The organism is Limnohabitans parvus II-B4 (assembly GCF_003063455.1).
Lineage (GTDB): Bacteria > Pseudomonadota > Gammaproteobacteria > Burkholderiales > Burkholderiaceae_C > Limnohabitans_A > Limnohabitans_A parvus.
This window is the reverse complement of sequence record NZ_NESN01000002.1, coordinates 613,358-787,537: the sequence shown is the minus strand read 5'-3', so window position 1 is coordinate 787,537 and position 174,180 is coordinate 613,358. Positions and strand designations below refer to the sequence as shown.

Here is a 174,180-nt window from a genome sequence, read left to right as displayed (position 1 = left end):
TAATCCTGTTTGCTCCCCACGCTTTCGTGCATGAGCGTCAGTACAGGTCCAGGGGATTGCCTTCGCCATCGGTGTTCCTCCGCATATCTACGCATTTCACTGCTACACGCGGAATTCCATCCCCCTCTACCGTACTCTAGCTATACAGTCACAAATGCAGTTCCCAGGTTGAGCCCGGGGATTTCACATCTGTCTTATATAACCGCCTGCGCACGCTTTACGCCCAGTAATTCCGATTAACGCTTGCACCCTACGTATTACCGCGGCTGCTGGCACGTAGTTAGCCGGTGCTTATTCTTACGGTACCGTCATGAGCCCCCCGTATTAAGAGAGACCTTTTCGTTCCGTACAAAAGCAGTTTACAACCCGAGGGCCTTCATCCTGCACGCGGAATGGCTGGATCAGACTTGCGTCCATTGTCCAAAATTCCCCACTGCTGCCTCCCGTAGGAGTCTGGACCGTGTCTCAGTTCCAGTGTGGCTGGTCGTCCTCTCAGACCAGCTACAGATCGTTGGCTTGGTGAGCCTTTACCCCACCAACTACCTAATCTGATATCGGCCGCTCCAATCGCGCGAGGTCTTGCGATCCCCCGCTTTCATCCTTAGATCGTATGCGGTATTAGCGTAACTTTCGCTACGTTATCCCCCACGACTGGGCACGTTCCGATATATTACTCACCCGTTCGCCACTCTCGAGGGGTTGCCCCCTCTACCGTTCGACTTGCATGTGTAAAGCATTCCGCCAGCGTTCAATCTGAGCCAGGATCAAACTCTATAGTTCGATCTTGATTTTTTTCGCTCTTTCGAGCAACTCATAAATTGGAATCGACGTGGTCACCATCTCTGATTTCCACATCTTTTTTACTTCATGAGCGTTTGTTAGCTAATTAAAGCTAAGTTCCGAAGAACTTGGCAATCACCATCAAACGCCCACGCTTATCGGCTGTATATTTTTAAAGAACCTAGGCAACTTTCATCGCCTTATCTTGCTACGCTGCGATCAGCGAAGCCTTGAATTATGACACAGTTTTTAGCGCTGCGTCAAGTTTTTGAAAATTTCTTAGATCACCAAGATCTTTTCATCAACCAACTTACTGCTCTTGCTTGGCTTCTTTTGAAACCGCACTTGTGAGCGGCGAAGCCCTCGATTATGGCACAGTTTTTTGGTGATTGACAAGTTTTTTGAACCTATCTTCCCTATTTCGTGCAGCCCGGCCCGGATAATGGGACCATGGCTTTACTCACACTATTGAACGCGTCTTTGGCTTTTGGCCATGTCGCACTCCTCGATCATGCCGACTTCTCTCTGGAGACGTCCGAGCGCATCGGCTTGATTGGTCGCAACGGCACGGGCAAGTCGTCATTGCTCAAGATTCTGGCAGGCATGGAGCGCCCGGACGACGGCAACTTGCATCTGCAACAAGGCGTTCGCATTGCTTATGTTGCCCAGGAACCGCTCTTGATTGCAGAGCACACCATCTTTGAAGCCGTCCGCGAAGGCTTGGCTGAAGTGGTGCAATGGATCGACGACTACACGCACAGCCGGGGTGACCTCGATACGCTGCAAAGCCAAATTGAGTCACGCGACGGCTGGGGCTGGGAGCAACGCCTTGATGAGACGCTTCAGCGCTTACAACTCGACCCTAACGCCATCGTGCAATCGCTGTCCGGCGGCATGCGCAAGCGTGTGGCCTTGGCCCAGGCTTTGGTGACCCGTCCTGATGTGCTCTTATTAGATGAGCCTACCAACCACTTGGACCTGAACGCCATCACCTGGCTGGAAGACCTGCTGATTGACTTCAAGGGCAGCGTGATCGCCATCACGCATGACCGGGCTTTCCTGGACCGCATTGCAACCCGCATTGTCGAACTGGACCGGGGCAAGCTGCGCCCTTACCCCGGAAACTACGCCGCCTACCAAGTGCAGAAAGAAGAACAACTCGCCCAAGAAGCGGTGATTCAGGCCAAGGCCGACAAACTACTGGCCCAGGAAGAAATCTGGATCCGCAAAGGCGTGGAAGCACGCCGCACGCGCAGTCAAAGCCGCATCACGCGATTGCAAAACCTGCGGGGCGAGCGTGCTGCTCGCCGCGAAAAAGTGGGCAACGTGAAAATGGAAGTGGCCTCAGGCGTGCCGAGCGGCAAGCTGGTGGCGGAATTGACCGATGTGAGCAAAAGCTTCACCCAGCCAGACGGCTCTGTGCGCACCATCATTCAGAAGTTCACCGGCACCTTGCTGCGGGGCGACAAGATTGGCTTGCTGGGTCCCAACGGCGCCGGCAAAACCACCTTGCTCAAACTGATTTTGGGTGAACTGGAAGCCGACAGCGGCGAAGTGCGTCGCGGCACCAAAATGGAAGTGGCCTACTTTGACCAGATGCGCGACGCCCTGGATCTGAACGCCACGCTGGAAGACTTCATCAGCCCGGGCAGCGAATGGATCGAGATTGGCAACAAGCGCCAACACGTCAAAAGCTACTTAGGAGACTTCCTGTTCTCGCCAGCGCGGGCAACTTCGCCCGTGCGCTCCCTGTCGGGCGGCGAGCGCAACCGCCTCTTGCTGGCTCGCCTGTTTGCTCGCCCGGCCAACGTGCTGGTGCTGGACGAACCGACCAACGACCTGGACATCGAAACCTTGGAGCTGCTTGAAGAGTTGCTGCAAACTTACGAAGGCACCGTGTTTCTGGTCAGCCACGACCGCGCCTTCATGGACAACGTGGTGACCGGCATCATCGCCTGCGAAAGCGCCCCGGATCAACCGGGCCTCTGGCGCGAATACGAAGGCTCGGTACAAGACTGGCTGGTGCAGTCGCAGCGCAGCCAAGCCATCCGGGCACAAGCAGCGCAGCGAAGTGGGTCGACGCCAGCGGCTGAGGTAGCCCCGGTCACGAATACCGCCGCCCCGGCCGCTGCTGCCCGCAGCAAGCTCAGCTACAAAGAGCAACGCGAGCTGGCCGAGTTGCCCGCCAAAATCGAAGCATTGGAAAAAGAGCAAGCTGAGGCCCGCGCGCAATTGGCGGACGGCAGCATTTACCAGCGCGACCCAGGTCTGGCACAGAAGCTGTTCAAGCGCGACACCGAAATCGACGATGTGTTGCTGGCGGCCATGGAACGCTGGGAAATTTTGTCAGCCCGCTGAGCACTGCTGCGCTCACAACAGTTCTGTGCGTGTCTTGGCCAGGGCTCGCCAGAACTTGTCGTCTTGGGTGCTGGCAAAGTTCACCCGCATCAAAGAACCCGGCCTGCGGTCGGCATGGAACAAGGAGCCGGGTGCCAACAGGTACCCGGCATCGTGCATGCGCAGCGCGAGCAGATCGGTGTCCACACCCACATCCACCCAACCAAACAGGCCCTGCGGCGGTGCCACAAACTGGCAACCGTGCGCCAGCGCCAGCTTCACACTGCGGCTGCGGGCGGCCTCCAGCCGTTGCGACAAGCGTTCGGTGTGCCGCCGAATCGCGCCTTGCTCCAGGCACAGCGCCAATGCCTTTTCAAACAGCACCGGGGTGGTGAGCGTGGACAAGAGCTTGGTGTCCAAGAACGCATCTTTCAAGTCGGCTGGAGCAGCCATGTAGCCCACACGCCAACTGGGCGCGAGGATCTTGGCGTAACCGCTGACGTAAATGGTTTTCTGCAAGCCATCGAGCACCGACAAGCGCACCGCATGTGCCGGGGCCATGTGCCCGTAGGTGTCGTCTTCGACCACATGGAAGTGGTAGCGGTGCGCCAAGTTCACCAGCTGGTGCGCCACGGGCATGGACAAACCGTAGCCCGTGGGGTTGTGCAAGACCGACACACTGACCATCATCTTGGGCGCATGCAACTGGGCATAGCGCTCCACCACGTCCAGGTCAGGCCCCGTCTCCAAGCGCGGCACAGGCAGGATGCGCACACCCAGGTTTTGCAAGCGGGCAAATTCAATGGCCCAACCCGGCTCTTCGACCATCACGCAATCACCCGGGCGCAACAAGGTGCGGCTGATGATGTCCAGCGCATGGGTCGCTCCCACGGTGGTGATGAGCTGATCTGGCGCGGCGTGCAAACCCATGCTGGCCAACTTGGACGAGAGGGCTTCGCGCAAACTAGTGTCCCCTTGTGGCTCACCATAACGCAAGGACGACTCGCGCAAAGCTGGACTGGTCACGACTTTGCGCAAAGCCGCCGACAAGAAATCGGCATCCAACCAATCCGCAGGAAACACGCCCATGCCCGGTTGTGGCTCGGCGCTGGGTTGATGGAACATGCCGCGAATCAAGCTTGCGGCATTCACAGGCGGCGGGCTGGGCACAACGCCCCCGGCCACAGCTGGTAAAGGCGGTGTGCGTTGCCCCCGGTCGCGCACAAAAAAGCCCCGGTTCGGGCGGGCCTCCACCCAACCCTGCGCCACCAACCAATCGTAGGCGGCCACCACGGTGGAGGCACTCACACCATGCATCTGGGCGCATTGCCGCACCGAAGGCAGACGCGCCCCCGAGACCCACAACTGGTCACGCATGCGCGTCACAAAGCGCTGCGCGAGCTGCTCGGTCAGAGGTTGGGTGGATTCACGGCTGAGCAAAGACATGGGCTGCATTCAAACAAGTGTGCGGTCAGGCGGGGCAATACAGTTTTCAAAATGATCTCGCAAACTGTACCGATACTGTACTCATTTCGGCACTACATTCAAAGGTATGACCTCCTCAGAACTCAGCGCCCTGTTGGTGCTGGCCACCGTGAGCAGCTTCACGCCCGGGCCCAACACCACACTGTCGACCGCCATGGCCGCCAACCACGGCCTGCGCCGCGCCATGCGCTTTGTGTGCGCGGTGCCCGTCGGCTGGGGCATTTTGTTCACCCTATGCGCCACGGGCTTGGGCGGTTTGGTGGTGGCCTTTCCCCCTTTGCGCTGGGGCATCGTGACGCTGGGCACGGGTTATTTGCTGTGGCTGGCTTCGCGTTTGTGGCACAGCGGCAGCTTGCAGCAGGCCGACAGCGCCAAACTGCAAGTCGGCTTTGTGCAAGGCGTGGGCCTGCAGTTCCTCAACATCAAGGCCTGGATGCTGGCCTTGGCCATCGTGGCGGGTTGGGTGGCCGGGCGCGAAGACGCCACGGCCCGCACGCTGGTGCTGCTGCCCATCATGGTGGCCTATGGTTTTTTCAGCAACCTGACCTACGCGGTGGCAGGCTCGATGCTGCGGCATTGGCTGGCGCACGGTCGCCGCTTGCTGATGTTCAACCGCTGCATGTCGGTGGCACTGGTGGCGACCGCTTTTTGGATTTTGAACGGCTTGCGCCAAAGCGCAGCTTGATGCCCGAATGAACAACACCCCTCAACAGCGTGAGAACCTGGGCCTTTGGCTGGGGCTTCTGGGCGTGTTCATTTTTGGACTCACCTTGCCCATGACGCGCCTGGCCACAGGCACGGTGGACGCACCGCAAATGTCACCCTGGTTTGTGACTTGGGCGCGTGCGGCGCTGGCCGGGGGCCTGTCGTTCGTTTACCTTCTGGCCGTGCGTGCACCACGCCCCACGCCTTCCCAGCGTGGCCCTTTGCTGCTCTCGCTGGCGGGCAATGTGATCGGTTACCCCTTGCTGCTGGGCTGGGCGCTGCGCCATGTCACGGCCAGCCACGCCGCCGTGATCACCGCCTTGCTGCCACTGGCCACGGCAGCGGCGGCCGCTTGGCTCATGCACCAACGCGCACGCTTGGGGTTTTGGGTGTTTGCCGCTTTGGGCAGCGCCTTGGTGGCGGTCTACAGCCTGCTGCGTGCCTCACAAATAGGTCACGGCTTTGGCCTGACCTGGGCCGACACCCTGCTGGTGGGCGCGGTGCTGGCCGCATCGCTGGGTTATGTGGCCGGAGCCAAAGTCACAGCCAGCTTGGGGGCGGAGAGGGTCATCAGCTGGGTCTGCGTGATGGCCCTGCCTGTGACATTGCCGGGAGCCTGGCTCACCTGGCCCGAACAATCTATTGCGCCAACATCGTGGATGGCCCTGCTCTATGTGGGCGTATTTTCCATGTGGGCAGGTTTTTTCGCCTGGTTCCGAGGCCTGTCGCTGGGCGGCCCGCTGCGGGTGAGCCAGTTGCAATTGCTGCAACCTTTCATCAGCATTCTGGCAGCCGTCCCTTTGCTGGGAGAATCACTGGATGCCATGACCCTGGGTTTTGCCCTGCTGGTCGTAGCCACGGTTTTCATGGGGCGGCGCATGGCGAACGCCCCAAAATCCAACTGAACACACGTTTGAGGAGCACAACATGAACTGGAAACTGGCCCAACGCGCCGAAAAAATGAACCCCTCGGTGATCCGCGAGATCCTCAAGGTCACTGAAAAGCCCGGCATCATCAGTTTTGCGGGAGGCCTGCCCTCGCCGCAGACCTTCCCGATCGACGCCATGCGCGAAGCCAGCGAGCGTGTGCTGAGAGATGACGGCAAAGCCGCTTTGCAGTACGCCGCCAGCGAAGGCTATGCGCCGCTGCGGGAATGGGTGGCCCACGACCTGCTCAAGCAAGGCATGAACGTCAGCCCCGACCAAGTGCTGATCACCACGGGCAGCCAGCAAGGGCTGGACCTGGTGGCCAAGATCCTGATCGACGCGGGCAGCCGAATTTTGGTGGAGACCCCAACCTACTTGGGCGCACTGCAAGCCTTCACCCCCATGGAGCCGACGCTGGTGAGCGTGGGCAGCGACGACCACGGCGTCGACCCCGCTGACCTGCGCGCCAAAGTGGGCACCGGGGCCGACAAAGCCCGCTTTGTGTATCTGCTGCCCAACTTCCAGAACCCCACTGGCCGCACCATGACCGAAGCGCGCCGCGCCGCCGTGGCCCAAGTGGCTGTCGAGTCTGGCTTGCCGATCATCGAAGACAACCCCTACGGCGACCTGTGGTTTGACGCGCCCCCCGCGCCCTCCCTCAGTTCACGCCATCCCGAAGGCAGCGTGTACCTCGGCTCCTTCTCCAAAATTCTGGCCCCCGGCCTGCGCCTGGGCTACCTGGTCGCACCCAAAGCGCTCTACCCCAAGCTCTTGCAGGCCAAGCAAGCGGCCGACCTGCACACGCCCAGCTTCAACCAGCGTGTGGTGGCTGAAGTGCTCAAAGACGGCTTCATCGAGCGCCATGTGCCCACCATCCGAGCCCTGTACAAACAGCAGTGCGAAGCCATGCTGGCGGCGATGGACCGCGAGATGGCTGGCCTGGGCCTGACCTGGAGCCGCCCGGTGGGTGGCATGTTCTTGTGGGTGCAACTGCCCCAGGGCCTCAAGGCGATTCCTTTGCTGGACAAAGCCGTGGAAAAAGGCGTGGCCTTTGTGCCCGGCTCGGCTTTCTACGCCGAAGGCGCGGACGAAAGCACCCTGCGCCTGTCCTTTGTGACCGCCACGGTGGACCAGATCAACACGGGCATGACGGCACTGGCCGCAGCGATTCGCGAATCGCTCTGACCTATCACCTCAGGACAACGCCATGAAAACCCGCGCCTTCCAACAAGTCGACGTCTTCACCGATGCCGCACTATTGGGCAACCCGCTGGCCGTGGTGCTGAACGGCACAGATCTGTCTGATGCGCAAATGCAGGCTTTTGCCCGCTGGACGCAGCTGAGCGAAACCACCTTTGTGCTGCCGCCCACGCCCGAAGGGGCTGCGGGCGGGGCCGATTACCGGGTGCGCATCTTCACGCCCGGCGCTGAGCTGCCTTTCGCGGGCCACCCGACACTGGGCACGGCCCACGCTTGGCTCAAGGCGGGCGGCCAGCCCCGGCAAAGCGGTCAGCTGGTGCAGGAGTGCGGCGTGGGTCTGGTCAGTTTGAAATCAGTCGACGGCCGCTGGGCCTTTGCTGCGCCGCCCTTACAGCGCCAAACCCCAGCGCCAGCGCTGCTGACCGAGGTGCTGGCGGCGCTGGGCCTGCAGGCCGACGAGGTGCTGGCCGCGCAAGACCTGAACAACGGCCCGCATTGGCTGGGCATTTTGATCGACTCGGTGGACAGCCTGCTTGCGCTGGAGCCGGACCACGCGGCGCTCAAGCGCCTGAACACCAAAGTGGGCGTGGCGGCCAAACGAGAGGTCAGCGCAGGCAGCCTGATCCGCCGCGCCAACCGCGAGGCCCGCGCCTTCGCCGCTTCAACCCGCATCGCCAACGACCTGACCGACCTGGAAGTGCGCGCCTTTGCCGCCCCGGTGGGCATCGCCGAAGACCCGGTCACCGGCAGCCTCAATGCGTCGCTGGCGCAATGGCTGATGGCCGAAGGCCACATGCCCACCCGCTACAGCGCCCGCCAGGGCACCGCGCGGGGCCGCGCCGGTCAGGTGTTCTTGTCACAAGACGAAGGCGGCCAAGTCTGGGTGGGTGGCGATGTGGTCGGATGCATCCAAGGCACCGTCACCCTCTGATCACCCCAGCGACAGGCGAAAAGCCTTGGGCTGCGCACAATCGCAGCCCATGGGAACCCTCTATTTGGTCCGCCACGGACAAGCCTCTTTCGGGGCCGATGACTACGATCAACTCAGCCCACTGGGCCGCCAGCAGGCCGTGCGCTTGGGTGAGTATTTGCGGCCCAAACTGCAGGGCAAGCCGCTCGAAGCGGTGCTCATGGGTAGCTTGAAGCGCCACCGCCAAACCTGGGAAGGCATTGCCGAAGGTGCGGGCCTGCCGCACACCCCGTCCGTGTGGCAGGGTCTGAACGAATACGACAGCCACGCGCTGATCGAGTCCATCCACCCCGAGCCGCTGGCCAAACCGGACACGCCCGAGCTCTACCGTCACCACTTTCGCCTGCTGCGCGACGCCTTGCAGGCCTGGATGGCCGGACGCACCCAGCCGCGTGACATGCCCAGCTATGCCGACTTTGTGGGCGGCATCGAAGCGGCGCTTGACCATGTGCGGCAGTCACACACCGGAGACGTGATGATTGTCTCGAGCGGCGGCCCCATCTCGACGGCCGTGGGCCGGGTTCTGGGCACCCCGCCCGAAACCACCATCGAGCTGAACCTGCGCATCCGCAACACGGCGCTCACCGAGTTCGTCTTCACCCCCAAGCGGCACATGCTGCTGACCTACAACACCTTGCCGCACCTGGACAGTGACGCGCACAAAGACTGGGTCACGTTCGCCTGAACCGGAGGCCGGGCTCATTTTTTGACATCCGGCCAATGTCAGGGCACGTTCATGGTGCACAGGTACATTCCCTAGGAAATACCCCTTCGGTTTGCAGGCAGAATCAAACCATGAACAGTTCAACCGCCTGGTTGGCCCTCCAGTCCTTGGAGGGCGGCATCCAGCTCACCACCCTGCAAGCCGCCGATGCTGACCGGCTGGCTCGCGATTTGGTGGCTTTGTTGGACAAATGGGCGCTTGCATCAGCCGTTCAGACCTTGACCCTTCCCTTGCAAGGGTCACAAGTGGCACTGATCTGCACGCTGCGGCCCGACTTCAGAGCGCGGTGCATGCCGGGCCACGACACCTTGGCCTTGCACGACAAACTGGGCCACACCCCTCAAACGGACGAAGCCTGGGCCTTGGAGCGCGAAATCTGGGTGGCCTTGCTCGGCTCCCCCCACCGGTTTCAGTTTGCCAGCCTCGACTCGCTGACCTCGCACATCCGGGTGCGGCGCAACATGGCCTTGGACGCCCGAAAAACCGCTTTGGCCTTCAAAACCGATGCGGCCGAGCGTCCACAAGCCTTTTGGCAAGACGGGGGCGACGACGCAGGATTCATTTTGCAGCCAGGCCGCTGCTTGGTCGAGGCACTGACCGCAGCCACCCAACCCGATGCCACGGGCAAGCTGTACGACTTTTCTTGTTACCGGGCGACCGAGTACGTGATTTTGTTGGGCATCGCGCAAGAGCTCAAATCCGAAAACCCCGAACTGCTGGCCCAGTTGCAAAGCCTGAACCAAGTCCACGCGGTGCGATCGGGCCAATTCCATGAGGTCTATCTGGTCGAATACGGCAGCATGGAAGCGCCCTTGCCTGGGCGCTTTTATGTGCCGGGCGACCGCCTGTGGTTTCGCAACCCGGATGAGCGCTCCTCAGACGTCACCGGCTACGAAGGCTCATGGGTCCTCTACATGGGGGGCGGCTTGTTCAGCAACTTCTGGAAGCGCGACACGCCCTACACGCTCGAGTCCAAAGCCATCGAAATCTTCCACTGGAAAGACGGTGCCTATACAGACGCCCAAGGTGCGTTGCAGATGGATGAGACAGTGGTCGAGGCTCTGGTGGCGCAAACCGAAGCCAACCCAGCAGCCCGAACCCAGGTTTTGGAGCGCATGCTGCGCATGCGCGACCCCAAAGGCGTTTATGCCGAAGGCGGCTGCATCGACACCACCCGCGAATACCCCAAAAGCGTGAGCCGCGAACACTGCGAGTTGGTGCTGCCCAGCTTCTGAAGACCGGCCGTTTTCAGCCCACCGAATCGCTCAGGGTGTCGGGCGGCAAACGGTCAATTTCACCCAACAACTGCGCCAGCGCCCGGCCCGAGGCGCTCAGCAAAGCCTGGCCTTTTTCGGCGGTGGCGGCCAAGGCGTTGCCCGCCGCACCGTGGCGGTTGTAGTCCTGCATTTGCCAGCCCAGCTTGGCACTTTTGCCGTTGCCCAATATGTCGAACCGCTCGGCGCGGTCTTGCGAGGTGGATCGGAAGTTTTGCGCCAAGTCCATACGCACCTGTTCGGAGCGCAGCGCCAGCATCATCGACGTCTCGGTATCGCCCGCGTGCACGCCAAAACGGTGTTCTTCGGGTGGGAACAGCGCATTCACGTCAGCGCCTTGCGCATCGCACAGCGGCAAATTGAACCAGCTCACGCTGTAGACCAGCATGCCCAGCCGGGCCCGCAAATCCCGCGCCACGATGTCCATCACGCTCACTTGTCCGCCATGGGCGTTGAGCAGCACCAGCTTTTTCACGCCGCTGGCCGCCACCGACTCACCGATGTCGGTCCACAAACGGATCACAGTTTCTGCCTTGAGCGTCAAGGTGCCTGCAAAACGCGCATGCTCAGGGCTCAGGCCCACCGTTTGGGTGGGCAAAAACAAAGCCGGTAAGTCGGCAGGCAAGTGCGGCAAGCAAGCCGCCACCACGCCGTTGACCAAATCGGTGTCTACGGAGAGCGGCAGGTGTGGGCCATGCTGTTCGGTGGCCGCCACCGGCAAGACTGCGATGGTGCGCAACAGGTCCAGCCCGGCAAAATCGGTGGTGCTCAGATCGGCCCAGAAACGGACAGGTGTGTTCATGGTCGCATCTTAATAGACAGCCAGTCCAAAGAGCGTGCCATCCCCACGGGCTTGCTGTCATCGCCCCAGCCCCTGCAGCTGCGCAGGTGTAAAGTGCCAGCTGTTTTTCGACCGCTTGACCAAGACTGTTGCCCCGCATGCTGAAATTGTTCTTCCGTTTTGCCTTGACCGCCCTGCTGCTGCTGGGCATCGTCAGCCACGCCCAAACATCCAGCAGCACCGTCAAGACTGAGCAGGTTTTGGCTGAATTGGTGGCTCATGCCCCGCAAGGCTTGCAGCCCGGTCAGACCTTTTGGCTGGGCTTGCAAATCACGCACCAGCCGCACTGGCACACCTATTGGCAAAACCCGGGCGACTCGGGCTTGCCCACGCAACTGCACTGGACCTTGCCGGCAGGGCTCAGCGCAGGGGATATCGCCTGGCCACTGCCCAAGAAAATTCCGATCGGCACCTTGGCCAATTACGGTTACGAAGGCAAGTTGTTACTGAGCGTCCCTGTCACTGTGGGTCCGGACTTCAAACCGCCGGTGGTGGGTCCACTCAAGATCGCTCTGCGCGCCGAGTGGTTGGTCTGCCGCCAAGAATGCATTCCGCAAGAGGGGCAGTTCAGCCTGAATCTGCCCGCACAAAGTGCCACCGCCCTTTATGGCGCCGCTTTTGACGCAGCCCACCAACTCAGCCCCAAACCGCTGGCCCCATTGCAACAAGCAGGCACATGGGTCACCGGTGGTCAAACCCGTGTGAGCGAAGACGGTCAACGCTTGCAGCTGCGCGTGCATGGCCTGCCCGTGAACTGGCGTGGCCAAACGCTGAGCGCCTTTCCGGTCACAGCGGGCATCGTCCAAAACGCCGCGGCACAAGGCACCGACTGGACGCAAAACTGGCAAGGTGCCGTCTGGAGTGCAAGCATTCCCGTGACTGAAGAGCGCACCGACAGCCCTGCCACTCTGCGCTGGGTGGTCGCGGTCGGTCCCGAGTCGTCGCCCAAAGGCCCCGCCTTTGAAGTTGAAACACCTATTGAAGGCACATGGCCTGCACTGACCCAAACACCCCCAGCGGGCGTGTCGCCGGAGCTGGCCAAAGCGCTGGCCCAAAACGCGGCCAAGGCACCCAGCCACCCCCTGGCCGCAGCCAGCGCCACACCACTGAGCGTCTTGCTGGCCGTACTGGGGGCATTTTTGGGTGGCCTTTTACTCAACCTCATGCCCTGTGTGTTTCCCGTGCTGGCCATCAAGGTGCTGGGGTTTGCCCAACCCGCTCAACAACATGAACACCGCGCTGCAGGCCTGGCGTACACCGTGGGTGTGGTGCTGTCTTTCTTGCTGTTGGGAGGCCTGATGCTGGGCCTGCGCTCGGCTGGCGAGCAACTGGGCTGGGGCTTTCAGCTGCAGTCCCCGCCTGTGGTGGCGGGTCTGGCCCTGCTGTTCACCCTCTTGGGCCTCAATTTGGCGGGCGTTTTTGAATTCGGCATGCTGGTGCCCAGTGGGCTCGCCTCATGGCAAAGCCAGCACCCGACCGTGAATGCTGGTTTGTCGGGTGTGCTGGCCGTCGCGGTGGCTTCTCCCTGTACAGCGCCCTTCATGGGGGCGTCGCTGGGGCTGGCCATTGCGCTGCCGTTTTGGCAAGCGCTCATGGTGTTTGCCGCCATGGGCTTGGGCATGGCGTCACCTTATCTGGCGGCCAGCCTTTGGCCGGCCGTTGCCCGCGCCTTGCCTCGGCCAGGCGCGTGGATGGTGGTGTTCCGTCAGGCCATGGCTTTTCCGATGTTCGCCACCGTGGTCTGGCTGGTCTGGGTGCTGGGGCAGCAAACCGGCATCGATGGGGCCAGTGCCCTGCTGGCTTGGCTGCTGAGCGTGGCGGCGCTCGTCTGGGCACTGAGTCTGTCGGGGCGAACCCGTTGGGCATGGGGCTCCTTGAGCTTGGTGCTGCTGGTCTGGCTGGGCAGCAGCGCACTGCCGACCGCCTTGCGAGAAGCGCCGACAGAGGTCGCCGGCTCAAGTGCCGCGGCCCCAGGCGCTCCCGGACAACGCTGGCAAGCCTGGAGCGAAGCTGCCCTGCAAAGCCACCTAGAGGCGGGTCGCCCTGTGTTTGTGGACTTCACTGCCGCCTGGTGTGTGACTTGCCAATACAACAAGAAAACCACCCTGGCCGATGGACCGCTGTTGGCCGACTTCGATGCCCGCCAAGTGGTGCTGATGCGTGCCGACTGGACACGTCGCGATCCGGCCATCACTCAGGCACTCACCGCGCTAGGCCGCAGTGGCGTGCCCGTTTATGCGCTGTATCCGCCCGGCCAGCCTCCGGTGCTCTTGTCCGAGCTGCCCAGTGTGGCAGAGGTGCTGAGCGCATTGCAAAAGCTCCCGCCCGTCCGCTAACGCACCTTCTGCGGCTGTCGAAGCCGCAGGTATCGACCAGCTTGGCGCGGGCCAACGCCAAGTGCCCGGCCCGGCCTGCGACAATTGGGGGATGAGCACTTCTTCCTTTGCCCCCCTCCAAAACGACACCTTCCTGCGCGCCTGCCTGCGCCAAGCCACCGACTACACCCCCCTGTGGCTGATGCGCCAGGCGGGTCGCTACCTGCCCGAGTACCGTGACACCCGCGCCAAAGCGGGCAGCTTCATGGGCCTGGCCACCAATGTGGACTACGCCACCGAGGTCACCCTGCAACCGCTGGAGCGCTACCCGCTGGACGCCGCCATTTTGTTCAGCGACATCCTCACGGTGCCTGACGCCATGGGTCTGGGCCTGAGCTTTGCCTTGGGCGAAGGCCCCAAGTTCGCCAAAAACGTGCGCGATGAAGCGGCAGTCAGCCAGCTGGCCGTGCCCGACATGAACAAGCTGCGCTACGTGTTCGACGCCGTCACCAGCATCCGCAAGGCGCTGAACGGCCGTGTGCCCCTGATCGGCTTTTCGGGCAGCCCCTGGACGCTGGCTTGCTACATGGTCGAAGGCGCGGGCTCGGACGATTACCGCCAGGTCAAAAGCCTGATGTACAGCCGCCCCGACCTGATGCACCGCATTCTGGAAATCAACGCCGACTCGGTTGCGCAGTACCTGAACGCGCAAATCGAAGCCGGTGCCCAGGCCGTGATGATTTTTGACAGCTGGGGCGGCGTGCTGGCCGACGGCGCGTTCCAGCAGTTCAGCCTGGCCTACACCGCACGCGTGCTGGCCCAGCTCAAAACCGAGCACGAAGGCGCACGCATCCCACGCATCGTCTTCACCAAAGGCGGGGGTCTGTGGCTGCCCGAGATGAACGGTCTGGACTGCGAAGTGCTGGGCCTGGACTGGACGATGAACCTGGGCCGTGCCCGCGCCCTGGTGGGCGGTGAGGTGGGCGGCCCCGGCAAGGCGCTGCAAGGCAACATCGACCCCAATGTGCTGTTTGCCCCGCCCGAGCACATCGCCACTGAAGTGCGCCGCGTCCTCGACAGCTTTGGCATACCGCACACCGACCGGAGCACCACCGGGCCGACGCACATCTTCAATCTGGGCCACGGCATCAGCCAGTTCACCCCGCCTGAGCATGTCTCGGCCCTGGTCGAAACCGTACACAGCCATTCACGGGCCATGCGCCAAAAATGAACCCATGGGCCTGACCGCATCAGGCCCTTAGCATAAAAAATCAGGGGGCCAAGCGCTTTTTTTACAAAATAAATGGCTTTACCTGCTTGACTTATGCACAAAAGCGAACCTCCCATCCAGCTAAGCGCACTTGCTGCAAAGCAGCAAAAACGATGTATCACCCATTTTGCAAGTGCTTGATTTCATTGGGTTTTTTATCTTGCACATTGGATGGGCAATTTGGTGGAAGGCTTGATTTTCAAGGCTTCCAGGCCATCTAGACCGAGTTTTCAACAAAGTTATCCACAGATTTTCTGGATCGCGCTCAAAGTACTTTGAAATCAACAACTTACATCTTGTTTCAAGATTTCAGCTAACCTCCAATACTGGTAATTTCACCCAAAAACCCCGGAAATATTGTGAGCACCCACCACTGGATTGACGTTGCCGTCCAGACCCCGGCCCACAGCCAAGTGGGGGGGCTGCTGAGCTACCGCAGCCCTTTTGTGGTGCAACCGGGGCAACTGGTACGTGTGCCCTTGGGCAAACGGGACGTGCTGGGTGTGGTCTGGGCACTTCGCGATACCGCACCTGCGGACATGCCCGAATCGGCGGTGCGCGATGTCTTGGGCGTGCTCGAAGGCTTGGCCCCGCTGGACCCCGCGTGGCGGCAGCTGGTGCAGTTCTCAGCGCAGTATTACCAGCGCTCTTTGGGAGAAGTGGCCTTGTCGGCACTGCCCCCGCAGCTGCGTGACCTGAGCAACGAACAACTGGCCCGCCGCCTCAAGAAACAAAACACCGAGCGCACCGTGCAGACCACGCCCGGCCCCGCCCTGTCGGACGAGCAAAGCGCCGTGCTGGCGCAAATGGCCAGTGGCTCCGGGCCTTTCTTGTTGTTTGGCAGCACGGGCAGCGGCAAGACCGAGGTGTATTTGCAAGCCGTGGAGCGGATGCTGACCACCGCCCCGCAAGCTCAAGCGCTGCTCATGGTGCCCGAGATCAACCTCACGCCGCAGCTCGAAGAGCGGGTGCAAGCGCGTTTCGGCGCGGACGCCGTGGTCTCCATGCACAGCGGCATGACGCCCGCCCAGCGCCTGAAAGGCTGGTTGGCCGCCCACGCGGGTCATGCCCGCATCGTGCTGGGCACGCGCATGGCCATCTTTGCGTCCATGCCGCACCTGAAACTGATCGTGGTCGACGAAGAACACGACCCCAGCTACAAACAGCAAGAAGGCGCACGCTACTCGGCCCGCGACTTAGCCGTCTATCGGGGGCGTCTGCAAAACGCCCCGGTGCTGCTGGCCTCGGCCACCCCCTCGCTGGAGAGCTGGCACCTGAGCCGCCCGGCCCATGACGACGATCCAGGCGGTCGTTACCAGCGCTTGCTGATGCCTTCGCGCATCGGCACAGGCCTGTTGCCCAAAGTGCGGCGGGTCGACATGAACAAACAACCGCGACGCACGGTGCTGTCCGCGCCTTTGGTGGCTGCCCTGCAAGAGCGGGTGGAGCGCGGCGAACAATGCATGCTGCTGCTCAACCGCCGAGGTTATGCCCCGGTGCTGCACTGCGCCGACTGCGGCTGGAAAAGCGAATGCCAACACTGCAGCGCGTTCCGGGTGTTCCACAAAATTGACCGCACGCTGCGCTGCCACCACTGCGGCCTGACCGAGCGCGTGCCACGGGCATGCCCCGAATGTGGCAATGCCGACATCGCCCCCATTGGACGCGGCACCGAGCAGCTGGAAGAACACCTGGGCGAACTCCTGGCGCATGTGAAACGCCCAGACGGCGCCCCCATCCGCATCGCCCGCATCGACGCCGACACCACGCGGTTGAAAGGCGCACTGGAGAGCCAGTTGGCCTCGGTGCATTCGGGTGAAGTGGATATTCTGGTGGGCACCCAAATGATTGCCAAGGGGCACGACTTCCGTCGCATCACACTGGTGGCGGCTGTCAACCCCGACACGGCGCTGTTTTCAAGCGACTTCAGAGCGCCCGAGCGTTTGTTTGCCCTGCTCATGCAGGCGGCAGGTCGCGCCGGACGTGAGGCGGCCCAAAGCGCCAGCAGCGAGATGTGGGTACAAACCTTTCACCCGCAACACGCGCTGTTTGAAGCGCTCAAAAAGCACGATTACCCGGCCTTTGCCGCCAGTGAACTGGCCGAGCGCACCGCCGCCGACCTGCCGCCCATCAGCCACCAAGCGCTGCTGCGCGCCGATGCCCGCACTCAAGAAGCCGCCCAGGCGCTGCTGAACGCCGCCCGCGAAACACTGGAAGCACAACTGAGCGCCGACCCCGCCACCGCCGATCTGGTCATGCAAGTGAGCGTGTACCCCGCCGTGCCCATGAGCATGCAGCGCGTGGCCGACGTGGAACGCGCCCAAATGCTGCTTGAAAGCCCGAGCCGAATGGCGCTGCAAAAAATGCTGTGGCACCTGCACAGCGTGCTGCACCAGGTGCGCAGCCAGCCCGAACACAAAGGCGTGATCCGATGGCTGGTCGATGTGGACCCGCAGGCGATCTGACGCTGGGGTCAGTGCCACCCCACTGCACCTCTCAGGGCTTGAGCAGAGCCACAGCGCCAGAGAAAGTCAAAAACGCCGTCGACGTGGTCACCAAAATGATGCGCGCAATGCGCCCGTTGTCAGCCCCCAAGCGCTCGGCCAGCAGCGACACATTGCTGGCACTGGGCAAAGCGGCCACCAAGACCATCACCATCAAGGCGAACGGCGTGAGCAGCACGCCCATTTGCACCGCAGCGCCAGCCACCAACAACACCAACACAGGGTGCAGCAGCAGCTTGATAAGCGCAATCGGCCAATAGTCACCCCAGCGCAGCGGCCCGTGCGGGCGTTCGTGGGCCAGCATTTGCGAGCGCGCCAGCACCGCCCCGATGGTGAACAAAGCCACGGGCGAGGCCGCATCAGCCAGCAAACCCACGGTTTTGGCCACTGGACCGACCAACTCCAAATTCAAAAAAGAAAACGCGCCACCCAAAGAAATGGCCCAAGGCATGGGGTTGCGCACCACCCCGGCCAAGGCCTTGTGGGCCGCACCGGCCACGCCATGCTCGCCCGCCGCGTCCATGCGCGACAAGGCCACGCACAGCGAAGATGTGATCACCATGTCCACCAAAATGGTGACGATGGCCGGGCCAGCGGCCTCAGGCCCCAACAAAGCCACCAGCAAGGGCACGCCCATGAAGCCGGTATTTGGAAACGCCGCCACCAAGGCCCCCAGCGAAGCATCGTTCCAGCGAATGCGCTCGTTCAAACTGATGGCCACACTGAATGCCACCATGACCAAAGCACACAACAAATAGGTGAAAAACACCCCGGCATCGAGCAGCTGGGCAATCGGCGTGCTGGCCCCAAAACGGAACAACATGCACGGCAGGGCAAAAAACAGCACAAAACCGTTGAGACCGGGAATGGCCTCCAGCGGCAACAGCCCTTTACGGGCGGCCAGGTAGCCACACAAAACCAGGGCAAAGAAGGGGAAAGTGACGCGCAAGACTTCAAGCATGCATCGATTGTCGTGGCATTTGGGCGCTCATGGGGTCCCCTGGCCGACAAGTTCTTCCGAACGGACGTGTGCAGCGAAATTCTGGTCAGCCGGCCAGCGCAGGCCGCTATGATGGCCCGCTTTGCTTCGTATCCCCATTCCCCACCCCACGCCCATGTCAGCCGGACTCAACACCGCCCAACTCGAAGCCGTGAACTATGTCTCCGGCCCCTGCCTGGTGCTGGCCGGGGCGGGTTCGGGCAAGACACGGGTGATCACACACAAGATCGGACGCCTGATTGAAGCCGGGCTGGAGCCCAAGCGCATCGCGGCCATCACTTTCACCAACAAGGCCGCTGCCGAAATGCGCGAGCGGGCCAAAGATTTGATTGGCAAGGCCGCCAAAGATGTGACCGTCTGCACCTTCCACGCCCTGGGTGTGCGCATCATGCGCGAAGACGGGCAGGTGTTGGGGCTCAAGCCCCAGTTCAGCATCATGGACGCGGACGATGTGACCAGCATCCTCAAGGATTGCGGCGGCACCACCGACGCGGCCACCGCCCGCCAGTGGCAGTGGACCATCAGCCTGTGGAAGAACATGGGACTGAACGCCGAGCAGGCCGCAGCCCAAGCGCCTGACGACAACGCCCGCGTGATTGCCCGCATCATGGCGCTGTACCAAGAGCGGCTGACGGCTTACCAAAGTGTGGACTTTGACGACCTGATCGGCATGCCTTTGAAGCTGCTGGCCGAGTACCCCGAGGTGCGCGAACGCTGGCAGGCCAAGATGGGCCATGTGCTGGTGGACGAATACCAGGACACCAACGCCACGCAATACGAGGTGCTGAAACACCTGGTGGGCGAGCGGGCCCGCTTCACCGCGGTGGGCGACGACGACCAGTCGATCTACGGCTGGCGCGGCGCGACGCTGGACAACTTGAAACGCTTGCCGGTGGACTTTCCGAACCTGAAGGTCATCAAGCTGGAGCAGAACTACCGCTCCACCAGTGCCATCTTGCGGGCGGCCAACAACGTGATCCAGCCCAACCCCAAGCTGTTTCCCAAAACGCTGTTTTCGGAATTGGGCGAGGGCGAGCCGGTGCGCGTGGTCGATGCCGTGAACGAAGAGCACGAGGCCGACCGGGCGATTGCCCGCATCCAGTCGATCCGTGGTGGCCAGGTCAACCCGTCCAAGCACCGCGAGTTCAAGGACTTTGCCATCCTCTACCGCGCCAACCACATGGCGCGGCCCTTTGAGCAGGCCTTGCGCCGCGCCAACATTCCCTACAAGGTGTCGGGCGGGCAGAGCTTTTTTGACAAAGCCGAGATCAAGGACCTGTGCGCTTGGTTCCGGCTGTGGATCAACAACGACGACGACCCGGCGTTTTTGCGGGCCATCACCAGCCCCAAACGCGGCATCGGCCACCAGACGCTGGGCCAGTTGGGCACTTTTGCCACGCAATACAAACTGAGTTTGTTCGAGGCCTTGTTTGCGGGCAGCCTGCCCAGCGCGGTGAACACCCGCGCCGTGGACGGCCTGCACGAGTTTGGTCGCTACATCAACGACCTGGAGCACCGCGCCCGCCACACCTTGGGCAAAACGGACGCGCTGGCGTTTTTGCTCGAATGGCTCAAAGAGATCGGTTACGAGTCGCACCTGTACGACGGTGAGGACAACGAGAAAGTGGCCTCGGCCCGCTGGACCAATGTGCTGGAGTTTTGCGACTGGATGGCCGGACGTTGCGGCGGCGAGATCGAGGATGCCACGGGCACCGATGCCACCGACACCAAAAACCTGCTGGAGGTGGCACAGACCATCTCGCTGATTTCCACGCTGAGCGAGCGCGAGAAAGACCAAAACGTGGTCACGCTGTCGACCCTGCATGCCTCCAAGGGTTTGGAGTGGCCGCACGTCACACTGGTGGGCGTGAACGAAGGCTTGCTGCCCTTCAAACTGGGTGACGACGACACCACCGCCGGGGCCAGCCAAGAGGGCATTTTGCTGCGCCTGCAAGAAGAGCGTCGCCTGATGTACGTGGGCATCACCCGCGCACAGCGCAGCTTGGCGGTAAGCTGGACCAAACGCCGCAAAAAAGGCCGCGAAAGCGTGGCCGCACTGCCCAGCCGCTTCATTGCCGAAATGCGCCTGGACGAAAACACCGTCAAAGAAGACCCGCGCGAGAAGCTCAAGGCCTTGCGTGCCGAATTCGCCAAACGCGCAGCCGATGCGGCGGCGCAAGCCAAACCATGAACACACCGCCCACGCTTGCCCGACTGTCCAGCCTGATCGCCTTGCTGACGCTGAGCGCTTGCCAAGTGCTGCCCACACGCCCCATCTGCCCATCGGGTGCAGACCTGTCTGCAGGCATGCTGCAAGGTGAGTGGATCGCACAAATCGCCAGCGAAGCGCCGTGGACCTTGAACCTGGGCCCGCACCCGGAACACCCCGGCAGTTTGCGCGGCACCTTGCAGCGAGACCACCAAGCACATGCGGTGGTCGCCGATTTGGACGATGGCGAGTTCACCCTGGAAGAGTCGCACGACGGCAAGCGCATCGCGGCCACCTGGCAGGGCAGCTTGCCCGCTCAGGGCTGTGGGCGGCAAATTGAGGGGCAACGGTCTTTGGCCGGCCAGCCCAGCCATCACTTTTTGATCTTTCGCAAACTCTGAGCGTTGACGGCCAGATTCATCCTTCAAAATACAGGCCATATCGTCTCCCGCCTTGAATCGATGAACGCGTCCACTTACCTTCAGCCCAAGTCCCGGCGTACGCTCGTGGTTCTGGCGAGCGTGGTGGCTTTTCATGCCTTGCTCTTGGTCGCCTTGCAGGCAGGTCTGCACCGCACCTTGACGCCCAAACTGCCCCCCGTGGTGCAGGCGCTTTTGCTGGAAGAAAAACGACCTGAGCCTCCGGCCCCAACGCCAGCGCCCGCCCCGACAACACCCCCCCCGAAAAACACCCCACCGCCAGCCTATGTGCCTGCGCCCGAGGTGACTGCCGTTGTCGCGCCCCCCAACGCCATCGCGGCCGTGACGAGTGCACCGCCTCCCGTGACCGCACCGGCCGCGCCGGCCCCCACCGCCGCACCTGCGGTCGCCCCGCGCACTGCGCCCGCTGCACGCACCGCAGCGGGTGTCAACATGGCCCAATGTGACAAGCCCGAGTACCCCATCACGTCCAAACGCATGGAAGAAGAAGGCACGGTGACGCTGCGCTTTCTGGTGGGGACTGACGGCAAAGTGATCCAGTCCGAGATCGAAAAAAGCTCTGGCTACAAGCGCCTAGACGAAGCGGCCAGAGCCGGTTTGGCGAAATGCCAGTTCCGCCCGGCCATGGCCGACGGCAAACCCGAGCAAGCCTGGACCTCCATCAAATACCTCTGGCGTCTGGAATAAGGCCGTAATCGCCTCCAACATCGCCCCTTCAAGACACAAGCGCAAAGGAAATCACCTCATGATCAATGCCCTGAAAAACACCCTGATGGCCACCGCTTTGCTGGCCAGCCTGCTGGTCTCGGGTCACAGCCTGGCTGCCCCCAACAAGGAGGGCAGCGACACCACCACGCCCCCCGCGGTGACCGCAACGGCAACCGCTCAGCCCGCAGCCACCTTAACGGCCGACACCCACACGGCCGAAGCCAACCCCTATGGTTTGAGTGCCTTGTGGGACCAAGGCGATGCCGTGGCCAAGGGCACGCTGTTGATTTTGGTGATCATGAGCATGGGCAGCTGGTATGTGATCTTCACCAAATTCTCCGAACAAGCCAAGGTGCTCAAGTTCGCTCAGGCCGCGCAAACCCATTTCTGGAAGTCAGGCTCGGTGCGCCAAGCGGCCGATGCACTGGACGCCGCCAGCCCCTTCCGCTTTATTGCCGAAAAGGGCCTGGAAGGCGCTTCCAAACACGATGGCTTGCTGGGCACCGTGGACTTCAACACCTGGGTGACCATGAGCATCCAGCGGGCCATGGGCACCGTGCAAAGCCGCATGCAAGATGGCCTGGCGGTGCTGGCCACGGTCGGATCGACCGCGCCCTTTGTCGGCTTGTTCGGCACCGTGTGGGGCATCTACCATGCGCTGGTCAAAATCGGCATGTCCGGGCAAGCCAGCATCGACAAGGTGGCCGGCCCCGTGGGCGAAGCCCTGATCATGACCGCCATCGGTCTGGCCGTGGCCGTGCCTGCGGTGCTGGGCTACAACTGGTTGGTGCGTCGCAACAAGGCGGCCATGGAAGAAGTCAATGCTTTTGCTGCAGACCTGCACGCCGTGTTGTTGGCATCGGCCAAGAAGTAAGTCTGTCATCTCTTTGAACGGAAACCCGCCATGGCCATGAACCTGGGCCCCAGCTTGGGGTCGAGCGACGAAGACGAGGTGATGGGCACCATCAACACCACGCCACTGGTGGATGTGATGTTGGTGCTTTTGATCATTTTTCTGATCACCATTCCCGTCGTCACCACCTCCATCAAGGTCGACTTGCCCAAAGAGGCGAACGTGGTGCGAGAAACCAAACCGGAGAACGTGATCATCTCCGTCAACAAGGCCGGACAAATATTTTTGTACGACACCCCCGTCAAGAATCCGATTGACCTGCTTGAACGCATGAAGAAGTTTGCAGCCATGAAGCCTCAACCCGAAGTTCAAATCCGGGGCGACGCACAAAGCGACTTTGAATCGGTCGGACGTGTCATGTACGCGGTGCAGCGGGCGGGCATCACCAAAGTCGGCTTCATCACCGAGCCGGCCCCTTAACGTCCGCAAGCCTCAAGGAAGCACACATGGCCATGAATCTGGGCTCCAACAGCCAAGACGAACCCGAAGTGATGATGGACGTCAACACCACGCCACTGATCGACGTGATGCTGGTGTTGATCATCATGCTGATCATCACCATCCCGGCGCAATTGCACTCGGTGAATCTGGACATGCCCGCCGCGACAGCCACACCCCCCAAAACAGACCCCTTGGTGATCAAGATCGACATTGATGCCGACGCCAGCATGCGCTGGAACGGACAGGTGCTGGCTAACAGATCTGCACTGGAAGCCAAGCTTTCAGAAGCCGCCGCCTTGCAGCCCCAGCCTGAGCTGCACATCCGCTCGCATGCCAAAGCCAAATACGAAGCTGCGGCGGCTGTGCTGGCAGGTGCCCAACGCGCAGGCCTGACCAAACTGGGCATTGTGGGCAGCGAACGGTTTGCTTATTGATGCTGACCACCCCGCCTTGTCCTAAAACCTAAGTTTCATTGAAATTAACCCTTACAAGAGTAGCATTCACCGCATATGAATGCTTCCGCGACCAGTCAGCATGTTCTGCTCATCATTGACGATCACCCCGTTTACCGCGAAGCATTGGGTGAAGCTTTAGCCAAAGAGTTCAGTGCTTTGGGAGTGGACGTCAAAACGGCCAGCAACGCCAGCGAAGGCATGACTTTGGTGGATGAATCCAACCATTCTTGGATTGTTTTGTTGGACATGCTGATGCCAGGCTTGAGCGGTTTGGCCGGCATCAAAGTGTTCAGGAGCAAACCCAACGTTGCACATGTCGTGTCCATTTCTGGCCTCGACCCCAATGCCTGGGAACCACGGGCTGTATCCGCAGGTGCAGCACTTTTTTTGTCCAAGAACAACACGTCAGCGGCCATCTTCAAAAGAATCAAAACGCTGTACAACGACACCCAATGGCACGCGCCCCCAAGCCCATTGCATGCGTCCAGTGAGTACCGATTAACCCAGCGGCAACTGGAAGTTCTGACGTTGATTTCGATGGGGCATCCCAACAAGATCATTGCCGATCTGTTAGAAATCAAAGAGCAAACAGTCAAAATACACATCAATCAAATTTTCAAAGAATTGCGGGTTTTCAACCGCACCCAGGCCGTCTTGAAGGCTCAAAAACTCTTGCTCCCGACCGTCACCCCCAACGCCTGATGATGGTATGAACCCTCCTGAGCATGGCCGCATACCGCTGAATGAAGGGCCCCGTGATCAGCAACTGATTGCTCTCGAAAAATTGCAATACATGCTGGATTACTCCAAATCCAGCACCATTGCCACTGTTTTGGCACCGCTGTTGTGCCTCCCCTTGTATTGGGACGACACAGAAACGCTGCGCTTCAGTGCATGGTTTACCGCCATGACCCTGGCAGTCATCACGCGGTATGTCTTGCTGCGTTCCATTCGCGCTTTATCCAACCCGGCCCAAAACGCCAAGGTCCTGAACCTCGCCATTGGCTTGGTCACACTCATGTGGGGACTGGGCTGGTTTGTGTTTGTGCAGCCCACCGACATGGTGAGCTATTTGCTCTATCAAATCATCAGCCTCACGGTTCTTTTTGTCGGCATGGTGGGTTACTGCATCAACTGGAAGACTTTTTTTGCCTTCATCGTTCCCCTTAAGGCACCTGAACTCATTTTCATCGCTTTGAATTTCAACCAAATCGTTTGGCCCATTGCACTGGGCTCCATGGTTGCTTTTTATTTGGCTTTGAAAATGGCTTTCCTGTTTTCCACGTCATGGGAGAAGTCATATGCACTGCGTTTGAAAAACGATGCCCTCATTGACCAATTGACCGAAGAAAAAAATGCTTCCATGTCGGCCAATGTGGCCAAGTCCGAGTTCATCGCCACCGCCAGCCATGATTTGCGACAACCGATGCAGTCCGTCAATATTTTCATTGACATGATTGACACGCAGCAGTTGAACGAAAGTTACGGCTCCATCTTCAACCGGATGCGAAAAAGCGTGACGGTGTTGAACCGGATGTTCAATACGCTACTGGACATCAGCAAGCTGGATTCTAATTTTGTCGTCAGAGAACGCGAATTCAATCTGATCGAAATCGTTCACAGCTTGGAGGACAGTTTCAACGACCTGTGCACCGAAAAGAAAATCAAGTTGTCTTTCAAGGGCGCTACGCACCAGGTCGTTGGAGACCTCCATTTGCTCGAGCAAATCTTAAGAAACTTGCTGGCCAATGCGATTCAATACACCGATCAAGGACACATCGAAGTGGCTTTCCATGCCACCTCAGGTGCACTGCACTTTTCTGTCGAAGATACCGGTTGTGGTATTCCAGAAGAGGATTTGCCTTTGATCTTCAACGAGTTCTACCGCTCTGATCACTCCCGTTCCCAATACGATGGTTTGGGTCTGGGTTTGGCCATCGTTCACCGGATCGTGAAAAAAATCAACGGGCAATGCCATGTGCAATCCGAAGTCGGCAAAGGCTCTGTGTTCACCGTTCACACCCGTTTTGCCGTCATTCCCGTCCAACACATCAGCCGTCAGCCGCGCCGTCCTGCGCCACCAACAGGGGAGGCATCCGACCGCCGCGACCAGGAACTGCAGGCACCTGCTTCAAGCCGCCATTTGGGCATCCTTGAAAACGATGAAGCGCTCTTGCAGGCCTACCAACAGTACTTCACGCAAGCCGGCTACTGTGTTCACCCTGTGCCCTATGAAGAAGAGGCATTTCACGAATGCCTGGCCTTGCTGCCCAAGTTGGATTTCATTTTGAGCGACTTCCGCTTGGGCAAAAGAGATGGTCTTTATTTCATCCAGCAATTGCGGGAAGAATTCAACCACGACATCCCTGCGTGCATCGTGACAGCAGACACGTCGCCGCAACATCTGGAATTGTTCAGCCGGCACAACATCGATGTCATGTACAAACCCATCGACATCCACACCGTGGAAAAATTCATTTCAACCCACATTTGACCTTGTGGCGACCTGGATTGACTTCGGCACGTGTGCGGGCATTTTTTTCCCATCAGGACAAGTGCGTTCATCCTAGGTTTGACCCGTGTCTGCTCAATAACAAATTGGGCCTAGAACCAAAGATGAGACGGGTCAGACTCGGCGACCGTGTAGCGGTGCAGCCAAAGAAAAAGCCGCTCCTGTGAGCGGCTTTTTCATGGATCAGACCGATGATCAGTCGGCGTACTTGCCTGCCGCATCCACAGCAGCCTTGATCTTGACCATCTCGGCGGCCACAAACTTCTTGTGTTCAGCCGGATCGGTGCGGTTGTCTGTCACCACCAAAGCACCCAAGCCTTCATTTTTCTTGATGAACTCGGGATCTTTCAGGGCTTTCTTCAGGGCATCGTTCAGGGTCTTGGTGATCGCTGCGGGCGTGCCTTTGGGGGCATACAAACCGTGCCAGATGGTCAGGTTGAAACCCTTCAAACCCATTTCCTGCAAGCTGGGGTAGTGCTTGAGCACAGGGTGACCGGCCAGGGGTTTGGCGGTGGTCACGGCAAAAGCCTTCACCCGACCCGACTCGATTTGCTGTGTGGTGTTGGTGGTCTGGTCACACATCACATCCACCTGGCCACCGATCAGGGCGGTCATGGCAGGGGCTGTGCCACCGAACGGGATGGTGGTCATCGCATCTTTGGTCTGCAAATTAGACTGCCACAGCAAGCCACAGATGTGCGAAGCAGAACCCAAACCTGCGTGGGCGATGTTCAGCTTGCCCGCGTTGGCACGGATGTAGTTTTCAAAATCACGGTAAGTGTTGGCAGGCAGCTGAGGCTTGCCGATCAACGTCATGGGGACATCGTTGACCATACCCAAGAACTCAAAGTCTTCCAGTGGCTTGTACGCGATCTTGCGGTACAGAGCAGGCGTAGCGGCCATGCCAATGTGGAACAACAAGAGTGAGTGGCCATCGGGGGCGGCCTTGGCCACCTTGGTGGCGCCGATCGTGCCACCTGCGCCAGCAGCGTTCTCGACCACAAAATTGCTGCCGGGAATTTGTTTGCGCATGGCTTCGGCCAAGTCGCGGGCCACACGGTCGGTCGGTCCACCTGCGGTGAAAGGCACCACGATGGACACAGGCTTGGAGCCGGGGAAAGTCTGGGCTTGGCCCCCCACTGAAACAACGGCCAAAGCGGTCAAAGCAAGTAATTTTTTCATTTCAATACCCAAAAAGTGATTTCCTAGTCTAGAACCAAAGTTGGGGTTTGCCATGGCGGAAAATACTTAGACGCTTTCCCTAATTTCCCGCTCGAAACAAGGTCATGGGCCCACATTGGGGGCCCGTCGCGCTCACTGGTAACTGCGCGCGTCCTCGATGACCTTGCCATCGTTGGCCAAACTGCCCTGTGCCACCAGATGGACTTCACCGCGCAATTTGGTCACATCGCGCACGGCTTCAGACACCCGCGTCTTGAGCGCGTCATCGGTCAAGCGGTCGGTTTCCACATGCAGGGCCATTTGGTCATTGGCCATCTCCCCCGTCACCACCAAGCGTGCCTTGCTCACCTCCGGAAAGCGTTTGACGATCTCCGCCACCTGGCCGGGATGCACAAACATGCCCCGGATTTTGGTGGTCTGGTCGGCGCGACCCATCCAGCCTTTGATGCGCAAACCCGTTCGGCCCGTGGGGCAGGTACCGGGCAGAATGGCCGACAGGTCGCCTGTGCCAAAACGGATCAGCGGGTAGTCGGGGTTGAGCGTGGTGATGACCAACTCGCCCACCTCGCCCTCGGGTACCGGGTCGCCCGTGCCGGGGCGCACGATCTCGACGATCACACCTTCGTCCAGCACCAGACCTTCACGCGCTGCGGTTTCATAGGCAATCAAACCCACATCGGCCGTGGCGTAGCACTGGTAGGCATCGACGCCGTGCGCCGTCATCCAGTCGCGCAGGCTGGGCGGAAAGGCTTCGCCCGACACCAGCGCTTTGCGCACGCTGGGCAGGGCCACGCCCATCTCGGCAGCTTTTTCAATGATGATTTTCAAAAAGCTGGGGGTGCCAATGTAGCCTGCGGGTTGCAGTTCGGCCATGGCACTCACTTGCTGCTCGGTCTGGCCAATGCCACCCGGAAACACGGTGCAGCCCAAGGCATGGGCACCGGTTTCCATCATGGAGCCCGCAGGTGTGAAGTGGTAGCTGAAGCAGTTGTGGATCAGCTCGCCAGGACGAAAGCCGGCCGCAAACATGGTGCGGGCCATGCGCCAGTAGTCGGCGCGCGTGCCTTCGGGCTCGTAAATCGTGCCAGGGCTGGCAAACACACGGGTCATGCCTTGACCAAAGCCCAATGTGCTGAAACCGCCAAACACATTGCCGCCAGTGGCACGCGCCGCTTTCTGGCGTTCGAGCAATTCGTATTTGCGGATCACGGGCAATTGGGCCAGTGCAGCGCGGCTGTTGACATTGGCGGCATCCACATCACGCAGCAACTCGGCAAATGCCGGAGCGTGGGCTTTGGCATGCGCCACCTGCGCGGGCAAAGCGGCCATCAGGGCAGCTTCGCGGACTTCAGGTGCACGCGTTTCCAACGCATCAAAGTGCTGAGACATGGTTTTCTTTCTGGGGAACTGCGGGGAGAAAGGTCAATGTGGGTTTGAAGTCATCAAGCCAACCAGCGCTTGCGGCGCTTGTAGCTCTTGACGTCTTTGAAGCTCTTGCGCTCGCCGCCGCCCATGCCCAAGTAAAACTCTTTCACATCTTCGTTGGTGCGCAGATCTTCGGCCGCGCCGTCCATCACGATCCGACCCGACTCCATGATGTAGCCGTAGTCGGCGTACTTCAGGGCCATGTTGGTGTTCTGCTCGGCGATGAGGAAAGTCACTTTTTCCTTCTCGTTCAAATCCTTAACGATGTTGAACACCTCTTCGACGATCTGCGGGGCCAAGCCCATAGAGGGCTCGTCGAGCAAGACCACGCTGGGGTTGGTCATGAGGGCGCGGCCGATGGCGCACATCTGTTGCTCACCGCCCGAGGTGTAGGCCGCTTGCGAGGTGCGCCGCGTTTTGAGGCGCGGGAAATAGTTGTAAACCTTCTCCAAGTTGGCGGCGATCTCGCCCTTGTCGGTGCGTGTGTAGCTGCCGGTCATCAGGTTTTCTTCGATGGTCAGGTGGGCAAAGCAGTGCCGGCCTTCCATGACCTGCACCACGCCCCGGTTGACCAAGTCGGCAGGCGAGAGATTCTCGATGCGCTCGCCGCGCAGCTCAATGGAGCCTTTGGTGACCTCGCCACGCTCACCCTTGAGCAAGTTGGAAATCGCCCGCAGTGTGGTGGTCTTGCCTGCGCCGTTGCCGCCGAGCAAAGCCACGATGCCTTGTTCAGGCACCTGCAAAGACACGCCCTTGAGCACCAAGATGACGTGGTTGTAGATGACCTCAATGCCGTTGACGTTCAGAACAATGTTTTTTTCGCTCATGGACTGTGCCTTTTCTTTACTCTGGGGTTCAAGCCAAATGAAACCACTGCACGCAAAGGTTTCATTTGGCAGCTGCCGGTGGTGCGAACCACTGTGCAGCTGCAAGCCCGCCGCATGCGCGGCGGGCTGTCACCGATCAGGACTGGCAATCCGCAGGGGTGCGGCGTGTGATCTTCTTCTCGGCGGCATACTTGTCGGCAGCGGCCTTCACCATGGGCTTGATGATCTGCTCATCGGCCTGGTACCAGTCGCTGGAGAACTCCCACTTGCTGCCGTTCCATGTATGGATACGTGCCCAGTTGGCACCCATGTGGTCAGCGCAAGAAGTGGAGACGGGACGCAACACACCCTTGAAGCCCAGTGCATCGAGCTTGGGTTGGGTCAGGTTCAGGTTTTCATAACCCCAGCGTGCTTGCTCGCCGGTCATGACTTTGCCCTTGCCGTATTTCTCTTGCGCTTGGCGAACGCCTTCCACCGCAAACATGGCGCTGAACAAACCGCGCATGTACAACACTTCACCCACTTCGTCCTTGGGGCCTGTACCTTGGTTCTTGGCGTGCAACTTTGCCAGCACTTCCTTCACGATCGCAGAGCCCTTTTCGGTGCCGTGCTGCATGGTGATGGCGTTGTAGCCCTTGGCGCCCATGCCCACGTCCTTGACGTCAGGCTCGGCCCCGGCCCACCACACGCCATAGATTTTCTCGCGGGGGTAGCCTGTGGCTTGCGCTTCCTTGAGCAAGGTGGAGTTCATCACGCCCCAGCCCCAGTTGACGACGTAGTCAGGGCGGCTTTGGCGAATTTGCAGCCAGGTGGACTTTTGCTCCACACCAGGATGGGTCACAGGCAACAGGCTCAGCTTGAAGCCGTGCATGGCCGCGCGCTCTTGCAAGATCGGAATGGCTTCTTTGCCAAACGGGCTGTCGTGGTAAACCAAAGCGATGTGCTTGCCCTTGAGCTTGTCGGCACCGCCGAGCTTCTTGGCAATGTCTTGAACAATGACGTCACCAGCCACCCAGTAAGTGCCGGCCAAGGGGAAGTTCCACTTGAACACGCCGCCGTCAGCCGATTCGCTGCGGCCGTAGCCAGCAGTGATCAAAGGAATTTTGTCGCCAGGGGCTTTTTCGGTCAGGGCAAAAGTGATGCCGGTAGACAGGGGCTGGAACACGGTCGCGCCGCCGTTCTTGCCCTTCAGGCGCTCGTAGCATTCCACGCCGCGGTCTGTGGCGTAGCCGGTTTCGCACTCTTCAAAGCTGACCTTGACGCCATTGATGCCGCCGCGGGCATTGACCAGCTTGAGGTAGTCGACATAGCCGTTGGCAAAGGGCACGCCGTTGGGGGCGTATGCGCCAGTGCGGTACACCAGCACAGGGAAAAATTGCTCTTTGGTTTGGGCCGTGGCCACGGTGCTGACCAGCGCACTGGCAAGACCAGCAGCCGCCACCGTGGTGGCGAGGGCGAGTTGACGAAGCTTCATGGATTGTCTCCTGTTAAAAAAATGAGAAGCACTGAGGGAAAGGTGAGGCATCAATGGGGGAAAGGCCACAGACGCAATTTCTGCTTGGCCACCGACCAGAGTTTGGCCAGTCCATGCGGCTCAACAATCAGGAACCACACGATCAAGGCACCAAAAATCATGAATTCGGTGTGCGACACCGTGGCAGTAGAGATGCTGACGCCCACCATGTCGCCCACCGCGGGCAAAAACTGGTTCAGGAAAATCGGCAAGATCACAATGAAGGCTGCGCCAAAAAAGCTGCCCATGATGGAGCCCATGCCGCCGATGATGACCATGAACAGCAATTGAAATGAGCGGTCAATCGAGAAAGCTGCAGGCTCCCAAGAGCCCAAGTGGACAAAACCCCACAAGGCACCGGCCACACCCACGATGAAAGAGCTGACGGCGAAGGCGGTGAGCTTGGCATAAACGGGGCGGATGCCGATGACGGCAGCGGCCACGTCCATGTCGCGGATGGCCATCCATTCGCGACCAATGGCCGAGCGCACCAGATTTTTGGCCAACAAGCCAAACACCACCAAGAAAGCCAAGCAGAACAGGTATTTTTGCAAAGGCGTATCGATGGACCAGCCCAACACATTCAAGTTAGACACCGACACCGAGCCCGACGCATTGTTGTTGGTGAACCAGCCAATGCGCAGAAAAGCCCAGTCACAAAAGAACTGCGCCGCCAACGTGGCCACGGCCAAGTAAAGGCCTTTGACACGCAAGCTCGGGATGCCGAAAAACACGCCGACCAAGGTGGCAAAAAAGCCGCCCGCCAACAGCGCAATGATCAAGGGCATGCCCTCGATACGGATGTACGTGTTGTAGGCCATGTAGGCACCCACCGCCATGAAGGCACCCGAGCCCAAGGAAATTTGACCGCAGTAACCGACCAGAATGTTCACCCCCAGAGCCGCCAAGGACAGAATGAGGAAAGGAATCAAAATGGCGCGAAACATGTATTCGTCGACCAAAAATGGCACGCCGACGAAAGCAAACGCGATGAGCGCAAGGATGGCCCAGCGGTCTTGCGCGATGGCGAAAATTTGCTGGTCAGCGCGGTAGGAAGTCTTGAATTGACCGTTTTCTCTGTAAAACATGCTTTTCTCTCCTTACACGCGGTCGATGATTTTTTCGCCAAACAGACCTTGCGGACGGAACAGCAAGAACACCAGCGCCAGCACATACGCAAACCAGATCTCAATGCCACCGCCCACATAGGGGCCTAGGTACACCTCGGACAGTTTCTCGCCCACACCAATGATCAAGCCACCGATGATGGCACCAGGCACCGAGGTCAGGCCACCCAAGATGATGACGGGCAAGGCCCGCAACGCCACCGTGGTCAGCGAGAACTGCACACCCATCTTGGAGCCCCAGATGATGCCGGCCACCAAGGCAGTGATGCCGGCCACAAACCACACAATCACCCAAATGCGGTTGAGCGGAATGCCAATCGACTGCGCCGCTTGGTGGTCATCGGCCACCGCACGCAGGGCGCGGCCGGTGCTGGTTTTTTGGAAGAACAGCGACAACACGACCACCAACAAGGCTGCGATGCAGGCCGCATACACGTCTTCCAGGTTGACCAGCACGCCGCCGGGGAACACAGAGTCCAACAGGAACACGGGATCTTTGGGCATGCCCACGTCGATCTTGTAAATATCGCTGCCAAAGATGGTTTGACCCAGACCGTCCAGGAAATAAGTGATGCCCAAGGTGGCCATGAGCAAGGTCACGCCCTCTTGGTTGACCAGATGGCGCAAGACCAAGCGCTCGATCAACCAAGCCAGTGCAAACATGACAACCGCCGACAGCGCAAAGGCGATCACATTGCCCAAAAACTTGTCTTCAATGCCCAGCCAACCGGGCACCCATTCGGAAAAACGGGCCATGGCCAACGCTGCGAACAACACCATCGCGCCTTGCGCGAAGTTGAACACGCCCGAGGCTTTGAAAATCAGTACAAAGCCCAGCGCCACCAGCGCATAGAGCATGCCGGCCATGAGGCCACCGAGCAGAGCTTCCAGAAAAAATGCCATGTCTTGTTCTCCTTAGTGGCTGGTGCCCAAATAGGCACTGATCACTTCTTCGTTGTTGCGCACTTCTTCGGGGGTTCCGTCGCCAATTTTTTTGCCGTAATCCAGCACCACCACGCGGTCCGAAATGTCCATCACCACGCCCATGTCGTGCTCGATCAACACGATGGTCGAGCCAAATTCATCGTTCACATCCAGAATGAAGCGGCACATGTCCTGCTTTTCTTCCATGTTCATACCAGCCATGGGCTCGTCAAGCAGCAGCACTTGCGGCTCCATAGCCAAGGCGCGGCCCAAGTCCACTCGCTTTTGCAAGCCATAAGGCAATTGCCCTACAGGGGTTTTGCGAAAGGCCTGAATTTCCAGAAAGTCGATGATGTGCTCAACAAATTCACGGTGCTCTTCTTCCTCGCGCTGGGCGGGACCAATGCGCAAGGCCTGCATGAACAGGTTACTTTTGATGCGCAGGTTGCGGCCAGTCATGATGTTGTCGATCACGCTCATGCCCTTGAACAGCGCCAGATTTTGGAAGGTGCGGGCGATGCCCATCTCGGCCACTTGACGGCTGTTCATGTGGTCAAACTTTTGACCACGGAAGGTGATGCTGCCCTCTTGCGGTTGGTACACACCGTTGATGCAGTTGAGCATCGAGCTCTTACCCGCGCCGTTGGGGCCGATGATGGCGCGCACTTCATGCTCACGCACGTTGAACGAGATGTCGGTCAGCGCTTTGACGCCACCGAATCGCAAACTGATGTTCTTGACGTCGAGGATGACGTCGCCGATTTTCTTGGTCATGCTGCTGCCTTCACGGGTGTGAATGTTTTGGCGTCTGAAATCTTGAGCGTGGCGCTGACGCTGCCGGTGCGGCCGTCTTCGAACTTGACCACCGTCTCGATGAACTGCTCGGTTTTGCCTTCGTACAGGCCATCCACCAGCGGTTTGTATTTGTCGGCAATGAAGCCGCGACGGACTTTGTTGGTGCGGGTCAATTCACCATCGTCGGCGTCCAGCTCTTTGTGCAGAATCAAAAAGCGTGACACTTGGCTACCAGCCAGCAAGGCGTCTTCGGCCAAATCGGCATTGACCTTTTCCACGCACTCCTGGATGAGTTGGTAAACCTCGGGCTTTTGCGCCAGATCGGTGTAACCGGCATAAGGCAGGTTGCGGCGCTCGGCCCAGTTGCCCACGGCGTCAAAGTCGATGTTGATCATCACGCACACTTTTTCGCGCTGGTCGCCATAGGCCACCACTTCTTTGATGTGCGGGAAGAACTTGAGCTTGTTTTCAACGTATTTGGGTGCAAACATCGCGCCGTCATTGGCACCACCCTGGATACGGCCCACGTCTTTCACGCGGTCGATGATCTTCAAGTGGCCATGCGAGTCTAGGAAGCCCGCATCGCTGGTGTGGTACCAGCCGTCAGCAGTCAGCACCTCAGCCGTAGCGGCAGGGTTTTTGTAGTACTCCTTGAGCAAACCGGGCGACTTGACCAGGATCTCGCCGTTGTCGGCGACCTTGATCTCCACGCCCTTGCACGGCACACCCACGGTGTCGGCACGCGCTTCGTTGTCAGGCTGCAGGCACACGAACACGGCGGTCTCGGTCGAGCCATACAGCTGTTTGATGTTCACGCCGATCGAGCGGTAAAAGGTGAACAGGTCCGGGCCAATGGCCTCGCCTGCTGTGTAGGCCACACGCACGCGGCTGAAACCCAGGTTGTTGCGCAAAGGGCCATAAACCATCCAGTTGCCCAGTGCGTATTTGAGGCGGTCCACCAAGCCCACGGCTTGGCCATCCATCAGGGCGGGGCCCACTTTTTTGGCCACGTCCATGAAGGTGTGGAACATCTTGCGCTTGAACGCACCCGCGTCTTCCATGCGGATCATCACGCTGGTGAGCATGCCCTCGAACACGCGAGGCGGCGCGAAGTAATAGGTGGGGCCGATCTCTTTCAGGTCGATGGTCACCGTGGCGGCCGACTCAGGGCAGTTGACCACGTAGCCACAAACCAGCCACTGCGCGTAGCTGAAAATGTTTTGCCCCACCCAGGCTGGTGGCATATAGGCGAGCACGTCTTCCGCGTTGGTCAGCTTGTCAAATTCGGCACCGGCTTCGGCACGGTCGGCCAACGAGCCATGCGTGTGCACCACGCCCTTGGGGTTGCCCGTGGTGCCTGAGGTGAAGAACATCGCTGCCACATCGGTGTATTGGGCTGTTTCGACTTGTTCAGAGAAAAATTGGGGGTGCTGCTTGGCAAACACCGCGCCTGCGGCGATCAGCTCTTCGAGCGAGCCCAAGCCGTCCTCGGTGTACTTGCGCAGGCCGCGTGGATCGTCGTAATAAATGTGCGTCAGCTGCGGGCACTTTTCGCGCACTTCCAGCATCTTGTCGACCTGCTCCTGGTCTTCGACCACGCAAAACCGGACTTCGGCATTGGTGATGGGGAAGACGCATTCGGCAGCCGCTGCATCCTGGTACAGCGGCACAGGAATGGCGCCCAGCGACTGCGCGGCCAGCATGGTGGCGTAAAGCCGAGGGCGGTTGGCGCCCACCACGATCAGGTGCTCACCGCGTTGCAGGCCGGCCTGGTGCAAGCCGCAAGCGATGGACTCAACCAACTGGGACAAAGCAGCCCAGGAGGTCGCCTGCCAAATGCCATATTCTTTTTCTCGCAAGGCGGGCGCTGTGGGGCGCTCGGCAGCGTGCTTGAGCATCAAACGGGGAAACGTTGTTTGCATGACCTGACCTGTCTCCAAAAACGGTGCATCGAATGCAATGCGACTGAACTTGGGCGCATCGTAGGCACTCATTTGACGCCAAGTTGTCGTTTGAACGACAATTCAGGGAAGACCCCTAGCCCATCTGACCGGTTCCTGACAAATACCTCCTACCAACATGGCCCAAGAAAACAGCGTGTACCAGCGCCGCCGCGCACCGACCGACACCGAGCTTCAGATGATTCCGTGGCTGCACTTGTTGAGCCCGCAAGAGCGCTTGGAAATCGTACCGCAACTGGTGGTGAGCGACCCCCAAGTGGGCGACTATGTGTGCCGCGTCGGTCGCCCGGTGACCTTCTGGTTTGGTGTGATCTCGGGCTTGCTGAAAATGAGCAGTGACAACGAAAGTGGCCAGACCATGACCTTCACCGGCGTGCCACCCGGGGGCTGGTTTGGCGAGGGCACCGCACTCAAGCGCGAGGTGTACCGCTACAACATCCAGCCGCTGCGCCCGAGCGTGGTGGCTGGCCTGCCGCTGGAGACCTTTCACTGGCTGATCGACCACTCGCTGGGCTTCAACCGATTCATCATGAACCAGCTCAACGAGCGGCTGGGGCAATTCATCGCCGCACGCGAACTGGACCGCATGAACAACCCCGAGCTGCGCCTGGCCCGACACTTGGCCACCCTGTTCAACCCGGTGCTGTTTTCAGGCGTGGGCGAGGTGCTGCGCATCACCCAGCAAGAGCTGGCGTATCTGGTCGGGCTGTCACGCCAACGCGTGAACGAGGCGCTAAAAGTCTTGCAAACGCGCCAGCTGATTCGCATCGAATACGGCGGCCTGCGCATCCTGGATCTTGCTGGACTGCGGACCGCCCAATTTTCTTAGGGCAAAACAGCGGACAATCAACGGACTCATTTTTGACAGCACAAACCCCATGACCCAGCCCCCGGTTTTCAAACGCGCTCCCCGTCCCGAAGGCAAAGGCGAAACGGCCGCGCCCAGCGGCACCTCGCGCCTGAACAAACGCATGGCCGAGCTGCGCATGTGCTCGCGCCGCGAGGCCGATGCATGGATCGAACAAGGCTGGGTCCAAGTCAATGGACAGCCCGCCAGCATGGGCCAGCAAGTCAGCTTATCGGACCGCATCACGGTAGACAAAGCTGCAGAGCAACAACAAGAGCGGCAAGTGACCATCTTGCTGCACAAGCCCATGGGCTATGTGAGCGGCCAAGCCGAAGACGGGCACGAGCCCGCGATCACGCTCATTAACCCGCGCAGCCACTGGGCGGGTGATCCATCGAAGATGCGCTTCACACCGCCCCACTTGCGTGGCCTGGCCCCCGCTGGGCGGCTCGACATTGATTCGACCGGCCTGCTGGTGCTGACACAAGACGGCCGCGTGGCGCGTCAGTTGATCGGTGAAGACTCCGAGATGGAAAAAGAGTACCTGGTGCGCGTGGCCTATACCGGCCACGAAAACACCGCCGCAGCCGCAGCCGCCTCAGCCACCTATGGCGGCAAAGCCAACCAACTCACCACCATTGGCGACTTCGACCGGGTCAGCGCCAACGTGCAAGCCGTCTTCCCCAAAGCACAACTGGAGCGCCTGCGCCACGGCCTGAGTCTGGACGGCAAACCCCTCAAACCCGCCAAGGTGGACTGGCAAAACCCCGAGCAGCTGCGCTTTGTGCTGACCGAAGGCAAAAAGCGCCAGATCCGCCGCATGTGCGAGCAAGTCGGCCTGAAGGTGGTGGGCCTCAAACGCATCCGCATGGGCGGCGTGCAGCTGGGCCAAATGCCTGCGGGGACTTGGCGGTATTTGGGGCCAAACGAATCGTTTTAAAGGACGCACGATGAAACTGAGATTTGTCACCGCTTGCTTCATCGCGGCCAGCTGGGCTGGCAGTACTGCGTCGGCCCAAACCGGCAGCCTCAACGCCATCTGCAGCACCGACCAAAGCTGGTGCGAAATGGCGGCCAAAGAATTCACCAAGGCCACGGGCATCACCGTCAACCAAACCCGCAAAGCCACCGGTGAAGCCCTGGCCCAATTGCGCGCCGAAGCCGCCAACCCCAAGACCGACATCTGGTGGGGCGGCACGGGTGACCCGTTTTTGCAAGCCGCCGAAATCGGCCTGCTGGCACCGTATCGGCCCGATTACCTGAACGACCTGCACGGCTGGAGCGTGCGCCAGTACGCCATGACACAAAACATGGTGGGCGGTTTCTACACCAGCGCCATTGGTTTTGGCTGGAACACCGAGCTGCTCAAGAAAAAGAAGCTGCCTGCGCCCCAATGCTGGTCTGACGTGATCAAGCCCATCTACAAAGGCGAGGTCGAAATTTCTCACCCCGCGTCCAGCGGCACGGCCTACACGATACTGGCCGGACTGGTGCAGATGATGGGCGAAGACGCGGCTTTTGACTACATGAAAGCACTGCACAAAAACGTGACGCAATACACCCGCAGCGGCACCGCGCAAGCGCCCAATGTGGCCAAAGGCGAAGTGGCGGTGGGCATCAGCTTCATCTTTGGCTTTGATGGCTGGCGTCACAACAAATACCCCGTGGCCACCGTGGCCCCCTGCGAAGGCACCAGCTACGAAATCGGCGGCATCGCCCTGGTCAAAGGTGCACGCAACGCGGCCAACGCCAAGCGCTATTACGACTGGCTGATGAGCCCGTCCGGCCAAAGCATCGGCGCCAAAGCTGACAGCCTGCAAAGCCCGGCCAACAAAACCTTCAAGCCCGACCCACGCATCCCGTCCATGGACAACGTCCGTCTGATCAAATACGACTTTGAAAAGTACGGCAAATCCGCAGAGCGCCGCCGCCTGCTGGAGCGCTGGAACAAGGAAGTCGGTAGCCTGTCCAAATAAGCCCCTCTTGAAACCCTGCCAGACGCCCCAAACTGTGGGGCGTTTTGGTTTCTTGATCTTTTGTTTTTTACCTGTTGAATCGATATGAGCAAACAAACCCATGCCTTTCAGGCCGAAGTCGCACAACTGCTGCACCTGGTCACCCACTCGCTGTACTCCAACCAAGAGATTTTTCTGCGCGAGCTGATCTCCAACGCCTCGGACGCCTGCGACAAGCTGCGCTTTGAAGCGCTGAACAACACCGCCTTGTACGAAGACGCGCCCGAGCTGCAAGTGCGCTTGTCTTTCGACAAAGCCGCCAAGACGCTGACCATCACAGACAACGGTATCGGCATGACGGCGCAAGAAGCCATTGACCACCTGGGCACGATCGCCAAGAGCGGCACCAAAGACTTCATGAGCAAGTTGAGCGGTGACCAAAAATCAGACGCGCAGCTGATCGGCCAGTTTGGTGTGGGCTTTTATTCGGGCTTCATCGTCGCCGAAAAGATCACTGTCGAGACCCGCCGTGCGGGCGCAGCAGCCGCAGAAGGCGTGCGCTGGATCAGCGGCGGCACGGGCGACTTTGAGGTCGAAACCATCACCCGCGCCGAGCGCGGCACCAGCGTCATCCTGCACCTGCGCGAAGAAGCGCTGGATTACGCCAACAGCTGGAAGCTCAAGGAAATCGTCGGCAAATACTCCGACCACATCAGCCTGCCCATCTTGATGGAAAAGGAAGAGTGGAAAGACGGCGAGCTGATCGAGCCGAACAACGAAGAAGGTGGCCGTCAACCCGGCGGCATGGTCAAGACCGGCGAGTGGGAAACCATCAACAAAGCCAGCGCCTTGTGGACCCGCCCCAAGAAAGACATCACCGAGGAGCAATACGCCGACTTCTACAAACAGATCAGCCGCGACTTTGAAGCGCCGCTGACCTGGACGCACAACCGCGTGGAAGGCAGCACCGAATACACCCAGCTGCTGTACATCCCCGGCAAAGCCCCGCAAGACCTGTGGAACCGCGACAAGAAGGCGGGCATCAAGTTGTACGTCAAGCGCGTGTTCATCATGGACGAAGCCGAAGCGCTGATGCCCAGCTACCTGCGCTTTGTCAAAGGCGTGGTGGACTCGGCCGACCTGCCCCTGAACGTGAGTCGCGAGCTACTGCAAGAAAGCCGCGACGTCAAAGCCATCCGCGAAGGCTGCACCAAGCGCGTGTTGTCGATGCTGGAAGATTTGGCCAAACACGACAAGGCCCCTGAAGCCACTGAAGGGGTCACTGACGTTCTCAGCGAAGAAGACAAAGCCAAGATCGGCCAGTATTCCAAGTTCTACGCCGAGTTCGGCGCGGTGCTCAAAGAAGGCCTGGGCGAAGACTTTGGCAACCAGGCGCGTTTGTCCAAACTGCTGCGTTTTGCCTCATCGAGCGACACCGTGAGCGTGAAAGGCATGACGAGTTTGGCCGACTACAAAGCCCGCATGAAGGAAGGCCAGGACGCGATTTACTACATCACCGCCGACACCCTGGCCGCCGCCAAAAACAGCCCGCAGCTCGAAGTCTTCAAGAAAAAAGGCATCGAAGTCTTGCTGATGACCGACCGCGTGGACGAGTGGGCGCTGAACTTTGTGCACGAGTTTGACGGCACCCCGCTGCAAAGCGTGGCCAAAGGCGCATTTGACCTGGGCAAGCTGCAAGACGAAGAAGAAAAGAAAGCCGCCGAAGACGCGGCCGAAACCTTCAAGCCCGTGCTGGCCAAGCTCAAAGAAGCTTTGAAAGACAAAGCCGAAGACGTGCGCGTGACCAGCCGCCTGGTGGACAGCCCCGCCTGCTTGGTGGTGACCGACGACGGCATGAGCATGCAGCTGGCCCGCATGCTCAAGCAAGCAGGGCAAAGCGCTCCTGAAGTCAAGCCTGTGCTGGAAGTGAACCCCGAGCACGCTTTGGTCAAAAAGCTCGACGGCTCGGTCCACTTCCACGACCTGGCCCACATCCTGTTTGACCAAGCGCTGCTGGCCGAAGGCGGCTTGCCGGCGGACCCTGCGGCTTATGTGAAGCGGGTGAATGCTTTGCTGAGCTGATACAACCCGTCATCCCGAACCTCCCCGCTTGGTCATCCCGAACCTTCCCACTTGGTCATCCCGGACTTGATCCGGGATCCATGACCCCAGAAAAAGCCCCGTCAGACTTGCGTTTGACGGGGCTTTTTTTCACCCCACCCGCACGCCACTGGCGCGGTCAAACAAATGCGACTGCTCGGCAGCCCATTGCAAGTGCACTGCGTCGCCCACTGCCGCTTGCAACACGCCCGGCACGCGGGCCGTCAATTTGCCTGCGGCGGTGTCCACCGTGGCATAGGTTTCGGGGCCGGTGGGCTCGATCATGCTGAGCTTGCCGCGCAGGCCTGTGGCGGCAAAGCCGATGCTCTCGGGGCGCAGGCCATAGACCAGCTCGGCACTGCCATGCGCTTGCACCGCCGCGCGTTGCGCGTCGGTGATGGCCAGTTCCACGCCGTGGGCAGTCAATGCTTGACCGACGCGCTGCGCGTCCACCATGTTCATGGCGGGCGAGCCGATGAACTCGGCCACAAAGCGGTTGGCCGGGTGGTTGTAGATGTCGTTGGGCGTGCCGAACTGTTGCACCAGGCCGTCTTTCATCACGGCGATGCGGTCACCCAACGTCATGGCTTCGACCTGGTCGTGCGTCACATACACCGTGGTGGTTTGGGTGCGTTGGTGCAAGAGCTTGATCTCGGCGCGCATTTCCACACGCAGCTTGGCATCCAAGTTGGACAGCGGTTCGTCAAACAAAAACAGCTTGGGGTCTCGCGCCAAAGCGCGGCCCATGGCCACACGTTGACGCTGCCCGCCCGACAGTTGCCCGGGCTTGCGGTCGAGCAGATGGCCGATTTGCAGCATGGCCGACACACGGTCCACCGCCGCTTTGCGCTCATCCTTGGGCACTTTGCGGATCTCCAGACCAAAAGCAATGTTTTGGGCCACGGTCATGTTCGGGTAGAGCGCGTAGCTTTGGAACACCATGGCGATGTCGCGGTCCTTGCTGGGCAGATGGGTCACCTCGCGCTCACCGATGTGGATGCTGCCGCGGGTGGGGTGGTCCAGGCCCGCGATCATCGATAACAGCGTGGATTTGCCGCAGCCCGAGGGGCCGACCAAAATCAAAAATTCACCGGCGTCGATCTCCAGATCAATGCCTTTAAGAATGTGGACCGTCTCGTTATAGGTCTTGTGGATGTTGCGAATGGCCAGTGCGCCCATGATGTTTTCCCTTTAACCCTTGACAGCGCCAGCCGTCAGGCCGCGCACAAAATATTTACCCGCCACCACGTACACAAACAGGGTGGGCAATGCCGCGATCAAGGCGGCGGCCATGTCGACGTTGTATTCTTTGACGGCGCTCGAGGTGTTGGCCAGGTTGTTCAGGCCCACGGTGATCGGTTTGCTGTCGGCCCCCGAGAACACCACACCGTACAAAAAGTCGTTCCAGATGTTGGTGAACTGCCAGATCAGCGTGACCACCAAGATGGGCAGCGACAGCGGCAGCACGATGCGGCGGAAGATCATCCAGAAGCCCGCACCATCCAGCTGCGCGGCTTTGATGAGTTCATCCGGCAGGCCGATGTAGTAATTGCGGAAAAACAGCGTGGTCGACGGAATGCCCGCCACGACGTGCACCAGCATCAGGCCCCAGATTGAACTGGCCACGCCCAACCAGCCCAGCACCTGGCTCATGGGCAGCAGCACCACTTGCATGGGCATGAACACGCCAAACAGCATGAAGGCAAACAGGGTCTCGCTGCCGCGAAATTTCCACTTGGAGAGCACATAGCCATTGAGCGAACCGATCAGGGTGGACAGCAACACAGCAGGCACGACCATGACCATCGAATTCCAGAAAAAGGGCTTCAAGCCCTCGCACTGCACCCCGGTGCAGGCACTGCCCCAGGCTTTGAACCAGGCGTCGAGTGTGGGGGCTGTGGGCAGGCTCAGCAAGTTGCCTGTGCGCAGCTGCTCGGCGTCTTTGAGCGACGTGGTCAGCATCACATACAAGGGCACCAGAAACCACGCAGCAAACAACAGCAGCATGCTCCACAGGATCAGGCGATGAAAATTCAGGCGGTTCATCGTTTGCCTCGCAATTCAGAATAAAGGTAAGGCACCACGATGGCGGCCACGGTGGCCAGCATCACGGTGGCGCTGGCCGCACCCACGCCAATCTGGCCGCGTGTGAAGGCGGTGGCGTACATGAAGGTGGCGGGCAAGTCGGTGGCGTAACCTGGGCCGCCCGCAGTCAAAGCCATGACCAAATCAAAGCTCTTGATGGCCAGGTGCGACACCACCAGCAAGGTGCTGAAAAACACCGGCCCCAAGCTGGGCAAAATGATGCGCCAGTAAATGGTCGGCAAGCTCGCGCCATCCACCTGGGCGGCTTTGATGATCGAGTCGTCGATGCCGCGCAGCGCGGCCAAAAACAGCGCCATGACAAAGCCCGCGCTTTGCCACACACCGGCAATGACCACGCAGTAAATGGCCATGTCTTGCTGCACGAGCCAGTCAAAACTGAAACTGGTGAAACCCCAGCTGCGCATCAGGTGCTCCAGCCCGAGGCCGGGGTTCAAAATCCACTTCCAGGCGGTACCGGTGACGATGAAAGAGATCGCCATCGGGTACAAATAAATGGTGCGCAAGACGCCTTCGCCACGCACCTTTTGGTCGAGCAAGATGGCGAGCAAAACACCCAAAGCCATCGCACCACCGATAAAGCAAAAACCAAAAACCGCCATGTTCGTCATGGCGACACGAAAGCGGTCGCTGTCCAACAAAGCACTGTAGTGCTGCAAGCCTACAAACTCATAGTTGGGCAACAGGCGTGAAGCGGACACGGACAGGTAACCGTTCCAGGCCATCAGGCCATAGATGAACAGCAGCGACAGCACAAAGCTGGGCGCAATGACCAGTTTGGGCAACCAAGCGGCTTGCTGTGGGGAAGATGAAGACATGGGTGATCCAATCGAGGGCCAGCGCGGGCTGCAAGCTCGTGACCTGCAGCCCGGCGGCTAAAAAGACAACAGGCCGCCGCGATACGCGACTGACCCGTTCAAAGACTTACTTGACCTTGGCTGCCGAAGCGATCTTGGCTTGAGCGTCTTTGCTGCTCATCTTGTCGTCGTTCCAGAACTGGCTGACGGCGTCTTGAATCGCGCCGGATGTGGCTGAGCCGATGGCCATGCCGTGGGCGACCGATGGCACCAGACCGCCGTTTTTGGCCGTGGCCACGAAGTCGTTGGCGCTGAGCTTGGCGCAGTCGTCAAACTTGACCAGGTTCATGTTCAGGCGAACGGGGATGGAGCCCTTGTTCAGGTTGAACACTTCTTGGAAATCGGTCGACATGATGGCAGCAGCCAAGTCTTTTTGGGCCTGGCCGTTGGCTTCGTTTTTCAGCTTGAACATGGCAAAAGAGTCCACGTTGAAAGTGAACGACTTGGCGGTGCCAGGAGCGGCTGCGCAAGTGAAGTCAGCGCCGGGCTTTTTGCCAGCCGCCACAAACTCGCCTTTGGCCCAGTCACCCATCAACTGCATACCGGCTTCGCCCTTGATGACCATGGCCGTGGCCAGGTTCCAGTCACGGCCAGGTGCGTTTTTGTCGGTGTAGGTTTTAACCTTCTTGAAGGTGTCGAGCACCTTGGTCATGGTGGCACTGGTCAAAGTGGCTTGGTCCAATTGCACCAGTGCTTTTTTGTAGAAGTCGGCACCGCCGACGCCCAGGGCCACGCTCTCGAAGGTGGTGAAGTCTTGCCAGTTTTGGCCGCCGTGCGCCACGGGGATGATGCCGGCCTTTTTCAGGGCTTCAGCAGCCACAAAGAATTCGTCCCAGTTGGTCGGCACTTTGGCACCGGCTTTTTTGAACGCGGCGTTGCTGGCCCACAGCCAGTTCACGCGGTGCACGTTCACGGGGGCGGCAATGTAGTTGCCCTTGTACTTCATGACGTTGGCGACCACGGGGGGCAGCAAGCTGTCCCACTTTTCGGCCTTGGCCACGTCGTCGATGTTGGCCAACACGCCTTCAGCAGCCCACTCTTGCAAAGCAGGGCCCTTGATCTGGGCAGCTGCTGGGGCATTGCCCGACACCACACGCGACTTGAGCACGGTCATGGCGTTGTCACCACCGCCACCGGCCACGGCAAAGTCTTTCCATGCATGCCCTTTTGCTTGCAACGTGGCTTTCAGGGCTGCGGCCGATTTGGCTTCGCCGCCACTGGTCCAGTAGTGCAGCACTTCGACTTCGCCGGCATGGGCCGCAAAGGCCAGCACGGCGGCTGTGGCCAGGATCGAACGTTGGAACAATTGAGCAGATTTCAAGAGAGTCTCCTTGTAAGGGCCACTGAGGGCCTGAGTGGGTGTGCGAGGCGGCAGAACTGCATGCAGGTGGGCCCACATCAACCTCGACGGACCGAATGTTAATATTCTATTAATAAATTAACACTAGGTTAAACCCTAGGCCCGAAATTGCCGGTTTGAAGGTCAAAGGCTGAACAATCCATTAAGCTTCGGGCATGAAATTGCTGCTTGCTGAAGACGATGCCATGCTCGCCGACGCCCTGACCACCCAATTGGGCGGGGCTGGTTTTGAAGTGGAACACGCCCCCAACGGGGCGGTGGCCGACTATTTGCTCCAAAAGCAGCATTTCGACATGGCCGTGCTGGACATCGGTTTGCCCATGATGGACGGCTTGGCGGTGTTGCAGCATGTCCGCCAAACCCACCCCACCTTGCCCGTGCTGCTGCTGACGGCCCGCGATGCCCTGGACGACCGGGTGGCCGGGCTGCAGGCTGGCGCAGACGACTACGTGACCAAACCGTTTGACTTTCCTGAGCTGCTGGCCCGTCTGCAAGCCCTGCTGCGGCGCACACAACCGGCCAGCGCCTCAGCCCCCTTTGGTCGCCTGTCACTGGATGCCACATCACGCCGCGCCGTGGTGGGCGGCGAACCGTTGGAACTGAGTGGCCGCGAATGGACGCTGCTGGAGCTGCTGGTCAACCAGCGCGACAAAGTGGTCACCAAAGAACAGATCAACCAGGCCTGGAGCGACGAGGGCGGTGAGACCGGTGGCGGCAACTCGATCGAGGTCTACATCCACCGTCTGCGCCGCAAACTCGAAGATGCGGGCTTGGTCATTCGCACGGTGCGCGGCCTGGGCTACCTGCTGGAAGCCCAAACGTGACGGACCACCCCACATGCTGAGCCATCGCGCATGACGGCAAAGGCCCACGTACCGACCAGCCACGCAGGGCAAGCGGGCGTCTCGCTGGCACGTCAGTTGCTGCTGTGGCTGTTGCTGCCACAACTGGTGTTGTGGATGGCGGGCGGTGTGGCCACCTACCGATTTGCAGCGGGTTACGCCAACCAGGCGATCGACGCCAGCTTGCTGCAAGCCAGTCGCTCACTGGCACGGCAGCTCAAGCCCATTGGCAACGGTTTGCTGATCGACTTTCCGCGTGCCGCGCAAGACGTGCTCGAAGCCGACCCGGCCGACAAACTGCTCTACATGGTCAGCTCACCACCCGGGCAGTTCATTCTGGGCAACCAGTCTTTGCCCGCCCCGGTATTGCCCATACAAGATGCAGCGCCCGACGAGCCCGCACTGGACACCCCTTATTTTTACGACGGCACCATGCCCGTGAATGGCCGCGCCGCGCTGCACGCACCCACGGGTCAGCCTCTGCGCTTGGTGGCGCTGTACCTGCGCTTTGGCGACGAAGCCAACGCGCCGCAAACCATGTTGGTGCAAGTGGCCCGAAGCAGCGCCAACCGCGAAGAATTGGCGCGCCGCATTCTGGTGGACATGCTGCTGCCCATGTCGAGCCTGGTGCTGCTGATGACGCTGATCGTGTGGCTGGGCATTCGTGCCGGGTTGTCACCATTGGCACGCCTGCGCCAACAAGTGGAAGGCCGCAACCCCACCGACCTGGCCCCGCTGCAACTGGCCTCGGCCCCGCGTGAACTGTGGTCGCTGGCCACCGCCATCAACACCTTGCTGTCGGCCGTACAAAACACCGTGGCCACGCAAAAGCGCTTCATTGGCGACGCGGCGCACCAGTTGCGCACGCCACTGGCGGGCCTCAAAAGCCAGACCGAAATCGCCCTGCAATCAACCACCGACCCCGAGCTGCGGGCTCGCCTGCAACGCGTGCACGACAGCGCCACCCGCAGCGCCCACTTGGTCAACCAGCTGCTGACATTGGCCCGGGCCGAGCCCGAATCGGTCATGGCGCAAGACCGCAAACGCTTTGACCTGCAGCGACTGGCCCAAACCCTGACGGCCGAATGGGTGCCGCGTGCGCTGCGTGCCCAGATTGATTTGGGCCTGGACGACAGCGCCACCGTGCCGGTTTGGGTCGAAGCCAACGAGCTGCTGGTGCGCGAGTCACTGACCAACCTGATCGACAACGCGCTGCACTATGCGGGCGCAGGCAGCCAGGTCACCGTGCGGGTGATGGCCGACAACACCAGCACCACGCCTCAGGCTTTGTTGCAAGTCTCGGACACCGGGCCTGGCCTGACACCTGCCGAGCGCGAACGGGTGTTTGAGCGTTTTGTGCGGGCCAGCGATATCGGCCAAGGCTGCGGCCTGGGCCTGGCCATCGTCAAGGAAATCGTGGAACGCCACCATGGCGAGGTCCAGCTGGATGAAGTGCTGCCCCACGGCCTGTGCGTGTCGATCCGATTGCCCCTGTCGCCAACCCCTGCTGCATGAACCCTTCTCATATGAACGCACTCCACGCTCAAACCCCTCGCCTCTTGGGCGACATCGGCGGCACCAATGCCCGCTTTGCCTTGGTCAATGGCGACGGCTCACCCATCACGCAAGAAGTCACCTTGCCCACCGGGCAGTTCCCAGATCTGGCGGCGGCGGCAAGCAGCTATCTGCAGCAAGTCGGCCAGCGCGGGGTGCGCCAAGCCTGCATCGCGATTGCCAACCCCATCGATGGCGATGCGCTGAAGATGACCAACAACCACTGGCAGTTCTCCATCGAGGCCACGCGCCAAAAGCTGGGGCTGGACAGCCTCTTGATGCTCAACGACTGGGAAGCCATGGCCATGGCGGCACCGGCCCTGCTGGGCAGCGATCTGGAACAGATCGGCTCGGGCGAACCTGTGCCCAATGCGCCCAAAGGCCTGATCGGTCCGGGCACCGGGCTGGGTGTGTCCTCGCTGGTGCGTTCGCGTCAGGGCGACTGGGTGCCCATTGCAGGCGAAGGCGGGCATGTCAGCATGTCCCCCACCTGCGAACGAGAGGCCGACATCCTGCGCATTTTGTGGCGCACCCACCCCCATGTGTCTGTCGAGCGCGTGGTCTCGGGCATGGGCCTCGAAAACTTGTACCGCGCCATTTGTGAACTCAATGGCACCGAGGCCGAAAACCTGGTGGCTGCGCAAGTGACCACACGAGCGCTGGCCACCCAAGATGTGGCTTGCGAAGAAGCACTGGACCGCATGTGCCGCCTGCTGGGCAACGCAGCCGCCAACTTGGCCGTGACACTGGGCGCACGCGGCGGCATCTACATTGGCGGCGGCGTGATCGGGCGCTTAGGCGACTACTTTGCGCAGTCGGGTTTCAGGGCCGCGTTTGAAGCCAAAGGCCGCTTCGAGAACTACATGAAGCGCATCCCGACCTACGTCATCCGCGCCGAACAACCGGCCTTGATTGGCTGCGCCATGGCGCTGGGCGTGCAGCCTGCGCGGCGCTGAGCTCACACGCTGAGCGGCGTTTCCTGCATTTGCTCGACCTGCTCTTGCAGCATGAGCACCTGACCGCGCCAATAGTCGGGCGTGCCAAACCACGGAAAGTTGATCGGGAAAATCGGGTCTTCCCAACGCCGCGCCAGCCAAGCGCTGTAGTGGATCAAACGCAAAGTGCGCAGCGGCTCGATCAGGCGCAGCTCTGCGCGGTCAAAGTCGCGCACCTGTTCATACCCGTCCAGCAAGGCCGACAGCTGCTGCGTGCGCTGCCCCCGGTCGCCCGACAACAGCATCCACAGATCTTGAACGGCAGGCCCCATGCGGGCGTCGTCCAAGTCCACAAAGTGCGGGCCGCCACCGGGCAGCTCAGAGGGCGTCCACAAAATGTTGCCCGGGTGGCAGTCGCCATGCAGGCGAATCAAGCGGCGATCTGCTGCGCCTTGGGCAAAAGCTTCTTGAATCAAAGCCAGCGCAGGCGCCAAAGCCTCGCGCCATTCGCGTTCCACCTCCAGCGGAATCATCTGGTTTTTTTGAAGCCACTCGGCAGGCTCCAGCGCAAAGGTCTGCATATCGAGCGTGGGTCTGTGCGCAAAAGGTTGGGCCGCGCCCACTGTATGAATTCGGGCCAAGAAACGGCCAATCCATTCGAGCACTTCAAAATCGTCCAGCTCGGGCGTGCGACCGCCGCGTAAAGGGCTGACCGAAAAATCAAAGCCCGCACTTTGGTGCAGGGTCTGGCCGTTCAGCATCATGGGTGGCACCACAGGCACTTCGGCCGCCAGCAGTTCGGCGGCGAAGTCGTGTTCCTCCTGAATCTGCGCACGACTCCAGCGCCCAGGCCGGTAAAACTTGAGCACCACCGCCGACGCGCCCTGCACGGGTTCGTCCAGATGGGCACGGTAAACGCGATTTTCGTAAGAGCTGAGCGCCAGCAAACGGCCATCGGGCCACAAGCCCAGGTCGGTCAAAGCGTCCATCACCCGGTCCGGGGTGAGTTCGGCATAAGGGTGCAAAGCGTTCGGTTCGGTCATGCGTCGATTGTGACCGAGCGCTTGACCCGGCTCAGCGTCCGGTGAACCGGGCTGTGCGCTTTTCCACAAACGAACGCACGCCCTCGGCCGCGTCATCGCTGTTGGACAGCGCTTTTTGCACTGAAATGAAGTCGTGCATGGCCACCAGCGGGCCTTGCTCCACACCCTTGAGCACGTTTTGCCGTGTGGCCACCACCGCCAGCGGCGCTTGCGCGGCAATCAGGTCGGCGATGCGCATGGCCTCGGCCAGCAAACTTGCCGCAGGCACCACCTTTTGCACAAAGTTCAGGCGCAGGGCTTCGGCGCTGTCAAACACATCGGCCGTGAGCAAATGCAAGAGTGCGTTGCCCATGCCAGCGCGCTCAGCCATGCGCAAGGTGGCCCCGCCCGTGGCCATGATGCCGCGCTGCACCTCCAGCTGAGAAAACCGGCAGTCGTCGGCCGCGACCACGATGTCGGCGGCCAGCATGAGCTCAATGCCCAGCGTGTAAGTGATGCCCTGCACCGCCACCACCATGGGTTTGGTGCGTCGGCGGTAGCCTTCCATGCCCAAGTTGAGCGGGTCCACCAGACCCAGCGGCACGGCCTTTTCGCCACGCTGCATCAGCGGCGCAATGGTGGGCAAATCGAGTCCCGCTGTGAAGTGGTCGCCCGCCGCGCACAGCACCCCCACGCGCAGTGCGGGGTCGTCGTCGAGCCGGGTGTACGCCTCGCCCAGCTCACGGTACATCTTGGGTGTGAAACCGTTGCGCTTAGCAGGGCGGTTGATGCAAATCTGAAGGACCGCACCGTGCACGGTGCAGTCGATCTGGCCTTCGAGGTGGTGTGGGGTGTTCATGGGGCCATGGTAGGCCCAACCTCACCCTCCCAAGTTTCACCCACGCGACAAGCCAATGTGACGTCACCCCGGGCACCTGCATTTGTCACTCCGGGCACCTGCATTTGTCACTCCGGGCACCTGCATCTGTCACCCCGGGCTTGACCCGGGGTCCATCTTCATGGCGGTTGCAAACGGCAGCGACCCACATGGATCCCGGAGCAAGTCCGGGATGACGGAGAGGGCAGGGACCTCGGATGGGGTCTGCAAGGCTACGTTCAGTACTTGTAAACACCCTGCCCCGTCTTGCGACCCAAGCGGCCTGCAGCGACCATTTCCTTGAGCAAGGGGCTGGGGCGGTATTTGCTGTCGCCAAATTCCTTGAGGTAAACCTCCATCACGGCCAAACACACATCGAGGCCAATCATGTCGGCCAGTGCCAGCGGGCCAATGGGCTGGTTGCAGCCGAGCTTCATGCCCGCGTCAATCGCTTCGGCCTCGGCCAGGCCCTCGCCCAACACAAAGAAAGCCTCGTTGATCATGGGCACCAGAATGCGGTTGACCACAAAGCCCGGTGCGTTCTTGACGGTGATGGGGGTCTTGCCCAACGCCAGCGCCATGTCGTGCACGGCGTCGTGGGTGGCGTCGCTGGTTTGCAGGCCACGAATGATCTCGACCAGCGCCATCATCGGCACGGGGTTGAAGAAGTGCATGCCGATGAAACGGTCCGCACGTTGCGTGGCCGCGGCCAGTTGCGTGATCGAAATCGACGAGGTGTTGGACGCGATGATTACGTTCGGGGCCAGCATGCCGTCGAGCTGCTTCAAGATCTTGACCTTGAGTTCGTGGTTTTCCGTGGCGGCTTCGATCACCAGCTGGGCGCCCTTCAGGTCGTCATAACTGGAGCTGCCCTTGATGCGTGCCAGCGCAGCGTCTTTGTCGGCTTCGCTGATCTTTTCTTTCTTGACCAGACGGTCCAAGCTGCTGGCCACGGTGGCCAAGCCTTTGGCCACGGCCGCATCTGAAATATCCACCATCACCACCTGAATGCCCGACACCGCACACGCCTGTGCAATGCCATTGCCCATGGTGCCTGCGCCAATGATGCCTACGGTTTGAATGCTCATCGCTGTACTTCCTTGAAAACGGGGTAAAGAACGGAATAAAAGGGGTTCAACAGCCATCTTAACGGGGCGACTTCACGCCACCCTGACACCCTGTGGACATGCGATGATTCGCGCTCAGGCAAGACACCATGAACATCCTTTTCGTCCACCAGAATTTCCCGGGCCAGTTCAAGCACCTGGCCCCTGCCATGGCACGCCAAGGCCACCGCGTGGTGGCCCTGCACATCAACGCCTGCCCGCCTGTGCCGGGCGTGGAACTGGTGCGCTACCCGGTCGCGGGCCGACCCGGCCAAGGCACGCACCGCTGGGTGGCCGACCTGGAGGTCAAAACCCTGCGCGGCGAAGCCACTTGGCAAGCCGCCATGAAACTGCGCGAACAAGGCTTTGTGCCCGATGTGATCGTGGCCCACCCTGGTTGGGGCGAAAGCCTGTTCTTGCAGCAAGTCTGGCCCCAAGCGCGGCTGGGCATTTATTGCGAATTTTTCTACCAGCACCAAGGCGCGGACGTCGGCTTTGACCCGGAGTTCGGCAACCCGGACACCGACAACGCCTGCCGCCTGCAGATGAAAAACGCCAACTACGAGCTGCACTTTGCGCGTGCGCACGCGGGCATCGCTCCCACACACTGGCAGGCCTCGCTGTTCCCCGAGCCTTTTGCCTCGCGCATCGCCGTCATCCACGACGGCATCCGCACAGATCTGATCAGACCTGACCCCAGCGCCCGCATCCGTGTGCAAACCGCGCAAGGCGTATTGCAACTGGGGCAGGGCGACGAAGTCATCACCTTCGTCAACCGCAACCTAGAGCCCTACCGCGGCTACCACCAGTTCATGCGGGCGCTGCCCGCCATTCTGAAAGCCCGCCCCAAAGCCCGCGTAGTCATCATTGGCGGCAACGAGGTCAGCTACGGCGCGGCACCGCCCCCCGGCCCCGACGGCAAACCCCAAACTTGGCGCGATATTTTTCTGAACGAAGTCAAAGGCGATCTGGACGTATCGCGTCTGCACTTTGTGGGCAAGGTGCCCTATGCCGATTTTTTGCGCGTGCTGCAGGTGTCCACCGTGCACGTGTACCTGACCTACCCCTTTGTGCTCAGCTGGAGCCTGCTCGAAGCCATGAGCGCAGGCTGCGCCATCGTGGCCAGCGACACCGCCCCGGTGCGCGAAGCGATTCGCCACGGCGAGACCGGGCAACTGGTGGACTTTTTTGACCCTGCGGCGCTGGCGCAACAGGTGATTGACTTGTGCGAAAACCCAGCAGAACGTGCGCGGCTGGGGGCGCAGGCGCGGGCATTTGCGGTGGAAAACTACGATCTGGAGACGCGTTGTCTGCCTGGGCAGATGGCGTGGGTGCAAGGGTTGGCAAACAACCGAGCAGCCTAATGCACCCATCGTCCATCGCAAGCAGTGGGCACAGTGACCTAACGCTCTGCTACGCTTGGCTTGGTTTTTGCACGTAGTTGCGGATCAAGTACTCGTTGAACAAGGGAACGGTGAAGGCGATATCGCCGTGAGATGGGCTGTAGATCATTCCCTTGCTGATGATCTGCGCACGACGCGGCCCCAGACTTTGATGGGTTTCCTTCAGTGCGTCTGCGATGTCTGATGATCTGTAGGGCCCAGCGCCAAGCTTCGCCATAGCGATCACGTACTCTCGCTCCTTTGGCGTCAAGCGATCAAATCGCACCTTAAAGAAGCCTTCGTCTAGCCGTTTTGTCGCCTCTCCTGCCGCCTTCGAGGCATCCTCTAGCTTGATGCGCGGACCCTCGGCGAGGTTCCAGCACTGATAGCCCCACTCCTGCAAAAAGTAGGGATAGCCTTTGGTCTTTGCCAGAATCTCGCTGATCGCTTTGTCGTCTATCTCCTCACCCTCAGCTTGGATGGGCTGCCTGATGGCGGTTTCGACGTCCTCGTCTTCCAGCGCACCCACCGCTGGGTAATGAAAGAGCCGCTCAGCATAGGATTTCGCATCCCCCGAAAGAGCTGCAACCTGTGGCAGCCCCGCACCGAAGAACAACACAGGCAGATCTCTTTGATTCACTTTGTGGAGCGCCACGATCAAAGCGGCCAGATCTTTAGAGCGCAGGTACTGCACTTCGTCAATGAGAAGGCTCCATGCTTTGCCCGCGGCCTTAGCCGCCTCGCCGACACGTACGAACAATTCGGGCAGGTCCGCCTCCATATCTCCGCTGTCCGCAACGCCTAATTCCGGATCAACCGAAATTGATGCATCTCCATACGAGAGCTTGAACGCAGAAGCAAAAGAGCGAAGTGCCCGAAGCGCCTGGTGGGTTTTAGCCTTCGCATTCTCTGAAGCCGAGAGCTTGCGCAAAGCTTGATTGATTTTGGGCACGAGCAATTCACTGAGCGCTTTTCCCTCTGGCGCTTCGATCGAAGATGTCACGTGCCCCGCCGCTTCGGCCATCAATTCGATTTTGTTCAGCAGTACCGTCTTTCCTACGCCACGCAAGCCAAGCAGCATCTGTGAGCGACTGGGTTTACCCAAAAGCGCCCTTTGAATGGCGATCTGCGCGTCTTGGAGTATGGCTTCCCGTCCGGCAAGCTCTGGCGGTCTACTTCCGGCGCCGGGGGCAAATGGGTTTCTCACGGGATCCATGGCTTCTCCTGTGGCATGAAATTTATCAATTTCTAATAAAGTATATCAAGTATGACATATACATTGATAGAAAAACTTAGTGTTTCATGCGAGCATGCGGCTCAGCTCCTGAACCGCTTCCTCGTCAACGCCAGCGCAATCCAGAAAGACACCACCGCAAACCCCGCCAGCACCAGCACGTTGCGCAGCGGATGCTCTGGCCAGCGGTCCAAAAACAGCGGGCGCACCAAGTCCACCGCCACCGACAGCGGCAGCCAATCGGCGATCACGCGCACAAAACCTGGCAGTTGTTCACGCGGGAAAAAGATGCCTGACAAGAACATCATGGGCGTGAGGAACAGTGTGAAGTAATAGGTGAAAAAGTCGTAGCCCTTGGCCAACGCGTTGAAGATCAGCGCCATGCAGCTGAAGGTGATGCCCACGCCCAGCAGCACGGGCCAGGCCACCAAGAGCTTCCAGCTGTGGCTGATGCCCAAGGCCATCATCACGCCCAAGATCGCCGTGACGGTGAACAGCGACTTGAAGGCGGCCCAGAGCATTTCGGCCAGCACCACGTCGTCCAATCGCACCGGGGCGTTCATGATGCCGTCCCAGGTTTTTTGCACATGCATGCGCGAGAACGCCGAGTACAGCGCCTCAAAGGTGGCCGCGTTCATGGCGCTCATGCAGATGCTGCCGCTGGCCAGAAACAGGATGTAGGGCACTTTCTCGCCGCCCAGCTCGATCTGCCCGACCAAGGCCCCCAGGCCGTAGCCAAAGGCCACCAGCCACATCAAGGGCTCGGCAATGTTGCCCACCAAGCTGGGGATGGCGAGTTTTTTCCAGACCAGCCAGTTGCGCAAAAACACGGGCCACCAGCGCATGGACAGACGGGGCGCGGCCCAGATGTTGTTTTGAATTTGACTCATGATCAGCCTTCCTCTCGGATCTGGCGTCCGGTCAATTTCAAAAACAGGTCTTCCAGGTTGGAAGGTCGGTGCAGGGTGCGCAGCGAAGGCCAGGCCTGCAGAGCCGCCAGCAGCGAACGGCTGTCGTGGGTGTAGAAGAAAACCGTTTCACCGCTGACCTCGACCCGGCCTGCCAGCGCTTTCAAACCGGCTTCTTGCGCCAGTGCCACCGCGCCTTGTCCAAACACCTCGACCACTTCGGGCTCCAGGTGCTGGGCAATCAAATCGCGGGGTTTGCCTTCGGCGATCTTGCGGCCTTGGTCCAAGACCAAAAGACGACTGCACAAACGCTCGGCCTCGTCCATGAAGTGAGTGGTGAGCAAGATGGATTTGCCTTCTTGCAGCAGCACTTGCAGGCGCTCCCACATGAGGTGCCGCGCTTGCGGGTCCAGGCCTGTGGTGGGCTCGTCCAGCATGAGCAGTTGGGGGTGGTTGATGAGGGCGCGCGCCAAGCTCAGGCGGCGCTTCATGCCGCCCGACAGCTCACCCGGCTTGGCTTTGGCCTTGTGGGTGAGCGCGGCAAACTCCAGCAGTTTGGGAATACGCTCACGGATGGTGGTGTCGGGCAGGCCGAAGTAACGGCCAAACACCAGCAGGTTTTCTTCGGCGGTGAAGTCCGGGTCCAGCGTGTCCATTTGCGCGACCACGCCCAGCCGGGCCTTGATGGCCAGTGCGTCTCGCGGCATTTGCTGGTCGTCAAAGTACACGATGTCGCCGCCGTCTGGCTGCGAGAGGCCCAGGCACATGCGCAGCGTGGTGGTTTTGCCGGCACCGTTGGGGCCAATCACGCCCAGGCATTCGCCGGGCTCGATGTGGAAAGACAGGTCGTTGACCACCGTGGCGTCGCCGTAGCGTTTGACCAAGTGATCGACCGAAAGTAAAGGGGTGTTCATCGCCAGATTGTGCCTGCTGTGGCGCAAGCATTCGGCTGCCGAGGCTGCCTCTCACAGGGGAAACCCGCGGCCAGCGCCCGATAAAATCGGGGCATTGTCTTGAACCGCTTTGGCGGCCCCCTCATGTCCCCTTCCTTTTCTGACCGCTTGGCGGTCTTGCCGCAATACCTGATTCCCAAACAAGCCTTGACCGTCTTTGCGGGCTGGGTGGCGGGCAGCCAATGGGGGGGCGTGACCACCGGCATCATCGACCGCTTTGTGCGGCGCTACAACGTGAACATGGCCGAAGCGGCCAATCCGGATACGGCCAGCTACAAGAGCTTCAATGAATTTTTTACACGCCCGCTGAAACCCAGCGCCCGCCCGCTGGCTGCGGCTGATTGTGTCAGCCCCGTGGACGGCGCGATCAGCCAGTGCGGCCCCATCGTGGGCGACCAGGTGTTCCAGGCCAAAGGCCACAGCTACAGCACGCAGGCGCTGGTGGGCGGCGATGCGGCGCTGGCCGCCCAGTTTCAGGACGGCGAATTTGCCACGCTCTACCTCAGCCCACGCGATTACCACCGCATCCACATGCCTTGCGCGGGCCGCTTGACCCGAATGATTTACGTGCCGGGCGATCTGTTCTCAGTGAACCCGACCGCGGCACGCGGCGTGCCAGGCCTGTTTGCGCGCAACGAGCGCGTGGTGTGTGTGTTTGAAGGCGAGCACGGCCCGTTTGTGATGGTGCTGGTGGGCGCCACGATCGTGGGCAGCATGGCCACCGTGTGGCATGGGGTGGTTAACCCGCCGCGCCCGGGCACGGTGCGCGAATGGGCCTACGAAATGGGCAACATCACGTTGGCGCAAGGCGAAGAGATGGGCCGCTTTTTGCTCGGCTCGACTGTGGTGATGCTGTTCCCCAAAGGGGTTATGCAGTTCAACGCCGACTGGACGCCCACCCGGCCGATCGTGATGGGCGAGGCGATGGGTGCGTTGAATTCATCGGGATCTGACCCCGATTGATTCTTATGGGAGCGAGCCCCTGCTCGCGAATGGTTGACGGAGCCACTGCGTCTGTCATACCCACTGCGTCTGTCATACCCGCTGCGTCTGTCATACCCGCGAATGCGGGTATCCAGACTTCAGATGTCATGGACACCCGGTCAAGCCGGGTGTGACATTGGAGGGTCAGATTTCGATCTTCGAACCCAGCTCCACCACCGCGTTGGTAGGCAAGTTCAAAAACTCGGCCGCTGCGCTGGCGTTGTGGTGCATCTGGGCAAAGAGTTTTTCGCGCCAGGTGGCCATGCCGCCGCCAATGGTCGGGATCACGATGTCGCGTGACAGGAAGTAGCTGGTCATCATCGGGTCCAGCTTGTAGCCTTCACCTTCGATGGTGGCCAAAGCAGAGGGCAGATCGGGGTTGTCCTTGAAGCCGTAGTTGACGATGACTTGCCAGCAGTCATTGCCCAACGGTGTCACGTCCAGGCGCTGGTCTGCGTCGACGCGGGGCACTTCGTGGCTGCGCACGGTGACAAACAAATTGCGCTCGTGCAGGATCTTGTTGTGCTTGAGGTTGTGCAGCAAAGCGTTGGGCACAGCGCCTGTCTCGGCGGTCAGGAACACCGCAGTGCCTTCCACCCTCGTCGGGGGCGCCACAAAAACAGCTTCCAGAAAATCGCTCAGCTTCAGCGCATCCGAGCGCAAAGAGTCATTGAGCAAGCGGCGGCCATCGTGCCAAGTCAACATGAGCGTGAACACAGCCGCGCCAATGAACAGGGGGAACCAACCCCCGTCAAACAGTTTGAGCAGGTTCGATGCCCAGAAGGCCAGATCAACCACAAAGAAGAAGCCTGTCGCACCGATGCACAGCGCCAGCGGTAGCTTCCAGGCGTAGCGGATGACGAAGAAGGTGAGCACAGTGGTGATCAACATGTCGGTGCACACGGCAATGCCGTAGGCGGCTGCCAAGTTGCTGGACGACTTGAACATGACCACGGCCAACACGATGGCCACAAACAGGCCCCAGTTCACAAAGGGCATGTAGATTTGGCCGGTGTCGGTTTCGCTGGTGTGTTGCACCTGCAAGCGTGGCAAATAGCCCAGCTGAATGACTTGTTTGGTCACGCTGAAAGCCCCGGAGATCAGCGCCTGCGACGCAATGACGGTGGCCATGGTGGCCAAGCCGACCAAGGGCACCAAGGCCCAGTCGGGGGCCATCATGTAAAACGGGTTTTTCACGGCCGAGGGCTCGGCCAGCAACAAGGCGCCTTGGCCAAAATAGTTCAGGGTCAAGCAAGGCATGACCACACTGAACCAAGCCAGACGGATCGGCTTTTTGCCAAAGTGACCCATGTCAGCGTACAAGGCTTCACCACCGGTCACACACAAGACCACAGCACCCAAAATGATGAAGGTGGTACCTGGTTCGTTCCACATGAAGCCCAGGGCATAGTGCGGACTGATGGCCAACAGGATTTCAGGGCGTTGAACAATGTGCGAGACACCCAACACCGCGATGGTGGCAAACCACACCAAGGTGATGGGGCCAAAAAACTTACCGATGCCCGCCGTGCCGCGTTTTTGCACCCAAAACAACAGGAACAAGATCACCAAGGTGAGCGGAATCACCGATTTTTTGAATGTGGGAGAAATGACTTCCAGGCCCTCAACCGCCGAGAGCACGGAAATGGCCGGGGTGATGACCCCGTCGCCATAAAACAGGCAGGTGCCGAAGATGCCCACCACCAGCAGCACTTTGCGCAACTGGGGCCGGTCTTTGACAGATTGCGAAGCCAGCGCCAACATGGCCACCAGCCCGCCCTCGCCATGGTTGTCAGCACGCAGCACCAACACCACGTATTTGACCGACACGATGGTGGTCAAGGTCCAGAAAAAGATCGACAGGATGCCGTAGACGTTGTCGGGCGTGAACGGTACGTGGCCGGAGCCAAAGACCTCTTTCATCGCATACAGCACACTGGTGCCGATGTCGCCGTAAACCACGCCAATGGCGCCCAAAGTCAGTGCGACGAGTGAAGAACGGGTAGAGGACACGGGCGATGACCTGACGCGGGTCAAGCCTGATGTAAAACAAGTGGGCTATTTTGCGCCCGATTCCCGCCGCGTGTCACCGTCTCTTTGGGGATTTTGTTGCAGTGCAACAACTTTAGTCGTAAACCTCAGCCTCAGGGTCGGTGGCTTCCAACTCGTAACTGGCCGCCAGCATGGCCAAACGGCCAATCACGCCGTACATGTAAAAGCGGTTGGGCACGCTGGCACCGGGTTTGACGCCCGGCTGAGGCAGGTGCGGTGTGTCGGCAAAGGCCAAGGGCACAAAGCTGGCGCCCGGAGCGTTCAGGTTTTCGTCCACGCCGCGCTCGGCATGCACCCGGTAAAACCCACCCACCACGTAGCGGTCCATCATGTACACCACCGGCTCGGCCACGGCGTCGTTGATGCGCTCGTTGGTCAGCACGCCTTCTTGGATGATGACGTCGTTGACGGTCTGGCCGTCTTTGATGACGTTCATCTTGTTGCGGGTCTTGCGGTTCAATGCGTCCAGATCGGACACGTCACGCACGGTCATGATGCCCATGCCGTAGGTGCCGTTGTCGGCCTTGACCACCACAAACGGCTTTTCATTGATGCCGTATTCCTTGTACTTGCGCTTGATCTTGGTCAGCAGCGCGTCCACATTGCTGCGCAGGCAGTCCATGCCCGTGCCTTCGGCAAAGTTGACGTCGCCGCACTGGCTGAACATCGGGTTGATCAGCCAAGGGTCAATGCCCAGCAGCTTGCCAAAACGCTTGGCCACTTCTTCGTAGCTCTGGAAGTGCTTGGTTTTGCGGCGCACGCTCCAGCCTGCGTGCAGGGGGGGCAGCAGGTATTGCTCGTGCAGGTCTTCCAGGATGCCCGGGGCTCCTGCCGACAAGTCGTTGTTGAGCAAGATGGTGCAGGGGTCAAAGTCTTTCAGGCCCAGGCGGTGCTTGCTGCGCACCACGGGTTCTAGGGTGACGCTTTCGCCGTTGGGCAGCTCAATGGTCGTCGTTTCCTTGATTTCGGGGTTGATCGACCCGATGCGGACATTCAGGCCCGCCATGTGGAAGATGCGCTGCAACTGCAGCACGTTCGTCAGGTAGAAGGTGTTGCGGGTGTGGTTTTCCGGAATGATCAGCAGGTTTTTGGCCTCAGGGCAGATCTTCTCGACGGCCGCTTGGGCCGCTTGAACGGCCAAAGGCAACATTTCTTGCGTCAGGTTGTTCCAACCGCCTGGGTAAAGGTTGGTGTCCACCGGAGCCAGTTTGAAGCCGGCATTGCGGATGTCGACCGAGGTGTAGAAAGGCGGGGTGTGCTCCATCCACTCCAAGCGGAACCAGCGTTCGATCGCGGGCATGGAGTCGAGGATGCGCTGCTCCAGCTCATTGATAGGGCCGTTCAGGGCAGTGACAAGATGGGGAACCATGGGCGACCTTTATGGGGCTGAAGAGACGAAAACAAGGAAATCATATGGGGCCGGTCGGCGCGTTTGCAAGCACTGACCGGACAGCAGTCAAGGGCATGTGAGCCCGACCACCCAAGACAAACAGATCAAGTGCGGACTTCGCCTTCGCCCAAGACCACATATTTGAGTGATGTGAGCCCTTCAATGCCCACCGGGCCACGGGCATGAAATTTGTCGGTCGAAATGCCGATTTCAGCCCCCAAACCATACTCGAAGCCATCCGCAAAGCGGGTGCTGGCGTTGACCATGACACTGGCCGAGTCCACCTCGCGCAAAAAGCGCTGAGCGTGCATGTGGTCTCGGGTCAGGATGGCGTCGGTGTGGTGGCTGCTGTAGTGGTTGATGTGGGCTATCGCCTCATCCACCCCTTCGACCACTTTGATGCTGATGATGGGTGCGAGGTATTCCTCGAACCAATCTTGCTCGGTGGCGTCTTTCAGCTGGGCACCGACGACTTGGCTCAGGATGGTCTTGGCCTTGGGGCAGCAGCGCATTTCGACGCCTTTGGCGGCATAAATAGCACCAATTCGGGGCAAAAACTCGGCAGCCACGCCTCGCGCCACCAGCAAGCCCTCGCTGGCGTTGCAGGGGCTGTATTTGTTGGTTTTGGCGTTATCGGCCACTTTCACGGCCATGTCGATGTCACACGGGTCGTCCACATAGGTGTGGCAATTGCCGTCCAGGTGCTTGATGACGGGCACTTTGGCTTCGGCGCTGATGCGCTCGATCAGGCCCTTGCCGCCACGCGGGATGACCACGTCCACAAACTGCGGCATGGTGATCAGTTGGCCCACAGCGGCGCGGTCGGTGGTTTGCACCAGCTGTACCGCATCCACAGGCAGGCCGCTGTCGGTCAGGGCTTGCTGCACCAATTTGGCCAAGGCTTTGTTCGACTCGATGGCTTCGGAGCCACCACGCAAGATGCAGGCGTTGCCGCTCTTGATGGACAGGCTGGCTGCCTCGATGGTCACGTTGGGACGGCTCTCGAAAATCATGCCGAACACGCCAATCGGCACCCGCATCTGGCCCACTCGAATGCCGCTGGGCACCTGTTTCATGCCGATGATCTCGCCGATCACATCGGGCATGGCCGCCAACTGCTCGCAGCCTAGAGCACAAGTTTCCAGCACTTTGGGCGTGAGTTTCAGGCGGTCCACCATGGGCTCGGCCAGCCCGGCAGCGCGGGCACGTTCCAGGTCTTTCGCGTTGTCCAGCTGCAAAGCGTCGGTGTTGTCGCGCAGCAAGGCTGCCAGATGGCGCAAGGCCTTGTTTTTGGTGGCAGCCGATGCCTTGGCCATCAAGGCCGAGGCTTTTTTGGCCTGCTGGCCCAGCGTATGGACGTGTTCGGCGGTGTTCAATTCAGTCATTCGGCCATTTTCGCAGATGCGGACAAAGTTTTTGTCACCCCCGACTCGATCGGGGGTCCATGCCTTCGGCTGTCATGGATACCCGGTCAAGCCGGGTATGACATGGGCAGCCAGCCGAATCAACGAACGATGCAAAAGCGCGAAAAGCGCACGGCCAGGCGTTGCAGGGCCTGCCAGCCGTCGGTGGGCCATTCGGGCACTTCGAGGCCCTTGACGATGCCGTCCACCTGATGCGCTGCTTGCAGCAGGCCGTTCAGGCGGGCTTCGGTCATGCGGGGCAGCACGCGCTCGAACAAACGCTCGCGCGGGCCCCAGACACGCTGCTCTCGCAAGGCCATGGGCATGGGTTTGCCTGCGGCGATGGCGTCTTTCACGCGTTTGAGGGCGCGGATGTCTTCGGCCAGCGTGTAGTGCACCAGCACGGCGGCCTCGCCTTCGGCCTGCAGGCCATCGAGCATGCGCTGCACGCGGGCCACCTGGCCCGAGAGCACGGCTTCCGACAGCTTGAAGACGTCGTAACGGGCCACATTGACCACGGCGGTCTCGACCTGCTCCTGGCTGAGTTCTCCGGGCGGGTGGAGCAAACCGAGCTTTTGAATCTCTTGATGGGCAGCCAGCAAGTTGCCCTCTACGCGATCGGCAAACAACTGCAGCGTGCGTTGGCCTTCTTCGCCCGCCACCACACGCTGGCCTTGCTGCTGCAGGCGCTGCGCGATCCACTGCGGCAAGGCGTTGCGCTCGACCGGATCGATCTGGATCGACACACCCGAGTTTTCCAACGCGCCAAACCAAGCCCCTTTGCGGGTGGCGGCATCGAGACGCGGCAACAAAAACAAAGTGAGGGTCGTGTCATTGCCCTGCGCGGATGCCGCTAATTGCTGGATGGCGGTGCTGCCTTCTTTGCCAGGTTTGCCGGACGGCACCCGCACTTCCACGATTTGCTTGTCAGCAAACAGGCTGAGCGAGCCCCCTGCGGCCAGCACTTCGCTCCAGTCGAAATGCGCGCCCGACACGGTGTGTACGCTGCGCTCGGTGTAGCCCTGGGCACGCGCAGCGGCGCGGATCGCATCGGCGGCCTCCTGAATGAGCAAGGGCTCGTCGCCATGCAAAACATACAGGCTGCGCAGCCCTTTTTGCAGGTGCGCTGACAGCTGAGGAAGGGCCAGTTGCATGCGTGCGTTCAGGACATGGCCATCAGGGCTTGGCCGCCGACCCGGGGGCCGGCGTTACCTCGGGCACAGTGGCCGGCGCAGGCGCGGGCAAGTTGCGGGGTTTGACCGCCGACAGACGGCGCATGATCTGCTGCACGATGTCGGTTTGCATGTCACGGTACAGAATGCCCATCTCGATTTCTTTGGACAGCGCCGCTGTTTCGGTGAAGCTCAAGTCCCGCTGCTGAGCCAAGGAAACGGGCTCGATCAGGTCCACACCCTGGGGCGTGCGCAAACGAAACTGCACGCGCAAGTGCAATTGCAGTTCGCGCACTTGGCCCGCTGCATTCACACCCACCGCCACTTGTCGGCGCTCTTCACTCAAGATGTCGAGGATCGCATCGGCCTTGAGCATCTGCTTGGGCTCGGTCAACAGCTCAATGCGGCCTGCGCCCAACAAGTTGCGCCGCAACTCCACACCCAAAGGCGATGTGGTTGAGAAATTGGCGTACAGGGTTTTGAACGCGAAGTCGTTGGTTTGACGCAGTTGAAACCCGCAGCCGGCCAGCCCAGCGGTCACCAAGGCCAAGCCCAAAGCGGTTGAAAAGGATCGGCGTGTGGGTTTCATGGCGGGGTCAAACCACGATGTTGACCAAGCGGCCAGGCACCACAATGACCTTTTTGGGCGCAGCACCTTCGGCTTGCTTGACGAAAGCTTCGCTGGCCAGCGCTGAGGCTTCGATTTGCGCCTTGTCGGCAGTGGCGGGCACCAGGATGGACCCGCGCAGCTTGCCGTTGATTTGCAGCATGAGTTCAATTTCGTCGCGCTGCAAGGCCGATTCGTCCACACCAGGCCAAGCCACATCGAGCAATTCACCGCAGCAGGCCGCGTAGCCCAATTCGGTCCACAGTTGCTCGGCAATGTGCGGGCAAGCGGGGTACAGCACGCGCAGCAAGATGGAGAAGCCTTCAGCCAAGGCGGCCGAGTCTTCGGCGCTGGCCGACAAGGCCGCGTCTTCCAGCGTGTTGAGCATCTTCATCACCGCCGAGACGACGGTGTTGTACTGCATGCGCTCGTAGTCGTAGTTGGCCTGCTTGAGCACGGTGTGGATATCGAGGCGCAGCGCTTTGGCGGCCTTGCTGAACGCCACCGGCTGGCTGCGGTCCACCGCAATGCCCGCCTTCAAGGTAGCTTCGTGCTTGACGCCAAAGTTCCACACGCGGCGCAAGAAGCGGTAGCTGCCTTCCACGGCCGCATCATTCCACTCCAGCGTCACTTCGGGTGGCGCAGTGAACATGGTGTACAGGCGCGCGGTGTCGGCACCGTATTTTTCGATCAGGTCTTGCGGGTCCACGCCGTTGTTTTTCGACTTGGACATGGTGCCCACGCCTTCGTAGTCGATGGCGGTGCCCACAGGCAGACGGCCATCGCCACTGTCGGCTTCGTTCTTGAGCTTGGCGCCAATGACCTTGCCGGTTTCGTCCAGCACATGCTCGACGTCGTGCGGCCAGAAGTAATCCTTGCCGCCCTTGGCGGTGCGGCGCGAGTAAATGTGGTTGAGCACCATGCCTTGCGTGAGCAATTTGGTGAAGGGCTCATCGACCTTGACCAAGCCCAGGTCACGCATGACCTTGGTCCAGAAGCGTGCGTACAGCAGGTGCAGGATGGCGTGCTCGATGCCACCGATGTACTGGTCCATGCCGCTGCCGCCAGTGGCTTGGTTCTGATCGCGCATCCAGTAGTCGGTGCCCTCTGCCACCATTTTTTCAGTGTTCTTCGGGTCGCAATAGCGCATGAAATACCAGGACGAATCCACAAAGGTGTCCATGGTGTCGGTCTCGCGGCGTGCCGCCTTGCCGCACACCGGGCAGGTCACACCCGCGTGGAAACCTTCGTGCTTGTGCAAGGGGTTGCCTGAGCCATCGGGGATGCAGTCTTGGGGCAGCACCACGGGCAGGTCTTTTTCGGGCACCGGCACCGCGCCATGCTCGTCGCAATGGATGATCGGGATGGGTGTGCCCCAGTAGCGCTGGCGGCTCACGCCCCAGTCGCGCAGACGCCAGGTGGTTTTCTTCTCGCCCAGGCCTTTGGCAGCAAGCAACTCGGCCACCTTGGTGACGGCGGCTTTCTGGTTCAGGCCGTCGAGTTCGCCAGAGTTGACGCACACGCAGTTTTGCTTGTCGCCGTACCACTCTTGCCAGACGGCTGTATCAAAGGCGCGGTCTTTCACGGAAACCACCTGCTGGATCGGCAAGTCATATTTCAAAGCAAACGCAAAGTCACGCTCGTCGTGCGCAGGCACGCCCATCACGGCACCGTCGCCATAGCTCATGAGCACGTAATTGCCCACCCATACCTCGACCTGCGCGCCCGTCAACGGGTGCGTGACGAACAGGCCCGTGGCCATGCCTTTTTTCTCCTGCGTGGCCATTTCGGCCTCGGTGGTGCCGCCGGACTTGCACTCTTCGAGGAAGGCCGCCAATGCAGGGTTGCTGGCCGCAGCATGCAGCGCCAGCGGGTGCTCGGCGGCCACCGCGCAAAACGTGACGCCCATGATGGTGTCAGCGCGGGTGGTAAAGACGTACATCTTGCCTTCGCCAATCAAGGCACCCGAGGCATCGCGGATGTCGTGCGGGAACGCAAAGCGCACGCCCTCAGACTTGCCGATCCAGTTCTCCTGCATCAGGCGCACTTTGTCGGGCCAGCCGTTGAGCGTCGCCTTGTCGTTGCCAATCTGCACATGGTCGAGCAGCTCTTGCGCGTACGACGTGATGTTCAGGTAATAGCCCGGGATCTCTCGTTTTTCGACCGGAGCACCTGTGCGCCAGCCTTTGCCGTCAATGACCTGCTCGTTGGCCAGCACGGTCTGGTCCACCGGGTCCCAGTTGACGACCTGGGTCTTGCGGTAAGCGATGCCTTTTTCCAGCATCTTCAAGAACAGCCACTGGTTCCACTTGTAATAAGTCGGGTCGCAGGTGGCCACTTCACGGGACCAGTCCACCGCCAAACCCATGGCCTGCATCTGCTTTTTCATGTAAGCGATGTTTTCGTACGTCCATTTGGCCGGGGGCACACCGTTTTTCAAGGCGGCGTTTTCGGCGGGCAGGCCAAACGCGTCCCAACCCATGGGCATCAAGACGTTGAAGCCCTTCATGCGCAGGCTGCGCGTGAGCATGTCGTTGATGGTGTAGTTGCGCACATGGCCCATGTGCAGCTTGCCGCTGGGGTAGGGCAGCATGGAGCAGGCGTAAAACTTCTTTTTGCTGGCGTCTTCGGTGACGCGGTAGGCATCGCGGGCCGTCCAGCGGGCCTGCGCTGCGGGTTCGACTTCGAGGTGGTTGTACTTGTCTTGCATAGCCTGCGATTGTAGAGGGGGCGGGTCGACCTCCCCGCAAAACCAGGCAGGCCAATTCTCTTGTGGGAGCGAGCCCCTGCTCGCGAATGGCCGCTTTGGACGAGCACGCATTCGGCCGCAGGGGCGGCCTCCCACAAGGCAAGTCAGGGGTGTGAAAACTCAGCGCGCGGGCGCAGGGGCTGTTTGCGCCACAAAACCGATGCGAGACAGGCCTGCTTTTTGGGCCAAGCCCATGGCCTCGACCACCCGGCCGTAGGGCACGGACTCGTCGGCGCGCAATTCCAACTCGGTGTTGGGGTTGCGTTTGGCGGCTTCCGCCAGGCGCAAGCGCAGGGCGTCTGGGGTGATGGGTTTGTCGTTCAAGTAAATGGCGCCTTGCGCATCGACCACCAAGGACACCGCTTGCGGCGATGCGCCTGCTTCGCCACCTTCGCTTTGTGGCAAGTCCAGTCGGATGGCGCTGGTCATCAGCGGTGCGGTGAGGATGAAAATCACCAGCAAAACCAGCATCACGTCCACCATGGGGGTGACGTTGATCTCGCTCATGGGGGCGTCCGGCTTGCGGGATTGCAGACGACCGAAGGCCATGGCTCAGTCCTGTGGATCGGCCAGCAAGCCACGCAGATCGTGGGCAAAGCCTTCGAGTTCGGCCTCGATCTGGTTCACTTTGCGGCCCAATACGTTGTAGCCCAGCACCGCCGGGATGGCCACCGCCAAGCCAGCCGCGGTCATGATCAAGGCCTCGCCCACGGGGCCCGCGACCTTGTCGATGGTCAGTTGCCCAGCTTCGGCCATGCCGGTCAGGGCATTGAAGATGCCCCAAACCGTGCCCAAAAGACCCACAAAAGGCGAGATGGACCCGGCCGTGGCCAGCCACACCTGGCCCCACTGCAAGCGACGCACCACCCCTTGCAGGGCATCGCGCAACACCCGCGTCAGTTGGGGGTGACGGTCTCCCGCAGAAGCCAAGGTGCCGCCCACGGGCAGCAAAGTGGCTTCGAGCAAGGGGGTGATGCAGGCGTCTCGGTCAAACTGGGCCACGCGCTGACGGGCATCGTCAAATGCCGGGGCCTGCCAAAACGCCGCAATGCTGCGGCGCATGTCCAGGCCCACCCGCGATAGCAAGCGCCACTTCCAGACCATCACCACCCAGCTGCCAACCGACAGCACCAGCAACACCAAGGCCAGCAAACGGCTGACCAGATCACTGTGCAGCAAAAAATCGTTGAGGCTCATGGCGACAGGGCTGTTGGCTAGTTCAGCGCAGGCTCAACACGTCGAACATGTCAAACAGCCCACGCTGCTGGGTGGCCAGGTAGCGCACGGCGCGCAGGCTGCCCTGAGCATAGGTGGATCGGCTGGAGGATTTGTGGGTCACTTCGATGCGTTCACCAATGCCGGCGAACAAGACGGTGTGGTCGCCCACGATGTCACCGCCCCGAATGGTGGCAAAACCGATGCTGGACGGATCGCGCTCGCCCGTGTGGCCATAGCGCTCGTACACCGCGCAGTCTTTCAAGTCACGGCCCATGGCCTCGGCAATGACTTCGCCCATTTTCAGGGCCGTGCCAGAAGGGGCGTCGACCTTGTGACGGTGGTGGGCTTCGATGATCTCGATGTCGTAGCCGGTCGACATGGCTTGCGCTGCCATTTGCAGCAGCTTGAGCGTGACGTTGACGCCCACGCTCATGTTGGGGGCCATCACAATGGCGATGTCTTTGGCAATTTCAGCGATTTCGGCTTTTTGCTCGTCCGTGAAACCGGTCGTGCCGATCACGGCTTTGACGCCCAGTTCGCGGCACACCTTCAGGTGCGCCAGGGTGCCTTCGGGTCGCGTGAAATCGATCAGGCAACCCGAATCCTTCAAGCCAGCATGCAAGTCCGACGTGACCAAAACGCCACTGGTTTTGCCCAAAGGCGCTGCGGCGTCTTGCCCCAGAGATGGGCTGGCGACCATGTCGAGTGCGCCCGCCAGGCGGCAATCGCCAGAGGCCATGATGGCTTCGATGAGCATGTGTCCCATGCGGCCAGAGGCGCCTGCGACGGTGATGGGCAAGTCGGTCAATTGAGTCATGTCATTTTTGAATGAAAGATACGCACGCCATCGGGCACATGACCCGACCCCCCGTTAACGGGGTGTTGGCTCCAGAGGGGGATAACTGGCGGGCAGCGGGGCAGAAACTGGGGCATCGCCAGACGCTTTTTGCACCGGAAACTTCTTCAGGTCTTCTTCGCTGGCCTGCAAATTGGGCACGCTCGCAGCCTGACGCTGCTGCACCAAGCGCTCGACAAATTCGGACTCGCTGGGCAAGTCACCGCCTTCAACAGATGCCACCACATCGCCTTTAAAAAACACGGTGAGCTGGAAACTCTGGGGGGGCACACCTTGGCGGCGAATGCTGAACGCGTAATCCCAGCGGTCGGCATGAAACAAGCTTGTGACCAGCGGGGTGCCCAAAATGTCTTTGACTTGGGCGCGGGCCATACCCAGGCTGATCGCCTGCCGCTGCTCTTTGGACACAAAGTTGCCTTGCACCACCTCAGGCACATACGGCTTGAAGGTGTCGCTGGTGAAGCTGGACATGCTCCCGCAACCCGCCAAACTTGCGCAAACAATGAGCATGGCCAGGCGGTTGCCTGTCAAGGGGAAAGTCAGGAAAGCTGTCATGGTTGAAGGCGGGCCGATATGATCGGGTCATTGTAGCGGCAGCTTCATGTCCAACCCGGTTTTGCATACCCAGATACCCTTCACATGACCCAAATCGACGAACTGAAAAACAATGGTCTGAAAGCCACACTGCCGCGGCTGAAAATTCTGGAGGTTTTTCAGAGCGGCGCTCAACGCCACATGACGGCCGAAGATGTTTTTCGCCACCTGCTGCGCGAAAACATCGACATCGGCCTGGCGACGGTGTACCGGGTACTGACCCAGTTCGAACAAGCCGGCCTCTTGAGTCGCAACCATTTTGAAAGCGGCAAAGCGGTCTATGAACTCAACGAAGGGCAACACCATGACCACATGGTTTGCCTCGATTGCGGTCGGGTAGAAGAGTTCTATGACCCGGAAATCGAATCACGGCAACAAGCCGTGGCCGAAGCCAAGGGTTTTGTGATCGCAGACCACGCCTTGAGCCTGTATGCCCATTGCACACAAAACCCATGCCCCCACCGTCAGGGTTGAGCTGAAGCGAGGCGCCTACTCCATCGCCCGCCGCTGGCGCTCAATGAAGTCCTGGTAGGTGTCAATGCCGCGCATTTGCAAAATGGTGTTGCGCACAGCGGCCTCGACCAGCACGGCGATGTTGCGACCCGCCACCACCTGAATCACGACTTTGCGCACGGGGATACCCAACACATCTTGCACCAGAGGCTCTGAGGGCAAGCGCTCGTAATCGCGCTCCAGCGTCTCGCGGCGCACCAGGTGAACAATGAGCTTCAGGCGCATCTTGCGGCGCACCGCGGTTTCACCAAAGATGGCCCGGATGTCGAGCAAGCCGATGCCACGCACTTCAAGCAGGTTTTGCAACAAATCGGGGCAACGCGCCTCGATGGTGGTTTGGTTGATGCGGTACAAATCGACCGCATCATCGGCCACCAAACCGTTGCCGCGTGAAATCAACTCCAGGCCCAGTTCGCTCTTGCCAAGCCCCGACTCTCCCGTGATCAACACGCCCATGCCCAAAATGTCCATGAACACGCCGTGCATGGTGCTGCGGTCGGCAAAATGCTTGGACAAATACGCACGCAGCACATCGATGACGAACGCCGACGACTGGTCTGTCGAGAACATCGGAATTTGGGCCCGCTCGCACATCGACAGCAGCGCGTCGGGCGCCACCTGGCCATCGGCCAACACCAGCACAGGCGGCTCCAGCGTGACAATGCGTGCGATTCTGCGTGCGCAGTCTTCAGGCGTGGCATTGCTCAGGTAGGCCACTTCACGCGGCCCCAGAATTTGCACCCGGTAAGGGTGGATGTAGTTCAGGTAACCCACCAAATCGGCACCCGATCGGGCTTCGCGCACGGCCACTTCGTCAAACCGCCGCTCTGAAGCGCCCAAACCTGCAACCCACTGCCATTTCAGTTTGCCACGGTGGTCCTCAAACAGGACATCGGCGCTGATGACGGAAGGTTTCATCGCAAAAGCCCTGGCCTTCGCCAGCTCAGACGGTTTGAGCCGACTGCCATTGGGCAATCAATTGATGCAAATCACCTTGAACCGTGCTGCCCTTGATGCGCTCACGCAGCGCAGAATCACTCAGCAACTCGGCGATCTCGGACAGGATCTCCAGGTGTTTTTGGGTGGCTGCCTCGGGGACCAGCAAGAAAATCAGCAGGTTGACGGGTTGCTCATCGGGGGCGTCAAAACCAATCGGCTGAGCCAACTGAAAAACAGCCGCCATCGGTGCCTTCAGACCCTTGATGCGACCATGCGGAATGGCCACACCATGACCCAGACCTGTCGAGCCGAGACGCTCCCGGGCGAACAAGCTGTCAGTGACCAACGCACGGGAGAGGCCGTGCAGGTTCTCAAAGAGAAGTCCGGCTTCTTCAAATGCACGTTTCTTGCTGGTGGCTTCCACCCCCACAAGAACTTGGGCAACAGGCAATATGGATGAGAGGCGATTCATGGTCGAGGCCGGATTATGCACCCGTCCGGGGCACAAAGCTTGCAAGTTGTATCTGCCCACAGGCCCAAGGGGGCATGCGCAGCCACCACGCCAAGCCTACAGCCGCGTTTATGCATGAAAAAGGCCGCTCTTGGCGGCCTTGAGTCAGATCGGTTGAAACCCCATCACATCATGCGCTTGGGCGCGCTGTGGTGGTGGTCGGTGATGCGGTCTTTGTGTTTGACCACTTGGCGGTCCAGTTTGTCCACCAGTTCATCGACGGCGGCGTACAAATCTTCGTGGGCGCTTTCTGCAAAGAGGTCATTGCCTTTCACGTGGATGTTGCATTCAGCGCGCTGGCGCTTTTCCTTTTCTTTCTGCTTCTCGACGGTCAGCAGCACTTTGACGTCGACCACCTGATCGAAATGCCGGGTGATGCGGTCGAGCTTCCCTGTGACGTACTGGCGCAAGGCCGGGGTCACTTCCAGATGGTGCCCGCTGATGGTTAAATTCATAGTCGTCGCCTCCATAGATTCAGGGTAGAAAAAGCCCCGCCGAAGCGGGGCTCCGAAACCACCTGTTCAGGTGATTCAGCCCCACTATGCGCCGCCCCTTATTGAAAAGCAAGGCAACTCAAGGTAAACCCCCGGAGGCCCGGGCCATTGCACCCAAACAGGCTTTTCGGTGCTATCGTCTGACTTGGAGTGGAGCTCAAAGCAAGCCCTCCTGTTTTATGCCTCCGATGCTTGCGTCAAGCAACGTAGGCTGGCGCACCATGCAAACGCAAATGCCCTGCCAGCCAGGCACTGAGCAAACTGGCCGCCACCCCCAACAAACCCGCCACCCAATACAAGGTGAGCTGCCCTTGGGCATCTCGCCCAATGATGAGGCCCGCCACCAAAGCCGCCAAGCCCATGGACGCCGACTGCACCGCCGAGTTGAGGGTCATGAACGTGCCGCGCAAACGCGGCTCGACAGCCGATGAAATCATCGCCATGCCGGGAATCATGCGCCCGCTCATGACGGTAAAGAACAGGGTCGATATGGCCAGCAAGCCCCACAAGGGAAGGCCTTGCGAAAGCGTGGTGGCCATCAAGGGCACGGTCACCGCCAAAGCCAAGCGTTGAAACATCTTGACCTTGCCCACCCGATCCGTCAGGCGGCCAAAATAGCGCGCACTGAGCAAAGTGGCCACGCCACCGCACAGGTAGATCCAAGGCACTTGCGCCGCTTGCATGCCAGAGTTGGACTGCAGATAAATGGTGATGTATGGAATGACAGTGAACGCCGCGAACATCATCAGGCCCGACACCCCGAAGGCCTTGAGGTGATTGGCCTCGGCCAGCACCTGACCAATACCGCGCCACACGCTGACCCTTTCGGGATGGTGCAGGTGGGCGTCCAGACGGGGTAAGGTTTGCCAAGCACCGAGCGAGAGCAAGCCCACCAGCACGGCAATGCCAAAGAAAGGCGCATGCCAGCTCAAATGCGCCGCCAGAAACAGCCCCAAGGGCACGCCCGCCACCGTGGACACGGAAAACGAGGTCATCACCACGCTCATGGCCCGACCCCGGCGCTCGAACGGGACCACATCGGCCACGATGGTCTGGGACAAGGCCGACAAAACGCCACCAAACAAGCCTGCGGCCACGCGCGCCACCATCAACCAGACATAGTCGGGTGCCAGACCACAAGCCAGTGTGGCCAATCCAAACAAGATGTACATCACGAGCAGCAAGCGTTTGCGGCTGAAACGGTCGATGTAGGTGGCCGCCATCAGGCCGGACAGGCCAGCAGACAAGGTGTAAGCGGAAACCAGCAAGCCGAACTGCGCATTGCTGATGCCAAACAGGGCCGTGAACTGCGGCCCCAGCGGCATCATGATCATGAAGTCCAGAATGTGGGTGAACTGGATGCCAGCCAGCGTGAAGAGGAGCCAGCGCTCTCGCCGTGGGGTCAGATGAGGTGTCATGGAACAATGCAAGTGAATTGACTGAATCTAACACCCCGCGTCACAACCCCTGCCCATGCACATCGACAGCCTGACGCCGACGCTTCACGCGACAAACGCCCGCCCGGTCCATGGCCTGGTGCTGATGGGGGGTGGTGCACGCACCGCCTACCAAGCTGGCGCGCTGCAGGCCATCGGCAAATTATTGGGAAACCGGGGGGCGAACGCAGACAAACCCTTCCCCTTTCAAATCCTGGCGGGCACTTCGGCAGGAGCCTTGAACGCCACATTCCTGGCCAGCAAGGCCATGGAGGGTCTGCGCGGCCTGGATGACCTGGCCCGATTTTGGGGTGAGCTGCGCTCAGAGGCGGTCTACCAGCTGCCCCCAACCCCCTTGGCCAAACTCAGCCGATGGGCCACGGCCCTTGGACTGGTGCTGTCAGCCCGGCAATCTGCCGCACTCATGGACAGTCTGGCCTTGGTCAACACCTTGCACGGTGCGATTGCGCTGGAGCGCATCGATACAGCCCTGCAACACGGGGTGTTGCAGGCGCTGGCCGTCACGGCCTCCAGTTATTCCAGCGGGGCCCACTGGACTTTTTGCCAAACCCGTGACGGCCAGCCCATACCCTGGAGCCGTCCCGGCAGGCGAGCAGAACAACAACCGATCACCATTGAGCACTTGATGGCCTCCAGCGCCATCCCCTTCATTTTTCCATCCACGCCGCTGTGGGTGGATGGTGGGATGGAATTTTTTGGGGATGGCTCGATGCGGCAGCTTTCGCCTTTGTCATCTGCCGTGCACCTGGGCGCAGACCGGATAGTGGCCATTGGCGTGGGGCAGCCCCAGCGGGCGGGTCTCGGCTCGCCCATGCCGTCCAACGGACGACCCTCGCTGGGCACCATCGCGGGACACGCCATGGCCAGTGTTTTCCACGACACGCTGGATGCCGATGTGGCGCAAATCAACCGCGTCAACCAATCACTGAGCATGCTGCCCGACAGCGTTCGCGCCGAATTGCCCTTCCGGTCGGTTCAGGTTTTGGCGCTGCAGCCCAGCGCTTCGCTGGATGCGCTGGCACAAGAACATGCCCACGCCTTGCCCAAACCGATCATCCGGGTGCTGGAGGGCTTGGGTGCCCTGCGAGGCAGCGGTGCCGCTTTGGCCAGTTATTTGTTGTTTGAACCCGGCTTTGTCCAGGCCTTGATGGCACTCGGCCAAGCGGACGTGCAGGCCAGAGCCGATGAAATCCTGGCTTTTTTGAGTCCCCAGCCCAGCCATCCGGTGCGATAATCCGCCGATTCATTCTGGAGACACACTGCCGTGGAAACTACCCCGAGTCGGTAGCTTTCGAACGCGCTGAGCAACTGGCCCATCGTTCGAAAGCTGCAAAAACACTTCGCCGCCCCATTGAACTTTTGGCAACTGGCCATTTTTCGGATTCGCCATGCTCAACATCTTCACTCTCGCCAACGGTCGTCTCTTTCAGGAAGAGATCGAGTCGCTGGAAGAACTCTCCCGTTTCCAGCCCATCTGGGTCGACTTGGAGTCGCCTACGCTGGAAGAAAAACGCTGGATCAAACAATATTTTGGCCTGTCCATCCCGGAAGACGCGATGGACGAGGACATCGAAGAATCCGCACGCTTTTACGAAGAAGACAACGGCGAGCTGCACATCCGCTCCGACTTCTTGATCGCTGACGAAGACGAGCCGCGCACCGTGCGCTGCGCCTTCATCCTCAACCAGCACAACCCCAACCTGAAAAGTCAGGGCGTGCTGTTTTCCATCCACGACGAAGACGTGCCGGTGTTTCGCCTGCTGCGCATGCGCGCCCGCCGCGCACCGGGCCTGATCGAAGACGCCAAGGAAGTGCTGCTCAAGCTGTTTGACGCCGATGCCGAGTACTCGGCCGACACGCTCGAAGGCATTTACGACAAGCTCGAAACTGCGGGTAAAAAAGTGCTGTCGGGTGACGTGACCGACGCCATGGCCGGTGAAGTGCTGGGCGCCATCGCCCGCCAGGAAGACCTGAACGGGCGCATCCGACGCAACGTGATGGACACCCGCCGCGCGGTGAGCTTCATGATGCGCTCCAAAATGCTCAATGCCGAGCAGTTTGAAGAAGCCCGCCAAATCCTGCGCGACATCGACTCGCTCGACTCGCACACGGCTTTTTTATTCGACAAAATCAACTTCTTGATGGACGCCACTGTGGGTTTCATCAACATCAACCAGAACAAGATCATCAAGATCTTCTCGGTGGCCAGTGTCGCCCTGCTGCCACCCACCTTGATCGCCAGCCTGTACGGCATGAACTTCCAGTACATGCCCGAGCTGTCGCAAAAATGGGGCTACCCCTATGCACTCGCATTGATGGCCGCAAGCGCTGTGGTGCCCATGTGGTATTTCCGTCGGCGCGGCTGGCTCAAATAAAACCCGCTCAGACCGGCTGACGGCTGGTCAACCATTGCGACAAAATCGCCAAGCTGTAACGGCTGGCAACTTCGCGGATAAAGCGGCTGAAGTCGGTATGGGCTTCGTCATCGGCACGGTCTGAAATCGTGCGAACCGCTGCAAAAGGCACCTGATAGTCATGGCAGACCTGCGCCACCGCAGCACCCTCCATCTCAACAGCCAAAGCATCGGGCAAGGCTTGGCTCAAGGCCCGACTTTCCATGGATGTGGCCACAAAACGGTCGCCACTGATCACCAAGCCCAGGTGCATTTGTGCTTGGCTCAATTCAAATTGGGTGAATGTCTCCGTGCCCAAATGCCGCCGGGCATCGCCCAGCACTTGCCGAGTGGCCGAGGCCAGCTGGGCCACCAAGCCCATATCGGTCTCAAAACGGGCTCGGCCATACAAGGGCACTTCGTGACGGGGAAACAGCGGAGATGCGTCCATGTCGTGCTGCACCAGCCCGGTCGCCACCACCACATCGCCCACACGCACACCCGACCCCAGGCCACCGGCCACGCCGGTAAAAACCAGGGTGTCCACATGAAACCGCTCCAGCAAGACCGTGGCGGTGGTGGCGGCCGACACTTTGCCAATGCGCGAGAGCACCGCCACCACAGCATGCCCATGCCAATGTCCCAGCCAAAAGTCACGCCCGGCCACCGACACACATTGCTCGTCCGACATCTGCGCCAACACAGCGGACAATTCTTCGTGCATGGCACTCATGATGCCGATCACCGCCATAGGGTTTCCTTCGAAACTGGATTGAAAAAGCGGCCACGAGGGCCGCTTTGAAGTGTATCGGGCAGGCCCCAATGAGGCCGGGCAACCGACTCAGGTTTTGTTGCGCAACTCGCGTCGCAAAATTTTGCCCACCGGGGTTTTGGGCAACTCATCGCGGAACTCGATCACACGGGGTTGCTTGTAGCCGGTCATGTTTTCGCGGCAATAGGCCATGATCTGCGCCTCGGTCAGCGCCGGGTCTTTCTTGACCACCACCAATTTCACCGCCTCCCCGGTTTTTTCGTCGGGCACACCAATCGCGGCACACTCCAACACGCCAGGGCAGGCAGATGCCACCTCTTCCACTTCATTAGGGTAGACGTTGAAGCCGCTGACCAAAATCATGTCTTTCTTGCGGTCCACAATTTTGAAGAAGCCACGCGCATCCATGATGCCGACATCGCCCGATTTGAAGTAGCCGTCAGTAGTCATGACCTTGGCGGTTTCATCCGGGCGCTGCCAATAGCCCGCCATGACCTGCGGGCCTTTGATGGCGATTTCGCCCGGCATGCCAGGCGCGCTCACCTCGTTGCCTTCGTCATCGAGCAGCTTCATCCAGGTGCCAGGCAAAGGCACACCGATGGTGCCTGTGAACTCGGTGCTGGTGGTCGGGTTGCAGCTCGCGGAAGGGCTGGTTTCAGACAAGCCATAGCCCTCACAAATCGGGCAACCGGTTTTCTCGAGCCAGAGCTTGGCCACGTTGGGCGTCACCGCCATGCCCCCGCCCAGGGACACCTTGAGGTTGGACCAGTTGACAGTGTTGAAATCAGGGTGGTTGGCCAAACCGTTGAACAAGGTGTTGACCGCCGGAAAGCTGTGAAACGTGTGCTTGGACAACTCCTTGAGCACCGCAGGCAAGTCACGCGGGTTGGGGATCAGGATGGTCTTTCCGCCCGAACGCATGGACAGCATCATGTTCACTGTGAACGCGAAGATGTGGTACAGCGGCAAAGCGCACACGGAGGTGGGCTGCTCACCTGCAGGGATGCGTTTCATCACCGGTTCGTTCCAGGCCTCGGATTGCAGCACATTGGCAATCAGGTTGCGGTGCAGCAGCACCGCACCTTTGGACACGCCGGTGGTGCCGCCGGTGTATTGGAGTACGGCGATGTCATTGGCCGAGAGTTCGGGCTTGCGAAAAGCCTGCTGCCGGCCTTTGGACAAAGCATCGTTGAACCGGACAGCCTGCGGCAAATTGAAGGCAGGCACCATCTTCTTGACGTTGCGCACCACGTAGTTGACCAAGCTGCCCTTGAGCCAACCCAACCGGTCGCCCATGGAGGCCAACACAACATGTTGCACAGGCGTTTGCGCGATGCATTTCTCAAGCGTCGCGGCAAAGTTCTCGATGATCACAATCGCTTTGGCACCTGAGTCCTTGAGTTGGTGCTCGAGTTCGCGTGCGGTGTACAGCGGGTTGACATTCACAACCACAAAGCCTGCACGCAAGATGGCTGCCACAGCCACAGGGTACTGAGGCACATTGGGCATCATGATCGCGACGCGATCGCCAGTGCTCAAACCCAAAGATTGTAGGTACGCCGCCATGGCCAGGCTTTCGCGGTCGGTCTGGGCGTAAGTGATGTCCTTGCCCAAAAAACTGTAGGCAGAACGGGTGGCGTATTTGGAAAAACTCTCTTCAAGCAAGCCCACCAGAGAGCTGTATTGGGTGGGATCGATGTCTGCTGGAACGCCTTCAGGGTAACTGTTCAGCCAAACGGGATTCAAGTTCATATCAGGTTCTCCTGTGAGCCAGTCTACCGCACTACTGACGGCAAACTGACTCGCAGAGCTACTGGATTTCCCGGGTTCACATTTTCAAAGCCACCAGCACTTCATCGAGCATTTTCTTGGCATCACCAAACAGCATGCGGTTGTTTTCTTTGTAGAACAACGGGTTGTCCACGCCCGCGTAGCCGCTGGCCATGGAGCGCTTCATGACGATGCTGGTGCGGCCTTTCCAGACTTCGAGCACCGGCATGCCGGCGATCGGGCTGGTCGGGTCTTCTTGCGCCGCCGGGTTGACAATGTCGTTGGCCCCGATGACCATGACCACATCGGTGTCCGGGAAATCGTCGTTGATTTCGTCCATCTCCAGCACGATGTCGTAGGGCACCTTGGCCTCGGCCAACAGCACGTTCATGTGGCCGGGCATGCGGCCCGCCACGGGGTGGATGCCGAAACGCACATTGACGCCGCGATCGCGCAGGGTCTTGGTGATTTCATTGACCGTGTGTTGGGCTTGGGCCACTGCCATGCCGTAACCCGGCACGATGATCACGCGCTTGGCGTCGCGCAGCAGCTCAGCGGTCTCGGTCGCGCTCACAGGCACCACCTCACCTTGCGGCTCGGCCGCAGCGCCGTCGGCCTTGGGCGCAGCAGGTGCCCCACCACCGAAGCCCCCTGCGATCACGCTGATGAAGTTGCGGTTCATCGCGTTGCACATGATGTAGGACAGGATGGCACCGGACGAACCCACCAGCGCGCCGGTCACGATCAGCAAGTCGTTGCTGAGCATGAAGCCGGTGGCCGCAGCGGCCCAACCGGAATAGCTGTTGAGCATGGACACCACCACCGGCATGTCGGCGCCGCCAATGGCCATGACCATGTGGATGCCGAACAGCAAGGCGATGGCGGTCATGATGATCAGCGGCGTCATGCCGCTTTGCACATCGTGCGCGTTCACGAACTCACGGCCAAACCAGACCACCACCAACAGGCCCAACAGGTTGAGCCAGTGGCGTGCGGGCAGCAGCAAAGGCTTGCCGCCGATCTTGCCGTTGAGCTTACCAAAGGCGATCAGCGAGCCCGAGAAGGTGACCGCACCGATCAGGATGCCGACGTAGATCTCCACCTCATGAATGGCTTTTTCAGCGCCTTGGTACTGGACCGAGGTGTCCACGTAGCTGGCAAAACCCACGAGGCAAGCCGCCAAGCCCACCAGGCTGTGCATCAGCGCGACCAGCTCCGGCATCTGGGTCATCTTGACGGTTTTGGCGGCGTAGAAACCCACGCTGCCACCGATCAGCAGCGCGCCGATGATCCACGGGATGCCCGCAGCGGCCACACGCGGGCCCACGATGGTGGCGATCACCGCCAACGCCATGCCGATGACGCCGTAGAGATTGCCCCGACGCGATGTTTCTGGGTTGGACAAGCCACCCAGGCTGAGGATAAAAAGGATGGCCGCGCCCAAGTAGGCGGCCGTGGCCAGGCTCGGAGAAATGAGACTTTGAGACATGATCGTCTTTCCTTGTTTCTTGTCTTGATCAGTCGAGGACAGCGCTAAAAATCCGTCCCCGAAGTCATTAATCAGTCGGGGACCGAGCTAAAGATCCGTCCCCGAAGTCATTTATTTGCGGAACATGTCCAACATGCGGCGGGTGACTGCAAAGCCACCGAACATGTTGACGGCCGTGAGCACAATGCCGGCAAAAGCCAGCCACTGGATGAGCTGATCGGGCCGGCCATTCGTGCCCGCCTCGGGCGGCAAGATCTGCACCAGCGCACCGATCACGATGATGCTGGAGATGGCGTTCGTCACGCTCATGAGCGGTGTGTGCAGCGCGGGTGTCACGTTCCAGACCACCATGTTGCCGATGAAGCAAGCCAGCACAAACACCGTGAAGTGGCCCAAAAAGGCCGCCGGTGCGTAAGCGCCAATGGCCCAGAACACCAAGGCACCCAGACCAAACACCACCGCCAGCGTTTTGGCGGGCATGGGGCCGCTGCTGCCGTGGCCGTGACCGCTTTTTTTCTCGGCCACCGCCACCGTGGGCTTGGGCGCAGGCTTGGGCGCCACCACCAGTGGGGGCGCGGGCCAGGTGATCTCGCCATCCTTGATGACCGTCAGGCCCCGAATGGCGTCGTCTTGCATGTTGACGTTGATGACGCCGTCCTTGGTCTTGCACAGCTCTTCCGTCAGGCGGAACAGGTTGGTGCCGTACAGCGTGGACGACTGGCGCGCCATGCGCGAGGCCAGATCCGTGTAACCGACGATGGTCACGCCATGCTTGACCACGGCCTTGCCCGGCTCGGTCAACTCGCAGTTGCCGCCTTGCTCGGCGGCCATGTCCACGATCACGCTGCCGGGCTTCATGCTTTGCACCATCTCGGCCGTGATCAGCTTGGGCGCGGGTTTGCCGGGGATCAGCGCGGTGGTGATGATGATGTCGCACTCTTTGGCCTGCTGCGCGTACATCTGGCGCTGCGCGGCCTGGAAGCCTTCGCTCATGACCTTGGCGTAACCGCCGCCGCCCGAGCCTTCTTCTTCGTAATCCACCTTGACGAATTCACCGCCGAGTGACACGACTTGGTCGGCCACTTCGGCGCGGGTGTCGTTGGCGCGCACGATGGCGCCCAGACTGGCGGCTGCGCCAATGGCGGCCAAACCGGCCACACCGGCTCCGGCAATGAACACCTTGGCCGGGGGCACCTTGCCTGCGGCCGTGATCTGGCCGTTGAAGAAACGGCCAAAAGCGTTGGCCGCCTCGACCACGGCGCGGTAGCCGCTGACGCCGGCCATGGAGGTCAGCGCGTCCATCTTCTGGGCGCGGCTCAAAGTGCGGGGCAGTGCGTCAATCGACAGCGCCGTGACTTTTTTGGCCGCGAGCTGCTGCATCAAATCGGGGTTTTGGGCGGGCCACAAAAAGCCGATCAGCGTCTGGCCTTCGTGCATCAGCGCCACTTCATCGGGCGTAGGCGCGCGCACCTTGAAGACGATGTCGCTGCTGAGCCACAGTTCAGCGGCACTGGGCGCAATGGTGGCACCGGCTTCGACGTAGGCGTCGTCCGACAGGTCGGCCAGCTCACCGGCACCCCGTTCCACCGCCACTTCAAAGCCAAGCTTGACCAGCTTGGTGACCGCATCGGGCACAGTGGCCACCCGTTTTTCACCGAGGAATATCTCTCGCGGCACGCCTATGCGCATGGTTTGTCTCCAGATGATGATGATGAAATCGCAGGACTTGCGCCTGGCAGGGCAAATCAACGCTTAAATATATACTGAAACTTACGACAGTCGAATCAGGTCAATCCCAAGCATCACCACTCGGTGCCCAGCCGATAATCACACCATGGACACACGCTGGAAACCCAATGTCACCGTGGCCGCCATCATTGAGAAAAATGGCCGCTATTTGTTGATCGAAGAACACACCCAGGAAGGCTTGCGCCTGAACAACCCGGCCGGGCACCTGGACGAGGGCGAATCACCCGCCGACGGCTGTGCCCGTGAAGCCTTGGAGGAAACAGCCCACCCCTTCAACCCTACGGCCTTGGTTGGCATCTATTTGTCACGCTTTCAGCGCGCCGCAACGGGTGAAGACATCACCTATGTGCGGATGGCTTTTTGCGGTGACATCGGCGACCTGCAACCCCACCTGAGCCTGGATGAGGGGATCGTCCGAACCCTCTGGATGACACCCGAGGAAGTGCGCGCCAGTGCAGACCGCCATCGAAGCCCTTTGGTGTTGCGCTGCATCGAAGACCACCTAGCGGGTCAACGCTTTCCGCTGAGCGTGATCTACACCGATGTCGCCGTCAAGCTCCCCAATGCCCCCAAGTCTGAAGGCATACCACGCCAATAACCTCCAATCTCCCCATGCCCGACACCTGGTTTACCGCCCGCACGACACGCCATTGACGGGCGCATGAGCATGAGCAATTGGAGCCGTCACATTTTGACTGGGCTTGGCGTGATCTTCTCCATCACCGCGACCTGCACGCAAGCTCAATCCTTAGGCAAGATCAACCAAGATCTGGTTGAGGCTGTTTTCGTTGAAATTTGCAGGTTGAACATTCAGCAACCTGACACGGTGATGCGACAGGCCATTCTGGAAACAGGTTGGATGCGCGCACCCTTTTTGATGAAGAGACAGAACCTGTTTGGTTTCAGAAATTCCAACTATCTGATTTTCAATCAATGGCAAGACAGCATCGCGTACTACAAGTCTTGGCAGGACAAGTACTACAACGCCAACGAGCACAAAGACTATGGCGAATTCCTGAAAAGCATCCGTTACGCCAGCGCAGGCTACATGGAACATTTGAGGAAGATCCAATGGACCAAGTCGTGCCCTGATCAGGCATCAATCGCCCCTGATTCACCCCGGACAAACGATTCCCCTGGAACGTCGACGACCGGTGAATGATGGGCTGCCGTGCCCATCCATCCGCGTTCCCGACAGTCACTTCATGGGGTTTTTTGGGACTTGCTCGATTTGGATTTGGTGGTCGATTTGACCGCTGCTTTCGGTTTGGATTGATTGGCCTTGGCCCCGTGACGTGAGGCCGTCTTGGCATTGGCTGCCGTGGCTTTACTTTTGGCTTTCACGGGCGCACTGACACGGATCAGATCAGGACGCAGCTGAAACGGCTGCAAAGCCTTGAGCCAAGCCGAAACCGATCTGGGCACTTCGGCTTGTTGAGCGTCCACCCACAAACTGGTTTTGTCCGGATTATTTTTGCGCCAGCTCATGGCATTGAGCATCGCTTGCGCCAACAAATCACCCTTGATCGCGTAACCCGTACCACTCAAATGCACGTGGTCCGGTTGGGCTAGACCGTAAGCATACCAAGTGCGCATGGCATCAGCGCCACCTGCCACACGGTACCAGTCGTACAAAAGGCAATCGTTTTCCTGGGCGATACGACGGATCAATTGGGCAAAATCCCAAGTAGCCGTAATGGGCTGTTTACGAAAATAGGTGTCCTGGACGCTGGTCAACACAATCAGGGCATCCGGGTGCTCGGCACGCACTTTCCGGATGGTTTCCACAATGGTGGCCTTCAGCTGCTCAGGAACAGTGTTTTTGTAGATGAGATCGTTGGTACCCCAATCCAGGATCACCAGATCAGGCGCCAACAAACTCGACTGCGCTTCAAAGTAGGCCTGGGAGCGCAATGCCCCATATGCCGCCCCGCCCACACCGAGGTTGTGATAGATCACGCCGGGTGTCTTGTTTTCAATGCTCAAGCCATGCAACTCGAAAGTATCTTCGGGCTTGGGATCTGCATTCACCACATCAAAACGGATAACGTCAAACAGTTGAGGTACTGCGATCTCGACCATGCGGGAACTCCCCTGTGACCCGTCATCGCCTTGGAGTTCACTTTCCCACAACAAATCGCCCGATTGCATCCGCAAACGGTACGCTGCAGAGGTGCTGCGGTACATGAATTTCAGCACTTTGGCACCGGGTTCGAACTGCTGATTGAACTGCAATGTGAAGGCAGACTGGGTACTGGCCGTGCGCGCGACGAAACCAGACACCCCCAAGGGCAATTTGGGGTAGACCTGAATGCTGTTGGCCGTGACCCACTCACCTTCGAAACTGGATTTGTAATCGTTTTGCGAATACGTTTTGGCGATGGCGTAGGGGAACACCATGCCGCGCCCAGCGCTGCCCATCAGCGATTGGAGTTTGTGTCGGGAAATCTGAGCCCCATACCCGCCCTGAACATGGGAATCACCAAAATGCAGCACCGTGAAGCGCCCTTGTGCAGCCCCGTCCCACTTGTCTCTCAAACGCTGTAAAAGCTGAACATTGGCCGCCTCCAATGTGTTGACTTCAGGCGTGACGAATGTATAGAAAAGCTGTGCCTTCTCGGCACCGATGAGCTCTGGCAGAGTTTTCCATCCAAATGCAGGCTTGGATGCGCCCTCTGCCGCAGCCGCAAGTGACGGGCGTCGCTGGAGTTGCGGGACTGGCGCATTTTTGACTACCTGAGGGGCTGCGGGCGTTGCTACTGGCGTGATGCTCACCACAGGCAAAGCAGGCATTGTCGGCACCGCCTTGACAGGCTCGCCCTGATTGGTTGCACAAGCCACCAACAAAGCACAAGCAGCCGCGCTGGCCACAGCACGCGTGGACAAACCACGAATCAAAAACGTCATGAAAGAATTCCTCTTCATTGCGCCGCCTCAGACGCTGACGCCTTGCGGGCCACGGCAGCTCCACCCGTCAAGAACCCGCGCTCGCGCTGCACCGTATAGCCACTCAGAAATACATATGAATTGTGCGCAAACAACAAGTCCTGGATTCCTTCTTGCTGGATCAGGGTCTTGATGTTGCCATTGAAATGACGGTAATCGAGCACATAAACCTCTTCGTAATGCGATGCAAGATAAGGGACAAACGCATTGCCATACGAGTCTTTTAGCACCACGATCTTGCGCCCATTTTTGACATCGCTGGTGATTTTCATCATGGGGTAATCACCCCCCAAAAATACGCCGTAAGCACCGGCCCCGCGAGCATATTCGGCGTACAGCTGCGTTGGCTGACCCTGACGCGAACCCGCTGCATAAAATTTGACAGATGTCTGAACTGGCACCTTGTAATACTCCACCGTATCACCCTTGCTCTTGAGGACCGGAGACAAGGTGCGATGGTAGAGGGTGCCCAGGAAATTGGGAATTTCCTTTTTGGTCAGGGCATTCAATGGCAAGGGCGTGATGTGGGCTGCTTCTGCAAAAGCGGTGTAAGCGTAATAAGCCCCCAGACCCGTCCAATGGTGGTCCGTATTGAAATACACATATTCAGATGTGTGTTGCGCAAGTTTTTCATAAGCATGTACAGGCCGAACCTGCTGCGGCAACAAGCTCAAGGCATGGTCGATGACCAACTTTTCCCGCATCACCCCTTTGTTGACTTTGGCCGGCAGGTAATAGTCCGCGCCAATCGGAATGGGCATGAAATAAATGTTGGTCTGCGGCAACTCCTGTTGATAACGCCCCACCACCGCGGCAAACGGCACCGCCATTTGAGGCGAGCCCCCCAACATTTGCACCGCCCGATTTTTATAAATGATGACGGATTCGATATTTTGATAAGGCGTGTCGTCTGACTGCGAAACCACCGCAGCCTCAACGCCAGCGCCAACAGTCGAACCATCAGGTCGACGCGTCTGGGTTACACCTTCACTCGCTGTTTGCGACGGCTTTGCCTGATTTGAGGCCGGAGCGACAGGCGGGCGAACAGCAGCAGCTGGCGTCTCATGGGCTGCAGTTGTTGCACCGCCGCCTTGATGAGTGCCTTTGTCCGAGAACACCTGGATGTCGTCTTGCGCCCATCCTCGCCACTGCTTGATTTGTCCGGCCACATCGGTCAAGGCATACCTGAAGACAAAGTTGTCCGCCACAAAATCGTCGATCTGCTTCATGTATGTCCCATGACCCATGGCTGACCAAGAGAACTCCGGAAACTGTGCAAGCTTGCGTTTTTCACCTTCAGACACCGCTTCTTTGGGCGTCATCACAAAAAACACGCCCAAACCGATCAGCAATCCTGTGAACAAGATCGTTTGTGTCCAGTCCATGTAAGGGGTGGAATGATGCTGCTGCATGGTCAGAACCGAAAGTAAATGAAAGGGTTGTAGGTTTGCCCCACCAGAAGCACCACACTGACCCCAAGGAACAACAAATTCTGAAAGACCACGGCCCACTGGTAAGTGATCGCAGTCAAGTGTTGCTTGAGACCGGCATGCGCACGCGCATACAGAGGAGCACACATGACCAAGGCAAACACCAACCAATAGGCGTTGGCCCAGAAAGCTGCGTCCAGCTGAAAGTTATACAGCGGCACATCGGCCATCCCGAACATCACTTTCAAGGTGCTACCAAGACGACTCAAGTCCGTGAAGAAGAAAATGGCCCAACCCAAAACAATGAAGAAAATGGCATACACGTGCTTCACGAAGTTGGGCATTGCGTCCAGTAAGCGCAGCAACACCTGCTTTTCAAACCAGAGAATCACACCGAAATACAGCCCCCAAAGCACAAAGTTCCAACTGGCACCGTGCCAGATGCCCGTGAGCCCCCAAACAATGAACATGTTCCGGATGGGATACCTTCTGTTACCGCCTAATGGGATGTAAACATAGTCCCTGAAAAACGTGCCCAACGAAATGTGCCAACGACGCCAGAAGTCGGTGATGGATGTGGCCGTATAGGGATGCTTGAAGTTCTCGTGGTAATGGAAACCGAACATCCAGCCCAAACCGATGGCCATGTCGGAGTAGCCAGAAAAATCGAAATAAATTTGCAAGCTGTACATCAACAAACCAAACCACTCACCTGCGACCGTGGTGTGGCTCATGTCCTGACCCAAAAACTGCAGGCACAACTCTCCAGCGGTATTGGCGATGAACACCTTCTTGAACAAGCCCTTGCAAAAGCGGGTCACACCGTTGCTGAAATCAGGCAAACTGAACACCCGCTCTTCGATTTCACGGGCAATGTGCGAATAACGCACGATAGGCCCGGCCACCAGTTGGTGAAACGAAACGACAAACAAAATGAAGTTCAAGAAATTCTTCTGTGCAGGAACCTCCCCCCGATACACATCAACCGTATAAGAGATGGTTTGAAATGTGTAAAAAGAAATACCAATTGGCAACAAAATACCCGGCGCCTTGAAGCCCAGACCGGTCAAAGCATTCACCGTCTCTACAATGAAGTCGGCATATTTGAAAGAGACCAACAATGCCAAATTGACCGTCAACGAACTGATCACACCCAAGCGTGCGATGACCTTGCGATTTTTAAAATGGTCAATGAACAGCCCGTTGAAAAAGTCCCAAACACAAGAAATGATCAACAAACTCACCCAAATCGGCTCACCCCATGCATAAAAAATGAGCGAAAAGGCCGTCAAAATCAGATTACGGACAGTCCTTTGTGGAAAGGCGTAGTAACAAATCAGACAAGCGGGAAGAAAGAAAAAAAGAAACGTCAGGCTCGAGAAAACCATGTCACTGCTCTATCGGCTACAGGAATTGATAGGCAATCCCTGTTCCAGGTAATATTTTTGAGATGGCTAGTGTAGTCGGGAGTGCCATATTTAATCTGATCAAGGAACCGATAATAGTCATCCACCCCAGTCGGCATGTTCTTGTCTTGCCATGCTTTGTAGAACAGGATGCTGTGCCCAAACCGGTCAAACCGCAGGTAATGACCGCGTCTGAACGCAAACAAGTTGTTGCGGCTCATCAGGAATGGACTGCGAAACCAGCCCGTTTCCAAAATGGCTTGCCGCATGACGATTCGAGGATGGCGAATCCCGGATTGGCAAATGGTCTGGAACACCTGCTCTACAAATACAGCATCCACTGGTCCGCGTGCGTCGAATTCATCTGACACGACCTCCAAACGATTCGGCACCGCACCATCCAACGCGTCCATCCACGCCGACGGCTGCTGCATCAGACACAAAATGCCGAAGATGCCCAGCCTTGTCAGCCGATGCACCCAACTGGATAGAAAGTGGTCGCGCTGCATACCCAATCACTGAAAGATGCATTCAAAAGCACAAGCCAGCCCGTAAGCCGATTTGGCATTGTAAGTGGGGCTTGCTGTTTCAGGGCCAAAGCTCAAGAGCTTGGGCATGAACATTGCTTACTTCAATCCAAGTATCGAATAACCGATGTTTTGTGTTGTAACGAAATTGAATTTCTTTCTATGAAGTCCGTGGGACCATTTCAAGCTGCCGCGCCCGCTCTGGCGGACGCAGGGAGGCCTGTGCGCGCAAAAACAAGGATTGACCATTCATCCCAGTTCAAGCCAACCACCTTCCGGGAGACCCTCGCTCACGTCAAACCCACAGGCACAACGAACAGAGAAAACGTTCAAGTCCAACGCGGCGACACCCTGACAGGGCTTACCCGGAAATACCTGCATGTGCAAGGTCAAGCTGCCAATGCGTCAGAAGTTCATCGAATGGCCATGACCGTGGCCAAAAACAATTCGCTGACAAACCCCAATCTGATACGCGTGGGGCAAACCCTCAATTTCTCTGCCCCCCAGTTCTCTGACACCCATTCGGGATTGAAGTCCCGAGAACTTGCCAGCACACCAACGAGCAACCCCACAAAGCCAGACAAGGCCACACTTCAACCGTCTTTAACCCGGCCAAGCGCCTCATGGCCCGCGGGCACAGGCCCCAAGGTCGCCATCGTGGGGACAGCATCGCTGTGGGCATTGGTGGTGCCATGCTCCAGCAAAGTGGCATCACACCCGACTTTGCACCCGGCCGGAAATTCTTGACGCAAAGCCAAGGCAGCTTGGCGGTCAACGCCGTTGGTGGTCACAGCAGCCCTCAGATTTTGGACCAGCTGAACAAACACGCTGGGGTCAAGAACGCCGAACTGGCCATCATCTCAGTGGGCACCAACGATTTCGTCAACAGCACGGTCAATAAGTCCTACACACCGGAGCGAATCACCCAAAACCTCCAACGCATCCGCTCTGAACTCAATGCCAAAGAAAGGGTTTGGGTTTTGCCTTATGACCCCAAAGCACGGGAATTGGTGGCGTCGGTTGCAAGAGAGCGTGGGGACAAAACCGTTGATTTGACCCAATTCCAACCGGCAGACCGCTACCACCCCAGGAATTACGCGGCGATCGCCAACAGCATCTCGCCCTTATTGAATCAGCTCAACCAGGCTCAGGCAGCAGCCCCAGGTGCCGATCAACAACAAGCTTGGGTGTCCACGCAAAACGCCCTGCTTGCTCGCGACACCCAGTTCTGAAATCCACGTCTCCAGCCCAACCGCCGATTCATTGCATCGGTACGCTCTTGACGCCGTTGGCTACTTGCGTCAGTCTGTCTTGTTCCAACAAGACCTTGGCGACATAACCCCCATCGTCGGTGGACTCTGCAGCACCCAGGTAATAACGCAAGCCGTCTTCCATAACGCCCGCCTTGGTTCGGATGCAATAAGCCAGCACATCGGCTCCGACACGCATGTTGGTGATCGGGTCAAAAGCAGCCAAGGGTCCACCATGGGGGGCATAGCGCTGGATGTGGATGTCCGTCATCACCTGCATCAGGCCCTGGGCTCCCGCCGAACTTTGGGCATAGGGGTGAAAGCCCGATTCAATCGCCATCACAGAAAGAATCAGGTATGGGGAAAATTTGTGCTTCTTGGATAAGACGTGAGCCTCCGCCACCAAAGCAGCCAGTGGCTCTGGTGCAATGCTGTATTTTTGCCCCAACCATTGCGCCACAGCCGCTTGGTCAGCAGGCAAATCCTTGAGCTCGACGGCCGTTGCGCGTTCAGCGGTGTTCTCCGGCAACCAGGAAAGCAGGACCTGCCGCTCGCGCAGCCAATTGAAAACCTCGCCCTCTGTAGCGCGCAACCAGTCAGGCCGCAGCCATAAAGCCAGCACCAAGGCAGCCACGGTCAGGCCCACCATGGCCAAACCACTGTGGGTGATGATGAACAAGCCATGCGCGACATCGCGCAGGAATGTTCTGAAGTGTTGGCACCAAGTGCAGGTTCGGCTCATGTATTTCGACCAGTTTCACATTATAAATTTTTGTCCCCGACAGACCGCATGGGCAGTCACGGGATAATTGGGGCATGTCCCAACTCCCTCGTGTGGTCGTCGGCCTGTCCGGCGGCGTCGATTCAGCTGTCACCGCCTATTTGCTCAAGCAACAAGGCTATGACGTCATTGGCATCTTCATGAAAAATTGGGAAGATGACGATGACAGCGAATACTGTTCTTCCAACATCGACTTTGTCGATGCGGCGGCCGTGGCCGATGTGCTGGGCATCGAAATCGAGCACGTCAATTTTGCGGCCGATTACAAAGACCGCGTTTTTTCCGAGTTTCTGCGCGAATACCAGGCCGGACGCACGCCCAACCCGGACATCCTGTGCAACGCCGAAATCAAGTTCAAGTCGTTCCTCGACCATGCCATGCGGCTGGGTGCCGAGAAAATTGCCACCGGGCACTATGCCCGCGTGCGGCTGAACGCCGCAACAGGCCGGCACGAGCTGCTCAAGGGGCTCGACCCCTCCAAGGACCAAAGCTACTTTTTGCACCGCCTGAACCAGGCCCAGCTGTCCAAAACCTTGTTTCCGGTCGGTGAGCTGCACAAGACCGAGGTGCGCCGGATTGCCGAAGAAATCGGCCTGCCCAACGCCCGCAAAAAAGATTCCACCGGCATTTGCTTCATTGGCGAGCGCCCCTTCCGTGACTTCCTGAACCGCTACATCTCCAAAGAACCCGGCCCGATCAAAGACCCATCAGGCCGCACCATTGGCCAACATGTAGGCCTGAGCTTTTACACGCTCGGTCAACGCCAGGGCCTGGGCATTGGCGGCATCAAGGCCAAAGGGGCGCAGCGCGGCGGTGGCGAACACACGCCCTGGTTTGTGGCCCGCAAAGACATCGAAAAAAACACGCTCTGGGTGGTGCAAGGCCATGACCATCCGTGGCTGCAATCGCCCATGCTGCAAGCCACCGACGTGAGCTGGTGTGCAGGCATGGCCCCAACGCCTGGCGCTTATGCGGCCAAAACCCGCTATCGGCAGGCCGATGCGCCTTGCCTTTTGCAAAACATGCACATGGCCGATGGGCAAGCCGGTTTTGAGTTGAACTTCAGCGAAAACCAGTGGGCCGTCACGCCCGGACAAAGTGCCGTGGTCTATGACGGCGAGGTGTGCCTGGGCGGGGGTGTGATCCACTCGGCACCGACCTTGACCACCTGAACCTGGTCATCCGCTTCCGCTCCCTGGTGGGTCAACTGTCTGAAGCCTTCAGTTTTTCGTGGATTTTGCGGGTGGTACGCCACACACCCCAAAGCACCAAGGGCACCATCACGCCAACGGCCACTTCCGGCTGAATCGGCACACCCACCGCCTTCAGTGCCTTGGCCCCATAAAGCAGCAAGCTCACCACATAGTAAGAGATGGCCGCGATCGACAGGCCCTCCACCGTGCTTTGCAGACGCAGTTGCAGTGCTTGCCCTTTGGTGAGCTTTTCAAGCAGGACTTGGTTCTGGGTTTCGGTGGCAATGTCCACCCGCGTGCGCAGCAAAGCACTGGTGCGTGACACCCGCTCAGACAAGGACGCCAGGCGCTGCGCCGTGGCCGCCACGGTGGCCATGGCGGGCGACAGTCGCCGTTGCATGAATTCACCCACCGTCTGGGTGCCGGCGATGGGCCGTTCTCGCAACTCGGCAATGCGCTGGCTCACCAGCGTGTCATACGCCCGCGTGGCCGAGAACCGGTAACCGTGCTCTGCCGTAGCCCGTTCGATGCGGGCCGCCAAAGACACCAGCACATCCAGCAGCGCCTGGTCGCTGTCGTCCTTGCGCTCCAGCCTGGCCGTGATGTCAGCCAAGCGGGCTTCGGCATCGGACAGCACGGGCGACAAGGCTTTGGCCACAGGCAAGCCACGCAAAGCCATCAGACGGTAAGTTTCCAGCTCGAGCAAACGCTGTGAAATGCGCCCGGCACGGGCCTCGCTGGTGTCCACTGGGGCCAGCACCAGCATGCGCTCAAAGCCATCGGCACCCAGCCTGAAATGGGTCAACACGCAGGAATGCGGCAAGCCTTCGGTGGTGTTGCCCATGCGCGAGCCCACCACAGCGCCCTCGCCCAACCAAGCCTGTGCTTGCACGACGGTATCGGGGGCATCCACAGGGGCTGCCAGCATGCCCAAATGGATGGCGGCCACGGTCTTTCCCGGAATGGCGCGCAACCACGCCGCCCCCGTCACGACTTGCGAGGCCAACTCGGGCGATGCCGAACCCCACCCGGCGTGCGCAGGCAAGGACTGCACGATCGAATAGCGGGTGAACTCGGTGTGGCGCTCCCATTTAACGGTGAAACCGTCGCAGCGCAGACGCAAAAAGTTGCCATTCAAGCGCTCCAGCGCCAGGTCGGCATGGCCGGGCAGGTTTTTCAGGTGCTGCCACTCCTGCTCGCGGGCAACCCCCTCGTTCAGCACGGCCACATACACAATCAAAGCAGGCAATCGGACCCTGGCCGATGGCCGGGCATGCACTTCGTTGTGAAGTTGACGCCGCTGGTCATCGTCCAACGGCAAATAACGGGCGTTCATTTCATTCATCAGCACATTGTGAATTAAGAAGCCACGGGCGAGTCCTTTGAAAATGGACTGAACCCATGAAAAAAGCCCACGGCACAGGTGCGGTGGGCTCAAATTTCAACATCTGCGTTGGTTCAGAACGGGATGTCATCGTCCATGTCGTCAAAGCTGCTGGCCGCTGGCTTGGGCGCAGCCGCCGGGCGCTGGGCAGGTGCTGCGGCCGGGCGTGCCGCCGGGGCCGACTGGCGAGGCGCATAACCGCCACCACCGCCGCCGTCATCGGACGGGCCGCCCATGCCTTGACGGCCACCCAACATCTGCATGGTTTCGCCACGGATTTCGGTGGCAAATTTCTCAACGCCGTCTTTGTCTGTGTATTTGCGGGTGCGCAAGCTGCCTTCAACGTAGACCTGCGAGCCTTTTTTCAGGTACTGGCCTGCAATTTCGGCCAATTTGCCAAAAAAGCTGATGCGGTGCCACTCGGTGGCCTCTTTCATCTCGCCGGTCGCTTTGTCCTTGTAGCGGTCGGTCGTGGCCACATTGATGTTGCTCACGGCATCGCCAGAGGGCAGGTAGCGGGTTTCGGGATCGCGGCCCAAATTGCCGACGATGATGACTTTGTTGACGGATGCCATGAAAACTCCTCGATAAGGTCCGGATTATGCGGCTTTTATGCGGTGGCCTGAACGGGTGCAGCACGCCCTGGCGTCTGCATAGGCAAGGCCACCAGCCACCACGCCAACATGGCAACGGCACAGCAGGCAAACAAGGCCGGACTGCCCCAGGTTTTCACCAACCAACCGCCCAGCCAGCCGCCGACAAAGAAACCCAGCGACTGCAAGGTGTTGTAAACGCCCAATGCCGTGCCACGCACCGCGCTGGGGGCCATGCGGGAGGCCATGCTGGGCTGAGTGGCTTCCAGCACATTGAAACCGCAGAAAAAGGCAAACAAAAGCCCGGCCATGGCCATCACGCTGGAGGTGCCCGACGATTGCACCAGCAAGCCAACTTGCACCAGCGCGATCAAGGCAATCGCACCCAAAAACGCTTTTTTCAGGTGGCCGCGCCGCTCCATGGCAAAAACACCGCCCATCAAAACAAAAGAACCCAGCACGGCGGGCAAATACACCTGCCAATGCGCGGCCTTGGGCAAACCCGATTGCACCAGCAAGGCCGGCACCGCCACCCACATGGCCAGCTGCACTGCATGCAACACAAACACCCCGAAGTTCAGGCGCATCAAGCCCGCATGGCGCAGCACATCCTTGAGACTCCCCCGGGCCTGCCCCTTCGTCTGGGCGGGTGCCGGGGGCGCACCCCAGACCACCACCGCAATGCCCAACAAGGCCAGCACACCCGTCAGGGCAAAAAGACCCGACAAGCCAACAATGGCCACCAACACAGGCGCCACCACCAAAGACAAGGCGAACATCAACCCGATGCTGGCCCCCACCAAGGCCATGGCCTTGGTGCGAACCTCGTCGCGGGTCAAATCGGCCAGCAACGCCGTGACGGCGGCAGAAACAGCGCCAGCGCCTTGCAAGCTGCGGCCCACCAGCAAACCGGTCAGATCGGTGGCACCTGCCGCCCAAAAACTGCCCAGCGCAAAAATGATCAGGCCCAGCACGATCACCCGCTTGCGCCCGAAACGGTCTGAGGCCATGCCGAAAGGCAGTTGCAACACACCTTGCGTCAAACCATAAATGCCCATGGCCAGGCCCAGCAAGGCCGGGTCATCACCGCCCGGGTACTTGCGCGCCTCCAGGGCAAACACCGGCAACACCAAAAACAAGCCCAACATGCGCAGCGCAAAAATGCCGGCCAAGGAGGCGCTGGCACGACGCTCCATGGGGGTCATGGACACGGACGAGGGAGCAGATTGCTTTTCAGGGGTTTCGGTCACGCGGAACAGCCAAGGGCAGAGGGTCAGAGAAAAGGGTGATTGTCCCTGATTGGCCAGCCCCGCTGCCAAAAACAGCGCCGACGGGGATAATCAAAGGTTTTGCTGATCTGGCCGTCCACCGTGAACCTTGTTGACTCTCCTTCCTTGCCCGACGAACCCGAACAAGCGCGGTATCTGGCGTCAGCGCTGCGGCAAACCCACATCAGCGTGCGGGGTGCCCGCACCCACAACCTCAAAAACATCGACCTCGACATTCCGCGCAACCAGCTGGTGGTGATCACCGGGCTGTCGGGCTCGGGCAAGTCGAGCCTGGCCTTTGACACGCTGTACGCCGAAGGCCAGCGCCGCTATGTGGAAAGCCTGTCGGCCTATGCGCGGCAGTTTTTGCAGCTGATGGACAAGCCCGATGTCGACCTGATCGAGGGCCTGTCGCCCGCCATCAGCATCGAGCAAAAAGCCACCAGCCACAACCCGCGCTCGACCGTGGGCACCGTCACCGAGATCCACGACTACCTGCGATTGCTCTACGCCCGCGCAGGCACGCCCTACTGCCCCGACCACAACCTGCCCCTGCAAGCACAAACCGTGAGCCAGATGGTGGACGCCGTGTTGGCCCTGCCCGAAGACACCAAACTCATGATCCTCGCGCCCATTGCGCGCGAGAAAAAAGGCGAGTTTGAGAAGGTGTTTGAGCAGATGCAGGCGCTCGGCTATGTGCGCTTTCGCATCAATGGCCAGACGGTGGAAGTGGAAGACCTGCCCACGCTCAAGAAGACCGAGAAGCACAACATCGATGTGGTGGTGGACCGCATCAAAGTGCGATCTGAAGAAGACGCCAAAGCACGCGACGCGCTGCGCCAGCGACTGGCCGAGAGCTTTGAAGCCGCGCTGCACCTGGCAGAGCACCGCGCCGTGGCGCTGGAGATGGATAACGGGAAAGAACACCTGTTCAACGCCAAGTTCTCCTGCCCGGTGTGCACCTATTCCATCAGCGAGCTGGAGCCGCGCCTGTTCTCGTTCAACTCGCCCATGGGCGCTTGCCCGACTTGCGACGGCATTGGCAGCATGGCGTTTTTTGACCCGGAGCGGGTCGTCGCCTTCCCCTCGCTCAGTTTGGCCAGCGGTGCCATCAAAGGCTGGGACCGGCGCAACGGCTTTTACTTCAGCATGCTCGAAAGCCTGGCCAAGCATTACCAGTTCGACATCGAAACACCGTTTGAAAAACTTGCGCCCGCACACCAACAGGTTTTGCTGCATGGCTCGGGCGATGAAGAAATCAAGTTCAGCTACACGATGGAGTCAGGCGCCTCTCAAGGCAAAAAGGTCAGCAAAAAGCACCCGTTTGAAGGGATCATCCCCAACATGACGCGCCGCTACCTCGAGACCGACTCGGCTGTGGTGCGCGAAGACCTGGCGCGTTACCGCAACATGCAGGCCTGCACCAGCTGCCAAGGCACCCGTTTGCGGCGCGAGGCGCGCCATGTGCGCATTGGAGAAGGCGATCAGGCCCGCGCCATTTACGAGATCAGCCACATCACGCTGGGCGAATCGCAGCAGTATTTTCAGGGCCTCACCATGCATGGGGCCAAGGCCGAGATCGCCGACAAGGTGGTGCGCGAGATCGCCTTACGGCTGAAGTTCCTGAACGATGTAGGCCTGAATTATTTGAGCCTGGATCGCAGCGCCGACACCTTGTCGGGCGGCGAGTCGCAGCGCATCCGATTGGCCAGCCAGATCGGCTCAGGGCTCACGGGCGTGATGTACGTGCTGGACGAGCCCAGCATCGGATTGCACCAGCGCGACAACGACCGCCTGATTGGCACCTTGCAACACCTGCGCGACATCGGCAACAGCGTGCTGGTGGTCGAGCACGACGAAGACATGATCCGCGTGGCCGACCATGTGATCGACATGGGGCCGGGGGCGGGCGTGCACGGTGGGCGTGTGATGGCGCAAGGCACTTGCGCTGACATCTTGGCCGCGCCCGATTCGGTCACCGGCCAGTACATGTCGGGCCGCAAGAAGATCGAGATCCCCAAGCGCCACAAAGCGGGCAAGGACTTCATCGAGATCGTGGGCGCATCGGGCAACAACCTGAAAAACGTGAACGTGAAGTTTCCCGTGGGGCTGCTGACCTGCGTGACAGGCGTCTCAGGCTCGGGCAAATCCACGCTGGTCAACGACACGCTGTACACCGCCGCCGCCCACCAGATTCACCGAGCGCACGACGAGGCTGCCAAGCACGACGAGATCAAAGGGCTGGAGCATTTCGACAAGGTCATCAACGTGGACCAGTCACCCATTGGCCGCACGCCGCGCAGCAACCCGGCTACCTACACGGGCTTGTTCACCCACATCCGCGAGCTGATGGCCGAAGTGCCGGCCGCACGCGAGCGCGGCTACGGGCCGGGGCGCTTTTCCTTCAACGTGACCGGTGGCCGCTGCGAAGCCTGCCAAGGCGACGGCATGGTGAAAGTGGAGATGCACTTTCTGCCCGACGTGTACGTGCCCTGCGACGTGTGCCACGGCATGCGCTACAACCGCGAAACGCTGGAAGTGCAATACAAGGGCCAAAACATCGCGCAGATTTTGAACATGACGGTGGAAGTGGCGCACCAGTTCTTCAGCGCCGTGCCCAACATCGCCCGCAAGCTGCAAACCTTGCTCGACGTGGGCCTGACTTACATCCGTCTGGGCCAAAGCGCGACCACCTTGTCTGGCGGCGAGGCCCAGCGCGTGAAGCTCGCGTTGGAGCTGTCCAAACGCGACACGGGCCGCACGCTCTACATCTTGGACGAACCCACCACCGGCCTGCACTTTGCCGACATCGATTTGTTGCTCAAGGTGCTGCACCAGCTGCGCGACGCGGGCAACACCATCGTCATCATCGAGCACAACCTCGACGTGATCAAAACCGCCGACTGGCTGATCGACATGGGCCCAGAAGGCGGGGCGGGCGGAGGCACCGTACTGGGCGAGGGCACGCCTGAGCAACTGGCCAAAAACAAGGCGAGCTTCACGGGCCACTATTTGGCGCGTTTGCTGTGATGGTGCGGCTTTCCCCTATTTTTTCATCCATTTTTGAATTGTTGAGACCCTTATGAAAACCTTCATCCGTGCATTCTTCAGAACCCTGCGCATCGTGCTCGGCCCCGTCATGCTGCTCAAAGAGCGCCTGACCCGCCCAGCTGGCGTGCAACGTACCCCCACCGCGCAAGCTGCCATTGACCAGCAGTGCCAAAGCCTGGCTCTGTACCAGTTCAGTACCTGCCCGTTTTGCATCAAGGTGCGCCAGGAAATGCGCCGCCTGTCGCTGCCCATCGAAAAGCGCGATGCACAGCACCATGCTGCAAACCGCAATGACTTGTTGCAAGGCAGTGGGGCCACCCAAGTACCGTGTCTGAAGATCACCGAAGCCAACGGCCAAACTCGCTGGCTGAAAGATTCGGGGGCGATCGTGGCTTATTTGCGCGAACGCTTTTCGGCAGCTGCCATTTGAGGGTTTCATCCCTCACGCACAGAATGGAAACCGAACTCAAACTGAACCTGTCCGAACCAGACCTGCCGCGCCTGCTGAACCACCCGATGCTGGCAGCCACGGGCAGTGCACAGCGACTGCTGAACACCTATTTCGACACCAATGACTTGGCCTTGCAGCATCGGCGTATGGCCGTGCGCGAGCGGCTGGCAGGCGATCAGTGGCTGCTCACCGTCAAGACGGCGGGGCGAAGCGAAAACGGTTTGTCGCGCAGGCAAGAGTGGGAAGCGCCCACAACACCAGGCGCTTTGCAGTTCGACACGCTGGTCGATGACGTCGCGCAGGCCACCGAGCTGGTGGCGATGCGACCGCATTTGAAGGCGCTGTTTTGCACCGACTTTGAACGCCAGCGCTGGGTGGTCACGCACGCAGACGCCCAGATCGAAGTGGCGCTGGACCAAGGCCGCATCCATGTGCCCGGTACCGACTTGAGCGAGCCCCTGCTGGAGCTGGAGCTTGAACTGCTCAGCGGCCCCGAGTCGGCCCTGATGACGCTGGCCGATGTGCTGCGACAGACACCCCAAGGCCCTGTGGCGCTCACGCCCAGCGACGCGAGCAAGGCACAGCGGGGGATGGGACTTTGGCGGCGGGCTTGAGTGTTCGTCACTGAAGCCTTCTAAGCTCCGTGCGCCGGTTGCTTTAGGTGATACCCCATCGTCGGTCGCTGGTGTACAAAACGCTCTTGTTCTGGAGCACCTGATGACCACCAACCACACCCCGCTTGCTCACGCCCATCCCGCCGATGTGGGCCTGTGCCCCGACCGCACGCAGCGCTTGATGGCCGTTCTGCGCCGCGAAGTGGCCAGTGGCCGACTGCCCGGCGCCGTGGCCATGATCGCCCGGCGCGGCCAGATCGGCTTGTTCGAGGCCGTGGGCCAGCAAGACCCCGGCACAGGCACGCCAATGAAAACCGACAGCATCTTCCGCATCTATTCGATGACCAAGCCGGTCGTGTCGGTGGCGGTCATGATGCTGGTTGAGCGTGGGCAATTGCTGCTCTCCGATCCGGTCAGCCGCTGGTTGCCTGAATTTGCCAACCAACAGGTGGCCACGGCCAAGGGCTTGGAGCCCGTGCGACAAGAAGCCACGGTGCAAGACCTGCTGCGCCACACGGCGGGGCTGACGTATGAATTTTTAGGCGACTCGGCCGTGCAGCGCCAATACGGCGAGGTGAAGATCGCCTCTCGCGAGCGCACCAATGCCGAGTTTTCTCAAACGCTGGCCGCTGTGCCGCTGCAGTTTCAGCCCGGCACCATGTGGGCCTACAGCCGCGCCACCGATGTGTTGGGGCGGCTGGTCGAGGTGGTCAGCGGGCAGGGCCTGGGCGCATTCTTGCAAGCTGAAATCTTGGGCCCGCTGGGCATGGTGGACACCGGCTTTGCCGTGCCGCCTGAACAACAGCACCGCATTGCCGAACCCTTTGCGCACGACCCCGACGGCGGCGTGCCCATGAAAGTGCTGGAGCCGCGCCAAGTGCCCGCCATGGAAGGCGGCGGCGGTGGCCTGATGTCCACCGCCATGGACTACGCCCGCTTTTTGCAATGCCTGCGCAACCGGGGTGAGCTCGATGGCGTGCGCCTGCTCGGCCCCCACACGGTGGACTACATGACCGCCGACCACTTGGGGGGCATCCCGGCCGATGGCATGCTGCTGCCGCCCGGCCACGGCTTTGGTCTGGGCTTTGCAGTGCGCACGCAGCTGGGCCTGTCGCCCGTGCCTGGCTCGGTGGGCCTGTATTACTGGGGCGGCATCGCGGGCACCACGTTTTTTGTGGACCCGGCGCTGGACATGGTCGCCATGCTGATGATCCAGGCGCCCAACCAAAGGGACTACTATCGCCCCTTGTTCCGCGACCTCGTGTACGCGGCGCTGCTGTAAACAACTCAAAACACTGGAGACTTCTGGCATGTCCACATCTGGCCTCATGATGAACCGCCCCCTGCTCATTTCGGGCATCCTCGAACACGGCGCTGCGCAGTTCGGTGACCAAGAAATCGTCTCGCGCGAGACGCACGGCCCGCTGCACCGCACCACCTATGCCGAAACTGCCAAGCGTTCGCGCCAGTTGGCCAACGCACTGGCTCACATGGGACTCAAGGCCGGCAGTGCGGTCGGCTCGATTGCCTGGAACAACCACCGCCACTTGGAGGCGTATTACGCCGTCTCGGGCAGCGGCATGGTCATGCACACCTGCAACCCGCGCCTGCACCCGCAGCAGCTGATCTATGTGATCAACCACGCCGAAGACGAAGTGGTGTTGTTTGACGCCACCTTCGCGCCGCTGGTCAAAGGCATTGCCGCGCATTGCCCCAAGGTCCGCGCCTGGGTCTGCTTGGCAGACGCTGCCAACACACCCGCGATCGAGGGCGTGGCCCATGTGATGAACTACGAGGGGCTGATCACCGGCCACAGCGACGCCTTCGACTGGCCCGAGCTGGACGAACAAACCGGTGCGGCGCTGTGCTACACCTCGGGCACCACCGGCAACCCCAAGGGCGTGCTGTACACGCAACGCGCCATCGTGATGAACGCCACCACCGCCGGCCTGCCCGATGTGCTGGGCCTGTCCACACAAGAGACCATCTTGCCCGTGGTCCCCATGTTCCACATCAACGCCTGGTGCATCCCCTATGCAGCACTGGTGGCGGGCACCAAGCTGGTCTTGCCCGGCCCCAAGCTTGACGGTGCCAGCCTGTTCGAGTTGATGGACAGCGAGCAGGTCACCATCAGCGCGGGCGTGCCCACCATCTGGATGGGCTTGATCCAACACGTCGAACAAAACAACTTGCGCTTTGCCCACATGAAACGCACGTGCGTGGGCGGCTCGGCCATGCCCATGGCGCTGATCGCCAAGTTCATGGACAACTATGGGGTTGAAGTGCGCCACGGCTGGGGCATGACCGAGACCACGGCTGTCGCCACCATGAGCAACCTGAGCCGGGCCGACCGCCTCAAGCCCGCCGCCGAGCAGCACGCCATCGTGGCCAAACAAGGCAAAACCGTATCAGGCATCGAGATCAAGATCGTCGATGAAAACGGCGCGACCCTGCCCCGCGACGGCACATCGCAAGGCGAGTTGATGGTGCGCGGTCAGTGGATCGTGGAGCGCTACTACAAAGCCGAAAAAACCGCGCTGGTGGACGGCTGGTTCCCCACGGGCGACATCGCCACGATTGACGCGCACGGCACCATGCAGATCCGCGACCGCACCAAAGACGTGATCAAGACCGGTGGCGAGTGGATCAGCTCGATTGACCTGGAAAACGCCGCCGTGGGTCACCCCGCTGTGGCCATGGCCGCCGTGATTGGCGTCAAGCACCCCAAGTGGGACGAGCGCCCGCTGCTGTTCATCGTGCGCAAGCCCGGGCAGTCGCTGGAGAAGCAGGAAATCCTCGACTTCCTGGCCACCAAGGTCGCCAAGTGGTGGGTGCCCGACGACGTGGTGTTCCTCGAATCGCTGCCCGTGGGCGGAACAGGCAAGGTGCAAAAGAACGACCTGCGCAAGGAATACGGCGGCGTGTTCAGCTGAAACTCTGCCTACCGGACTTGATCCGGCATCCATGGTTGGCGAGCGTGGATACCCGCCTACGCGGGCATGACACAACCACCGTCATGCCGGACTTGATCCGGCATCCATGGTTGAACAGGCATGGACCCCGGATCAAGTCCGAGGTGACACATGACCAACGCGGGGTAACATCCGTCCCTCAAACCTTGGCGCTAGGCCGCTCGTTCATGCGGTCACGCCAGGCCTGCAAGGCGCTCATGCCCTCGTCACCGGGCACGAACTTCATCAGGCCCCGCGCAAACTCCAGCGCGCAAAACGCAGTGATGTCAGCGATGGTGAAACGCTCGCCCGCGATCCAGGGCTGGCTTTGCAGACGCTGGTCAAACCAGCGGGCCACTTCGCGCACCTTCTCGCCTTGTGAGCGGCCAAACTCGGGGAACTGCGGTTTTTCCAAAGCGGCCAAGCCCGGGTGGCTGTGGCGGATCGCGTTGGCAATGCCGCCCAACAAATACAGCTCCACCTGCCGGTCAGCCATCTCGATGAAACCGCGCTCATCGCCATCCACACCCATCAAATTCGGCTCAGGAAAGCGGCCCTCCAGCAAAGTGCAAATCGCCCGCGTCTCGGTGATCACGCGGCCATCGTCCAGCTCCAGCGCGGGCACTTTGGCCAATGGGCTCTTGGCCAGGTACTCGGGCTGGCGGTGCTCGCCACCGTTCAAGTCCATGTTGACCATCTCGATGCCCGTGATGTTTTTCTCCACCAAAAACATCAACACCCGGCGGGGGCTGGGGGCGCGGTGGGCGGTGTAGAGCTTCATGGCTTGTCCTTGTTGGGCGTGTTCTGGTTTTGTCCCATCTCGACCATCTTGCGGGCTTCTTCTGAAAACTTCTTGGCGGCATCGTCGCCGTCTTTGGTGAGGTTGATTCTGGAAGGCGGCGCTTCAATACCGCGCAACACGGCAGGGCGCTGGCGGATCGCATCAAGCCAGCGCTGCAAATGCGGCAAGTCGTCCACCCCAACGCCCGACCAGCGGTGCGTGCGCACCCAAGCCCAGTTGGCAATGTCGGCAATCGAATAATCGCCCGCCAGGTACTCATGGTCTTTCAGGTGGCTGTCGAGCACCGTGAACAGGCGCTTGCTCTCGCCCTGATAACGGTTAATCGCGGGCTGGATCTTTTCCGGGAAGTAACGGAAGAACACATTGGCCTGCCCCATCATCGGCCCGATGCCGCCCATCTGAAACATCAGCCACTGCAGCACACGCGAGCGGCCCTTGGCATCGGTCGGCATGAGCTGGCCGGTTTTTTCGGCCAGGTAAATCAGGCAGGCTCCCGACTCGAACACCGCGAAGTCATCGGCGCCGCGGTCCACGATGGCGGGGATGCGGCCATTCGGGCAAATGGCCAAAAAGTCGGGCTGCTTTTGCTCGCCCTTGGACAGGTCCAGCACCTTGAGCGTGTAGGGCTGCGCCAGCTCTTCGAGCGCGATGGAGACTTTGTGCCCATTGGGCGTGGCGGCGGTGTAGAGGTCGATCATGGGCGCAGGCTAACAGCCACCCAAGGTCAGGGCTGGCGCGCAGATGACAACCCGGCACAAGGCATAACAGCGAGCGCACCCGGGCGACAGCGAGTCGCAGGCCGGACAGCGCAAGCACGCACCAAGCTTTCCAATACCTTTATGCACTTTCGTTCAACGATTCTCGAAATATGCCCACGCCATGAACTTTGACATTCCTCCGGACATTGCGGCACTGCGTGAGCGCACCCGCCAATTCATCGCCGAACAGGTGATCCCTCTGGAAACCGACCCACGGCACGGCGCGCATGGCCCGTCAGAAGATCTGCGCAAAGAATTGGTGGCACGCGCACGCGCTGCGGGCCTGCTCACCCCGCACGCCTCCCTTGAGATGGGCGGGCTGGGCCTGAGCCACATCGCCAAAGCGGTGGTGTTTGAAGAAGCCGGTTACTCCAATCTGGGCCCAACTGCGCTCAACATCCACGCGCCCGACGAAGGCAACATCCACCTGATGGAAGAGGTGGCCACCCTGGCCCAAAAAGAGCGCTGGCTGCGCCCGCAAGTGGCGGGGCTCACCCGTTCGTGCTTTGCCATGACCGAGCCCGCACCGGGCGCGGGGGCCGATCCGTCCATGCTCACCACCACCGCCGTGCGCGACGGTGACGATTACCTGATCAGTGGGGGCAAGTGGTTCATCACCGGGGCCGACGGCGCGGACTACGCCATCGTCATGGCGCGCATGGAAGACGGCACGGCCACCATGTTTTTGACCGACATGGACGAACCGGGCATCCGGCTAGAGCGCAGCATGGACGCCATGGACAACTGCTTTACCGGTGGCCACGGGGTGCTGTGTTTTGACAACTTGCGCGTGCCCGCTGCCGATGTGTTGGGCGAAGTGGGCCAGGGCTTTCGCTATGCGCAGGTGCGGCTGGCCCCGGCACGGCTGACGCACTGCATGCGATGGCTGGGCCAAGCCCGCCGGGCGCATGACATCGCGCTGGATTACGCCAGCCGCCGCCAAGCGTTTGGCAAGCCATTGGCCGAACACGAGGGTGTGGGCTTCATGCTGGCTGACAACGACATCGACCTGCACACCGCCCGCCTGCACATCTGGCACACGGCCTGGTTGCTGGACCAGGGCCAAAAAGGCGGCTTTGAATCGAGCCGAGCCAAGGTGGCTTGCTCAGAAGCCGAGTGGCGCGTGGTGGACCGCTGCGTGCAGATTCTTGGCGGTCAGGGCGTGACGGCCGAAACGCCCGTGATGCGCATCTTCATGGACATGCGCGCCTTCCGGATTTATGACGGCCCCAGCGAAGTGCACCGCTGGAGCATGGCCCGCAAGCTGGTTCACAGCGCGCAGAAGGCGGCGCAAGGCTGAGAGAACAAGCGGATATCAGCATCAGCCCCTTGCGTCTGGGGCTGGTTAGCGCTAAGGCTCAGGCCTTGGCCGCTTGCAAGGTGTCCCGCGTCTGCATCGCCACTTGGCGTGCCGCTTGGGCAAAGTCGGCACCGCCCGACGCATACAGCACCGCACGCGACGAGTTGACGATGATCGGGCCGGCGCTGCTGCCGTCGGCGTTGGCGCGCCAGCCGGCCTTGACGGTGGCCACAGCGTCACCACCTTGTGCGCCTACGCCAGGGATCAGCAAGGGCACGGTGGGAGCGAGTTCGCGCACACGCTCAATTTCTTTGGGGTAGGTCGCGCCCACCACCAAGCCCAACTGGCCGTTAAGGTTCCAGGGGCCTTGGGCCAAGCGCGCCACATGTTCGTACAACAGCGGTTGCCCTTCGACCGAGGCCAGCCGCTGGTTTTGCAGGTCGTCACCACCGGGGTTGGAGGTGCGGCACAGCAAAAAAGCGCCTTTGCCGTGGTACTTGAGGTAGGGGGCCACCGAATCCCAGCCCATGAAGGGCGAGAGGGTCACCGCGTCAGCACCGTAGCGCTCAAAGGCTTCGATGGCGTATTGCTCGGCGGTCGAGCCAATGTCGCCGCGCTTGGCGTCCAGGATGATCGGCACATGGGGGGCCACGCGGCGCATGTGCTCCATCAGGCGTTCCAGCTGGCCTTCGGCGCGGTGCGCGGCAAAGTAGGCAATCTGGGGTTTGAAGCTGCTGACCAGATCGGCGGTGGCATCGACGATGGCCGCGCAGAAGTCGTAAATCTTGTTGGAATCGCCCTTGATGCGGTCCGGGAACTTGGTGGGCTCAGGGTCCAGGCCCACACAAAGCATGGAGCCGTTTTGGCGCTCGGCGGTGCGCAACATGTCTAAGAAGGTCATACGGGCATTTTAAGCGGCGGCCAGGCAGCAGGCATGGGGCGCTCACGGCGACAGCTTGGCACGCGCGCCAAAGCTAAGATGGCCACCATGCACAAACTCTCCCCCCGCCAATGGACCGTTCTGGTGTTGCTGACCCTGGTCTGGGGCGTCAACTGGCCGATCATGAAAATCGGGGTCACGGGCTTTCCGCCGCTGACCTTCCGCGCCCTGTGCATGTGGCTGGGCACGCCGGTGCTGGCTTTGGTTTTGGTGGTGCAGCGGGTGCCGTTTCGCATTGGGCGCGCGCATTGGCGCGAATTGCTGCTGCTGGCCACCTTCAACATGTTTTTTTGGCACGGGCTGATCATTGTGGCGGTGCAGTCGCTATCAAGCGGACGAGCCGCCATTTTGGGCTACACCATGCCCATGTTTTCTGCGGTGCTGGGCGCGCTGGTGTTTGGCGACCAGCTGGCCAAACGCGCATGGGGTGGCGTGGCCGCTGCCTCTTTGGGTGTGGTCTTGCTGCTGTGGCACGAGCTGTCCAACCTGAGTGGCAAACCCGTGGGCGTGTTGCTGGCCTTGGGTGCAGCCAGCACCTGGGCTTTGGGCACTCAGCTGCTGCGGCGCACCAAGATGCCCGTGCCGACACTGGCCATTTCGTTCTGGATGGCTTTCATGACCACCGGCGTGATGACTGTGCTGGCGGTCTTTTTGGAGCGTGACCAGTGGCACGCTCCGTCTGACGCCACCTGGGGGTCCATCGCCTTCAACGCGGTGCTGGTCTTCGGCTTTGCGCAGGCCGCCTGGTTTTATTTGGCACGCAGCCTGCCGCCCGTGGCGTCCACCCTGAGCGTGATGCTGATTCCGGTGCTGGGTGTTTTCAGCGGCGCAGTGGGTTTGGGGGAAGTCTTGCACTGGCAAGACTGGGCCGCTGTGGGGTTGATGATGCTGTCGATCGCTGCCGTGCTCTGGCCCAAGCGACAGACGGTCAGCCCTGCACGGTCTTGAGCGCCAGCAACAGATCAACCCAGGCTTTGGCTTTGTCTGCCGGGGTGCGCAGCAAACTGCTGGGGTGGTAGGTCGCTACCACAGGCACGCCTTGGTAAGTGTGCAATTGCCCACGCAGCTTGCCCAGAGGCTCTGAGGTCTGCAACACCGATTGCACGGCAAAGCGGCCCATGACCAAAATGACTTTGGGTTGAACCAGGGCCACTTGACGTGCCAGATAGGGCGCGCAGGTGCTCAGCTCTTGCGGCGTCGGGTTGCGCCCTGGCGGCCGGCACTTGACTGCGTTGGTGATGTAAACACTGCCTTCGCCTTGCGCCTTGCGGGCCAAACCCACCGCTTTGAGCATGTTGTCGAGCAACTGCCCAGCCGCCCCTGCAAAAGGTTCGCCTTGTTGCTCTTCGTCTTCACCTGGTGGGTCCCCAATGACCATCCAGTCGGCTTGCACATCGCCCACACCCAACACCACATTTTTGCGCTGTCCGCACAAATCACAGGCCTGACAAGCTGCAGCGGTGTCTTTCAGGGTGATCCAGTCCATGCGGTCCACACCCTCAGCCAAAGGCTGGCCTGTCACGATCGCGGCAGGCTGTGCCGGGGCCACTGAGGCAGGTCGCGTGGTGGACGCCACGGTGACGGGACGCGGGGCCATTTCGGGTGGGGTTTCAGATGCAATTGCGGAAGACACGAGGGGCGCAACATGGGGTGCCACAGGTTCAAGCGCAGCCACGGTCTGCACGGGAGCAACGGATGCCGCATCGTCTGCACGCTGTGGCCACCACACGCGCACGCCCATCTCGGCCAGCATGGCGCGTTGGCGTTCATCAAGATCAAATCGGGTGGGGTCGCTCATGTTCGGGCTCACAGTTTCAAACTCATCACCACCGCATGCTCACGTTGCTGGCGGTCTGCAGGATAGTAATCCTTGCGGATGCTGACCTGCCGAAAACCATAGCGCTCATACACCTGCAAGGCGCGCAGGTTGCTTTGACGCACTTCCAGCCAGAGCCATTGCGCACCCTCATGGCGCGACATGAGCGACAAAGCGTCCAGCATCATGTGGCCCCAGCCCTGCCCTTGGCGGGCGGGTGCCACGGTGATGTTGAGCAAGTGCATCTCTTCAAAACCGCGCATGGCCAAAAAGTAACCCAGCAATTCACCGTCCAGCCACAGGCATTGGGCGTCAAACAAGGGGTTCAGCGAGTCGCGAAAATTGCCTCGCGACCAGGGGTGGCCGTAGGCCGTTTGCTCGATGGCCATGACCGCGTCCAGATGGTCCGGGGTCATGGGGGCCAGGGTGACCGCGTTGCGCACCGCTTCTGAGGGTTGGACGCGTGCTGATGCGTCGGGCTTCGTGGTTAAACCGGTCATGGCTGAACGGCCGCCTTGGCCAGGGCGGCTTGGGCTTTCATGGCCTCGCGTTCGGCAGTGGTGTTGGCCACTTTGTCGCGGATGTAGAGCGGCATGGCCTGATCGGCCGGGACGGCCAAGCCCTTCGCCCACAAATCGGGCGCTAATCGCAGCAAAGCCGCTGCCGTGGGCAAAGCCATGCAATGCGGGCCTTGCGGCAAGCGTTCACCATAAGCGGCGAACGCATTGCCCGCCAACAAAAGAGGCTGGCCTTGAGGGTTGTGGATTTTTTCGGGGGCGCTGACCTGCAAAGCAGAAACCTCTTGCCAGTGACCCTGAACTTGCCCATCGGCCTCCGGCTGGGGCTGCCAACGGTAAGCCGCGCTGTAGACCTCGTCCATGCGCGCATCGAGCAAGGCCAACACCGTCAGCGGTGCATCGGACTGGATGCTCCCGGCCTGGCATTGTTCAAACCGGGCCTCTTCGGCCACGGCCAGCAAAGTGTCCACCGGCAACACAGGCACATCGGCGCCAAACGCCAGGCCTTGCGCCACGGCACAGGCCGTGCGCAAACCAGTAAACGAGCCCGGCCCCCGGCCAAACACAATGGCGTCCAATGAAGCCAGAGGCAGGTCGGCCTCGGCCAACATGGCCAGCACCGCCGGGATCAAGCCGCTGGAAGCCTGTGCACCACCGGGCAGGGTTTGGGTCCAGACCCGATCACCTCGGGCCACGGCCAAAGACAGCACATCGGTGCTGGTGTCAAAAGCCAGCCAACGCCATTCTTTGTTGCTCGGGCTCATGGCTTGCCTCCGGCTGTGGCGACGCTGGGCAAAACAAGCGCGGGTTTGGCCTGACGCACTCCAAACAAGATACCGCTGGTCACCAGCGCCAGCCCGGCCAGCAAATTCCAGTGCAAGGGTTCACCCAGAAACCAGACCGCACCCAAGGCCGACAAACCCGGCACGAGGGCCGTGATCATGGTCGAGCGCACGGGGCCAAAGTGGCGCACCATTTGCGTGAAGGTGATGCCTGAAATGACCACCGAGCCCACGCCCTGGAAAACCGCTTGGAACACGATCTCGGTCCACGGCACTTGCGGCAAATGGGTGGGCAAGGCCCCCACGCCGATCAAGACCAGATAGGCCGGCACAAAGCCCACAAAAGCAAAGGCGGTGATGGCCATGGTGGCGCGCACCGCATCCAGTCCATGTCGGCGCACCGTCACGCTGTAAGCGGCCCAACAACTGGCTGCTGCCATGAACAACAAATCGCCTTTCCAGACCTCGCCGCCCTCAAACGCCTTGAGCAAACTCGCGCCCCCCACCAACACATCGCCCAGCACAATGAACCCCAGACCCATCGCGCGGGCCGAAGAGACTTTTTCACGCAACACCAGCCAGGCCAACAAGGTGGTCCACAAAGGCAAGCTACCAGGCATCAGCACCGAGGCGTGCGTCGCGGGTGCAAAAAAGAAACCGCTGTAGGCCAACACAGCGTAGAGCAAACCACCCAGAAATCCGGCCTGCACGGTGGGTGCCAAAGGCAAGGGAGATAAGCCGCCCAGTGAGCCGACCTTTTGACCTGTTTGGCGGGCAGGGCGCATGAGCCACCAGGCCCAAGGCAGCAAAATGCTGCTGGCGCCCACAATGCGGGCCAAGGCGATGTCGAGCGGCAGCAAACCGCGCGAGGCCGAAGCACGCGCAATGACGATGAAGCCGGTCCAGATGAGCACTGTGATGACCGCCGAGGCCAAGCCCACGGTTTTTGAAGAAAATCGCATGGCCCGAATGATACGGCCCCGCCGTACAAGGCCGTGACCGTTAGACTCGCTGAATGACATTGATCCACCCCAAGCGCCCCTTGTTTTCGACCTGGTGGATGGGCCTTTGCACTGTGCTGATTTGGCACGGTGCCATGGCCTTGCCAGCCAACGCCCAGACTGTGACTGCGATCCCCTCCGGCGCTCCTGATTTGCCACTGGCAGTTTTGAAAGCCTTGCACCAAGCGCAAGTACCTCCCTCGGCCTTGAGCATCGTCATCACCCCCTTGCCTGCAGCAGACGCATCGGGCAAACCCGCCGAGGCACAGCCACCACGCCTGTCACACCGTCCGCAAACCGCCAGCAACCCGGCTTCGGTCATGAAGCTGTTCACCACCTATGCCGGCTTGAGTTTGCTGGGCCCAGACCACGTGTGGCACAACCGCGTGTATGCCGATGGCCCTGTGCTGGGTGGCGTGCTGCAGGGCAATCTGATCGTGCGCGGCAGCGGCGACCCCAAACTGGTGATGGAGCGCCTGCAAGACCTTCTGGGCCAGGTGGTCGCAGCAGGCGTGCGCGAGGTGCAAGGCGACATCGTGCTCGATCGCAGCGTCTTTGACGTGCGCGAACGCAGTGAGCCCTTTGACGACGAACCACTGCGCCCTTACAACGTGGCACCGGACGGATTGCTGCTCAACTTCAAAGCGGTGGTTTACAAATTCACACCCGATGCGGCCAGCGGGCAGGTGCAAGTGCGATTCGAGCCGCCTTTGGCGGGCATGGATGCGCCGACACAACTGCCCGCGAGCACCGCCCCTTGCAACGATTGGCGCAGCCAACTCAAAGCGGACTTCAGCCAGCCTTTGCAAGTGCGTTTTTCAGGCAGTTACCCCAAGCGCTGCGGCGAACGCGAGTGGCCTGTGGCCTACCCGGAGCCTGAACACTATGCACCCCGCGTCATGCAAGCGATGTGGCTGGCCGCAGGGGGGCGGCTGACCGGCCAGGTGCGCTATGGCCTGCATCCTGCGTCGGCACGGCTGCTGGTGGACGCGCCCTCTTTGCCCTTGGCCGAGGTCATTCAGGACATCAACAAGTTCTCGAACAACGTGATGGCTCAGCAGCTGTTCCTGACGCTGTCGAGCGAATTGGGCGCACCCGGCCGCTTCGAGGCCTCACGCCTTCGGTTGTTGCAATGGTGGCGCAAGGCCTTGCCAGGCCAAGAAGAACCGGTGCTGGACAACGGCTCGGGCCTGTCTCGCACCGAGCGCAGCACCGCCGCGTCTTTGACCGCATTGTTGCAAGCAGCCCACGCCAGCCCGCACGCCCAGGCTTTTGTCAAATCACTCTCGCAAGCAGGCATCGACGGCACCACCGCCCGACTGAAAGAACGCAACCCGCAGTCCCCGGTGATCGGCAACGCCTGGCTCAAAACCGGATCGCTGCGCGACGTGGTGTCTGTGGCGGGGTATGTGCAAGGCCAAAGCGGCCAGCGCTACACCGTCGTCGCCATCGTCAACCACCCCAACGGCAACCAAGCACGCCCCGCACTGGACCAATTGCTGGAATGGGCGGTACGTGATCAGAACAAGCCGGGCCAGACCTCCGCTTCCTCACAGCGCCAGCGACAATAAGCCATGACCTTGATTGACTGGATCGGCTCCTTCGCCGCATTTTTAACCACGGCGAGCTTCATTCCGCAAGCTTGGCAAACCTTTCGGACGCGGGATGTGAGCGGTATTTCGCTGGGCATGTACAGCCTGTTCACTGTGGGCGTGGCCTTGTGGCTGATCTATGGCATCTTGTTGATGGCCTGGCCCATCATCATCGCCAACACCATCACCACCAGCCTGGCGCTGATGATTTTGGTGATGAAGCTGCGTTACCGCTGACGCGGTATCAAGCGGCTGCGCGTTGCAAGCGGTCGCGTACGCCTTCCCACTCGGGGGTGTCGGGCGGCAGCTGCACCCAGATTTGCTGCACGCCACGAGCGTCCAGTTCACGCAACACACTGAACAGCGCGTGTGCAGCTTGGTCGGCGGTGGCGGGCTGAGCCCGCCAGACCACCCCTGCACCCAGGCCTGCGCCATCATCAGGGCGCAGCACAGACCACACCCCCAGATTGTTGGCATGCGGACCCAAGGCTTGCAGCTTGGCAGCGATGTCTGGTGCCGACATCAAACGCACTTTGGCGCGGGGCGCGTAATGCGATTCGAGCGTGCCCGAGGCGCGGGGCGCGGGCTGCAAGGCGGCGTCTTTGTCCATCACGGCACGCCCGCAAGCGGCTTCAATCTGGGGTCGGGTGATCTGCCCAGGGCGCAAAAGCACCGGCTCGCCCCGGGTGCAGTCGATGATGGTGGACTCGATGCCCACATCGCATTCACCGCCATCCAGAATCAACAAATCCGGGCCCAGCTCGGACTGCACATGCGCCGCCGTGGTCGGGCTCACTCGGCCAAAGCGGTTGGCGCTGGGCGCTGACACGCCGTGCACGCCCATGGCCAGACCTGCACGCAAGAGCGCCTGCGCCACCGGGTGCGAAGGGCAACGCAGGCCAATCGAGTCTTGCCCCCCGGCTGAAGCCGTCGCCACACCACTTTGGCGCGGCAAGATCAAGGTGAGAGGGCCGGGCCAGAAAGCATCGATCAAGCGTTGCGCGAAATCGGGCACCTGCGCGGCAAAGATCGGCACCTGCTCTGCACTGACCACGTGCACGATCAAGGGGTGATCGGCCGGGCGGCCTTTGGCCACAAAAATTTTCGCCACGGCCGCGTCGTCCGTGGCGTTGGCGGCCAGGCCATAGACCGTCTCGGTCGGCATGCCTACCAATTGGCCATCACGCAAAGCTTGCGCTGCCTGCGCAATGGCGCGATCGTCTGCCGCAAGGATCATGGCGCTTCAATGCCGAGCAAAGCGGCAGCCTGCAAAGCCGTGGCGCGCACCGCCTCGGGTGTGGCTCCGGTGATGTTCAGGTGCCCCATCTTGCGACCGGGGCGCGCCGACAACTTGCCATACAGGTGCAAATGGGTGCCGGGCAAGGCCAATACTTTGTCCCAGGCGGGTGCGCCGCCTTCGGGCCACAAATCGCCCAGCAGGTTGAGCATGATGGCCGGTGAATGCTGGCGTGGCTGCGTGAGCGGCAAGCCTGCCAAGGTGCGCACCTGCAGCTCGAACTGCGACTGGTCGCAGGCGTTCATCGTGTAATGGCCGCTGTTGTGCGGGCGCGGGGCCATCTCGTTGACGACCAATTGACCGCCTTCAAGGATGAAAAACTCCACACACAGCACGCCCACGTAGTGAATGCCTTCGGCGATGGCACGCGTGGCGGCCACGGCTTGTGCCACCAGCTCGGCGGGCACTGCGCCTTCGTACACACTGGTCACGGCCAGGATGCCTTCGCGGTGCAAATTTAACTGCACCGGGAAATTCACGATCTGCCCATCGGCCCCGCGCGCCACGATGACCGAGCACTCGGCCTGCAGCGGCAGCATTTTTTCAAGCACGCAGGGCACGTTCTTGAGCTGGTCCCAAGCGGCTGTCAATTCCTCACGGGTCTTGACGCGGATCTGGCCTTTGCCGTCGTAGCCCATGCGGGCGGTCTTGAGAATGCCGGGCAACAAATCGTCACCCACAGCCGCCAGTTGTGCAGGCGTGGCGATCACCGCGTGCGGGGCCACCGGCACGCCGCAGCGCACAAAATGGGCCTTTTCGGCGGCACGGTCTTGCGCAATGGCCACCGCTTCGGCGCCGGGCGCCACGGGTCGTTGTGCGCCCAGGGTCATCAGGGCGGGCGCGGGCACGTTTTCAAATTCGGTGGTGATGGCTGCGCAGCGCTGCATCAGCTGCGCCAGGCCTTGTTCGTCCAGATAGTCGGTCTGGATGTGGTGGTGACTCACCAGCCCGGCGGGGCTGGCGGTGTCGGGGTCGAGTACCGCCGTGAAGTAGCCCATGGCCTGCGCCGCGTGCACGAACATGCGGCCCAACTGGCCACCGCCCATCACGCCCAGCGTAGCGGGCTGGCCGTTGACCATGGCCCCTGGCAAGATCGCGCGGCTCATGCAGCACCCACGGGTGGCAAAGTCATGGCGCGTGCCGCTTCGGTCTGCGCGGCGCGGAAGGCTTCGAGCTTCTGGCGCAAGGCCGCGTCGTGATTGGCCAGCATGGCCACGGCAAACAGGGCGGCGTTGGCCGCTCCGGCTGCGCCAATGGCAAAGGTGGCCACGGGCACGCCCTTGGGCATTTGCACAATGCTGTGCAACGAATCCACGCCCGACAAGGCCTTGGTTTGTACCGGCACACCCAGCACCGGCACCACGGTTTTGGCCGCGATCATGCCGGGCAAATGGGCTGCACCGCCTGCCCCCGCGATGATGGCCTGCAAGCCCCGCTCGGCGGCGCTTTGTGCATAGGCAAACATATCGTCAGGCATGCGGTGGGCCGAAACCACACGGGCGTCGTGAGGGATGCCAAACTGTTGGAGAATCTGGACTGCGTGCTGCATGGTGTCCCAGTCGGAGCTGGAACCCATGACGACGCCGATGAGCGCTTGAGTCATTGGGTGCTTTTCGTGATCAATGTCGAATTTTAAGGTTTCACCCGCACGGGTCCGAAACACAACCCGGAACACTGCCCGCCATGATGGACGTCACGATACAAAATTTTGAAGCCGAGGTCATCGAAGCCTCCATGACCACGCCCGTGCTGGTGGACTTTTGGGCACCTTGGTGCGGCCCCTGCAAATCGCTCGGCCCTGTCCTCGAAAAGGTGGAGGTCGCCTACGAAGGCCGCTTCAAGCTGGTCAAAATCAATTCCGACGAAGAGCAGCAACTGGCCCAGGCCTTTGGCATCAAAAGCATTCCGACCTGCGTTTTGCTGAAAAACGGCCAGCCGGTCGATGGTTTCATGGGCGCTTTGCCCGAAGGCCAGGTCAAGCAGTTTTTGGACAAACACCTCCCCGCAGCCGAAGAGCTCCAGGCCCAAGCCACCGCCGAAGTAGCCCAGCAGCACCTTGAAGCGGACGACCCGCACAGCGCCCGCGCCGCATTGGAACAAGCCCTGGCCACCGACCCCGGCAACGACGATGCCCGTTTTGACCTGATCAAGCTGTTGATTGGCCTGGGCGAGCTGGCCGAAGCCGCTGCCCTGCTGGCTCCGGCCATGAGCCGCATCCCGGTGCCACTGCGCTTTGAGGCGCAAACACAATGGGTCAATGCCTTGGAATTCGTGACCAACGACCCGCGCGGCGAATGGGAGCTGGCCAAGTTTGACGAACTGATCGGCCAGAACAAGCGCGACTTTGAAACCCGCTTTGCCAAAAGCCGCCTGCTGATTGCCGTGGGCCAATGGGAAGCGGCCATGGACGAGTTGCTGGAAATCATCATGCGCGACAAAAAGTGGGACGACGAAGCCCCACGCAAGACCTTTGTGGCCTTGCTGGAGCTGATGACCCCGCCCAAATCCCAAGCACAAGACGCCACTGGCAAATCGGCAGGCGGGATCGAGTTGATGGGCAAAGCCGCCTTGGCCGAAGACCCGCTGCTGAGCATGATCTCCAGCTACCGGCGCAAGCTGAGCATGGCGCTGAACTGAGACCTGCTCTCCCAAGCCAAAGGCCCGGCCAACCTGCATAGCAGCAGGTTGACCGGGCCTTTTTCAATGCGCGTGCCGCTGTCGCCGTTATCGGCTCGGGCCCGCTTGGCGCTCAATGTCGCGCCGCATTTTTTGCAGCAAACCAACACCCATGAGGCATTCGCCCACCACGAACATGGGGCCCACGAGCAAACCCACGAGGTCATCGACAAAGGCGGGTTTACAGCCTTCAAAATAATGGCCCACAAACTGAAAAACCCAGCCCACCAAAAACAAGCCCACGCCCATCTGCCAAACCGGCAGCGCCCAGGCCGCAGCCCATGACGGCACCTGATGGGCCAGCGCGATCAAGGCACCGTTGACCAGTGCGGTGGCCGTGCCCAACAAGAGGTCGCCACGGCTCAGGTACCACAGGCTGGTCAGTGCCCACACGCACCAGGCCAGCGTCAACGCATGGCCGGCCACCGTCCAGGAAGGGCCGAGCAACAACACCCCGACCGACAAAGTGATCAAAGGAATGCCCACCAAATGGGTCGCGATGTTGCGACGGTCACGGTGGTAATGGGCGTATCGCACCATCAAGGGCGTCGCAGGGCGAAAAAGCGTCATTCGATCCTCTCGTACGGGCCAACAAGGCGCCCAATGCAATACTTGTCGCTACAGACATTTACCGGTTCCACCGCACCAGACGGGCTGTGGCGGTGCATTTCAAGGTTGAAGCTCCCTAGAGTTGAAGCATCACTTTTGCATTCATTCTTGAACCATGTCCCGTGCCGAACCCCTGGTCACCCCTGAAGCGCTTCAATGCTTGCTCGGTGGTGCGCCTGCGCGGTCCGAAGTACTCGGTACAGGCTTTTGGAACAACCTGCAAAACATCCATTTTGGCGCAGCGCTTTGGCTGGTCAAGGGGATTTTCCTGTATGCGGTGCTGATGCACGTCGACGCCGCCAACCTGATGAGCAGCAGCCGCTACCTCTGGATGCGCGGAACCCTGGAACTCTTGTGCCTGACCACTTTCTGGGTGGCCTGCATGCACCCACGCGGTCGCTCGGTCGCCTACGGCACCATGCTCGTGGCCAGCACGACGCTGCTGATGGACGCCATGACCTTGCTGGCTTTGCCAGGCTGAGTCATCCAGCTCCAAGCAAAAGGCGCTGTCTCTGCAGCGCCTTTTTTCATCTTCAGGCCATCAAACGGTTCATGGCCTCTTCGTATTTGGCGGCCGTTTTCTCGATCACTTCACGCGGCAAGCGGGGTGCCGGTGGCGTCTTGTCCCAAGGCTTGCCATTGACCAAGGCGGTTTCCAGCCAGTCACGCAAAAACTGCTTGTCATAGCTGGGTGGATTGGCCCCCTCCACATAGCTGTCTGCCGGCCAGTAACGCGATGAGTCGGGCGTCAACACCTCGTCCATCAAGACCAAGGCGCCATCGGCATCGAGGCCAAACTCGAATTTGGTGTCGGCAATGATGATGCCTTTGGCCGCCGCGATGTCGCGCGCTGCCTTGTACAACTGGATGCTGATGTCGCGAATACGGGTGGCCAGATCGGCACCGATCATGTCCACGGTTTGCTCGAACGTGATGTTTTCGTCGTGCTCGCCCACCGCAGCCTTGGCGGCGGGGGTGTAAATCGGCTCAGGTAACAGGCTGGCGTTTTTCAGGCCGGCAGGCAACTTCACGCCGCAGACGGCTTGGTTGTCCTGGTATTCCTTCCAACCGCTGCCCGCCAGATAACCGCGCACCACAGCCTCGACCGGGATGGGTTGGAGGCGTTTGACCAGCATAGAGCGGCCCTTGACCTGAGGCACTTCGTCGGCAGACACCACGCTCTCAGGGGCATCGCCCGTCAGGTGGATCGGGCAAATGTTGAGGCCTTTGGGCCCGAGCTGGTCAAACCAAAACAGCGCCATTTGCGTGAGCAACACGCCCTTGCCGGGGATGGGCTCGCCCATGATCACATCGAACGCGCTGATGCGGTCGGACGCCACCATCAAGATGCGGTCGTCACCCACGGCGTAGTTGTCACGCACCTTGCCACGCGCCAGCAGGGGCAAGGAAGTCAGGGCCGAGGTGTGGAGCGCAGAGGTCATGGCAAAACAGTCAAGCAACAGCAAAAAAGAAAAAGGCCCGTTGAACAGTCAACGGGCCATTCGGGTCAATTATCGCAGGCTCAGCGAACCACCTGCGCCAACTCACCCTTGGCATAACGGGCCGCCACCACCTGCAGCGTCTCACCCTTGATTTTGGGAGCTTGGCCTTCGCAGCCGAACTCCAGGTAACGCTGCTTGCACAGCTGCTTGGCCGCTTCGCGGGCAGGCTTGAGCCATTCGCGGGCGTCAAACTTGTCGGGGTTTTCAAACAGGAACTTGCGGCAAGCGGCGGTCATCGCCAAGCGGATGTCGGTGTCGATGTTGATCTTGCGCACGCCAAATTTGATGGCTTCCTGGATTTCTTCGACCGGCACGCCGTAGGTTTGCTTCATCTGACCACCATACTGGTTGATCATGGCCAGCAGCTCTTGCGGCACGCTGGACGAGCCGTGCATCACCAGATGGGTGTTGGGGATGCGGGCGTGGATTTCTTTCACACGCGAGATGGCCAGAATGTCGCCCGTGGGCTTGCGGCTGAACTTGTAGGCGCCGTGGCTGGTGCCAATGGCAATGGCCAGAGCGTCCAAACCGGTGGCCTTGACGAATTGCGCAGCTTCTTCGGGGTCGGTCAGCATCTGGCTGTGGTCGAGTTTGCCCACGGCACCGATGCCGTCTTCTTCACCGGCTTCGCCGGTTTCCAGGTTGCCCAGGCAGCCCAGCTCGCCTTCGACCGACACACCGGCCAGGTGGGCCATCTCGACCACGCGGCGGGTCACGTCGACGTTGTAGGCAAAGTCGGCCGGGGTTTTGCCGTCTTCGAGCAAGGAGCCGTCCATCATGACCGAGGAAAAGCCCAGGTTGATCGCGCCTTGGCAAACCGCAGGGCTTTGCCCGTGGTCTTGGTGCATGACCAGCGGAATGTGGGGCCACTGCTCGGTAGCAGCTTGAATCAGGTGCTTGATGAAAGGCTCACCCGCGTACTTGCGGGCACCTGCGCTGGCCTGCAGGATGACCGGCGCACCGACCTCGTCGGCAGCCGTCATGACGGCCTGGACTTGCTCCAGGTTGTTGACGTTGAAAGCTGGAATGCCGTAGCCGTTGACGGCGGCATGGTCCAGCAGCTCGCGCATTGAAACGAGTGCCATGGTGGTGATTTCCCGGGAAGTTGAAGATTCAAAGGTGCCGGCGTGTACCCGGCCCGTAACTGATCCGGATTTTATAGGGTTCGGCCTGACACAAGACTGAACCCGCCCCTCCCGAAAGGGCGGACCCCCCTCAAGCGACCTTACAGATCTTCAGCATGTTGGTGCCGCCGGGCGACCCCATGGGCTCACCGCAAGTGATGGCATACACATCGCCCGTGCCCACGATGTTGCGGCTTTTCAGGTGCGCTTCGGCTTCGGCCAAGGCCGTGTCGCGGTCGGCGCTGGTGTCCATCAACAAGGGGCGCACGTTGCGGTAGAGCGCCATCTTGCGCTGCGAAGTCAGCTTGGTGGTCAAGGCGTAAATCGGGATGTGCACGCGGTGACGGCTCATCCACAACGCGGTCGAGCCCGATTCGGTCATGGCCACAATGGCTTTGGCACCCAAGTGGTGGGCGGTGAACAACGCGCCCATGGCAATGGACTGGTCAATGCGGCTGAAAGACTGCCCCCGGAAGTCGGCATCGAGCTGGACGTCTTCAGCACTTTCGGCGGCGGCGCAGATCTTGGCCATTTCTTCCACGGTTTCCAGCGGGTATTTGCCTGCGGCCGTCTCGGCGCTCAACATCACGGCATCGGTGCCATCCAGCACGGCGTTGGCCACGTCAGACACTTCAGCGCGGGTGGGCACCGGGTTGGTGATCATGCTTTCCATCATCTGGGTGGCGGTGATGACGACCTTGTCGTGCACCTTGGCCAGCTTGATCATGCGTTTTTGCAGGGCGGGCACGGCGGCGTTGCCCACTTCGACGGCCAGATCACCCCGGGCGACCATGATGCCGTCGCTGGCTTTGAGGATCGCTTCGAGGTGGGGAATGGCTTCGGCGCGTTCGATCTTGGCGATCAACCCCGGCTTGTGGCCGTATTCGGCCCCCGCCACGTTGCACAGCTGGCGGGCCATTTCCATGTCTGTCGCGTTTTTCGGAAAGCTCACCGCCACATAGTCGGCTTGCAGACTCATGGCGGTTTTGATGTCGTCCATGTCCTTGGCGGTCAGGGCCGGGGCGGTCAGGCCGCCGCCTTGCTTGTTGATGCCTTTGTTGTTGGACAGCTCCCCGCCTAATTTGACGGTGGTGTGCACCTGCTCACCCTTGACGGCGTTCACGGTCAGCACGATCAGGCCGTCGTTGAGCAAAAGCACGTCGCCCGCCTTCACGTCACGGGGCAACTCTTTGTAGTCAAGGCCCACGCCCTGAATGTCACCCGGCTCGGTGCGCGAGGCGTCCAACACAAACGGCTCACCGGGCTCGAGCATGACTTTGCCCTCGGCAAACTTGCCCACACGGATCTTGGGGCCCTGCAAGTCGGCCATGATGGCCACTTCGCGGCCAGCGCGCTGGGAGGCTTCGCGCACCAGACGCGCCCGGTCCACGTGGTCTTGCGCTTTGCCGTGGCTGAAGTTCAGTCGCACCACATTGACGCCAGCGCGGATCATGGCTTCGAGCAAGGCAGGGTCGCTGGAAGCAGGGCCTAAGGTGGCAACAATCTTGGTCGCGCGATGTGTCATGCGGGGGTCTCCATGTAATTTGGTTTCAATTTTCACACGAAATCGGTTACATCACGGGTTCTTTCGGCGGCAAGATCCAGAGGATGAGATTGCATAGCGGCAGGCCCCATTCAAAAGAACACCGTGCATATACCGATTTGGGCCTTTTAAATGGCTGAATTGATCCTTGTCAGCCCAAGGAAACGTCCAGGCGACTAAACTTATGCCAAGCGATTGACTTAGAAACACCATGACTGCATTGCATACACCGACCGATCACCAGCCTGTTGGACTGGACCAACCCCTGCCGCACCGCAAGACTTTGCGCGAGTGGCTGATCCCCTTGTCTGAGCGCAGCACCTTCCGGGCTTTTGTGCTTTTGGTTTTGGACTACGCCCTGTTTTTTGCCCTGATCACCGGCACCATCGCACTGGAGTCCGTCTGGCTCAAAGTGCTGTGTGCGCTGGCCGCCGGTTTCGTGATCGGCCGTTTGTTCATCATCGGCCACGACGCCTGCCACCAGAGCCTGACACCGCACCGCGAACTCAACAAGGTGCTGGGCCGCATCGCGTTTTTGCCCTCGCTGACCCCCTACAGCCTGTGGGACACCGGCCACAACGTGGTGCACCACGGCTACACCAACCTCAAGGGGGTGGACTTCGTCTGGACCCCCCTGACGGCTACCGAGTTTGAAGCCCTGAGCCCCATGCAGCGCCTGCTGGAGCGTGCTTACCGCAGCGGCTGGGCACCCGGTCTGTACTACATGATCGAAATCTGGTGGAAGCGCGAGTTCTTCCCCAACAAAACCCACATGCCCACCCGCCGCCCGATTTTCTTCAAAGACAGCTTGCTGGCCAGCCTGTTTGCGGCCTTCTGGATCGCCACCATTGCCGCTGCTGCCGTGTACACCGGCCAGTCGGTCTGGCTGTCGCTGCTGCTGGGTTTTGCCGTGCCCTTCTTCTTTTGGAACAGCATGATCGGCTTCGTGGTCTATGTGCACCACACCCACGTCAAGGTCTCCTGGCACGACAACAAGGCCGCCTGGACCAAGGCCGCGCCTTTCGTGTCGACCACCGTGCACCTGACCTTCCCGTTCAACATCGGCGCGCTGATGCACCACATCATGGAGCACACCGCCCACCATGTGGACATGAGCATCCCGCTGTACCGCCTGAAGCAAGCGCAGTCCAAGCTCGAAGAGATGCTGCCCGGCCGCATCATCGTGCAGCCGTTCTCCTGGAAGTGGTATTTCGAGACCGCCAAAAACTGCAAGATGTACGACTTCACCCGCGAATGCTGGACCGACTTCAAGGGCAACATGACCAGCCCGGTGCGCGGCAACCTGCCCCCTGCAGCTCAAGCCTGACCGGGCTTGTGCCTTGGCCACAAAAAACCCCGCGATGCGGGGTTTTTTGTTGGGCGCATGCAGCTCATGCCAGCTTGACCAGGGGCACTTGGTCTTGTCATGCCCGCGAACGCGGGTATCCATGACCACCGAAGGCATGGACCCCCGATCAAGTCGGGGGTGACAAAAAGATCCATGGACCCACTTGGCTCCTGGCTGCCCCGACGGCGACTTCAGCCCGCTGCGCGCTTGGCCAAAATCTCAAATGCAGGCAAGGTCTTGCCTTCCAGGATCTCGAGGAACGCACCACCGCCGGTCGAGATGTAGCCCACCTGCTTTTCAATGCCGTACTTGGCAATCGCGGCCAGCGTGTCGCCACCACCCGCGATGCTGAAGGCGCTGGACTCGGCAATCGCTTGGGCGATCACCTTGGTGCCGTTTTCGAAGGCCGCAAACTCAAACACACCCACCGGGCCGTTCCACACAATGGTGCCGGCTTGCTTGAGCTGCGCGGCCAGTTTGGCTGCGGTCTCTGGGCCGATGTCCAAAATCATGTCGTCATCGGCCACCTCGGTGGCTTTCTTCACGGTGGCCACGGCGTCGGCGGCAAAGGTTTTGGCCACCACCACATCGGTCGGGATCGGCACTTCAGCGCCACGGGCTTTCATGGCTTCAATCACGGCTTTGGCCTCATCCACCAAGTCGGCTTCAGCCAAGCTCTTGCCGATCTTCAAGCCCACCGCCAGCATGAAGGTGTTGGCAATGCCACCGCCCACGATGAGCTGGTCCACGTTTTGTGACAGGCTCTTCAAGATAGTCAACTTGGTACTGACCTTGCTGCCCGCCACGATGGCGGCCAATGGGCGCTTCGGCGCGGCCAGGGCCTTGCCAATGGCGTCGATCTCGGCGGCCAGCAAGGGGCCGGCACAGGCGATGGGGGCGAACTGGGCGATGCCATACGTTGTACCCTCGGCGCGGTGAGCGGTGCCAAAGGCGTCGTTCACGTAGATGTCGCACAACTGGGCCATCTTGCGGGCCAGGTCTTCGTTGTTCTTCTTTTCGCCTTTGTTGACGCGGCAGTTTTCCAGCAGCACCACTTGGCCGGGGGCCACGGTCACGCCGTCCACCCAATTGGCGACCAGCGGCACATCACGGCCCAGCAGCTCGCCCAAGCGCTTGGCCACCGGGGCCAGCGAGTCTTCGGGTTTGAACTCGCCCTCGGTGGGACGGCCCAAGTGGCTGGTCACCATCACGGCAGCGCCAGCGTCCAACGCCATCTGGATGCAGGGCACGCTGGCACGCACGCGGGTGTCTTCGGTGATGCTGCCGTCATCGGCTTGCGGCACGTTCAGGTCGGCGCGGATGAAAACACGTTGGCCCGCAGCTTTGCCGCTGGCGCACAGATCAGAAAAACGGATGACGTTCATGGTGTGAAGAAAAGTGGATGGGTCAATTCACATCCATTTTAAAAGCCCGGCCTGACAGCGGCTGACGTTGCGCAGGTACGAACCCCGAACAACGCGCAAACGGGACTTACCAGCCCCACCCCAAATGCAAAGGCAAATAAACCGCCATGCCCGCGATGATGGTGAACAGCACATCACGTCGCCAAAAATAAACGGCAGCGCCCACCACCGCCGAAAACAAGCGGGCGTCTTGCCAAGTGCTGATCAAAACACCCTGCACGGTGATGATTTCAGGCACCACCACAGCCGACAAAGCGGCGATGGGCGCGTATTGCAGGCCACGCTGCGCCCAATGGGGCAACTGCCAGTTTTTGCTGGATATGAAAAAGAAGCTGCGCGTGAGCACCGTGACCAGCGCCAGTCCGACGATGACGGCCAAAGTCCACAGATCGGTGCCGCCCCAAGCCATGTTCATGCGGACACTCCCGGAGCAGGCCGCATTTTTTCGACCGTGAGGCACAAGATCACCGCCACGGCAATCGCCACCACGATGTTGAGCTTGAGCGGCAGGCTGTAGGCCACCACCGCCGCAGCGCCAGCGACTGCCGCCGACAGCATGCGCATGCGCGAACTGGCCAGCGAGCACTGGATGCCCAGCAGGCACAAAATGCCCGCAAAACCCAAGCCCCAGCTGGGCGGAATCAGGTTGGCCAGCGCGATGCCGACAAAGCTCGCCACGATCCACGACAACCAGTTCAAAAAGTCGTTGCCAGCCAAATAAGCCTCTTGTTCCAGCCGCCCCTCGGCGGTCTCGGCCGGGTGGGCGTACTTGCGCACAAACAGCACGTAGCTGATGTCGGCCGTCAAATAGCCGTGCAGCATGCGCTGCCAGCGCGGCAGGTGGATCAAGAACTGACGCAAATGCAGACTGAACACCACAAAGCGCAGGTTCACGCAAAAGCCTGTGGCCAGAATCACCCAGGCAGGCGCGCCCGCCACGATAAGTGGGATGGACGCCAGCTGCGAGCTGCCCGCGAACACCAGCAGCGTCATGGCGCTGGCCTCGAACACGCTCATGCCCGACTTGACCATGGCCACGCCGGTCATCAGGCCCCAGGCGGCAATGCCCGGCGACTGCGGCGACACCTCGCGCATGCCCTGCACAAAGGCAGGGTGACGGTACAGGCGCGCGAGGAAAAACATCAGGCCGCCACCAGCCGCTGACCGGCCTGCAAAGGGCAGCCGCGCAAGAAGTCGGCCGCACTCAAGCGCTTGCCACCGGGGCGCTGCAGTTGCGTGAGGCACAGCTGCCCCTCGCCACAAGCCACGCGCACGCCTTGCGCATCGGCCTGCACCACGGTGCCGGGCTCAGCCGCTGCCTGCAAAGGCTCGGCCACGGCTTGCCAGAGCTTGAGGGTTTCGGTGCCCGCCTCGGTCGTGAGCGGCACGGTCATGCCCGGAAAGGGGTCAAAAGCGCGGATGCGCCGCGCCAGCACCTCGGCACTCAAGGCCCAGTCGAGTGCAGCTTCGGCTTTTTCGATCTTGTGGGCGTAGTTCACGCCTTCACTCGGTTGGGGCTGTCGCTGCAACTGGTCGATGTCGGCCAGCGCCTGCACAATCGCTTCGCCCCCCAGCGCCGCAAGCCGGTCGTGCAACACGGCCGTGGTGTCGGTCGGCAAAATGGCCTCGGTACGCACCAGCAGCATGTCGCCCGTGTCCAGGCCCGCGTCCATTTGCATGATGGTGATGCCGGTTTGGGTGTCACCTGCCTCGATGGCGCGGTGAATGGGCGCTGCACCGCGCCAACGTGGCAAAAGGGACGCGTGGATGTTCAGGCAGCCTTTGGGGGGCAAGTCCAACACCCACTGCGGCAGGATCAAGCCATAAGCGGCCACGATCATGGCGTCTGCCTTCGCAGCCAACAGGGTGTCGCGGGCAGCGGCGGCGTCTTCAGGATATTTGCCGTCCAGGCGCAGGCTGCGCGGCTGGGCCACGGGCACCTTGTGGTCAAGGGCCCATTGCTTGACGGGAGAGGGCAGCAGCTTCATGCCACGGCCAGCGGGGCGGTCAGGCTGGGTCAGCACCAACACCACTTCGTGGCCAGCAGCGTGCAAGGCGGCCATGGCCACGTGGGCGAATTCGGGCGTACCCGCAAATATCAAACGCATGCCGTGCTCAGCGCTCGGCTTTTTGGGCTTTGACCAGCTTGGTCTTGATGCGGCCTTGCTTGAGCGGGGACAGGTATTCGACGAACACTTTGCCCTTCAAGTGGTCCAGCTCGTGCTGGATACAGATGGCCAGCATGCCTTCGGCCTCGATGTTTTGAGCCTTGCCATGGCGGTCAAGCGCGGTGACCTTGACGGCCGTAGCACGCTCCACACCATCGTAAATGCCGGGCACCGACAAGCAGCCCTCTTCGCCTTTGACGCGCTCGTCGCCCATCCAGGTGATTTCGGGGTTGATCAGCACCAAGGGCTGGTTGCGTTCTTCGGAGGTATCGATCACCACCAGCCGCTCGTGCACGTCGATCTGCGTCGCCGCCAGGCCAATGCCACTGGCGTCGTACATGGTTTCCAGCATGTCGTCGATCAAGACGCGAATGCGGTCATCTACCGCCTGCACGGGCTTGGCCACCTTGTGCAGGCGTTGGTCGGGATAGCAAAGAATAGGGAGCAGGGCCATGGGGGATCAAAACGGAAAAGAAATCAGGGCTGTATTGTCCCCAATTTCCAAAGCACCTGCCCAAGCTGGCCATCTGTGTGGCCGCGTGCGACTTCAGCGGGCTGGCGAACAAGCCGAAAAGATGTCCAGCTCCGGTTTGGCCAAACCCGTGCTGACCTGGGTCAAGCCCAGCACCGAATGGAACAAGTTGTCGTGCGACAAAGCCTTGCCACTTTGGGCCTGCAAACAGGCCATGCTCCAACCCCGCTGACGCTGCATGGGCTTGGACAGCCACACCACCATCGGCACATGGATTTGCTCTTTCGGGGCCATGCTGTAAGGCATGCCATGCAGATACAGGCCTTTTTCGCCCAAAGACTCGCCGTGGTCGGACACGTACATCAGCGCGGTAGGACGTGACTGCGCTTGCAACCAATGCACCGTCTTGGCGATGAAATGGTCGGCATAGAGAATCGAGTTGTCATAGGCATTCACGATCTGCTCGGGCGGGCAGTTTTGCAAGGCGTGGCTGCTGCATTCGGGCAAAAACTGCTTGAGCGCTTTGGGTGAGCGCTTGTAATAAGCTGGGCCATGGCTGCCCATCTGGTGCATCACCACCACGGTGCCTTTGGCTCGTTTGGCCGGGTCCAGCGCAGCCAATTGCTTGGGCAGCTCGTGCAGCATCACCTCGTCGAGGCACTCGCCATCCTTGCAAAACTCGGGCACGTTCAAGGCCGTGGTCGAGACGTTGGGCACGCGCTCGCACACCCCTTTGCAACCGGACTGGTTGTCCAGCCAAAGCACCGCCAAACCGGCACGCTGCAGCACATCCAGCACGCTTTCAAAACGCTGGCTGTTGCCCTCATAGGCGGCTTTCCCCAAATGCGAAAACATGCAGGGCACCGAGGCCTGCGTGCTGGTGCCACAAGACCTCACGTCCGAGAAGTAGGTCAGGTCACCCTGCGCCTGCAACTTGCGCAACTGTGGCGTGGTGTCACGGGCATACCCGCTCAAACCAAAATTAGCGGCCCTGGCCGTCTCGCCCAACACAAACACCACCAAGGGCGCTTGGTCTGCCGTTGACACGGGGGCCACCACTTTCGCGTCATCGCCAATCGCCAGCAATGGCTGGCTGGCCTGAGCCGCTTGCCCCACAAACAGCCGGGTGACTGCGTACACACTGTTGAACGGGTTGACCATGTAACGCAAATGCTTGTGGTTGCGGGTCAGCGAGGCGATGTCCTGAAACGACATCCAAAAGAGCCCCAAGGCCACCAGCAAGGCCAGCAAAGACACCCCCAGTTGCCGCAAGATCAGCGGCTTGGCGTTCACCGTCCGAACGGACTGACGCCACAACCAGACCCCGGGAAGAATCACGCCCACCACCAAGGCCGCCAGCATGGTCCACGACAACAAGTCACGCACCTCGCGTACATCGGTTTGCACCACGTTGGCCAACATGCTGGGGTCGATGACCACCCCATAAGTGAGCATGAAATAACTGCTGGACGTCACCGTCAGCAACAACACCACGGCCGCCGGCTTGAGCCAGCGCGGCCAAACCCAAAGGCACAAAAACCAGCCCAGCAAGCCCAGCAAAATCAGCCACAGGCTGGCCGTGGTGGTCACCGCACGCATCCCTTGCGTTTCAGGCAGTTTCCAAAGGGCCATCCAGAACGGGAAATTGCCCACGGTGCCCAGCCAGACGGTCAAGACCGCCAGCAAGGCCGTGGGGTGCCAAGCAGAACGCGCAGAAAGAAGCTTGATGGGAGCCGTCACAGGGTAGATCCAAGGTACAAATGGGCTCGATTCTAGACACGGCCTATGAAGCTGCGCTGAAACGCCTGGCAAAGGCGTGGCAAAACCCGGCTGTCTTGCCACGTGCCGTGCAAACCCCATTACATTCTGGGCTCCAGCTTTCACGCACTTCAAGACACATGACCCCAGCATCCACCTACGCCACCCCGGGCGACCTCAGTCCTTCCAGGCGCCTGGGGCAGTTCACCTGGGTCGCGCTGTTGTGCTTGCTGGCATGGGATTTTTCCGGCCTTGACAGGACGGTGATGCACTGGATTGCCGACGGTGGCGGCTTCAACCTGCGCAACAACTGGTGGCTGGAAGAAATTTTGCACACCCGCGCCAAACAACTGGCCATCGTGATTTATCTCGGCCTGTTAACCATGGTTTGGTGGCCGCAGGGGGCGTTTCGCCAATTGACCCGCTTGCAACGCACCGAAATCATGCTGGGCATCACTCTGGGGCTCATCACCATCAGCACCCTCAAGCGGTTCAGCCTGACCAGTTGCCCCTGGGATCTGCAGGATTTTGGCGGTGCGGCGATCTATGTCTCGCACTGGCACTGGGGGGTGCTGGACGGGGGTGCTGGGCATTGCTTCCCAGGTGGGCACGCTTCATCGGCGCTGGCATTTGTCGGGCTGGCCTTGCCATGGCTCGGTTCTGGGTTGAGCACTCAACGGACCATCGGGCGACGCATCCTGGCCAGCGTGCTGCTGCTGGGCCTGGTTTTGGGGCTCACCCAAACCTTGCGGGGTGCGCACTACCCCAGCCACACTTTCTGGACAGGCTTCATCTGCTGGACGGTGGCTTTGGCCAACCACCTGTTGTTTGGCGGGCTGGCCCACCACCGGCAAAACCGCCAAGCCTAAGCAAGCACCATCACCCCCGACCCTAGGCAGCACAACGGGTTTGGCCCACAATGTCTGCACAGACAGCCACCCAGGCTGCGCAGGGAGACATGATGGTGAACACCCCCGAAGAGTTGGGCTCTTGGTTGCGCCTTGCGCTCACGCCTGGCGTCGGACCAGACGCTGCCAGGCGCTTGCTGGCGGCATTTGGCGAACCCGATGCCATCTTTCAACAACCCGAAGCCGCCTTGCGCCAGGTTGTCTCATTGCTGCAAGCCAAGGCGCTGCGTGAAACGCCTCTGGGTTGGCCCGAACTGACCGACGAAACCTGGCACTGGCTGCAAGCCACAGACACAGGCATTGGCCGCGCCGTGGTCACGCTGGGCGATGCGGACTACCCCGGCGCACTGCTGGAAATTCCAGACCCGCCGTTGATGCTTTACGCCATGGGCCAGACCCACACCCTGCCGAACCTGCAAGCCGCGCAAACAGTGGCCATGGTGGGCAGCCGCAACCCGACGCCGCAAGGTCTTGTCAATGCCCGCGAATTTGCCCGCAGCCTGGCCAGCAGCGGGCTGACGGTCATCTCGGGTCTGGCACTGGGCATCGACGGTGCAGCACACGAAGGCGCTCTGTTGGGGGCACCGGGCGGGGGCGCACCGGACAGTCCTTTGCCCACCATTGCCGTGGTCGGCACCGGGCTGGACCGCGTCTATCCGCGCCAGCACCGCGATCTGGCGCACCAGATTGCCCAAAGGGGGCTGATCCTCAGCGAATACCCGCTGGGCACACCACCGCTGGCCCCCAATTTCCCGCGCCGCAACCGGCTGATTTCGGGCTTGTCCCAAGCCACGCTGGTGGTGGAGGCGGCTTTGCAATCGGGCTCGCTCATCACCGCCAAACAAGCGCTGGAGCAAGGCCGCGATGTCATGGCCATCCCCGGCTCGATCCATTCGGCCCAATCCAAGGGCTGTCATCTGCTGATCAAACAAGGGGCCAAGCTGGTGGAGTCAGCGCAAGACGTGCTGGAAGAGTTGCGCCTGCCCGACCCGCTCAGGCAAGTGCCATTGGCGCTAGAAAGTGTTGAGGACAAGGAATCGCTGGCCACGCATGGCGATGAGTCCGAAGATGCGCTGCTCAGTGCTTTGGGCCACGACCCGGTGAGTCTCGATGCCCTGCAAGCACGTTGCGGCTGGAGCACCGCGCAACTGCAAGCCCAACTGCTCGAGCTGGAGCTGATGGGCCAGGTGGGGCGTTTGCCAGGAGGCTTGTTTCAACGGGTAGGGGCGGGATAGGCTGACTGGCTTTGTCACCCCCCGCTTATTGGCTTTGTCACTCCTGACTGATTGACCTTGTCACCCCCGACCTGATCGGGGGTCCATGCCTTCGGTGCAGATGGATACCCGGTCAAGCCGGGTATGACATGTGGCTTTGTCACCCCCGACCTGATCGGGGGTCTATGCCTTCGGTGCAGATGGATACCCGGTCAAGCCGGGTATGACATGTGGCTTTGTCACCCCCGACCTGATCGGGGGTCTATGCCTTCGGTGCAGATGGATACCCGGTCAAGCCGGGTATGACATGTGGCTTTGTCACCCCCGACCTGATCGGGGGTCCATGCCTTCGGTGCAGATGGATACCCGGTCAAGCCGGGTATGACATGTGGCTTTGTCACCCCCGACCTGATCGGGGGTCCATGCCTTCGATTCAGATGGATACCCGGTCAAGCCGGGTATGACATGCATTGATGCCGGGTATGACAGCATTTCCGCCTGGCATGACGGCATTTCTGCCGGGCATGACGTCAATCAAGCCCGGCTTGGCAAGGTCAGACCACTGCGCCCGAGTTTTCGTCGCCTGGGTCGTTGTCTTTCTTGAGCGGCTTGATCAGGTCTTCGCGCTGGATGCCCAACCACATGGCGATCGCGGCGGCCACGAAAACCGACGAGTAAATGCCGAACAAAATGCCGATGGTCAGCGCCATGGCGAAGTAGTGCAAGGTCTCACCGCCGAACAGCAGCATGGACAACACCATGATCTGGGTTGAACCGTGGGTGATGATGGTGCGGCTGATGGTGGAGGTGATGGCGTTGTCGATGATCTCGACCGTGTTCATCTTGCGGTAACGGCGAAAGTTCTCGCGAATTCGGTCAAAAATCACCACCGATTCGTTGACCGAATAACCCAGCACCGCCAGCACCGCCGCCAACACCGCCAATGAGAATTCCCACTGGAAGAAGGCAAAAAAGCCCAAGATGATGATCACGTCGTGCAAGTTGGCAATGATGGCCGAGACGGCAAACTTCCACTCGAAGCGGATCGCCAGATAAATCACAATGCCGATCACCACAAAGGCCAAGGCCTTCAAACCGTCCTGTGCCAGCTCGTCACCCACCTGCGGACCCACAAACTCGGTGCGGCGCAAAGTCACCTCGGCGTTGTCGGCCTTGAGGGCGGTCAACACCTTCTCGCTTTGCTGAGCCGAGCTCACGCCCTTTTGCGCGGGCAGGCGGATCATCACGTCGCGGGCTGTACCGAAGTTCTGCACCTGCACTTCGCTGAAACCCAGCGTGCTCACCGTGCCACGCACCTTGTTCAGGTCCGCAGGCTGGCTGTAGCTGACTTCCATCAGCGTGCCGCCCGTGAACTCGACCGACAAATGCAGGCCTTTGGTGAACAAGAAGAACACCGCCATGGCAAACGTGATGAAGGAGATCGCGTTGAAGACCAACGCGTGCTTCATGAACGGAATGTCTTTTCTGATTTTGAATAATTCCATGATCCGTTCCCCTTAGTCGGCTTTCACCGCAGAGCCGCCTTCAGGCCGCCACACCGTGCCGATCGACACCGATTTGAGTTTCTTTTTACCGCCGTACCAGAGGTTGACCAAGCCGCGTGAGAAGAACACCGCCGAGAACATGCTCGTCAAGATGCCGATGCAGTGCACCACGGCAAAGCCACGCACCGGGCCGGAACCAAAGGCCAGCAAGGCCACGCCAGCGATCAAGGTGGTGATGTTGGAGTCAAAAATCGTGGCCCAGGCGCGGTCATAACCCGCGTGAATGGCCGCTTGGGGGCTGACCCCGTTGCGCAACTCTTCGCGCACGCGCTCGTTGATCAGCACGTTCGAGTCAATCGCCATACCCAGCGCCAGCGCCATCGCAGCCATGCCAGGCAGCGTCAAAGTCGCTTGCAGCATCGACAAAATGGCCACCAGGAACAGCAAGTTCACGCCCAGCGCAATGCCTGAGAACAAACCGAACATGGCGTAATAAACCACCATGAAGGCCACGATGACCAAGAAACCCCAGGTCACGCTGTTGAAGCCTTTGGCAATGTTTTCTGCACCCAGGCTCGGGCCGATGGTGCGCTCTTCGATGATCTCCATCGGCGCAGCCAATGAACCTGCGCGCAGCAGCAGCGCGGTGTCGTTGGCTTCGGCCGTGGTCATGCGGCCCGAAATCTGCACGCGACCGCCGCCGATCTCGGCGCGGATCACAGGGGCCGTGACCACTTCACCCTTGCCCTTTTCGAACAAGATGATGGCCATGCGCTTGCCCACGTTGTCGCGGGTCACATCCTTGAAGATGCGGGCGCCCTTGGCGTCCAGCGTCAGGTTGACCACGGGTTCCTGCGTCTGGCCGTCAAAACCCGGCTGGGCGTCGGTCAGGTTGTCGCCGGTCAGCACCACTTGTTTCTTGACGATCAGGGGGCGGCCATCGCGCTCCAGATAGCGTTCAGCGCCAAACGGCACGATGCCGCCAGCCTGCTCAGCGCCACGCGCTTCGGTGCTCTCGTCCACCATGCGCACCTCAAGGGTGGCGGTGCGGCCCAAAATGTCTTTGGCCTTGGCCGTGTCCTGCACGCCGGGCAACTGAACCACGATACGGTCCAGACCCTGCTGCTGGATCACCGGCTCGGCCACGCCCAGCTCGTTGATCCGGTTGTGCAGCGTGGTGATGTTTTGCTTCAAAGCCTGCTCTTGCACTTTGCGGGCGGCTTCCGGCTTGATGCTGGCGGTCAGGCGGAACTCGGTGCCCTCGGCCACTTCCTGGGTTTGCAGGTCCGCGAACTGGGCTGACAGCACGCGTTTGGCAGCTTCGAGCTGTTGCGCATCGCGCAGGCGGATTTCAATGGCCTGACCATTGCGGCTGATGCCACCGTGGCGCACGTCTTTTTCGCGCAGCAAGCTGCGCAAGTCACCCGTGATGGACTCCACCTTTTGCGTCAAGGCCGCTTGCATGTCGACTTGCAACATGAAGTGCACGCCACCCCGCAAGTCCAAACCCAAATACATGGGAGACGCATGCAAGGATGTCAGCCAAGCGGGCGAACGCGACACCAGGTTCAAGGCCACCACATACTGGGGGTCTGCGCCTTCGGGCGTCAGCGCCTTTTGAATGGCGTCTTTGGCCTTCAGTTGCTCGTCGGTGTTCTCGAAACGGGCCCGGATCGAGCCCCCTTCCAAAGTGACCGTCTGGGCATTGACCGCAGCCGCCTTGAGCGCATCCTCGACCTTTTGCAGGGTCTGGGTGTCCACCTTGATGGTCGCCTTGCCCGAAGACACCTGCACCGCAGGGGCTTCACCAAAAAAGTTGGGCAAGGTGTAGACCACGCCCAGCAACATGGCGATCACGATGATCGCGTACTTCCAGACCGGGTAACGGTTCATAGTGACTCGCGTGCAGGGTAAAAAACAGGGAGATTACTTGAGGCTGCCTTTGGGCAAGACCTGAACCACCGCGCTGCGCTGCATTTGCACTTCGACGCCAGCGGTCAATTCCACACCGATGTAGGCGTCACCGATTTTGCTGACTTTGCCCAGCAAACCACCAGCGGTCACGATTTCGTCGCCTTTGGCCAAAGCATCGATCATGCTGCGGTGCTCTTTTTGCTTTTTCATCTGGGGGCGGATCATGACGAAATACAAGACCGCAAACATCAGCAACAAAGGCAGCATGCTCATCAAGGTGGACTGCATGTCGCCACCAGCGGCAGCGGCTGGAGCGGTCTGGGCAAAAGCGGAAGAAATGAACATGGAAGCTCCACAAAAAAGCAAATTCGGGTTTGATCGGGCGGCGCGTGTGCGCCCCGCGGACGAAGCCGCCATTGTATGCGGCGCTATGATGCCGCCTAAAAGCCTTTTGACCCGACGGAATGCCCTCGCAAACCGCGCCCCACTGAAAGAGACTCCCCCTTGAATTCGCGTTTGTGGGCCATGCTGGCCTTAATGGGCAGCTTGGTGTCTTTGTCGGTTGGCACCTCGTTTGCCAAACGCCTGTTCCCCGCCTTGGGGGCCGAAGGGACCACGGCTTATCGCCTCGTCTTTGCCATGCTGATGTTGATGGCGGTGTTCCGCCCCTGGCGTCGCCAATGGGTCTGGGCCGATGCCTTGCCGTTGGGTCTGTATGGCGTCACGCTGGGCGTCATGAATCTGCTGTTTTACAGCGCCATCAAGACCATCCCGTTTGGGGTGGCCATCGCCATCGAATTCACAGGCCCTTTGGCGGTGGCCGTCTGGACCTCCAAAAAGGCCAGCGACTGGCTGTGGGTGGCGCTGGCCATTCTGGGCCTGGGCTTGCTGTTGCCGCTGCCCGGGGCAGATGCCGCACTCGATCCGCTGGGCATGGCCTTGGCACTGGCCGCTGGCATTTGCTGGGCGCTTTACATCGTCTTTGGCCAACGCGTGGCCATGCGCTACGGCGGCATGGCCACGCCACTGGGCATGCTGGCTGCGGCCTTGGTGGTCGCACCGATTGGCGTGTTCCATGCGGGCAGCGCCCTGCTCGATCCGCAATGGCTGCTGGCCGGGTTGGCCGTGGCGCTGCTGTCGAGCGCCATTCCTTATGCGCTGGAAATGTTTGCGCTCAACCACTTGCCCAAAAACACCTTCAGTATCTTGCTCAGCCTGGAACCTGCGGTGGGTGCGCTGGCGGGTTGGCTGGTCTTGTCCGAACGCTTGACGCTGTTCCAAGGCCTGGCGATCGCGATGGTGATGGCCGCGTCCATGGGCGCGGCTTGGTCTGCAGGACGCTCGGCCTCCAACCCCAATTAGCAGGCATTCGCGAACAGGGGTTCGCGCCCACAAAGAGGGTGGCTCTTACTTCGGTTTGGCCAAGCGATGAGCGCCAATACTTGATAGCCCCGTCACCGCCCCACAAAAACCGGCTTGCGCCGTTCGGCAAATGCAGCGCGCCCTTCGGCAAAGTCGGCGCTGCGGCTGGTAATGTGCTCGCGCTCACGCAAACGGGCCACATCGGCCTGCCCGGTTTCGATCTCGCGCAACGACTTTTTGGTTTCCTGCACCGCCAACGGGGCCAAGGCCAGAATGTCCTGAACCAGCGCTTGCAAGGTGGCATCCCATTGCGCTGGCGTCACCAAGGCTTCGAACAAGCCCATCGCATTGAGCTGCTCCGCCGAAAAAGGCCGGGCTGTCAAAAACGCCCGCGTCGCACCCGCCAACCCAAAACGGCTCACATAACGCTGCAAACCGCTGGGGTAATAGTGCAAACCCAGCGCCGTGGCGGGCATGCGCCACTCGATGCCCTGCAAACCGATACGCAAATCACAGGCCAGCACCACATCGGTCGCACCGCCATACACACTGCCGTTCAAGGCGCAAATGGTCACGGGGCGCAGCGCGGCCAGCGCGTCCGGGATTTCTTCAAAAAACGACGAACCATGGCCGGGTTCGTCAAACCCGCCAATGTCGTAACCCGCACAAAACACCGGCTTGGGCTGCCCGCTGGTGCTGGCCGTCAGCACCAGCACCTGCACTTGGGAGGTTTGGTTCACGGTCTCAAAATGCGCCAGTAAGGCCTTGAGATCGCCGTTTTCCAGGCGGTTGCGCTGGGCCGGACGGTTCAAGGTGATGGTGGCCACGCCGCCTTCGATGTGCAAAACAGGGGCTGAGGCTTGGGCCAAGGCAGGTGACATGTGTGCAATCCAAAACAAAAAGGGTGCCCGAAGACACCCTGATTGTAGAAAGCAAGCGACCAGCGCCTGCTTATTGAGCTGAAGCTCAGGCCTTGGCTTTGGCCTTGGACATGGCGGCTTTCACCGAAGCTTCGGCTTGGGCCGTTGCGGCCTTGATGTTGGACTCGGCTGTGTCAGCAGCTTGCTTGGCCACTTTTTTCAGGGTTTCAGCAGCAGTCTGGCTGGCTTCGAAAGCGGTTTTGATCACGGCCACAGCAGCGTCAGAGCCGGCTGGTGCGTTTTTCAGGCTGTTTTCGACCAAGCTTTTGACGGCTTTTTCGGACTCGGCCATTTTGCCTTCGACAGCTTTGGTGAACACAGCGCTGGTGCTGTTGGCGATGTCAGCCAAGTGACGGCCATAAGACACCGACTTTTCGTAAGCAGGCTGCACCAAAGCGGCTTGCACAGCCATCAGGTCTTGAGGCGACTTGGCACCCATCAAGGCTTGCATGTTGGAGAAAGACTCGCCCACAGCGGCTTTGCCAGCGGCCATGTTCAGCTCAACCAGGCGCTCGAAACCGGCAAAAGCGGTTTGCGACAGGTCTGCAGCAGCGGTCAGGTTGGCTTGTTGAGCAGCGGAGAATTGTTCGGCGTTGAAGTTCATGGTGTGTTCCTTGGAAAGGTTTGTTGCAATGCAGCAATTTGAACAGTTCACCCAGACCAACACAAGGGAAAACCCGCACTTTAGAGTCCGCACTCCAATTGGCCCCATCCAGCGTGCCTGTGTGCGTGAGCGCCCATACAAAGCACGGGCCTTGTGTTGCGGCTGCGTTTCCGAGGCACATCCTGGGCCTTTGGGTCGACAGCGGCCCGACCCCATACACTTGGCGCAACGGCCACTCCGGTCAAGACACCCTGTATTTATGGAATTCCTCAGTCTGCTGTTCATTTTGGCCACGGGCATCCACTGGCTCAACACCCAAGGCCAGCGCAAACGCACCGCCCTGCTGGCCGAACAATTGCGCCCCTACCAAATCGAAAAGCACATGGAACAACTGACCAGCGCCTACATGCGTGCGCTGGGCGAAACAGACCCCGAACGGCAACAGCAAATTTTGCAGCTGCAAGAAGCGGCCGAACAGCAACTGGCCAACGAATTCCAAAACCTGGCCCGCGAATTTGCCAAGCTGCCCGCGCCCGTGACACGGGCCTTCAAGGTGGCGCTGCCCTTCATCGACCAGCTCTCGCCCAAAGCCAGCTTTGACATGCGCCGCATGCTCGAAGTCCACGCCCAAGGCATCGCCCTGGCCGTCAACAACCCCCAAGGCCTGTCGCCCAAAGAGCTCTCATTTCGCATGATGGGCGAGATGTTTCTGATGCAGCACAGCTGCCACTGGTTCTGCAAATCCAAAACCATCGCCTCGGCCCGCATGTTGGCCCAACACCAAACCCGCCATGAGCAGGCCCTGGATGCGGTCAGCCCCGAAACGCGAGAGGCTTATCTGGACGTGGTGCAGGGCTAAGCCCCCGCCCGCTGCTTCAAATAGCTGCCGACCATGTGGCGGCTGGTGCGTTGCAGGCCCATCAGCAAAGCGTGGTCGGCCTGGGTACAGCCGTAGCGGGTTTTCAGGTCATGCTGCATCTGCGCCAGCAAATGCGCGGCCATCTCGGCATCGGCCAAGGCCCGGTGGGCACGGCCTGACGACGGCAAATGGTGCAGCGCGGCCAGCGTGCCCAGCTTGTGGTTGGGCGCTTGCGGGTACAGGCGGCGCGAGAGCAGCAAAGTGCAGGCAAAGGCGTGCGAGCCGTCTTGCCCGCAGCGCGCCAGCTCGGCCTGCCAGAACTTTTTGTCAAAGGCCGCGTTGTGCGCCACCATGGGCCGCCCCGCCACAAAGCGGGCCGCATCGCGCATCACCTGCTCGGCAGGGGGCGCGGCCTGCACCATCTCGTTGGTGATGCCGGTGAGCTGGGTGATGAAACTGTTCACCCGCACCCCGGCGTTCATCAGGCTCTGGTAACGGTCCACCACCTGCCCGCCCTCGAGCATGACGATGGCTACCTCGGTGGCGCGGTCGCCCATATTGGGCGAGATGCCAGTGGTTTCGAAGTCGATGATGGCGATGGGGGACATGGTAAACAGGCCGATGCAAAAACAAGTCTCAGATTAAAACTCGCTTTCACAGGCTTGCACCATATTAAAGATAGCTTTAATATCATGAACCTGTATTCAAGCAATCTTTAATATCTGGCCATGCGCGTCACCGGAACTTACGTCACATCAACCACTCTCGGCGAGAGCGTGCGCGCTTTTGTGCCCCATTCGCTGCCACCTGCAGAGCCTGAACTGGACGCTGCTTGCTATGCCGAACTCAACCGCAAGGCTGAACTGGCCTTGGCCCGTCTGGCAGGGGTGGCAGGCTTGGTGCCTTCGATCGACTGGTTACTCTACAGCGCCATCCGCAAAGAAGCCCTGCTCACATCCCAGATTGAGGGGACCCAGGCGACACTGGTCGACCTGTTTGACAAAGAGGCGGGGCTTGTCGTCAGCAACACAGACGATGTGGAGGAGGTCACCAATTACCTGCGTGCCTTTCGCTGGACAGAACAAACATTGCGGGACCCCAACGGCCTACCCATGAGCGTGCGCCTGATGCGGCAAGCCCACCGCCTGCTTATGGATGGCGCCCGTGGCTCTGGTCGCCAACCGGGCGAATTGCGCCAGTCTCAAAATTGGATCGGCGGCACTCGGCCCGGTAACGCTGTATTTGTCCCCCCGCCGCCCACGCAAGTACCCGCTCTGCTGGCCGATCTTGAACGCTTCATTCACGACACACGGCCCACCCTGCCCCCTCTGGTGCGCATTGGGCTCGTGCACGTTCAGTTTGAAACCATTCACCCCTTTTTGGATGGCAACGGACGCATTGGGCGATTGCTGATTGCCGCACTCATGGAGCAATGGGGATTGTTGTCAGAGCCCTTGGTCTACGTGAGCGCCTACCTCAAGCAGCATCAAACCGAATACTACCGACGACTTTCTGCAGTCCGCACGGATGGCGACTGGGAAGGCTGGGTGGCTTTTTTCCTGGAAGGTGTTGCCCGCGCAGCAGACACCGCCGAGCGTGGCATCGTCGCATTGGCCAGCCTGATCAACACCGACCGACATCGCCTGCTCCAAGAGCCCCGCATCACGCCAGCCAGTCTTCGTCTGTTTGAACTCTTGCCACTGATGCCCATTTTTTCCATCGATCAAGTCTGCGAACGACTGGGAATCACGTTCCCCACAGCCAATGCAGCGGTCAAAACACTGGAAAAGCTCGGCATTGTGGTCGAGCAGACTGGGCAAAAAAAGAACCGTCATTACAGCTACCAAGCCTATGTGGAATTGCTGAGCGATTGATCACCCCATGCACCCCGGCCCCATCCTCTTCTGCGGCGACCCGCATGGCCAATGGCAGCACATCCTCGATGCGGCTGAGCAAACCCGCGCCCGCGCCGTGATCCTGCTGGGCGATCTGGAACCGGCACAGCCGCTTCACATCGAGCTGGAGGCGATTTGGGAGCACGTCTGGTTCATCCACGGCAACCATGACACCGACCATGCAGGCAACTTCGGCAACGTGTGGCACCCTGAGGTGAGCGAGCGGCAGCTGCACGGCCGCGTCGTCACGCTGCCCTGCGGCACGCGCATCGCCGGGCTGGGCGGCGTGTTTCGCGGTGCGGTGTGGTACCCCAAAGACCAGCAAGCGCCCAAGTTTCGCAACCGCGAAGCGCACGCCCGAGTGACGCCGCGCCAAGACCGCTGGCAAGGCAGCGTGCACATCAAGCACTGGTCCACCATCTACCCCGACGAGGTGGAACAACTGGCCACGCAACAAGCCGACATCCTCATCACCCACGAAGCGCCCGGCTACCACGACCACGGATTCAAAGAACTGGACTCACTGGCCCGCCGCATGGGCGTGCGCATGACGGTGCACGGCCACCAACACGACAACATCGACAGCAGCGCCCACTGGGACGGGCAAGGGTTTCAGAGCTTTGGGGTGGGACTGCGGGGGGTGATGGCGGTGGATGGGCTGGATTGATCGTCACCCGACATCAACAGTCGCCATTCAATCCGGCAAATGCTTGGCCAAATCCATGCTGTCATGCAGCAAGCGGATGACATCGATAACTTGTCCGTCCGCCAACCTGAAAACCACCAAATGGCGGCCTTTTCTGCCCAGTCGTGCGACATGCAGTGTGCGGATACCCAGCCCGATATCGTCGCGCACTTTGCTGCCCACAATGTTGGGGCCATCGGTCAGCGCCTCCAATGCAAGCGTCAGCGTCTCAAGATAGTCATCCGCCTGAAGTGCACCGAACTGATCGGTTGTCCACACAAGCGCGTCAAGCAAATCGTGCTCGGCCTTTTCTGCCAACCGAACTGCCCATACCGCACTCATTGGACAGTGCGCACTTTGGCTGCAATGCCCTGCATGTGATCGCGCAAGCCTTGCTTGGATTCAAAAGTCTTGAAACGCCCCGCGTCGATATCCGCAATGCCCTCTTGGGCTGCTTTTCGCAAAGCCGCTAGTCGATAAGCGTCCTCGGCGTCTCGCTGCTCCACCATGCGCAGCCCCTCACGCAGAACTTCGCTGGCATTTTGGTAGCGGCCACTTTGGACCAGCTGCTCGACCAACGCTGCTTGGTGATCCGTCAGCACGACATTTCGGGTGGGCATGGGAGGGCTCCTTGTTGAAACAGAGTTGGCATATTATGCCAATAAGGTCAAACGGGCCGTGGTTCTAGCCGTCAACCACCGAGCTAATGAACAACCCACCGCACCCAGGCAAAGCCCTGGTACACCAAGCCGCACCAATTTCTTAAGCTGATTGCCTCACCCACATGGAGGCAACATGCACCCCGCAACAGACCCAAGCACCACGCCTGTTTATGGCGTTCGCCCCAGCAAGCCCGGCTTGTATCTGGGCTTGTTTCATGGCCGCGACACGCCCAACCAAGCCATGCACGGCTGGGGCTTTGATGGCCCGGCTATTGGGCCGCTCCGGTACTTTCACACCACCTACGCCTGCTCGGTCAATGTGGAATTTGTCAGCCCCACAGATGCCCAACTGTTCACAGGCACCCACGACACGCTCATGGACTTGGCCATCAACGGTGACCTGCTCTGCTTTGACGGCAAGCTGTACGGCGATTGGACGGTCTACATGGTGAAGCCCGAAGAATGCTTCAGGCCACCCGACACCTTCCGGCAAAACACCCGCCCCAACGATTTGCGCAGACAAGCCAAACTCAAGGAACCCTTTAGCGGCGAGTGCAGTCCATAAACTCTTTAGATAACTTGAATTCCAAGAGAGGTCAAATAACCAAAAATAGGGTCGTAAAAAGCCGGATCTCTTGTGGGATCTTCAGGGTCCCCGGGTGGGATCACGATCACCATGCCTTGTCGAGCGCGGGTGAGCAAGACCCGATAGGCATTCTTCAAATACATCTGGCGATGAGCCAGGTGTATTTTTTGCCATTTGTTGCCCACAAACGAACGGTATTCCCAGTCGACTTCGCCAAAGCGCAAGTCGGCATCCCAGACCACACAAGCCCAGTCGAGCTCAAGTCCTTGAACGTGAAACTCGGTGGCTACGTCTTCCAAATAAAAAGAAGATCGAACGTCATCGCGATCGTCCAAAAACCAATGGATGGGGTCCATGGGTGAACGAACGTCGATGGCGTGTGGGCGCAGGCGAACAGCTTGCGAAGAAACCACCATGCCGAAACGCTCGCTGCCGCGGGCTTTGTCGGGCAGCCAGCGCTTGGCCTTGTCCAAATCGCGTGTCACTACGATCGGGTAGCGCGCCTGAACGTCTTGGAACATGGCTTGAGCCAAATCGGTACGACGGTCCAACAAATGCTTCACAAAGGTGGACACATGCTCTGCGCGGAAGGATCGCATGGACACCGACAAATGCAGATCGTCGTTGTGGTGAACGTTGTCTCGTGACTTCAGCTGCGTCAGCGCTTCGTTTGCACCGTACTCTGAGTCTTGAAGGTGCGGCGAGATGTGCACCGCCCAATCGGGGTAGTGCTCGTGAATGGCCTTGAGCCACTCGCCAATGCCCGCCTCACCCGTGTTGATCTCTTGGCCACCGCCCACCAAACACACGACCACCGCCCAGTCGGGGTGACGGTCAAGGCAAGAAATCAAGAAGTCGGGCTCAGAGCGGTTGAAGTCTGGGTAGCCCTTTTTGCGCGCCATGAACTGGGTGGTTTGTTCCAGCGTCCAAGCGCGTTGCGCTTCATCAAAAATGACCACGTGATCCACTGGTGGCCGCTCGTCCGACAAATACGCATCGCGGAAATGGTGGACGTTTTGAATGAAGGCTTCAACGGCTTTTCTGGCTTCGCCTTTGCGCAACTTTTGGCCCACGGCTTTCTTTCGCGCCACTTCATCGCGCACCAAGGCTTCACGCAGGATGGCCACCAAAGGGCCATTGCCCGATAGGTACACGCTGTGCAAATCGCTCTCGGCGTCCATGTGTTTGGTGGCGATGTCCAAGCCCACCAAGGTTTTGCCCGCGCCGGGAACACCCGTCACAAAACAGATGGCCTTTTGCTTTCGTTGTTTTGAATCTTGGATCAGCTGCGCAATAGCAACCGAGGTTTGCGCCAAATTCTTTTCACCCGCATCGTTGCGCGAGAGTTCGGCTACCGAGTGGTTGCCGTAAAGCGCGGACGCGGCTTCGATGATGGTAGGGGTGGGACGGTAACGACCGTTGGCCCAAGCGGCAGCGTCCAGTTGGGCGCCCGACGAAAAGGCCAACACATCTTCGATGGTGGTGGCCAAGAAGGCGGGTGATGTGTTGATGGGGAAAAGCACACCGTCGTTGTGGTGGCTGGTGACGATCTAACCGCGCGTGCCTTGTGTTTGTGTGGCGATCAAGATGGGTGCGATCACGCAGTGGTGGCTGGTCTCGTGAAAGTTTTTGAGGTCGAGTGCGTAGTCCCAAACCTGATCCACCGCTGCACGGTTAAACAGCGATTCACCGACCTTGAACTCGATGACAAAAATGGCGTGGTCGATCAATGCCAGCACGTCGATGCGTTTGCCCATACGCGGCACGATGAACTCAAAGAAAACCGTGCCGCGGCCTGTGAACGGTTTCAGTTCTTTCTGAAGAATTTGTATCTGTGAACGCCATGCATCGCGCTGGGTTGTCTCGATGGAAAAACCACTGTTCTCAGTCAAGACACCCAGCACCAAGTTGGGGTCTGATGTCACAAATTGCTTGATGTGTGCCGAATAGAAGGAACGATTGGAATATTGCACGCGTTACCTAAAGTACTTATTTTTAAATTGAGATGATCTTAAACGGATTGATGATGATTCAGGATGCCAGCTTGATGCTCAACCACCTGAGTTAGCAACGAAATGTTCTCAGTTGGCCATGTGGTGTTGGCCCAGAAAAAGGCGCACATTCTGCTGGTCACGCTCAACAAGCAAGGGCGGGCTGACGCGCATAAGTACATGGACCACTGGATCGATGACACGCACTTTCACTGGCAAAGCCAGAACGCCACCGACCCGACCAGCAAACGCGGCGACGAAATCATCCGCCACGCCGCTTTAGGCATCGACATCCATCTCTTTGTGCGCGACACCAAGCTGGCTGTCGGCAAGGCCGCACCCTTCACGTACCACGGCCGGGTGCGCTACCAGTCGCACCAGGGCAGCAGGCCCATGAGCATTGTGTTTGGGCTTGACGCGGCGGTGGGGTAATTTGCGGGGCTAGATTTGCAGGCACGGCTCACAGGCTCAACTGCGGACAAACGCAAGCAGAAGCTGGTAGTCACCTTGGTCTGCAGCTCGCAGGGCTGCCAGGTACCGTGCCCGAACATCGTTGGCGGCAACCAGACTGCCGCCGCTTCCCCATGTGAACGCAGTTTGGCCAAGGCTTCTCAACAATGCGTCGGCCATCATGCGTGGATGTCGTCCATTGCCATTGGGGAAGGGGTGAATCCAGACCAGATCGCGGTGAAAGTTTCCTGCTCATCCCGGACTATCGCCATAGTTTTGACCAACGGCCGCGAAGCAATTCTTCGGTCCTGCGTTCCACCTGTTTCCGAAGCCGTTCTGCGCTGGGGCGCTGGTCTTCAAGACCCATGGTGTGGGCCACGCTTGCGACCTCTTCCATCGCGATGGTGCGAGCGCGTTCCTGAACCACGTCCGTGAGCGGGCGTCTGGGAACCAGTGCGTAGACCAGTTCGCAATCCAGTCCATCAGCAAGTTTGCGCAGTTGTCCGAGCGAGATGCGGTCATCCGCTTCGGACTGTTCGGACTTGTGCAGCGTCGCCCCCGAGACGCCCAGCCGCTCAGCCTGCTGGCGTTCCGTTCGACCTAGGGCTTCTCGGATGAGCTTCAGCCATCCCCGAGACGGTGGCTGCCGCTTCACCAAGTCCGCGTAGCCGGAAAGGGCGGACTGCACTTGTTCGAGTCGAAGCTGGTTCAGTTCAGAAGACATTGCTAGCCTATAGGCTGGTTAATTTGATTTTAATGATAGCCTAATTGGAAGCAAGTTGCAATCAATTGCTTCCTTAAAGGAAATCAGTCAAAGTCATTTTGCTGCACTTTTAGCAAGCACACAAGGCCACATTGGGCGCACCAAAGCAAGGGGCCCATAAGTTTTTCAACTTATGGGCCCCTTTTTCTCAGCTTATGGGTACGGCTACAAGATCGATCAAATATCAATATTCCCCGCACGCAGCGCATTGCTTTCGATGAAGTGGCGGCGTGGCTCGACCTCGTCGCCCATGAGCATGGTGAACACGCGGTCGGCTTCGATGGCGTCGTCGATCTGCACGCGCAGCAGGCGGCGCACGGTGGGGTCCATGGTGGTTTCCCACAGCTGGGCGGGGTTCATCTCGCCCAAGCCTTTGTAGCGCTGGCGGCTGGTGGTGCGTTCGGCTTCGCTGATGAGCCAATGCATGGCCTGGCGGAAGTCGCCCACTTTTTCTTCTTTCTGGCGCTCGCCTTCACCGCGTGTGGCTTTGGCACCTTCGCCCAGCAAGCCGCGGAAGGTCTCGGCCGCTTCGGCCAGAGCGCCGTAGTCGGCACCGTGCACAAAGTCTTGCGTGATGATGCTGCTCTTGATGTTGCCGTGGTGGCGGCGGCTGATGCGCAGAATGGGTTTGTCGGTGCGCACGTCAAACTCGGCGGTCACTTCGGCGGGGATGCCGGTGGTGTTGAGTTCGCGCAGCTTGGCTTGCAGCGCGGGGGCGCATGCAGCGGCTTGTTCCATGCCATCCAGGTTGAGTGACACGCCGTCGGCCATGGCACGCAGGGCTTCGGCGTCCATGAAGTTAGACAAACGCGCAATGACGTGTTCGGCCACTTGGTGTTTGCGGGCCAGGGCTTCCAGCGTCTCGCCAGTCAGCACTTGCGGCGCAGCGCCGCCCGTGGAAATGCTGGCGTCTTTGAGCGCGATGCGCAGCAAGAAGCCGTCGAGCGCCGGGCCGTCTTTGAGGTACAGCTCTTCTTTGCCGGCCTTGACTTTGTAGAGTGGTGGCTGGGCGATGTAGATGTGGCCACGCTCGACCAAATCGGGCATCTGACGGTAGAAGAAGGTCAGCAGCAGGGTGCGGATGTGCGCGCCGTCCACGTCGGCGTCGGTCATGATGATGATGCGGTGGTAGCGCAGTTTGTCGACGTTGAAGTCGTCGGTGCCGCTCTTGCCAGACTCAGCGCTGGCCTTGCCAATGCCGGTACCCAAGGCGGTGATGAGCGTGACGATTTCGTTGCTGGTGAGCAGCTTTTCGTAGCGGGCTTTTTCCACGTTCAGGATCTTGCCGCGCAGGGGCAAGATGGCCTGGAATTTACGGTCGCGGCCTTGCTTGGCCGAGCCTCCGGCGGAGTCACCCTCGACGATGTAGATTTCGCACAGGGCCGGGTCTTTTTCTTGGCAGTCGGCCAGTTTGCCAGGCAGGCCCATGCCGTCGAGCACGCCTTTGCGGCGCGTCATTTCGCGGGCTTTGCGGGCGGCTTCGCGGGCGCGGGCGGCTTCCACAATCTTGCCGCAGATGATCTTGGCGTCGTTGGGGCGCTCTTCCAAAAAGTCGGTCAAGGCTTTGGCCACGATGTCTTCCACCGGGGCACGCACTTCGCTCGACACCAGCTTGTCTTTGGTCTGGCTGGAGAACTTGGGCTCGGGCACTTTGACGCTCAGCACGCAGCACAGGCCTTCGCGCATGTCGTCGCCGCTGACTTCGACTTTTTGCTTTTTGGCGATCTCGTTTTTCTCGATGTACTTGGCAATCACGCGGGTCATCGCGGCACGCAGGCCCGTGAGGTGGGTGCCACCGTCACGCTGCGGGATGTTGTTGGTGAAGCACAGCACGTTTTCGTTGTAGCCGTCGTTCCACTGCATGGCCACTTCCACACCGATGCTGGTGCCGGGGATGCCGCCGTAGCTGTCGGCTGGGCGCTCGCCGTTGGCGTGGAAGGCGTTGGGGTGCAACACTTTTTTGTTGGCGTTGATGAAGTCCACAAAGCCTTTGACGCCACCCGCGCCAGAGAAGTCGTCTTCTTTGCCGCTGCGCTCGTCTTTGAGGCGAATGCGCACGCCGTTGTTCAGGAAAGACAACTCGCGCAAACGCTTGGCCAGAATTTCGTAATGGAAATCGGTGTTCTGCGTGAAGATTTCGGTGTCGGGCAAGAAGTGCACTTCGGTGCCGCGCTTGTCGGTGGCACCTGTGACGCGCATGGGCGAGACTTCAACGCCGTCCACGGTGTCGAGCAAACGGTTTTGCACAAAGCCTTTGGCAAAGTCGATCTGGTGCACTTTGCCTTCGCGGCGCACCGTGAGACGCAACCACTTGCTCAGGGCGTTCACGCAAGACACACCCACGCCGTGCAAACCGCCAGAGACCTTGTAGCTGTTTTGGTTGAACTTGCCGCCTGCGTGCAGTTCGGTCAAAGCGATCTCAGACGCACTGCGCTTGGGCTCGTGCTTGTCGTCCATCTTGACGCCGGTGGGGATGCCGCGGCCGTTGTCGGTCACGCTGATGGAGTTGTCACTGTGGATGGTGACGACGATGTCGTCGCAGTGGCCCGCCAGCGCTTCGTCGATCGAGTTGTCCACGACCTCGAACACCAAGTGGTGCAGGCCCGTGCCGTCAGAGGTATCGCCGATGTACATGCCGGGGCGTTTGCGCACGGCCTCCAGGCCTTCCAGGATCTGGATGGAGCCTTCGCCGTAGCCTTCGGATGCGCCCGCTTGGTTGGCGTCGATCTTGGGTTGCGCGGTGGTGAAAGCTTCTTCGCTGGGGTTGATTTCGTCGGTCATGTTCAATTTTCTCTGTCGCTTGAATGGCCGAAACCCGCGAGGGGTCGCGGGTTTCGATAAGGTGGGCCTTGTGGGCTTTCGCCTTAAATGCGCATTGGCATCACCACATATTTGAAGTTGTCGTTCTCGGGGATCGTGATCAGCGCCGAGCTGTTGGCGTCGGCCAGATCGATGCGGACCATGTCTTGGCCCATGTTGCTGAGCACGTCGATGATGTAGGTGACGTTGAAGCCGATCTCGATGCTGTCGCCACCGTAGTCGATGTCGAGTTCGTCCACGGCTTCTTCTTGTTCGGCGTTGGTCGAGGCCACGCGCAGGCTGCCGGGATCGAGGTTCAGGCGCACGCCCTTGAACTTGTCGCTGGTCAGGATGGCGGTGCGCTGCAAGCAAGACAGCAGGGCTTGGCGGCCCAGGGTCAGGTTGTTGCTGTGGCCTTTGGGGATGACGCGGTTGTAGTCGGGGAACTTGCCCTCGACCAGCTTGGTCACGAACTCCATGCCGTCAAAGCTGAACTTGGCCTGGTTGTTGGCGAATTGCATCTCGATCGCGCCATCGGCGTCCGACAGCAAGCGCTGCAGCTCGAGCACGGTCTTGCGCGGCAAGATGACTTCTTGTTTGGTGGGCACTTCGACGTCGAGCGTGGCGGCTGTGAAGGCCAGGCGGTGGCCGTCGGTGGCGACCAGGCTCAGGCGGTTGCCTTCGGCCACAAACAAGATGCCGTTGAGGTAGTAGCGGATGTCGTGCACGGCCATGGCAAACGAGACCTGACCGAGCAGGGTCTTGAGGGTTTTTTGCGGCACGCTGAACACGGGGCCGAAGCTGGCGGCTTCTTGCACCAGTGGGAAGTCTTCTGCGGGCAAGGTCTGCAAAGTGAACTTGGACTTGCCGCCCTTCAAGATCAGCTTAGCTTGCGAAGACTCAAGGCTGACGGTTTGGTCAGCGGGCATGGTGCGCAGGATGTCGATGAGTTTGCGTGCGCCCACGGTGGTGGTGAAGTCGCCTGGGTCACCGTCCATCTCGGCGGTGGTGCGGATTTGGATTTCGAGGTCGCTGGTGGTCAGCTGCACGGCGTGACCGGTTTTGCGGATCAGCACGTTGGCCAGCACGGGCAGGGTGTGGCGGCGCTCGACAATGCCGGAAACGGATTGCAGGACCGACAGCAATTTGTCTTGGGTGGCCTTCAGGACGATCATGGGTGTCTACCTTTTGTGATTTTCACGCAACAGCCTGAGGCTGCGCACAACTTTGACAACAACGTGCATTTTCGCTGTTTTTTGACCGCAAAACGGCCTCCAGACGGGTCAAAGCACTTAAAACAGGGGGCAAGCGCAGGCTCATGCGGTTTCAGCCCTTGAGGGTCTGCTCGAGTACGTGCAGCTGCTGGTTGAGTTCGGTCAGCTGCAGGCGCTCGGCGTTGATCTTGCGCACGGCGTGCAGCACGGTGGTGTGGTCGCGCCCGCCAAACAGCTCGCCGATCTCGGGCAGGCTCTTTTGGGTCATTTCCTTGGCCAGGTACATGGCGATCTGGCGCGGGCGGGCAATGCTGGCCGGGCGCTTTTTGCTATACATGTCGGCGACCTTGATCTTGTAGTAGTCGGCCACCGTTTTTTGGATGTTTTCGACGCTGATCTGGCGGTTCTGGATAGACAGCAGATCGCGCAGGGCGTCGCGGGCCAGCTGGATGGAGATTTCCTTCTGGTTAAAGCGCGAATAGGCCAGGATTTTGCGCAGCGCGCCTTCGAGCTCACGCACGTTGGAGCGCACGTTTTTGGCCACGAAAAACGCCACTTCTTCAGGCATTTCACTGCCTTCGCTGATGGCTTTGTTGATCAGGATCGCCACGCGCATTTCGAGTTCAGGCGGCTCCATGGCCACCGTCAGGCCCGAATCGAAGCGCGAGACCAAGCGCTCATGGATGTCAGCCAGGCCCTTGGGGTAGGTGTCGCTGGTCATGACGATGTGCGACTTTTTGGCCAGCAAGGCTTCAAAGGCGTTGAAGAATTCTTCTTGGGTGCGGTCTTTGTTGGCAAAGAACTGCACGTCGTCGATCAGCAGCAGATCGAGCGAATGGTAGTGGTGCTTGAACTCGTCAAAGGTCTTGCGTTGGTAGGCTTTAACCACATCCGACACAAACTGTTCGGCGTGGATGTACAAAACTTTGGCTTCGGGCCGGTCGGCCAGCAGTTTGTTGCCGATGGCGTGCATCAGGTGGGTCTTGCCCAAACCCACGCCACCATAGATGAACAAGGGGTTGTACAAATGCCCAGGCGAGCCGGACACGTGCATGGCTGCCGCACGTGCCATGCGGTTGGCCGTGCCCTCGACGAGGTTGTCGAAAGTCAGGGCGGTGTTGAGCCGACTGCGGAAGGTGTTGGCAGCGGGTTCGTCAGGCAAATCGATCGACTCGGGCACGTTTTCCATCGACGATGGCGTGGACTGACGCACAGTCTTGACGGCGCTATCGCGCGGAGTGATCACTAACTCTATTTGAACTGGATGGCCTTGCAGGCTTTCGAGCATGGTGGCCAGTCGGCCCGCATATTGGGCCCGGATCCAGTCGAGTTTGAAGCGGTTGGCCACAAACAAGGTGAGGCGCTGCTGGTCTTCCGAGATCTGTGCGGTCAGGGGCTTGATCCAGGTGTTGAACTGCTGTTCGGGCAGCTCGCGGGACAGTTCGTCCACGCAGGCTTGCCACAGCGAGTGGCCTGCATCGGCCTGAAATTCTGGGGGGAGTCCCTCGGTCATGTTGTATTTGTTTTTTTGTGGACAGTTGACAAGAACTACGGTAGTGAAATGGAGCTTATCAAGAGCTTATCCACATGCCGGAACTCATTCGAGCGGCCATCATAAACCACATCGATCTGGTTTGCCTCAGGAGGTACCCGGATGTCTTAAATGAGGGTTTATTTGCCGATGCCCCGAAAGTTTGCGATAATCTTGGGTTTCGCCCAACGCTGATTCATGGCATTGGGCACAAAGGAAGAGTTATGAAACGCACCTATCAACCATCCAAAACACGTCGCGCCCGTACACACGGCTTTCTGGTTCGCATGAAAACCCGTGGTGGCCGTGCCGTGATCAACGCACGCCGCGCCAAAGGCCGCAAGCGTCTGGCTGTCTAATGCCTTTTCAACCGTCTGGCTGTGGCCTGACGCCACTGCGGGCGGTTGATTCCAGGGTTTGGCCATCGTGCAGCGTTTGAAAACACGCCCACAATTTCAGGCCGCCCTGGCGGGTGGCACAGTCTCGCGCACAGCGCATTTTGCGTTGCACCGACTGAAATTGACCCACCCCACAGACAAGCCCTCGGCTCCCGCCGAACAAGCCGGGCCTGCACCTTCACCGGAGCAGGCCCTTTTTGACTTGTTCGACGTTTGGCTGGGCGCCATGGTGCCCAAACGCTGGGCTCGCCGTGCGGTGACCCGCAATGCCATCAAGCGCCAGATCTATAACGTGAGCGAACGCTTTGGCGATCGCTTGCCTGAGGCCGCCCATGTGGTGCGTCTGCGCACCACGTTTGACCGCAAACAATTCATCAGTGCCACCTCGGATCACCTGAAGCTGGCGGTCAGGCTGGAGCTGGAGCAGTTGTTTGAACGTGCGCTGCGGACCGAGGTGCACGCATGATCGCCCAGCGCTTGTTGATGGGTTTGGTGCGTGCTTACCGCTTGCTGCTGAGCCCTTGGTTGGGTTCGTCTTGCCGTTTTGAGCCCACTTGCTCTGTTTATGCCTTGCAGGCATTGGAGCAACACGGCGCGGCTTCGGGCAGTTACCTCACAATTCACCGTCTGGTGCGTTGCGGCCCTTGGTGCAAGGGTGGCCACGACCCGGTTCCCCCACAAGCGCCTCGCTTGTTCTCTGCTTTGTTTTCCCCTACTTCGTCAAAGAAGACCCCATGAACGATATCCGTCGCACCATCCTTTGGGTGATTTTTGGTTTTTCCATGGTCCTGTTGTGGGACCAGTGGCAGCTGTACAACGGCAACAAAGCCACCTTCTTCCCCAAGCCCACGCCAACCGCAGCGGCCACAGCACCTGCTGGTGCCGCATCCAATGCAGCTGTGCCCACAGCGTCGGCCGTTGTGACGGCTACGCCCGGGCAAGTGCCTGCAGATACGGCCACAGCGCCTGCCGCAGTCAGCGAAAAAATCGACATCAGCACCGATGTGCTGAAGCTCACGTTTGACACCGCTGGCGGCACTTTGACACGCAGCGAGTTCACCAAGCACGCCGATTTCGTGGACAGCAGCAAGCAGTTTGTTTTGCTCGACCAAAGTGGCAGCCGTGTTTACAACGCACAAACTGGCTTGATCGGTGGCAACTACCCCACGCACAAAACGGTCATGCATTTCAGTGGCGAGCGCAGCCTGAAAGAGGGCCAGAACGAATTGACCTTGCGTTTCGAGTCCGATGCGCAAAACGGCGTGAAACTGGTCAAGACCTACACGCTGCAACGCGGCAGCTACGCCATTGGCGTCAAGCATGAAGTGATCAACACGGGTGCGGCCGCTGTGTCGCCACAGCTGTATCTGCAGTTGGTGCGCGATGGCAACAAGCCTGCGGGCGAGTCGTCTTTCTATTCCACCTTCACCGGCCCGGCTATTTACACCGATGCCAAGAAGTACCACAAGGTCGAGTTCAGCGACATCGAGAAAAACAAAGCCGAAGTCGACAAGACTTCCACCAATGGCTATGTGGCCATGGTGCAGCACTACTTTGCGTCTGCTTGGTTGCTGGGTGATGGCATCAGCCGTGAAAACTTTGTGCGCAAGGTCGACACCAACCTGTATGCCGTGGGCATGATCACGCCAGTGGCCGATGTGGCTCCGGGCCAATCCAAAACCGTGAGCTCGCAATTGTTTGTTGGCCCCCAGGAAGAAAAAGTCCTCGAAGCTTTGGCACCCGGCCTGGATCTGGTGAAGGATTACGGTTGGTTGGCCATGTTGTCCAAGCCTTTGTACTGGTTGCTGGACAAGTTGTTTGGCTTCATCCAGAACTGGGGCTGGTCGATTGTGGCGCTGGTGTTGTTGCTCAAGATCGCTTTCTATTGGCTCAACGCCAAGGCGTACTCGAGCATGGCCAAGATGAAAGCCATCAACCCCAAGATCATGGAAATGCGCGAGCGTCTGAAAAACGATCCGCAAAAGATGCAGCAGGAAATGATGCGCATCTACCGCGAAGAAAAGGTCAACCCGATGGGTGGCTGCTTCCCGATCATGATCCAGATTCCTGTGTTCATCGCTTTGTACTGGGTGCTGCTTTCTACGGTCGAGATGCGCAACGCACCTTGGGTGGGCTGGATCCACGACTTGTCGGCACCAGACCCGTACTTCATCTTGCCCGTGGTGATGACGCTGACCACCTTGCTGCAGACCGCTCTGAACCCCGCGCCACCCGACCCGATGCAAGCGAAGATGATGTGGATCATGCCGCTGGTGTTCAGCGTGATGTTCTTCTTCTTCCCCGCAGGTCTGGTGCTGTACTGGATCACCAACAACGTGCTCTCGATTGCACAGCAGTGGATCATCAACACCCGCATGGGCGTGCCACCGCAGTTCAATCTGCCCAAGTTCAAGTAAACCCAAAGCACTGTCATGCCGGACTCGATCCGGCATCCATGCCAGCGCCAGCATGGACCCCGTGTCAAGCACGGGGTGACAAAAACAAGCCCAGGTGACCATTTCAGCGGCATTCGATGTCGCATACTCGCACCATGCTTGCTCGCCATCAAGAACCTATCGTCGCGATTGCCACCGCCCCCGGCAGAGGGGCCGTGGGCATCGTGCGTGTCTCGGGCAAGAACCTGTCTTCGCTGATTCAGGCCTTGTGTGGGCGCAGCCTCAAAGCGCGTGAAGCGACTTATCTGCCCTTTGCAGATGCCGATGGCAGCCCGATTGACCATGGTCTGGCGCTGCACTTTGTGGCGCCGCACTCCTTCACGGGCGAGGACGTTTTGGAGCTGCAAGCCCACGGCGGCCCGGTGGTGCTGCAATTGCTGGTGGCACGCTGCCTGCAGGCGGCTGCCGAAACCGATGCGGCCACCGGACAGCCGCGCTTGGCTGGTTTGCGGGTGGCGCAACCGGGTGAGTTTTCCGAGCGGGCCTTTTTGAATGACAAGATCGATCTGGCGCAGGCCGAGGCGATTGCCGACCTGATCGACGCGAGCACCGAGGCCGCCGCCCGCAGCGCCAGCCGCTCCTTGGCGGGTGACTTTTCTAAAGAGATTCATCTGCTGCGCGACGCCTTGATTCATCTGCGCATGCTGGTAGAAGCCACCCTGGATTTCCCGGAAGAGGAAATCGACTTCTTGCAAAAGGCCGACGCACAAGGACAGTTGAATCGCTTGCAAGCGGCCTTGATGACGGTGCTGGGCAAAGCCCGGCAAGGCGCGTTGCTGCGCGAGGGCATCAAGGTGGTGATTGCGGGCCAGCCCAATGCGGGCAAAAGCTCACTGCTCAACGCGTTGGCGGGGGCTGAACTGGCCATCGTCACGCCGATTGCGGGCACCACCCGCGATGTGGTGCAGCAGACCATTCAGATTGAAGGGGTGCCGTTGCATGTGATCGACACCGCAGGTCTGCGCGAAGGTGAAGGCGTGGACGAGGTGGAGCAAATCGGCATTGCCCGCGCCTGGGGGCAAATTGAAAATGCCGATGCCGTGCTGTTCTTGCACGACCTGACACGCACGGGCCAGACTGATTACGACAGCGCCGATGCCGACATTGCCCTCGCACTGAAAACCCGCTTGCCGGCCAGCGTGGCGGTGATCGATGTGTGGAACAAAGCCGATGCAGCCACCACGCCCACAGAACGCGCAGGCTTGACGCTGTCGGCCCGCACGGGCGAAGGTCTGCAGGCGCTGCGCCAGCAGCTGCTGCAACAAGCAGGCTGGCAGCAAGCCAGCGAAGGCCTGTTCATTGCCCGCGAGCGCCATGTGCAGGCCTTGCACCGTGTGCGCGAGCACCTGGAAATCGCCGATACACACTTGGCTGCACAAGCGCAAAACCTGGACCTGTTGGCAGAAGAACTGCGCTTGGGCCAAAACGCCCTGAACGAGATCACGGGCGAATTCAGCGCAGACGATTTGCTGGGCGTGATCTTCTCGAGTTTCTGTATCGGCAAGTAAGCCAGGCCCTGTGCCTTCGCTCACCATGGATACCCGCATGCGCGGGCATGACAGGCGGGGATGGGTATGACAGGCAGGGGCATGACAGGGAAGGGCATGACGCGCACAAATTTGTCACACCCGACTTGATCGGGTGTCCATGCCTTCGACTGTCGTAGATACCCGCATGCGCGGGCATGACAGGCGGGGATGGGTATGACACGCTGGGGGGACACACATAAAACGCGTGCGCTCAGGGAAAGCCCCGAAAAGGTCACGCCTGTGACTATCCGGCGGGGGCCAAAGGCACAAGATAGGCCTTTTGCCGAACGCCCTCACCATGACCACCGATACCCAGCCCAGCCTCAGCCCCGAGCAAAACGCCTATTTGCGCGAACGCTCGGACTGGATGGGTGCGTATTTGGTGTTGCACGCTTGGGGGGTGATCGCTTTGGCAATGGCGTTTTTCATCGCGTGGCCCAACCCCTTGAGCTTCATCGTGGCTGTGGTCGTCATTGGCGGACGGCAGCTGGGCTTGGCAATCTTGATGCACGACGCAGCGCACCGTGCGCTGTTCAAGAACACCCGGCTCAATGACACGGTGGGCGCATTTTTGTGCGGCTGGCCTGTGGGTGCCAGCCTCACGCTGTACCGGCCTTATCACCTGAGCCACCACCGCCACACCCAGCAAAAAGAAGACCCTGACCTGATTTTGTCGGCCCCGTTTCCCATCAGCTCAAGCAGCTTTTGGCGCAAGATGCGGCGTGACATTTTGGGCATCACCGGTTACCAGCGCCGCATGGAATTTTTCCGCATGGAGATGGGTGATGCCCCGAGCCGTCTGCAGCGCTGGAAGAACTTGTTTCAGGCGGAAAAATATTTCGCATTGACCAACCTGCTCATCTTTGGGGTCACAGCAGCCGCTGGCGTGTGGTGGGCTTATTGGGCTTTGTGGTTGCTGCCCTTGCTGACTTGGTACCAGGTGATCAGCCGCATCCGCAACATCGCCGAGCACGCAGTGGTGGGCAACAACGATGACCGCCTGCGCAACACGCGCACGACCTTAACCAACTGGGGCATGCGCATGGTGCTGGCGCCCTACTGGGTGAACTACCACTTGGAACACCACTTGTTTGTGTTCACCCCCTGCTGGAAGCTGCCTGCAGCGCACCGCATGCTGATCGAACAAGGTTTTGGCCCGCGCATGGAGTTGACGCAAGGCTATCGGGCCGTGTTGCGCAAAGCGGTGTCTAAGCCGCACGACGACGATGCAGGCAATGGAAAACAGCGCGGGCAAAGCAACGCACTCATCTGAGCGAGCTGCGTGACTTGGGGCTGCTGCGCTAAGGCCCCGGGCCTGACGGTTTCAGTGCCCCTCGAAAGACACCAACGTGAACAACTTCAGGCCTGTGGCCTGAATGCGCTCAGACCCACCCAGCTCAGGCAAGTCCACAATGGCCGCGCCCTCGATCACGGTGGCGCCGAGTTTCTCGAGCAGCTTTTTACCTGCCATCATGGTGCCGCCCGTGGCGATCAGGTCGTCGATCAGCAGCACGCGCTGGCCGGGTTTGACCGCGTCGGTGTGCAGCTCCACGGTGGCGCTGCCGTACTCCAGCTCATAAGTCTCCTCGACCGTGGTGAAGGGCAGTTTGCCTTTTTTACGGATGGGCACAAAACCCAGGCCCAACTCATAAGCCACAACCGAGCCCAAGATGAAACCCCGCGCATCCAGCCCGGCCACCACATCGGGGCGCAAGGCGGGGTGCATATACCGGTGCACAAACGCATCAATCAACACGCGAAAAACTCGGGGGTCTTGCAGCAGCGGTGTGATGTCGCGAAACTGCACACCCGGCGCGGGCCAGTCGGGCACGGTGCGGATGTGGCTTTTCAGGTAATCGTTGACGTTCAGATCGTTCATGTCTTGTCAGCCTCGCAGGAGTTTTTCTTCAGCCACCGCCAGGGTTTGGGATTTGCCCGACAGCACCAGTGTGTCTCCCGAATACAGCTCGGTTTCATCGCTCACGTTTTCGGTTTGGCCATTGGCTCTGCGCAAACTCACCACACGCACCCCCATGGCATGAAAAGCCAGGTCTTTCACCTGTTTGCCCAACCAAGGCGATGCCATGGGCAAACCCACCGTGGTCAGCCGTTCGTGGTCGATCTCGTCCAACGTGTCATCATCCGCCCCATGGAAATACCCTCGCAACAAGTTGTACCGCGCATCGCGCTGGTCTTGCACGATGCGGATCACGCGCCGCATGGGTACGCCCACCAGCGCCAACGCATGGCTGGCCAGCATGAGCGAGCCCTCCAGTGCTTCGGGCACCACCTCGGTGGCTCCCGCAAGCTGCAGTTTTTCCAGATCCAGGTCGTCTTGCGTGCGCACGATGACCGGCACCTGCGGGGCGTGGCTGTGCGTGTGGTCCAGCACCTTCATGGCTGCAGGTACGTCGAGGTAGGTGATGACCACCGCACTGGCCCGCGCCAAACCTGCCGCCATCAGCGATTGCAGTCGACCGGCATCACCAAAGACCACCGAATCGCCAGCGGCTGCGGCCTGCCGCACCCGGTCCGGATCCAGGTCGAGCGCCATGTAGGGAATGTTTTCTTTTTCCAGCATGCGGGCTAGGTTCTGGCCGCAGCGGCCATAGCCGCAAATGATCACATGCTTGCTGGTGTTGATCGACTTGCGCGCGATGGTCGTCATTTGCAGCGACTGTTGCAACCACTCGCTGGCCACCACTTTCATCACGATGCTGTTGCTGTGCATGATGATGAACGGCGTCGCCATCATGGACAGCACCATGCTGGCCAGCACGGGATTGAGCAAGGTGGGCGGGATCAGGTTACTTTGTGATCCCAAGGTGAGCAACACAAAACCGAATTCACCGGCCTGCGCCAAATACAAGCCGGTTCGGAGCGCCACCCCATGGGGTGCGCCCGTCAGCTTGGCCAACGCGGTCACCAGCACCAACTTGAAAATCACCGGCAAAGTGGTCAACAGCAACACCAGAGGCCAACGTTCGACCACGATGTGCCAATCGAGCATCATGCCAATGGTGATGAAAAACAGGCCCAACAACACATCGTGGAAGGGCCGGATGTCCAGCTCCACCTGGTGTTTGTACTCGGTCTCGGAAATCAACATCCCCGCAATGAAGGCCCCCAAGGCCAGACTCAGGCCCGCCAACTCGGTGATCCAAGCCAGACCCAGCGTCACGAGCAGCAGGTTCAGCACAAACAACTCTTCGCTTTTGCGCCGCGCCACAAGTGTGAGCCACCAACGCATGACACGCTGGCCGCCCGTCATGAGCAAGGTGATCAATATCGCCGCCTTGACGCCCGCCAGCATCAAGGCCGAGAACATTTCATCGGCTGGCGCACCCAGGGCCGGAATCATCACGATCAAAGGCACCACGGCCAAGTCCTGAAACAGCAGCACCCCGACCACCCGCTTGCCATGCTCGGATTCCAGTTCCAAGCGGTCGGCCACCAGCTTGACGACAATCGCCGTGCTGCTCATGGCCATGGCGCTCGACAAGGCCAAGGCCGTTTGCCATTCCATCTTCCACAGCGTGGGTGCCAAGGTGGCCACAAACAAGGAGAGCACGGTCACGATGACCAGAGTCAGTACCACCTGCAGCAAGCCCAGACCAAAGACATGTTTGCGCATCGAGCGCAGCTTGGGCAGGTTGAACTCCAGTCCAATCACAAACATCAAGAAAACCACACCGAACTCGGCCAGGTGCTTCACGCCATCGGAGTTTTGCGCCAGCGCCAGCGCGTTGGGGCCAATCACTACGCCGACGGCCAAATAGCCCAGCATGGGCGGCAGCTTGAGCATGCGGCAGCCGACCACGCCCAACACGGCGGCCAAAAGGTACAGCAGGGTCAACTCCAAAGCGCTCATGCTTCGATGGTAACAAGCACTTGTGACAGAACGAGCCGTTCAACCGAGCGAATGAGGGTCTTGTGTGGGCTTGAAAGCCGTCTGCGCGGCGCATACACCGCGCCCGATAAAATGCCGGACATGCTCGCCAATACCGCCCAAACCCTGCAACTCGCACGCGAGACCCTCGACATCGAGGCCTCGGCCTTGCTGCAACTCAAAGCACGCCTGGATGAACGCTTTGTCAAGGCGGTGAACATGGTGCTGGGCGTGCAAGGCCGTGTGGTCGTCACGGGCATGGGCAAAAGCGGGCACATTGGCCGCAAAATTGCCGCCACCTTGGCGTCCACCGGCACCCCGGCCATGTTTGTTCACCCAGGCGAAGCCAGCCACGGCGACCTAGGGATGATCCAGGTCATAGATGTGGTGTTGGCTCTGTCCAACAGCGGCGAGAGCGACGAACTGGTGGCCATCCTGCCGGTGCTCAAGCGGCAAGGCGTGCCCTTGATTGCCATGACAGGCGGCCTGACCTCTTCTTTAGCGCAACACGCCGATGTGGTGCTGGACTGCTCTGTCGACAAAGAAGCTTGCCCCCTGAATTTGGCCCCGACCGCCAGCACCACCGCCCAACTGGCCATGGGCGACGCCCTGGCCGTGGCCTTGCTGGATGCGCGAGGCTTCAAACCCGAAGACTTTGCCCGTTCGCACCCCGGTGGCTCATTGGGCCGCCGCTTGCTCACACACGTCAGCGATGTGATGCGCAAAGGCGATGCATTGCCCCGCGTGAGTCCCGAAGCCAGCTTCTCCGACCTGATGCGCGAAATGAGCCGCAAAGGACTGGGAGCGTCGTCGGTGGTCGATGCCCAGGACAAAGTGCTGGGCATCTTCACCGATGGCGATTTGCGCCGACTGATCGAAAAGGGCGCAGACCTGCGCAACCTCAAGGCCAGCGATGTGATGCACGCCCACCCGCGCACCATCCGTGTGGATGCGTTGGCCGTCGAAGCCGCCGAAATCATGGAGCAATGTCGCATCACCAGCATCTTGGTGGTGGACGAGGCCGGGCGCCTGTGCGGCGCGATCAACACCAACGACCTGATGCGTGCCAAGGTGATCTGACATGCAAGCCTTGACCCCTGCCCTGAATTACGCACCCGAATTGTTGCTGCAAGCACAAGGCATACGCGTCGCATTTTTTGATGTCGATGGCGTGCTGACCGATGGTGGTCTTTATTTTTCTGAAGCAGGCGAAGCGCTCAAGCGTTTCAACACACTCGACGGACAAGGCCTCAAGTTGCTGCAACAAGCCGGCATCACCCCCGTGGTCATTACCGGGCGTGACTCGCCCGCCCTGCGTTTGCGTCTGAAGGCTTTGGGCATCACCCATGCGCGGTTTGGCACAGAAGACAAGCGGCCTGCCGCCGAAGCGTTTTTGCAAGACATGGGACTCGACTGGTCGCAGGCGGCGGCCATTGGAGACGATTGGCCCGATTTGCCGGTCATGCAACGTGCAGCCTTTGCCTGCGCTCCGGCCAATGGGCACGCGCAGGCCAAAGCGGTGGCACACCACATCACCGCAGAGCGAGGGGGCGAAGGTGCAGCCCGCGCATTTTGCGATGTCTTGTTGGTGGCCAGCGGCCATTACGCACGGCTGCTGGCACAAGTCGGCGTCCATGTGCACACGGGTCCATCCGCATGAACGCTTTTCGCCGTCTGCTGGACCAACTGAGTGTCTACCTGCCCTTGATCGTGATGGCCTTGCTGGCATCCGGCAGCTGGTGGCTGGTGCGCAGCGCGCCCGAACTGCTGGCACCCACGACCAACAAGCCCGTGCGCCAGGATCCCGATTACCGATTGGCTGATTTTTCAGTCAAATCATTTGACATCACCGGGCGCATGACGCGCGAGGTCAGTGGCGACAAAGCGCAACACTATCCGGCAACCGAAGCCTTGGACATCGATCAAATTCGCATTTACGCCGAAAGCGAAACGGGTGCCACCATGAATGCCAAAGCGGTGCAAGGCATCGCCACAGACGATGGCACACGGGTCACATTGATCGGTGATGCCTATGCCATCCGGCACCCCCATGGCACAAGTGCTCAGGTAGAGCTGCGCGGTGAACGCCTGGAGGCCCTGCCTGACGAAGACCGGCTGGTGTCATCGGACCCGGTTCACATCACCCGCGATCGTGATGTCTACACTGCGGAGACCATGAATTTCAACAGCAACACGGGCGAATATGTGTTGCAAGGGCGCGTGCGCGGCACACTGATGCCCAAAACCAAACCCTGACGCTACTGCGGCATACCTGCTGCCGTGCAAGCCAGAAACGACAAAGCCCTGCAGTGCAGGGCTTTGTCAGGATTCAATGGCCAATCGTCAGATTGGCCGGGTGCTTGAATCAGTAACCGCCGCCGTAGCCGCCACCGCCTTCGCGGCGACCGCCACCGCCAGCACCGCCGCCACGTGGGCCAGCGCCGTAGGGGCTGCGGAAACCGCCACCGCCACCTTCGCCACCACCGTAGCCGCCACCGCCTTCGCGACGACCACCACCGTAGCCACCACCGCCACCTTCACGGCCACCGCCGTAACCACCGCCGCCGCCTTCGCGACCGCCGCCGTAGCCGCCGCCACCTTCACGGCGACCACCGCCGAAGCCACCACCGCCACCAAAGCCGCCGCCACCTGTGCGGGGAGGGCGTGCTTCCATGGGGCGAGCTTCATTGACCACCACGTTACGGCCGCCCAATGGCTGGCCGTTCATGCCGTTGATCGCAGCTTGGGCTTCGTCATCGCTGCCCATTTCCACAAAGCCGAAGCCTTTGGAGCGGCCAGTGTCACGTTCCATCATGACTTTGGCGCTGGTCACAGCACCGAATTCACCGAAGGCTTGTTCCAGATCGCCGTCGCGAACGGAGTAAGGCAGGTTGCCGACGTAAAGTTTGTTGCCCATGAAAGGGACTCCTCAAAACACAGAGATAAAAGCGATGGAGCTCCGAAAACGCATTCAACAAACCTGAAAACATCGGAAGGAAAGCGAAACTGATCTGGTCACCGCAAACATGACTTCGCTGCTTCTGACAGTGAAGTCTATTAATTATGAGCGATAAAACAAAAAAAAACGCAAGGGGTATTCCCCCGAAGCCCCGCAGAATGTGCTTTGCAGCACAAATCTGTTGTTTTACCAGCTCACCTCACGGTCAGGTGTGGCGCTGATTTTGTGGACGGTCAAATCAGCGCCATCAAACTCTTCTTCGGGGCTGAGTTTCAAGCCCAAAGTCAATTTCAGCACGCCATAGACCACAAATCCGCCCAACAAAGCCCAAGCCACACCCATGGCCGTGCCAATCAGCTGTGCCGTCAAATTGATGCCGCCCAATCCACCCAGGGTTTGTGCCCCAAAAATGCCGGCCGCAATACCGCCCCACGCACCGCAAACGCCGTGCAATGGCCAGACACCCAGCACATCATCGATCTTCCATTTGTTTTGGGTCAACGTGAACATCACGACAAACAAACCGCCGGCCACAGCACCGACCGCCAACGCACCAAATGGGTGCATCAAATCCGATCCCGCACACACGGCCACCAAACCGGCCAAAGGACCGTTGTGCACGAAGCCCGGGTCATTTTTGCCCAACACCAAGGCGACCAAGGTGCCACCGACCATCGCCATCAGCGAGTTGACCGCCACCAAACCCGAAATCTTGTCCAGCGTCTGGGCACTCATCACGTTGAAGCCAAACCAGCCCACAATCAAAATCCAGGAGCCCAAAGCCAGAAACGGGATGCTCGATGGCGGGTGTGCCGACACCACACCGTCTTTGCGGTAGCGGTTGTAACGGGCACCCAACAGCACCACGGCAGGCAGCGCGATCCAACCGCCCATGGCGTGCACCACCACCGAGCCAGCAAAGTCGTGAAACTCATCACCCGTGACGGCCTTGATCCAGGCCTGCACCCCAAAGTGCTGGTTCCAGGCGATGCCTTCAAAGAAAGGATAGACAAAGCCCACGATCACCGCTGTGGCGATGAGCTGGGGCCAGAACTTGGCCCGCTCGGCGATGCCGCCCGAAATGATGGCCGGAATGGCTGCAGCAAAAGTCAGCAAAAAGAAGAACTTGACCAGCTCGTAGCCGTTTTTGGCGGCCAATTGCTCTGCGCCCACAAAAAAGGTGGTGCCATAAGCGACGCTGTAGCCCACCACAAAATAAAGCACGGTGGAGACAGAAAAGTCGACCAGGATTTTGACCAGTGCATTGACCTGGTTCTTTTTACGAACCGTTCCCAGCTCCAGAAAGGCAAAACCAGCGTGCATGGCCAACACCATGATGCCGCCCAACAAGATAAATAGCGCATCCGCGCCCTGTTTCAGTGCTTCCATGACCGTCTCTTGAGAATTTTTGAATTGAATTGGTGCATAAAGGCTCCAAAAGCCTTCGGCGCACCAAACAAAAGCAAGAAGCAGGCCCAAATTGATGCACATCCAGCATGCGCCCAAAAATGGTACATCAGAGCCGGTCCTTTTGCCACTTCGCGCAATGCATCCATCTGGACACTTTCCCTTAGACCGGCATTTGGCATTCGGTGCGTGATCGCACTGCAAGACCGGGGCAGCTGAAGCCTGTCAGGCCTGCGGTCGGCGTTTGTAAATGACATGGTAAACCCCGGCCACCAGCACAGCACCGCCCAGCACATTGCCCAGGATCACAGGCACCAGATTGCCCAGCATGCCGCTCCAAGTGACGGCGGGGTAGCCCGTCAGGTCGCCGTGCTGCAGCAGCATGGCCAGCGGCATCAGGTACATGTTGGCGATGCTGTGTTCAAAACCGGCCGCCACAAAAGCCATCACCGGCAGCATCACGGCCACGGCCTTGTCGACCACGCTGCGCCCGGCCATGGCCATCCACACGGCCATGCAGACCAGCACATTGCACAGCACGCCGCGCAGCAAAGCGGTGACAAACGGCAGCTCCTGCTTGGCCACGGCGATCTGAACCACCTTGTGCCCAATCGCCCCGCCATTCAGATTGGCATGCCCGCTGGCGAACACCAACAGCGCCAGAGCGGCCGCACCCACTAAATTGGCCAGGCACACGATGCCCCAATTGCGCAGCACCTGCGCCGCGCTGACCCGGCCATCTGCCCAAGCCATGACGATCAGGTTGTTGCCGGTGAACAACTCGGCCCCGGCGACCACAACCATGAACAAGCCCACCGAGAACACCAAACCGCCCAGCACAGCACTGGCGGCAAAGCCCAGCGTCGGGTCGGACTTGACCAACACAAACAGCATGGCCCCCAAGCCGATGAAAGCCCCGGCCAGCACCCCGAGCAAAGCCAGCGGCAGCCATGCCATGCGGGCCTTGGTCTCGCCCACGGACTCGATGCGGCGGGCGATTTCGACGGGACTGTAGGCGTCCGAGCCATAAAGTTCTGACATGCGTGCTCCTGACGTGGGCGGGGCCTTCGCCCTTATACTTGCTTGATGCGCCGATTTGAACCCGATTGCGGGCGCCGGAACCACCAGAGTCCCGAAATTCAGCTAAATGGCGTGTGTTTCAACCCACTGAAACCCGGCCCAGCTGACTGCGAAGCCGGGTTTTGTTTTTTGCACACCTGAACACTTTCGATGCTGATCGCCGAGTCCAAAAGCATGCTGTTTGAAGCCCCTTTGCCTTTGCAAAGCGGTGCGTCCATCCATGGCTATTCGCTGAGCTACGAAACCTACGGCACGCTCAATGCCGACAAGTCCAACGCCGTGCTGATCTGCCACGCCCTGAACGCCTCGCACCATGTGGCGGGCGTGTATGCAGACCAGCCCCACAACACCGGCTGGTGGGACAACATGATCGGTCCCGGCAAGTCACTGGACACCGACCAATTCTTCGTGATCGGCGTGAACAACCTGGGTTCTTGCTTTGGCTCCACGGGCCCGCATGCAAACCCTGACACGGGCCGTGTGTACGGCGCTGACTTCCCGGTGGTCACGGTGGAAGACTGGGTCAACGCGCAAGCCAGACTGCTCGACGCCTTGGGCATTGAACAACTGGCCGCCGTGATGGGCGGCAGCTTGGGCGGCATGCAGGCTCTGAGCTGGACGCTGCAATACCCCGAGCGCGTCAAGCATGCGGTGGTGGTGGCCAGCGCGCCCAACCTGAATGCCGAGAACATCGCCTTCAACGAAGTGGCCCGCCGCGCCATCGTGACCGACCCTGATTTTCATGACGGGCACTTTTACGAGCACGGCGTGGTGCCCAAGCGCGGCCTGCGCATCGCCCGCATGATCGGCCACATCACGTACCTGAGCGACGACGTGATGAATGAAAAGTTTGGCCGCGAGCTGCGCGAGGCCGTCACGCACAACGCCACCGGCTACAAATACTCCACGCAAGAAGTGGAATTTCAGATCGAGAGCTATCTGCGGTATCAGGGCGACAAGTTCAGCGAGTACTTTGATGCCAACACCTATTTGCTGATCACGCGGGCGCTCGATTACTTTGACCCGGCGCGTGCCTTTGGCGGCGACCTGTCCAAGGCGCTGGCCCGCGCCACCTGCAAATTTCTGCTGGTCAGTTTCAGCACCGACTGGCGCTTTTCGCCAGCCCGCAGCCGCGAGATGGTCAAGGCCCTGCTCGACAACCGCCGTGACGTCAGCTACGCCGAGATCGACGCACCGCACGGGCACGACGCTTTCCTGCTCGACGATGCGCGTTACCTGAACGTGGTGCGCTCTTACTTTGACAACATGGCCCATGCCTTGAACGAAGGAGGTGCCGCATGAGCGACCCCCTGATCATGCAAGCCATTGCGCGACTCGTGCCGCACGGCGCCCGCGTGCTCGATCTGGGCTGCGGCGATGGGGCTTTGCTGGCCTATTTGCAGAAGCACAATGGTTGCACGGGCTACGGCGTGGAGCTGGACGATGCCAATGTGCACGCGTGCGTCAAGCGCGGTGTGAATGTGCTGCAGCTGAACCTGGACGAAGGCCTGAGCCTGTTTGCCGACCAATCGTTTGACGTGGTGTTGCAAATCGACACCCTGCAACACCTGCGCAACGCCGAAACCATGCTGCGCGAGACGGTGCGTGTGGGCCGCGTGGGCATTGTGGCCTTCCCCAATTTTGCACACTGGTTCAACCGCCTGAGCGTGCTGCAAGGCCGCATGCCGGTGACCAAGCGCCTGCCTTACCAGTGGTACGACACGCCCAACATCCGTGTGGGCACCTTTGCCGACTTTGGTGACCTGGCCCGCAAAAACCACTTGCAGGTGGTGGACGCCTTCGGTCTGCAAAACGGCCAGGAAGTGCGGGCGCTGCCCAACCTGATGGCCGGCACCGCCGTCTACAAATTGCAGCGCGGCTGACATGCCGCACGCACACGCCCAAATGGGTGCACACCCGGCCCATGGCCGTTGGCTGATCGCCAACTTGCTGGCGCAAATCTCCTTTGGCCTGCTGGCCATGACCTTGTGCCTGCCCTCCATGCAAGAGTGGGGGGCCATCTTTGACACCCGCCAGGCCGATGTGCAGCTGACCTTCAGCGGCTACGTCGTCGCCTACGGTGCCTTGCAACTGGTCTATGGCCCGCTATCTGACCACCATGGGCGCAAACCGATCCTGATGCTGGGACTGGCCGTGGCGGGGCTGGCGTCGGTCATGGCGGCGCTGGCCACCGACATCACCATGCTCACAGCCGCCCGCGTGCTGCAAGGTGCGGGCAGCGCAGCCAGCATGGTGGTCAGCCGATCCATGGTGCAAGACCTGTTCACCGGCGCACAACGCACCCGGGTCATGGCCTACATCGGCATGGCGCTGGGCATGTGCCCGCCGCTGGCCACACTGATCGGCGGACAGATCCATGTGCGTTACGGGTGGCAAACCAACTTTGTGCTGCTGGCGGTGTTGGCGGCGGTGCTGCTTTTGGCCACCTGGTGGGGCCTGCCCCGCGTGGCCAAACCACCCGCGCCCCAAGGCCACTGGCTGCGCGCCATGCTCGGCGCTTATGCACGGCTGCTGCGCGAGCCCCGGTTTTTGCTCTATGTGACCATCCTGGCCGCCACCACCGCCACGTTTTATGTCTTTCTCGGCGGTGCGCCCATCGTGCTCAAAGGCTACGGCATTGGCCCGGATGGGATTGGCTGGTTCATCATGGCCGTGCCCGTTTCGTACATTCTGGGCAACTTCATGACGTCAAGGCTCATCCAGCAAGCGGGCGAATCGCGCGTGATGGCTTGGGGCCAGGCCCTCACGTTGGGTGGCCTGGTCGTGATGCTGGCGCTGGGGCTGTTTGGCGTGCAGACGGCGCTGGCTGTGGCCTTGCCGCTGCTCTTGCTGGGCTTTGGCCATGGTCTGCTCAACCCGCCTGCGCTGGCGGGCACCGTGGGTGTGCTGCCCGCACTGGCCGGATCGGCCGCTGCCGTGGCGGGCCTCATGCAGCAGCTCACCGGGGCCACTGGGGGTTATCTGGTGGGTCTGGTGCCCCACGAAGGCGCGGTCAACCTGGGCTGGATGATGCTGGCGTTTGCCCTGACCGGCGCGACGGCGCAGTTTTTTCTGCGCAGGCATTGAGCCACTGCAAGGCCTGAGACTCGGCAGACCCGCCGCAACGGGCGTTTTGGGTGTAGGCTGAAAGCCATGGACTCGTCATCCCCCTCCGCTTTGCCATCCAGCCCTGCCGACCGGGCCTCGCCCCTGTCCTTGCGCCGTGTGGCCATCGACACCTACCGCGAAAACGTGGCCTACCTCAACCGCAATTGCGCGGTCTACCGGGCCGAAGGCTTTCAGGCGCTGTCCAAAATACAAGTGCAGGCCAACGGGCGGCATGTGCTGGCCACGCTCAATGTGGTGGACGACGACAGCATCGTGGCCTGCGGCGAAGTGGGCTTGTCCGAAGACGCCTTCCGGCATTTGGGCATCCCTGACGGGCACACGGCTTCGGTCTCACAAGCCGAGCCCCCGGCATCGATGGAGGCGCTGTTTCGCAAGATCGACGGTGAACGCCTGAACCAGCAAGACTTCCACGCCATCGTGCAGGACATCGCCGCGCACCACTATTCCAAGATCGAACTCACGGCCTTTGTGGTGGCCACCAACCGCGGCGAGATGGACCGCGAAGAGGTCTACTTCTTGACCGAGGCCATGGTCAATGCCGGTCGCCGTCTGGACTGGCGCGAACCGCTGGTGGTCGACAAGCACTGCATCGGCGGCATCCCCGGCAACCGAACCTCGATGCTGGTCGTGCCCATTTTGGCGGCCTACGGCATCCTGTGCCCCAAGACCTCATCGCGCGCCATCACCTCGCCCGCGGGCACGGCCGACACCATGGAAGTGCTGGCCAATGTGGAGCTGCCCTTTGAAAAACTGGCCGAAATCGTGCGCACGCAACGCGGCTGCCTGGCTTGGGGCAGCACGGCCGATCTGTCGCCGGCCGACGACGTGCTGATCGCGGTCGAACGGCCGCTGTCGCTGGACTCGCCCGCGCAGATGGTGGCTTCCATCCTGTCCAAGAAAATCGCGGCGGGCTCCACCCATTTGGTGCTCGACATCCCGATCGGCCCCACGGCCAAGGTGCGCTCCATGCCCGATGCGCAGCGCCTGCGCCGGTTGTTTGAATACGTGGCCTCGCGCATGCACTTGTCGCTTGAAGTGGTCATCACCGATGGGCGCCAGCCGGTGGGCCAGGGCGTGGGCCCCATGCTCGAAGCCCGCGACGTGATGCGCGTGCTCGAAAACGACCCGCGTGCGCCCAACGACCTGCGCCAAAAATCGCTGCGGCTGGCCGGTCGCCTGATCGAAGCCAGCCCCGATGTGCGCGGTGGTGACGGCTTTGCCATTGCCCGCGACATCCTCGACTCCGGCCGGGCGCTCAGCCGCATGCAGGCCATCATCGCCGCACAAGGTGCGCACCCGTTTGACCACAACCACCCGCCACTGGGCGCGCTCACGCTGGAGGTGTGCGCCCCTGCCAACGGCGTAGTGATTGACATCGACAACCTGCAGATTGCCCGCGTGGCCCGCATGGCCGGTGCGCCCAAAGTGCAAAGCGCCGGGGTGGATCTGCTGCACAAACTGGGCGACAGCGTCAAACAAGGCGAGCCTTTGTTTCGCGTGCACGCCGCCTACCCGAGCGACCTGGAATTTGCCGCGCAGCTGTGCCGCAAAGCCAGCGGCTACACGCTGGGCCAGGCCGATGAAGTGCCGCATGTGTTTGTCGAGTTTTGAAGAAGGTGTGCGGATGTCTGAACGCGGTGCATTGCTCTACTTTGAAGACGGAACCCCCGCCGCCCTGCGTCTGGCCGATGCCGCAGAACTGATGCCGCACTTGATAAAACGCCACCGCTTTCCCGATGGCGAAATCCAGCTGACCCTGCCCGCGCACTTGCCCCCGCGTGTGGTGCTGCTGCGCAGCCTGCACCAGCCGGGCGACAAACTGACCGAGCTGCTGCTGGCCGCGCCGACCGCCCGCCAGTTGGGCGCACAACACCTCAGCCTGGTCGCGCCCTATCTGGCCTACATGCGGCAAGACATGGCGTTTGCCCCCGGTCAAGCCATCAGCCAGCGCATCGTGGGTGCCTGGTTGGCCACGCTGTTTGACGCGGTCATCACCGTGGACCCGCACCTGCACCGGGTGGCCACTTTGGCCGAAGCCGTGCCGGCCCATCAAGCCATCACGCTGAGTGCGGCACCGCTGCTGGGCGACTGGATTGCGCAGCACCGCCCCGGCGCTTTCTTGCTGGGGCCCGACAGCGAATCAGCGCAATGGGTCACCCAAGCCGCCTCTGCCCACGGCCTGCCCCATGCGGTGTGCAGCAAAGTGCGCCACAGCGACCACGCCGTGAGCATCACGCTGCCGCCGTGCGACCTGCGCGGCCAAGCCGTGGTGCTGCTGGACGATGTGGCCAGCAGCGGCCACACCCTGGCGACTGCCGCCTCACTGGCCCTGGCCGCAGGTGCCGCCAGCGTGGACGTGGCCGTGACGCACGCCCTGCTGGCCGGCGATGCGCTGCAACGCATCCATCAGGCGGGTGTGGGCGAGTTCTGGAGTACAGACAGCGTGGCGCATCCGAGCAATGTGGTGGGCTTGGCGGCGTTGTTGGCGGGGGCGATCATGAAGGTCAAGTCGGACATGACGGAGCCCTTCTGTCACACCCGGCTTGACCGGGTGTCCATGCCAGCTTGGCAGTCAGATTGACAAGAAAACAGGTCTTTATGAGCAACCGCGACCGGTGAGAGTCTGTCTTTACAACACCCTCCTCAGGCGCTTTCCCGTGCCTTCCCCAGCGCCTCCCGCAGCACCTTCAAATCCCCAATGTGATTGGCCAGCAGCAAGATCAACCGGGCGTTGAGCGCCTCGCTTTGTTCGTCGCTCAGGCCGTTGTGGGTTTCAATGAGGTGTTCGTAAAACTCGTCGCCGGGTGAGAAGTCGCGGAAGAAGCGGCGGCCTGTTTCGTGGAAGTTAGGGTCTGTTTTCAGGGCGGTGCTCATGTCAGTCCTTGGTGCGGTTCAGGCTTGGCCGATGTGGCTGCCGAGGGCTCGGGCCAATGCGGCCTGCACGGCGTGGGTGTCCAGCTGACGCCAGCGGGCCACCACGTGCTGGTCGGGGCGCAGCAAATACGTGGTGCCAGGGCGTGCGTCGTAGCGCTTGGCCACCAGGCCTTGGGGGTCAACGATCACTTTCATGCCGGGGATGTTCAGAGGGCTGGATGCGACGATGAGGGACGTCGCTTGGACGGGCTCATTCGCTTGCAGGGGCGTGCCCCCACATTCAGAGGCAACATTCGCGAGTTGGGCCAGCACCTCGGGTGAATGGGCTGCGTCCACAAACAGCAGCAGCTGAAAGCCCTTGCCCACCTGGTCGAGCAGCCAGGCGTCTTGGCCGTTCACTTGCACGGGCGCGTCGTCCATCGGTGCGCCGGGCACCATCTGGCCTTCAAAGGCGTCGGCGTCGGGCGTGTTGAGCACCGAGTCGGTCAGGAACGAGGGCACAGACAAGCGGCCCGAGTTGACCAGCTTGCGCGCAAACGGGTAGTGCTTGGCCAGCGCCAGCACCTGGTTGCGGAAGGTCTTGCTGGTGCGGCTCTTGGGCGTGATGAAGTCGGTCGAGCGGGTCGAGTTCATGATGTTTTCGTCGGCGGCAAACTGGCGGTCGTGCGCGTAGGTGTCGAGCAGTTTCTCGCTGGCTTGGCCTTTGATGACCAAGCCCAGTTTCCACATCAGATCGTCCGCATCCTGAAAGCCCGAGTTGGCCCCGCGTGCGCCAAAGGGTGAGACTTGGTGCGCCGCATCGCCCACAAACAACACGCGGCCGTGGCGGAAGTCGGTCATGCGGCGGCACTGGAAGGTGTAGATGCTGACCCACTCCAGCTCAAACGGCCGGTCGTCGCCCAGCATGGCCTGCAGGCGCGGGATGACTTTTTCGGGCTTCTTTTCTTCTTCGGGGTCGGCGTCCCAGCCGAGCTGAAAGTCGATGCGCCAGACGTTGTTGCTTTGCTTGTGCAGCAGCACGCTCTGGTTGGGGTGAAACGGTGGGTCAAACCAGAACCAGCGCTCGGCCGGGTAGTCGGCCTTCATGATCACATCGGCGATCAAAAAACGGTCTTGAAACACGCGGCCTTCGATGTCCAGCCCCAGGTGGCGGCGGATCGGGCTGCGCGCACCGTCGGCCACCACCAGCCAGTCGGCTTCGATCTCAAAGGGACCGTCAGGCGTTTCCACCGTCAGGCTGGCGTGGTCGTCATGTCGGGTGACGGCCGTGACCTTGTGCTGCCAGCGGATGTCCGCGCCCAACTCCAAAGCGCGGGCGATCAGCATTTCCTCCACGTGGTACTGCTGCAGGTTGATCATGCCGGGGCGCTTGTGACCCGCGTCGGGCACCAGGTTGAACTGGTAGACCTCGTCTTCTTCGAGGAAGGTGCGGCCAATGTTCCAGCTCACGCCCATGTCGCAGGCTTGGTCGGCAATGCCCAAACGGTCGAGGATTTCGAGCGAGCGCTTGGCATAGCAGACCGCCCGCGAACCCACCGAGACGGTTTTGTCGTCGTCCAGCACCAGCACGTCCAAGCCCTGCAAGCGGGCATCGATGGCAGCGGCCAAGCCCACCGGCCCTGCGCCAATGACGATCAGGGCTTTGCGCTGCGGCGGGGTCGACATCAAGTCGGCAGGCCCTTTGTAGGGATAAATCGGGTTGATGTAAGCGCCCATGCGTGGTCTCCGGCCATGAGAAAAGCACCTCTCGGTGCGACAGGCCGTAATTTACTATAGATAAATTAATTTACCTATCCGTAATTGGCTAATTTAAAGGGCTATTGATGCACCCACCTCAAAATGCGCGTTTTCAGACGCACAGCACGAAGTCAGGCTATGCTCCAGACCTGTCTTTTGTATGACAACCTCATGACTCAGAACTTCACCCCCGTTTCCAGTGGCGCTCGCTTGTCAGACCAAGTGGCCGAGCAGCTGACCACCGAAATCAAGCAAGGCCGCCTGATGCCGGGCGACAAACTGCCGACCGAGGCCCGTTTGGTCGAGCAGTTTCAAGTCAGCCGCACGGTGGTGCGCGAAGCGGTGTCGCGCCTCAAGTCCTTGGGCTTGGTCGACTCGCGCCAAGGCAGCGGGGTGTTTGTGAACCAGAAGCTGCCGTTCGCGCCGCTCAACTTCGAATCGCGGCATGCGGCATCGCAAGAAGCGGTGATTCAAATGGTCGAAGTGCGCCGGGCACTGGAAGCCGAAGTGGCCGCGTTGGCCGCCCAGCGGCGCAACGCCCGTGACATTCGTGCCATTCAGCAAGCCGTCAAGGCGCTGGACACTGCCGTGAAAGCGGGCGGCAACGGCGTGGCCGAAGACGTGAAGTTTCACCGGGCCATTGCCGACGCCACGCGCAACCCTTTTTTGATTCAGACGCTGGAATACCTGGGCCAGTTTTTACACGGGGCCACGCAAGTGACGCGGGCCAACGAAGCGCGACGCATGGACTTTGCAGCCGAAGTGCAAACCGAGCACCACGCCATCTTGCAGGCTGTGGAGGCCGGTAATGCCGAAGGGGCTCGGCAAGCCGCTGCGGCACATATGGGCAACGCCATCACCCGTATCCGCAGCGCAGACCCGGCCTTCTGGTTACAAGAAGGCGAACGGCTGGCGCAGCCCCTGGTCAAAGGGCTGCGGACTTGAGGCCGCGATGAACATGCAACCCTCCACAGTGAAACAAGCCGGGCGAGCGATCTGTCTTTCTGCGCTGGTCTACCTGGGCGCTTGGGCTTCGGTCTGTCATGCCCAGAACACCACAACACCCTTGGCCACGGTGCCGTCGGTGGATGTGCCGCGTTACATGGGCACTTGGTATGAGATCGCCAAGTACCCCAACTGGTTTCAGAAAAAATGCGCCAGCAGCACGCAAGCCACCTACAGCCTGCAAGTCGACGGTCGGGTGCAGGTGCTCAACCGCTGCAAAACCGACAAGGGCGAGTGGAGTGAAGCGCTGGGTGCCGCGCGCCAAGTGGGCGGCGCGACCTCGGCGCAGCTGAAGGTGCGCTTTGCACCCGAGTGGTTGTCGTTCATCCCCATGGTGTGGGGCGATTACTGGATCATCGATCTGGACCCCCAATACCAGTGGGTGCTGGTGAGCGAGCCCCGACGTGAATACCTCTGGGTTCTGTCGCGCACGCCGCAAATGCCAGCGACCACTTACCAGCAGCTGCAGAGCAAACTGGTCGCCTTGGGTTTTGACTTGAAACGGCTCGAAATCAGCCCACCTTGAAGGCAAGCGCCCACAAATGGGTGGGCCCTCGCACACTCAAGGTTGCTGAATCGTCTCCAGGTATTTCAACAAAGACACGATGCGGTTGCGCGCAGACCACTCGGCCGTGCGTGGCGAATCGCCCGGCTGCGTCATGGCGCGTGCCTTGAACTCATTGCCCCAAACAGGCATTTCACGCGAACCGTGCGGACCGACCTCGCCCGACCAGCGACCGTCGATGACCTCCCACATCAACTCCTGAGGAAACACGCCACCATTGCGCCGCGCAATGGTGGTCAGATCAGAAGGTGGCTTGACCAAAAACGAGTGCACAGGGCCATCGCCTTTGCCAGAAACCCCATGGCAACTGGCACAGTTTTCCTTGAAATCGGTACGGCCCAGGCCGACGGATGTTTGCGCCCAAGCGGTGGCTGTGACGCTCAGAACGCTGGCGATCACGGCCTGGCTGATGGGGTTGTTTTTCATGTTGGCTCCTGCTGTTTTGACAGAGCCTCATGATCGGAAAAATCCACTGGGACCGTCTGTGCGGTATCGCCCCAAATACCGCTGATGGGACTACCAATGAACGGGTAGTCCCATCGACCGTCGCTCGCAGGGCAAACGCCTAAAGATCGGGTTTTCAGGCGTTGAAGATCGACACCGTTTTGGTGTTGAGGTAAGCCTCCAGCGCTTCGGGGCCGCCTTCGGAGCCGTAGCCCGAATCCTTGATGCCACCAAAAGGCAGCTCGGGCCAAGGCGCGGCAGGCTGGTTGACCCACAGCATGCCCACTTCCAGGCGCTGGCTCAGCAAGTGCGACGTTTTGAGCGAGTTGGTGAAAGCGTAACCCGACAAGCCGAAGGGCAGGCGGTTGGCTTCGGCGATGGCGTCTTCGATTTTTTCGAACGAACGGATCGCGGCAATCGGGCCAAAGGGTTCGTTGTTCACCACATCGGCGTCCAGCGGCACGTGCGACAGCACCGTGGGCGCAAAGAAGTGGCCTTGCGTGCCAATGCGCTCGCCGCCCGTGAGCACCTTGGCCCCTTTGGCACGCGCGTCTTGCATGATGGTTTGCATGGCCACCAGTCGGCGCTCGTTGGCCAAGGGCCCCATCTGGGTGCCTGCGGTCAGGCCGTCACCCACCTTGAGCGACTCGGCGTGCGCGGCCAAAAGGCGTGCAAATTCGTCGGCGATTTTGTGGTGCACCAAAAAGCGGGTGGGCGAGATGCAGACCTGGCCCGCATTGCGGAACTTGGCAGCACCTGCCGTTTTGACGGCCAAGGCGATGTCGCCGTCTTCGGCCACGATGACCGGGGCGTGGCCACCCAACTCCATGGTCACGCGCTTCATGTGCTGGCCTGCCAGTGCCGCCAATTGCTTGCCGACAGGCGTGGAGCCGGTGAAGGTGATTTTGCGGATCAGGGGGTGCGCGATCAGGTATTGGGAAATGTCTGAGGGGGTGCCGTAGACCAAACCGATGACACCTTCAGGCACGCCAGCGTCATGAAACGCGCGAATCAACTCGGCGGGCGATGCGGGCGTTTCTTCAGGGGCCTTGACGATGATTGAGCAGCCCGTGGCCAATGCAGCCGACATCTTGCGCACCACCTGGTTGACCGGAAAGTTCCAAGGCGTGAACGCGGCCACGGGCCCCAAGGGTTGCTTGAGCACCTGCTGCTGCACGTTAATGTTGCGTGGCGGCACGATGCGGCCATACACGCGGCGGCCTTCTTCGGCAAACCATTCGATGATGTCAGCGGCCGACATGGCTTCGACTTTGGCTTCGCCCAAGGGCTTGCCTTGCTCTTGCGTGAGCAGCTCGGCAATTTGCGGTGCGCGCTCGCGCATCAAGGCAGCGGCTTTGCGCATGATGGCGCTGCGCTCGTTGGCAGGTGTGTCGCGCCAGATCTCAAAACCTTTTTGCGCAGCTTGTGCGGCGCGCTCGAGGTCGGGCACACCGGCATGCGCCAAGCGACCAATTTCGCTGCCGGTGGCGGGATTGAACACGGGCAAGGTGCGGCCGTCTGCGGCATCGCACCACTGGCCACTGATGAAGAGCTGGGTGTTGGGGTAAGTCATGTCGTTTTCCTGAAATCAGTTTCCGGAGGGGTTCCGGGGAAGATGCTGCCTGGACAAAAGGCAAATTGTGGCCGGATTTCGCGCCCCAGCGGTCAAGCCCGGGACAGACCTCAGGACATGCAGGACATTCGTTGTGAGGGGTTTACACCGGGCGCAAAGAAGTGGCCAGGTGTTCCAGCAGCACATTGACCCGGTGCGGGATGTAGCGGTTGCTGGGCAAGACCGCATAAATGCCCAGGGGCGGCGGCGCAAAGTCTTGCAAGAGTTCAAGCACCTCGCCTCGCGCCAAAAGCGGCTCGGCAATAAAGTCCGGTTGCAAGGTGATGCCCATGCCCTGCGCGGCGGCACGGGTCAGGGCCAGGCCATTGTTGGCGCGGATGCGGCCACGCACCGCAAACTGCTGCAACTGGCCATCCACCCGATAAGGCCAGGTCGCTGAATTCATGGACATCGAATACACCAGACACTCGTGGTGCGCCAAGGCATCGGGGTGGCCGGGCTGCCCGTGCTCGGACAGATACGCGGGCGAAGCCACTGTGAGCAAGCGGGCCTGGCCCAGCTGCCGCACGATGTCGCCGGGCTGCAAATCGGCAGTGATGCGGATGGACAGGTCAATGCCCTCTTCGATCAGGTTGGAGCGCTGGTCCGAAAAATCCATCATCAACTCGATGTGCGGCTGCGCCTGCGCAAAAGCCAGCAGGGCGGGCATGAGCCGCTCCAGCCCAAAACTGATGGGCAAGCCCAGACGGATGCGGCCACGCGGCACGGCCTTTTCTTCGTCCAGGCTGGACTCAGCGGCGTCCACCATGTTGAGGATGACGCGGCACTTTTCGAGGTAGGCCGCGCCTGCAGACGTCAGCGTCAGGCTGCGGGTGCTGCGCGTGATGAGCTTGACGCACAAGTGCTTTTCAAGCGCCGCAATCTGGCGCGTGACCACCGAACGGGCCACCTGCAGCTGGTCGGCCACGGCGGTGAATGTGCCCGCTTCGGCCACACGCACAAAGATTTGCATTGCATCGAGTTTGTCCATTGTTGCTGATTCTGCAACAACTCAAACCCGTTTTTTGGCGTGCAAGACCCGCATAGC

The 174,180-nt window shown here is 60.3% G+C and carries 161 protein-coding genes, 1 rRNA gene and 1 pseudogene; 70 read left to right on the top strand and 93 right to left on the bottom strand.

The features are described from left to right. Positions 1-780: ribosomal RNA gene (locus B9Z37_RS08445) — 16S ribosomal RNA — on the bottom strand; the annotation flags it as partial. A gap of 450 nt (positions 781-1,230) precedes the next feature. Between B9Z37_RS08445 and B9Z37_RS08440 the strand changes: the two genes are divergently transcribed. Then, positions 1,231-3,138 carry an ATP-binding cassette domain-containing protein gene (locus B9Z37_RS08440; protein ID WP_108312509.1) on the top strand — a complete coding sequence of 636 codons (1,908 nt, stop codon included), beginning with the start codon at positions 1,231-1,233 and terminating at the stop codon, positions 3,136-3,138. Between the two features lie 12 nt (positions 3,139-3,150). Here the strand turns inward: B9Z37_RS08440 and B9Z37_RS08435 are convergent, their stop codons facing one another. Then, positions 3,151-4,557: an aminotransferase-like domain-containing protein gene (locus B9Z37_RS08435; protein ID WP_167394351.1), complete on the bottom strand. Its 1,407-nt coding sequence runs from the start codon at positions 4,555-4,557 to the stop codon at positions 3,151-3,153. Positions 4,558-4,669: 112 nt separating this feature from the next. On the opposite strand from B9Z37_RS08435, the gene B9Z37_RS08430 reads away from it, so the two are divergent. The 6 genes from B9Z37_RS08430 (at position 4,670) to B9Z37_RS08405 (ending at position 10,363) form a co-directional block, all read left to right on the top strand. Continuing rightward, entirely contained in the window at positions 4,670-5,287 is a 618-nt protein-coding gene (locus B9Z37_RS08430) for a LysE family translocator (protein WP_108312507.1), read from the top strand. Positions 5,288-5,294: 7 nt separating this feature from the next. After that, positions 5,295-6,212: a DMT family transporter gene (locus tag B9Z37_RS08425; RefSeq protein ID WP_108312506.1), complete on the top strand. Its 918-nt coding sequence runs from the start codon at positions 5,295-5,297 to the stop codon at positions 6,210-6,212. 22 nt (positions 6,213-6,234) lie between these two features. Beyond that, positions 6,235-7,419 (top strand): aminotransferase-like domain-containing protein, encoded by a 1,185-nt coding sequence (locus B9Z37_RS08420; protein ID WP_108312505.1) that lies wholly within the window; start codon positions 6,235-6,237, stop codon positions 7,417-7,419. A 22-nt stretch (positions 7,420-7,441) separates the two neighbouring features. Next, complete coding sequence (locus B9Z37_RS08415; RefSeq protein WP_108312504.1) at positions 7,442-8,365, top strand: PhzF family phenazine biosynthesis protein; 924 nt, start codon at positions 7,442-7,444, stop codon at positions 8,363-8,365. Positions 8,366-8,414: 49 nt separating this feature from the next. Further along, complete coding sequence (locus B9Z37_RS08410; RefSeq protein WP_108312503.1) at positions 8,415-9,089, top strand: histidine phosphatase family protein; 675 nt, start codon at positions 8,415-8,417, stop codon at positions 9,087-9,089. A gap of 110 nt (positions 9,090-9,199) precedes the next feature. Next, complete coding sequence (locus B9Z37_RS08405) at positions 9,200-10,363, top strand: hypothetical protein (RefSeq protein WP_108312502.1); 1,164 nt, start codon at positions 9,200-9,202, stop codon at positions 10,361-10,363. 13 nt (positions 10,364-10,376) lie between these two features. On the opposite strand, the gene B9Z37_RS08400 is transcribed toward B9Z37_RS08405, so the two are convergent. Beyond that, the gene (locus B9Z37_RS08400; RefSeq protein WP_108312501.1) at positions 10,377-11,204 is read right to left on the bottom strand and encodes a creatininase family protein; all 828 of its coding nucleotides are present in this window, start codon (positions 11,202-11,204) and stop codon (positions 10,377-10,379) included. 137 nt (positions 11,205-11,341) lie between these two features. Between B9Z37_RS08400 and B9Z37_RS08395 the strand changes: the two genes are divergently transcribed. From B9Z37_RS08395 to priA, 3 genes are all read left to right on the top strand, one after another. Continuing rightward, positions 11,342-13,579 carry a protein-disulfide reductase DsbD family protein gene (locus B9Z37_RS08395; RefSeq protein ID WP_108312500.1) on the top strand — a complete coding sequence of 746 codons (2,238 nt, stop codon included), beginning with the start codon at positions 11,342-11,344 and terminating at the stop codon, positions 13,577-13,579. Between the two features lie 91 nt (positions 13,580-13,670). Continuing rightward, the gene (gene hemE / locus B9Z37_RS08390) at positions 13,671-14,789 is read left to right on the top strand and encodes a uroporphyrinogen decarboxylase (protein ID WP_108312499.1); all 1,119 of its coding nucleotides are present in this window, start codon (positions 13,671-13,673) and stop codon (positions 14,787-14,789) included. Positions 14,790-15,187: 398 nt separating this feature from the next. Further along, a complete protein-coding gene (gene priA / locus B9Z37_RS08385) occupies positions 15,188-17,293 on the top strand; it encodes a replication restart helicase PriA (protein ID WP_108312498.1) in 2,106 nt (701 codons plus the stop codon). Between the two features lie 31 nt (positions 17,294-17,324). On the opposite strand, the gene B9Z37_RS08380 is transcribed toward priA, so the two are convergent. Continuing rightward, positions 17,325-18,293: an AEC family transporter gene (locus B9Z37_RS08380; RefSeq protein WP_108312497.1), complete on the bottom strand. Its 969-nt coding sequence runs from the start codon at positions 18,291-18,293 to the stop codon at positions 17,325-17,327. Between the two features lie 154 nt (positions 18,294-18,447). On the opposite strand from B9Z37_RS08380, the gene B9Z37_RS08375 reads away from it, so the two are divergent. From B9Z37_RS08375 to B9Z37_RS08340, 8 genes are all read left to right on the top strand, one after another. Further along, on the top strand, positions 18,448-20,523 hold the full coding sequence (locus tag B9Z37_RS08375) for an ATP-dependent helicase (protein ID WP_108312496.1): 2,076 nt from the start codon (positions 18,448-18,450) through the stop codon (positions 20,521-20,523). Next, positions 20,520-20,942: a hypothetical protein gene (locus B9Z37_RS08370; protein WP_108312495.1), complete on the top strand. Its 423-nt coding sequence runs from the start codon at positions 20,520-20,522 to the stop codon at positions 20,940-20,942. The genes B9Z37_RS08375 and B9Z37_RS08370 overlap by 4 nt, the downstream gene beginning before the upstream one ends. 60 nt (positions 20,943-21,002) lie before the next feature. After that, entirely contained in the window at positions 21,003-21,668 is a 666-nt protein-coding gene (locus B9Z37_RS08365) for an energy transducer TonB (protein ID WP_108312494.1), read from the top strand. A 58-nt stretch (positions 21,669-21,726) separates the two neighbouring features. Continuing rightward, positions 21,727-22,563: a MotA/TolQ/ExbB proton channel family protein gene (locus B9Z37_RS08360; RefSeq protein WP_108312493.1), complete on the top strand. Its 837-nt coding sequence runs from the start codon at positions 21,727-21,729 to the stop codon at positions 22,561-22,563. Between the two features lie 30 nt (positions 22,564-22,593). Next, positions 22,594-23,022: an ExbD/TolR family protein gene (locus B9Z37_RS08355; protein ID WP_108312492.1), complete on the top strand. Its 429-nt coding sequence runs from the start codon at positions 22,594-22,596 to the stop codon at positions 23,020-23,022. Between the two features lie 26 nt (positions 23,023-23,048). Then, positions 23,049-23,477 carry an ExbD/TolR family protein gene (locus B9Z37_RS08350; RefSeq protein ID WP_205872565.1) on the top strand — a complete coding sequence of 143 codons (429 nt, stop codon included), beginning with the start codon at positions 23,049-23,051 and terminating at the stop codon, positions 23,475-23,477. Between the two features lie 75 nt (positions 23,478-23,552). Next, a complete protein-coding gene (locus B9Z37_RS08345) occupies positions 23,553-24,200 on the top strand; it encodes a response regulator transcription factor (protein ID WP_108312491.1) in 648 nt (215 codons plus the stop codon). 7 nt (positions 24,201-24,207) lie between these two features. Further along, entirely contained in the window at positions 24,208-25,992 is a 1,785-nt protein-coding gene (locus B9Z37_RS08340) for an ATP-binding response regulator (RefSeq protein ID WP_108312490.1), read from the top strand. A gap of 213 nt (positions 25,993-26,205) precedes the next feature. Here the strand turns inward: B9Z37_RS08340 and B9Z37_RS08335 are convergent, their stop codons facing one another. The 8 genes from B9Z37_RS08335 to B9Z37_RS08300 form a co-directional block, all read right to left on the bottom strand. After that, on the bottom strand, positions 26,206-27,192 hold the full coding sequence (locus B9Z37_RS08335; protein ID WP_108312489.1) for a tripartite tricarboxylate transporter substrate-binding protein: 987 nt from the start codon (positions 27,190-27,192) through the stop codon (positions 26,206-26,208). Positions 27,193-27,324: 132 nt separating this feature from the next. Beyond that, positions 27,325-28,581, bottom strand: coding sequence for a phenylacetate--CoA ligase family protein (locus tag B9Z37_RS08330; RefSeq protein ID WP_108312488.1), 1,257 nt, complete (start codon positions 28,579-28,581; stop codon positions 27,325-27,327). A gap of 53 nt (positions 28,582-28,634) precedes the next feature. Further along, positions 28,635-29,444, bottom strand: a complete 810-nt coding sequence (locus B9Z37_RS08325) for an ABC transporter ATP-binding protein (RefSeq protein WP_108312598.1) — start codon at positions 29,442-29,444, stop codon at positions 28,635-28,637. A 136-nt stretch (positions 29,445-29,580) separates the two neighbouring features. Further along, the gene (locus B9Z37_RS08320; RefSeq protein ID WP_108312487.1) at positions 29,581-30,918 is read right to left on the bottom strand and encodes an ABC transporter substrate-binding protein; all 1,338 of its coding nucleotides are present in this window, start codon (positions 30,916-30,918) and stop codon (positions 29,581-29,583) included. Positions 30,919-30,968: 50 nt separating this feature from the next. Next, on the bottom strand, positions 30,969-32,045 hold the full coding sequence (locus B9Z37_RS08315) for a branched-chain amino acid ABC transporter permease (RefSeq protein WP_108312486.1): 1,077 nt from the start codon (positions 32,043-32,045) through the stop codon (positions 30,969-30,971). A 12-nt stretch (positions 32,046-32,057) separates the two neighbouring features. Continuing rightward, positions 32,058-32,987 carry a branched-chain amino acid ABC transporter permease gene (locus B9Z37_RS08310; protein WP_108312485.1) on the bottom strand — a complete coding sequence of 310 codons (930 nt, stop codon included), beginning with the start codon at positions 32,985-32,987 and terminating at the stop codon, positions 32,058-32,060. A gap of 12 nt (positions 32,988-32,999) precedes the next feature. Then, positions 33,000-33,782, bottom strand: a complete 783-nt coding sequence (locus B9Z37_RS08305; RefSeq protein WP_108312484.1) for an ABC transporter ATP-binding protein — start codon at positions 33,780-33,782, stop codon at positions 33,000-33,002. Then, positions 33,779-35,725 carry an AMP-dependent synthetase/ligase gene (locus B9Z37_RS08300; protein ID WP_108312597.1) on the bottom strand — a complete coding sequence of 649 codons (1,947 nt, stop codon included), beginning with the start codon at positions 35,723-35,725 and terminating at the stop codon, positions 33,779-33,781. The genes B9Z37_RS08305 and B9Z37_RS08300 overlap by 4 nt, the downstream gene beginning before the upstream one ends. 157 nt (positions 35,726-35,882) lie before the next feature. Between B9Z37_RS08300 and B9Z37_RS08295 the strand changes: the two genes are divergently transcribed. The 4 genes from B9Z37_RS08295 (at position 35,883) to htpG (ending at position 40,648) form a co-directional block, all read left to right on the top strand. Next, complete coding sequence (locus tag B9Z37_RS08295; protein ID WP_108312483.1) at positions 35,883-36,593, top strand: Crp/Fnr family transcriptional regulator; 711 nt, start codon at positions 35,883-35,885, stop codon at positions 36,591-36,593. 49 nt (positions 36,594-36,642) lie between these two features. Further along, the gene (locus tag B9Z37_RS08290) at positions 36,643-37,551 is read left to right on the top strand and encodes a pseudouridine synthase (protein ID WP_108312482.1); all 909 of its coding nucleotides are present in this window, start codon (positions 36,643-36,645) and stop codon (positions 37,549-37,551) included. A 10-nt stretch (positions 37,552-37,561) separates the two neighbouring features. Beyond that, positions 37,562-38,587 (top strand): ABC transporter substrate-binding protein, encoded by a 1,026-nt coding sequence (locus B9Z37_RS08285; RefSeq protein WP_108312481.1) that lies wholly within the window; start codon positions 37,562-37,564, stop codon positions 38,585-38,587. Positions 38,588-38,671: 84 nt separating this feature from the next. Continuing rightward, positions 38,672-40,648 carry a molecular chaperone HtpG gene (gene htpG, locus B9Z37_RS08280; protein WP_108312480.1) on the top strand — a complete coding sequence of 659 codons (1,977 nt, stop codon included), beginning with the start codon at positions 38,672-38,674 and terminating at the stop codon, positions 40,646-40,648. 129 nt (positions 40,649-40,777) lie between these two features. On the opposite strand, the gene B9Z37_RS08275 is transcribed toward htpG, so the two are convergent. The 4 genes from B9Z37_RS08275 to B9Z37_RS08260 all read right to left on the bottom strand — a co-directional run bounded on the left by B9Z37_RS08275 (position 40,778) and on the right by B9Z37_RS08260 (position 44,932). After that, entirely contained in the window at positions 40,778-41,845 is a 1,068-nt protein-coding gene (locus B9Z37_RS08275) for an ABC transporter ATP-binding protein (RefSeq protein ID WP_108312479.1), read from the bottom strand. A 12-nt stretch (positions 41,846-41,857) separates the two neighbouring features. After that, the gene (locus tag B9Z37_RS08270) at positions 41,858-42,712 is read right to left on the bottom strand and encodes a carbohydrate ABC transporter permease (protein WP_108312478.1); all 855 of its coding nucleotides are present in this window, start codon (positions 42,710-42,712) and stop codon (positions 41,858-41,860) included. Continuing rightward, positions 42,709-43,587, bottom strand: coding sequence for a carbohydrate ABC transporter permease (locus B9Z37_RS08265; RefSeq protein WP_108312477.1), 879 nt, complete (start codon positions 43,585-43,587; stop codon positions 42,709-42,711). The genes B9Z37_RS08270 and B9Z37_RS08265 overlap by 4 nt, the downstream gene beginning before the upstream one ends. Positions 43,588-43,693: 106 nt before the next feature. After that, entirely contained in the window at positions 43,694-44,932 is a 1,239-nt protein-coding gene (locus B9Z37_RS08260; protein WP_407067229.1) for an ABC transporter substrate-binding protein, read from the bottom strand. Positions 44,933-45,141: 209 nt separating this feature from the next. Between B9Z37_RS08260 and B9Z37_RS08255 the strand changes: the two genes are divergently transcribed. The 3 genes from B9Z37_RS08255 to B9Z37_RS08245 are packed head-to-tail and all read left to right on the top strand — an operon-like array spanning position 45,142 to position 48,338. Next, entirely contained in the window at positions 45,142-45,810 is a 669-nt protein-coding gene (locus B9Z37_RS08255) for a response regulator transcription factor (RefSeq protein WP_108312476.1), read from the top strand. A 30-nt stretch (positions 45,811-45,840) separates the two neighbouring features. Further along, complete coding sequence (locus B9Z37_RS08250) at positions 45,841-47,343, top strand: sensor histidine kinase (RefSeq protein WP_108312475.1); 1,503 nt, start codon at positions 45,841-45,843, stop codon at positions 47,341-47,343. 11 nt (positions 47,344-47,354) lie between these two features. Further along, complete coding sequence (locus B9Z37_RS08245; protein WP_108312474.1) at positions 47,355-48,338, top strand: glucokinase; 984 nt, start codon at positions 47,355-47,357, stop codon at positions 48,336-48,338. A 2-nt stretch (positions 48,339-48,340) separates the two neighbouring features. On the opposite strand, the gene B9Z37_RS08240 is transcribed toward B9Z37_RS08245, so the two are convergent. The 3 genes from B9Z37_RS08240 to B9Z37_RS08230 all read right to left on the bottom strand — a co-directional run bounded on the left by B9Z37_RS08240 (position 48,341) and on the right by B9Z37_RS08230 (position 51,304). Next, positions 48,341-49,360 (bottom strand): serine/threonine protein kinase, encoded by a 1,020-nt coding sequence (locus B9Z37_RS08240; protein ID WP_108312473.1) that lies wholly within the window; start codon positions 49,358-49,360, stop codon positions 48,341-48,343. A gap of 31 nt (positions 49,361-49,391) precedes the next feature. Next, a complete protein-coding gene (locus B9Z37_RS08235) occupies positions 49,392-50,198 on the bottom strand; it encodes a crotonase/enoyl-CoA hydratase family protein (protein WP_108312472.1) in 807 nt (268 codons plus the stop codon). Positions 50,199-50,455: 257 nt separating this feature from the next. Beyond that, entirely contained in the window at positions 50,456-51,304 is an 849-nt protein-coding gene (locus tag B9Z37_RS08230; RefSeq protein ID WP_108312471.1) for a 3-hydroxybutyryl-CoA dehydrogenase, read from the bottom strand. Positions 51,305-51,432: 128 nt separating this feature from the next. On the opposite strand from B9Z37_RS08230, the gene B9Z37_RS08225 reads away from it, so the two are divergent. Then, positions 51,433-52,686, top strand: a complete 1,254-nt coding sequence (locus tag B9Z37_RS08225) for a glycosyltransferase family 4 protein (RefSeq protein WP_108312470.1) — start codon at positions 51,433-51,435, stop codon at positions 52,684-52,686. 49 nt (positions 52,687-52,735) lie between these two features. Here the strand turns inward: B9Z37_RS08225 and B9Z37_RS08220 are convergent, their stop codons facing one another. From B9Z37_RS08220 to B9Z37_RS08210, 3 genes are all read right to left on the bottom strand, one after another. Beyond that, the gene (locus B9Z37_RS08220; protein ID WP_108312469.1) at positions 52,736-53,920 is read right to left on the bottom strand and encodes an ATP-binding protein; all 1,185 of its coding nucleotides are present in this window, start codon (positions 53,918-53,920) and stop codon (positions 52,736-52,738) included. 101 nt (positions 53,921-54,021) lie between these two features. Beyond that, positions 54,022-54,828: an ABC transporter permease gene (locus B9Z37_RS08215; RefSeq protein WP_108312468.1), complete on the bottom strand. Its 807-nt coding sequence runs from the start codon at positions 54,826-54,828 to the stop codon at positions 54,022-54,024. Positions 54,829-54,830: 2 nt separating this feature from the next. Next, positions 54,831-55,760, bottom strand: a complete 930-nt coding sequence (locus B9Z37_RS08210) for an ATP-binding cassette domain-containing protein (RefSeq protein ID WP_108312467.1) — start codon at positions 55,758-55,760, stop codon at positions 54,831-54,833. Between the two features lie 123 nt (positions 55,761-55,883). On the opposite strand from B9Z37_RS08210, the gene asd reads away from it, so the two are divergent. Further along, positions 55,884-56,762 (top strand): archaetidylserine decarboxylase, encoded by an 879-nt coding sequence (gene asd / locus B9Z37_RS08205; protein ID WP_108312466.1) that lies wholly within the window; start codon positions 55,884-55,886, stop codon positions 56,760-56,762. A 165-nt stretch (positions 56,763-56,927) separates the two neighbouring features. Here the strand turns inward: asd and B9Z37_RS08200 are convergent, their stop codons facing one another. The 10 genes from B9Z37_RS08200 to B9Z37_RS08155 form a co-directional block, all read right to left on the bottom strand. Continuing rightward, complete coding sequence (locus B9Z37_RS08200; protein ID WP_167394344.1) at positions 56,928-58,796, bottom strand: potassium transporter Kup; 1,869 nt, start codon at positions 58,794-58,796, stop codon at positions 56,928-56,930. 112 nt (positions 58,797-58,908) lie between these two features. Continuing rightward, the gene (gene gshA, locus B9Z37_RS08195) at positions 58,909-60,204 is read right to left on the bottom strand and encodes a glutamate--cysteine ligase (protein WP_108312465.1); all 1,296 of its coding nucleotides are present in this window, start codon (positions 60,202-60,204) and stop codon (positions 58,909-58,911) included. A 125-nt stretch (positions 60,205-60,329) separates the two neighbouring features. Then, the gene (locus tag B9Z37_RS08190; RefSeq protein WP_108312464.1) at positions 60,330-61,610 is read right to left on the bottom strand and encodes a glutamate-5-semialdehyde dehydrogenase; all 1,281 of its coding nucleotides are present in this window, start codon (positions 61,608-61,610) and stop codon (positions 60,330-60,332) included. Positions 61,611-61,729: 119 nt separating this feature from the next. Continuing rightward, positions 61,730-62,782, bottom strand: a complete 1,053-nt coding sequence (gene holA / locus B9Z37_RS08185; protein ID WP_108312463.1) for a DNA polymerase III subunit delta — start codon at positions 62,780-62,782, stop codon at positions 61,730-61,732. Positions 62,783-62,804: 22 nt separating this feature from the next. After that, positions 62,805-63,389, bottom strand: coding sequence for an LPS-assembly lipoprotein LptE (locus B9Z37_RS08180; protein ID WP_108312462.1), 585 nt, complete (start codon positions 63,387-63,389; stop codon positions 62,805-62,807). Between the two features lie 7 nt (positions 63,390-63,396). After that, on the bottom strand, positions 63,397-66,117 hold the full coding sequence (gene leuS / locus B9Z37_RS08175; protein WP_108312461.1) for a leucine--tRNA ligase: 2,721 nt from the start codon (positions 66,115-66,117) through the stop codon (positions 63,397-63,399). Positions 66,118-66,276: 159 nt separating this feature from the next. Further along, positions 66,277-66,705 (bottom strand): ExbD/TolR family protein, encoded by a 429-nt coding sequence (locus tag B9Z37_RS08170; protein ID WP_108312460.1) that lies wholly within the window; start codon positions 66,703-66,705, stop codon positions 66,277-66,279. Positions 66,706-66,708: 3 nt separating this feature from the next. Continuing rightward, positions 66,709-67,353 (bottom strand): MotA/TolQ/ExbB proton channel family protein, encoded by a 645-nt coding sequence (locus B9Z37_RS08165; RefSeq protein WP_108312459.1) that lies wholly within the window; start codon positions 67,351-67,353, stop codon positions 66,709-66,711. Positions 67,354-67,375: 22 nt separating this feature from the next. Further along, a complete protein-coding gene (dapB, locus tag B9Z37_RS08160) occupies positions 67,376-68,191 on the bottom strand; it encodes a 4-hydroxy-tetrahydrodipicolinate reductase (protein ID WP_108312458.1) in 816 nt (271 codons plus the stop codon). Positions 68,192-68,245: 54 nt separating this feature from the next. Further along, positions 68,246-68,785, bottom strand: a complete 540-nt coding sequence (locus B9Z37_RS08155) for an outer membrane protein assembly factor BamE (protein WP_108312457.1) — start codon at positions 68,783-68,785, stop codon at positions 68,246-68,248. A gap of 84 nt (positions 68,786-68,869) precedes the next feature. Here B9Z37_RS08155 and fur point away from each other — a divergent pair, with 84 nt between their 5' ends. Continuing rightward, positions 68,870-69,298, top strand: a complete 429-nt coding sequence (gene fur / locus B9Z37_RS08150) for a ferric iron uptake transcriptional regulator (RefSeq protein ID WP_108312456.1) — start codon at positions 68,870-68,872, stop codon at positions 69,296-69,298. A gap of 15 nt (positions 69,299-69,313) precedes the next feature. On the opposite strand, the gene hprK is transcribed toward fur, so the two are convergent. The 4 genes from hprK to B9Z37_RS08130 form a co-directional block, all read right to left on the bottom strand. Continuing rightward, positions 69,314-70,255: an HPr(Ser) kinase/phosphatase gene (hprK, locus tag B9Z37_RS08145; protein ID WP_108312455.1), complete on the bottom strand. Its 942-nt coding sequence runs from the start codon at positions 70,253-70,255 to the stop codon at positions 69,314-69,316. 25 nt (positions 70,256-70,280) lie between these two features. Next, a complete protein-coding gene (locus B9Z37_RS08140; RefSeq protein WP_108312454.1) occupies positions 70,281-70,748 on the bottom strand; it encodes a PTS sugar transporter subunit IIA in 468 nt (155 codons plus the stop codon). 164 nt (positions 70,749-70,912) lie between these two features. Then, positions 70,913-71,242 (bottom strand): ribosome hibernation-promoting factor, HPF/YfiA family, encoded by a 330-nt coding sequence (hpf, locus tag B9Z37_RS08135; protein ID WP_019429675.1) that lies wholly within the window; start codon positions 71,240-71,242, stop codon positions 70,913-70,915. 236 nt (positions 71,243-71,478) lie between these two features. Further along, positions 71,479-72,699 (bottom strand): MFS transporter, encoded by a 1,221-nt coding sequence (locus tag B9Z37_RS08130; protein ID WP_108312453.1) that lies wholly within the window; start codon positions 72,697-72,699, stop codon positions 71,479-71,481. 55 nt (positions 72,700-72,754) lie between these two features. Here B9Z37_RS08130 and B9Z37_RS08125 point away from each other — a divergent pair, with 55 nt between their 5' ends. Next, positions 72,755-73,972, top strand: coding sequence for a patatin-like phospholipase family protein (locus tag B9Z37_RS08125; protein WP_108312452.1), 1,218 nt, complete (start codon positions 72,755-72,757; stop codon positions 73,970-73,972). 154 nt (positions 73,973-74,126) lie between these two features. Beyond that, positions 74,127-75,113: a magnesium/cobalt transporter CorA gene (gene corA, locus B9Z37_RS08120; RefSeq protein ID WP_108312451.1), complete on the top strand. Its 987-nt coding sequence runs from the start codon at positions 74,127-74,129 to the stop codon at positions 75,111-75,113. Positions 75,114-75,120: 7 nt separating this feature from the next. On the opposite strand, the gene B9Z37_RS08115 is transcribed toward corA, so the two are convergent. The 4 genes from B9Z37_RS08115 to B9Z37_RS08100 all read right to left on the bottom strand — a co-directional run bounded on the left by B9Z37_RS08115 (position 75,121) and on the right by B9Z37_RS08100 (position 80,851). Beyond that, positions 75,121-75,882 carry a 5'-methylthioadenosine/adenosylhomocysteine nucleosidase gene (locus B9Z37_RS08115; RefSeq protein WP_108312450.1) on the bottom strand — a complete coding sequence of 254 codons (762 nt, stop codon included), beginning with the start codon at positions 75,880-75,882 and terminating at the stop codon, positions 75,121-75,123. Positions 75,883-75,972: 90 nt separating this feature from the next. Continuing rightward, positions 75,973-77,655, bottom strand: a complete 1,683-nt coding sequence (locus B9Z37_RS08110; RefSeq protein ID WP_108312449.1) for a long-chain-fatty-acid--CoA ligase — start codon at positions 77,653-77,655, stop codon at positions 75,973-75,975. Positions 77,656-77,731: 76 nt separating this feature from the next. Then, positions 77,732-79,147: a Re/Si-specific NAD(P)(+) transhydrogenase subunit beta gene (gene pntB, locus B9Z37_RS08105; RefSeq protein ID WP_108312594.1), complete on the bottom strand. Its 1,416-nt coding sequence runs from the start codon at positions 79,145-79,147 to the stop codon at positions 77,732-77,734. A gap of 126 nt (positions 79,148-79,273) precedes the next feature. Continuing rightward, positions 79,274-80,851: a Re/Si-specific NAD(P)(+) transhydrogenase subunit alpha gene (locus B9Z37_RS08100; RefSeq protein WP_108312593.1), complete on the bottom strand. Its 1,578-nt coding sequence runs from the start codon at positions 80,849-80,851 to the stop codon at positions 79,274-79,276. 145 nt (positions 80,852-80,996) lie between these two features. Here B9Z37_RS08100 and B9Z37_RS08095 point away from each other — a divergent pair, with 145 nt between their 5' ends. Both B9Z37_RS08095 and B9Z37_RS08090 read left to right on the top strand, forming a co-directional pair. Further along, positions 80,997-81,509 carry an NUDIX hydrolase gene (locus B9Z37_RS08095; protein WP_108312448.1) on the top strand — a complete coding sequence of 171 codons (513 nt, stop codon included), beginning with the start codon at positions 80,997-80,999 and terminating at the stop codon, positions 81,507-81,509. A gap of 63 nt (positions 81,510-81,572) precedes the next feature. Then, the gene (locus B9Z37_RS08090) at positions 81,573-82,073 is read left to right on the top strand and encodes a glucosaminidase domain-containing protein (protein WP_108312447.1); all 501 of its coding nucleotides are present in this window, start codon (positions 81,573-81,575) and stop codon (positions 82,071-82,073) included. Between the two features lie 41 nt (positions 82,074-82,114). On the opposite strand, the gene B9Z37_RS08085 is transcribed toward B9Z37_RS08090, so the two are convergent. The 4 genes from B9Z37_RS08085 to B9Z37_RS08070 form a co-directional block, all read right to left on the bottom strand. Then, positions 82,115-83,818 carry a GDSL-type esterase/lipase family protein gene (locus B9Z37_RS08085; protein WP_167394343.1) on the bottom strand — a complete coding sequence of 568 codons (1,704 nt, stop codon included), beginning with the start codon at positions 83,816-83,818 and terminating at the stop codon, positions 82,115-82,117. A 14-nt stretch (positions 83,819-83,832) separates the two neighbouring features. Next, positions 83,833-85,179 carry a DHHW family protein gene (locus tag B9Z37_RS14580; RefSeq protein WP_276308860.1) on the bottom strand — a complete coding sequence of 449 codons (1,347 nt, stop codon included), beginning with the start codon at positions 85,177-85,179 and terminating at the stop codon, positions 83,833-83,835. A 92-nt stretch (positions 85,180-85,271) separates the two neighbouring features. Beyond that, positions 85,272-86,231: an MBOAT family O-acyltransferase gene (locus B9Z37_RS14655; RefSeq protein ID WP_240606655.1), complete on the bottom strand. Its 960-nt coding sequence runs from the start codon at positions 86,229-86,231 to the stop codon at positions 85,272-85,274. Between the two features lie 425 nt (positions 86,232-86,656). After that, on the bottom strand, positions 86,657-87,202 hold the full coding sequence (locus B9Z37_RS08070; RefSeq protein WP_108312443.1) for a glucosaminidase domain-containing protein: 546 nt from the start codon (positions 87,200-87,202) through the stop codon (positions 86,657-86,659). A 641-nt stretch (positions 87,203-87,843) separates the two neighbouring features. Between B9Z37_RS08070 and B9Z37_RS08065 the strand changes: the two genes are divergently transcribed. Beyond that, complete coding sequence (locus tag B9Z37_RS08065; protein ID WP_108312442.1) at positions 87,844-88,452, top strand: SGNH/GDSL hydrolase family protein; 609 nt, start codon at positions 87,844-87,846, stop codon at positions 88,450-88,452. 28 nt (positions 88,453-88,480) lie between these two features. Here the strand turns inward: B9Z37_RS08065 and B9Z37_RS08060 are convergent, their stop codons facing one another. Beyond that, a complete protein-coding gene (locus tag B9Z37_RS08060) occupies positions 88,481-89,212 on the bottom strand; it encodes a lytic transglycosylase domain-containing protein (protein WP_108312441.1) in 732 nt (243 codons plus the stop codon). A 74-nt stretch (positions 89,213-89,286) separates the two neighbouring features. On the opposite strand from B9Z37_RS08060, the gene mnmA reads away from it, so the two are divergent. Continuing rightward, positions 89,287-90,423, top strand: a complete 1,137-nt coding sequence (gene mnmA, locus B9Z37_RS08055) for a tRNA 2-thiouridine(34) synthase MnmA (RefSeq protein ID WP_108312440.1) — start codon at positions 89,287-89,289, stop codon at positions 90,421-90,423. Positions 90,424-90,454: 31 nt separating this feature from the next. On the opposite strand, the gene B9Z37_RS08050 is transcribed toward mnmA, so the two are convergent. From B9Z37_RS08050 to B9Z37_RS08040, 3 genes are all read right to left on the bottom strand, one after another. Beyond that, on the bottom strand, positions 90,455-91,789 hold the full coding sequence (locus B9Z37_RS08050; RefSeq protein WP_108312439.1) for a DUF3422 family protein: 1,335 nt from the start codon (positions 91,787-91,789) through the stop codon (positions 90,455-90,457). A gap of 113 nt (positions 91,790-91,902) precedes the next feature. Next, positions 91,903-92,403 (bottom strand): single-stranded DNA-binding protein, encoded by a 501-nt coding sequence (ssb, locus tag B9Z37_RS08045; RefSeq protein WP_108312438.1) that lies wholly within the window; start codon positions 92,401-92,403, stop codon positions 91,903-91,905. Positions 92,404-92,438: 35 nt separating this feature from the next. Beyond that, positions 92,439-93,626, bottom strand: coding sequence for an MFS transporter (locus B9Z37_RS08040; RefSeq protein WP_108312592.1), 1,188 nt, complete (start codon positions 93,624-93,626; stop codon positions 92,439-92,441). A 165-nt stretch (positions 93,627-93,791) separates the two neighbouring features. Here B9Z37_RS08040 and uvrA point away from each other — a divergent pair, with 165 nt between their 5' ends. The 5 genes from uvrA (at position 93,792) to B9Z37_RS08015 (ending at position 100,738) form a co-directional block, all read left to right on the top strand. Next, on the top strand, positions 93,792-96,719 hold the full coding sequence (uvrA, locus tag B9Z37_RS08035; protein WP_407067227.1) for an excinuclease ABC subunit UvrA: 2,928 nt from the start codon (positions 93,792-93,794) through the stop codon (positions 96,717-96,719). A gap of 52 nt (positions 96,720-96,771) precedes the next feature. Then, positions 96,772-97,170: a glutaredoxin family protein gene (locus B9Z37_RS08030; protein ID WP_108312437.1), complete on the top strand. Its 399-nt coding sequence runs from the start codon at positions 96,772-96,774 to the stop codon at positions 97,168-97,170. A gap of 23 nt (positions 97,171-97,193) precedes the next feature. Next, on the top strand, positions 97,194-97,805 hold the full coding sequence (locus tag B9Z37_RS08025; protein WP_108312436.1) for a CYTH domain-containing protein: 612 nt from the start codon (positions 97,194-97,196) through the stop codon (positions 97,803-97,805). 103 nt (positions 97,806-97,908) lie between these two features. Beyond that, complete coding sequence (locus B9Z37_RS08020) at positions 97,909-99,087, top strand: serine hydrolase domain-containing protein (protein ID WP_108312435.1); 1,179 nt, start codon at positions 97,909-97,911, stop codon at positions 99,085-99,087. A gap of 28 nt (positions 99,088-99,115) precedes the next feature. Next, the gene (locus B9Z37_RS08015) at positions 99,116-100,738 is read left to right on the top strand and encodes a long-chain-fatty-acid--CoA ligase (protein WP_108312434.1); all 1,623 of its coding nucleotides are present in this window, start codon (positions 99,116-99,118) and stop codon (positions 100,736-100,738) included. 178 nt (positions 100,739-100,916) lie between these two features. Here B9Z37_RS08015 and B9Z37_RS08010 read toward each other — a convergent pair whose 3' ends face one another. Continuing rightward, on the bottom strand, positions 100,917-101,537 hold the full coding sequence (locus B9Z37_RS08010; RefSeq protein ID WP_108312433.1) for a glutathione S-transferase family protein: 621 nt from the start codon (positions 101,535-101,537) through the stop codon (positions 100,917-100,919). Further along, entirely contained in the window at positions 101,534-102,256 is a 723-nt protein-coding gene (locus B9Z37_RS08005; RefSeq protein ID WP_108312432.1) for a glutathione S-transferase family protein, read from the bottom strand. Before B9Z37_RS08005 ends, B9Z37_RS08010 begins: the two co-directional genes overlap by 4 nt. Positions 102,257-102,437: 181 nt before the next feature. Here B9Z37_RS08005 and B9Z37_RS08000 point away from each other — a divergent pair, with 181 nt between their 5' ends. Then, on the top strand, positions 102,438-103,616 hold the full coding sequence (locus B9Z37_RS08000) for an acyl-CoA dehydrogenase family protein (protein ID WP_108312431.1): 1,179 nt from the start codon (positions 102,438-102,440) through the stop codon (positions 103,614-103,616). Positions 103,617-103,674: 58 nt separating this feature from the next. Here the strand turns inward: B9Z37_RS08000 and pyrF are convergent, their stop codons facing one another. Next, positions 103,675-104,517: an orotidine-5'-phosphate decarboxylase gene (gene pyrF / locus B9Z37_RS07995; RefSeq protein ID WP_205872563.1), complete on the bottom strand. Its 843-nt coding sequence runs from the start codon at positions 104,515-104,517 to the stop codon at positions 103,675-103,677. A gap of 87 nt (positions 104,518-104,604) precedes the next feature. Here pyrF and B9Z37_RS07990 point away from each other — a divergent pair, with 87 nt between their 5' ends. Beyond that, positions 104,605-105,504: a DMT family transporter gene (locus tag B9Z37_RS07990; RefSeq protein ID WP_108312590.1), complete on the top strand. Its 900-nt coding sequence runs from the start codon at positions 104,605-104,607 to the stop codon at positions 105,502-105,504. Here B9Z37_RS07990 and B9Z37_RS07985 read toward each other — a convergent pair. The 4 genes from B9Z37_RS07985 to B9Z37_RS07970 are packed head-to-tail and all read right to left on the bottom strand — an operon-like array spanning position 105,485 to position 108,634. Then, positions 105,485-106,354, bottom strand: a complete 870-nt coding sequence (locus B9Z37_RS07985; protein ID WP_108312429.1) for a uracil-DNA glycosylase — start codon at positions 106,352-106,354, stop codon at positions 105,485-105,487. The two genes, B9Z37_RS07990 and B9Z37_RS07985, sit on opposite strands and share 20 nt — an antisense overlap. Before the next feature lie 8 nt (positions 106,355-106,362). Further along, positions 106,363-106,872: a ribosomal protein S18-alanine N-acetyltransferase gene (gene rimI, locus B9Z37_RS07980; protein WP_205872562.1), complete on the bottom strand. Its 510-nt coding sequence runs from the start codon at positions 106,870-106,872 to the stop codon at positions 106,363-106,365. Next, positions 106,869-107,654: a tRNA (adenosine(37)-N6)-threonylcarbamoyltransferase complex dimerization subunit type 1 TsaB gene (gene tsaB / locus B9Z37_RS07975; RefSeq protein ID WP_108312428.1), complete on the bottom strand. Its 786-nt coding sequence runs from the start codon at positions 107,652-107,654 to the stop codon at positions 106,869-106,871. Before tsaB ends, rimI begins: the two co-directional genes overlap by 4 nt. Beyond that, entirely contained in the window at positions 107,651-108,634 is a 984-nt protein-coding gene (locus B9Z37_RS07970; protein ID WP_108312427.1) for a DMT family transporter, read from the bottom strand. Before B9Z37_RS07970 ends, tsaB begins: the two co-directional genes overlap by 4 nt. A gap of 53 nt (positions 108,635-108,687) precedes the next feature. On the opposite strand from B9Z37_RS07970, the gene dacB reads away from it, so the two are divergent. Continuing rightward, on the top strand, positions 108,688-110,244 hold the full coding sequence (gene dacB / locus B9Z37_RS07965) for a D-alanyl-D-alanine carboxypeptidase/D-alanyl-D-alanine endopeptidase (protein WP_240606654.1): 1,557 nt from the start codon (positions 108,688-108,690) through the stop codon (positions 110,242-110,244). A gap of 3 nt (positions 110,245-110,247) precedes the next feature. Continuing rightward, a complete protein-coding gene (locus tag B9Z37_RS07960) occupies positions 110,248-110,502 on the top strand; it encodes a SemiSWEET transporter (RefSeq protein ID WP_108312426.1) in 255 nt (84 codons plus the stop codon). Between the two features lie 7 nt (positions 110,503-110,509). On the opposite strand, the gene B9Z37_RS07955 is transcribed toward B9Z37_RS07960, so the two are convergent. The 3 genes from B9Z37_RS07955 to purE are packed head-to-tail and all read right to left on the bottom strand — an operon-like array spanning position 110,510 to position 113,165. Further along, positions 110,510-111,502 (bottom strand): L-threonylcarbamoyladenylate synthase, encoded by a 993-nt coding sequence (locus B9Z37_RS07955; RefSeq protein WP_108312425.1) that lies wholly within the window; start codon positions 111,500-111,502, stop codon positions 110,510-110,512. Continuing rightward, positions 111,499-112,668, bottom strand: a complete 1,170-nt coding sequence (locus B9Z37_RS07950) for a 5-(carboxyamino)imidazole ribonucleotide synthase (RefSeq protein ID WP_108312424.1) — start codon at positions 112,666-112,668, stop codon at positions 111,499-111,501. The genes B9Z37_RS07955 and B9Z37_RS07950 overlap by 4 nt, the downstream gene beginning before the upstream one ends. Continuing rightward, positions 112,665-113,165: a 5-(carboxyamino)imidazole ribonucleotide mutase gene (gene purE, locus B9Z37_RS07945; RefSeq protein ID WP_108312423.1), complete on the bottom strand. Its 501-nt coding sequence runs from the start codon at positions 113,163-113,165 to the stop codon at positions 112,665-112,667. Before purE ends, B9Z37_RS07950 begins: the two co-directional genes overlap by 4 nt. An 80-nt stretch (positions 113,166-113,245) precedes the next feature. On the opposite strand from purE, the gene trxA reads away from it, so the two are divergent. Continuing rightward, positions 113,246-114,199, top strand: a complete 954-nt coding sequence (gene trxA, locus B9Z37_RS07940) for a thioredoxin (RefSeq protein WP_108312422.1) — start codon at positions 113,246-113,248, stop codon at positions 114,197-114,199. Between the two features lie 87 nt (positions 114,200-114,286). On the opposite strand, the gene B9Z37_RS07935 is transcribed toward trxA, so the two are convergent. After that, positions 114,287-114,808 carry an Mpo1 family 2-hydroxy fatty acid dioxygenase gene (locus B9Z37_RS07935; RefSeq protein ID WP_108312421.1) on the bottom strand — a complete coding sequence of 174 codons (522 nt, stop codon included), beginning with the start codon at positions 114,806-114,808 and terminating at the stop codon, positions 114,287-114,289. A 154-nt stretch (positions 114,809-114,962) separates the two neighbouring features. Here B9Z37_RS07935 and B9Z37_RS07930 point away from each other — a divergent pair, with 154 nt between their 5' ends. Further along, complete coding sequence (locus B9Z37_RS07930; RefSeq protein ID WP_108312420.1) at positions 114,963-115,328, top strand: hypothetical protein; 366 nt, start codon at positions 114,963-114,965, stop codon at positions 115,326-115,328. Positions 115,329-115,380: 52 nt separating this feature from the next. Here B9Z37_RS07930 and B9Z37_RS07925 read toward each other — a convergent pair whose 3' ends face one another. From B9Z37_RS07925 to pyk, 3 genes are all read right to left on the bottom strand, one after another. After that, positions 115,381-116,289 (bottom strand): phosphoribosylaminoimidazolesuccinocarboxamide synthase, encoded by a 909-nt coding sequence (locus tag B9Z37_RS07925; RefSeq protein ID WP_108312419.1) that lies wholly within the window; start codon positions 116,287-116,289, stop codon positions 115,381-115,383. An 80-nt stretch (positions 116,290-116,369) separates the two neighbouring features. Continuing rightward, positions 116,370-117,434, bottom strand: a complete 1,065-nt coding sequence (fba, locus tag B9Z37_RS07920) for a class II fructose-bisphosphate aldolase (protein ID WP_108312418.1) — start codon at positions 117,432-117,434, stop codon at positions 116,370-116,372. 130 nt (positions 117,435-117,564) lie between these two features. Beyond that, positions 117,565-118,998, bottom strand: a complete 1,434-nt coding sequence (pyk, locus tag B9Z37_RS07915) for a pyruvate kinase (RefSeq protein WP_108312417.1) — start codon at positions 118,996-118,998, stop codon at positions 117,565-117,567. Between the two features lie 229 nt (positions 118,999-119,227). Between pyk and B9Z37_RS07910 the strand changes: the two genes are divergently transcribed. Further along, the gene (locus B9Z37_RS07910) at positions 119,228-120,343 is read left to right on the top strand and encodes a fatty acid desaturase (protein WP_108312416.1); all 1,116 of its coding nucleotides are present in this window, start codon (positions 119,228-119,230) and stop codon (positions 120,341-120,343) included. A gap of 212 nt (positions 120,344-120,555) precedes the next feature. Here the strand turns inward: B9Z37_RS07910 and B9Z37_RS07905 are convergent, their stop codons facing one another. From B9Z37_RS07905 to B9Z37_RS07880, 6 genes are all read right to left on the bottom strand, one after another. Further along, the gene (locus B9Z37_RS07905; RefSeq protein WP_108312415.1) at positions 120,556-121,749 is read right to left on the bottom strand and encodes a phosphoglycerate kinase; all 1,194 of its coding nucleotides are present in this window, start codon (positions 121,747-121,749) and stop codon (positions 120,556-120,558) included. 106 nt (positions 121,750-121,855) lie between these two features. Then, positions 121,856-122,203, bottom strand: coding sequence for an AzlD domain-containing protein (locus tag B9Z37_RS07900; protein ID WP_108312414.1), 348 nt, complete (start codon positions 122,201-122,203; stop codon positions 121,856-121,858). Further along, entirely contained in the window at positions 122,200-122,931 is a 732-nt protein-coding gene (locus B9Z37_RS07895) for an AzlC family ABC transporter permease (protein ID WP_108312413.1), read from the bottom strand. The genes B9Z37_RS07900 and B9Z37_RS07895 overlap by 4 nt, the downstream gene beginning before the upstream one ends. Continuing rightward, positions 122,931-123,896, bottom strand: coding sequence for a methionyl-tRNA formyltransferase (gene fmt / locus B9Z37_RS07890; protein WP_108312412.1), 966 nt, complete (start codon positions 123,894-123,896; stop codon positions 122,931-122,933). Before fmt ends, B9Z37_RS07895 begins: the two co-directional genes overlap by 1 nt. 7 nt (positions 123,897-123,903) lie before the next feature. Continuing rightward, a complete protein-coding gene (def, locus tag B9Z37_RS07885; RefSeq protein ID WP_108312411.1) occupies positions 123,904-124,410 on the bottom strand; it encodes a peptide deformylase in 507 nt (168 codons plus the stop codon). 93 nt (positions 124,411-124,503) lie between these two features. Continuing rightward, positions 124,504-126,168: a phosphoethanolamine transferase gene (locus tag B9Z37_RS07880; RefSeq protein WP_240606653.1), complete on the bottom strand. Its 1,665-nt coding sequence runs from the start codon at positions 126,166-126,168 to the stop codon at positions 124,504-124,506. A 158-nt stretch (positions 126,169-126,326) separates the two neighbouring features. Between B9Z37_RS07880 and B9Z37_RS07875 the strand changes: the two genes are divergently transcribed. Continuing rightward, the gene (locus B9Z37_RS07875) at positions 126,327-127,055 is read left to right on the top strand and encodes a phosphatase PAP2 family protein (protein ID WP_108312410.1); all 729 of its coding nucleotides are present in this window, start codon (positions 126,327-126,329) and stop codon (positions 127,053-127,055) included. A 50-nt stretch (positions 127,056-127,105) separates the two neighbouring features. Continuing rightward, entirely contained in the window at positions 127,106-128,329 is a 1,224-nt protein-coding gene (dprA, locus tag B9Z37_RS07870) for a DNA-processing protein DprA (protein WP_108312409.1), read from the top strand. 533 nt (positions 128,330-128,862) lie between these two features. Here the strand turns inward: dprA and secF are convergent. From secF to yajC, 3 genes are read right to left on the bottom strand one after another with little or no spacing between them, the layout of a single operon-like run. Then, positions 128,863-129,813 (bottom strand): protein translocase subunit SecF, encoded by a 951-nt coding sequence (gene secF / locus B9Z37_RS07865; protein ID WP_108312408.1) that lies wholly within the window; start codon positions 129,811-129,813, stop codon positions 128,863-128,865. Positions 129,814-129,825: 12 nt separating this feature from the next. Beyond that, complete coding sequence (secD, locus tag B9Z37_RS07860) at positions 129,826-131,706, bottom strand: protein translocase subunit SecD (protein ID WP_108312407.1); 1,881 nt, start codon at positions 131,704-131,706, stop codon at positions 129,826-129,828. Positions 131,707-131,739: 33 nt separating this feature from the next. After that, positions 131,740-132,072 (bottom strand): preprotein translocase subunit YajC, encoded by a 333-nt coding sequence (yajC, locus tag B9Z37_RS07855; RefSeq protein ID WP_108312406.1) that lies wholly within the window; start codon positions 132,070-132,072, stop codon positions 131,740-131,742. A gap of 180 nt (positions 132,073-132,252) precedes the next feature. Here yajC and B9Z37_RS07850 point away from each other — a divergent pair, with 180 nt between their 5' ends. Further along, positions 132,253-133,089, top strand: a complete 837-nt coding sequence (locus B9Z37_RS07850) for an EamA family transporter (RefSeq protein ID WP_108312405.1) — start codon at positions 132,253-132,255, stop codon at positions 133,087-133,089. Between the two features lie 92 nt (positions 133,090-133,181). Here B9Z37_RS07850 and B9Z37_RS07845 read toward each other — a convergent pair whose 3' ends face one another. Together B9Z37_RS07845 and phaP are read right to left on the bottom strand one after the other, a co-directional pair. Continuing rightward, a complete protein-coding gene (locus B9Z37_RS07845; RefSeq protein ID WP_108312404.1) occupies positions 133,182-133,970 on the bottom strand; it encodes an enoyl-CoA hydratase/isomerase family protein in 789 nt (262 codons plus the stop codon). A gap of 85 nt (positions 133,971-134,055) precedes the next feature. Continuing rightward, positions 134,056-134,613 (bottom strand): TIGR01841 family phasin, encoded by a 558-nt coding sequence (gene phaP, locus B9Z37_RS07840; protein WP_108312403.1) that lies wholly within the window; start codon positions 134,611-134,613, stop codon positions 134,056-134,058. A 259-nt stretch (positions 134,614-134,872) separates the two neighbouring features. On the opposite strand from phaP, the gene B9Z37_RS07835 reads away from it, so the two are divergent. Beyond that, on the top strand, positions 134,873-135,472 hold the full coding sequence (locus B9Z37_RS07835) for a hypothetical protein (RefSeq protein ID WP_108312402.1): 600 nt from the start codon (positions 134,873-134,875) through the stop codon (positions 135,470-135,472). Here B9Z37_RS07835 and B9Z37_RS07830 read toward each other — a convergent pair. Beyond that, on the bottom strand, positions 135,469-136,080 hold the full coding sequence (locus B9Z37_RS07830; RefSeq protein WP_108312401.1) for a 3'-5' exonuclease: 612 nt from the start codon (positions 136,078-136,080) through the stop codon (positions 135,469-135,471). The genes B9Z37_RS07835 and B9Z37_RS07830 overlap by 4 nt on opposite strands. Positions 136,081-136,200: 120 nt before the next feature. On the opposite strand from B9Z37_RS07830, the gene B9Z37_RS07825 reads away from it, so the two are divergent. Then, entirely contained in the window at positions 136,201-137,346 is a 1,146-nt protein-coding gene (locus B9Z37_RS07825) for a Fic family protein (RefSeq protein WP_108312400.1), read from the top strand. Between the two features lie 7 nt (positions 137,347-137,353). Continuing rightward, on the top strand, positions 137,354-138,034 hold the full coding sequence (locus B9Z37_RS07820) for a metallophosphoesterase family protein (protein WP_108312399.1): 681 nt from the start codon (positions 137,354-137,356) through the stop codon (positions 138,032-138,034). A gap of 27 nt (positions 138,035-138,061) precedes the next feature. Here the strand turns inward: B9Z37_RS07820 and B9Z37_RS07815 are convergent, their stop codons facing one another. Both B9Z37_RS07815 and B9Z37_RS07810 read right to left on the bottom strand, forming a co-directional pair. After that, positions 138,062-138,394 (bottom strand): type II toxin-antitoxin system RelE/ParE family toxin, encoded by a 333-nt coding sequence (locus B9Z37_RS07815; protein WP_108312398.1) that lies wholly within the window; start codon positions 138,392-138,394, stop codon positions 138,062-138,064. After that, positions 138,391-138,672 (bottom strand): type II toxin-antitoxin system ParD family antitoxin, encoded by a 282-nt coding sequence (locus B9Z37_RS07810; protein WP_108312397.1) that lies wholly within the window; start codon positions 138,670-138,672, stop codon positions 138,391-138,393. Before B9Z37_RS07810 ends, B9Z37_RS07815 begins: the two co-directional genes overlap by 4 nt. Before the next feature lie 175 nt (positions 138,673-138,847). Between B9Z37_RS07810 and B9Z37_RS07805 the strand changes: the two genes are divergently transcribed. Next, a complete protein-coding gene (locus tag B9Z37_RS07805) occupies positions 138,848-139,279 on the top strand; it encodes a hypothetical protein (RefSeq protein WP_108312396.1) in 432 nt (143 codons plus the stop codon). A gap of 5 nt (positions 139,280-139,284) precedes the next feature. Here the strand turns inward: B9Z37_RS07805 and B9Z37_RS07800 are convergent, their stop codons facing one another. Both B9Z37_RS07800 and B9Z37_RS14650 read right to left on the bottom strand, forming a co-directional pair. After that, positions 139,285-140,790, bottom strand: a complete 1,506-nt coding sequence (locus B9Z37_RS07800; RefSeq protein WP_240606652.1) for a DUF2075 domain-containing protein — start codon at positions 140,788-140,790, stop codon at positions 139,285-139,287. 60 nt (positions 140,791-140,850) lie between these two features. Further along, on the bottom strand, positions 140,851-141,225 hold the full coding sequence (locus B9Z37_RS14650) for a hypothetical protein (RefSeq protein ID WP_240606651.1): 375 nt from the start codon (positions 141,223-141,225) through the stop codon (positions 140,851-140,853). A 150-nt stretch (positions 141,226-141,375) separates the two neighbouring features. Here B9Z37_RS14650 and B9Z37_RS07795 point away from each other — a divergent pair, with 150 nt between their 5' ends. Then, positions 141,376-141,723: a DUF3427 domain-containing protein gene (locus B9Z37_RS07795; protein ID WP_108312395.1), complete on the top strand. Its 348-nt coding sequence runs from the start codon at positions 141,376-141,378 to the stop codon at positions 141,721-141,723. A 36-nt stretch (positions 141,724-141,759) separates the two neighbouring features. Here B9Z37_RS07795 and B9Z37_RS07790 read toward each other — a convergent pair. The 5 genes and pseudogenes from B9Z37_RS07790 to dnaA all read right to left on the bottom strand — a co-directional run. Further along, positions 141,760-141,981: pseudogene (locus B9Z37_RS07790) on the bottom strand (mobile mystery protein B); the annotation flags it as partial. A 22-nt stretch (positions 141,982-142,003) separates the two neighbouring features. Next, the gene (locus tag B9Z37_RS07785) at positions 142,004-142,465 is read right to left on the bottom strand and encodes a mobile mystery protein A (protein ID WP_108312394.1); all 462 of its coding nucleotides are present in this window, start codon (positions 142,463-142,465) and stop codon (positions 142,004-142,006) included. A 216-nt stretch (positions 142,466-142,681) separates the two neighbouring features. Then, positions 142,682-145,285, bottom strand: coding sequence for a DNA topoisomerase (ATP-hydrolyzing) subunit B (gyrB, locus tag B9Z37_RS07780; RefSeq protein WP_108312393.1), 2,604 nt, complete (start codon positions 145,283-145,285; stop codon positions 142,682-142,684). 83 nt (positions 145,286-145,368) lie between these two features. After that, positions 145,369-146,478, bottom strand: coding sequence for a DNA polymerase III subunit beta (gene dnaN / locus B9Z37_RS07775; RefSeq protein WP_108312392.1), 1,110 nt, complete (start codon positions 146,476-146,478; stop codon positions 145,369-145,371). Between the two features lie 151 nt (positions 146,479-146,629). Further along, positions 146,630-148,030: a chromosomal replication initiator protein DnaA gene (dnaA, locus tag B9Z37_RS07770; protein ID WP_108312391.1), complete on the bottom strand. Its 1,401-nt coding sequence runs from the start codon at positions 148,028-148,030 to the stop codon at positions 146,630-146,632. Between the two features lie 242 nt (positions 148,031-148,272). On the opposite strand from dnaA, the gene rpmH reads away from it, so the two are divergent. The 6 genes from rpmH to B9Z37_RS07740 all read left to right on the top strand — a co-directional run bounded on the left by rpmH (position 148,273) and on the right by B9Z37_RS07740 (position 153,704). After that, positions 148,273-148,407, top strand: a complete 135-nt coding sequence (gene rpmH, locus B9Z37_RS07765; RefSeq protein WP_005798102.1) for a 50S ribosomal protein L34 — start codon at positions 148,273-148,275, stop codon at positions 148,405-148,407. Positions 148,408-148,474: 67 nt separating this feature from the next. Next, positions 148,475-148,912 carry a ribonuclease P protein component gene (locus tag B9Z37_RS07760; RefSeq protein ID WP_108312586.1) on the top strand — a complete coding sequence of 146 codons (438 nt, stop codon included), beginning with the start codon at positions 148,475-148,477 and terminating at the stop codon, positions 148,910-148,912. Beyond that, complete coding sequence (gene yidD / locus B9Z37_RS07755) at positions 148,909-149,184, top strand: membrane protein insertion efficiency factor YidD (protein WP_108312390.1); 276 nt, start codon at positions 148,909-148,911, stop codon at positions 149,182-149,184. Before B9Z37_RS07760 ends, yidD begins: the two co-directional genes overlap by 4 nt. Then, positions 149,181-150,863: a membrane protein insertase YidC gene (gene yidC / locus B9Z37_RS07750; RefSeq protein ID WP_108312389.1), complete on the top strand. Its 1,683-nt coding sequence runs from the start codon at positions 149,181-149,183 to the stop codon at positions 150,861-150,863. The genes yidD and yidC overlap by 4 nt, the downstream gene beginning before the upstream one ends. Positions 150,864-150,997: 134 nt before the next feature. Beyond that, positions 150,998-152,410, top strand: coding sequence for a tRNA uridine-5-carboxymethylaminomethyl(34) synthesis GTPase MnmE (mnmE, locus tag B9Z37_RS07745; RefSeq protein WP_108312388.1), 1,413 nt, complete (start codon positions 150,998-151,000; stop codon positions 152,408-152,410). 319 nt (positions 152,411-152,729) lie between these two features. Beyond that, entirely contained in the window at positions 152,730-153,704 is a 975-nt protein-coding gene (locus tag B9Z37_RS07740) for a fatty acid desaturase family protein (RefSeq protein WP_108312387.1), read from the top strand. Positions 153,705-153,755: 51 nt separating this feature from the next. Here B9Z37_RS07740 and B9Z37_RS07735 read toward each other — a convergent pair whose 3' ends face one another. Further along, the gene (locus tag B9Z37_RS07735; RefSeq protein WP_108312386.1) at positions 153,756-154,310 is read right to left on the bottom strand and encodes an adenine phosphoribosyltransferase; all 555 of its coding nucleotides are present in this window, start codon (positions 154,308-154,310) and stop codon (positions 153,756-153,758) included. A gap of 6 nt (positions 154,311-154,316) precedes the next feature. Continuing rightward, positions 154,317-156,302 (bottom strand): monovalent cation:proton antiporter family protein, encoded by a 1,986-nt coding sequence (locus B9Z37_RS07730; RefSeq protein ID WP_108312385.1) that lies wholly within the window; start codon positions 156,300-156,302, stop codon positions 154,317-154,319. A gap of 120 nt (positions 156,303-156,422) precedes the next feature. On the opposite strand from B9Z37_RS07730, the gene B9Z37_RS07725 reads away from it, so the two are divergent. From B9Z37_RS07725 to lptC, 3 genes are read left to right on the top strand one after another with little or no spacing between them, the layout of a single operon-like run. Next, on the top strand, positions 156,423-157,400 hold the full coding sequence (locus B9Z37_RS07725; protein WP_205872561.1) for a KpsF/GutQ family sugar-phosphate isomerase: 978 nt from the start codon (positions 156,423-156,425) through the stop codon (positions 157,398-157,400). A gap of 1 nt (position 157,401) precedes the next feature. Further along, positions 157,402-157,980, top strand: a complete 579-nt coding sequence (locus B9Z37_RS07720) for a KdsC family phosphatase (protein ID WP_108312383.1) — start codon at positions 157,402-157,404, stop codon at positions 157,978-157,980. Next, the gene (lptC, locus tag B9Z37_RS07715) at positions 157,977-158,576 is read left to right on the top strand and encodes an LPS export ABC transporter periplasmic protein LptC (protein WP_108312382.1); all 600 of its coding nucleotides are present in this window, start codon (positions 157,977-157,979) and stop codon (positions 158,574-158,576) included. Before B9Z37_RS07720 ends, lptC begins: the two co-directional genes overlap by 4 nt. A 109-nt stretch (positions 158,577-158,685) precedes the next feature. Here the strand turns inward: lptC and B9Z37_RS07710 are convergent, their stop codons facing one another. The 3 genes from B9Z37_RS07710 to B9Z37_RS07700 form a co-directional block, all read right to left on the bottom strand. Next, positions 158,686-159,237: an RNA recognition motif domain-containing protein gene (locus B9Z37_RS07710; protein WP_108312381.1), complete on the bottom strand. Its 552-nt coding sequence runs from the start codon at positions 159,235-159,237 to the stop codon at positions 158,686-158,688. 228 nt (positions 159,238-159,465) lie between these two features. Continuing rightward, positions 159,466-160,668 (bottom strand): ammonium transporter, encoded by a 1,203-nt coding sequence (locus B9Z37_RS07705; protein ID WP_108312585.1) that lies wholly within the window; start codon positions 160,666-160,668, stop codon positions 159,466-159,468. Between the two features lie 243 nt (positions 160,669-160,911). Continuing rightward, a complete protein-coding gene (locus B9Z37_RS07700; RefSeq protein WP_108312380.1) occupies positions 160,912-161,727 on the bottom strand; it encodes a formate/nitrite transporter family protein in 816 nt (271 codons plus the stop codon). A 189-nt stretch (positions 161,728-161,916) separates the two neighbouring features. Between B9Z37_RS07700 and metX the strand changes: the two genes are divergently transcribed. From metX to B9Z37_RS07675, 5 genes are all read left to right on the top strand, one after another. Beyond that, a complete protein-coding gene (gene metX, locus B9Z37_RS07695; RefSeq protein ID WP_108312379.1) occupies positions 161,917-163,068 on the top strand; it encodes a homoserine O-succinyltransferase MetX in 1,152 nt (383 codons plus the stop codon). Next, positions 163,065-163,649, top strand: a complete 585-nt coding sequence (gene metW / locus B9Z37_RS07690; protein WP_108312378.1) for a methionine biosynthesis protein MetW — start codon at positions 163,065-163,067, stop codon at positions 163,647-163,649. The genes metX and metW overlap by 4 nt, the downstream gene beginning before the upstream one ends. Position 163,650: 1 nt before the next feature. Next, entirely contained in the window at positions 163,651-164,853 is a 1,203-nt protein-coding gene (locus B9Z37_RS07685; RefSeq protein WP_108312377.1) for a Bcr/CflA family efflux MFS transporter, read from the top strand. A 66-nt stretch (positions 164,854-164,919) separates the two neighbouring features. Then, positions 164,920-166,506: a thymidine phosphorylase family protein gene (locus B9Z37_RS07680; protein ID WP_108312376.1), complete on the top strand. Its 1,587-nt coding sequence runs from the start codon at positions 164,920-164,922 to the stop codon at positions 166,504-166,506. Positions 166,507-166,519: 13 nt separating this feature from the next. Beyond that, entirely contained in the window at positions 166,520-167,476 is a 957-nt protein-coding gene (locus tag B9Z37_RS07675) for a ribose-phosphate diphosphokinase (RefSeq protein WP_108312375.1), read from the top strand. A 62-nt stretch (positions 167,477-167,538) separates the two neighbouring features. Here B9Z37_RS07675 and B9Z37_RS07670 read toward each other — a convergent pair whose 3' ends face one another. Beyond that, complete coding sequence (locus tag B9Z37_RS07670) at positions 167,539-167,769, bottom strand: DUF2783 domain-containing protein (protein ID WP_108312374.1); 231 nt, start codon at positions 167,767-167,769, stop codon at positions 167,539-167,541. 18 nt (positions 167,770-167,787) lie between these two features. Then, positions 167,788-169,485, bottom strand: a complete 1,698-nt coding sequence (locus tag B9Z37_RS07665) for an FAD-dependent oxidoreductase (RefSeq protein WP_108312373.1) — start codon at positions 169,483-169,485, stop codon at positions 167,788-167,790. Positions 169,486-169,677: 192 nt separating this feature from the next. Between B9Z37_RS07665 and B9Z37_RS07660 the strand changes: the two genes are divergently transcribed. Beyond that, positions 169,678-170,451 carry a FadR/GntR family transcriptional regulator gene (locus B9Z37_RS07660; protein WP_108312584.1) on the top strand — a complete coding sequence of 258 codons (774 nt, stop codon included), beginning with the start codon at positions 169,678-169,680 and terminating at the stop codon, positions 170,449-170,451. Positions 170,452-170,458: 7 nt separating this feature from the next. Then, positions 170,459-171,037: a lipocalin family protein gene (locus B9Z37_RS07655; protein ID WP_407067226.1), complete on the top strand. Its 579-nt coding sequence runs from the start codon at positions 170,459-170,461 to the stop codon at positions 171,035-171,037. 36 nt (positions 171,038-171,073) lie between these two features. Here B9Z37_RS07655 and B9Z37_RS07650 read toward each other — a convergent pair whose 3' ends face one another. The 3 genes from B9Z37_RS07650 to B9Z37_RS07640 form a co-directional block, all read right to left on the bottom strand. Continuing rightward, on the bottom strand, positions 171,074-171,502 hold the full coding sequence (locus tag B9Z37_RS07650) for a c-type cytochrome (RefSeq protein ID WP_108312372.1): 429 nt from the start codon (positions 171,500-171,502) through the stop codon (positions 171,074-171,076). Between the two features lie 154 nt (positions 171,503-171,656). Further along, complete coding sequence (locus B9Z37_RS07645) at positions 171,657-173,093, bottom strand: NAD-dependent succinate-semialdehyde dehydrogenase (protein ID WP_108312371.1); 1,437 nt, start codon at positions 173,091-173,093, stop codon at positions 171,657-171,659. Between the two features lie 142 nt (positions 173,094-173,235). Further along, positions 173,236-174,123, bottom strand: a complete 888-nt coding sequence (locus tag B9Z37_RS07640) for a LysR family transcriptional regulator (RefSeq protein WP_108312370.1) — start codon at positions 174,121-174,123, stop codon at positions 173,236-173,238. Positions 174,124-174,180: the final 57 nt, after the last annotated feature.

Excerpts from the sequence above, each read along its gene's own strand:
- B9Z37_RS07815 (WP_108312398.1), bottom strand. The coding sequence starts at position 138,394 with ATGAGTGCGGTATGGGCAGTTCGGTTGGCAGAAAAGGCCGAGCACGAT.
- B9Z37_RS08440 (WP_108312509.1), top strand. The coding sequence starts at position 1,231 with ATGGCTTTACTCACACTATTGAACGCGTCTTTGGCTTTTGGCCATGTC.
- def (WP_108312411.1), bottom strand. The coding sequence starts at position 124,410 with ATGGCCCTGCTCCCTATTCTTTGCTATCCCGACCAACGCCTGCACAAG.
- fmt (WP_108312412.1), bottom strand. The coding sequence starts at position 123,896 with ATGCGTTTGATATTTGCGGGTACGCCCGAATTCGCCCACGTGGCCATG.
- B9Z37_RS08420 (WP_108312505.1), top strand. The coding sequence starts at position 6,235 with ATGAACTGGAAACTGGCCCAACGCGCCGAAAAAATGAACCCCTCGGTG.
- B9Z37_RS07660 (WP_108312584.1), top strand. The coding sequence starts at position 169,678 with ATGACTCAGAACTTCACCCCCGTTTCCAGTGGCGCTCGCTTGTCAGAC.
- yidD (WP_108312390.1), top strand. The coding sequence starts at position 148,909 with ATGATCGCCCAGCGCTTGTTGATGGGTTTGGTGCGTGCTTACCGCTTG.
- B9Z37_RS08360 (WP_108312493.1), top strand. The coding sequence starts at position 21,727 with ATGATCAATGCCCTGAAAAACACCCTGATGGCCACCGCTTTGCTGGCC.
- B9Z37_RS07645 (WP_108312371.1), bottom strand. The coding sequence starts at position 173,093 with ATGACTTACCCCAACACCCAGCTCTTCATCAGTGGCCAGTGGTGCGAT.
- B9Z37_RS07910 (WP_108312416.1), top strand. The coding sequence starts at position 119,228 with ATGACTGCATTGCATACACCGACCGATCACCAGCCTGTTGGACTGGAC.
- B9Z37_RS08000 (WP_108312431.1), top strand. The coding sequence starts at position 102,438 with ATGAACTTTGACATTCCTCCGGACATTGCGGCACTGCGTGAGCGCACC.
- gyrB (WP_108312393.1), bottom strand. The coding sequence starts at position 145,285 with ATGACCGACGAAATCAACCCCAGCGAAGAAGCTTTCACCACCGCGCAA.
- B9Z37_RS07710 (WP_108312381.1), bottom strand. The coding sequence starts at position 159,237 with ATGGGCAACAAACTTTACGTCGGCAACCTGCCTTACTCCGTTCGCGAC.
- B9Z37_RS07735 (WP_108312386.1), bottom strand. The coding sequence starts at position 154,310 with ATGAACGATCTGAACGTCAACGATTACCTGAAAAGCCACATCCGCACC.
- B9Z37_RS08220 (WP_108312469.1), bottom strand. The coding sequence starts at position 53,920 with ATGGATCCCGTGAGAAACCCATTTGCCCCCGGCGCCGGAAGTAGACCG.
- B9Z37_RS07830 (WP_108312401.1), bottom strand. The coding sequence starts at position 136,080 with ATGTCCCCCATCGCCATCATCGACTTCGAAACCACTGGCATCTCGCCC.
- B9Z37_RS08340 (WP_108312490.1), top strand. The coding sequence starts at position 24,208 with ATGAACCCTCCTGAGCATGGCCGCATACCGCTGAATGAAGGGCCCCGT.
- B9Z37_RS07700 (WP_108312380.1), bottom strand. The coding sequence starts at position 161,727 with ATGTCAGAACTTTATGGCTCGGACGCCTACAGTCCCGTCGAAATCGCC.
- B9Z37_RS08245 (WP_108312474.1), top strand. The coding sequence starts at position 47,355 with ATGAACGCACTCCACGCTCAAACCCCTCGCCTCTTGGGCGACATCGGC.
- lptC (WP_108312382.1), top strand. The coding sequence starts at position 157,977 with ATGAACGCTTTTCGCCGTCTGCTGGACCAACTGAGTGTCTACCTGCCC.
- B9Z37_RS08285 (WP_108312481.1), top strand. The coding sequence starts at position 37,562 with ATGAAACTGAGATTTGTCACCGCTTGCTTCATCGCGGCCAGCTGGGCT.
- B9Z37_RS08235 (WP_108312472.1), bottom strand. The coding sequence starts at position 50,198 with ATGAACACCCCACACCACCTCGAAGGCCAGATCGACTGCACCGTGCAC.
- B9Z37_RS07740 (WP_108312387.1), top strand. The coding sequence starts at position 152,730 with ATGACCACCGATACCCAGCCCAGCCTCAGCCCCGAGCAAAACGCCTAT.
- B9Z37_RS07720 (WP_108312383.1), top strand. The coding sequence starts at position 157,402 with ATGCAAGCCTTGACCCCTGCCCTGAATTACGCACCCGAATTGTTGCTG.
- B9Z37_RS08210 (WP_108312467.1), bottom strand. The coding sequence starts at position 55,760 with ATGAACACCCCTTTACTTTCGGTCGATCACTTGGTCAAACGCTACGGC.
- B9Z37_RS08295 (WP_108312483.1), top strand. The coding sequence starts at position 35,883 with ATGGCCCAAGAAAACAGCGTGTACCAGCGCCGCCGCGCACCGACCGAC.
- B9Z37_RS08270 (WP_108312478.1), bottom strand. The coding sequence starts at position 42,712 with ATGAACCGCCTGAATTTTCATCGCCTGATCCTGTGGAGCATGCTGCTG.
- B9Z37_RS07795 (WP_108312395.1), top strand. The coding sequence starts at position 141,376 with ATGTTCTCAGTTGGCCATGTGGTGTTGGCCCAGAAAAAGGCGCACATT.
- B9Z37_RS08430 (WP_108312507.1), top strand. The coding sequence starts at position 4,670 with ATGACCTCCTCAGAACTCAGCGCCCTGTTGGTGCTGGCCACCGTGAGC.
- B9Z37_RS08085 (WP_167394343.1), bottom strand. The coding sequence starts at position 83,818 with ATGACGTTTTTGATTCGTGGTTTGTCCACGCGTGCTGTGGCCAGCGCG.
- fba (WP_108312418.1), bottom strand. The coding sequence starts at position 117,434 with ATGGCACTCGTTTCAATGCGCGAGCTGCTGGACCATGCCGCCGTCAAC.
- B9Z37_RS07820 (WP_108312399.1), top strand. The coding sequence starts at position 137,354 with ATGCACCCCGGCCCCATCCTCTTCTGCGGCGACCCGCATGGCCAATGG.
- B9Z37_RS07900 (WP_108312414.1), bottom strand. The coding sequence starts at position 122,203 with ATGAACATGGCTTGGGGCGGCACCGATCTGTGGACTTTGGCCGTCATC.
- tsaB (WP_108312428.1), bottom strand. The coding sequence starts at position 107,654 with ATGAGCCCGAGCAACAAAGAATGGCGTTGGCTGGCTTTTGACACCAGC.
- B9Z37_RS08090 (WP_108312447.1), top strand. The coding sequence starts at position 81,573 with ATGAGCATGAGCAATTGGAGCCGTCACATTTTGACTGGGCTTGGCGTG.
- B9Z37_RS07640 (WP_108312370.1), bottom strand. The coding sequence starts at position 174,123 with ATGGACAAACTCGATGCAATGCAAATCTTTGTGCGTGTGGCCGAAGCG.
- B9Z37_RS07960 (WP_108312426.1), top strand. The coding sequence starts at position 110,248 with ATGACCTTGATTGACTGGATCGGCTCCTTCGCCGCATTTTTAACCACG.
- B9Z37_RS07785 (WP_108312394.1), bottom strand. The coding sequence starts at position 142,465 with ATGTCTTCTGAACTGAACCAGCTTCGACTCGAACAAGTGCAGTCCGCC.
- B9Z37_RS08060 (WP_108312441.1), bottom strand. The coding sequence starts at position 89,212 with ATGAGCCGAACCTGCACTTGGTGCCAACACTTCAGAACATTCCTGCGC.
- B9Z37_RS07925 (WP_108312419.1), bottom strand. The coding sequence starts at position 116,289 with ATGACCTCTGCGCTCCACACCTCGGCCCTGACTTCCTTGCCCCTGCTG.
- B9Z37_RS07905 (WP_108312415.1), bottom strand. The coding sequence starts at position 121,749 with ATGAACGTCATCCGTTTTTCTGATCTGTGCGCCAGCGGCAAAGCTGCG.
- B9Z37_RS08330 (WP_108312488.1), bottom strand. The coding sequence starts at position 28,581 with ATGTCTCAGCACTTTGATGCGTTGGAAACGCGTGCACCTGAAGTCCGC.
- B9Z37_RS08310 (WP_108312485.1), bottom strand. The coding sequence starts at position 32,987 with ATGGCATTTTTTCTGGAAGCTCTGCTCGGTGGCCTCATGGCCGGCATG.
- B9Z37_RS07835 (WP_108312402.1), top strand. The coding sequence starts at position 134,873 with ATGGAATTCCTCAGTCTGCTGTTCATTTTGGCCACGGGCATCCACTGG.
- asd (WP_108312466.1), top strand. The coding sequence starts at position 55,884 with ATGTCCCCTTCCTTTTCTGACCGCTTGGCGGTCTTGCCGCAATACCTG.
- metW (WP_108312378.1), top strand. The coding sequence starts at position 163,065 with ATGAGCGACCCCCTGATCATGCAAGCCATTGCGCGACTCGTGCCGCAC.
- B9Z37_RS07875 (WP_108312410.1), top strand. The coding sequence starts at position 126,327 with ATGACCCCAGCATCCACCTACGCCACCCCGGGCGACCTCAGTCCTTCC.
- B9Z37_RS08125 (WP_108312452.1), top strand. The coding sequence starts at position 72,755 with ATGCACATCGACAGCCTGACGCCGACGCTTCACGCGACAAACGCCCGC.
- hemE (WP_108312499.1), top strand. The coding sequence starts at position 13,671 with ATGAGCACTTCTTCCTTTGCCCCCCTCCAAAACGACACCTTCCTGCGC.
- B9Z37_RS08300 (WP_108312597.1), bottom strand. The coding sequence starts at position 35,725 with ATGCAAACAACGTTTCCCCGTTTGATGCTCAAGCACGCTGCCGAGCGC.
- B9Z37_RS07970 (WP_108312427.1), bottom strand. The coding sequence starts at position 108,634 with ATGCGATTTTCTTCAAAAACCGTGGGCTTGGCCTCGGCGGTCATCACA.
- B9Z37_RS07845 (WP_108312404.1), bottom strand. The coding sequence starts at position 133,970 with ATGTCACCTGCCTTGGCCCAAGCCTCAGCCCCTGTTTTGCACATCGAA.
- B9Z37_RS07730 (WP_108312385.1), bottom strand. The coding sequence starts at position 156,302 with ATGAGCGCTTTGGAGTTGACCCTGCTGTACCTTTTGGCCGCCGTGTTG.
- B9Z37_RS07670 (WP_108312374.1), bottom strand. The coding sequence starts at position 167,769 with ATGAGCACCGCCCTGAAAACAGACCCTAACTTCCACGAAACAGGCCGC.
- hpf (WP_019429675.1), bottom strand. The coding sequence starts at position 71,242 with ATGAATTTAACCATCAGCGGGCACCATCTGGAAGTGACCCCGGCCTTG.
- rimI (WP_205872562.1), bottom strand. The coding sequence starts at position 106,872 with ATGACCGGTTTAACCACGAAGCCCGACGCATCAGCACGCGTCCAACCC.
- B9Z37_RS08070 (WP_108312443.1), bottom strand. The coding sequence starts at position 87,202 with ATGCAGCGCGACCACTTTCTATCCAGTTGGGTGCATCGGCTGACAAGG.
- purE (WP_108312423.1), bottom strand. The coding sequence starts at position 113,165 with ATGACTCAAGCGCTCATCGGCGTCGTCATGGGTTCCAGCTCCGACTGG.
- B9Z37_RS08020 (WP_108312435.1), top strand. The coding sequence starts at position 97,909 with ATGACCACCAACCACACCCCGCTTGCTCACGCCCATCCCGCCGATGTG.
- dprA (WP_108312409.1), top strand. The coding sequence starts at position 127,106 with ATGTCTGCACAGACAGCCACCCAGGCTGCGCAGGGAGACATGATGGTG.
- B9Z37_RS07655 (WP_407067226.1), top strand. The coding sequence starts at position 170,459 with ATGAACATGCAACCCTCCACAGTGAAACAAGCCGGGCGAGCGATCTGT.
- dacB (WP_240606654.1), top strand. The coding sequence starts at position 108,688 with ATGACATTGATCCACCCCAAGCGCCCCTTGTTTTCGACCTGGTGGATG.
- B9Z37_RS07810 (WP_108312397.1), bottom strand. The coding sequence starts at position 138,672 with ATGCCCACCCGAAATGTCGTGCTGACGGATCACCAAGCAGCGTTGGTC.
- B9Z37_RS08025 (WP_108312436.1), top strand. The coding sequence starts at position 97,194 with ATGGAAACCGAACTCAAACTGAACCTGTCCGAACCAGACCTGCCGCGC.
- B9Z37_RS08115 (WP_108312450.1), bottom strand. The coding sequence starts at position 75,882 with ATGGCGGTGATCGGCATCATGAGTGCCATGCACGAAGAATTGTCCGCT.
- B9Z37_RS08040 (WP_108312592.1), bottom strand. The coding sequence starts at position 93,626 with ATGACCCCCATGGAGCGTCGTGCCAGCGCCTCCTTGGCCGGCATTTTT.
- B9Z37_RS08355 (WP_108312492.1), top strand. The coding sequence starts at position 22,594 with ATGGCCATGAACCTGGGCCCCAGCTTGGGGTCGAGCGACGAAGACGAG.
- metX (WP_108312379.1), top strand. The coding sequence starts at position 161,917 with ATGCTGATCGCCGAGTCCAAAAGCATGCTGTTTGAAGCCCCTTTGCCT.
- B9Z37_RS07990 (WP_108312590.1), top strand. The coding sequence starts at position 104,605 with ATGCACAAACTCTCCCCCCGCCAATGGACCGTTCTGGTGTTGCTGACC.
- B9Z37_RS08350 (WP_205872565.1), top strand. The coding sequence starts at position 23,049 with ATGGCCATGAATCTGGGCTCCAACAGCCAAGACGAACCCGAAGTGATG.
- B9Z37_RS08320 (WP_108312487.1), bottom strand. The coding sequence starts at position 30,918 with ATGAAGCTTCGTCAACTCGCCCTCGCCACCACGGTGGCGGCTGCTGGT.
- B9Z37_RS08225 (WP_108312470.1), top strand. The coding sequence starts at position 51,433 with ATGAACATCCTTTTCGTCCACCAGAATTTCCCGGGCCAGTTCAAGCAC.
- B9Z37_RS08215 (WP_108312468.1), bottom strand. The coding sequence starts at position 54,828 with ATGAGTCAAATTCAAAACAACATCTGGGCCGCGCCCCGTCTGTCCATG.
- B9Z37_RS08365 (WP_108312494.1), top strand. The coding sequence starts at position 21,003 with ATGAACGCGTCCACTTACCTTCAGCCCAAGTCCCGGCGTACGCTCGTG.
- B9Z37_RS08335 (WP_108312489.1), bottom strand. The coding sequence starts at position 27,192 with ATGAAAAAATTACTTGCTTTGACCGCTTTGGCCGTTGTTTCAGTGGGG.
- secD (WP_108312407.1), bottom strand. The coding sequence starts at position 131,706 with ATGAACCGTTACCCGGTCTGGAAGTACGCGATCATCGTGATCGCCATG.
- B9Z37_RS07825 (WP_108312400.1), top strand. The coding sequence starts at position 136,201 with ATGCGCGTCACCGGAACTTACGTCACATCAACCACTCTCGGCGAGAGC.
- mnmA (WP_108312440.1), top strand. The coding sequence starts at position 89,287 with ATGTCCCAACTCCCTCGTGTGGTCGTCGGCCTGTCCGGCGGCGTCGAT.
- B9Z37_RS08015 (WP_108312434.1), top strand. The coding sequence starts at position 99,116 with ATGTCCACATCTGGCCTCATGATGAACCGCCCCCTGCTCATTTCGGGC.
- B9Z37_RS14580 (WP_276308860.1), bottom strand. The coding sequence starts at position 85,179 with ATGACGCCCAAAGAAGCGGTGTCTGAAGGTGAAAAACGCAAGCTTGCA.
- B9Z37_RS08030 (WP_108312437.1), top strand. The coding sequence starts at position 96,772 with ATGAAAACCTTCATCCGTGCATTCTTCAGAACCCTGCGCATCGTGCTC.
- yajC (WP_108312406.1), bottom strand. The coding sequence starts at position 132,072 with ATGTTCATTTCTTCCGCTTTTGCCCAGACCGCTCCAGCCGCTGCCGCT.
- B9Z37_RS08275 (WP_108312479.1), bottom strand. The coding sequence starts at position 41,845 with ATGGGCGCACTGGCCATTCGCAACATCCACAAGACCTATAACGAGACG.
- B9Z37_RS07805 (WP_108312396.1), top strand. The coding sequence starts at position 138,848 with ATGCACCCCGCAACAGACCCAAGCACCACGCCTGTTTATGGCGTTCGC.
- B9Z37_RS07675 (WP_108312375.1), top strand. The coding sequence starts at position 166,520 with ATGTCTGAACGCGGTGCATTGCTCTACTTTGAAGACGGAACCCCCGCC.
- B9Z37_RS08305 (WP_108312484.1), bottom strand. The coding sequence starts at position 33,782 with ATGACCAAGAAAATCGGCGACGTCATCCTCGACGTCAAGAACATCAGT.
- B9Z37_RS07850 (WP_108312405.1), top strand. The coding sequence starts at position 132,253 with ATGCTGGCCTTAATGGGCAGCTTGGTGTCTTTGTCGGTTGGCACCTCG.
- B9Z37_RS08255 (WP_108312476.1), top strand. The coding sequence starts at position 45,142 with ATGAAATTGCTGCTTGCTGAAGACGATGCCATGCTCGCCGACGCCCTG.
- B9Z37_RS08425 (WP_108312506.1), top strand. The coding sequence starts at position 5,295 with ATGAACAACACCCCTCAACAGCGTGAGAACCTGGGCCTTTGGCTGGGG.
- B9Z37_RS08415 (WP_108312504.1), top strand. The coding sequence starts at position 7,442 with ATGAAAACCCGCGCCTTCCAACAAGTCGACGTCTTCACCGATGCCGCA.
- phaP (WP_108312403.1), bottom strand. The coding sequence starts at position 134,613 with ATGAACTTCAACGCCGAACAATTCTCCGCTGCTCAACAAGCCAACCTG.
- B9Z37_RS08395 (WP_108312500.1), top strand. The coding sequence starts at position 11,342 with ATGCTGAAATTGTTCTTCCGTTTTGCCTTGACCGCCCTGCTGCTGCTG.
- B9Z37_RS08405 (WP_108312502.1), top strand. The coding sequence starts at position 9,200 with ATGAACAGTTCAACCGCCTGGTTGGCCCTCCAGTCCTTGGAGGGCGGC.
- B9Z37_RS08155 (WP_108312457.1), bottom strand. The coding sequence starts at position 68,785 with ATGACAGCTTTCCTGACTTTCCCCTTGACAGGCAACCGCCTGGCCATG.
- B9Z37_RS07705 (WP_108312585.1), bottom strand. The coding sequence starts at position 160,668 with ATGGAAGCACTGAAACAGGGCGCGGATGCGCTATTTATCTTGTTGGGC.
- B9Z37_RS08050 (WP_108312439.1), bottom strand. The coding sequence starts at position 91,789 with ATGAATGAAATGAACGCCCGTTATTTGCCGTTGGACGATGACCAGCGG.
- dnaA (WP_108312391.1), bottom strand. The coding sequence starts at position 148,030 with ATGACCGAGGGACTCCCCCCAGAATTTCAGGCCGATGCAGGCCACTCG.
- B9Z37_RS08130 (WP_108312453.1), bottom strand. The coding sequence starts at position 72,699 with ATGACACCTCATCTGACCCCACGGCGAGAGCGCTGGCTCCTCTTCACG.
- B9Z37_RS08265 (WP_108312477.1), bottom strand. The coding sequence starts at position 43,587 with ATGTCTTCATCTTCCCCACAGCAAGCCGCTTGGTTGCCCAAACTGGTC.
- B9Z37_RS07950 (WP_108312424.1), bottom strand. The coding sequence starts at position 112,668 with ATGAGCCGCGCGATCTTGCCAGGGGCCATGGTCAACGGCCAGCCCGCT.
- B9Z37_RS08010 (WP_108312433.1), bottom strand. The coding sequence starts at position 101,537 with ATGAAGCTCTACACCGCCCACCGCGCCCCCAGCCCCCGCCGGGTGTTG.
- B9Z37_RS08100 (WP_108312593.1), bottom strand. The coding sequence starts at position 80,851 with ATGCGCATAGGCGTGCCGCGAGAGATATTCCTCGGTGAAAAACGGGTG.
- pyk (WP_108312417.1), bottom strand. The coding sequence starts at position 118,998 with ATGACACATCGCGCGACCAAGATTGTTGCCACCTTAGGCCCTGCTTCC.
- B9Z37_RS07935 (WP_108312421.1), bottom strand. The coding sequence starts at position 114,808 with ATGACGCTTTTTCGCCCTGCGACGCCCTTGATGGTGCGATACGCCCAT.
- B9Z37_RS07725 (WP_205872561.1), top strand. The coding sequence starts at position 156,423 with ATGCTCGCCAATACCGCCCAAACCCTGCAACTCGCACGCGAGACCCTC.
- B9Z37_RS08380 (WP_108312497.1), bottom strand. The coding sequence starts at position 18,293 with ATGCTTGAAGTCTTGCGCGTCACTTTCCCCTTCTTTGCCCTGGTTTTG.
- B9Z37_RS08290 (WP_108312482.1), top strand. The coding sequence starts at position 36,643 with ATGACCCAGCCCCCGGTTTTCAAACGCGCTCCCCGTCCCGAAGGCAAA.
- mnmE (WP_108312388.1), top strand. The coding sequence starts at position 150,998 with ATGCTTGCTCGCCATCAAGAACCTATCGTCGCGATTGCCACCGCCCCC.
- B9Z37_RS07680 (WP_108312376.1), top strand. The coding sequence starts at position 164,920 with ATGGACTCGTCATCCCCCTCCGCTTTGCCATCCAGCCCTGCCGACCGG.
- trxA (WP_108312422.1), top strand. The coding sequence starts at position 113,246 with ATGATGGACGTCACGATACAAAATTTTGAAGCCGAGGTCATCGAAGCC.
- pyrF (WP_205872563.1), bottom strand. The coding sequence starts at position 104,517 with ATGACCTTCTTAGACATGTTGCGCACCGCCGAGCGCCAAAACGGCTCC.
- B9Z37_RS07650 (WP_108312372.1), bottom strand. The coding sequence starts at position 171,502 with ATGAAAAACAACCCCATCAGCCAGGCCGTGATCGCCAGCGTTCTGAGC.
- B9Z37_RS08250 (WP_108312475.1), top strand. The coding sequence starts at position 45,841 with ATGACGGCAAAGGCCCACGTACCGACCAGCCACGCAGGGCAAGCGGGC.
- B9Z37_RS08170 (WP_108312460.1), bottom strand. The coding sequence starts at position 66,705 with ATGGCCTTCGGTCGTCTGCAATCCCGCAAGCCGGACGCCCCCATGAGC.
- ssb (WP_108312438.1), bottom strand. The coding sequence starts at position 92,403 with ATGGCATCCGTCAACAAAGTCATCATCGTCGGCAATTTGGGCCGCGAT.
- yidC (WP_108312389.1), top strand. The coding sequence starts at position 149,181 with ATGAACGATATCCGTCGCACCATCCTTTGGGTGATTTTTGGTTTTTCC.
- B9Z37_RS08005 (WP_108312432.1), bottom strand. The coding sequence starts at position 102,256 with ATGATCGACCTCTACACCGCCGCCACGCCCAATGGGCACAAAGTCTCC.
- secF (WP_108312408.1), bottom strand. The coding sequence starts at position 129,813 with ATGGAATTATTCAAAATCAGAAAAGACATTCCGTTCATGAAGCACGCG.
- B9Z37_RS08400 (WP_108312501.1), bottom strand. The coding sequence starts at position 11,204 with ATGAACACACCTGTCCGTTTCTGGGCCGATCTGAGCACCACCGATTTT.
- B9Z37_RS07895 (WP_108312413.1), bottom strand. The coding sequence starts at position 122,931 with ATGTTTTTCCTCGCGCGCCTGTACCGTCACCCTGCCTTTGTGCAGGGC.
- dnaN (WP_108312392.1), bottom strand. The coding sequence starts at position 146,478 with ATGATCGTCCTGAAGGCCACCCAAGACAAATTGCTGTCGGTCCTGCAA.
- B9Z37_RS08325 (WP_108312598.1), bottom strand. The coding sequence starts at position 29,444 with ATGAGCGAAAAAAACATTGTTCTGAACGTCAACGGCATTGAGGTCATC.
- B9Z37_RS08375 (WP_108312496.1), top strand. The coding sequence starts at position 18,448 with ATGTCAGCCGGACTCAACACCGCCCAACTCGAAGCCGTGAACTATGTC.
- B9Z37_RS07685 (WP_108312377.1), top strand. The coding sequence starts at position 163,651 with ATGCCGCACGCACACGCCCAAATGGGTGCACACCCGGCCCATGGCCGT.
- rpmH (WP_005798102.1), top strand. The coding sequence starts at position 148,273 with ATGAAACGCACCTATCAACCATCCAAAACACGTCGCGCCCGTACACAC.
- holA (WP_108312463.1), bottom strand. The coding sequence starts at position 62,782 with ATGCAACTGGCCCTTCCTCAGCTGTCAGCGCACCTGCAAAAAGGGCTG.
- B9Z37_RS08180 (WP_108312462.1), bottom strand. The coding sequence starts at position 63,389 with ATGAAACCCACACGCCGATCCTTTTCAACCGCTTTGGGCTTGGCCTTG.
- B9Z37_RS07955 (WP_108312425.1), bottom strand. The coding sequence starts at position 111,502 with ATGATCCTTGCGGCAGACGATCGCGCCATTGCGCAGGCAGCGCAAGCT.
- B9Z37_RS08110 (WP_108312449.1), bottom strand. The coding sequence starts at position 77,655 with ATGAACTTGAATCCCGTTTGGCTGAACAGTTACCCTGAAGGCGTTCCA.
- B9Z37_RS08190 (WP_108312464.1), bottom strand. The coding sequence starts at position 61,610 with ATGACTGAATTGAACACCGCCGAACACGTCCATACGCTGGGCCAGCAG.
- dapB (WP_108312458.1), bottom strand. The coding sequence starts at position 68,191 with ATGACTCAATTGACCGACTTGCCCATCACCGTCGCAGGCGCCTCTGGC.
- B9Z37_RS08230 (WP_108312471.1), bottom strand. The coding sequence starts at position 51,304 with ATGAGCATTCAAACCGTAGGCATCATTGGCGCAGGCACCATGGGCAAT.
- B9Z37_RS07930 (WP_108312420.1), top strand. The coding sequence starts at position 114,963 with ATGTCCCGTGCCGAACCCCTGGTCACCCCTGAAGCGCTTCAATGCTTG.
- B9Z37_RS08065 (WP_108312442.1), top strand. The coding sequence starts at position 87,844 with ATGGCCCGCGGGCACAGGCCCCAAGGTCGCCATCGTGGGGACAGCATC.
- B9Z37_RS08345 (WP_108312491.1), top strand. The coding sequence starts at position 23,553 with ATGAATGCTTCCGCGACCAGTCAGCATGTTCTGCTCATCATTGACGAT.
- B9Z37_RS07665 (WP_108312373.1), bottom strand. The coding sequence starts at position 169,485 with ATGGGCGCTTACATCAACCCGATTTATCCCTACAAAGGGCCTGCCGAC.
- leuS (WP_108312461.1), bottom strand. The coding sequence starts at position 66,117 with ATGCAAGACAAGTACAACCACCTCGAAGTCGAACCCGCAGCGCAGGCC.
- B9Z37_RS08095 (WP_108312448.1), top strand. The coding sequence starts at position 80,997 with ATGGACACACGCTGGAAACCCAATGTCACCGTGGCCGCCATCATTGAG.
- B9Z37_RS08240 (WP_108312473.1), bottom strand. The coding sequence starts at position 49,360 with ATGACCGAACCGAACGCTTTGCACCCTTATGCCGAACTCACCCCGGAC.
- B9Z37_RS08140 (WP_108312454.1), bottom strand. The coding sequence starts at position 70,748 with ATGAATCGCCTCTCATCCATATTGCCTGTTGCCCAAGTTCTTGTGGGG.
- corA (WP_108312451.1), top strand. The coding sequence starts at position 74,127 with ATGCTCAACATCTTCACTCTCGCCAACGGTCGTCTCTTTCAGGAAGAG.
- B9Z37_RS08370 (WP_108312495.1), top strand. The coding sequence starts at position 20,520 with ATGAACACACCGCCCACGCTTGCCCGACTGTCCAGCCTGATCGCCTTG.
- B9Z37_RS08315 (WP_108312486.1), bottom strand. The coding sequence starts at position 32,045 with ATGTTTTACAGAGAAAACGGTCAATTCAAGACTTCCTACCGCGCTGAC.
- B9Z37_RS07985 (WP_108312429.1), bottom strand. The coding sequence starts at position 106,354 with ATGAGCGACCCCACCCGATTTGATCTTGATGAACGCCAACGCGCCATG.
- B9Z37_RS08165 (WP_108312459.1), bottom strand. The coding sequence starts at position 67,353 with ATGAGCCTCAACGATTTTTTGCTGCACAGTGATCTGGTCAGCCGTTTG.
- hprK (WP_108312455.1), bottom strand. The coding sequence starts at position 70,255 with ATGAAACCTTCCGTCATCAGCGCCGATGTCCTGTTTGAGGACCACCGT.
- gshA (WP_108312465.1), bottom strand. The coding sequence starts at position 60,204 with ATGGTTCCCCATCTTGTCACTGCCCTGAACGGCCCTATCAATGAGCTG.
- B9Z37_RS08410 (WP_108312503.1), top strand. The coding sequence starts at position 8,415 with ATGGGAACCCTCTATTTGGTCCGCCACGGACAAGCCTCTTTCGGGGCC.
- htpG (WP_108312480.1), top strand. The coding sequence starts at position 38,672 with ATGAGCAAACAAACCCATGCCTTTCAGGCCGAAGTCGCACAACTGCTG.
- fur (WP_108312456.1), top strand. The coding sequence starts at position 68,870 with ATGACCCAAATCGACGAACTGAAAAACAATGGTCTGAAAGCCACACTG.